This window comes from Chryseobacterium flavum (genome assembly GCF_003385595.1).
GTDB classification, from domain to species: Bacteria; Bacteroidota; Bacteroidia; order Flavobacteriales; family Weeksellaceae; genus Chryseobacterium; species Chryseobacterium flavum.
Map to the genome: position 1 here is coordinate 173,015 of NZ_QNUE01000002.1, position 230,686 is coordinate 403,700.

The following is a 230,686-nucleotide window of genomic DNA, read 5'->3' on the forward strand; positions in this document are numbered from 1 at the left end:
ATACAAGTGCTTTCATGTACTGAGTTAAATATTATGCAAATATAATTATAATGTTAAGAATATTCTGTTAAAGAGATATAAATCATTTATGGAACTAACCTGATCACCCTATAACCGGTATTCACATAAGCTCCGTTAGCTTTTGATTTTACAAACTCAAATTTTGTTGCAAGCTGAGTCTGTACCTTGTTCATTTGTTTAAAGATCTCTCCTTTCTTATTTTCTCTGGTCAACATATCGTTCACTACATCAAAACCTATTATTGCATATTTTGGAGGTGTTTTACAGTATTTGGTTTTATAGGCTGCCAGAATTTCTTTTTCAAAACTTCCATCAGTATTGATCTTTCTATCCATCAGGTAAACTAAACTTGCCTGACTTAATTCATCAACTTTCTTTTCGAACACCGGAGAATAGAACATACTGAAAGCCTTTACCCCCTGTACTTCTTTAGAAAGCACAATCATCCTGTTTGCGAAGGATTCTCCCATGGAATTATCTTCATTGGCTAAAACAGCAATAACCGGAGCTGATTGCCCTGTCATCATATTTTGATCCAGCTGAATTTCGGCAGGAGAATTTACAATAACTATATTTGGATTTTTCACCGCTTTTTCAAGGCCGGCTTTAATATAATTGGCGTTTTCCTTTTTAGCATCAGCAACAATATAAATTTTCTGATCTGAATAAACCCCTTTTACTTCTTCTACAATCTTATCGGCATAAGTTTGATTATTGGTCTCAACAATAATCAGATTACTGTAGTTGTACAATTCCGGTGAATTGGCAAATGGAGCTACGATCGGGATTTTCTGATTTCTGGTAAAATCAAGTACATCTATGACATTGGACTTAAAGAATGGCCCAATAATAAGATCCGTATTATCCGGATTAATCTGGGTCAGGGAATTTTTAAATGAAGATTCATTTCCTGAATCCACCACTTTAATATCCAGTTTCTGACCTCCTCCCGCATTTCTTTCAATAGCCAGCTTAGCTCCTGTCAAGAAGTCCAAAGCCATTGTTCTGTATTGGGTTTCATTTGTACTATACCCAAATGGAAGCATCAATACTACACTTAACGCATCTCCGTTTTTCTTAACATATGCCGGATCCTGCTTTTTAATCTTTAGAACCATTCCGGTTTTCAATCCATGTGAAAGTTCCGGGTTAAGAGCGATTAAATCATCAATACTAACACCAAATCTGTTGACAATAGAGAAGACTGTATCTCCCTGTTGAACTGTATAGGTAACATAATCATCTGCAACAGCAACATTTGATGTGGAAGAAGATTTTTCATTTCCTGAATCCATTTTAGCTTTAGGATTTGCAGGCTCGGAAACCGTATCTGTATTTGATCTTTTTATTTTAATGGAATCTCCAGGTTTTAGTCCTTTTTCTTCCAATCCGGGATTTAAGGCGAAAAGGTCCTGCTGGCTAATTCCAAACTGTTTTGTAATTCTGTAATAATTATCTTTTGACTGGATTACATAGGTTTCACCTTCTGTTGCAGATAAGTCTGTGTTCCCTGTAGATTTTTCTGCAGGGATCCCGGTAACGGCTACTGTCTGCTGGTTTCCACCATACTTTTTAATACTTTCAAGAGGTAATGTGATCTCATCTCCGATTTTCATATGAGAATCCAGTTCGGGATTCAACTTTCTTAAATCAGTTTCAGAGATCCTGTATTGTTTTGTAATTCCATAAATTGTTTGTTTAGGCTGTAAAACAATTTTACCCAAAGAAACACCTGCACTGGTTTTCACTTTTTCAGCAGCTGTAGTTTTAGTAGCTACCGGAGTAGCTGCTTTATCTGATTTTATTGTTAAAACATCCCCAATAGCCAATTTACCGTCTTTATGCTTTGGGTTTAGCTTCAGCAATTCATCTACAGTTATTCCATACTTTTTTGCAATGTTGTAAGGGTTATCGCCTTGTACAACCGTATGTGATTTTTGAGCTGAAACTCCCAAAACCATACATAAACTGGATAGAATAAAAAACCTCTTTATCATGTTTGATAATTATAATTTACAAAAATACTTCTTTAAAATTAAATGGCAACAATTATTAATTTTGATTCTTGTACCACCATCTCTTCTAAACAATTTTCAAGCCACGAATATCCATAGTCTGAAAAGAATACACTAAAGTTATAAACTCTTTCCTGCCATGTTTTGGCCGGATGAACATCTAAAAATAGTTTTTCAAGTCTTTCCAGCAATTCATTTTGTTTTATTTTCTCGGCATGAAGCAAACGTTTTTTCATTCTTTTAAATGACTTCAGCTGTCGTACTTCTTCTGCCTTCACCATATTTCCGAAAGATTTCTCTGTAGTTTCTGCCGAAGCCTTCAATGCTGAAAAATTAGTAACCAGCAATTTTTCTTTTTCTTCCAGTAATTGCAGAAGGGAATTATCTTCTAAAATCTTTTGATTGGTTAATACAGTGAAGTTCTGGAAAAAATCTTCTACTTTAAGGTCCAGTTTATTAATTTTTCCTAATGTTTTTTCTTTGAGGAAAAGCATCGAGTTTCTTGGAATCAGGATAGGAAAAGGAATATTGATTCTGGAGAAGTAATCTTTCAGTTCAAGCCAATACATAATTTCGGCATTTCCTCCTATATAAGCCAGATTAGGCAGTACATTTTCCTGATATACCGGACGCATCAAGGCATTGGGACTGAATTTCTCAGGATAATTTTCCAATTCAGCCAGTATTTCTTCTTTTGTAAACTGAATTCCCTTGTCTACAATGATATACTTCTGTCCGTTAAATTCTATTCTGTCTCTGGTTTCAGAAAGGTAAAAAAGGTTAATTTCACGAGGATTTACCTGAACCTTTCCATATTTCTCCGTCAGAAAATCTACTTTGTTTTTGGAGGTTTTCTGTAAACTGAAGTGAAGAAGCTCATCTTTAAAGACCTCCTTTATCTGATTTTTAAGTTCCTTAGAGTCTCCATCCAGAATCAAAAGCCCAAATTCTGAAAAAAGACGATTAACAAGAATCTTAATCGCTTCTGTCAAAGTGTTTCCAGTTTTATAGGCTTCCTTCATCATTAAGATCAGTTCTGTCCCGAAAACAGAATCTTTAAATTCTTTTTCAAATTCAGAAATAAAATAGGTATCACTGATTTCAATTCTTCCTACCGGGCCACCGGATTTCTCATTGGTTTCGTAATAATTATTTTCAGTTTTAAAGTGATTAATCTCAGCAAAATCATGATCCTCCGAAGCCATCCAATACACCGGAACAAAGTTAAAATCCGGAAAATTTTCTTTCAGATAAGTACATGTCTTTATTGTCTGAAGAATTTTATATACAAAGAAAACAGGTCCTGAAAATAAGTTCAGCTGATGTCCGGTTGTAATGGTAAATGTATTGGGCAGTTTAAGATTCCCCAGGTTTTCCCTCTGCTTCGAAGAAAGAGAAAAGCCTGCAAGCTGGCCGTCCAGCACCTCAGATAAAATATTTCTCTGTTCTGATGTAAAAGAATCTTTTTTCAGATGAATCTGCTGTCTGAAATGATCCAAAGAAAAAGTATTATTTTCAAAACCCTCAATGTCCTGATTTAAAAAATCTTTTATCAGCTGAGGAATATTTTCTATATCGTTAAATGATATCTTATTAATTGTTTTCAACCTGCTTTATTTTTAGTTGAACAAATACCACACAATTCCAATATTCAATCTAAAATCATATACCGGATAATGTGAAAATGCATAGGCTTTATTGTTAGACAAAACATTCCCTATCTGCTGTCCTTCTATGAAAAAGAACATTTTTTTGACTTTCATATTGATATAAAGATCCGCAATAGGCTGTCCTCCTACAGAGAATGAATTTGTATCAGGAAGAATATATTCATTAAGAATAGGGAAATAATCTCTTGAAGCAAACTTAGAGAAATAATAAACCTTAATTCCCGCCTGAATTTCTGCTGCTTTTTTAAATGCCTGTGTCTGATAGAAGAAGTTAGCCCTTCCTATAAAACCTGGCAATGGAAGCAATTCTTTATTGGTCAGCACATTCTGAAAATGCAGCCTCGTATTCAGATGAAATTTACCATAACTAAAAGTTGCATCTCCTCCAATCTGGGAAATGTTTACTGAACTTTCACTTTGTTTTGGACGCGCACCGCTGTCAAAATAGGTATAATTTTCAATCCTGAAATAGTTGGCGAAGATTTCCGTTTTGAACCATTTAAGATTTACACTACCTCCGATCTCCATCACAGATTGATTTTTGGCATCTTCAAAATAGTAATTGTATTTGTTATAAACAGAAGTATTCAATAAGTAATTAAATGATGGATAAGCACTTTGAAAATTCAATTTTGCATTAACAAAATAATCTTTTATTGGTTCGAACTTTAAATTATTTGTCGTTTTAAGATAACTTTTAAACTGACTTCCATTTGAAAATTCTAAAAATGAATTCAACCGGACTTTATCCCAAAGCTTTACCTGCAAATTTCCTACTGCCCCAATTCTGTTTTCTTTAAGCTCAGCGGGAAACGGTACGCCATTTTCCGAAACTATATTATTGATACCGAATTTAAGGATCTGATAGCGGACTCCTGCATCCAGTTTAAATTTTTCATTATTAAAGACAAGACTTACCGTGTTGCTCAGATTCTCAGAATATTTTTTTGTCGCCAGAGGAAAACCGTTTACTAATTCCGCTACATCATTGTACCAATAAGATTCCAACGATCCCTGATTATAATAGTATTTATTTCCCTGGTGGAAAATGGTATGTCTGATACTGAAAGGAAACTTCTCAGCATTAAATGGTGTGAACTGATGGCTGAGATAGTATCGTCTGTATGAAAACTGAGAACTGCTGGAGGCTAAATTAACCTGCATATTCTGCCTGTTACTGGAATTACTGTCTCCATTCTGAAAAAGGTCATCTTCAGAAATACCTCCACTTTCCTGATTATTTACATTTTGATGCAGATAATGGGCGAAGAGTTCATATTTCCCGTTTTTTGAAGTATAATGTCCTGAAAATATAGTATTATTATTAGCCGCCAGTGAATTTCTGTAAAGTCCCTGTGAACGGAGCCCCATATATTCAATAGCAAAATTGAATCTTTTTCCTATATTCTGAGTATAGGTTGATTGTAATGCAGCACCGTTTTTCATTGCATTATGATAAATAAACGACGCTGTGGGAGTCTTTACATCATAATACTTCACATTATCTGCTCCCAAAATCATATACGATTTATTGGATGGCAGTAAAGCCAAATTCTGTTCAGCATTAACTTCAAATACCAAAGGATTGAACCCCGCACCTATATTAGCAGGCTGCACTCTTCCGAAATTATCTGTATTATTATATTGTGAAAAAATATGAGTTTTATCAAACGTCATTACAGTATCAAAAACTTTCTTTTCTGAAAACTGAGTCTGATACTGATAATCGTTAATGGTAGGTTTGAAAATCTTTAAAGAATCTTTTTTACCGGAATCTATAACCAGCGTATCTTCTTGTTTTTGAGCAGATCTGATCGTATCTTTTTTATCAACAACCTGAGCTCTGACCACAAAACTAAAGAAGATGAGTATGAAAAGGATGTACTTCATTATTCATTATTGTACAGCAAAAATAAGAAATAATAAGAAATAAAAACCTGCATCAGACAAGGCCTGTTGATATTGTTAGTTGGCTTTATTTTCCTCAACGGGTATAAGCGAGGTCTTTAATTGTTTTATCCTGTCTACAAAAGCTGAGTTTTAACAATTATTTAACTGATTTAAATCTTTTTCTTTAAAATTCTTTTCCCATTATAGATTTTCTAAAAATATTAAAGAAAAAGCCACTCCATAAAGAAGTGGCTTCAATTTTTATAATAATATACTAATTATTTAGAATTATCATATCCTGGATTAGGCTCTACTAATGATCCTGTCATATCAGTCTCCTGTCTTGGAATAGGAAATGCATTAAGATCCGGATCTGTACTTGCTCCTGCAGGTCTTGGAACATTAACACCCCATCTTCTTAAGTCCCATTGTCTAAGACCTTCTCCAAGAAGTTCTTTCATTCTTTCCAATTTAAGAGTTTCCATATCAACAGAAGCAACTTCAGACAGTCCTCTGTTTTTAATAATCTCATTATAATATGCAAGTGCTTTCGCCTGGCTACCTCCATTCAGTTCAGCTTCAACACCATTTAATAAAATTTCTTCGTAACGAAGCATTTTAATATTATCAGCTCCTACGCCCTGAGTATACTTTCCGATTCCACTGGAATTAGAACCAGCTGAAAGATACTTCTGACCATTCACTGTTGTGATGAAAGATTTCCTAACATCATTATCACTGTAAGCAGCTTCTGTACTGGCATTTACAACAATATTTCCATATCCGTTCGGATTAAGTCTTTGTCTGTAAGATGCTGTAGACAGAGATGAATTAATTCCTACTGCCAATTCAAAAATAGAATTTGGAGCAGCTCCATTCAGTGTATATCTGAACGACTCTTGTAATAAAGCAGCAGAAACAACACTGTATTTTCCAATTAAATCATTAGTAAGTGCTCTTACTTTTGCATAATCTCCTTTATAAAGATAGAATCTTGACATTAATCCTTTTACAGAATTAACCGTAAGTTCAGTTTTAACCACGCTACCTACAGATCCGTTAGCCGACATGATTTCAATTGCTTTTTCAAAGTCTGCCTCAATCTGAGCTTCGGTTTGTGCAATAGTAGCTCTTGGCATCATCGCCTTTGGATCATATTTTAACGGCAGTACTATTCCCAGGGATTTTCCATTGGCAACATATTTCTGTCCGTATAATCTCAAGGCATCAAAGAAACCTATCGCTCTTAAAGCATAAGCCTGCCCTTGAGCATAAGTTGCATTCTTTCTGTTCAGATCGGTACCTTGAATACTTTTCATATCCGTATTGATCACAATATTCGCCTTTCCGATCAATTCATAAATTTTACTATATGTATCTACAGCATAGGCATCATTAGATAACATTGTATAATTCATTACATTCTGATAGTATCCTCCTGCCAAGTTGCTGTACATTTCATCAGATCTTACCTCTCCATAAGCTAAGAAATCTGCCCCATAATATTCTTTGGAACGCATTACATCGTATCCTCCTCTAACAAAAGATACTACTTCGTTTTCGGTTTTAAGAGGCCCTTGCTCTACCTCCTGATAAAATTCTCTATCTACAAAATCATCAGAACAAGCTGTTGTAGTAGCTAAAACTCCAATTGATAATAGTCCTATTTTTATTATTTTATTCATTGTTTCTTTTTTAAAAACTAATATTAACACCAAATACAAATGATTTCAATACCGGTAAGCTCAAATCAGTATATCCTGAGATATTGGTTTCCGGATCAAACTTTAATCTCTTATCGAATCTGTATGTCCATGCATTGTTAGCCATTACATACACTTGTAAAGAGTTAAGTCCTGAACCTTGCAGGAAGTCTCCTGTAAATGTATATCCAAATTTTGCATTACTTAATCTGATGTAATCTGCATCATATAAGAATCTTGTAGAAGCTCTATTGGATAGTTTATTACCTCCGCTAATAGGTTTTGGGTTAGCAGCAGTTGTATTTTGAGGAGTCCAGTAATCTCCCATTACATCCCCATATCCAGGATAATTTAAAGAATACTGTCCGTCACTGTATGAATAACTAGCCCAGTTATCATAGATTTTACCTCCAAATCCGTAAGTAAACTGAAGGTCTAAAGCAAATCCTTTATAAGAAAGACTAGTATTGGCACCTCCAAATACTGTACTTAGGAATGATCCCTGAACAGCTTGCTTAGCTTTGTTATAATCATTTGTTGTTTCGCCATCAACACCGTTAATGTACCATAATGGATCTCCATTCGACGGATCTACTCCTGCCCATTTTCTCAGATAGAATGAACGAACACCTTCACCAACTCTAAGAGTAGTTGTTCCAGTATCTACTGCTCCTCCATATAATTCAGTAACTTCATTTTTAAGAGTCGATAAGTTAGCACCAATAGACCAGTTGAACTGATTTCTATCTCCTTTGAAAATATCTGCATTTACAGAAAATTCAAAACCTTTATTAACAAGTGTTCCAACGTTGTCAACCATTAACCCGTACTTTAAAGTACCATTGTCATTAAGAACTCCTCCTTGTGCTATAGATAATGGCACATTATAGATAAGGTTTTTAGTTTTCTTATTATAATATTCCGCACTAACAGTAATTCTGTTTCTTAAGAACCCTAAATCAATCCCTACGTTAAACGGATTAACAGTTTCCCAAGATAAGTTAGCATTATAAACATTAAAATACCTGCCTGCTGCGTAATCATTATAGTTGGTATCATAAGCATATAGTGCATATGGATTAGCACTTACCTGATTTCCTAACTTACCGTAAGAGGCTCTGAATTTAGCCATTGAAATAGCTTCCATCTCTCTCACAAAATTAAGTCTTGCCAAATCGAATCCTGCTCCGATAGACCAGAAGTTTCCGGCTTTATTACCTGGCATAAACTGAGAAAGAACGTCTCTACGATAAGAAGCATCTAATAGCAACATCTTATCATAATCATAGTGCCCTGTTACAGCATATCCATACCTTGAGTTGATACCTCGGGTTCCCTGATAACCGTAAGGTACAACAAAATTACTTAGGGTTTCCAACGTCGGAGTTCCTACTGTAATACCTGTTGCTCTTAAGAATTTCCTGTCACTTTTATATGCTTCCTGAATCAAAGAGGCACCAACATTATGCTTTCCGAACTTCTGTGAGTAATCCAAGATATTCTGAACGTTAAAGTTAAAATATCTGTTTACTGAAGTTCTTTGATAACCTCCATAAGTATATCCGTCCCCATGTAGTGGATTCCAATATGTATCTTCTTCCATACTTACATATTCTGGGGAGAAGACAAATCTATACGTTAAATTTTTAAGGATTTTGTACTCAACATTTAAGTTAGCAAAAGCTCTGAATGTTCCAGCCTGAATATAGTTATTGTCAAGTAAGAATCCTGGGTTAAACTGGTTATTACTTAATCTGCTGTTTGACGGATTCCCTAAATACCATGAACCATCCGGATTTCTTGCCGGATCTGTTGGTCTGTTGAAATATTGAGATAAGATAGGGTTTGAGAATGCTCCCGCGTCACTCAATGTTCTTGTTTTACTATGGGAAATTTGAAAATCCGTACTGATTTTTAACTTATCGGTTGCCTGGTAGCTCAATTTTGTAGTATAAGATAGTCTCTTAAAGAAAGAGTTCTTAATAATACTGTTTTGCTCAAACATATTTGCTGCAACATAATAAGTAAACTTGTCATTTCCACCGGACATACTAAAATCTGTATTTTGCTGATATCCATCTTTTCTGGCAACATCTAACCAGTTGGTATCATGTGGTGATGACATTATTGCCATGGCATTTGCATTTGCTGAATTGGAAAGTTTTGATTTTAGCGCTCCAGCTGCAATTTCATCAATACTATAATTAGTATTATAAGTATTATTAAACATATCTCTCAGGTAAGTTTTATACTCTCCTGCAGTATAACCTCTATGCATTTCAACCGCTTGTTTATTAAAACCACTGTTGAAAGACAAATTAAATCTCGGCTTTCCTTTTTTACCTGACTTTGTTGTAATTACAATTACACCAGCACCTGCATCAGCTCCATAAACAGCTGTAGAAACTGCATCTTTTAGAACTGTAATACTTTCTACATCATCCGGACTTAAGTTAGCAAGAATGTTCGTAAGGTTGGATGTTCCATTAGCTGTTCCTAAACTTCCATTTGCAACCCTAACTCCATCCACAATGTAAATTGGAGATGTTACACCATTAATAGAGGAGACACCTCTTACCCTTACATTCGCAAAACCTCCCGGCTGTCCTGAAGCACTCCCGGCCTGAACTCCGGTTACTCTTCCCTGTAACATTTTGTCTACTGAAGCTACAGGAACATCTTCAATCGACTTTGCAGTCATTTTACTTGTAGCTCCTGTGATTTCCTGTACGGTCTTTTTTTGACCGAACCCAACCATTACCACCTCTTCAATCTGTGTCGTAGCTGAATCTTTTTTTGTCTTTTGTGCAAAAGTTGCTTGCCCTAAAAAAAATAAAGCCCCAACACTTAACACGCTTAGTTTCACATTCATATTAACAAATTTTATTAATAAATTTTAAGGAGACAAATATGTTAATAAATATTAACATTCGCAAGCTTTCGCCTTCTGGAAGCCATTTCAAGCACATTAACTCCACATTTTTTATTGAAAAAAAATTTTAATTTTTAATAATTTATGTTAATTATTTTTTGAAAAACCATAATTATAAAAGAAAAAAATAAACCTAAAATATCGATTTTACTAATTAAATATTTTTCAAAATATTATTTATTAATTAATAAAATTTCAAGAGTTGATAAAAATGATAAAAGATTTACTTATCCGTATATAATGAATAAAACAAAATAAAAAAACCTGCTTGAAGCAGGTTTTTTATTATTATAACAATTCTGATTAATATTAATAACCAGGATACTGTTGAATATTTGGGTTAGCATTTTGTTCTTGCAATGGAACAGGGAAAGCCTGAAACTCTTTCATGCCTGGATTTAAAGTCACTGTAGTTTGTGGATTGGTAAATCCTCTTCCATTTCTTTTCAAATCAGTATATCTGAAGCCTTCCAGGAAGAATTCCATATTCTTTTGTTTTAAAATCTCATCTAAAAGAGCTGTTCCAGTACCTGCAAATACATAAGCAGGATCTCTGTAAGTCTTAACCCAAGCAACTAATTTAGTTAATGCAGAAGCAGGGTCAGTATAATAAAGAGCTTCTAACTGATTAAATACAGCTTCTGTTTTTCTAAATATAATGATATCCTGGTCAGGCGAAGTATATTTCTTTACATCTACAGGTTTAGGAACATCAGGGAAAGTTGTAATACTTGGAGATCCAACGCCAGTTAAACTATACCATGCAGCTTTTCTAACATCAGTTGCACTGTATTGATCATAAAATGCCCTTGTTGCAAAATTCTGTCTATATCTTCCTCCAGAATACCATGTAGCTGTAATTCCATCATTAGCACCTGGCTGATCATTGGAGGTATATTCTAGCTCGAAAATTGTCTCAGGCTGCTGCTCACTTGTAAAAAAGCCAGCTACTTGTCCTAGAGTTAAAAGGCTATATTTATTATTATCTAAAACTTTTTGGCTATAAACATTAGCATTAGCATAGTCTTTAATAGAAAGATAATATCTGGAATACATCATATCCAACGCCGCTTTTCCTAAAAGCTTAGTTTTAGTTGACGGATCTCCGGCATAAGCTTGATTAACTTCGTTAATAGCTTGAGCCGCATCTAAATCTTTTTTAATTTGATCATACACAGCCTGAACTGAAGATCTAGGCAACATTTGGGAAGGGTCATATTTTAACGCAATAGGAACTCCTAAATTCTGGTTAGCACCTCCTACTTTGTCTGAGAAGAAACTAACCAGTGTATGATAGCACATAGCTCTTACTAGGTGAGCCTGAGCGAATAAGTTTTGAGGAGTTTGTTCTTCAGTCGTTATATCATCACTTATAGTCCCTTCTTTACTGATAATATAATTAGCGTTTGCAATAATCTTATATAAAGAATTCCACAGCGTCTGGATATCACCACTTTGTCTGACAAAAAAAGTCAGTGTTGGCTGTCTGGTTGCAGAGAACCTATTCGAATTACGTAAACTCACAAAACCATTATCTCCTAACAATTCATTTAAGGTAGGAATCAATGCACCATAAGAATTTTGAGATCCATCACTATTGGTTTGCATCAAATTATACAACCCTTTAACTGCAATCTCCAAAGTTTTCTCATTAGTGATAGCTGTCTCTGTCGGAGGGTTTGTTGGCGACTCTTGTTTCAGGAAATTATCTTCAGAACAAGATGTTGCAAATAATCCTAAACTGACAACAGCTAATGTATTTATTTTTGTCTTTATATTTTTCATAATATTTTTAACTATTTAATAAAATTTAAAAATCAATTGAAATCCCCATGATATACTGTCTCATGTTAGGTTGCGTCTGATCATAAACCCCCATATTTTCTGAAGTATACGACCATGCATTTGAATTCGCCTCCGGATCAAAATATAATTTTTTATCGAATGCATATGTCCAAAGATTTACCCCTCTTGCATATACATAAATACCATTAATTCCGTCGATATTCAACACATTCTTAGTAAACTTATATCCAAGCTCAATCTGTCTTAATCTGATATGATCACCATCATACAAATATCTTGTTGAAGCAGCTGTAGAGTTTTTGTTACCTCCATAAACATATTTTGGTCTTGTAGCATTAGGATTCTCCGGCGTCCAGGAATTATATAATGCATCACTGAAGGAATTCAGGTTAGCATATTGCCCGTCACCGTCATAAATAAATGCCCAACGATCATATACAGAATACCCTCCTAAGAAATTAAACTGGAAGCTTAATTTAAAGTTTTTATATTCCATATCAGTCTGCCAGTTTAACATATGTTTAGGCAACGCGCTTTTACCTGTAAATACTTGCTTAGCTACAGAAGAGCTATTAGTTGTAGCTGTACGGGTTTCATCTGTATACCATAGCGGATCTCCATTGGATGGATCAACACCAGCCCATAAACGCAGATAATACTCCGTAGGATTGTGACCTACAGCCCATGCCTTACTACCATTTCTTACAATTGTTGTATTACCTCCTGGCCCTAAAGATTCAATTACGTTTTCATTATACGTATAAAGGAATCTTGTATCAAAATTAAAATTCTCTGTATTTCTTCTAAATCCTAAAGTAGTTTCAATTCCTTTAGACACTGTACTACCAAGATTTCTTGTAATACCTGTAAACCCAGATCCTGAAACAGGGATTGGGAAACTTAACAACTGATCATCGTTACTGTTCTTAAAAAAGTCAACAGTACCATATAGATTATTATTCCCTTTAGTACTGAAGTCTATCCCAAGGTTAATTTTCTCAGAAACCTCCCACTTCAATCTTTCACCAGGGAATGCTCCGGTTTGAGATATCTGCCCCGCATTTGATGCAAGGTAGTCGCCAGCATAACTATATAATGCAGCTTTCTGATATGCGGTCAAAGATGGGTTACCATTCTGTCCAAATGAACCTCTCACTACCAAATTCTTAAATACATTATTTAAGATATTTAAATTAGTCAAGTTAACACTTGCTCCTGCTCCATAAAAGTTCCCCCAATAATCACTAAAGATTGAGTTTCCTTCTCTTCTAAAAGATCCGGATAGTGTTACAAACTTATTATACGTATAGGCAAATCTTCCCATATAACCAACATCTGAAATTCTTGTAAAATTCGAAGAAGGCGTAGATGCCGGATTAGCAGCAACAGCAGCATAAGGAATTCTGGTTCCCGCAGGAAAACCTTGTGCATCCCAGTTACTGTTATTATTATCTGTCACATAACTTTCTATACCAATAGAAGCTGAAAGGTCATGTTTTTCACCAAATTTTTTATTGAAATGTAAGAATGAATACCAATCCCAGGTAAATAAGTTTTTGTTATATCCATATAAATAACCATTTCCTTTTACATCTCCATCAAAATTACCATCCCCAAAATCAGGATTCCAATATATAGTTTCTCTTGATTGAGTATTATCAATGGCAAAGTTTGTAGAGAAAGTTAAGTATGGTAGGATTTTATAGTCTGCACCAACACTTGAAATAACTTTATCAAAAGTTCCCTTTTCAATGTTCTCGTTTTCAATTCCTATTGGATTGAATTCAGGATTCAAGAAATATAGACTGGTATTATATGAACCATCCGCATTGTACGGTCTTTGTGTAGGAGACAATAATCTTGCAGAGAAAATCGGATTGGAAAAAGAAGATCCGTCTGTAGCTCCAGATTGAATAGACCTGGATAAATTGATATTAAAATGCATTTTCAATTTATCTGACGCATTCCAATCACCTTTTAAAGATCCTGAATATCTCTGGAACTCAGCATTTCTCGCTAGACCTTCCTGTTTTAAATACCCTAATGAAGAGAATATTTTAAAGCTTTCAGTACCTCCGGTATAACTTAAGTTATATCGATTATATGCCGGCGTATTTCTTCTTGCCAATTTATTCCAATCAGTATCCGTAGACCCATCCCAATCAAATTCTGACTTAGCAATATCATAACCTTCCTGCATTGAGCCTGCAATTCCTGCATTGTATAATGACAACCCGAACAGTTTAGTATTTTCAGCTGCGTTTGTCATTTTAAATTTTTCAAAAGCAACATCACTTCCTCCTATTTCACTAATGAAATTAAGTTGTGATCTTCCTCTTTTTCCGGATTTCGTTTTAATAAGAACAACCCCAGCAGCACCTCTTGAACCATATAATGCTGTAGAAACACCATCTTTTAACACCTGGATATCTTCAATATCTGAAGGGTTTATCAAAGAAAGTGCATTTTGAGAAGTTAGTGCTCCTGCAATATCTCCCGATTGTACAGCTACTCCGTCAATTACATATAATGGTTCATTATTTCCTGTTAAAGAAGTAAGACCTCTGATTAATGTAATAGTACTTGCTCCCGGTTGTCCTGAACTGGCAGACGAATACAAACCTGCCACCTTACCTTGCAAAACATTATCAATAGAAATAGCTGCAGGCTTTTCCAACTCAGCAGCTTTTACTGTTGAAGTAGATCCAATAGATTGCTCCGGAGTAAGTTTTGTACCAAAAGCTCCAGTCAGAACAACTTCTTCAATTTTTGTTTCTTGCCTAGCAGTATCCTTCTTAGTTGATTGCGCAAAAGCCGCTTGTCCTATGAAAAACAAAGCTCCCGCACTTAATACACGTAGTTTAACATTCATATTAACAAATTTTAATATATTTTAGCAACAAATATGTTAATAAATATTAACACTAGCAAATTTTTCACTTCATTAAATTAAATAATTTTTAACGACTTACACACATTTAAGTATATTATATGAATATTTGACAATTTTTGGAGAAAAAATAAATATTAAATAGCATAAAATATAAAAAATAACACACTACGCATAATTATTTTATTATGTATTATTTTTTATTTATAATCATTCTAAATTAAAATGTAATTAAAAATTACTTTTTCACATTATTTTATTGTTTAAAAAACGATCAAATAACATTTTAATACCACATTTCCAAGATCTTACTTATATAATAAATGATATCCCATTCAGGAAATATCATACCGAAACATAAAACAGCTAAAAAAATATGGAAAGAAAAAGCTCACTAATGCCTCTCCAGCTCTCTATACACGTTCATTCACGCTCATATTAGATATAGAATAAAATAAACCAAAATAAAAAATAGACTGAATAAAATTCATATAAAACAACAGCATTTTCAAATTAGCAATAAAAAAAAAGCCACCTCTTTGAGGTGGCTTTTAAGTATTATTAACAGAATATTATTTCAATTTCTTTTTAACAGCTACTTCTTCATAAACTTCAAGAATATCTCCGATTTCAATATCATTATAGCCTTTCAGGTTCAGACCACATTCATAACCTTTGGTTACTTCCTTCACATCATCTTTGAAACGTTTCAAACTTTCAAGTTCTCCATCAAACTTAACAATACCATCTCTCAATACTCTCACTTTAGAGTTTCTTGTTACTTTTCCTGAAAGAACCATACATCCGGCAATTGTACCCACTTTAGAGATTTTAAATACTTCTCTGATTTCAACATTACCAATTACCTGTTCTTTAATTTCAGGAGAAAGCATTCCCTCCATTGCTTCTTTTACTTCTTCAATAGCCGCATAGATTACAGAATATGTTCTGATCTCAATTTCTTCTCTATCTGCAAGATCTTTGGCATTAGCACCAGCTCTTACATTAAATCCAATAATGATCGCATCGGAGGCAGCTGCTAAATTAACATCAGATTCCGTAATCTGTCCTACTCCTTTATGAAGAATATTCACATTAATCTCAGCAGTTGAAAGTCTTTGTAACTGATCAGATAAAGCCTCAACTGAACCATCCACATCTCCTTTAAGAATAATATTCAATTCCTTAAAGTCACCTAAGGCAATTCTTCTTCCCAATTCCTCCAGTGTAGTATGTTTTTTAGTTCTGATGGAAAGCTCTCTCTGAAGCTGCTCTCTTTTGTTAGCAATAGACTTCGCTTCGCTTTCATCTGCGTACACTTTAAATTTATCACCAGCTGTAGGTGCTCCATCTAATCCTAAAATAGTAACCGGAATTGAAGGGCCTGCTTCTTTAAGATTTCGTCCTCTTTCATCAAGCATTGCTTTTACCTTACCATGGTTTTTACCTGCTAGCACATAATCTCCAACTCTTAAAGTTCCACTTTGCACCAGCATCGTAGAAACATATCCCCGGCCTTTATCCAAAGATGCTTCAATGACAACCCCTTGTGCATTTCTGTTAGGATTAGCTTTTAATTCCAATAATTCTGCCTGAAGTAACACTTTCTCCAATAACAGATCAACATTATTACCAAATTTAGCAGAAATTTCCTGAGACTGAACATTACCTCCCCATTCCTCTACTAAGATATTCATCCCTGAAAGCTGCTGACGGATATTATCCGGGTTAGCATTCGGTTTATCAACTTTGTTTAATGCAATGATCATCGGTACGCCAGCTGCCTGAGCATGGGAAATAGCTTCTTTTGTTTGAGGCATTACATCATCATCAGCAGCAATTACAATAATTGCTATATCTGTAATCTGGGCCCCTCTCGCTCTCATTGCTGTAAACGCTTCGTGTCCCGGTGTATCTAAGAACGTAATTCTCTGTCCGTTTTCAAGCTTCACATTGTATGCACCGATGTGCTGTGTGATACCTCCGGATTCACCTGCAATAACATTCGTTTTCCTAACGTAATCAAGTAATGAGGTCTTACCGTGGTCAACGTGTCCCATTACGGTAACAATCGGAGCTCTTGATACAAGATCTTCTTCATTGTCAATTTCATCTTCACTGTCATTCTCTTCAAGATCAGCATCTGAGAATTCAATTTTATAACCAAATTCATCCGCTACTAATAACAAAGTATCTGCTTCAAGCCTTTGGTTCATAGTAACCATTACTCCTAATGAGAAACATGCAGAAATTACTTCAGTTGGTGAAACATTCATCAAACTTGCCAATTCACCTACTGTGATGAATTCGGTAACTTTAAGAGTTCTATCTTGCGCTTCAAGTTCTTGCTGACGCTCATCCTGCTCTCTTCGGAAAGTTCTTTTATCTTTTCTATGTTTTGCAGATTTAGATTTACCTCCTTTATTGGTAAGTTTTTCTAAGGTCTCCTTGATCTGGTTTTTAACCTGTTCGTCAGTTAATTCAACCGGCATAACCCTTTGTCCAGGCCTGTTGTTCTGACCTCCTTTCTTGAAGCCTCCTCCTTGCCCCTGACGGTTTCCACCACCTTGATTGTTACCAAAACGATTGCCTCCCTGGCCACCTTGACCTTGAGGACGGTTTCCTTGGCCACCTTGTCCCTGGCGGTTTCCACCTTGTCCACCATTATTCTGAGAACGGTTTCCCTGACCTCCCTGGTTATTTCCTGAATTTTGATTATTCCCTTGGCCTTGTTGATTATTCTGACCTCCGGGTTTTTCAATTCTTTTTCTTTTCTTTTTTGCTCCGGCACCTGGTTTTGGTGCAAATTGAGTTAAATCAATCTTTTCTCCGACAATTTTAGGACCATCAAGCTTCTGATAAACAGTCTCAATTTTTTGCGGTTCCTGAGATTCCTGCTCAGCCTCAACTTTGGGAGTTTCTACCTGCTTTTCATCTGACACAGGCTTCGGAGTTTCTTTTATAGGCTCCACTGTTTTTTCTTCTTCTTTTTTCTCTTCCACTTTTGGTTTGTCTTTTTTAACCGGTCTATTTCTAGATTCGATCTGAGACAAATCAATTTTATCCAAAACTTTAAACTCCTGTTTTTCTGGCATTGCTTTAACTTCCGGTTCTTCTTTCACGATTTCTTCTTTCTTTTCTTCAACCGGTGTTACTACAGGAGCAGCAGGGGTCTCTTCAACTTCAATATGCTTAGGTTCTAAATCTATCTTACCTAAAATCTTAGTTTCTGGTTTATTAGCTTTAGCTCTTATCACTTCGGGGGTTTTCTTCTCTTCAATTTCCAGTTTCTCCTCCGGAACTTTAGTAATTACCACCTCATGGGAAGCCTTTCTCTGTTCACCATCCTTGGCAAACTCAGCTTCCAATGCAGAATATGCCGCTTCTTCTAATTGAGCGTTAGGATTGCTTTCAACCTCAAATCCCCTTGACTGTAAAAACTCTACTAATCTGGACATCGAAATGTTGAATTCCTTAACCGCTTTATTTAATCTTATTTTTGGCATCTATATTATTTACTGTTTTTTTAATTTTTAAAATTAAAGTATTTCTTTTTTACTGTTTATTAAAATTTATTTACAAATCTTAATCTTCAAATTCTTCTCTCAGGATACGCTTCACCTCTTCAATTGTCTCTTCTTCAAGGTCAACCATATTTAAAAGGCTTTCGGTTTCTTTATCCAAGACTGATTTTGCAGTCGTAAGTCCTACTTTCTTAAATTCATCCAAAATCCATTGTTCGATATCGTCATTGAATTCTTTCAATTCAACGTCGTCGTCCTCACTGGATTCTCTGTATACATCAATCTCATATCCTGTCAACCAAGAAGCCAGTCTGATATTTTGACCTTGTTTTCCGATTACTTTAGAAATTTCTTCAACAGGAGTATACACCAGTGCATAGTTGGTTTCCTCATTGATTTCAATTTTGTTAATAATAACATTTCCCAAAGCTCTCTTCACCAAAATTTCAGGGTTTTTAGACCACTGAATAACATCGATGTTTTCATTTCTCAACTCTCTTACTACCCCATGAATTCTGGATCCTTTAACACCCACACAAGCCCCAACAGGGTCAATTCTGTCATCATAAGCGTCTACGGCGATCTTCGCCTTCTCCCCAGGAATCCTCACCACCTTTTTAAGGATAATTGTTCCATCCTGAATTTCAGGAATTTCCAGCTCTAATAATTTTTCAAGGAATTTTGGTGCAGTTCTGGAAATAATGATCTGCGGCTTAGATCCTTTAAAATCTACTGTTTCAACAATAGCTCTGATATTCTCACCCTTTTTAAAGAAATCGGATGGGATCTGATTTTCTTTCGGTAAAATAAACTCATTTCCTTCATCATCCAATAAGATAACATGTTTATGACGGATATGGTGGATTTCTCCCACTACAATTTCACCTATTTTATCTCTAAACTGTTCATAAAGCATAGCATTATTGTGCTCCTGAAGTTTTGTAGCTAAAATTTGTTTTAAGGTAAGAATATTTCTTCTTCCCAATTGTGCAACAGGAATTTCCATGGTAAAGTCCTCTCCCACTTCAAAAGTAGGATCTATCTTTTTAGCCTCAGAAATTTCAATTTCCAGGTCATCATCCTCAGACATTTCATCTTCTACAATTGTTTTATTCAAAAATATCTGAAAATCTCCTTTATCCGGGTTTACAATCACATCAAAATGATCATCTGAATCAAATCTTTTTCTTAAGAGTGTTTTCAGTGAGTCTTCAATAATTGCCATAAGATCAATTTTACTGATCCCTTTTTCGTCTTTAAAATCACCAAAGGATTCAATCAACGCTATATTATCCATCTATTCTTTTTTCTTTTTAAAATTTAATTATTACTAATGCTTTTTTGATCTCTGAGTAAGGAATTTCTTTTTCCTCCTCCACATCTACCTTCCCTTTTCCGATATCTTTCGGTTTGCGATAGCGCAAAATAAGAGTGATTTTATCTTCATCTGCTTTTGACAATTCCCCTTCAATTTTAGAAGAATCCTCCAGCATTACTTCAATCTCTCTTCCTAAATTTTTCCTGAACTGCCTGGGTATAGACAATGGTTCACTCAATCCCGCAGACATTACCTGAAGGCTGAAATCATGTTCTTCACGGTCCATATTGAACTCTATTGCCCGGCTTGCATCGAGGCAATCCTGCAAGGAGACTCCATTATCACCATCTAAAATCACTGTAATATCATCCCCTGCAGAAATTTTCAGATCAATGAGAAAAAGATCTTTTCTGGTCTCAAGGAATTCATTTAATAATTCTTCAATTCTTTTTCTAAACTCCATACATTGTTTTATCTTGATTTACAGTACGAAAAAAGGCTTTCTTGCGAAGCCTTCCCATTTTTTCCGTAAATCCATTGCAAATATACGCTTTTTTTCTAAAAAAGCAAAATTATCTTATTATCAAGCAAATAGATGAAATTTCATTTACAGTAAATTAAAGGAGCATATGAAAGTATTTTTATTATTTTTGTCTTGAATTTTAAAAACAAACATTTTGAATATAACGATTGTAGGAACAGGCTATGTAGGGTTGGTTACAGGAACTACCCTGGCAGAACTTGGCAATTCAGTATACTGTGTTGATATTGATGAAAAAAAAGTGGAAGGCATGAAAAATGGCGTTGTTCCCATTTATGAGCCGAACCTTGAAGAGATGTTTCACAGAAACATTCAATCGGAAAGGTTATTTTTCACAACAAATCTTAAAGAAGCCCTGGACAAAAGTGAGGTAGTTTACCTGGCATTACCTACTCCGCCTGGCGAGGATGGGTCAGCAGATCTTTCTTACGTACTTAAAGTAGCCAATGATATTGGTGAGATGATGACTGATTATAAAGTTGTTGTCAATAAAAGTACAGTTCCTGTAGGAACAGCTGACAAAGTAAGAGAAGTCATATCGTCCAAAACAGATATCCCGTTTGATGTAGTATCAAATCCAGAGTTTTTAAGAGAAGGCTTTGCTGTTGAAGACTCCATGAATCCTTCAAGAGTTGTTGTAGGAGCCAGCTCCGATAAGGCAAAAGAGATCATGTCCAAAATTTATCAGCCGTTTACCAATACCGGTATTCCCATTATTTTTATGGATGAAAAGTCATCGGAACTCACCAAATATGCTTCCAACTCGTTCTTAGCCGTAAAAATCACGTTTATGAATGAAATTGCAAATTACTGTGAAAAAGTAGGTGCAGATGTAGACAAGGTGAGACTGGGAATGGGAAGTGATGACCGGATAGGACATCGGTTTTTATTTCCGGGCATAGGATACGGAGGGAGCTGTTTCCCCAAAGATGTGAAAGCACTTATAAAATCCGGAAAACAGGAAAATTTCAACTTCCAGCTCCTGGAGGCTACAGAAAATGTAAATACCGCGCAAAAAACTATTCTGGTCGCCGAAATTGAAAAATATTTCGGAGGGAACCTTCAAGGAAAAAAAATCGCTATGTGGGGGCTTGCTTTTAAAGCCAATACAGATGACATCCGGGAAGCATCGTCTTTAGATAATATTGCTCTTTTATTAGAAAAGGGCGCAGAAATTGTGGCATACGATACCGTTGCAGAAAATAATGTACAAAAACTTATTGGTAATAAAATACAATATGCAAAAGGAATGTACGATGCCCTGGAAGATGCTGATGCCTTATTCATTTGTACAGAGTGGCCCGAATTTAAAAATCCTAACTTTGAGCTCATGGCACAAAAAATGAAAGGCAAAGTTATTTTTGACGGCAGGAATATGTATCCTCTGGAAATTCCGGCTCAAAACGGGTTTTATTATAAAAGTATAGGAAGACAGACAATCTCAAAATAATTAAATGAAGAATATAATCATTACAGGAGGAGCCGGATTTATCGGATCACATGTTGTAAGAGAATTTGTAAAGAATAATCCGGATACTACAATAATCAATCTGGATGCACTTACTTATGCAGGAAATTTAGAAAATTTAAAAGATATTGAAAACGAATCCAACTACGTTTTTGAAAAAGCTGATATTACAAAACCTGAAGAATTAAGAAAGGTTTTTGAAAAATATAAACCTGATGCTGTCATACATTTAGCCGCAGAAAGCCATGTTGACAGAAGTATTACAGACCCAATGGCATTCATTAATACCAATGTAAATGGTACTGCAAACCTTCTTAATCTTTGTAAAGAATTCTGGGATTTAAATCCGGATCACACTCACGGAAGATTCCCTGATGAGGAAAGAACAAACTTATTCTATCATGTTTCTACAGATGAAGTATATGGAAGCTTAGGAGAAACAGGATTTTTCCTGGAGACCACACCATATGACCCACAATCTCCGTATTCAGCATCAAAAGCAGCATCTGATCATCTGGTAAGAGCGTATGGTAATACTTATGGAATGCCGTTTATCATATCAAACTGTTCCAATAATTACGGCCCTAACCACTTTCCTGAAAAACTAATCCCTTTATGTATTTCAAACATTATCAATGAAAGACCCTTACCTATATATGGTGATGGGAAATATACCAGGGACTGGCTATTTGTAATTGACCACGCCAAAGCAATTCACCAGATCTTCAATGAAGCCAGAACGGGAGAAACATACAATATCGGAGGTTTCAATGAATGGCAAAATATCGATTTGGTAAAAGAACTGATCAGACAAATGGATGCCAAGCTTGGAAGACAGGAAGGCTATTCTGAAAAACTTATCACTTTTGTAAAAGACCGCCCGGGACATGACAAACGTTATGCTATTGATGCTACGAAACTCAACAAAGATCTGAACTGGAAACCATCGGTAACTTTTCAGGAAGGCCTGAGTAAAACCATTGACTGGTATCTTGAAAATAAAGAATGGCTTGAAAATGTAACAAGCGGAGATTATCAGAAATACTACGAAAAGCAGTATAATTAAAAAGCATGAAATCAATTTTTCTATTGCTCTTTGTCGTATTTTCTTCTTTGGCTAATGCCCAGACACTCCCTCCACCTCCGGCAATGGCCAACTTATCTCAACAAAAACTGATCGATGAGTTTATAGAAGTCTCCCATTACAAAGAAGCACTGATTAATTATGCCACAGATTATCTTGAGCTGAAAAGATTTGACTATAGTGCAGATCCTCCAAAGGAACTGCTTACCAAAGAACAGATTCAATCAATTATTAACAATTTTAATTTTGATAATTTTAAAATTTCAATACACAGCTCATTTTCTTTTATTTCGGAAAAGAATTTAAAAGAACTGATTCAATTTCACAAAAGCATAGGAGGAGTACTATCAAAAAGGAACACCACTTTTCTGATAACTCCGGACATTGACTTAAATATTAAAAATCAAATGGATTATGCTATAGAGAATATTCAAAAATAAAAAGATGAAAGGAATAATATTAGCCGGAGGTTCCGGAACAAGACTTTACCCTCTAACTATTGCTGTCAGCAAGCAGTTAATGCCTGTTTACGACAAACCTATGATTTATTACCCTCTTTCCACACTCCTTTTAGCCGGAATCAGGGATATACTGATCATCACCACTCCCCATGATCAGCCAGGATTTATTAAACTTTTAGGTGATGGCTCTCAATTGGGCTGTAATATAGAATATGTAGTACAACCTAGCCCTGACGGATTAGCGCAGGCATTTATTTTAGGGGAACAATTTATCGGAAATGATCCTGCAGCTCTAGTGTTGGGCGACAATATTTTCTACGGATCTGAAATGGGTACTTTACTGAAAAATAAAACCAATCCCGACGGAGGAGTTGTATTTGCTTATCACGTAGCTGACCCCGAAAGATATGGAGTAGTAGAATTTGACCATAATTTTAAAGCTGTTTCTATTGAGGAAAAGCCTTTACAACCTAAATCAAATTATGCAGTTCCAGGACTCTACTTTTATGATAATAATGTGGTTGAAATTGCCAAGAACATTAAGCCCTCTGCCAGAGGGGAACTTGAGATTACAGATGTTAACAATGTATACTTAAGCAAAGGCAAACTTGAAGTAGGAGTTTTGGACAGAGGTACTGCATGGCTGGATACAGGAACTTTTGATTCTCTTCATGATGCCTCGGAATTTGTAAGTGTAATTGAAAAAAGACAAGGCTTTAAGATTGGCTGCATTGAGGAGATTGCCTTCAGGAATAAATTTATCTCGGAAGAAAAATTACTGGAAACTGCTACTAAATATGGTAAAAGCGGTTATGGTGAGTACCTGAAACGACTTATAAATAAATAAGAAAATAGTTTATAATTTTCACATACTATTGGCCATAAAGCCAATAGTTTTTGCTTATAACAACAAATATCAATATATTAGTTGTTACTTTTAGTTTTTAAGTGAATAATAATTCACAATTTAAAATATGGTAAGAATTAATTATTATAAATTTGCAAAAACTTACACAGATGAATGAACCACAACAAAAGTGGACAGAAACGATTGAATCCCATCACTCTTTATTTGATTTAAAACTCAAAGAAGTCTGGAGGTATAAAGATCTTATTTACATGTTCGTAAAAAGAGACTTTATATCAAGTTTCAAGCAAACTATTTTAGGGCCTATCTGGTTCTTTATCAATCCAATCTTTACTACAATTACGTATCTGATTATATTTGGCAGATTCGCAAAACTTCCTACTGACGGAGCTCCAGGTGTATTATTTTATCTCGCAGGAGTTACTCTGTGGAATTATTTTTCCGGAGCTTTGCTCGGTACATCAGCAACATTCACCGGAAATGCCAATATTTTTGGTAAGGTATATTTTCCAAGGTTGGTAACCCCTATTTCAATTGTCATTTCCAATCTGATGCGATTAAGCGTTCAGTTTGTGTTATTTCTTATTGTCTGGGCATATTATCTGATCAACAAGGAGATTTCTCCTAATTTGTGGATTTTAGCCACTCCATTTCTTTTGGTTCTTATGGCTTTGTTTGCATTGGGTGTAGGAATGATTTTTTCGGCACTTACTACAAAATATAAGGACCTGAGTATGCTATTGGTTTTTGGGATAACGTTATATATGTATGCTACACCAGTAATTTATCCAGTATCCATGTTACCAGGGTATTTTAAAAAACTGGCTAGTTTTAACCCATTAACAGGTATTTTTGAATGTTTTAAATATGGTTGGCTGGGTGTAGGTGATTTTTCTCCGACAATGTTAATAGCCAGCTCCATTATTATTTTAATTCTTCTAGTTGTAGGAGTAGTTACTTTCAATAAAGTTGAAAAAACGTTTATGGATACGGTATAACCATATTTTAGATTAAAAACACCTGAATAAAAAAATTTAAAACATTTAAACATGCTAGCTTTAAAAGCAGAAAACATATCAAAACAATATCGTCTGGGAGAAGTAGGAACAGGTACTTTATCTCACGACCTCAACAGATTCTGGCATAAAGTAAGAGGAAAAGAAGATCCCTATTTAAAAGTAGGAGAAGCCAATGACAGAACCTCTAAAGGTAATTCAGATTATGTATGGTCTCTCCGTGATATAAATTTTGAAATAGAACAAGGAGATGCAGTTGGTATTATTGGAAGAAATGGCGCCGGAAAATCCACTCTTCTAAAACTATTAAGTAAAGTAACCAAGCCTACAACAGGAAAGATATACACTAACGGAAGGATCGCTTCCCTCCTGGAAGTAGGTACAGGCTTTCACCCTGAAATGACAGGAAGGGAAAATGTATTTCTGAATGGCGCTATTTTAGGAATGACCAGAAAGGAAATTAAGCGTAAATTTGATGAAATTGTAGATTTTTCCGGAGTTGAAAGATATATTGATACTCCCGTAAAAAGATATTCTTCGGGGATGTATGTACGTCTGGCTTTTGCTGTAGCTGCTCACCTGGAATCTGAAATTTTAATTGTAGATGAAGTTTTAGCAGTAGGTGATGCTGATTTTCAGAAGAAATGCCTTGGAAAGATGGGTGATGTTACAAAAGGAGAAGGAAGGACAATCCTTTTTGTAAGTCATAATATGACCGCCATAAAGGAATTGTGTCAAAGTGGTATATTGCTTAATCAGGGACAACTAATTTATTCAGGTGATATTACCAATACTATCATTGAATACCAGAAAAATTCTGAAAGACAAAATAGCTATATCCATCAAGGCCCTCTGGAGACAGCTATCGGGAATGAAAATATTAAAATCCTGGAATTCTCCGCTACTCCGGCGAAAGGAGAATTTTTAGATATTAATTCAGGGATAAAAATTAGGTTAAGATTCTATAATTTCAAAGAATATATCAATCTGGATGCTACTTTTGAGCTTAGAACTTATGAAGAGGCAATTGTCTTCCATACAGGAGCATTGATTTCAAGGAATAATGACTCCCAAAAGAGAGAATACGAATTAGAATTTGAAATTCCACCCAATCTTTTAAATACTGGCAACTATTATTTTAAGCTCATTTTTGGACAGGACCAGAAGACACCACTGTTTATAGCTAATGAAATTATAGGGTTTGAAGTAGAAAATGTGAAATTAGGAACAAACATCAGTATCCTACCCGGTATTATCAGACCCGAATTCAATTATAAAATAAAATAGATCTATACAGACTTAAAAATTTAATCAGTACCATTAATGATTTAAAAATAAAAGCTACTTTCAAATATAATTCTATTCAGAACGATTTAATATATCAATGGAAAAAAACAATCCACATATCATTACTTTTGATAAAATAGGCTCTTCAGAGTTAGGCTATATCACTATTGCTGAAGCAAGGAAAAATATACCCTTTGATATCCAAAGGGTTTACTGGACATACTATACGCCACAAGATGTAACCCGTGGGGGACATGCTCATAAAAAACTCCAACAGGTAATATTTGCTGTTTCGGGAATAATAACTTTTAATACAGAAGATAAAGAAGGAAACAAAGAAACCTTTATTTTAGACCATCCAACAAAAGGTTTATTTATTCCAGAACTAATCTGGAGAGATATACAGTTTTCCCATAATGCAGTGCTCTTATGTCTGGCCTCTGAGTTATATGATGAAAATGATTATTTCAGAGATTTCGAAGAATTTAAAAATTACTAACATGATCCACCCTTTAGCTGACGTACATTCAAAAAGTATTGGTGAAGGAACCTTTGTATGGCAATTCTGTGTTATCTTAAAAGATGCAAAAATTGGTAATAACTGTAATATCAATTGCCACGTTCTAGTAGAAAATGATGTAAAAATCGGTGATAATGTTACCATTAAACCAGGAGTGCAGATCTGGGATGGTATTACGCTTGAAGATGATGTTTTCGTTGGCCCCAATGTAACTTTTACCAATGATCTTTTTCCTAAATCAAAAAACAAGGATTTTACATTAGTAAAGACATTAGTAAAAAAGGGAGCTTCAATAGGCGCTAACTCAACTATACTTGCAGGTATTACTATAGGGGAAAATGCCTTAATAGGTGCAGGAAGTGTTGTAACAAAAGATATTCCTGAAAATGAAATATGGGTAGGAAATCCAGCTAAATTTTTTAAAAAAATCAATAATGATAAAGTTTCTCGATTTACAAAAAATAAACCTTAAATATCAGGAAGAGATAGAAAATGTTCTCATACAGACATTCAGATCGGGGTGGTATCTTTTAGGCGAAAAGACTAAAAGTTTTGAAAACAATTTAGCTAATTATATCGGTTCAAAATATGCCATTGGAGTAGCTAATGGCCTAGATGCCCTACGTCTTATATTCCGCGCCTATATTGAACTTGGAATAATGAAACCTGGTGATGAAGTCATTGTTCCTGCTAATACTTATATAGCCTCTATATTAGCATTATCTGATAATGGATTGGTTCCTATACTTGTAGAACCTGACATTAACACCTATAATATTGATATCAGCAAAATTGAAGAAAAAATAACCGTAAAAACAAGAGCTGTTCTTATTGTTCATCTTCAGGGGAAAATTGTTTTTTCTGAAGAACTTAAAAATATAGCTCAAAAATACAATTTAAAAATTATAGAAGATAATGCACAAGCCATAGGAGCTCAATGGAATGATATCAAATCAGGAAATCTTGGTGATGCTTCCGGGTTCAGCTTTTATCCTGGAAAAAACCTCGGTGCATTAGGTGATGCAGGGGCAATTACAACTAATGATAAGGAACTGGAAAAAACAATAAGAGCATTGGCTAATTATGGCTCCGATAAAAAGTATGTCAATATTTATAAGGGCTTAAATTCCAGATTAGATGAAATTCAGGCCGCGGTTCTGGATGTTAAATTAAAGTATATTGATCATGAAAATGAGATGAGACAACAGATTGCCAAGCAATTTATTAATGGAATAACAAATCCTAAAATAATACTTCCAAGGTATCCTGACAATAAAAAGGAACATGTATGGCACTTGTTTGTAATCCGTTCAGAAGAAAGAAATAGACTTCAAAATTATCTTGCAGAAAACAATATTCAGACTTTAATTCATTATCCGATTCCGCCACACAAACAAGAGGCATATAAAGAATGGAATACTCTTTCATATCCTATTAGTGAAAAAATTCATGAACAAGTATTAAGCTTACCTATTTCTTCTGTAATGAGCGAAGACGAAATAGAAAATATTATCAATCGTTTAAACCTGTATCAATAACATTTTAATCAAAATTCTATCGTTCCCAAAACCACTATTAAGATCAAAAACACTTAATTTTATCTGAAAACGCAAAAATTGACAAAAAAAGAGCTACATATTGACAAAGAACAATTATTGAACTCAAATCGCAAGTATTTTGATTCATGTATTCTGATTGCTCAAAGGCTGTTTAAAGAAGAGCTTTATGAAGATTGCATAAATTATATTGAAAAGACAGCTTCTTTTGGATGGTTCAATTTTTCTGGTTATTATAAAAGTGAACATTTAGAAACGTTATTGACCAAAATTCAAAAAAAAATATTCCCCCTATCTTCACAGCCTAAAAAGAAAGAAAAAACCAATAAAATACTGCATATCTGTTCCGAAATCTATACTTCGGGGGGGCATTCTAAATTAATTTATAGCTGGATTACCAATGATAAGTTAAAAAAACATACTATTCTTAGTACTCGTCTTTCAGTTGATGAAATAGCAGCTATCAGCAAATTCCATCTTCCAGATTTTAATGATCTAGAACACTTAAGTGTAAAATCTCCATCTAAGATAGAATCGATCAAGCTTTTAAATCAATTACCATTAAATGAATATGACGTTATACTACTCCACATTCATCCAAATGAAACAATTACCAGTATTGTTCTATCACAGGAAGCCATTACAACCCCTGTTTGTTTTATAAATCATGCAGATCATGTTTTTTGGCTTGGCACCTCTATCTCTGATGTTGTACTTCAAATTAGAGAATCCAATATATCAATTGATGCAGAAAGAAGAGGCATTCCAAAAGAAAGACAGCTTTTCCTTCCAATTCCAGTGATGAGCTCCATCAATATTAATGAAAAACCAACGATAGATCATAATAATACTATAAATATTTTAAGCACAGGGACTGCTTACAAGTACAAACCTAATGAGCAATACAATTTCCTTAGAGAGGCTTATAAAACAATAGAAGAAAATCCGGAAGTCATTTTCAATATTGTTGGAATTAATCCTGATTCATCATATGCCCAGGAGTATCAACATAAAAGAATAATCTATCACGGAATAGTTTCCTCTAGCGACCTTGCTGAACTCGAAAAAAAAACGGATATCTATGTTGAAGGATTTCCTATGGCTTCATTCACAGCTCTTCTACAGACTGCACTGCGCAAAATACCTTTTATTTTGCATTATAAACCTTTACCATTATTTAAGCTTTTTAGTGAGAACAAGGAATATTGCATCAGATATCCTGAAGATTTACAGGAATGGCGTCAAACCCTTAATAAGTTGATCCGTGAAAAAAAATACAGAGAGGAAATAGCCCAAAAACAATACAATTATATTTTAAATAATTTCAGTATTGAGGTCTGGAAATCACGTAAGACAGAATTATATCATAGCCTGGCTAAAAAATCTCATAGAATTTGGCAATCAACTTCAGACAAATATTATAATGGCGATAATGAAAAGCTACTTGTGACAATTGATAAACGACAATTTCAACACTATAGTTTTACAGAAAGAATGTCATTAATAGGGAAATTTTTAGTCTATAAAATTTCACGACATAAAAATATAAATATAAATTATTTTAGTAAAAAACAATTATTAAAATATTTTTTTAATAAATAATGGGCACAGCTACAAATATTAACCGGAGTAATAATTTTGATTTCCTTCGTCTGCTTTTTGCCAGCCTGGTAATCGTATCGCATTCTTATCCTCTTACAGGTAAGCCTGAAATAATCGGAGTGTTGACAAATGAGCAGTTAAGTTTGGGATCATTGTCTGTAGATTGCTTTTTTATTATGAGCGGCTACCTCATCATGATGAGTCTGCAGCGTAGTAAAAGCCCACAGGAGTATATATGGAAACGTCTGTTACGCCTATATCCTGCCTATATTGTACTTTTATTGCTTACAATGCTCTTCTTACCTGTATTATATCAGGGAAACAATATTTTTCACGAAAAATCTTACTGGAGCTATTTTCCTAATTCTTTCACTTTATATAAAATTCAGTATGAAGTAAAGGGTATTTTTGAAAATAACCCCTATCCCAAAGCAATTAACGGAAGCTTATGGTCTTTATCATATGAGTTTACAATGTATATTGCGTTATTATTTTTATATCCACTCCGCAAATCTAAATATATAATTTATATAGTCATTGGTATATTTTTGATATCCTTTTACTTTACTGTAAACAAAATCCCTTTTTTAGGAAATACTATGAAAAAGGTATTTTTACATCCTGATCAGTTTTATCGACTTTGCACATACTTTATGGCAGGAAGCTCATTCGTATTTATTAATTTTAAAAAAATGAATTTTTTATGGGTAAAATGGCTGTTATTTTTTATACTACTTGCATCTCTGTACTTGGAAATCTTTAAATATGTAAGTCCGGTTATTTTACCCTTATTAATTTTATTAGTCGGAACAAGCAGTACACAATATATAAATAACATAGGAAAAAAAATAGGAGATATTTCTTACGGTGTTTATATCTATGCATTTATTGTTCAGCAAACCCTGATGTATTATTGGGGACTGGGAACTTTAGTATTAATGGTAGTAAGCATAATGATAACTTACCTGCTGGCTTATGGCTCATGGCATCTTATCGAAAAGAAAATGCTTACCTATAAAAACATGATAAAATAATGTTACAGGACACTCAAAACAAACTTGCCATCATCATTCCTTATTATAAAATAGATTTTTTTGAAAAAGCTATACAGTCTCTTATTGCACAAACGAATAAGAACTTTGTTTTATATATAGGCAATGATGCAAGTCCTGATGATCCTGCCTACATTATTGACACATATTTAGATCCAGGAAAATACCATTACTTTAATTATTCTGCTAATCTGGGTGGTAAAAATCTGGCTTTGCAATGGGAAAGAATATTAGAAAATGTAAAGGAAGACTGGTTTCTTATTCTGGGGGATGACGACATGATCTCGGAAAATTTTGTTGACGAATTCTATCATCATCTTAGCACAATAGAAGAAAATAATATAAATGTTATTAAATATTCTCAGGCACTCATTGATGAAAAGGATAATATCCTTACCTCTTTTACAAAATATAACACGATAGAATCTGCAGTAAACTTGTGGCTTCAAAAGATTTATGAAGGTCATCGTTCGAGTTTGTCTGAGCATATTTTCAGGAAACGTGCATACCAGAAATATAAATTTAAGGAATTTCCTTTAGCCTGGCATTCAGATGATTTAGCAGTTTTGGAATTTTCTGATTTCGGATCAGTGTATTGTATTGATAGAGCTAAAACATTTGTAAGAATCTCATCTTCCAGTATCTCAGGAGATATAGAAAACAAGGCATTTCAGGAACAGAAAACAGAAGCAAAATATCAATTTTTCGGCTATCTGATTAATACGTATTTCAATAAATTCAATTCAGAGACCTTACAAAAGCTCATTAATGTTCATTTACATTTTTGCTGGCAGAATAAGAAAAGATTAAATATAGATCTGTACAGACTTTATTATCACCTGAAAAGTTACAGGCAATTGCTAGGTGTACCAAGAAAAAAGTATCTGTTATTGAAGAATAACAACCCTGTTTGGGATATAAAATACTATACCGGAAAAGCTCATAGATTTAAGGATAATCTTTTATATCAATACCTTATCCGATATGATAAGCACATAAAAGCCCAGAGAAATAACCCGCTGAGTATCCCGGTTATTATCATTAATTTTAATCAGCTTTATTACCTAAAGCAGTTAATTGCATTTCTACAGGAAAGGAGATTTGAAAATATTATTATCATAGATAATAAATCTGATTATCCCCCGCTTCTTGAATATTATAAATCGATAGATAAAAATATAACCATAGAGCATATGTCTGATAATTTTGGACATAAGGTTTTTTTTGATCATACACATCTGCAACAGAAATATGGTAAAGGCTACTTTGTATTAACTGACCCGGATATTGTTCCCAATGGGAAGCTTCCTTCCGATTTTATGTCTGAAATGATTGCTTATATGGATAAATACTATAATACAATAACCAAAGTTGGATTTGCCCTGGATATAGAGACAATTCCCGATTATTTTCCGTTAAAAGCAAAAGTGGTTAAATGGGAAAAACAATTTTGGGAAAAGAAGTTAGAAGAAAATGTTTATTCTGCATATGTGGATACAACCTTTGCCTTATACAAACCTTATTATCCAATGCAATTCAATAATCTGCCATTTCTTGAAGGGATAAGAATAGGAGGAAACTATACGGCCTTACATGGCGGATGGTATATGGATCCTCAAAATTATACAGAGGAATATCTTCATTATATTAAGTCTGTAGACAAGTCAAGTTCCTGGAAATTAAATACAAAAGGAGAACATGACAACAAAGGAATTGCAAAATATGAACAATAAATAATATCAAATTCCCTTTAAGTATATTAAAAACACATCGATAATGATTATAGGAAACGGACTTATCGCTAATTCATTAAAAAGGATAGATTCAGAAGATTATGTATTCTTTGCTTCCGGTGTTTCAAATTCCCTTGAGACCAGAAGTTCTGAATTCGAACGAGAATTTTCTCTTTTGAAAAATACCTTGGAAAATAACAGCGGTAAATTTATATACTTTTCTACGTTAAGTGTAAAAGATCAGTCCAAACAAAACAGCCCCTATGTTTTACATAAACTGGCAATGGAAAAATTTATTAAGATCAATTCAAACAATTATCTCATTTTAAGAATAGGTAATATTGTAGGAAATGGAGGAAATCCTAATACCCTTTTTAATTATCTGAAAACTCAGATCAGTCAGAATAATCAGTTTGTAATTCACAACAAAGCCAGAAGGTTGCTGATTGATATGGATGATATCACTAAATTTCTGGAAACCCACTGCCTTCTTCTTAAGAATGATATAGTGAATTGTGCCTTCCCTTATTATTATGATTTGAGAGAGATTATTGGAGCCATTGAAAAAAAAACCAACCGGAAAGGCAACTATTCAGAAACCAATGAAGGGGATTTTTATAAAGTGGATTTTGATGACAAAATAATGGCATTTTTCTCAGGAATACATCCTGAAGAATATTTAGAAATTTTAACCAAAAAGTACATCTAAAATGGCAAATATTCATGTAATCATTGTTACGTATAATGCCATGCAATGGGCAGAAAGATGCTTTACCAGCCTAAGAACCTCATCAGTACCGATAAAATGTATTGTAATAGATAATGGTTCAACAGACGGAACGCAGGGCTATATAAAAAATAATTTTCCGGAAGTAGACTTTATACAGTCAGCCGAAAATTCAGGCTTTGGAAAAGCCAATAATCAGGGAATAGAAAAAGCTTACCTGAAAGGTGCTGATTTTTTTTATCTGATGAATCAGGATGCATGGATCTATCCTGACAGCATTCAGCAGCTGCTTGATGTATACAATTCTTATCCGGATAACAATCAGATCGGAATTCTAAGTCCGATGCACCTTGATGGAAGCGAAAAGAGATTTGATCTCCATTTTGAAGATTATCTGTCGAAAGACCTTAGACATAACCGAATGCTTTCCGATATTTATTTCGGAGAAGCCAAACCATTCTATGAAATAGGATTTGTGAACGCTGCCCATTGGTTTATTCCCAGAAAGGTCATTGAAAAAGTAGGTGGTTTTAATCCATATTTTTTCCACGGAGCCGAAGATTATGAGTATGTAAACCGTATTACTTATTTCGGGCTTAAAACATTGGTTTGTACTCAAAGTAAAGTTGTGCATGACACTGTACAGTCTTTTTACAAAAAAGAGCCGGCCAATAAGGAAGAACTCTTAAAAAACAAAAGGCTTTCCATGATCATGCAGCGGGAAACAAAATACCTTAACCCCAATTATCCATTTGATACTAAAAAAGAAAAAAACGCACTACTCACCTTTGCCCTGAAAATGGGAGCTAAAGGAAATATCAGTGAATACAAATTCTATAAAGAGCAGTATCGTTATTTTTCTAAAAAATTCAAAGAGATAGAGGCAGCAAGAAAAACTTCTATGACAGCACAACATCCATTCCTCAATCTTTAAGACACCATAATATGGAGAAATTACCTGTAAGCATTTGTATTCTTTCCTGGAAAACCGGAAAAACTCTGAAAAACACATTAAAATCCTATAAAAAATTCGGTCTTCTGGATATCGTTGACGATATTATTATTCTTTTTCAGGAAGTTACTGAAGAAGATAAAAAGCTGGCAGATCAGTATAAGATCAGGTATATTGGATTAAATGAGAACATCGGGATTGGAAAAGGGATGAAAATGCTGGCAGAAAATGCTACCCGTGAAAATATTCTTTTCCTGGAACACGACTGGGAGCTTCTTGAAAATCAAAACACCACGTTTTCCCGTCTTAAAAGCGGGCTTGAAATGCTTAACAGCGGCTTTGACGTAATTCGTTTCCGAAGCAGAAAGAATCCGGGCAATCCCCTTATTTCGATAAGACATAAAGGAAACGAACTGAATTATTATGATGACTGGCATGAGTGTACTTCCCCTCACCTTCTGGAATCCTTGCACTGGCTGGATCCTGCTACTGAATTTCCCGATAAAATACAAAAACAGGGCGAATACTTTATCACTACTTCACGCTGGGCAAACTGGACCAATAATCCTTATCTTGTCCGAAAAAAATTTTTACTGAACACCATTATTCCTTTTTCAGGAGAAACAGCGTCTTTAGAACGGAATATCGCTGCATGGTGGGTAAAACAAAACTTTAAAATAGCACAGGGAGAAGGGCTTTTCAAACATAATGATCTTACCAAGTATCCAAAGAAAACCCTTATTCAGAAAATAATCGGAAGATTGAAAAATAAATTTAAATAACACGATCAAGATGAAAATTCTTTTCCATGAAGATGAACTCAATTACAGAGGAACTTCCATCGCAGTTTACGATTATGCAGATTTCAATGAAAGATATCTGGGAAATGAATCTATAATTGTATACAATAAAAATTCAAAAACCAATCACCCGCTCGGGATCGAAAAATTTGAAAAGCGTTTCCGTGTACATGGTTATTCAGACTTTAAGGAAGTAGATCAACTGATTCGTGAAAATAATGTAGATCTGTTTTACGCTATCAAAAACGGAAATATTGACGGCATAGATACCAAAGAATGTAAAACCGCAATACATAGTGTTTTCACCCACTTTGAACCTCATGGAGACATCTATGCATATGTTTCTGAATGGCTAAGTAAAGAAATGACGGGCTCCAAATACCCTTATGTTCCCCATATGGTTAATTTCGAAACCCATACAGAACAGGATTTGAGAGCTGACCTTAATATCCCTTCCAAAGCAAAAGTATTCGGCTATTATGGTGGACATGCCAGCTTTAATATTCTTTTTGCCCAGCAAACTATAGAAAAAATAGCCACTAAGTACAAAGACATCTATTTTATTTTCATGGGGGTAAATTCTTTTATCAAAAAAAAATGGTGGAAGTCTCTTCCTTCCAATATCATATTTCTTCCTCCAAGTTCGGATATTATAATGAAACAAAAATTCATCAATACCTGCAATGCATTACTGCATGCCCGTGAAAGAGGAGAAACCTTTGGAATTACCGTTGCTGAATTTGCTATAAAAGGGAAGCCGGTAATTGCATTTGCGAATCCACCGGAAAAAGCCCATATAAGTCATTTACAGAATCAGGCGTATTATTACAATGACGCCAAAGAGCTTCGGGATATAATTTTAGACGCAGATCTTACTTTATCTGCTAAAGGATTATATGAAAAATTCCTTCCACATCCTGTAATGGATACTTTTAAAAAGGTTTTCATCGATTAACAATTGATATCAACATTAAATATATTTCGAAATGTCTAAGATTCATATCATTATTGTCACTTACAACGCTATGAAATGGGCTGAAAGATGCTTCACCAGCCTAAGAAAATCTTCTGTTCCGGTAAAATGTTATGTAATAGACAATGGCTCTACAGATGGCTCTCAGGAATATATAAAAAAACATTTCCCTGAAGTAGATTTCACACAGTCGGAAATTAATCTGGGATTTGGAAAAGCCAACAATATCGGAATTGAAAAAGCATATAAAGACGGAGCAGACTTTTTTTACCTGATGAATCAGGATGCATGGCTATATCCGGACAGTATGGAAAAAATGCTGGAAATATATGATAATCATCCCAATCCGTCAGAAATAGGGATTATAAGTCCTATTCATGTGGATGGCACGGAAAAACATATGGATATTTTCCTGGATCAGTATATTGCTAAAAATTATGAAAAAACGAGAATGATCTCTGATCTGTATTTTCAGACTCTGAAACCTTATTATGAAATCAGTTTTGTAAATGCTGCCCATTGGCTATTGCCTAAAAAGACCATTGAAACAATAGGAGGTTTTAATCCTTATTTTTTCCATTATGGTGAAGATGATGAATATGTAAACCGTATACATTTCCATCAAAAAAAAGTTTTGCTTGTCCCGGGCAGCAGAGCTGTACATGATGGAATACAATTAATCCATAAAATAGATTTAAAAAAATATCCGGACCTTCGTGTTGAAACCAATATTATGAATCCTGGTATAGTAAATGGGTTTGAGCTGGAAAAGAAAGCGCTAAAACAAAGCATGTTCAAAAACCTTATAACCGGGAAAATCAGCAATTATAAAAAGCATTCTAAAAAACTCAGACAAATCTCTGCAGAACAAAAAAAATTATCAGATCTGAGAAACAGAGTGAGCCAGAAAGGCAGTACTTTTCTTAATCTGTTGTAAATTAGCATATCCAAAAACTGGAAATTAAAATGATGAAAATAAGATATTATGTGTGGAATAGCTGGAATTATTAGTAAGAATGGCAGGAATTATCAGGAAGAAATCAAAAAAATGACAGACTCTATGATACATCGTGGTCCTGATTCTTCCCATTATGAGATCTATGAAAATGCTACCTTAGGTCACCGCAGACTTTCCATTATAGATTTGTCTGATAATGGTAAACAGCCTATGTTCTCAAATACAAAGAATGAATGCATTGTTTTGAACGGGGAAATATACGGGTACCAGGATATAAAGAAACAATATCCGGAATATCCTTATCATGGGAGCTCTGACACTGAAGTCATTCTTGCCATGTACCAGAAAAAACAGGAAAATTTAATTCATGATCTTCCCGGAATGTTTGCTTTTGCCATCTGGGATAATCAGAAACAGCAATTGTATTGTGCAAGAGACCGCTTTGGAGAAAAACCATTCTACTATGCAATAGGCCAAAACGATGAATTTATTTTTGCTTCTGAGATCAAAGCTATTCTGGCTTCCGGTCTCATCTTACCTAAGGTAAATCCAGAAGCTGTTTCCAATTATTTGCAATATGGATATGTAAGCTCCTATCAGAGCATTTACAGCAATATTTTCACCCTGCCTCCAGCACATCAGCTTACGTGGAAAGACGGAAAGATAATGGTATCGCGCTACTACAGTCTCCCGGCAAAAGATGCGGTGATCAGCTTATCTGAGGCTAAAGAACAATTCATATACCTGTTGAAAAACGCAGTAAAGAAACAACTAATCGCCGATGTTGAAGTAGGAAGCTTTCTAAGCGGAGGATTAGATTCTTCATCGGTAGTAGCTCTTGTAGATGAATTTTTACCTCATCAGACCACCATTAGCTTCGGATACGACCATAAGGACAGTGAGCTCAAGTATGCGAAAGAAATTGCTGATAAATACAAGACCAATCACATTGAAGTACATGAGCAAAAAAAAGATCTGGCACAATCGTTACTGAACATCTCTCCTTTCTTTGATGAGCCTTTTGCCGATATATCGTACATTCCACATTATGAGATCTGTAAAAATGCGAGGGAGAATCTTACCGTAGTACTTTCCGGAGATGTGGGAGATGAATTATTCGGAGGATATCATTTTTATACCATAGAAAACAAGCTTAAAAATCATTTTAGCTATAAGAGTATCATTGCTCAGTTTGGTCTCAATCTTTATAAAAAATTAAAACCAATTTCTTTTTTAACCCAACAAAACCTAAAATACTCCTCTATCCTGGACTTCCACCTGAATTCTGTCAGAAATGATTTCAGCAGAGAAGAACGCAGTATATTAGGAATTTCAGCCGACTATCAGCAGGGCTATAGCTTTACACCAGACCCCGACTCATTGAATGACATCATGAGAGTAGACCTGGAAAACTATGTTCCGGGGAATATGATGGTAAAATCTGACAGAATGGCAATGGCAAATTCCCTGGAGGTAAGAACGCCCTTCCTTGATATTGATTTTGCAGAATTCTGTATTCAGTTACCTGATCAGCTGAAACTGAACAATGAAAATGATAAGATTATCCTTCGTGAAACAATGGCAGCATATTGGACAGAAACTATAAGGAAACGTCATAAACAAGGTTTTGGGCTAAGTGTTAAAAGTTGGTTTGAAGAAGATAACCTTATGAAACTATCAGATGATCTGCTCAAAGATCGAAATCAGAAAGTTTTCAATTACATTGATTTTAATGCGACTCAGAAATTTCTGACAAAAGATCATAAACACTGGAACTTATTGCAGCTTGCCCTTTGGGCCCATAATAACCAATCTGTACTATAATGCTTGATATTTCTGTTATCATCCCCGTATATAATGCTGCTGAATTTTTAGAAAAATCAGTAACCTCTGCATTGCCTTTTGAAGAAGTTAAAGAAATTATCCTGATAGAGGATAAGTCATCTGACAGCTCTCTGGAAATCTGCAAAAAACTGGAAGAGAAATATCCTAAAGTGAAACTGTTTCAGCATCCTGACAAAGAAAACCATGGTGCAGCAGCATCAAGAAATCTGGGAATTGAGAAATCATGCGGAAGTCTTATCACCTTTCTGGATGCAGATGATTATTACCTCCCTAATAGATTTGATGCTGAGAGAAAGTTATTTAATGATCCCGGAATTGATGGAGTTTTTGGCGCAATTGGTATTGAATATCTCACAGAAAAAGGGAAAAGGGAATTTCAGTCTAAATTCAATGACAGTTCTCTTACAACAGTCAATTATCCGGCAGCGGGAAAAGATGTTTTCAAAGGATTGCTGGGGCTCACCCCAAAAACATTCGGCACATTTTTTCATTTGAATGCATTAACCATACGAAAAACTGTACTTGACCAGTATCGCTTGCGGTTTAACGAATTTCTTCGGGTACATCAGGATTCTGATTTTATTATTAAACTGTCTTATCACTGCTATTTAAAATCCGGAATTATAGATAAGGCCGTAGCCGTAAGAGGTATTCATGATAACAACAGGATTACCAAAATCGTAAAATATTCACCACAGTATAATCAACGTCAACAGCTCTTCTGGAACTCTTTATATGAGTGGTCAAAAAAAACAAAATTGCCTCCTGATGCATCCCGGCATATTTATTTACAGAAAAAATCATTTGATCTTTCCTTAAAAAAAGGCTTTTTAAAAAACATAAGCCTGTTAATAGCTATTCTCAAAAACCCTTATATATTAAAAACCAGATACAGGTTTACTTATATGCATTCATAAAACCTAACTTTAGAAAGGAAATATGAAATTATTACTGCTCCCGGTAAGCCATATCCCATATTATACATCATTGTTTTTATATCTTTTTTAACAAGGTATAGACTAAATATTATGCCCTGACCTTTTCACTTTACAGCTCTTAATATTAAAACAGCTCATTATCAAAAATATATTTTTCAGCACTCCCGCCCGTTTCATATAATATTCATAACATAAAAACAGGTTTTATATTTAATAATTTAAATAAAAAGAATATCTTACAAGATAAAGGAATCCAAAGATTGTCAACTGAAATTAAAAGCTTAAATTTAGTCTCTGAAATAATACTTAAAAGCACATAATCTATTATTAGGTAAATGAAAATCTCAGTAATTATTCCCGTATATAATGCCGAAAAATATGTCCTGCAAGCAGTGGAATCTGTACTGCAGTTTGATGAAGTTCACGAAATTATTCTTGTTGAAGATAAATCTCCTGATGATGCGCTAAGAGTATGTCAGCAAATAGCAGAAAAATATGGTAGAGTAAAACTTTATCAACACCCGGACAAAGAAAATCACGGAGCAGGGGCAAGCAGAAATCTGGGAATTGAGAAATCAACCGGAGATTTTATCGCTTTTTTGGATGCTGATGATTATTTCCTGCCTAACAGATTTGATGCAGAAAGAGAGCTTTTCAAAGATCCCGGCGTAGAAGGAGTATATGGAGCCCTTGGAGTTCATTATTACTCGGAGAGGGCAAAAGAGCAATATTATCAGTTATTTGGAGACAGGCTTACTACAGTTTATAAAGAACACCAGCCAAAAGACGTCTTCCGGGGACAAATCCATATGCTGGGAAGTTTTGGATTATTCAGTATAGACACATTGACCATTCGTCGGGACTCTTTAATCAAAAAGATGGATTGCTTATTTAAAACTCATTTAAGACTTCATGAAGACACAGAATTTCTGTTCCGTTTGTCCTATTATCTTGACCTGTACCCAGGTACAATTGATAAAGCCATAGCCATGAGAGGCGTACATGAAAATAACAGGATAACAAAAGTTGCCGTTAAAACAGTAGACCCATCTATATCACGTACCCTATTATGGAAAGAAGTAAAATCCTGGTCACAAAAGGAAGAGGGCATCTCTGAAGATGTAAAGCTCCATATCAAAAGAATGCACAGAAGCTTTGAGATTGCCAGGGCTCCCGCTATAAAAAAGTGGGGAATGATATTCAGGTATCTCCTTACAGACTATACAAGTATAAGATCCGGCTTATACAATATTAATTTCAGACATTCATTAATATGATGTTCTTAGATAAAAAATTTAGTAGGAAGGTTTTTTGGCAATAACTTATAAAGCCACATTCCCAATTTTAATCATTTTTTAAGTTCTAAGTTTTTATATTTGACTATCTTGCAGTAATTTTCCCGTACAAATGATGCAAAAAATGAAAATCTCAGTAATCATACCAGTATATAATGCCGAAAAATTTGTTACCCAGGCTGTGGAATCCGCTCTTCAGTTTGATGAAGTATATGAAGTAATTCTGGTGGAAGACAAATCTCCGGATAATGCGCTCTATGTTTGTCAGCAGCTTACTGAAATGTATGATAAAGTAAAGCTTTATCAGCATCCGGACAAAGGAAACCACGGAGCTGGCCCTACAAGAAACCTGGGAATTGAAAAATCAACAGGTGATTTCATTGCTTTTCTTGATGCAGATGATTATTTCCTGCCTAACAGATTTGATGCCGAAAAAGAACTTTTTAAGGATAATAATGTTGAAGGAGTATATGGTGCCATTGGTGTTCATTATTACTCCGAGAAAGCAAAAGAACAATACTATCCTATATTTGGGGATAAACTTACAACCGTTTATAAAAGACATCATCCCAAAGACGTATTTCCGGGACAAATTTATATGCTTGGAAGTTTTGGACTGTTCAGTATTGATGCCCTGACAATCCGAAGGGATTCTCTGATCAGAAAAATGAGTACATTGTTTAAATCTTCTTTACGCCTTCATCAGGATACTGAATTCTTATATCGTCTCTCTTATTATCTGGATCTTTATCCCGGTATCCTTGACCGGGCAGTTGCGGTGAGAGGAGTCCATGAAAACAACCGGATTACCATGGTGGATTCTAAAAAGATCAATCCTGCCTCTACAAGAGTCCTTTTATGGAAAGAAGTAAATAACTGGGCAGAAAATGAACCTACTATTCCTGACCATATAAAGCTGCATATTAAAAGAATGTACAGAAGTTTTGATATTGCCAACTCCCCTTTGTCAAAAAAATGGGGAATGATTCTAAAATATATGGTATCAGATTACCATAGTATTCGTTCAGGAATCTACAATATCAATTTCAGGAAAAATTTATTTTAAATTCTTGTTTACTGCTTTGATAGAATCTGCAATTCTGGAGGTCAGAAACTTGCTGGATTCCTTATACATATGATTCCCGTCAGTATAGACAAAATCTGCGGGGTTTTCTGAAAAATCAAAAAACCTGACATTTTGTTTATGGGAAATATCTTTCAGTAATGTGCTAAAACCGGAATATTTGCTATTTTCCAGAGTCATAAGACCTTCCGAAGCAGGAATACGTACCACATAAACAGTTCCTCTGTTTCTCAGATAACTGATGATCTCATCAAACGCTCTCAATCGCTCCTGTGATAATTCAACCTGCTGTGCCAACCCTTTATAAAACTTTATTTTATTGTCTGTTCTTATTTTTACAGAATCTGTATGCATATTGACACTCACTTCCATCCACCCATCCTCATGCAAAAATGTGTTGGATCTTCCTACAGCTTCCCTTTCTGTATATATTTTAAACCAGCTCCTTCTATAGTGCTTTAACAGGTATTCATAATTTGGAGCGCTATCGTAAGAATACATATCATTAAGAGGAGATTTTTCTTCCGGTAAGTCTCTGACACTTTTAATATTTTTTCCTGCCGATAAACTCCACGGATTAACAGTTAAAATAAAAATTCCGTTTTGAGTTTCAGGATCTAGCTTTCTCTTTAAAGCTTTCAGATAGACCGGTCCATAAGGAGACTCCATAATATTTAATGAAAAATTATCAAAGTCCCTCGAAAGCTTCGTTTTCAAAATAGCTGGCACAATCCCTTGTGACCCGCGGGAATCTCCCAGAATAATATTCTGTGGCTTTTTGACTGCGAAATGCATATAGTTATCATCTGTATTCCCATCAGCATAACTTCCCAGTACAGCAAGCAGAATAAAGACTACAATAACATAAGGTACTATTTTTATGATAAACTTCTTCATGGCTAAAACTGAAAATAGATGAATTCATTATTCCCGAAATTTGCATAACGAAGAATAATGTAAATGATTGTTATATAGAACACACGCCTGATCCATGGGTTGAATCTTTTAATTTCCAGTCCGTGAAACCTTTCCCTGTTGATCCATTCGATAACCAGCATAAAACCTATCAACCCTAAAACTTTAACAGGTAAAGGATTGGGAACAGAAAAAATTCCGTTAGTACAGATCCTTTTTATATATTCATACGCTTGCGTAACTGATTCTGCCCTGAAAAAAATCCAGGCAATACAGGTAACAAAAAAGGTAATTAAGATCTGAAAAAATTCTTTAAAAGTCGGGAATAGTTTTCCTTGTCCTGCTACTTCAATATTCTGCCGGTTTTTGTTCATGATTAACAAAGGCATAAAATACAACGCATTAAGACCTCCCCATACTATAAATGTCCAATTGGCTCCATGCCAAAAACCCGAAACCAGAAAGATAATAAAAGTATTCCGGATCTTCATAGGAAGACCACCTTTACTTCCACCCAAAGGAATATAAAGATAATCCCGGAACCATGAAGACAGTGAAATGTGCCATCTCCTCCAGAATTCAGCAATATCCCTTGAGAAATAAGGAAATGCAAAATTTTTCAGAAGTTCTATTCCAAATAACCGGGAAACACCCAATGCGATATCTGAATATCCGGAAAAATCTCCATAGATTTGAAAAGCAAATAATATTGATCCTATAGCAAGATTGCCCGGACTCTCAGTCTGATAATTATCAAAAATCTGATTGACCAATGGCGCACAATTATCCGCAATTACCATTTTCTTGAAAAATCCCCAAAGGATCTGACGCATCCCGTCCGCAGCCTGTTCGTAGTTGAATACTCTTTTTCTCTGAATCTGTGGCAACAGATGGGTAGCCCGCTCTATCGGACCAGCAACAAGAAGAGGAAAATAGCTTACAAATACTGCATAATCCGTAAAGTTCCGTTCAGCCCTGATTCTTTTTTTATAAACATCAATCACATAGGAAAGGCCATGGAAGGTATAAAAAGAAATTCCTACCGGAAGAATAATATTGAGCAGCCAGATGTTGGCTTTGAACCCAAAACCACCCATTAATTCCGCAAAACTTTCAACAAAGAAATTATAATATTTAAAAAAACCCAGGAAGCCAAGATTAATGACAATACTTAATGTAAGCCAGAATCTTGCTTCACGGTTATTTCTACTATTCTCAATTTTAATACCGGAAAGATAATCCAGTCCAATAGAAAATATAAGTAAAAATAAAAACCTCCAGTCCCAACAGGCATAGAAATAAAAGCTGGCCAATAGCAACAACCTGTTTTGATGCTGAAATTTTTTATTGAAAATAAACCAATAGAGGCAAAATACTATGGGTAAGAAAATAAGAAAACCTATCGAATTAAATAACATACTGCTGTTTTAGGAGTTACAATTATATTTTCCTTCAGCAATAAGACTTCTTCTTTTAATGTTATTTTTTAAGGGAACATGTATTATCTCAATCATTGTGAATGTTTTATATTATACAAAAATAAATATTCTCATCCGATTTTTATTTGTTTTAGATATTCTCTCAATGGCTTTTCAATAAATTGGTAGAATAAAACTGAGGTGGCAATCAGAACAATTAAATAAATCCAGAACACACTATCAATATCTAAATAATATTTTTTTACAACCTCTCTCAATATATATAAAACAGGAATGTGTGTAATATACACTGCATAACTCGCTTCACCCAGATACTCCAGAGGTTTTAATGAAAATATTTTAGTCAGCATTCCATTATTCCGTGAAATTAAAATAATAAGCGGAACAAATAATATTGCCATCAAACCATTGTGATAAAAAAGAGGAATAAATATTAATGCCAATAACACCAACATAAAAATTGCCATTACAGGAACATCATAATTTTTCGGCTGATGATGTTTTACAAAAAACAATCCTGCAAGATTTCCTACCAAAAACTCATTAATATGCATTAAAGGATAATAATACAAAAATTCATGACTTTCTGTATGTGGCCCTTTATAATATACAGATCCCTCATAAATACTGCAAAATATCTGTGTAGTGATCCAGATAACTATCGAAATGATCCATATACTTTTGCTTTCTTTAGAGTAAAAATAATTATAAAGCAAAGGAAAAAGCAGATAAAATAAAAACTCTACAGAAATTGACCAACCGGGAAAATTCAGGATCATAGCTTCTCCAGGAATCCAGCTTTGGAGTCCAAACAGATATAAAAAACCTTTATAAAAGCTAAAGTTTGTATATCGTGTTATCAGATAAAGTAACAGCCCCAGTACATATAAAGGATAAATCCTTGCGAATCTGTTCCTGTAATAACCCCGGTAATCAATCCTGCTTTTTTTATGATAAGCTATGATCATAATAAAACCCGACAGAATAAAGAAATAACTGACTCCTACATTTGCTTTCAGAAAAATATTTGAAATGTAATCTATCTTATATAGAAATAAATCTTTATTAAAATGGGAAATGACAATAGCCATGGCCGCAAGAAACCGGGTAAATGTAATCTGGGGTATCTTCATAAAAATGGTCTGAACAGCGATACCGAAGCCTTAATTAAACTATTCCCTATCCGAAAAACTCCCATAATTTTCAGCTAACCCCTATTTGTTTCAAAGAACCTATTTGATAAATACACCAATATATTTCCCTTCGTATTCTACAACTGTGGTCTCTAAATTATTTTTTTCACAAAAATCCTGATAGGCAGAGTTATCTCCAATATCATCACTAATGAACACTCCTCCTTTTCTCAGATGCCTGTACAACTCATCATATGCCCATATTCTTCCGTTATAGCTTTTATCGGAATCATAATGGATCACATCAAAAAACTGGTTTTCAGCAAAGATCTTTGGCAGAGATTCCTTATCGGCAAAGCGGAATAATTTCCAATTCGGTTTAAGCGGCTCAGGAACTACATAACCTACATATTGATCACTATCCTGCGCCAGATAAGGCATATCTGAACTGTATAGTGTTCCATCTCTTTTACTTATTGATAAAAGTGACGCTAAAGAAGACCAGCCATAGGCAACTCCGGTTTCTACCACCTGTTTGGCACCGGTAAATTCGCAGGCATAGTAAATCAGCTCTAAAGCTCCTGCACCTCCCATTTTCACGGGGCATGCATTTTCTCTCCTTATCGCTTCCTGCAAAACGTCCTGGTAATCCACACGAAAACTATCGATTTCTGATCCGAAGAGTTTTAAAACAGCTTCTTTTTGGGTAATTGCTCTTTCTGCTGCCCAGGAACCGGTTTTTTCTTTTCCTTTAAAGGCATTCCCTCTGTTAACCGTATTTTTAATAATTTTCCGGCCCAACTCCGGATAAAGATCGGGTCTTTTCAAATACCCTATAAATGTCTTGAGAACTCTAGTTATTTCACTCACTGTGTTGTCATTAATAAAAACAAAAATAAAGATTTTTTTTCATTTATCTAAAACAGATTATATTTGTGCAGTTCAAATGAAAAAGGAAATTCGCAATAAATTCCTGATTTTTTAACGGTACGTATACTGGAATAAATATTGTATTGATGCCTAAACGTTAGAGGAGTATTCTTAAAATATAAACGGAAAAATTCCCGGAACAGTCCGGCTATCAGAAACTTTTGTCCTTCTGGCATATAGAACGGAGTTTTATAGGATAAAGAAAAAATCTCCGTTACTTTACAAAAACTTTTCAGATAATGAAGAAAAATAATAAAATAAAAGTTCTCTTCAGACACCGGTCCATGGAGATGGGCGGAGTAGAGAAAGTTATACTCAGCATGCTTAATAATCTCAATCCTGATAAATTCGATATCACTGTATGTCTGAACTTTAATCAGGGTGAGCTTAGGAATGAATTCCCCAAACATGTAAAAAAAGTATACCTTACTGATGGCAAAGAGGATTTTTCTCAGAACCCTTTTATTCATAAGCTTCAGCTTATTCGCAGAAGATTAAAGCTTTCCCGGGCTATAAAAAACCATACAATATCCGACCGTATTTTAGGAAATCAGAAATTTGATATTGAAATTGCACCTACATATGCAGCCTTCTCAGCTGTTACGAATTCCAGCAACAGAACTTCAAAAAAAATAGGATGGTTTCATTCAGAAATCAATCTGCCTGCCTTACAGCCTTTGGTCCCTGATATTCTTGAAAATTTCCCAAAGTTTGATCATATGATATATTGCTCACAAAAGATCAAGGAAATGATGCACCGTTATTATCCGGACCTTAAGTACCCGGAAGAAAGTGTTGTGATCAACGCTATTCCGATTGAGGAGATCAAAAAGAAAGCCCGGGAAAAGATAGAAGACCTGCCACAGGGTCCGGTCTTTGTATCAGTAGGCAGGCTTCATCACAGAAAAGGGTATCACAAACTTATTGATGCTCATAAAAAGCTTATTGACGAAGGCTTTAATCATAGCATTATAGTACTCGGGAACGGTGAGGAAATGAAAAATCTGAGAGAGCAGATCCAGGCTAATCATGTTCAGGACACTTTCATACTGGCAGGCAATAAAATGAATCCTTACCCTTACGTTAAAAATAGTGATTATTTTATTCTGCCTTCAGAGTCCGAAGCCTGGCCTCTCGTTATTGCCGAAGCATTGATTCTTCAGAAACCTATAATCGCAACTGACACCGGAGATGTGGGACTTATGATAAAGGACAGAGAAACAGGATATCTTATCAGCTATGACACTGAAGAAATGTATAAAGCCATGAAGACATTCCTGACTGATCCGGAACTGATCGCAAAAATTAATAAAAACCTTGAAACGATTGAAGATCAATTTGACAATCAGAAAATTTTCAATGATGTAGAAAAAATCATTGAAACCCTTTACCAAAAAATGTAATCAGCAGTATCATCTGAATAAATAAATGGTGACCTTTTCAGGTCACCATTTTATAAATCTTCAAAATTCTCTTTCCCGATAATATCAACGATATCTGAAACAGTTTGTATATCCTTAAATTGATTACTGTCAAATTTTTGATCAAAATTTTCATCTACAAAAGCAATGACAGAAAGCAGACTGATGGAATCATAATTTTCCAGATCCTTTAATTTTGTCTCTAAAGTAAGAATTTGCTTCTCATCCAATTCCTCTTGTAGTCTTTCTAAAAAAACGGAAATTTTCATATCTCTTTTATTTTTGATTTAAATAATTACATTTCAATTACTGTTCCTCCCCAGGAATATCCCACTCCAAAACCAGCCATCAAAACCTTATCCCCATCCTGAATCAGCCCTTTATCCATCATATTTTTTAAAGCAATTGGGATGGTCGCTGAAACCGTATTTCCTGTTTTTTCCATATCAATATAAAACTTTTCTACCGGAATTTTAATTTTCTTCCTAAGGTAATTCAGCATAAATGAATTTGCCTGATGAAAAACAAAATAATCTATATCTTCCATTTTCAGATCATTGATATCAAGGGTTTCATGAATCAATCCGGGAATATTCTCTATCGTAAAATTAAAAATTTCCGGTCCGTTCATATAAAGATATTCTGGATTAAACTCATGTTCCGGATTTAATTCAAAATCAGTTCTGAACGCCCCCTTTTTAACAATCAGATTTTCTGCTCCGCTCCCATCAGTACCCAGGCAGAACTTATAGTCTCCCGCACTTTCAGCAGCCTCAACAATAGTAGAGGCAGAAGCATCACCAAATATACACCGGTTCCCTTTATCTTTTGGATGGATATGCTTAGTATATGTTTCTGAAGTGACCAGCAAAACAGACCTTGCCATTCCTGCTGCAATTAATCCTTTCGCAAAACCCAGTCCATATACATATCCGGAGCATCCTAAATTAAAATCCATAGCCCCGATATTCTTTCTTAAGCCTAGCCTGTCCTGTAAAATACATGCCGTGGTAGGCAGAAAATAATCAGGACTTTGGGTACAGAAAAGAATAAAGTCTATTTTATTTTTATCGTATCCTTTAAAAAGTTTTTCAGATGATTTTACGGCAAGATCCAGAACAGTCTCATTATCTGCGGAAATGTGACGCTGTACAATCCCTACTTTTTCCCGGATTCTCTCCGAGCTCCATTCAGGAAACGCCTTTTCCAAATCCTCATTGGTAAGGATTTTATCCGGTAAATAATACTCTATTTTAGAAATTTTTATCATATAAATTCTTTTCTTTGCATTAGAAACAAATTTAGAATGATGATATTTATTTATCGTGTTATATTAAAAATTCATACCACTTATCAATATCTAATCAAACAAATTTATCTGAAAATTTGTATTGCCAAAGGATTAAAGGTAGGAAAAAATGTTCGTTTCGTAGAAGTTCCCGAACTCGGAACAGAACCTTTTTTAATTGAAATAGGTGATGAAACCACACTTTCCAATAATGTAAGATTCATCAACCATGACGGAGGATATAATGCACTACATTTTTTTGAAAAGTTCAGGGATGTCAGAGCTTTTGGCCGGATAAAAATAGGAAAGCAATGTTTCATTGGTGCGGATACCATTATCATGTTAGGAGTTGAAATGGGAGACAACTGTGTTTTAGGAGCAGGTTCCATTCTCACTTCTTCAATGCCTGATGGAACGGTTTATGCAGGAGTTCCTGCAAAATTTATTTGTACAATCGAAGAATATGGTAATAAGGCTTTAAAAAACAATGTAATGTATCCGCGTGAGCTTGAACCGGACAGAGCAAAGCTGGAAAATTATATTAAACAGAACCTTCCTCATACCTATAAACCAATAAAAAAAATAAATGGCTGAAAAAAAGAAAATCCTTATCAGAATTGGTTCTCTAAGACACGGAGGCGCAGAAAAAGTGTTGATCAATTTTCTTAAAAACCTTCCTGAAGATAAATATGATGTAGACCTGCTGATCAACCTTTATACCGGAATGTATATTCAGGAAGTTCCGTCATGGGTAAAATTACATTATCTGCTGAAAGGAGAAATGATTACCACGAACAGGCCCCATGAAATACCTGTGAAAGCCTTCAGGGTATTATACCAGAAAATGTTTTTATTGTTTCCTTCCCTTCTTTACAGATTTATTTTAAAAAATAAAAAATATGATGTAGAAATTGCAGCCATTCATGGCATGTACAGGGAACTCCTTTCCAGTCCCCAAAAGGATTCAAAAAAGATTATCTGGATACAGAATGATATTTTTAATCTGAAAGAATATACTCCGGAAATCATAAAGCAATTTTTCAGGTTTGATAAGATATTGGTCATTTCCAATAAACTGAAAGAGGAAATGCAGAAACTTGCCAAAACTGATAAAGAAAAACAGTCTGTTATAAAGATTTTCAACCCGATTGACAAAGAAGATACCATCAGGAAAGCAGATATACCTATTAACGATTATCCATTTTCAAAAAATCTTCCCACTTTTATTACAATTGGTACAGTATATCCGCAAAAAGGATATGACAGGCTTCTTGATGTTCACAAAAAATTATTAAAAGAGGGGCTTCAGCACCAGATTATCATTATTGGTGACGGCTTTGATTTTGAAAATATTCAAACGAAACTGAACCAGCTTGAGCTTCAGGAAACAGTAAAAATGCTAGGGTTCAGAAGTAATCCTTATCCATACCTTAAAGAATCTGATTTTTATGTAATGTCATCAAGACATGAAGGTTTTCCAACCATTATTGCAGAAGCTCTTATTCTGAATAAACCTGTAGTATCCACTGATGTATCAGGAATTAAAGATCTTCTCCAGAATGGAAAATTAGGGATCATTACTTCAAATTCAGAAGACGGCATTTATGAAGGTATGAAAAAATTCCTAACAGATAAAGAGCTAGCCAAAAAGTATGAAATGGAAATAACAGCTACTGACCTTCCTTTTGTACTTCAAAAATCAGTTTCACACCTCCAGGAAATCATTGACACTGTATAAATACTTGCGATGCCAGATTACACAATTATACAAAAAGACTTTTACAGAGAAAGTGGAAAGTGGCTTTCACCCTTAAAAATTTGGGCAAAATGTATCAATCCAAATCTTCATTATGTTTATATCCTCAGAAAAGCTCAGAGATATAAACATAATCCTGTTCCCGCCCTCTTCTGGAAGATCATTTTAAGACATTACCAAATAAAATACGGATTTCAGATCTATCCTGAAACTGAAATCGGAGAGGGGTTATATTTAGGACATTGGGGTGCTTTGGTAATTAATCCTAAAGCAAAAATCGGAAGAAACTGCAATATTGCCCAGGGGGTTACTATAGGACAGCAAAACCGTGGAAAAAATGAAGGATATCCGGTTATTGGAGATGAAGTCTGGATCGGGCCAAATGCTGTTATTGTAGGAAGCATCAGCATCGGAAACAATGTACTGATTGCGCCGAATGCATATGTTAACTTTGATGTTCCCTCTGATTCAATGGTCATGGGCAATCCTGGGAAAATATATCCTAATACCGAGGCTACAGCGGGCTATATCAACAACAAAGTCTGACTAATAAGCTCTGGTTTCTGCACATTTTTCATCCAATCAGTTTTTATTTGGAAAAATTAAGAATATTTTAATTTTCTAATCCTGAATTATAATTTATACTTCGTAATTTTATCCTGGAATTTTGATGTTTGAATTATCAAACTTAATATAAGGCGGGCAGCGTTTTTACAAGACATGATTTTAAGCATATTTTAATATTAAACTTTGTTAAAACTAGCCATTTATTCATCAAAAAGTATATTTTTGCATAGTTATTGATTTAGTCTATTGAATTTGAAAATAATTTAAACGAAATAAATAATTATAAACTTTTAAAAATTTAAATTATGTCACAATCGTACGAGGTTATTTTCGAAAACAACAGAAAATGGGTAGAATCAAAAGTCTCGGAAGACCCGAATTTCTTCCAGGAATTAGCAAAAACTCAAACTCCTGACTACCTGTATATCGGATGTTCAGACAGTAGAGCAACAGCGGAAGAACTGATGGGTGCAAAGCCGGGTGAAGTTTTTGTTCACCGAAACATTGCCAATGTTGTCAATACTTTAGATATGAGTTCTACGGCGGTTATCCAATATGCTGTAGAGCATCTGAAAGTAAAACACATTATTGTATGCGGACATTACAACTGTGGTGGTGTAAAAGCAGCAATGACTCCTCAGGATTTAGGTTTATTAAATCCTTGGCTGAGAAACATCCGCGATGTTTACAGATTACATCAGGCTGAGCTTGATTCTATTGAAGACGAAGACAAACGTTACGACAGGCTTGTTGAACTTAATGTTCAGGAGCAGTGTATTAATGTTGTTAAAATGGCCTGTGTACAGGAAAGATACATTTTAGAAGAGTATCCTATTGTACATGGCTGGGTATTTGACCTGAGAACAGGTAAGATTATTGATTTGGAGATTGATTTTGAGAAAACCTTAAAAGATATCCAAAAAATCTACAACCTTACTGGTTCTGACTGGGTGATGAGCAGAAAAACAAAATAGTTTTTCTAAATGAATGTAAGATGAAATTCTGGAGTATTATTGTATTAACGTTTTTTCTAAATTTCACGGCGCTGCCAGGCATAGCTGCAGTAGCCGGATGGGATATTGCGAGAACGAATGTGATAATCAACGAAGAAGAACCACATTCAAACCCATCTTCTTTTATTGTTTACGAAAAGGCTATTCCAAAAACTTTGGACGTTTTTGATTACCTTAAGTTTTCTGAACCTGATTTTCAGGGAATGTCCTTTGTTCTGATCGATGATTCCTTTCATCTTTCGCCTCTGCTTACTATATTTTCTCCCCCTCCGGAAGCTTAGTTTTTAACAGTAGATTTTTTTGACACTTATTCTGTATCAGTTTTTTGATATAGGATACACATGTACTTTAAAAATTAAAAATTTAAAAACTTTCATAACTGACTTATAAAATAAGCCAGGTTATATTTCACAGCTTTACATCATGAAAAAGACATCATTAATAGGAGGAATAAAGGAGAACTTTCCTTCAGGACTCGTGGTATTTTTAGTAGCACTCCCATTATGTCTGGGAATTGCTTTAGCCTCAGGTGCTCCGCCATTATCAGGTATTATTGCAGGAATTGTAGGAGGCCTTGTCGTAGGATTAATCAGTAATTCAAATATTTCAGTATCCGGACCTGCTGCCGGTTTAACGGCAATAGTTTTAACAGCTATAACAGATCTTGGTGCATTTGAACTTTTCCTTTGTGCAGGTATTATTGCAGGACTTATACAATTGATCTTAGGTTTCGTAAGAGCAGGAAGTATTTCAAACTACTTTCCGAACAATGTTATTGAAGGAATGCTTGCCGCCATCGGTATCATTATTATTTTAAAGCAGATTCCACATGCTTTAGGTTTTGATAAAGATTATGAAGGACATGAGTCTATCTTTGACAATGGATTAAATTTCGGATACTTTACAGAATTATTCGGAGCGATTCATCCCGGGGCTGTTATTGTTACCATTGTTTCTGTAGCAATACTTATTGCATGGGACAAAGTGCACGCTCTGAAAAGAATGAAGATGCTTCCGGGAGCACTGGCAGCAGTAGTAATCGGGATTCTTCTGAATGAACTTTTCAAATTATCAGGAAGCTCCCTCGCAATCAGCAATGAGCATTTGGTATCATTACCTGTTCCACAATCCCTGGATGATTTTAAAAATCTGATTACAATGCCTGATTTTAACGGATTTACCAATCCAAAAGTTTGGATTGTAGGAGCAACGATTGCTATTGTAGCTTCTATTGAAACATTACTGTGTATTGAGGCATCTGATCGTCTGGACACCCAAAGAAGGATTACCGATACCAATCTTGAACTGAAAGCCCAGGGAATCGGAAACCTGATAAGTTCATTCATCGGCGGGCTTCCAATGACTTCCGTTGTGGTAAGAAGTTCAGCCAATGCCAATGCAGGAGCCACATCTAAACTATCAGCAATGATTCATGGCGTATTGTTATTGGTATGTGTACTTACAATTCCTGTCATTCTGAACATGATACCACTTGCCACATTAGCTGCTGTATTGATATTGGTGGGGTATAAATTAGCAAAACCCGCAACATTCAAACATTTCTGGCATTTGGGAAAATTCCAGTTTATTCCATTTGTGGCCACTGTTATAGCTGTTGTAGCAACTGACCTGTTAAAAGGAGTAGGAATAGGTCTTACCATTTCTATCTTCTATATTCTGCAGGGAAATATGAAAAGAGCTTATTATCTGAGCAGAGAAACACTGGATGATGCAGATGGAATTAAAATCAAATTAGCAGAGGAAGTTTCATTTTTAAATAAAGCAGCTATTAAAAAAACGCTTAAAAATATCAAGCCAAATTCTAACATAATAATAGATGCAAGAAACACCTCGTATATTGCTACTGATGTTCTGGAAATGATTCAGGATTTTGCCAATATCCGTGCCAAGGAGCAGGATATTACGGTAGAGCTTTTAGGCTTCAAAACTTCGTACAGAGATTATGAAAGAAGTGAAGACTCACATATCCTGGTAACCCATAAAAGAGCCATGTAATCTCTACGGCCAATTATTTTTTAACTTTAAAAATTCAAAACAATAAAATTATATGAAAGCACATACATACGAAACCCAATCAACAATCACTCCTGAAAAAGCATTAGAATTCTTACAGGAAGGAAACCAGAGATTTGTAAATAATCTTAAGGCAAACAGGGATCTTCTGGAACAGGTTAACGCCACACGCGAAGGACAATGGCCGTTTGCCGTAGTTTTAAGCTGTATAGACAGCCGTACATCTGCAGAACTTATTTTTGACCAGGGGCTAGGGGATATTTTCAGCATCAGAATTGCCGGAAATTTCGTAAACCAGGATATTCTGGGCTCAATGGAGTTCGGATGCAATGTTGCCGGTTCCAAACTTATCGTTGTATTAGGTCATACGAAATGCGGAGCCTTAAAAGGGAGTCTTGATGCTGCACAGATTGAAGGGCTGGGAATGGATAACCTTAATCATCTTATCAATCATTTCACACCTATTATTAATGAAGTGATTGAGGAAAATGAAGAGCGTTCATCAAAAAACAGCTCGCTTTTAGAAAGACTCAACCAGCAGAATGTAAAAAATGCAATTGAAGATATACGCAAACAGAGCTCAACACTCAGAAACCTTGAAAATGAGGGGAAAATTAAAATTGTTGGGGCTAATTATGATGTTGAAACAGGGGCAGTAAGCTGGTTGCTCTAAGGTTGATTAAACAATTATAAGAATACAGTAAGGCCATCGGATTCGATGGCCTTTTCTATTACCTATTCCTGAGTAGGATACTTATTTCCCATTAAATGCAGACATTGTATTGTTCAAACCCGCAAATACAAAAGAAAGACCTGCCTTAGAAAAGGTTTCAATTCTTTCTTCAAGCTTCTCAGATTCTTCTTCATTCCAGGTTCCAAGGACATAATCGACCTGTCTTCCGGCAGCAAAATCTGCTGAAATTCCAAACCGGAGCCGGGTATAGTTTTGGGTCTGCAGCACTTCATTAATATTTTTAAGTCCGTTATGCCCAGCATCCGATCCTTTACCCTTCATTCGCAATGTTCCAAAAGGAAGAGCCAGATCATCCGTAATGATTAAAATATTTTCCAGAGGAATATTTTCTTTCTGCATCCAATACCTTACGGCATTTCCTGAAAGGTTCATATAGGTGTCAGGCTTAAGAACAAAAACTTTTCGTCCTTTGTATTTTCCTTCCGCAAGCCATCCGAAATTTGCTGTATTAAATGAGACTTCTAACTTTTCAGCAATTTTTTCAGCTACTTTAAAGCCTATATTATGTCGTGTATTTTCATATTCTGAGCCTTTGTTCCCCAGACCAACTATTAAATATTTCATCAGAAATTTTTTGCAAAATTAAGGGATAAAAATAAAAAACTCAACCTTAAAGATTGAGTTTAAATATTTTCAGAAGTTTATTACTGAGGTTTATAGATATAATTTATTCCAAATCCTTTTGTCATGTAAGTCTGAGGATCATACACATAGTTTGTACTCTTTACAATCGGATTAGGAATTGGCGGTGTCAAATCTGTAAATGACCACCTTTTAGGGTTATTCGGAGACAAAATAAGACTTTCTTTATCATTAAAATCAGTATTTAGAAGCCTCGAAATCTTATAAGCCCAAGGTAATAATGTAAAAGGGCTGATTTCATTGTCATATGCATAATATTCATAGCTGTACTTTCTGTCAACAGGGCCAGGTGTTCCCCCGGCTATAGGCCCATAATGTTTTACAACCTTAGAGATATTGTCTCCTACATACGTATAGGTGGTTTCTGTAAAAGAATTAAATGATGCTCCAGCCGGACCTTTTTCCATACGAATGGATTCCAGTTTTCCTGTAGTTGCAGTGTACTTGATTTGATACATAGATGTTGTCTCTTCCAAAAGTGTTTGAGGACCTGGTGTTGTAGCAGGTGGAACCGGCGGAGGCCTTCTGAAAACAGAACGTTTTTCAGTAATTTTTTCTAACCGTCCGGTATTGTTATAAGTCAGCAACCTTTCAAAAGAGATACTATCTTTGTCCAGTTTGCTATTTCCGTCAAGGTCTAAAAATCCGTTAAAATTAATCTGACTTATTTTATCTCCACTGTACATCACATTCGTAATAGAAGCACTATCTGTGATCACTGTATTCAGAAGAAGCCCGCTATAACGATATTCTGCTATAGTATCTTTGTCTGTAATTTCTCTATATAATGCCCGGGGACCGGTTAATCCTCCCGTATTGTTAAGATCCAGCAGAGGATTCCCTTCTTCATCTACTAGATCCTTGCAGGAATGTATTGAGGAGAAGCCTGCGATTAATAAAATAAAATAGAAAAGTTGTTTCATTTCCTGATAAATTGATTATTTTTTGACAAATATAATTTTTTTTTGCATAAAAATTATATGATTATATTATATTCCAATAAGATTAATAATGAAATCTTTTTACAGATTCTTATAACTATAAGCTATTTTCTGATTTTTTTCAGTCAGCGGATACCCCTGATTGTCGTACGTATAACTTTGTGAGATATTGACTCCTGGTGCCGGAGCAGGCATCTGAACATATATGGATGTAGGATTATTTGGAGACATTCTGTAGAAATTAACAGGATCAACAAGGCCTCTTACTAAAAAAAACACCTTTGGAAGTGTTGCGAAAGGACTTTTCTGAGAGTCATAGTTCTGGAAGCTATAAATCGTTTTGGTGGCAGTCGTCATATCCGGATCTCCATCACTATCTAAAATACCATTAGAGCAGGTTACTTTAAAGATATTGTTCCCATTATATGTAAAAACGTTCTCTATAAATTTATTGTAGGCTGATATTCCCCCAACTTTTCTCTTTTCCAGAATTTTAGTCAGCTTTCCATCAACATTATAACTGAAAATAAAATCACTTACATAAGAATTTCCACTGGTTGAAGCTGTTGCAGTACAAGATGCATTGTAAACCATACCGTTAGCATCAGGAGTAATATTAAATTCATATGCTGTACTTCCTGAAGTCTGGCTTACAAAATTAACTTTAGTAATTTTCTTATTGGTATTATAGGTGAGAGTACCGGTATAATATGCATTGGAATTCCCGGCTTTAAAGATTGCCTGTTCCAATATCCCACCTGAAGTAATATATTCCTCCTGGGATATACTGTTCATACTTACCTTTTCCAATATCTTTTTGGGCGGAGCTCCCTCGTCAGGATTTGGAATGGATTCTGTAGGATCAGAGGTTGTATTACATGCAGCCAATATCCCCATAAGAGCAACACCGGTAAACATTGTAAGAAAATAGTTTTTTACCATAGAAAATTAGTTTTTAGTACGTCCAAATATAATTTAATTTTCGATAAAATCATGTAATTTATAGAAACAAATTCACAACAAACAGTCATTAAAAACAAAGAAAATCTAAAAACATAACGTTTTTAGATTCTCTATTATTATATTTATTATGAAATTAATAAGGTTGTAGTACAGATGTAGTCAAAACAGATTGTGACATATCATTACTTAAATACACAGGATCAACCGCTCTTCCTATTCCCAGAGTTGTACTGCTTAATGCTCTCTTTATACAGGCAACTTTGACAATGTATTTATTTTTAGGAGTAAGATCGGAAAGTGTAGCATTAAGATTAAATATCTTATAAGCTCCGCTCTCACCCAATAATACGTCTGTTCTAACAGCTTTTAGCTTATCATCAACGAATACTCCACATGCGAAACTCGCAGATCCTGCGCCAATTTTCTGAACGGTTGTCTGGAACGAGAAGGTCACCTTATTGGTCATATTGGTTACAGAAAATGTGTCAGCTGTTCCCGGAAGTACGGTCCAGTTACCAGCCAGAGCATCACCATCATAATAAGGAGTAGTGGCTCCGTTAGGGGATGTAAATGTTAACCCGGTCTGATCTGCAACAGTATTGATAGAAAACAAAGACATACTACCCTGCCCGTCAGCTATTTTAATTGATTTCCAATCATTGGCTGTCATTTCAGAATTATTGTGGAAAATATCCCCGGGCCTGCCGGCAGACCCTTTTAGTAAATCTGTCCCCCCTGTTCTTAACTCTTTTCTGACATTTAAATCCCCATTAACATCCAGCATATTGGTGGGGGTTTGCGTATTTATACCTACTTGTGCATTCATAAAAACAGCCAGCAAGAAAGACTTTAAAAATAATATCTTTTTCATATCTCATTTAGTTTATTATGGGGTTAAATACCTCCGGAACCTCATAGACATCTACTTTCAGAGAAGATTGAGCAATAAAGTCATTGATATTGCTATATACATTTTTTCCTATTGTCAATGTCCTGCCCGTTGCCCCGTAAGAAGCAAGTCTTGAACATGCTACACTTACAGTATGATCTCCTTTAGAAAGATTTTCCACAACTCCAATCTGAGTATGGGTAAGAAAAGGATGTGAGGAATTGATGGCTTTTAGATTTCTCTGTCTTAAATTGATCAGTTTATCATCTACAAAAATTCCACATGCATAATCTATCGATGTATCTGTAGACCCATTGGTACTAAAATCAGCCTGTACTACTGTTTCGAATTGAAAGTAGGCCTTACTTTGAGTACTGAAAACACTGATTGTCTTAGATAGCCCATCGATTTTTTTAAATCCGTTCAAATTTCCTATACTGGTTCCTTTCACAAAAGTTACTTCTCTGGAAGTTGCTATATTCGCCTGCTCATAAGAAGCGAACGTAATTCCCTGCTTATCCGAAAAGGAATTGTTGAAAATAAGGTAAAATTTATTGGGCTCATATTCCGGAATACGTAGTGTTTTCCAGATAGGCGGATAGCCTTCCCCCTGTGACACTAGAAGCTGGTCATTATTTCCCTGTGACACGGTATTATCCGTAGCATCAAAGACTGCAATTTTACTCCTTAAATTCATATCACCGTTAACATCCAGTATTGCTTTTGGAGATTCTGTCTTAATTCCTACCTGGGCGTATATTAATAATCCTGCACTAAGAAATAGAGTCAATAATAATTTTTTCATCACTTAGTTGTTTTTATAACTTACATATTCGATAACATCTATTTTCATGTTGGATTCTAACGTAAATGCATTAGAAGCACCATTGGAACTCTGAACATTATGCCCAATAGTGAACTGGGAATTTTGATTAGATGTTGTAATCTTTCTGCATGCAATTTCAATTTTATGGTCCCCAACCGGAACATTTAGTTCTGTATAATTAAGGGTAAAAATATAATCCTGGATTCCGTTTTTTCCAGAGTTATTATTAGAAGCTATCCTATCAGGACGTACAGCAACCAGTTTACCATTTCTGAATACTCCACAGGCAAATCTAACATTATCCGAAATGGTAGAAACAGGAGCTTTCATTTCAACTCCTGACTGGAACTGGTACGTTAGCCTGTTCCTTCCATTTTTAATAGCAAAGTTATTTTCCAGGCCGGTAATTTTAGTCCATTTACCTTTTGTAAGATCTGTGATGTCATCTCCTACATTATTCCTATAGATATTATCTCCGGCAACGCCATTTGAAAGCGTTGAAATACCTACCTGATCTGACGACAAATACGAATTGATCAATTTGTATTGCCCCTCTTCCATAAAGGAAACATTCAATGATTTCCAAACCGGAGGATTACCCTCTCCCTGAGAAACCAAAACCTGGCCGTTTAACCCGGCATCACCAGCCTGAGTTGAACTTCCTCCTACCCTAAGCTCTTTTCTTAAAGTGGTTTTTCCATTGACATCGAGAGCAGATTTTGGCTTAGGAGTCCCGATTCCCACCTGTGCGTTAATATGGAGTGAAACTAACCCAACCACGCAGCAACAAATAATTTTTTTCATAATAAGGACTGCAAATGTACAAATAAGAACCCTAAAAATTCCAGTTATACATTTGTAAGCCTATAGAAATAAACACATTACAACATAGAAATTTTCCCACATAAAAGTAGAATTATTTCTACATAACTCTACTTTTTGCTCTTCCTTACTGCTGCCATGATCCCTTAAACGCCGTATGCAAAAGAGTTCACAGATTTTTTTTAATCAATAAAAGGTGATTTCAAAGAGACTTAAATAATCTTAATTCTCAAACAAATGAATATTCAGAAACAAAAAGCTGACAATAATCACAAAAAAACATATAAAAACTTAAGTTTTTATATGTTTTTTCTTTCCTAAAAAATTGTTCCCGTGGAATTTTTAATTGTGTTCAATAATAGCTTTCAGTAAAACATTAACCTCATCCACATTCTTTATTTTTTCTTTTCTCATCATAAGCTGATTTCCTTCTTTACCTGCCTTTTCTTTAAGCTGGGCTTCGGCAGGATTCCTTGTTAAATAGTTAATGATGTGCCTGAATCGGTCGGTCTGGTAAAATTTATCCTGCGGGTTGCCTGGAAAATAACCTAAAAACACACCATTTTTCATAACAATTTTTTCAAATCCAATATCAGCAGCCAGCCACTTCAGGGAAACACTTTTCAACAGGTTAACAGCTTCTTTGGGAAGCGGGCCAAAACGGTCTGTCAGTTCAAGTTCAAACTGATGAAGATCCTGTTCATTATTGATTTCTGCAATTTTCTGATAAAGCAGTAATCGCTCTTCCGTATTGGAAATATAGAAGTCAGGCAGCATCAGTTCCAGATCGGTATCAATATTTACTTCTTTTACAGATTTGAAAAGTTTTTGCCGGTCCTCTTCATTCTCAAACAGATTCTCAAAGTCTGCATCATCTTTTAGTTCTTCCAGAGCTTCCTGCATGAGTTTCTGGTAGGTTTCAAATCCCATTTCATTAATAAATCCGCTCTGCTCTGCTCCTAATAAATCCCCGGCTCCCCGGATCTCGAGATCTTTCATAGCAATCTGGAATCCGCTTCCCAGATCTGAAAATTGTTCAATAGCTTCCAGCCGCTTCCGGGCATCAGAAGTCATCATATCATAAGGAGGAGTAATCAGATAACAGAATGCCTTTCTATTACTACGTCCTACCCTTCCTCTCATCTGATGTAAATCAGCCATTCCAAATCTGTGGGCATCATTAATGAAAATGGTATTGGCATTCGGTACATCTACCCCGCTTTCTACAATGGTAGTAGAAACCAGTACATCATATTTCCCTTCCATGAAATCCAAAACATTTTTTTCTAACTGTTTTCCTTCCATCTGACCATGCCCGGTAATAACTCTGGCATCAGGAACCAGACGCTGAATAAGCCCCGCAATATCTTTAAGATTTTCAATCCTGTTATTGATAAAATAAACCTGGCCGTCTCTCTGCAGCTCATAAGAAACAGCATCACGTATTGTTTCCTCATTAAACCCTATAAGCTGTGTATCCACAGGCTGCCTGTTAGGAGGCGGGGTTTTAATCACTGACAGGTCCCTTGCCGCCATTAAAGAAAATTGTAATGTTCGTGGAATAGGAGTAGCGGTTAATGTAAGAGTATCTACATTATTTTTAAGGGTTTTCAATTTATCTTTTACTGAAACACCAAACTTATGTTCTTCATCAATGATCAATAATCCCAGATCCTTGAACTTAACAGAACTGCTTACCAACTGATGGGTTCCAATAATAATATCTACTTTTCCATTTTTAAGATCTTCCAGGGTTTCGGACTTTTGCTTAGCTGTTCTGAAACGGTTAACATATGAAACATTTACAGGAAAATCTTTCAACCTTTCTTTAAAGCTCCGGTAATGCTGGAATGCCAAAATAGTAGTCGGAACCAGTACAGCCACCTGCTTCCCATCTGTTGCTGCTTTAAACGCAGCACGGATCGCGACCTCTGTTTTTCCAAAACCAACGTCTCCACAAACCAGTCTGTCCATGACTGTATCTGCCTCCATATCTTTTTTTACATCAATTGTTGCTTTTTCCTGATCCGGAGTATCTTCATAAATAAAGCTTGCTTCCAGCTCATTCTGTAAATAAGAATCCGGCGTATAGGCAAATCCTTTTGCTGTTTTCCTTTGAGCATATAATTTTATAAGGTCAAAAGCAATCTGTTTTACTTTTGCTTTAGTTTTCTGCTTTAAAGTTTTCCAGGCAGGAGATCCTAATTTGCTCAGTACAACTTCTTTTCCTTCCGGTCCGTTATATTTTGAAATTTTATGTAGAGAATGAATACTTACATACAATAAATCTCCATTTTTATAAGTCAGTTTAAAGCATTCCTGAATTTTCCCGTCATTATTCACTTTAACCAGACCCATGAATTTTCCTATCCCATGATCAATATGTGCAATATAATCTCCGATTTTCAAGGACATCAGATCTTTCAGGGTAAGCTGTTCTGATTTAGCAAATGTATTTTTAGATTTATATCGCTGATAACGGTCAAAAATCTGATGGTCTGTATATACTAACAATTGATGATTGTTATCTACAAAACCTTCATGAAGTTCCGATTTAAAACTTTTGAATGGCAGCTCATGCTCTAATTCTTCAAAAATGGATTCCAGCCTTTCCTTTTGTTTTTCAGTTGAAAAAGAAATCCAGGTATCAAAACCCTGATTCTGTTTTTCTTCAAGATCTTCGATCAGCAGTTCAAAGTTTTTATGAAAAGAAGGTTGTGGAAGCTGATCAATTTTAATTTCGGTCACCTCTTTCAGACCTTCAATAGTTATCCCTCCAAAATCAACCGTTGCAAATTTTTTATAATCAAATAAAAACTCCTGGTCAGATATAAACAGCTCCTCAGGTCTCCGATGGGCGATGTCTTTACTTAAGGCATCATACTTTTCCAGAGCCTTTTCATAAAATGCTTTAATTTTCTGCATTCCCACCATTCCGTTTCTGGAGATAACAAAGCTCTCCTTTGGCAATAACTGCAACAATGAAACCCTGCTTCCTGTTACTGAAAAATTCATGTTGGAAACCAGCTGAAATTCTTTTACTTTATCTACTGAAAGCTGAGTTTCTATATCAAATGTTTTAATGCTTTCTACCTCATTTCCAAAAAAAGTTATTCTATATGGTTTTTCATGGGAATAAGAGAAGACATCCACAATTCCACCTCTTACAGAAAACTCTCCGGGCTCAGAAACAAAATCAGCCTGTTGAAAATGATAATGATTTAGCAGTTCATCTACAAAATCAAAATCCAGCTGATCACCCACTTTAATATGATGAGAGATTGCTTTGAAATCTTCTTTCTTTAATACTTTTTCGGACAAAGCTCCGGCATAAGCGACAATTACCTTTGGAGACCTGCCAGAATTTATTTTATTTAAAACCTCAGTTCTAAGGACCAGATTAGCATTTTGAGTTTTTTCTACCTGATAGGGTTCGAGATGTGTGGCAGGAAAATACAATACTTTTTCTTTTCCCAGTAAGTCTTCCATTTCTGTATTGGCATACAAAGCATCCTCTTTATCATCTACTAAGTAAAGGATACTTTTCTTCTGAACTAAAAAAAGTTCTGCTACAAAAACGGAAACAGAAGAACCGGCATGCCCTTTTACAGAGATATGCTGGTCGCTTTCCAGCCGGGTAAAAATTTCTTTTCCGAATTCCTTTTGAAGAAGGTCCGGAAGAAATTTTTCGTTAATAGGTTTTAACTGCATAAGTAATAGTATAAAACGACGAAAGCGATTTCGGGAGCTTCCCGAAACCGTAAGTAAAGAACAAAGGTACGGATATTTTTTCTTGGGCTGTTTTTCAAACGCATTTGGATTTCTAACTGAGCTTTTCAAAAAATCTTAATTTTTACTAATTTATTTAACCGGTTGTTAAAATAGTTGTAAAAAATTTCCAATGGCATAATGTTTGGGATTTTAACCTTATTAAACACTAAAAGAATAGTATTATGAAAAAAGCAATTAAAATTTTAGGAGTTATGATGCTGTTGGTTTTTACAGCATTATCTTTTTCATCCTGCAGCAGTGATGATGATCCAACTAACAATGACTTCTTTGCCGGAACCTATAAAGGAAGTATTTCATACAAAGACGGGCAGGGCACCAACATCAGTACTGACAACGGGAGTGTATTTGTAACAAAGATTGCCAGCGGGACCAAATACAATTTTGCTTTCTCAAACAGCATCCCCGATCTTAACGGGATAGAATTTGAACAAAAAGGGGATCATACGCTGGTAATGGTGGGTTCCACAACAACTTCTTACATCAGAATTGACAATAATGAATTAAAAATCCTGTATCTTAAAGATGGTAAAACATGGACAGCCAACTGTACACGTTAATACATTATATAATAAGAAGCCTGTTTAAAAGCAGGCTTTTTTTATACTCAAAACTTATTTAATTTTTTTTTAAGCTGTAATAAACTTTAGTTAAGTTTAAAAACACAAAAACTTTCAGCCTGCTTTTTGCATACCTTTACTCAACCAAAAACAAACAGTAATCCTTATGAAAAAATTATTATCAGCAATGTCACTGGTTTTAGGACTCGGACTTGCAACTGCACAACAGACTGTTCCTGCTACAAGCACTGCACATCAGACTGTAAAAACAGTAAAAGCAACAACACCTGCAGAAGTTAAACCTTCTCAACCCGTAGCTAAAATGAAAAAGGACGGAACTCCGGACAAGAGGTATAAAGCAAATAAACATCTGAAAAAAGACGGAACTCCAGACAAAAGATATAAAACAAGCAAATAAGCACAACCTAAACATATATAGTTGTTATTTTCATAATCAAATTTCGAATGCCGGTAAACAAAGTTTTATCGGTTTTTTTATGGTACAGCATATAAAAAAATAGCTACAGATTCTGTACTTATTTATAAATTTGAAGCATGTTAAACTTCTTCAAGAAAAATACAGCACTTATCTGGGCAAAAAAGCATGTTCAAAAAGCAAAGGCATTTAAAAAAGATGCGGAAAAGAATCAGGAAGAGCTATTACTTTCTTTAGTACATACTGCAGAAAAAACTCTTTTTGGAAGAGAACATGACTTTGAGAACATTCATTCCTTAAAAGATTTTCAGGATAGAGTTCCTGTGTCGGACTATGAAGATCTGAAACCTTATATTGAAAGAGTAAAAAAAGGCCAGGCAAATATTCTCTGGACGGATACCCCTGAATATTTTGCAAAAACTTCAGGAACAACTTCCGGCTCCAAATACATTCCTATTTCAAAAGAAGGAATGCCTTTTCAGATTGCAGGGGCTCAAAGTGCCCTTTTCCATTATATTGCAAAAAAAAACAATGCTGATTTTGTTAACGGAAAAATGATTTTTCTGCAGGGAAGCCCTGAACTGGAAGAAGTTTTTGGGATAAAAACAGGAAGATTATCCGGAATTGTAGCTCATCATATTCCTTCCTATCTCCAAAAAAACCGGCTTCCTAGCTGGGAAACCAATATTATGGAAGATTGGGAAGCTAAGGTTGAAAAAATTATTGAGGAAACAGAACATGAAAACATGACCCTGATTTCCGGAATACCTCCGTGGCTGATCATGTATTTTGAAAAGCTTACGGAAAAGCATGGAAAAAAAATCAAACAGTTATTCCCGAACCTGCAGCTTATAGTTACAGGAGGCGTTAACTATGAACCATATAAAGATAAAATGGAAGATCTTCTGGGAGATAAAGTAGATATTATACAGACTTTCCCTGCCTCTGAAGGTTTTTTTGCTTTTCAGGACGATTATACAAGTGAAGGCCTTTTGCTCCTGACCAATCATGGTATTTTTTATGAGTTCATACCTTTAGAAGAATATGGAAAACCAGGGGCAAGGCGATTAAGTTTAAAAGAGACGGAACTCTATAAAGATTACGCCCTTGTCATTACAACCAATTCCGGGCTATGGGCTTACTCCATAGGTGATGTTGTCCGGTTTATTGATAAAAACCCTTACAGGATTTTAGTCAGTGGAAGAACCAAACATTTCACCTCTGCGTTTGGAGAACATGTTATTGCTTTTGAAGTTGAGGAAGCAATAAAAAGTACATTGGAAAAATTTCCTGCCCGGATTACAGAGTTCCATCTGGCTCCTCAGGTAAATCCCGGAAAAGGTCTGCCATATCATGAATGGTTTATTGAATTTGAAAAAGATCCGGAAGATCTGGAATCCTTCAGAAATGAGCTCGATGAACAGCTAAGAGCCCGGAATACATATTATAATGATTTGATTTCAGGGAATATTTTACAAAAACTACAGATTACAAAACTTAGAAAAAATGCTTTTCATGAGTATGCAAAATCTCAGGGCAAATTAGGTGGGCAAAATAAGACTCCAAGATTAGCCAATGACAGAAATATTGCAGATCTATTAGAAATTTACAAACTTTAAGCACATTTTTTCAATTCCAAAAACGTATATTCGAAAAAAATTATAAATTTGAAAAACTAAAAGAAAATAATGAAAGCATCTGTACTGTTAAAATCATCTTTATTAACATCTTTATTTGTCATTTCATCTTGTGCTACCACAAAATACAGCGAAGACATTTCTAAAAATAATTACTCCAATCTGGAGGCTGGAAAAATGTATGTTGTACAAATGAGAGACGGATCTCCAAAACAAAAAATATTATTCAGAAATGTTGTAGGAGAAAATCTGGTGGGAACTGCCGGCAAGAAAGATAGTACAGAAGTCGTAATTCCTAAATCAAATGTAGCTGCTGTGAAAGACCGGTCCAGAGCAAGAATAGCAGCAGGGGCTACGATCATTGGAGCTGCAGGTGTTGCTGCATTGGTAATCAGCGCTTCAAGAGCAGACTAAAATAGATTTTATCTTTCGGGATATATTTAATTTATCTTTTAAAATTCAGTATATGAGTAGTCCTAAATAAATATTTAGGACTATTTTTGTTCATGATTTCCTTTACCCCGTTAAAAACATTACAAAATGTTGAGTTCAGAAATCTTCTAACCGGAAGATTTTTTATTGTTTTAGCTTTCAGGATGCTTGCCACTTTATTGGGATGGTGGGTATATCAATTAACAAAAGACCCGTTTTCAATTGGCCTTATAGGACTTTCGGAAGTTATTCCTGCTGTTAGTTGCGCTTTGTATGCGGGCCATGTCATTGATATGAATGAAAAAAAACGATTATTACTCATTTGTAACTATGCCTATATTTTCCTGATAGGATTATTGCTGATTCCTGCATTTCTTAATGTACAAATGCATTTTACAGGACACCAGATCACCTATTTCATTTATGGAGTCATTTTTTTTACCGGAATAGCCAGAGCATTTATTGGCCCTATTGTTCCCTCGATGATTCCAAGAATTGTAAAAAAAGAAAACCTTCCTAATGCAGTAACTTTAAATCAGGCAACATTCCTGATCTCTTCAGTCTGCGGCCATGCAACCGGAGGAATTCTTATAGGCTATTTCGGAGTAAAATGGACATTAGTGGTCATCTTGTCTCTTATATTTATAGCCTCATTATTTTTCTGGCAGCTTAACAAACAATTTTCAGAAAATAAAAAAGATTCTGTACATGTAGTTGAAAGCATGCGTGAAGGAATATCTTATATATTTAAGACCAAAGAGATATTGGGAGCATTATGTCTTGATATGTTTGCTGTACTTTTCGGAGGGGCGGTTGCCATGATCCCCGTATTTGCCACAGATATTTTAGACTCCGGAGCAGAAGGCTTTGGATTGCTTAATGCTGCTTCCGACATCGGCTCTATGTGCATCATCACAATTTTATCTATTGTTCCTCTGCGTAAAAATCAGGGAAAAATATTGCTGGCAGTTGTTACAGGGTTCGGGCTTTGTATTATCGGATTTGGCTTATCCAAACTTTACTGGTTGTCATTTATATTCCTTGTGATGAGCGGAATGCTGGACGGAATTTCAGTAGTAATCAGAGGAACTATTGTCCAGTTAAAAACCCCTGATCACATCAGAGGTAGAGTCCTGAGTGTTAACTCAATATTTATTATGTCCAGTAATGAAATGGGGCAGTTTGAAAGCGGATTGATGGCCAAAGTTTTGGGCGTAGTACGTTCTGTTGTATTTGGCGGGACAATGACTGTTTTAATTGCATTGCTTGTAGGAAGTACCAATCCTAAACTAAGAAAAATGCAGTATTAGCATTTGCCTCAAATCTTACAGATTATCAATATCATACAATAATAAATAAGCTCAGAGCAGACATGGTATCTGCTCTGAGCTTATTTATTATTGGTTTCCTCTTATTCCGCAAGGCTTCAGTTTGTTAAACCAAATACAACATTAGTATACAAAACTCCATTTTCTTTAAATATATCTCAAAATCTTTAATTTAACGTTAATAATTTTTTATATTTGCTAGATAAAACAACCCTTATGAATAAACCTTTACTAATTTTATCCATTTTTGAAGCCCAGGCCATGCCATTACAGAAAAGCAGCATATCTAATTGACTTACAACTAGTATAAAAGCAGCCAATTAATAACTGTATATAAGCATATAAAGAAGGTCTGCTTCAGGACTCCCTCAAAACACTCAGATGAACAAGCTTCACCACTACCAGTAATCTGGCAGAGGAAAAAATCAATTAACCAAACAAACAATAGATAAGGATTGAAAATTTTAAACTGATTAAACATGAAAAAATATCTACTGATTTTAATATTATTCATCACTCAGGTTCTTTCAGCACAACAGGATTGTATTACAGCTCTTTCTGTTTGCGGAAATTCCAATATATCCTATATTCCTGACGGACCCGGAGTTCAGGAACTTCCGGAATCAAACTGCGGAAGTTACCAGGAAAGATACTCAGTGTGGTATAAATTTACTATTGCTACTGCAGGAACCCTCACCTTCGCTATCACTCCAAATACCGGCTCCGACTATGACTGGTATGTATGGGGACCTAATATTACATGTGCCAATAAAGGGAATACCATCAGATGTTCTACTCCAGGCGGACAGGGAGCTACTGGTCTTAATATGACCTCAACAGATCCTTATGATTATTTTGGACAGCCAGGTTCAAACGCTGACGGATGGGCAAAATATATGGACGTTTTACCCGGCGAAACATATTATCTTTTAATCAACAATTATAGTATAAACATTACAGGTTTCTCCCTGACCTGGGGCGGTACAGCAACCTTAGCCTCTCCATTCAATGATCCGGTACTTACCCCAAATCCATTTATTACCCCGGGAGCTCCTAATGCGAATCCGGCTGATCCTAATGAAGTTGTTATCTGTACCGATCCGGCTGTTTTTGATTTCAACACGTTAACTGATGGAATTGTTAATGGTAATGCTAATTTCTTCGTTAGTTATCATACAAGTCAAAATGATGCTCTTTCTGGAAACAACCCGATTTTAACTCCTCAGACAGTTAATACGACAGATGTCTACTATTACAGTATTCATTATGAGGATCCTACTGATCCGAATAACCCGATAAATTCATGCAGGCAAATCGGTAAGTTTAAATTTAAACAGGGGAATATTACTGCCACTGATGCTACATTAACCATGTGTAATAACAATAATGCAGGCACAGCAATTTTTGACCTTACTACTGCCAATGTATTTGATGATCCTGCAGGAACGGCAATAAAAAAATATTATCCGACAATGAGTGACCTTAATGCCGGAACTAATGAAATAACAAACCCATATGCATACTTATCTTCAACAAATGTAGTATATGTATTGGTAACAACACCTCAGGGATGTTCAGATGTGGCGCAGATCAAACTGAATCTTTATGCGGTTGTTGCAGTACAGGATGCTGAATTAAGAACCTGTTTTATTGAAACCAACCCGGCTACAGGCTCATTCAATCTTACCAACGCTCTGGTAACTACAGTTGCAGGTGCTACAAAAAGATATTTCCCTTCATTAACAGATGCGATAGATCTTACGAATGAAATAGTAAATGCAACGGATTATATTGCTCCTAATGGTATTGTATATGTAAGAGTAACAGATACCCGGGGATGCTACTCTATCGCTAAAGTTACCTTAACTGTACTTCCTCCTGTAAAATCTGATGTTCTGGTTGACAAAATTATCTGTATGGAAGATAAAACAACTTTAGATGCAGGACCCGGATTTAAAAGCTATGAATGGAGCACAGGAGCAACCACACAGGTAATCAGTAATGTAGGCGTAGGAACGTATTGGGTAAAGTTAAAAACAGGAGATTGTATTACAACACAAACTGTAAAAGTGTATGCTTCAGAACAACCCGTAGTATCAAATATTGAAATTTCCAATAATACTATAACAATAAATGTAATAGGAGGAACACCGGATTATAAATATTCCATGGATGACATCAACTGGCAGGACTCCAATACATTTACCAATATAGCAAGAGGTAATCATAAAGTCTATGTAAAAGATGCTTATGACTGTGACCCTATTGAAATTCCGGTAGTTGTCCCTAATCTGATCAATGTAATTACACCAAACGGAGATGGTATAAATGATGTGGTTGATTACTCCGCTATGGCTGACAAGCAGAATCTTATCTTAAGTATTTTTGACAGGTATGGCACAAAAATCCATCAGGCAGATAAATCCAATGGATACAAATGGGACGGAACTATTTCCGGCAAAAGAATTCCGACAGGAACATACTGGTATTCTGTAACATGGAATGAAAACGACAAAAAGAATACACCATTTAAATTCTCTGGATGGATTATGGTAAAAAACAGAGAATAACCTTAAATAATTTGAAAACATACATTAACCCGGAGTAGAAATTCTATTCCGGGTTACTTTTTATTTATTATACTTTTTACTAAACATTTATATCAAAGTATAATAAACATTACAAATACTGTTTAGAAATACAAAGAAAAACAAAAGATACCACATCGGTAATCCATATATCATTTTCTTTAAATATATCTCAAAATCTTTAATTTAACGTTAATAATTTTTTATATTTGCTACATAAAACCCTTGCTTATGACCAAACTTCTACTATTCTGATCTTTTTTCCGTATACAACAAGGGCGCCCATCAGTAGAGTTGCTCATTTTCTTTTTTTAACCACTTCACTACAATTTTGTTTTATAAAATCATTTTAACAATGAAAAAAATACTACTTCTTTTAATTTTATTTATATCTCAGGCATTTTATTCGCAATCGGATTGTATCACAGCAATTCCAATTTGTGGAAACTCTGACATCTCCTATACTCCTTCCGGTGTTGGAAATATTGTCGAAGTCCTCAATCAAAACGGAGGATGCTTAAGTGTAAATGAGACTTATTCTGTATGGTATACTTTCACGGTGTCAACATCAGGTACACTGGCGTTTAAAATTAAATCCAATGTTTTAAGGGATGATTACGACTTTGCAGTCTATGGCCCTACTAACGGAGGATGTGCCTCTTTGCAGAATAGTTCTCACGTTTTTATAAAACCTTTACGATGTAACTATTGGGGTTCCGTAGCTTCCGGTGAAACAGGATTAGATTTAAATCTGGCTCCTCCTGCAGTACTCCCTCCAAACAGTTCTACGATGAACAATCAGGAATGGAGCCCATACATTAATGCAACTGCTGGCGAAACCTATTATCTTGTTATAAACAATCATACAAGATCTGCAAACGGCTTTTCAATGGAATGGAGTGGCACTGCAAGTTTAAGTTCTGCTTTCAATGATCCTACTTTAGCTCCTTTTCCGTTCGTTACTCCGGGAATTCCTGCTGCAGACCCTACACAACCGAGCAATGTTATGGTATGTGGACTACCTACCCAATTTGACTTCTCTACACTTACCGCAGGAATCATAAATGGCAATAACGCTAATTTCCAGGTTACCTATCATGATAATATCAATGACGTTCTGACAGGCTCGTCTCCGCTTACAATTGAAACAGTAGACGCAACCACAACATATTATTACCGGGTAGCTTACCATGACCCGTCTAACCCCGACAATCCTATGAACGGATGTTTTATCAACGGTAAATTTAAATTTGTAGACGCCAGCATTAGCGCTAATAATGTCACTCTGCTTTCCTGTAATAATAACGGAGCAGGTACTGCAAAATATGACCTGACAACAGCAAATGTATTTGGTGGTCCAGGAGCAACAATTAAATATTATCCGACTCTGGCTGATCTGACTGCAGAAACCAACGAAATTACAACGCCTACCAATTATGTTTCTCCGGAAACAACAATCTATGCAAAAGTGATTTCTTCATTCGGCTGTACTGCAACAGCTGCTATCAGTCTGCAGTTTCATCCTACAGTGGTGCTGCAGGATGCTGAATTGGAAGAATGTTATATTCCTGGAAATAATACTTTTTCAACATTTGATCTTACAAAAGCCGGCATTGGACTCCCTTCCCCTATTCCTACGGGAACCGTTATAAAGTACTACAAGACAATGAATGATGCACTAAGTCAGTCTAACCCAATCGCAACGCCTGATACCTATCTTTCATCCAGCACTATTGTCTATGTAAGGGTTAATAATGAAAAACAATGCTTTGCAATTGCTAAAATCACATTAAAAGTACTGCCTCCGGTAGAATCTGCCGTATTAAAAGACAAGGTAATCTGTGCCGAAGGTAAAACAACATTGGATGCCGGACCTGGGTTTGACGGATATGAATGGAGCACTGGTGAAACCACACAGTCAATCAGCAATATAGGAATTGGCACTTATTGGGTAAAACTACAAACCGGAAAATGTTTCACGCTTCAGGAAGTACATGTTCGCCCAAGCTTACAACCAGTGATCTCAAATATCGAAATCACAAACAATTCAATCAAGATAACTGCTACAGGCGGAGTTCCTCCTTATAAATATTCCATAGACGGGATTAACTGGCAGGAGTCAAACACTTTCAGTGGTCTTCCCAGAGGAGAAAACACAGCATATGTAAAAGATTCATTTGAGTGTACCCCGGTTCAGGTGACGGTTACTGTTCCTAACCTTATCAACGCAATTACTCCAAACGGAGATAATGTAAACGATGTTATCGATTATTCAGCACTGGCTTATAAGAAAAACTTAGTATTTGTAGTATATGACAGATATGGAAACAAGCTTCATGAAGCCAATCATATGAGAAACTTTACATGGGATGGAACTGCCTTTGGTAAAAAGATATCAACAGGGACATACTGGTACACAATCTCATGGAATGAAAATGACAAAAATAATACGGAAACAAAATACTCAGGATGGGTATTGGTAAAAAATAAAGAATAAATTTCATTTACATCCATATTGAAAATCACCCCGGGCGGGGTGATTTTTTTATCAACATAACCAACCTCCTGTTTGCAGTATTTACATAACAACTGCTTATAATTTGTTGAATACTATTTTTAAATTATTTTTTAAATAAACTATCTTTGCACCATGGCGCAGAAAGAAACATTATCATCCCTAACACACGGAAACTTTGCAAAAGAGCTGTCTATTGCGGATGGGAAAATGCCACCCAATGCAGTGGATTTTGAAAGACTTGTTATCGGAACTTTTTTGATCGACAAAAAAGGATTGGATCATTCAATTGACCTCCTTACCCCTGAAGTTTTTTATGATCCGAGACATCAGGTAATCTTTTCTACTATATTAAAACTTTATGAAGGGAACCACCCTGTAGACTTAATGACAATTATTCAGGATCTTAAGAAAGAGGATAAATTAAGCCAGGCCGGAGGTGACCATTATATTATTGACCTTACTATGGGTGTAAGTTCATCCGCCCATATTGAATATCACGTACGCGTAATACTTGAAAAGTATATCTTAAGAAGTCTTATTAATGTCTCAGCAAATGTAATTGATTCGTCCTATAAAGAATCTACTGATGTTTTTGAGCTTCTTGACAAAGCAGAACAGTCTTTTTTTGAAATCACGAACGGGACCATCAAAAAAGGATTCGATACCGCCAACTCATTGGTAAAGCAAGCTATTGATACCATTAAATCATTAAAAGATAAACAAGGGCTATCCGGAGTACCTTCAGGTTTCCGGGATGTTGATAAAGAAACCGGAGGCTGGCAGAATTCTGACCTTATCATTATTGCTGCACGTCCTGCAATGGGTAAAACAGCATTTCTTCTTTCTATGGCGAGAAATATCGCGGTTGGCCACAAGATACCTATGGCTCTGTTCTCTCTCGAGATGGCATCAGTACAGCTTATCACCAGAATGATTGCTTCTGAAACAAGAATTTCTTCTGAAAAACTGAGAAAAGGAACTTTGGATGATGAAGAATGGCAGAGACTATTCTCCAATGTATCTGAACTGGAAAATGCTCCTTTATATATTGACGAAACTCCTTCTTTATCAATTTTTGATTTCCGTGCAAAATGCCGAAGACTTGTAATGCAGCACGGAGTAAGACTTATTATGGTCGATTACCTTCAGCTGATGACCGCAGGTGGTGGTGGAAAAGGAGTAGGAAACCGTGAACAGGAAATCTCCATGATCTCCCGCTCATTAAAAGCGATTGCTAAAGAATTGAATGTTCCTGTTATTGCATTATCCCAGCTTTCAAGGAGCGTGGAAGCCCGCCCGGGAAAAAGACCCCAGCTTTCTGACCTGAGGGAATCCGGAGCGATTGAGCAGGATGCGGATATTGTATCATTTATCTTCAGACCGGAATATTATAAGATTAGTGTTTGGGATAATGATGAGGAAGGACAGGAAACCTCAACTGAAAATCAGGCAGAGCTGATCATTGCAAAGCACAGAAATGGTGCTACTGCCGATGTAAGACTATCCTTCTTAAAACATTTTGCTAAATTCGGAGATATTGAAGCTGCTTTTGACGGAAATACAGGAGGAGGATATCCTTCTAACTTCGGATCAAATGAGCCAAGCGGATTTGACAGAATAAAAACAACGATCCAACCCGGGGCTGCCTTTGACCTGCCGGACAGTTCACAACTCTCAGGGTCATCAATGAATGATTTTGATGATGATGATGATTTTCCGTTTTAATGGTTAATCTAAATTAGATCATATGACTATAGTAATAAATATCAGGGAATAGTTTTGTTTTATTATTGTAGATTTAAAAAGTAATTTTTACAGAAACAGATTTGAAAATCGAAATATTTACCGATGGTGCCTGTAGCGGAAATCCCGGAAAAGGAGGATATGGCATACTCATGCGCGTTCCCGAAAAAAATTATCAGAAAACATTTTCTAAAGGGTTCCGGAAAACAACCAACAACAGGATGGAGCTTCTGGCAGTTATTACAGCTCTCGAAAAATTAAAATCCGCAGAGAATGAAATCCATGTTTATACAGATAGCAAGTATGTAGCAGACGCTGTTAACCAGAACTGGATTACAGGGTGGATCAAACGAGGCTGGAAAAATGTTAAAAACCCTGATCTCTGGAAAAGATTTATTGAGCTTTACAATAAATACCAGCCTGAAATGCATTGGGTAAAAGGACATGCAGGACATTTTGAAAACGAGCTGTGCGACAAATTAGCCGTTGCTGCCGCGGGTTCTCAGAATCTGGAAATAGATGTTTATTTTGAAAATCAGGAAAACAACTCTCTCTTTTAACCTGATTAACACAAATGCATAATTATATTTACAAATTTCACTATTAATCCAAAATTAACCTTATTTTTTGAAATATAATTAAAAATTTTAACAAAATTAACATTAAATACACATTTATTGATTGGGATTTAATATCTTTACTTATTAAAATACAAACTCCCAATTAAATGAATAAAATTCTACTTTCTTATCTTTCTTTTCTTCTTCTCTTCATATCAGGCATAGTATTCAGCCAGACTTATCAACTTATTGGAAATCCGGTCAATACAACAGGATGGACAATGGTCTCGCCAACACAAATAAATGGTGATTTTGTTCAGCTGACTCCGGATACAAATAACCAATCCGGCTCAATCCGGCTCAATGACCCTATTAATCTGAAATACTGTGATAAATGGAGAGTAGAATTTGATTTCAGAATGGATTCTAACCAAACCTCCAACGGGGACGGAATTGCTTTCTGGTATCTGGCAAATCCACCTGTTGCCAGTGTATTAGGCTCCGGCCTTGGAGTTTCTCAGAATGCAGTAGGACTCATCGTAGGATTTGATACCTACAACAATACAACTACAGCCACCATGAGTAAGGTTCATGTTGCTTATGGGCAAGTTACCAATACTACAGACACCAACAATGTGGAATTTTTTAATATCCCGGGAAGTTCTTTCCATTCACCGGACATGAATACAACAATTCCTTTTCAAGGCACTACTTTTAAACATGTTGAAGTAACTGCAGAAGTAGATCCCGCCGCACCCACCAACTGGATCATAAAGATAACTATTGATGGTAATTTAATTTGTAATCAGTCTTTCGCCCCCTCAGGTACTGCTGCTGCAATGACAGTTGGCTATTTTGGATTTTCAGCCTCCACAGGAGGTGCAAGGTCAAGACACTCTATCAAGAACGTTAAAATTTATACCGATAAGGTTCCAATTCTGCAAAACACAGCCACCCAGTCCTATTGCCCCAATCCTGCCACAGGATACGGAAGTGCTAATTTAACCACTTTTAACTCCCAATTTGTCAGCAATCCTGCAAACTACACTTTCACTTATTATCCTTTAGGCAGCTCCACTCCTATTGCTAACCCTGCCAACTACGAGTTTAACACTAATACAACAGTTACTGTGGTTATTAAAGATAATGCAGGAATATTATGTGACAACCCGGATGCAAGAATCCAGCTGACACTTGCTCCGTTTACAGCTGATGACAAAACGATCCTGGCCTGTAACAATAATAAAGCCGGTACTGCCGTCTTCAATCTGACCACCGCCGCCGTAACCAATGTTCCCGGGGTTGTAAAAAAATATTACAAAACATTAAACGATCTTAATGCTGGTATTAACGAAATTGCCTATCCTGATAATTATTTGTCTGCACCTGGCACAGTGTATGTAAAAGTGACAACACCTCAGGGATGTACCGGCAATGCAAAAATTACACTGGCGTTCTTCCCCGAAACACAAGTTCAGGAGGCATCATTAAGATCTTGCTTTATTGAAAATAACACTTCCAGTGCTGTATTTGATCTGACCTCAGCAGACGTAACTCCGTTAACAACTGCCAGCAAAAAGTATTACACTACTGCGAACAATGCACTGAATGGAACCAATGAGATTATAAACCCATCACAGTATATATCCACAAGCACAGCAGTGTATGTAAAGGTTACAGATGAAAACGGATGTTTTAACATTGCAAAGATCAATCTTATCGTTCTGCCCCCTGTACCCTCAGCTATTCTCAAAGATAAAATTATCTGTATTGACAGCAAAACTGATTTGGATGCCGGTCCGGGCTTTGATGGTTACGAATGGAGTACAGGCGAAACCACATCGTCCATTAAAGATGTTACCCCTGGTCTTTACTGGGTATTTCTTAAAACAGGAACCTGTATTACCAAACAGATTGTAAAAGTAATCCCTTCTCCAAATCCTGTCATTTCAAGCATTGACATTAACAATAATACAATAACCGTAAATGTATCAGGCGGAACACCTCCTTATCAGTACTCTCTGGATGGAGCAACCTGGCAGGAATCAAATACATTTACCGGTCTTCAAAGAGGAGAAGTTAGAGTTTTTGTAAAAGATTTTTATAATTGCACCCCTGTTGAAGTACAGATCACCGTACCTAATCTTATTAATGCCATCACTCCTAATGGCGATAATATAAACGACGTTATTGATTACTCTGCCCTTTCTTATAAGAAAAATCTGGTCTTTATTGTGTATGACAGATATGGAAATAAACTTTATGAAGCAAACAAAACCAGAAACTTCAAATGGGACGGAACAGCTTCCGGCAAAAAAGTACTTACCGGAACTTACTGGTACACCATTTCCTGGAATGAGAACGACAAGAATAATACTGAAACAAAGTACTCAGGATGGGTATTGGTGAAAAACAGAGAATAAATACAAGTAAAAAGCTATCCTTTTTTAAAGGATAGTTTTTTGTTTCACTACAAAATCACATCATGCTTCCTGACTTAAATTAAATCATTAAAAACATCATAACCAAAGACTATGAAAAAAGATATACTTATTTTCTTATGGGTTATTTTACTCTGTATACCCGGTAAAATATACTCTCAGACTTATCAGCTTTCCGGAAACCCCGTAAACACAACAGGCTGGGACCTCGTATCAGATGCAACCATCAGCGGAGACTTTATACGCCTGACCGCAGATCAGACAGGCAGATATGGAGCGATAAAGCTAGCCACCCCTATTACATTGAGCTACTGTGATAAGTGGAAAGTAGAGTTCGATTTCAGGATTGACGGAAATGGAACCACACAATTTGGCAGAGGTGACGGTTTTACATTCTGGTACCTTGCTAACCCACCAACAGGATTTGTGTCGGGAGGAGGGTTGGGTATCCCCGCTAACGCCTCAGGCTTAATGGTTGGTTTTGACATTTTCAATAATACAACCGAAGGCCAAATGAGTAAGGTGCATCTTTTATATGGCACCAATAATACAGCAGGGAATAATATAGAATATAATACTACTCCGGGAAGCACATTCCACTCCCCTGACCTTAACCCTACACAACCATTTGTAGGTGATACTTATAAACACGTAGAAGTAAACGGTGAAACAGATCTCACCAACCCCTCCAACTGGATTATAAAAATACGAATAGATGGTGTACTGATCGTTGACCAGTCTTTTGCCCCGTCCGGCGGAGCCACAGGAATGGCACAGGGATATTTTGGATTTTCGGCAGCAACAGGAGGTGCGAGCGCCAGACATTCCATTAAAAATGCAAAAGTTTTTGTGGACAAAGTTCCCATATTAAGCAATACGATTACCCCGTTTGTATGTACCAATCCCGCAACAGGAAATGGCGTTGTGGATCTTACTTCTTACAATTCCCAATTTGTAAATAATCCCGGAAATTATATTTTTACTTATTACATCCTGGGAAGCTCCACACCAATTTCCAATCCAACAAGCTTCCAATATTCAGGTAACACCACCATCAAGGTAGTTATTAAAGATCCTACATCCACTTTATGCGATAATGGGGACGGAATAATTCAATTAGACCCAACTCCGTTTGCTGCTGACGACGCCTCTCTTACCGGCTGCAACAACAATAATGCGGGAACAGCAACATTTGACCTTACCTCAGCTGCAGTAACCACAGTTCCTGGGGTTACTAAAGAATTCTATCCTACCTTATATGATTTAAATGCAGGCACTAACCTGATCACAAATCCCACCGCGTATGCTTCAGGAGCAGCTACAATCTATGTAAAAGTAACCACTCCACAAGGATGTGTAAGCACTTCCAAAATCACATTAAATATTCATCCGGTAGTAGTTGTTAATGATGCAGAAATAAGATCCTGTTTTATAGAAGGTAACTCCTCCAACGCATCTTTTAATCTCACTACAGCAATTGTAACCACACAAAACGGAACTACAAAAAAATACTACCCTTCATTAGCTGATTCTCTTAACGAAACGAATGAGATCACTAATCCAAACCCATATATCGCTCCTAATGGTGTAGTATATGTAAGGGTTTCCAATTCAAACGACTGTTATTCAATAGCCAAAGTTACACTGACGGTAATTCCTCCTACCTTTTCTGATATCCTGAAAGATAAAATCATATGCATGGAGGACAAAACAACATTAGATGCAGGTCCCGGCTTCAAAAGCTATGAATGGAGTACCGGTGCCACTACCCAGTCCATCAAGAATGCAGGGGTAGGAACCTATTGGGTAAAGCTTAAAACCGGAGATTGTATTGCCACCCAAACAGTAACCATATACGCTTCGGAGAATCCTGTGGTAAGCAGCATTGACATTTCAGGAAGCACCGTAACAATCTATGCTAACGGAGGAACTCCTCCATATAAGTATTCTATGGATAATATTTTATGGCAGGATTCTAATATATTCTCCAATGTCCCCCGTGGAGAAGCCAAGGTGTATGTTAAGGATGATTACAACTGCGCACCTGTTGAAATTAATATTACCGTACCCAACCTTATTAATGTTATCACACCAAACAACGACGGCATTAATGACGTTGTAGATTATTCAGCATTAGCCGGCAAACGAAATCTTGAGATAAGCATATTTGACCGTTATGGTTATAAAATATTCCAGGCCGATCAGTCTAACGGTTACAAATGGGACGGAACAGTACACGGCAGTAAAAGGGTCCCTACCGGAAATTACTGGTATTCCGTAATATGGAATGAAAATAACAGAACCGGAACGCCAGTCAAATTTTCAGGTTGGATTATGGTAAAAAACAGAGACTAAAAAGAATCACTCGCCCATACTAAAAATCACTCCATTGACCGGAGTGATTTTTTATATCATAAGAGGATATATTTTATTTTAAATCCATTTTATTCATATTCAATTCTTAAATTTGTCCTATGAATTATTTGGAAGCTTTAAGCAGAAGATATTCTGTAAAAAAATTCAATCATCAGATCATTCCTCAGGAAACCCTTTACAACATTCTTGAGTCGGGAAAGCTATCTGCAAGCTCCCTGGGACTTCAGCCCTATAAGATCATAGTGGTTGAAAGTGAAGAAATGAAACAGAAATTGATTCCGGCTTTCTACAATCCATCACAAATCTCCACCTGTTCTCATCTTATTGCCATAATTTCCAAAAAAACAATCGAAGAGAACTATATCCGGGGTTATTTTAATCATATTTCTGAAGTCAGAGAAACTCCTGTTGAAAAACTGGAACCTTTCAGAAATAGTATTAATCAGCATATTACACAAAAAACACAGGATGAAATTTTCAATTGGGCAGAAAAACAGTCTTATATCGTATTAGCTAACTTAATGTATGCTGCTGCTATAGAAAACATTGACACTTGTCCCATGGAAGGCTTCCGACAGGATATGATTGAAGACATCCTGAATATTAATACCGAAACAGAAAAAGTAACCGTAACCCTCGCTTTAGGCTACCGCTCTGAAGAAGACTACTTCCAACACATGAAAAAAGTAAGAAAACCAAATGAAAAATTATTTAAATTTATGTAATATTTAAATGATTGTACCTAAAGCAAGCATATGATAAAAGCGGATGTATTAGTAATCGGTTCCGGCATTTCCGGACTTTCCTATGCCATTAAAGTTTCTGAACAGCTCCCTGATGCCAAAATCATTATCGTAACAAAATCTGACGAAGATGAAAGCAATACCAAATATGCACAAGGTGGACTTGCGGTAGTCACAGATTTTCAGAAAGACAATTTTGAAAAACACATCGAGGATACCATGAGAGCCGGAGATGGTGAGAACAAACATGATGTGGTGGAAATGGTTGTAAAGGAAGCTCCTGCCAGGTTTAACGAAATTGTAGAATGGGGAGCCCAGTTTGACATGAAGAACGGCAAATTCGCTTTGGGAAGAGAAGGAGGCCATACTGAAAACAGAATCGTTCACCATAAAGACATCACCGGTTTTGAAATTGAGCGGGCATTACTGCAAACAGCTAATAACAGTCCGAACATAGAAATTCTGGATCATCATTATGTAATTGATATCATTACCCAGCACCATGTTCCGGGAAAAGAACTTAATGAAGGTGACATCCACTGTTATGGAGCTTATATTCTGGATGAAAAGTCCAAAACAATCAAGAAAATTACCTCTAAAATAACTCTGGTAGCGACTGGCGGTGCAGGGCATGTTTATAAAAACACCACCAATCCAACCATCGCAACCGGGGATGGAATTGCTTTTGTGGCGCGTGCCAAAGGAAAAGTCTCCAATATGCAATATTATCAGTTCCATCCAACCGCCCTTTATAATAAAATTGATGGAATGTTATTTCTGATTTCCGAAGCAGTAAGAGGAGACGGTGCAAAATTAAGGACAAAGAGGGGAGAAAAATTCATGCAAAAATATGATGAGCGTGAAGAATTAGCTTCAAGAGATATCGTTGCAAGAGCAATTGACAACGAAATGAAAATTTCAGGAGATGAATATGTAGGGCTGGACTGCCGTGAGATGAATCAGGAAAAATTCCTTGAGCATTTCCCCAATATCTACAAGAAATGCAAGGATGAAGGAATAGATCCATTTACACAGCTGATCCCCGTTGTTCCGGCTTGTCATTACCTGATGGGAGGCATTGAAGTAGACAGGGACGGGCAATCTTCCATTAAAAATCTTTTCGCTGTTGGAGAATGTACCAATTCAGGGTTACATGGCGCAAACAGACTGGCCTCAAACTCTTTACTTGAAGGCTTAGTTTTTGGTCATAATGCAGCAATGAAAACAGTAAACCTGTTACTAGAAAACCATTTTAATTTTGATGACCTTAAAGCAGTTCCGGAATGGGATGAAGAAGGAATGAAAATCATGGATGAAATGGTTATTATCAGCTATTTAAGAAAGCAGCTTCAGGAAATGATGAGTGACCTTGTAGGTATTGTAAGAAGTAACAGACGTCTGAATATGGCGCTGCAAAAGCATCAGGAAATTGCAGCTGCAGTAGATGAAATATACCACTACTCTATTCTTTCTCCTCAACTCTCAGAATTAAGGAACCTAACTACCGTTGCCCATCTTATCATTACCCAGTCTATGGAAATGAAAGAGAATAAAGGTGCATTTTATAATAAAGATTTAGCTTAACAAAAAGCATACAGCAATGAAAAGACCCAGCTACGTAACAGATAAAGCATTAAAAACATTCATAAAGAATGCATTGGAAGAAGATATTCAGGATGGTGATCATTCTACTCTTTCCACCATTCCACAAGATCTGAATCAAAGTGCCAGACTCCTTGTCAAGCAAGATTGTATTTTAGCGGGGGTTGAACTGGCTGAATTTATTTTCAAAACTTTTGATAAAAACTTAAAAGTAGAAACGTTCCTGAAGGATGGCGACACTGCAAAAGTTGGTGATGTTGCTCTTATTGTAACCGGTAGCGCAAGATCTATTCTTTCTACAGAAAGGCTGATCCTGAATTGTATGCAGAGAATGAGTGGGATTGCCACCCTTACCCATGATTGGGATTCAAGGTTAGTAGGAACAAAAACCAAACTTTTAGATACAAGAAAAACAACGCCCAATTTCAGGATATGTGAAAAATGGGCCGTAGCAATCGGTGGTGGAACCAACCACAGATATGGCCTTTATGATATGATTATGCTGAAAGACAATCACATTGATTACAATGGCAGTATTACCAATGCTGTAAAAATGGCAAAAGATTATATCAAAAAGAACAAGAAAAAATTAAAAATTGAGGTGGAAACAAGGAATCTTGAGGAAGTTCGGGAAGCCATCAATGCAAAAGTAGACCGGATCATGCTTGATAATATGGATGTTCCAACAATGAAACAGGCCGTTGAAATGATCAATGGCTCATGCGAATCAGAAGCATCAGGAGGAATTACCCGTGACATGCTAAAAGAAATTGCTTCTACAGGAGTAACTTTTATCTCTGCCGGTGCTCTTACACACTCTGCAGAAAATATAGATCTGAGTCTCAAAGCCGTGAAATAGCGTTGTATTTTTAACAAAAACACCCTCAATTTGTTAAATATTCACTAACATGACTTTTTTCATACAAAAATTCGTTTTTTGCTTACAAAACTGAATTTCAGAGCACTAACATTATTAAGACTGATTAAAAATTAACATTGAGTTAATAATAGTTAAATTAAATTTTGCGAATTTTGCAGAAAAATTAAATCTAATTATTACTAACGATTATGAAATTAATCAACAAATCGATACTAACTGCGGTTATTACATTATCTACAGCTAGTGTTTATTACGCCCAACAAGTTCAAGACACAGTGAACACGAAGTCAAAGGACATTGATGAGGTAATCCTAAGAGGTGTTACGGATATCGCTAAAGATAGAAAGACACCTGTTGCTGCATCTACTATTAAAGCAGCACAACTTGTAGAAAGATTAGGAAATCAGGAATTACCTGAGATTTTGAACACTACTCCGTCTGTTTATGCTACAAAATCCGGAGGTGGTTTCGGTGACGGGGGACTTACCATCAGAGGTTTCGAATCAAGAAACATTGCCATAATGGTAAATGGTATGCCGGTTAACGATATGGAAGGTGGAACTGTTTACTTTTCAAACTGGACAGGCTTATCTGATGTTACCAGTACATTACAGGTACAAAGAGGTTTAGGTTCTTCTAAACTAGCAATTGCTTCTGTAGGGGGTACAGTTAACTTCCTTACCCGTTCCGCAGACATGAAAAAAGGTGGAACTATAAGATTAGGAGTTGGTAACAATGATTATTTAAAAACATCTTTTGCATATAATACAGGAAAATCTGAAGGAGGATGGTCTTCATCATTCTTAATGAGCAGACAATCAGGAGGAACATACATCCAAAACACTGATTATGAAGCCTATGCATACTTTTTCGCTTTAGGTTTTGAGCCTAACAAAAAGCATAACTTCCAGTTTACTTTAACATCTGCTCCTCAATGGCATGACCAGAGAACTTTTGCTCCAACAATCCAGAATTATATTAACTATAATCCTGAATATGATGGAAAAAGTCCTTACAGAAAATATAATTCTGATTTCGGATATTATACTGATGCTTCAGGAAACAGAGTTGCTTTAGCAAACAGATCCAACTATTACTCTAAACCAGTAATGATGTTGAACTGGGACTGGACAATGGATGAAAAGTCTAAATTAAGTACCGTTCTATATATGTCTAATGGTAGAGGTGGTGGAACAGGTGATTTAGGTAAAGTAGGAGGAAAGGGAATGACTGATTTCTATGATACAGCTGGTCACTTTAACTATGATGCTATTTTTGCAGCTAATGCAGCTGTTAACTTAAATACTGCTGGTGCAGGAAGTACTCTTATTCGTAGATCAAGTATCAATTCTCACAACTGGTATGGTATCTTGGCTAACTTCCAACATAAAATCAATGACAACTGGAATTTCTCAGTAGGAACTGATGACAGATACTACTATGGCTACCATTATCAGGTTATCAGTGACCTTTATGGAGCAGCAGGATATAAAGACAATGCAAACAAAAATTTACCTCCAAGAATCGTAAGCAAGACTTATGATTATAAAAAACTTAGCTGGAATCCTTTCGGAGGCAAATTAGCTCCATCTGAAGACCAGATCGGATATAGCAATGATGGAGAAGTACTTTGGTATAGTGGATTTGCACAGGTGGAATATAGTAAAAATAACCTGTCTGCTTTCTTACAAGGTTCAGTTTCTAATCAGGCTTACCAGAGAATTGATAATTTCGTGGTAGATGGAAGCACATTAAAAGGTCAGACCGTCAACACTAAGACCGGGTTCAAAAACCTTTTCGGATATAACATAAAAGGGGGAGCTAACTATAACATCAATGAGCACCATAACGTTTTTGCTAACTTAGGTTATTATAGCAAGCAGCCGTTCCTTAACACTGTTTATCCAAGTAATCAGCAGCTTATTAATCCTTACCTGACTAATGAGAAGATTTCTTCTGCTGAAGTTGGATATGGATTCAGATCTGCAAAATTCACTGCAAATGTTAACGTATACAGAACACAGTGGAAAGACAGATGGCTAAGAAAATCAGGACAGACTTTCACTTTAGCAGACGGTTCTACTACAACAGGTTATTCTGAAATCAATGGTATTACTGAAATTCACCAGGGAGTAGAATTTGATGGAGTATACAAACCAACAAATTTCCTTGAAATTCAGGGTATGTTCTCTTGGGGAGATTACTATTACAAAGGAAATGCTAATGTAGCTTCTTTCGATGATAACAACAATCCTGTTACTTTAGCTGGGTCAGGAGGAAACGAATTATACTTGGATAAAGTAAAAGTAGGAGGTTCAAGTAATAACAGTATTCCTCAGATGACTGCTTCATTAGGACTTACTGTAAAGCCGGTAAAAGATCTTAATATCTTCGGAACCTGGAGATATGTAGGTAAACTTTATTCAACTATTGATGCCGGAACATTTACTAATGTTTCTGCACAGGAAAGAGGAGTATTGAAATTACCTGATTTCAACCTATTCGATGTAGGTTTCTCTTATAAAATCAGATTGAGAGATCAGGCTCAATATTTTACTATCGGAGCTAACGTTTATAACCTATTTGATACTGTATATATTTCTGACTCTGCAACAAGTGTATTTGCTGATGACAAACCAAAATTTTTGGCTGATGGAAAAACACCTAATACAAATAACCAGACTTACGAACAACTTGGTATGATGTACAAAGGTCTTGCAACAGGTAACCGTGCTTACTTTGGTTTCGGAACTACTTGGGCTGCAACATTATCCTTCAACTTCTAATAATATCACAATATTAGATTTTATAAATATCAATCCCGGCTTTGAGCCGGGATTTTTGCTATCTTTGTCTACAAAAAAATAGGATTATGGATTTTTACAACATTTTACTTAATGCCCACAAAGGATTCGGGTATCTGGAACTTCTTTTAGTTGCTTTATTTATCGTTGCACTTTTAGCTACCATGTTCGGGTTCAGTGGAAAAGTGAATAATTTTTTAAAGAAAACAACTCTGTTTACCATGATCTTCTTCCACATTCAGTTTTTATTAGGGATCATTATGCTGATTACTACTTTTAGCGGAGGGTTAAATATGGGAGAAGTAATGAAAAATTCGGCATTAAGGTTCCAATATGTTGAACACCCATTTTCTATGCTTATAGCGGCTGTATTGATGACTATTGTCAACAAAAAAGTTAAATCCAATGACACCATTTCTTTAGGGGTTGTTATTATGGGGTTAATCGCAGTAGGGCTGTTTGCATTTGCATTTCCATGGACCAGGGTCTTTGGAGCATAAAAAGAATTATGAAATTATACATGATGCGTTATAATTTATAAATATTTTAACTTTAAATTTTTAATTAAAATCAATGAAAGTAGCTGTAGTAGGTTCAACAGGAATGGTTGGACAAGTTATGCTTAAAGTTTTGGAGGAGAGAAACTTCCCTGTAACAGAATTAATTCCGGTAGCTTCCGAAAAATCTGTAGGCAAGAAGGTGAAGTATAAACAGAAGGAATTTACGATTGTAAGCATGAAGGACGCTATAGCTGCCAAACCGGATATTGCGATATTCTCTGCCGGAGGTTCTACTTCGCTGGAATTTGCTCCTTTATTTGCAGAAGCAGGGACAACAGTAATCGATAACTCCTCAGCATGGAGAATGGACCCTGATAAAAAATTAGTTGTTCCGGAAATCAATGCAGATGTATTGACTAAAACAGACAAGATCATTGCAAATCCGAACTGTTCTACCATACAACTGGTAATGGTTTTAGGACCTTTGAACAAAAAATATGACTTAAAAAGAGTTATTGTTTCTACCTATCAATCTGTAACCGGGACAGGAAAAGCTGCTGTTGACCAGTTAAATGGTGAAATCAGCGGAAATGATTCTATTGCTAAAGTATATCCTTATCAGATTTTCAAAAACGCACTTCCTCACTGTGATGTTTTTGCAGATGATGATTATACTAAAGAAGAGATCAAGCTTATGAAGGAACCTAAGAAGATTTTAGGTGATGATACGTTCAACCTGACTGCTACTGCAGTAAGGGTTCCGGTGCAAGGCGGGCATTCCGAAAGTGTAAATATTGAATTTGAAAATGAATTTGATCTGGATGAAGTAAGAAAAATTTTATCGGAGACTCCCGGGGTAATCGTAATGGATGACGTAAAAAACAATCAATATCCGATGCCACTTTATTCGGAAGGCAAAGATGAAGTTTTTGTCGGAAGGATAAGACGGGACCTGTCACAACCGAAGACCCTTAACCTCTGGATTGTAGCAGATAATCTAAGGAAGGGAGCCGCAACCAATGCAGTACAAATCGCAGAATACCTTGTAGCAAACAACTTAGTATAAACTAACAAATAAAAAAGAGTCTCAGAATTGAGATTCTTTTTTTTATCAAACACAATATGAATACCCAAAAGAATACACATAAAGAGAAAATAGGATTTCAAAAGATCATAGCCACGTTTGGGATTATCCTTTTCGTTGGAAAGATCATAGCCTGGAAACTGACTAATTCTGATGCTGTATTTTCTGATGCTATGGAAAGCATTGTTAATGTTATCAGTGCATTCATGGGACTTTATTCACTTCACCTTGCCGCTAAACCCAAAGATGAAGACCATCCCTACGGACACGGAAAAGTAGAATTTGTTACCGCCGGAATTGAAGGAGCTCTTATTGCAATTGCCGGTATTATGATCATTTATGAAGGAATTCATAGCTTAATTATAGGTAAAACACTGAGCAAAATTGATCTGGGTATCTGGATCATTGCAGCTACCGCCATTATAAATTACCTTTTGGGGTATATTTCTATTAAAAAAGGCAAAAAAGAAAATTCCCTGGTCCTGATTTCATCCGGAAAACATCTCCAATCGGATACCATTACAACATTAGGGGTTGTTATCAGCCTTATTATTGTTTATTTTACAAAAATTTACTGGCTGGATTCCGCTGTAGCATTAGCATTCGGACTTTACATTATAGTGGTAGGGTATAAAATTGTCCGCAAATCTTTAAGTGGTATTATGGACGAGCAGGACCCTGAAATATTAAATCAGATCATTAAAATTCTTGAAGAAAACAGGAGGACAGAATGGATTGATGTACACAATATGAAAATCCAGCAATTTGGTTCATCCCTTCATATTGATGCTCACATTACACTTCCCTGGTATTACAGTCTCCGTGATGCCCATGACGAAATGGAAAAAGTAATCCTGCTTCTGGCCGGAAACATAAAAAGGAGTATTGAATTTAATTTCCATATGGATGATTGTAAGCCAATTTCCTGCCCTGTTTGCCAGATCAAAAATTGTCCCGTCCGCGAAAAAGACTTCATCAAACGCGTAGTATGGACCCCGGAAAATATTACCAGTATGGATAAACATACCGTGGAATAAAACAGGAATTACTTTAATTTTTCTTTTCCAATTGCTTCCTGTAATAAAACATTGGAACCACCAATAATATAATTAAAGGCTGGATTACAAACCGTCTCATATAAAAAGAAAAAAGATAACCGATATCAAAATGGTCATTAATACAATATGCATACACCGGAAAAGTAATAATGAACACGATGATAATTAAAACAGCTCCCTGAACAGTCCATTCCTTATTTTTAAATAGTCCCTGAATAATCAGGCAGGAAAATAAAAGGTTTAAAATAAACCGGAATACATGGCCGGTTACCAGCTTTCTCCATTCAAATTCCGGGAATGCGATATTTTTATTTGCTTCATGAAAGTAATTAAGAAAAGGGTCATAAAAAATCCTGTCCTCAAAAACCCTTACACTGATCAGACCGCAAATACCTGCTATGACCAAAAACCAATTAAGAATTTTCATTTTTTAAGGCAAAGAATTTAATCCAGACAAGCCAGAGCAGAACAACACTTCCGTAAATAACAGCAGGAAAAACAAAGTCATGAAACATTTTACCATATTCCTGATGTTCTGACATAACAATATTGAGCCCAACAATTCTCAAAAGATTCATGAGATATAGCAAAATAAGTCCTATCAGGACAAAGATAACAGTCTTTATTCCTTTATAAAAAGCAAAAACAAAAGATACAAATAAGATCATTACAGAAATGGCATTACACCCTTCCACCATTCGTGTTACATATTGATTTTTCACATAAAACCATACCTGTTCGTTTTTTACATCGTCGTACAACGCTGTTTTATAGCCTATTTTGTTTTGTAAGAAACTTACCTGATCTGCAATTATTCTTGAAAAAGGGTCCAGCCCTGTATCTTTGCTGCCCGTCAGGTAAAACTGATAAGCAAAAAGCAACACCAGATATATGATGATGAATCGCAGCAAAATACCTAAAACCGGCTTGAAATCTTTTAACATGATACTACAAAGATAAAAATTAGCCTGTAATAACCTGAATTCTAATCTAAAAACTTCGGTTTAAGATCATTCTTTATGTTTCATCGCTAAGATTTCCGGAATATATTTGTCCTGACAAATAAATATCTCTTTAAAAACCATTAATTCCGTCAGTAATCCTTGTAAATTTAAGATGATTTCCAACTCATGTTAAATTAGTATATTTGTTTTCGTATTATGACTTCTGAAAACGCAAAACGATTTTTCGAAATTCAATGTGGCAAAAAATCTTCCGAATTTGTCACTCTTGCCCAAAGCGGCTCTGCAAGGGTTAATTTTCTGGCCACATCCGGTAATGAAAAATTTATCATCACGTATAATGAAAACGTCCCGGAAAATGAAAGTTTTCTATACTACTCCAATATTTTCTCTCAGCTCCATCTCAATACACCCCACATATTAGCTGTTTCGACTGACAGAAAAATGTATGTACAGGAATTTTTGGGAGAACATACGCTTTCAGAGATCATTGCAAAAGAACAGCTTTCAACAGATGTTAAACTCCTTATAAAACAAACCCTGGAGAAACTGTTCAGCCTTCAGATTCTGACACAGGGAAAAATTGATTTCACAAAAACCTTTGAATATGAAAATTATGATGAACTTCCCGTTACTCATGATTTATACTATTTTAAAAATTTTGTGGCAGATGTATTAGAACTTGAATATAACAAGTCTGTACTTCTGAGAGAATTCAAGTTGATTGTAAAACTAATTGAAGGCTTAGAACCAAAAGGAATTATGATCCGTGACTTTCAGGCAAGAAACATTATGGTAAATACCAATAATGAAGTATCCTTCATTGACTATCAATCTGCAATGAAAGGGCCATTGATGTACGATGTTATCTCTTTTCTTTTCCAGGCTAAGGCTAACTTCCCTGAAGAATTCAAAAATGAAATGCTGGCGTATTATATTCAGCAATTTGAGGATCCAATGGTAAGGGCCCAACTTCAAGGCTCGGTGAAGCCAATACAGTTGATGAGATTTTTACAGGTTTTAGGGGCTTATGGCTTCAGGGGGCTTATCCAGAGAAAATCACATTTTCTTGCAAGCCTGGAACAGGGAATACTAAATATAACACAGCTTTCCAATTCCTGGAAATACATGGAAAATTATCCTGAACTGAAAAAAGTTATTCATCAGCTAACTTCCGAAAAGACAAAATCGAAAATTGATGAAATATTAAATTTGAACCATTAGGGATGAATAAATATTGAAAATTAATCATAACAAAAGAGATTTCATATTATCTTAAAGCTATATAGCTTTAATCGGTATATAAAAAATAATAAAATGCTACACATAGACATACACAGCTTTTCATATAAGAAAGGAGGAATCCCCAAAGACAACTCAGGAAACGGAGGCGGTTTTACCTTCGATTGCAGGGGAATCTTAAACCCCGGAAGAATCGAAGAATATAAAAGTCAGACAGGAAATGATACAGGAGTTCAGGAGTACCTTGAAACCAAGACAGAAATGCCTAAATTTCTGGAACTGGTAAAATCCATTGTTGCCATTAATATTGAAAACTATCTGGAGAGAGGGTTTGAGAATCTTCAGATTAATTTCGGATGTACGGGAGGACAACACAGATCTGTATATTCTGCAATTAAAATTGCAGAATATATCAAAGAGAAATATCCTGAAGGGACAGAAATAAGTCTCCATCATGACGAACAACCTCAACTAAATCAGGGATAGGCTGGAATGGAATCAGATTACCCGTTATTTATCATTTATTATCCATACTATTTATGAAAGCTCTAATTTTTGCAGCAGGAAAAGGAACAAGGCTTAAACCATTTACTGACCATCATCCGAAAGCTCTGGCAAAGGTAAACGGAATTCCACTTTTGGAAAGAAATATTAATTACCTGAAAAGCTTTGGAATAAAAGACTTTGTTATTAACATCCATCATTTTGGAGATCAGATAGTTGATTTTTTAAATAAAAATGATAACTTCGGCTGTAAGATTGAAATTTCTGATGAGACGAATGAATTATTGGAAACAGGAGGCGGCTTAATTTTCGCCAGAAACTTTCTTGATCATGGAGAAGATTTCTTAATCATGAATGCTGATATTCTCACCAACATCAACATTAACGAATTGGTAAAATATCATAAAAAAATAAAAGATTTTGCTACTTTAGCAGTTTCGGACCGGGAAAGTTCGAGAAAACTTCTTTTCAATGATGAGATGGTTTTAAGGGGCTGGCTTAATGTACAAACAGGAGAACAGCGACTTGCCGAATTCAATAAAGGATTTAAAGCTTTAGCTTTCAGTGGCGTTCACTGTATCAATCCGGTCATCTTTGAAAAAATAAAAAGAACAGGCAAATTTTCTGTAATGGAAGAATATCTTGATCTAATGCAGACCGAACATATACACGGATTTGTACATGACAGTATTCTCATTGATGTCGGAAGACCAGAATCTGTAACAGAAGCCGAAAAATATTTTAAATAATTTTTGCAAATGGAAATTGAGGGAACCAGAGATGAAAGTTTAGTGAATCCGGAGCTTGACATTAACGAAACAAAACTACATAACAGTTTCAGACAAAAAACCTGGGACGAAACCATTACTAAAGACAGCTGGATGGTTTTTAAAGTAATGGCTGAATTTGTTGATGGCTATGAAAAATTAGCTAAAATAGGTCCATGTGTATCTATATTTGGCTCTGCAAGACTTAAACCGGAAAGCCAATACTACAAAATGGCTGTGGAAATTGCAGAAAAGATCACTAAATTAGGCTTTGGAATTATTACAGGAGGAGGCCCGGGCATTATGGAAGCCGGGAATAAAGGAGCTTTCAATGCTAAAGGAAAATCTATTGGTCTTAATATTGATCTTCCTTTTGAACAGCATTTTAATCCCTATATCAACAAATCCTATTCAATGAATTTCGACTACTTTTTTGTAAGAAAAGTAATGTTTGTAAAATATTCACAAGGATTCGTAGTAATGCCTGGGGGATTTGGAACGTTAGATGAACTTACTGAAGCAATGACCCTGATCCAGACCAATAAAATAGGAAAGTTTCCGATTGTCCTGGTAGGAAGTGAATTTTGGGGAGGGCTACTTGAATGGTTTAAGGCAACCTTACTTAAAGAAGGGATGATTGCAGAAGATGACTTGGATCTTTACAGAGTGGTAGACACTGCAGACGAGGCGGTAGCACATATTAAAGCATTTTATGACAAATATTCTGTAAACGTTAATTTTTAATTGGCATATTATTTGTGACTTATAACTAGCAAGTATGATTGTAAATCTATTAATTAAGATGAAAAAACTTTTATATATATCAGGAATTTTAACATTTTTTGTGTTAATGAGTTTTATGTATGTAGACTTTTTCTCTTCAATGACCAAAGTGGATTATATTGATGGAAGCAAGACATTGAAGTTTACCACAAAAATGAATACAAGCCATATCTCTGATGCTATTAAAATAAATCCAAATACAGCCGGATTTGAAGCTGAAGTGAAAAAATATGTGAATAATAATTTTGATGTATTTGTCAATGGTGCTCCTAAAACAATAACCTTCACCGGAAGTCAGGTAAGCGGAGAAACAGTATGGGTATATTTTGAAGCAGGAGGTGTTTCAGATATCAATACCTTAAAAATTAGAAATACGATCCTTTTAAGTGCTTTTCCTAAGCAAATTAATCTGGTCAACATTGCGTACAAAGGAAACCAGAAAACGATGAACTTTCAAAGAGGAAAAGAAGTTAATGAGGTCTCTTTTTAAAAAATAATTTGTAATATAAAAACCACTGCCAAAACAGTGGTTTTTTGTTTTAATAATCCCCAATCCTGTTCCCACATCATTTCTTTAAGACGTACGCTGCCGATATATCAATATGCCTGAAGACATAAACAAAATATTCATAATTAAATTTATTCCTTAGGAATGGGAAACGTCTGTCCCATTTTTTTATTTGATTATACTCAGAATCTGTTCCGGCTAATTTCATGCCCATATAAAAAAGCCGGCTCTTAAAGGCCGGCTTTACATTATAATATCAATGGATTATTGTCCTTTGATCTTAAAGTCATCTACTTCCCACGTTGCAGCGGCAGAAGAAGTAGAGGTATATTTAAATGCAATTCTCACATTTTTTCCTAAGAATGCACTTAAATCAACATTACCTGAACTTACCCAGTCTCCAAATCCTCCTGTATTGGTATCCAACGTTGCCGGAAGCTGGGTCCAGTTAGTGGTAGTTACATCTCCTGTATAATTATCTGTAGCATATACCTGTAAAGCATTACCATTATATCTCACATCCGTTGTGAAACTTACTGCAGCTTTGGTCTTTCCAACTAAACTTACTGCTTTGGAAATCAACCAGTCTTCATTCACATTATTTCCTGACGCATAGCCATTCATCATTGCATAGTAATTTGAGCCATTCCCCTGATTAGAAGTCACCCAGAACTGTGAGGGTCCTTCTTTATTTACAAGTGTCCAGTCTGTACTAAAGCCACCGGCAGCAAAGTCATCGCTGTACAGGACTGGAATGGGAGTATAAATACTTCCGTCACATCTTGGATTCGTCATTTTAACATCCGTCAGTTGTGTGATCCATAATTGATAAGTATCATTGTATACACTTAAAACGGCATAAATATCTCCTTTTCCACCTGCCACTTCAATTGAACTGGCTGTTTTTAATCCAAATACAGCACGTCCGCTGGTTCTTAATGTGATTTTATTCCCTGAACAATCTTCTAAAGTTCTGTTAGAAGTTGAAGTACCGTCTGCATATGTTTTCCCTAAATCGCCATTTATAAACTGAAGATCCTTAATTTTAATCCATCTTCCCACATCAGCAGCTGTCAATTGAGAAATTGTTTTTTCAGTAGCAACAACAGGTCTCGCCGGAGCATTGGAATCGAATAGATATTGATATATATCTTCTTCCTTGATTCTATATCCAACTGCTGAGCTGGAATCGTTAGAGCCCAGCTGAAGCTCCCCGTTTACATTTCTGATGTATAATCCTTTCAGTTTTATATTAAGGTCTTTTCCCAGTTTAAATCTGTTATCCAGGAACAGGTCCGCTTTATTAATATTTACTTTGATTCCTCCTGTTGCATCTTCCACATAAACATATTTAAATAAGTTTCCTGTTTCATCATTAGCAACAACCTGAGCTTTTAAATAATAGTCCCCGGTAATTTGAACAAGACTTCCCGGAGCCAGGGATCCTGCCAGCTGCTCTACATCCGCTACTGTTTTTGCAGTTAGATTTGCTGAGCTGAATTTACAAGGATTTTCCTCTATTCCATCCAGACGCGGAAAGTGCTCCTCATCTTTACCATTTCCATTTTTATCTCCTTCCAAATCTACATCACTTACCTTATTGATATACATCTGATAAGTAGAATTAAATTTGCTGAAGATTCCTTTAAGGGTTCCTTTTCCTGCAGGAAGTGTTTGATTAGCAAATGAAGCATAACCACTGTTTCTTACAACAGCTGTAGCCAGATATTTTTTGGTTTGCGCATTCCATCCTTGCCCAATTCCCCGGTCAACGGTTTGTCCGTTAGGAGCATAATTAGAACATAAAGTTCTGCTGTCAAACTCCACATTGTCCAATTGAACCAAACATCCGATCAGGTCTTCATTATTCTTCATCTCAGCCAGAGTAATCAGCTTGGGTTTGATCTCTCCTCTTGTTGTACAAGATCTGAAGATTACCTGAGGTACTTTTTTCTCAGGAATTCTGGAAACTGCATTTGCAAATGACTCTGCTCCTGTTTTTACACCCAGCTGAACTACATTTCCGTAAGTTCCTACAGCAAGGCCATTAAGCTTTACATAAATTTTAGTCCCCTGAGGAAATTTGGTATAAGAACTTACCATATCCACACTGATCGTAAAACCATGAGTAGGGTTCTCCAATGCATCCTGAATATAAATTGTTTTATAAATATTCCCTGTTTCATCGGTAGATGAAACATATCCCTGAATATATAAATCATCACTGGAATCATTAGGCGTCTTATCTTCAGGAAAAACATATGCTTCCCCTGCAGGATTATTCTCAGTAAACTTCTTTTTTAACTGACTTAGGGTCGTATTTGCCTGAAAATCTGCGACACATTGATAGCCATCAAGATTAGGTTCTTCATATTTATCATCATGCACACAGCCTGTTGTTACAAACAGAGCTGCTGCTGTGATAAAAATATATTTTAAAATTGAATTATATTTTTTCATAATAGTCATCATTATTAGAATCTTAAATAAACATTAGTAAAAAACGTTCTACCTCTGTCATACCAAAGTTTTGGACCAAAGTAAGGAATGGCTCTCTGATATTCTTCAAGAGCATCAGGGAAGTTAGCATATCTGCCCTGTTCAAATCCACCCGTTACGTAATTTCTGTTATTTAAAATATTATTTACTGAAACACTAACTCCTATTCTGTATTTACCAAACTGGAACGATTTACCTGCATTAGCATTCAGCATAAACTGATTATCAAATTTCTTCTGTGCAGTAAGAGCCTGTATAAGTTCAGGAGTAACACCATCATAATTCATATCAGTACCCGGAATCGTATACATTGCCGAAGTCTTATTAATTGCTGAAAAATCCAGATATTGATCCATCAGATAATTCGCAGAAGCTCCAACCCACCAATATTTGGGAGAATTATATTTTAGCCCTAGGGAAAAAGCTTTCTGTGGAGTTCCTGCTACTTTATAATCTTTTATATTAGCAGCACCAAAACTTCTGAAACCGTTAAGGTCATCAAAAGTATATACCTGAGGCGTGTTTGTAAATTTATATTCACCAACGCTGGCTACCCCTACTGCATTGATTGTAGGAGTAATCTTTACATCAAAACCTAACTCAGCCCCGATGTATCTTTTATCTGCTCCACTCATTGCTTCATTAACCAGGGTATTATATGACCCTGAATTAAGACTTGAAACGGCTGCATAATATCTTGAGATTTCCGTAGAATTGCTAATGGTCGTATAGTACCCTGATAATCTTAACTTTAAGATCTGACCTCGCATGATATAGCTAATATCATTCGAGTTAATCACTTGGTTTTTAACACCGGGAGTTACAAAGTCTACGACTCTCGGATTGATAAATATTTCATTAAAGGTAGGGGCTAAACTAAATAGTGCGCCATTGTAAACGATAAAGTTCTTCCCGTTGATTTTGTAGGTAATTTTACCTTTAACTCCTGCATCGAGTGCGTCGTAAATAGCACTTTTACCTTTTGAATTATTTGTATAGATGGAGTTTCTGTATTTTCCATCCCGATAGGATTCAGAATATGAAGAGAAGATGGAAGCTACTATATTCCATTTATTAAAATCAACTTCAGTTGAAATATTCAATGAATAATGATTTTTTGTTAATTCATATGAATATTGAGTTCTGTCCCCTACTCTTACCTGCGTATTCGGATCATCAATATTATATGGGGAATCATTGGTGAACGGATTTAAATTATTAGCATAATTGGCTCCTAAAAGATCTTTAACCCTTCTAAAATTATCCGATTTCAGGTTCTGATAATTAAAGTTGATATTCAGCTTCCAGTTATCCTTTAATCTTGTATCAAAATGTGATGCGAAGTTAAACGTTTTATCCTTATTAACATCCTCAATTACAGTATACGATGCTCCTCTCTGAGTACCATCCATATTGGTAAGGTTAAGACGGTTTGTATTATAAAGTTCCTCCCAGTTAATTTGTGATCTGTCTCTGAATTCATCAGCTGTTAAGAGCCCATAACTCGGAAGATTCCTGTAATAGGTAGGATTCGGATCAGAGGCATGGAACCAATCTAACCGGCTTCTCGCATCACTACCGAACTGGTAAGAAACCGTATTATTCCAATTTGAATTTTTACCAATCTTCAAATAATCAGTCAATATAAACATAGGTTCAAATACCTTCCTGATTCTGGAGTTTCTCTTTTCTCCGTCCTGCCAGCCCCAGTATGAATTATAGTCTTTTCCCATAATATCATAAACCTCCTGGGTATTGGGTGAATTTGAGGCCCTGTAGGTAGGAGAACCAAAGGCAGTTAAATTAATAGAGTGTCTATCACTGAATTTCTTTTCAATAGAAGCAAAATAAGCATAGGCATCCTGGTATACACCATCGATAATTGCTTTGTCTCCCCATCTTCTGCTTGCTGAAAAAGTGAATGCCCATCCATTCTTGCTAAGTCCCGAAGAATAAGTTGCCATTGCCCTGTGCAGATAGCTCCTGTTTGTAAATGAATATGCCAGTGAAGTTTGTTTTCTGTAGCTGGAAGCTCTGGTATTATAATAAACAACACCTCCTAAGTTTCCAAAAGTATATTCAGAAGGAGTAATATTATCTACATTCTCAAAAGGATATCTTGTCACATCATTCAGACCTCCCCAGTTGTTAAAATCAATTCTTCCGTCATCATTTTTAGACATCGGTATCCCATTAAAAAGCACATCCTCAAATCTGTTATCTACTCCTCTGGGTCTGAACCAATAAGCTCCTAATTCAAAGGCAGAAACATTCTGAAAAGCATCCCTTCCTGAACTTAAAAGGCCCACAGTTGGCTGCATTGATGATCCTCCATCTTCAGCGTCACTTGCCGAGTCATCAATAACGATAACTCCTGCATCAGATCCCAGGGAATAATTAAGTGTAATAACACCTAAATCTTTTCTCTTCTCATCCTCAGTTACATCAAACTCTAAGGTTTTAGACTCAAAATTTGGCTTCGTCACTGTAATAAGATAGTGTCCAGGCTTTAAATCCACAAACTGGAAGTATCCAATTTTATCCGCGGTCACATCATCTGCGGATTGTGCCAGATCTACTTCTGCTCTCTCTAAAGGCTTACCATCCTGATCTTTAACATAGGCATACACAGTAGTCTGTGCAAAGTAAAAAGATGCAGGCATTAATGTAAATAAAGAGATTAGGGATAGTTTTTTAATCATAATAAACTTATTTTTAAATCCTTCTTTATTTTAAGGGGCAACAAATTTAGGACTATTTTCATTAACTAAAACATTTTTAGACCTTTATTCTATTAATTTTTCTTAACTCTCCATTATTTTTTTAAAAGTACAGAAGAATTTTCATTAATATGAGAAATAACAGAAATAATTATGATTCAATGCATTATAAAAAAGGATGCTCATCAAATAAACAAAAGAATTTTCACTACCTGGAGATCACCCGAACAGAAGATCTGTTATCATTACCTCTGTATTCTTATATAAAATTAGTAATTTTACCCTTCAATTTTTGACAATACTAAACATGAAAAAATATTTAATCCTTACCGCATTATTTTGCTTCGGTTTTACTTTTTCACAGCAAAAGCAGGTAAGAAGAGCCGCTGTTGCATTTTTGAATGTTGAAAACCTTTGGGACACCATTCCTTCTGCAGATTATATTGACGGAACTCTTCCGCGCTCCAATCCTAAATTCCACAGAAGTGTACCTGTAGATTCACTAAAGTACCTTGAAACCACTGAGGATTATAAAGGTGAATGGAGTGATGATCTGTTGATCGGGAAAAAAGTAATCAGAAAACAATTTTTGTCCGAAGACTTTACTGTGAACAGCCCTAAAAGATGGGGTACAAAATACTACAATCAGAAACTAGCCAATGAAGCTAAAGTTATTTCAGAGCTTGGAAGACAATACACCAATGACAATCCGGCAATATGTGGATTGATCGAAGTAGAAAACAGACAGGTTATTGAGGACCTGATCAAACAACCCGTCCTTGCTAAAAGCAACTACGGAATCGTACATTTCAATTCATACGACGCAAGAGGAATTGATGTAGCGATTATTTATCAAAAAGGAAGATTCTCTGTTTTAGATTCTTATAAAAAAGAGATCAAAATTTATGATGAAAATGGAAAAAGAGAATATACCCGGGATATTGTAGTGGCAATCGGGCTTCTGGATGGGGAGAAAGTAGGAATATTCATGAATCACTGGCCTTCCAGAAGAGGAGGAGAAGCAATTTCCCTTGCAAAAAGAAATACAGCCGCTACCATATTAAAAAATGAAATGGACAAAGTAACTGCAGAAAATCCGGGAATTAAGTTATTCGCAATGGGTGACTATAATGACGATCCTGTAAGCCCAAGTTTAAAAAAGCACCTGGCTGCAGTAGGAGATCCGGGTGAATTATCTGACAAAACACCATATTATAACCTGATGTATAAATTATATAAAGCAGGAGTTGCTTCTTTAGCCTACAGGGATGCACCTAACCTGTTTGATCAGATTATTGTTTCAAAAAATCTTTATTCACCTGAGAAACTTACGCCCACCTATACTATTTATAAAGCAGAAATCTATGCTCCGGCTTACCTGGTTAATAAGGAAGGCCAATGGAAAGGATATCCGCTGCGTTCATGGGATGGAGACCGTTTTACAGGAGGATACAGTGATCACTTTCCTGCAGTCTCTGTTGTTCAGAAAGAATATGTAAAAAAATAAACAGAAAGGCACTCTTATTGGAGTGCTTTTTTAATTAAATATTGAATCATGAAAAATTTTGTTTTAATACTTCTTATAGCTTTGATTCCCTTTAGCTGCCATGCCCAGGACACCCATAAGGATAAAAAAGAAAAAGAGACCGAAATGAAGCCGTCTAAAAATGAGGACGGAGAATGGGACATCACTGTAATTGATACCCAATTCGATTATTTCCTGAATGCAATTGCCAAACCTATGAGCCAATATTCAGAATCTTACCTGAAAACAAAGAATACATTTCTGGTAAACGAATGGAACAGTTACTACAATACCGGAAAATACAGGAATATTATTGAGTCCGGAATAGAGTATGATCCAAAAGAGAACTATGGAATCAAGTTCGAGTATAAGCTTTATCAGGTCTTCGCTTACGTCAACTGGAAATATGGATTGAAAATGAGCGGGTTATCCGGAAGTGATGCCATCCGGTAACGATTGTATATATTAAATATAAAAAAGGTTCAGAAAGCTTCTGAACCTTTTACTTTTATAATAGCTGAAAATTATTTGTTAAATAACTCCTCCACTTTATCCCAGTTTACCACATCAAAAAATGCAGAAACATAATCAGGTCTTCTGTTTTGATAGTTTAAATAGTAAGCATGTTCCCAAACGTCCAATCCTAAAACAGGTGTTCCTTTAACATCTGCGACAGGCATTAACGGGTTATCCTGATTTGGAGTAGATGATACAGATACAGTACCGTCAGCATTTTTAACCAACCACGCCCATCCTGAACCGAATCTTGTTTTTGCGGCTTCAGAAAAATCAGTTTTAAACTTTTCTAATCCTCCGTAATTTTCTATTGCTGCTTTTACATTTCCTACCGGCTCTTTGCTTCCTCCGGGAGTTAAAATTTCCCAGAACAAAGTGTGGTTGAAATGTCCTCCTCCGTTATTTCTTACAGCAGGTTTATCAGTTCCTGTCTGACAGATTTCCTCAATAGTTTTTCCTGCTAGGTCAGTTCCTTCAATTGCTTTATTTAAATTGTCAATATATGCCTGGTGGTGTTTTGTATGGTGGATTTCCATAGTTCTTGCATCTATAGTAGGCTCCAATGCATCGTATGCATATCCTAATTTTGGTAATTCAAATGACATAATCTTTATTTTTAATGTTATAACCCAAAATTAGCCAATATTTAAGCTATTATCAAAGATTGGGGATTACTTTAATAAATCTTTAACATTGATATATTGATTTAGAATGAATTAAATTTTAAAAAATTCTGTTTATACGTTCAGAGCATTTATATTTACGCTAAAATTAAATGGTCCTATTCTATTTTATAAGCCTGGATTACAGCACTCAAAGCTATTCAAAGCATACTTTATTTTCAAATTCGTAACTTACACAAAATGAATGTTTTTTTATAAAATATTCTTCACTGAAGTTTAACATAACACGATTATTATGAAAATTGGACTTTTTGGATTTGGAAAAGCAGGTAAGGCTGTAGCATCAGTCATTCTTCAAAACAAGGAACACTCCTTGCAATGGATTTACAGAAAAACAAACAGATTGAACAGCAGGGATGCGGCTGAATTCTTCGGTATAGAAAGCAATGATCCCGGACATTTTTATTCTGAAAAAAAACAGGATATTGAAGAGTTGCTAGAAGAACACCCTGTTGATGCCATTATTGACTTTTCTTCCCAGGAAGGTATATACGCATATGGGGAGTCAGCCGCCAAAAAGAATATTAAGATTATTTCAGCAATTTCCCATTATTCCGATAAAGAAATCAAATTTCTCCATAAGCTGGCGCAGAAAGCAATTGTATTTTGGTCTCCCAATATTACCCTTGGAATCAATTATCTTTTGTATGCTTCTACATTTTTAAAAAAGATTGCTCCTTCAGTAGATATTGAAATTGTTGAAGAACATTTCAAAGATAAGAAAGGGGTATCAGGAACTGCCATCCGTATTGCAGATGTCCTGGATGTAAAAGATGAAAAAATCAATACGATCCGGGCTGGTGGGATTGTCGGAAAACATGAAGTTATTTTCGGATTTCCTTTTCAGACGGTAAGACTTATTCATGAATCCATCTCAAGGGATGCTTTTGGTAATGGTGCTTTATTTGCAGCAGAACACCTTATCAACAAAAAACCGGGCTTCTATAAATTTGAAGATCTGTTACAACCTTATTTCAAAGTATAGAAGCCCGGAATCAATTAAATTAATTTATTTATTCATAGACATCAGGAACTCTTCGTTATTTAGGGTTCCTTTGATATTTTTATCCACAAATTCCATGGCTTCTACAGGATTCATCTCAGAAAGATACTTTCTAAGAATCCACATTCTCTGGGAAGTTACTTCGTCAAGAAGAAGATCATCTCTACGGGTACTTGACGCTACAAGGTCAATAGCAGGATAAATTCTTCTGTTAGCAATTTTTCTGTCTAACTGAAGCTCCATATTACCCGTACCTTTGAATTCTTCAAAGATTACTTCATCCATTTTAGATCCTGTATCGATAAGTGCAGTAGCAATAATGGTCAGGGATCCACCTCCTTCAATTTTTCTTGCCGCTCCGAAGAATCTTTTAGGTTTATGAAGAGCATTGGCATCTACCCCACCGGAAAGAACTTTACCTGATGCAGGAGTTACTGTATTGTATGCTCTTGCCAATCTTGTAATAGAATCCAGCAGAATGACTACATCATGGCCGCATTCTACCATTCTCTGGGCTTTTGCAAGAACAAGATTCGCTACTTTCACATGTTTTTCAGCAGCTTCATCAAACGTAGAAGCAATTACCTCTGCATTGACACTTCTTTCCATATCAGTAACCTCTTCCGGGCGTTCATCAATCAGAAGAACCATCATATATACTTCCGGGTGGTTTGCTGCAATGGAATTAGCAATATCTTTAAGCAGCATCGTTTTACCGGTCTTGGGCTGGGCGACAATCATGGCTCTCTGTCCTTTTCCAATCGGAGCAAATAAATCTACAATTCTTGTAGAAACGGTTGATCCGCTTCCTGCAAGATTGAATTTCTCTTCAGGGAAAAGTGGTGTAAGATATTCAAAAGCAACACGATCTTTAATAAAAGCCAGATCTCTTCCGTTAACTTCTGTAGGTCTTAGTAAAGAAAAATATTTTTCACCTTCTTTTGGAAGCCTTACAATTCCTTTAACTGTATCACCTGTTTTTAAACCAAAATTTCTGATTTGTGCCGTAGAAACATATACATCATCAGGAGAAGATATATAGCTGAAGTCTGACGAGCGTAAAAAACCATAATTATCAGGTAAAATTTCCAACACCCCTTCAATGCTTACCATTCCATCAAAGTTAAACTCTTTCTTATGGTCCGGCTGCTCTTCTCCCTTTTCAGAATGTCTGTTCTGATTTTGGTTTTGGTTTTGGTGCTGATGTTGGTTTTTATGTTGATGTCCGCCGTTTTGCGGGTGATTGTGTCCTTTGGTAGACTTATTAGCCTGTGACGGTTGAGGATTGTTAGGCTTTTCTTCTGCCTGAGCAGGCTCTTGAGATACTGTGTTTTTTGGAGTTTCTGTCTTTTCCTGGGTTACTTCTGTATTAGCAGTATTCGTGGAAACTCTTTTTCTTTTCTTTTTAGCAGGTGCTGCAGCTGGGTTTTCTTCAGTTACTGCCACCGTTTCAGCTATTGGTTCTTCTGATTTTATTTCTTCAGAAGCCGGGGCCTTTTCTTCTACTTCTTCCTCTGCTTTAGGCTCTGCTGGTTTTGGGGTATTCACTTTTGGCTTAGCTGCGGTTTTCTTGGGAGCAGCTTTTTTTGCCGGGGCTTTCACAGGTTTCTCTGCTGTGGCCTCTTCAGTATTTGTACTGGTTTCTGTGGCGTTGAAATAATCTTTTGCAACTTTAGGATTGGAAGCCTGAAAGTCAAGAATTGCAAAGATCTTGTCATTTTCATTGCTGTTTCTTGCAACTTTAACGCCTAAATCTTTTAAGATTTTAGTCAGTTCCGTTACGGATTTTGACCTTAACGTTTCTATGTTAAACATATTTAATGTAAAAATGTAATTAATTGTGAGTAAGAAAAGTAAGTCCGGTGACTTTGGTTTTCAAGTACATTGTATAATGCAAATCTACACTTATTTTTGAATTGTGCAAAATTTATATTATTTTTGCCAGGAATTTAATATTCAATGCTACAGAGAATACAGACTATATGGACTTTATTGGCAGTTTTATCTGCTGTTTTTCTTTTCATCACAGGACAAGATGTTGCTGTTTTCGGCAGTATTCCCGTACTTAATATTGCCTGTATTGTACTCGTTTTAGCTGGAGCATTAAGTATTTTTAGTTTTAAAAACCGAAAAAGACAAATTTTGCTGAATACCATCAGCATCATTATAAACGCTTTGTTGATTGGTGTATTGGCGTACTGGCTGCTAAACTTATCCGGAGGAATTCAGTTTCCTGAGAAGGGTATTGAGCCGATTTTCCCATTAATTGCGGTGATTTGTCTGCTTATCGCAAACATTTACATCCGTAAAGATGAGAGGCTCGTAAAATCTGTAGACAGACTTCGATAGCCTTACAACGATTTTTTGAGTGAGAACAGTTCCCCAGGGAACTGTTTTTTATTTTTGCCACTTATTATATTCATCCTTACAGGTTCTGAATATTAATTCATTTTATTTATGTATTTTCATGCAGCTTTTCTGTTGAACATTCGACTGATCACAAATTATATAAAATTCAACTTAAAATAATGAAAAAATTAACTTATCTGACCCTATCGCTGTTTTCCATACTAACCTTCGCCCAGGAAGTCTCAAAAGAAAGAGTAAAAACAATTCTTTCCACACTTGCTTCCGATGAAATGAAAGGACGGGAAATCTGGACTCCTGAGAATGAAAACGCAGCAAATTATATTTCCACACTTTTTAAGGAAAACAAACTTGAGTACTGTACTGGCAGCTCATATCTTATTCCTTTTGAATATAAAGGTAAGAAGGCTTATAATGTATGCGGCATTAAAAAAGGAAAATCAGATCGGTATCTGGGATTTTCAGGACATTTTGATCACATAGGTACCAGTGATAAGGACGGTGACAATATTTACAATGGAGCAGATGATGATGCAAGCGGGATCACTACATTGGTTGGAATTGCCGATTATTTTAAGAACAGGAAACCTGAATTTTCAATGGTTTTCATGGCCTTTAACGGAGAAGAAAAAGGAATGCTGGGGTCACGGGCTATTTCTGAAGATCAGAATCTTGATAAAATCTATAACAATATGGCGGCTCTTTTCAACTTTGAGATGGTAGCCACAGAATCCCAGTGGGGGAAAAATGCATTATATATGACTGGAGACGGATTTTCAGATCTTGATGAACTTTTTAATAAAAATGCAGTGAACGGACTAACCCTACATCCTGATCCCTATGCAGAACAACAACTGTTCTATCGTTCAGACAATGTAAGTTTTGTAAAAAAGAAAATCATTGCACATTCATTTTCAACTGTTGATATGACTAAAGCCTCACATTACCATCATGAAAATGATGACATTCATATTGTTGATTTTGATAACATGACCCAGATCATCAATAACTTTAGCAAAACACTCGAAAAATTAAGCACAAAGAACTTTGCTCCCAAATATAATGAGCAGGTAAAATTTAATTAGATATAGGCCGCCGGAATGGCGGTTTATTTTTTTTATTACACCTGATTTTATTCAATTCCGGACTCTGGTGTCCACTCATTTTATGTGAAAAAGAGTACAGAATAGTTTTGTATTGTAACAAAAAGAGGTTTTCTGGAACAAATCAATTAAAGTAAAACAGGATTAAGAACGTCTTATCTTTTATTTTACGTAATTTTGCTATCCAATTTTTTCATTGAATGAACGAATATAAAAAAATCTTAAAATTCGCAAGACCGCATCAAAAATATATCTACGGAAGTTTATTTTTCAATATTCTGTATTCCGTATTTCAGATTGCCTCATTAGGAACGATTTTACCGGTTTTAGGAATGCTTTTCGGTACAATTAAGCCTGAAAAATATGACTCCGCACCTGTTTATTCCGGTGAAATTATTGACTTCCTCTCTTATTTAAAAGAATATTCCAATTACTATGTCCAGGCTTTAGTAAGTGAATACGGATCTCTTACCGTCCTTGCGTGGCTGTGTATTGTGACTGCTTTTATGTTCCTTCTGAGAAATGCGTTCAGATATTTTGGCGCTTTTTTACTGATTAACTATCGTGTGGGAGTAACCAAAGATCTGCGTGGGGCCATGTACCGAAAAATACTTTCACTACCTGTTTCTTTTTTTACAGAGAGCCGGAAAGGAGATCTGATGTCCCGTATGTCCAATGACGTAGGAGAAGTAGAAGGCAATATACTGGGAAGTTTAATTGAATTGATTAACGCTCCTTTTATGTTGATCAGTACCTTGGTGACCCTGTTCTTCCTAAGCCCTGAAATGACTCTTTTCTCTTTATTGGTACTGCCTGTTATGGGAACAATGATCGCTTTGGTAGGAAAAAGCCTGAAAAAAGATTCTCATGAAGCCCAGCATGAAATGGGCACCATTTTTTCCATTGTTGATGAAACATTAAAATCTTCAAAAGTAATTAAGATCTTCAATGCCGAAAAAATCATGGATAATCGCTTTATGAAGTCTATGAACAGATGGATCTCAAGTTCGATCAGTCTGGGGAGAAAGAAAGAGCTTGCCTCTCCTATGAGCGAATTCTTAGGTTCTATTACTTTTCTGATCATTGCATGGTACGGAGGAAAACAAATCATTGTTGAACAAAGCATATCACCGGCAGACTTTTTGGTATTCCTGGGAATGTTCTTCCAGATATTACCTCCGGCGAAAAGCTTATCTACAGCAATCTCTAATGTACAGAAAGGAGAAGCCTCCCTGAAAAGAGTATTGGAAATTCTGGATGCAGATGTAAAAATCGAAGAAGCAGCAGAGCCTGTTTCAATTTCTACTCTTCAAAATAGTATTGAATTTAAAGATATTGGCTTTTACTATGATAAAGCAAACCTGATCTTAAAGAATTTCAATTTAACAATACCAAAAGGAAAGACTGTTGCTTTGGTTGGGCAGAGTGGAAGTGGAAAAACAACTATTGCTAATCTTCTGGCCAGGTTTTATGATGTTTCTGAAGGTGAAATTCTGATTGATGGTACAGATATTAAACATTTAAAATTAAAAGAATATCGTCAGCTTTTAGGAATGGTGACTCAGGAATCTGTGCTGTTTAATGATTCGGTTTACAATAATATATTGATGGGCAAACCTGATGCTACCAGAGAAGAAGTCATTGCAGCCGCTAAAATTGCCAATGCAGACTCATTCATCTCCAACCTTGCTGAAGGATATGATACCAATATCGGAGATGATGGAAATAAACTTTCCGGAGGGCAGAAACAGAGGGTTTCCATTGCAAGAGCAGTGCTGAAGAATCCTCCTATCATGATTCTTGATGAAGCAACATCGGCACTGGATACTGAATCCGAAAGATTTGTGCAGGATGCCCTGGAAAAAATGATGGAAAACAGAACTTCACTGGTAATTGCCCACCGGCTTTCAACCATTCAGAAAGCAGACTGGATTGTTGTGATGGAAAAAGGTGATATTGTAGAACAGGGAACCCACCATGATCTGATTGCAAAAAGAGGAATGTATCACAAGCTTGTTGAGTTACAAAACTTTGATTAATATATTTTAATCGAATTAAAATGAACCCTATACAAGAGTATTTCTACAGAATCGAAGAGCCTGAAAGAAGTACTCTTTTGTTTTTGCGTGATAAAATACTGGCTTCGGATCAGGAAAATATTACAGAAACATTCAGTTTTGGGCTTCCGTTTATCAAGTATAAAAAGAAAATGCTGTGTTATTTTTATTACAGCAAGAAATACGGAAGACACTATATCAGTTTTTACCATGGGGATAAACTGGATTATCCTGAACTTATTCAGGATGGCAGAAAGAAATTTAAGATCCTTCTTATTGATCCGGAGAAAGATCTGCCTGTGGAATTCATATTAAATCTGATAGAAGAAATTAAAAGATATATAAAATAAAAACCCCGGCACGAATAATCGTACCGGAGCCATCTTTAAAAACTTTATCATTTTGTGTTTATTCCGTTAAATTCTGCCTGTTTAATTGCCCAGGCAATCATATTGGCAAACAGTATAGAGTTCTGTACCTGCATTCCTCCCGCAGCATATCCGTTACCTGCGTATCCGTAAGCGGATTTCTGAACAGGAAAATATCCACCTGTACTTGGTGCCACAAACGGCTCAATGGTATTACTTGTGTATTGATTTCCATTGGCATTCTCATTACTTAAAAAACCACCGTCACCAAACCATATGAAGTTTAGGCTGGTATTTCTTAATCCTGAAATTCCTGTTCTGGCAGTTGTGCTGTTGACAGGCTGTGCATAGCTATATGGAACAAAACCGCTTGTCAATCCCGAAATATTTACTGTGGTAGAAGCATCTTCACCCCAGTTTTTACCTCTTACATCTCCAAAAGGTCCGTTAAGGATGGGATCATCAGAATTGGTAAGAGCATACACGGAGCCTGCACCACTTCCATAAGATGCTGAAATGGTAGGATCAGAGAATATTCCTCTGAATAAGTTCTGTGCAGTACCCGTATCATCTGTCATCGCAATGACAACTCCTTTTTTATTAAGGTAGGAAGCAATATAACCTGCATCTGTAACATTAGGTGTATAGTTGTACCCAATGACAACAATATCCGGCTTATTATTAAGAGCCGTCTGAAGAGCAGCCGAAGAAGGTGAGCTTCCTAAAGAGATATGCGTAAAGCCTTCATATTTAACAATACTGGAAGCAGCCGTACCAAAATTTGTTGGAGAATCCATCAGACTTCTTGACGGACCGGTATATGCACTATAACCGTAAGCTGTTTCTAATCCGATATGGAGAACCGTTTTTTTAGGAATGACGACGACTACATTTACAGAACATGTTGTAGATACACCACCCTGGCTGTCAGAAGTAATTGTAATTGTTTTCACCGATGTAGAAGTTGGAGTTCCTATTCCGCTTAATGTAATATTCTGATTTCCAGTAGAACTAAATGTGCCTGATCCGCTGAAAGAAATTCCGTCAACAGTATTAGTGGTAACAGTATAGCTTCCCAGTACTGTTACATTAACAGGAAGAGTAATTGTATTGGAAGCTGTTAGGGCTGTCCCAACCTTGTATACTCCGTTTACCGTTGCAGTTCCACAGCTCATGGTATAGGTTCCTGCAGGACTCAGAACAGTAATCGAAATAGCAGGGGTACAAGTCACTTCCGTCCCGTTTGCTTCGAGCGACACATTATCTGTCTGGATATTCTGAGGAATTCCCTGCCCCGGAATCTGTATTGTTTGCGTTCCGGTGTTTAGAAATACTCCGGTTCCATAGAAATTGTATCCGTTGGCTGTCGTTCCGGAAATGGTATAATTACCGGGTTTAGTCACATTCACAGTAATCTTCAGGTAATTGGAATTGGTAAGTTCTTTCCCTTTTATATAGCTTCCCATTGCTTTGGAAGATGAGCAGTCTATCGTAAAAACGGCCTTACCCATCTGTCCGCAGACGCTTTTCCATTCGTTATCCGCAAAGCTCCAGTAATTGAAGCAGTCTTCTGTGGTGTTGTAAATAGTCAAGCCATCATCACTGGATTGATTGATTACAATTGCGTTGCGCTGCGCTTCTGTTAACCTTGGAATAAGTACTCCTTTGTTGTTATTTCCTGAAATAACATCCAAAACGGAATTAGAGTTCGGCGTTGTCGTATTGATTCCTACTGCACCATTATAGGTTTGAGAAAAAAATTTTCCAAAAACAAAGAGCATTGCTATGAGCAGGACTTTGATTGGAGGCATTGTAAATTTTGTTTCCATCATTGTATGAGTTAATTGTTTAATAATTGTTTTTTAGTTAAGTAACTGTCAGCAAAATTATCATCCACAAGCAATTACAAACCAAATCTACACTACGCAATACTACTCATGCGTAGTAAAACTCACAAAACACCAGCAACTTACAGTATACAAAGCTCAAATAAAAGCCGGATTATTTAATTCAATTCAAACATACTTTACAAGCACAACCAGATTTATAATTTATTGCTTTTATGTACTATAAAAGAAAATTGCACCAATAAAATGCACGACTCATTCATAATTAAAAATTATTTTCCATTTGGCAATTGTATTTCTGCTTATTTTAAAATGGTTGCTGAGCTGAAGGTTTGTCAGTTTATTTTTCTTCTGATAGTTGAGAATTTTTAAAATAGATTTCTTATCATAAGAACGGAGCCTTTGATTATTAAATCCAATTGTAAATTCAGGCTCACCAAAAACCAGCTGATTAAATCTCAGAACATCGATGGCAGAATGTAATCTTTCCAGTCTGGATTTAATCTTATGATCTATTATTTTTTCGGGAAATTTTTCTTTAAGAATATCTGTATAGATTTGCTTATAGTCAGGCATCATTTTTATTTTATACTTTTTTTATCCACTTATATAAGGTTGTTTTGGGGATCTTATATCTTTCAACAACTTCATTAGCCGTCATGGCTCCGCTCTCGATCTTTTCCAGTATAAAATCTTTTACTTCCTGTGTGTAAATATTCTTTCTGAAAATCATTGTATTTCCCTTCCCGCCTGCGATGTTATCAATTTTTGCCTGTGGGGCATACAGGATCAAATGACCAGTATAAAACCTAAAGAAATCAAATTTCAAAAGCTTGCACCATTTTAACAGAACATCAGTATCAATACTTTTTGAATGATACATCATTTCTGTTTCATATTCTGTTCTGTCCAAAAATCTGGAGATTCTTTCTATGGGAATCTGATGTTCTTCAACCTTAGCTCTGATCAGATTACCAATATGAATGTTCTTAATATTCATCACAATATTTTTGGTAAAAATATTGACAAGAAAAACAAATCATACCATCAAACAATACTCATCACTACGTATAAGTAATAAAAATCGGAATTGTATTAAATTTTAATAAGAAAGCTGTTGATGTTAATTTCAGAAGAAATATTCAGCTTTTTCCGGATCCTGTATTTTTTGCTTTCAACGGCACGAATACTATTGTTCGTACATCTTGCTATTTTCTTTGTATCAAAATCAAGCTTCATCAAAGCACAGAAATACAGTTCGGAGTGAATAAGGTTAGCATTTATTTTCAGAATATCAGGGATAAAATGAGGGAAAAATTCCTGAAACCGTTCAAAAAATACAGGAGAATTATTTTCAGCTAAACTTAAAAGCTCTTCTATATTTTCTTCAGAAAGATGATTAATTAACATCTGATGCTTCATCAGCTCAGTATTTGTTTTTACAAGATCCTTGATAGTAGAATCCTGCTCTTTTTTATCCGTAATCAAACCATGAATAAGCCCATCTTTCTGTGTAATAAAAACAATATCCATCAGAAAGGAAGCAATAGAAAATAAGATATTCAGCAGCCTTATTGTTTTGAGATCTTTATTATCTATAAATCTGCTTTTAGGCAGAAAATCAAAATCAAAATACAGGCATACAATGAAGTTAATACTAATCATGAATACAATAAAAAAGATAGAAAAAGCATCTTTTTTGTAATTCATAAAAAACGGAACAGCAAACAGAAGACAAAAGTAAAAGTATTCTACTCCAGCATTTTTATAAGTATAAATATTAAAAAAATTTACTATAAATGTAAGTAAAACGAATACGCCCATAATAGAGGGCTTTAAAACTTTTTTAAACCGTTTTGTCTTGCCTTTTACTCCTATTAGAAATAACCAGAAAAAGGTAATCACTGTTAGAAATGTTGAAATCAGCATATCTCCGAAAAAAGTGATTATAAAAATAGAATAGAACAAAAAAATAGAGAACAATAAAAGCAGATACCGGTTAATAAGGCGTAAATAACTGCTATCAAAATCATCGTTTATTTTCTCTGCCTCTTCATTCATCATTTTAAAGAAAAACTTATAAATCATCATGTTGTTTTTTATGTTTTCACAAAGATCAAATTGGTATTTGTACCACTGAAAATATAAATTTTTCAATATTAGCAGCTTTTAAACTAAAAAAACTTACAACCAATATTTGCCTGTAACTTTGACCGATAAAAGAATATGATTTGTGTTTTCAGAGCCAATTTATAAAATTCATATTAAATTATAAAGGAAAATATAATCAGTCATAAATCTTATAAAGGCCTGAACAACCTGTGTTCTTGTAACCGCAAAATTATTGATCCGGAAAAAAAAGCTTTAATCCTTGAGTACGCAATATTACGCATGCGTAGTCAAACTCAAAATAATCATTTACAGGTATAATAAAAGAGAGGGTCAATATGACCCTCTCTTTTATTATATACGATAAATAATATTTAATTTTCTTTCAATTTAGCAATCACATCCAAACCACCTTTTGTAATATCGCCGATCTTGCAGATGATCTCGGTATCCAAAGGCAGGAATACATCCATTCTGGAGCCGAATTTAATAAACCCGAATTCATGTCCGGCTTTTGCCTGATCTCCTTCATTACAATAGAAAACGATTCTTCTTGCCACATATCCGGCAATCTGCCTGAAAACTACTTTATGATTGGTCAAAGTCTGTACTGCTACTGTAGTTCTTTCATTTTCTGTAGAAGACTTCTCATGCCATGCTACCAGATATTTTCCCGGGTGATATTTTTTATAAACAACTTCTCCGGAAACCGGATATCTGCAGATATGAACGTTCAATGGAGACATAAAGATCGAAACCTGGATCGCTTTTCCCTGCAGAAACTCACTTTCTTCCACTTCTTTGATCATTACTACTTTCCCGTCCACAGGAGCTATTACATTTTCCTTATGGTCAAGAATATTTCTGTCCGGAACCCGGAAAAACCAGAATATAAGACTATAAATAACCAATAATGGCATGATGATCAACAGCGACCATATTTTAAGGAAATAGATCGCTAAAGCTCCCAGTATAATGAAAATTATGGTTGCTACGGTGATTGTTCCTTTTGATTCTCTATGCAATTTCATGAGACTAAATAAATTTTTCTAAAATAAAGTACAAATATACGACAGGAACGCAGATTATGAAACTATCCAGTCGATCTAAAACACCTCCGTGCCCCGGAATGATGTTTCCACTATCCTTAACTCCGAAGTTTCTTTTCAGTTGGCTCTCCACCAGATCCCCCAGTGGAGCAAAAGCAGCCACTAAAAATCCTACCATCATCCAGTTCCCTCTGAGTTCGGGTTGGTAATGCTCTACAAAATATGACAAAATAAGGGTAAGAATAACACCTCCTGCATATCCTTCCCAGGTTTTTTTAGGAGATATCTTAGGTGCCATTTTATGTTTTCCAAAAAATTTTCCTACCAGATAGGCAAATGTATCACTGCTCCAGATCAGGATAAACAAAAACAGCACTTCTAAAGAGAATGTGTCATTGTATGCCGAAAACTTAGGTAGCCCCAAAGCAAAACTGAACGGTAAAGCCACATAAATAACAGTAAAAATCAGTTTCCCGCTATCGTAATATAACTCGTTCGGATATTTAAATAGAGTAACTACAGCAATTCCTATCAAAGAGAGGGCTAATATCTCACTGAGCCTGAAATCAAAGAAAAAGTCATGATGGAAATACCTTTTTGAAAAAATATAAAATATGAAGATAACCAATGGAAAAACGACCCATTTCTCGTATCCCTTACCAAATTTCATAATTTTAATGCATTCCCAGGAACCCACAATCAATAATAAACAGATCAGTCCATGATACAGATATTGTTGCTGGATAAGACCGGGAGAAATACTGTTGATCAGCTGTGCTCCCAGCGGAGTGGTACAAAGAATGATAATAGCTACATAAGCAATACCTGAGATCGTTCTTTGAATAAGATTTTTGTCCAAAATTTAAAATTTAGAATTGCGTGCTTAATCTTCAAGCAGTAATAAAAAGAGTTTCGGGTTAGAGCCGGAAGATCCGTCTAATTTTGACTGTCCTCCACTGATAGAGGTAAGATTTTTTATATTCCCATTTCTTTTAATTTTTCCCATGGCATCATTAAGGTTATTCACAATCTGTGAAACGTTGGCAATGATGATAATCTTATCCGGAAGCCTTGAAGAATGATAATGAAGAATATTATTGTGCGAAAGCATGATTCTTCCGTCATAGGCAATCAAATATTCACATGTAATAAATGCAGCATCGTTTGATGACTGCAGTTCTGAGGTATAAGGAGACTTCACAACGTTCAAAAAGTTCTGAAGTTCTTTATCCCAGCAGAAAAGGTTGCCAATACCTTCTATCTTGATAATCTGATTTAAAGTCTGTAGAGCTTCCGCTTCATCTGCACAATAATTAAAAAATCCTCCTGAATGCGTAAATAATTGCGCAAACTTATAGTCGAGATCCGCATTTTTCAGCGAGTCCCCAAGCTTCTCCAGGCTCTGTTTTTCCTCTTCTTCAGGCTGGTTGGTAAGTTTGCTTACAATCCTCTTGAATAAATTCAACTTAATCTATTTTTAGTCAACTTTATACAAAAATAGAAAATAAATTACAATAGATTCCAAAATATCTCTTTAAATATGAAAAAACCTGACAATTTTAGATTTTGTCAGGTTTAAATTTTATTCTGTTTTTGAAGATTAAAGCTGTGTCGGGCTTTCCGGAGCCTGTATTTCACTTTCTTCTTCTTTCTCTTTTATCTGAGGCATTTCCGGTTCTGATTGATCTTTTTCAGGAATTGTATTGGTAACCGGTTTCTCTGTCAACTCAGGATCCCAGGCTCTTTTCCCAAATATTTCTTCCAGATCTTCCCGGAAAATCACTTCTTTCTCTAAAAGTTTATTGGCTAAAGCATCAAGTTTATCCTTGTTTTCTGCAAGGATTCTTACAGCTCTCTCATACTGGTTTTCGATGATGGATTTGATCTCTGCATCAATTTTAGTCGCTGTTTCTTCAGAATAAGGCTTTCCAAAAGAGTATTCAGACTGGCCTGAACTGTCGTAATAAGAAATATTACCGATATTCGGACTTAATCCATAGATGGTTACCATCGCCTGAGCTCTTTTCGTAACTGTTTCCAGATCAGAAAGTGCCCCTGTAGAAATATTGTTGAAGATGACCTGCTCTGCAGCTCTGCCTCCCAACGTAGCACACATTTCATCCAGCATCTGCTCAGTAGTGGTAAGTTGTCTTTCTTCAGGAAGATACCATGCTGCCCCTAACGATCGTCCTCTCGGAACTATAGTTACTTTTAAAAGTGGAGACGCGTGTTCTACCAGCCATGAAATTGTAGCATGTCCTGCTTCATGATAGGCAACTCTTCTTTTTTCGGAAGGTTTGATTGCTTTATTTTTCTTTTCAAGACCTCCGATAATTCGGTCTACGGCATCAAGGAAATCCTGCTTAGTAACAGAAGTGTGATTGTTTCTCGCAGCAATAAGTGCTGCTTCATTACACACATTAGCAATATCAGCTCCGCTGAATCCAGGTGTTTGCTTAGCAAGGAATTCACGGTCTACAGTATCATCAAGTTTGATTTTCTTTAAATGAACATCAAAAATCTGTCTTCTTTCATGAAGCTCCGGAAGGTCTACATAGATAGAACGGTCAAAACGTCCGGCTCTCATTAAGGCTTTATCCAGAATGTCAGCTCTGTTGGTTGCTGCCATTACAATAACATTGGTGTCTGTTCCGAAACCATCCATTTCAGTAAGAAGCTGGTTCAGTGTGTTCTCCCTCTCATCATTCCCGCCGGAAAAATTATTTTTCCCTCTTGCACGTCCGATTGCATCAATCTCATCGATAAAGATAATCGCAGGAGATTTGGCTTTTGCCTGAGCAAAAAGGTCTCTTACCCTTGAAGCTCCCACACCCACAAACATCTCTACAAAGTCAGAACCTGAAAGTGAGAAGAATGGAACTTTGGCTTCACCGGCAACAGCTTTTGCCAATAATGTTTTACCTGTTCCCGGAGGCCCTACCAAAAGTACACCTTTAGGAATTTTCCCTCCTAACTTGGTATATTTTTCAGAATTCTTTAAGAAATCCACTACTTCCTGAACTTCTTCCTTTGCGCCTTCCAGTCCGGCCACATCTTTGAATGTAACCTGAATTCTTTCTTTTTCATCAAAAAGCTTAGCTTTAGATTTTCCGATTGAGAAGATTTGACCGCCAGGGCCTCCTCCACCTCCCATCTTTCTGAAAAGAAGGAAATAGAACAATCCTAAGATAGCAATCCAGATCAGTGCAGACACCAGAATATCAGTGAACGGGCTTTTACCTGTTCCGTAATCTTTAGCTGTTTTAATTGCTGGATTTGCAGCTCTAATCTGATCAAATTTCTGAAGGAAGAGCTGAAGGTCTCCATATTTTACAGAATAATCTGCTTTAGGAGCCATTTCGAATGCAGAAAGAGGATTATTTTCTTTAGCTGTTTTATTAACCATTGCTGATTTTGCTTCCTTGGTAAGAAAAACATCAGCCTTCTCTATATCTTTATATATAATTATATTTTGGACTTTCCCCGCCTGCATTTCTCTAAAGAAACCATCTTCATCAATAGATTTTGCAGCATCACCTCCAAGGAAATTGGAGCCGAAGAATAGCAAAAGAGCTATGATTGCAATAGGAAAGAACCAGTTGAATCCCTTATTATTCATTTATACTTTTTAAAATTTATAATTCATTTTCAATTCTGGTAATGACTGCATCACCCCAAAGTTCTTCTATATCGTAGTACTCACGTACATCTTTCTGGAATATATGAACCACCACTGAAACATAATCTACCAATACCCACATGGCATTCTCCGCTCCTTCTACATGCCACGGCCTGTCTTTAAGGTCGTTTCTTACTTTTTTCTCTACACTCCCTGCTAATGCAGCTACTTGTGTATTTGAGTTTCCGCTGCATATCACGAAAGTTTCGGCCACTGAGTTCTCGATATTTGAAAGATCGAAGATCATAATATCTTCCCCTTTTACATCCTGAAGTGCTTCAACGATTTTATCTATTAGTGCTTGTTTTTCTGCTGTTTTATTCATTAAAAAAATACTATAATCTGCAAATTTATTGTTTTTTCTTTACTTTAACCTTACTTTTACCCCCTTAATGTCTTAAAGTTTTCTTAAATGAGCCAACTATTCTACCTGAAGGAATGTTCTTCTACTAATGACGAAATATCAAAGTTTTTACTTTACGAAAATTCAGATTTTATAGGATTACATACTTTTAACCAGACTAAAGGCCGTGGTCAGTATGGAAATATATGGACTCAGACTGCCGGAAAAAACCTGGCTTATACGCTGGCAGTAAATACCCAAAACATCCTGTGTTCCGACTTTATATTCAATTATTATACCGCAATTATTGTCAGGGATTTCCTGGCCAAATTGGCTGATCATGATGTAAAAATAAAATGGCCAAATGATATTATCCTTAAAGGTAAAAAAATCGTTGGAATTTTAATTGAAAAGAGGAAAATTAATCAAAATAATTATTTCATCATCGGAGCCGGAATCAATGTCCTTCAGGAGAATTTTAATGAAATATCCAATGCCGGCTCACTCTTAACCCAGACAGGGCAAAAATTTGCCCTTGAAGAACTCTCTTTAAGCTTCCATGAATACCTGTCCGAAAAACTGAAAAACGTGCCTTCTGATCAGACAGTCTTAAATAATTTTAATGACCATCTTTTCCGTAAAGATGAGATATCAGTCTTTGAAATTGAAAAAGAGAGACAAAATGGCATCATCAGAAATGCTGACATACGGGGTGAACTCTGGATCGAACTGGAAGAAGGAATGCGTTCTTTCTACCATAAGGAAGTAAAGCTTCTTTACTGATTTGCTCTTTTGATATACAGGTACAAAGTAAGCGGAAGAAACACCAGGTTAGGCAGCCACATCGCTAATGCCGGCTGCATACTTTTATTTTCTGAAACTACTTTTAAGGCTTCAAATGAAAATACGAAAAGGAAAGCCAGGGAAATCCCTATAGCCAGATTAATTCCAAGTCCTCCTCTTTTCTTCTGTGATGACAGGGATAAGGCCAGAAAGGTAAGAATAATAATAGATACAGGCATTGAGGTCCTTTGATAAAGCTCATTCAGATAAGAATTGAGGTTACTGTTTCCTCTTTCCTTTTCCCGGGCAATGAATTTCAAAAGCTCAGGCGTGGTCTTATTCTGTCCCAAAAGTTCATTGGGAAAAAGCTCTTCGGGGGAATGGCTGTAATTTTTCCTTAGTTCCACTCCGTTTCCCAGCTTCTCTGTATTATCTTTATGGATTGTTTTTTCAAGATAATTATTCAGGACAAACTGCTTTTTCTCCTGGTCCCAATATACATCACTGGCTTTCAGCTCGTATACCATACGCCTGTCCTTATCAAACTTCTGGTAAACAAAACCAGACCCTCTTTTTTCCCTTTTATTCCAGGAAGACACAAAAATATATTCTGTTTTGCTCAGCTGCGATGAAGCCGGTGCTGTTCCTAATATTTTTTCCTTATTAGCTGCATTATAGGTATATGCCTCCAGTTCATTTTTCTTAATATTTGCCCACGGCAGAACGAAATGGTTTACCATAAGGGAAATAAGCGCAATCAGAACAGAGGTATACAGATAGGGTTTCGCAAATCTGTGAAAGCTTGCCCCACTACTGATAATTGCCACAATTTCTGTATTATTGGCCATTCTCGATGTGAAATAAATCACAGTAATAAACACCAGAATAGAAAGGAATGTCACCACAAGGTTGATGATCCAGAAAGGATAAAAATGAATCAGGAAATAAACCAGGTCCAGCTTGGCATCAATTGCCTTTGCATTTTCTATCCTTGGAATCTTTTGCTGGACATCAATCACAAGTACTACTATAGACAGCAGTATCAACATGAAACTGAAAGTCCCAAGATATTTTTTGATAATATATCTGTCTATTATTTTTAGCATAATCTTACAGTCTTTGTCTGAGAGCCGGGACTACAGAATTTTTCCACTCATAGAAATCACCGGCAATAATGTGTTCTCTTGCTACCTTAACTAAATCCAGATAGAATGCAAGATTATGAATCGATGCAATTTGTTTTGCCAAATATTCCTTGGATACGAATAAATGACGAAGATATGCTTTGGAATATTCCTTATCTACAAAACTGGTTCCAAACTCATCCAAAGGAGAGAAATCACGTTTCCATTTTTCATTTTTAAGGTTCATTACGCCCTGCCATGTAAAAAGCATTGCATTTCTTGCATTTCTTGTAGGCATTACACAATCCATCATATCAATTCCTAATCCTATGGACTCCAGGATATTCCACGGAGTTCCCACTCCCATCAGGTATCTGGGTTTTTCCTTTGGAAGAATATCTGTCACTTCATCAGTAATTCTATACATTTCTTCTTCAGGCTCTCCCACAGAAAGTCCTCCTATGGCATTCCCCTCCGCTCCGGCTTCAGAAATTACCTCAGCTGAAATCTTTCTTAAGTCAGAATAGGTTGATCCCTGTACAATAGGAAAAAGTCTTTGCTTATGACCATATAATTCCGGATTGTTCTCAGTCCACTCTATACATCTTTTTAACCAGCGGTGAGTCAGTTCCATAGATGATTTAGCCTGGTTATAATCGCATGGGTAAGGAGTACATTCGTCAAAGGCCATAAAGATATCAGCCCCAATCTGCCTTTGTATTTCCATTGATCTTTCCGGAGAAAACATATGATAGCTTCCATCAATGTGCGATTTGAACCGCGCTCCTTCTTCAGTCATTTTCCTGTTGCTGGCCAGCGAAAATACCTGAAAACCTCCTGAATCCGTTAAAATAGGAAGATCCCAGTTCATGAATTTATGCAGCCCTCCTGCATCCTGCATTGTTTTCATTCCGGGACGCAGATACAGATGATAGGTGTTCCCTAAAATAATCTGGGCTTTAATGTCTTCTTTTAATTCTCTCTGATGAACCGTTTTTACGCTCGCTACTGTTCCTACAGGCATAAAAATAGGAGTTTGTATTTTCCCGTGATCTGTAGTAATTTCTCCTGCTCTTGCTTTACCTTCAGAGGTTTTCTCTATATTAAAAAATTTCATTAGTATGCTTTTAACCGACCGCTATCTGCAATTATTTTTGAATGATATATTCTGTATAACATTATCTTATAACAGGCGGAATTCCGTTATTCTTTTGTTTTTCTTTTATATATTTATCCGCTTTCGGATCTTTTTTAAGCAAAATTTCCTGGGCACTATTGGCAATATCCTGCATTTCATTTTTAATTACATAGTACTTAAAACTTTCAACAAAATCATCAGGTTTTACATGATGAGATTTAAGGATAAACCTTGTACCTGCTTCTAAATTTCTGTCCTGAAACATAAAAGTAGCCTGATCATTAATCGTTAAATCAGCTAAAATTTCAGACATCAGATCTTTATCAACAAGATTTGCAGGCTTATCGATGTAATCTTTGCATGAAAACAAACTTAACAAAACGAAAATAAAAATCAGTTTTTTCATCAATTTATTTTTATGTTCTTAATGGCCTTCATAGTCTGTTAATCAATGATTTCCATTTCAGGTTTAAAACACCAAAAACCGCTTCATGAATAATTCCTCCGTTCATTTTGCTTTCTCCCAAAATTCTGTTTGTAAATATAATAGGAACTTCTACAATTTTGAAGCCTTTCTTATAAGCTCTGAATTTCATTTCTATCTGAAACCCGTATCCTTTCAGTTTCACATTATCCAAACCAATTTCCTCCAGCACTTTTCTTGAGAAGCAAACAAAACCTGCTGTAGTATCATGGATCGGAAGTCCCAGAATAAACCTTACATATTTTGAGGCAAAATAAGAAAGCAACACCCTTCCCATAGGCCAGTTAACCACATTTACCCCTTTTGAATAACGGGACCCTATGGCCATATCTGCATACAGACAGGCTTCATACAGCTTAGGCAGATCATTGGGATTATGTGAAAAGTCAGCATCCATCTCAAAAATATAATCATATTTATTTTCGATTGCCCATTTGAAACCATGGATATAAGCCTTTCCCAAACCATCTTTAATATGCCTTACAGACAAGTGCAGATAATGTGGAAATCTTTTCTGCAGTTCTTTTACCACTTCAGCAGTACCGTCCGGAGAAGAATCGTCTACCACCAAAATATGAAACTCATCTTCCAATGCAAAAACTGCGGAAATTATATTTTCAATATTTTCCTTTTCGTTATAAGTTGGAATAATGACTAGTTTTTTCATTTCAGTTTGCAAAGATAGTTTATTTAACCTTTTTATTTTATACAAAATAATCTATAATTTTGCAAAAAAATATATCTCACAGATTGAACAGTTTAGCTTGAGTTTAATTCCGGATATTCTGATCATTTCATTGCAACTGGGGAAAATATTTTTAGCCACAGATGATGCAATAAAATAAAATCTGTGCCAGGATGTGTTATTGTGGTTAAATAAAAATTAAAATATTAAAATTTTGCTATCGTCACAAAACTTTATAAATCATGTAAGAATACCTGAAAATAATGATTGGGTAATTTTTATTCTCTTAGGATGCATTTTTTTATATGTTTTTATGATGAATATCGTAGAAAGGGATGCCAGTTTAAAAGATTTTCTGCTTCAGAAATATTTTGATGCGAGCAACAACCTCCCGAGCTGGATCATTACCTCATGTGTAACAACGCTAACATTGTCAGTTCTGATCTCTCAATATATTCCGGTTGTCCCCAAATATATAGCAGACCTGCAACTTTTAGGTTACCAGCTTAATAAATTCGGTTATACTTTATTGGCTGTTCTCTGTTTTTATCTGATAAGATCCTCATTAGGATTTTTGTTTTATCAAAGCATAGGTGACGGAAAAAAATGGCCGGTCTTTTATTTTACCTCTACCAAGTTTTATTTTATTTTGTCATTTTTGTTAATAATCTTATGTGTAGCCCATTATTACTTCCCTGTTGACAGAAATAAAATATTCCTCTACTATTTCATCTTCTTTTCTTTTGTGTTCATTTTCAAAGTTTTTTTCTATTTATTTCACAAGAACAAGATTCTTCCTGAGAAATGGTATTATAAATTTTTGTATATTTGCACCCTCCAAATCGCACCATTATTATTGCTTTGGAAGTTGTTATTTTTTTAATAAGTGTCAATGATGAGAATAAAGTCTATATTGGTTTCTCAACCAGCGCCTAGTGAGTCTTCTCCATACCTGGATATAGCGAAGAAGGAAAAAATAAAGATTGATTTCCGTCCTTTTATCCATGTCGAAGGGGTTGACAATAAAGAACTCAGAACTCAGAAGATAGATCTGACGCAATATACTGGGATTATTTTTACCAGTAAAAATGCAATTGATCATTATTTCAGACTAGCAGAAGAACTGCGCTTTGCAGTTCCGGATACCATGAGATACATCTGTCAGTCTGAAGCCATTGCCAACTATCTACAAAAGCATATCGTGTACAGAAAGAGAAAAATCAGTTTCGGAGAAAAGAACTTCTCAGACCTGCTTCCTCTTTTCAAAAAATTTCCTACCGAAAAATATCTGCTGCCCTCTTCAGATGTTTTAAGTCCGGATATTGTAAAAACCTTAGACTCTGCTAATGTAGATTGGACAAGAGCGATTATGTACCGTACCGTATGCAGTGATCTTACAGATATCAGCATTAAAGATTATGATATGTTAATTTTCTTCAGTCCGCAGGGAATTAAATCTTTACAGCAGAATTTCCCTGATTTCAAACAGGAAGAAACAAAAATCGGGGTCTTTGGAAACACCACCCTGGCTGCTGCTGAAGAAGCAGGGTTAAAAGTAGATTTAATGGCTCCTACAAAAGAAACACCATCCATGACAATGGCTCTGGAAAAATATATTAAAGCACTTCATAAATAGTCTTTATTATAAAATACAACCAACCATCTTTTCAATAAAGGAGAGATGGTTTTTTTTTACCTAAATTTGAACAAAAATTAATATTGTATCAAACATCCATGAAAAACAGTGTTAAAACAGTACATTTAGGGATGTAATAAGAAAATTAAATATTCTGATGAAAGCTCCACAGGCAAAAAAAATAGAAAAAATATTAGAAACCCACGGCGATAAAAGGATTGATAATTACTTCTGGCTTAACGAAAGAGAAAATCCTGAAGTCATCAAATATCTTGAGGAAGAAAATGCCTACGAAGAATTCATCATGAAGGATACTGAAGAACTTCAGGAAGAACTTTTTGAAGAAATGAAGGCGCGCTATAAAAAAGATGACGAATCTCTTCCCTACTTCTTTAATGGATATTGGTATATTGTACGCTACGAAGAAGGCAAAGAATATCCTATTTTCTGCAGAAAACATAAAAGCCTGGACAATCAGGAAGAAATTGTACTTGATGTCAATTTACTGGCAGAAGGAGAAGACTTCTTTGAAGTAGGCAGTGTTGCCGTAAGCCCTGATAATCAGCTCGCTTCTTTCTCAACAGACAATGTAGGAAGAAGAATTTATACCTTAAACTTCAAAAACCTGGAAACAGGGGAAATACTCGAGGATAAAATTCTGAACACAACAGGAAAGACGGTCTGGGCAAATGATAATAAACATGTCTTCTATATCAGGAAAGACAAAAATCTCAGAGCATTCCAAGTCTACAGGCATGAATTGGGAACTGATTCTTCCGAAGATATTCTCATTTTCCATGAAGAGGATGATACTTTTGATGTTAACGTCTTTAAAACAAAATCGTTACAGTATATATTCATCGCAAGTTCAAGCACAATTTCTGATGAGCACCGCTTTATTCCTTCTGATAATGTCTTTGCTGAATGGACTGTGATTCAACCGCGAATTGATGATCTTGAATATTCTGTAGAACATTATGAAGATGAATTTTATATCATCACAAATGCTGATGATGCCACCAACTTCAAAATTGTAAAAACAAAGATCAATAACTGCAGCATGGAAAACTGGGTAGACGTTATACCTCATCGTGCTGAAGTTTTGCTGGAAGGGTTTGAAATTTTTAAAGATTATCTTGTTCTTGAAGAAAGAGAAAGAGGCCTGCTTCAGATCAGGATTATTGATGAAAAAACACAGGAATCCTATTATCTGCCTTTTTCAGACCCAACGTATACAACGTACATTGGGATCAACCTCGAATTTGATACAGAAATCCTGCGTTATGGCTATACATCATTAACACAGCCAAGCTCAACTTATGAATACAATATGAAGGAAAAAACCACCCGGCTTCTTAAACAGCAGGAAGTTTTAGGTGGTAATTTTATCCCTGAAAATTATATTTCGGAAAGAATATGGGCTGATTCACGTGACGGAAAAACAAAAATCCCTATCTCATTGGTCTACCACAAAAATACCAGAAAATCACCTGAAACACCTCTTCTTTTATATGGTTACGGAAGTTACGGACATACAGTTGATGCCAGCTTCTCCAATGTCAGATTATCCATCCTGGACAGAGGGTTTATTTACGCCATTGCCCATATCCGCGGCGGGGAATACCTGGGAAGAGAATGGTATGAGGATGGAAAAATGCTGTTTAAGAAAAATACATTCTTTGACTTTATTGATGCAGGAAAATATTTAATCAGAGAAAATTATACTTCATCCAGACATCTTTATGCGATGGGAGGAAGTGCCGGGGGACTTTTAGTAGGTGCAGTTGTTAATTATGAGCCACAGTTGTTCAACGGAATTGTAGCACAGGTCCCTTTTGTAGATGTGGTAACAACCATGCTGGATGACAGCATTCCTTTAACTACTGGGGAATATGATGAATGGGGCAATCCAAACGATGAAGAATATTATCAGTATATGAAGGATTATTCTCCATATGATAATGTAGAAGCTAAAGATTATCCCCACATGCTGATCACAACAGGATTTCATGACTCACAGGTACAGTACTGGGAACCTGCAAAATGGACTGCAAAGCTCAGAGAATTAAAAACAGACCAAAATATCCTTATTTTTAAAACAGATATGAGTTCCGGACATGGTGGTGCCAGCGGAAGGTTCGAATCTTTGAAGGAAGATGCACTGGAATATGCTTTTTTATTAAAAATTGATCGTATTTCATAGTTATAAAGGCAAATAAATGGTAAAGTTTATATCTTTCCTTTTAACGCCGTAATTAATTATTAACCATCATTAGCAACTATATGAATGAATCCGAATATTGGAAAAAAATAGAACAGTTTTTCGAGGAAAATTTCGAAACTGAAAAAAATCCGCCTATTGAAACCCTGCTATTCTTAATCGGACTGCAGGAACTGGGGAGCGGCCAGCAAAAATATACAAAAGACGATAAGGTAAATCTGATCCATATTGCTGTATGCAGATTACTTGAACCGTTTGGCTATTATAAATTCACCCATTATGAGGACGGATGGCCACATTTTGAAAAGCTGGAAGACCTTCCTGAATTAAAACCAAATGAGCAAAGCATACTCATGAAAAAGGCAATTATTCATTATTTTCAGGAGGAAGAACTTATTTAAACTGAATAAAAAAATGAATTTTTATCAGGCTGAACAATAGTTTTGGGGACAGCAAATAAACTAAATACTTCCCAAACATACCTAAAAACGGGCTTTTTTGCCCGTTTTTTTTATGAATAAGAAAAAAAAACAAACCATAAAGAATGGATGGAATACAGCCTTACCTATTTTAAAAACATTCATTTCCAAACCATTATCCCGGCCTCAGACCAGATTTCTAAAAGCAGGTCTTCCTCTTGTTTATAAAAAAACACAATTTATCCCATAACAGGGGGATAATACCACTTTTGTTTTGTACTTTAGAGGCTCCTGGCCACGTTCTTTTAGCCTTTTATTACAGCTAATTTCCCTCAGAATATTATGGCCAAATCTTTCGGAGCTTATACTATAAATATAAGTTTTCAAAAAAGATAAAGCGAATACACGGTAAAAAATTACCGGTCTATACATGGGACCGGAAGGAAAAACTTTTGGTAAAAGTTAAGCAAAAACCTATGTATTAAAATCATCTGAAAAGAACAGATAAAATTTAAATAGAAATCAAACCATGAGAAAAATTAACACATCTTTGATGTTGCTTATTGTTAATTTAGCTTTTTCACAAGTTGGAATTTCAAAAAACCAGACCGTTGAAATTCATAACAGAGCTATTTTACAGGCGGATGGTAAATTTGAAGGGAAAAGTATGGGGATGCTGCTTCCCGAAGTATCCTCTGCAGATCATCTTCCTCTTTATAATCCTCCTGCTGCCGACGCAAATATGACGGGAATGCTGATGTTCGAAAAAACACATTCTACCTTTTACTCTTATGACGGAACAAAGTGGAATCATCAACCCGAAGCTTCAGATTTTAAGCTTAATCAATCAAGATTTCTCTCGACTTCAAACGAAGAAACAAGTGTAGTATGTGTACTGCTGGGATGCGGACGCCATGTAGGACTTGGCTTCAGCGCTCCTGTAGATGGTATTCTGTCTTATAATAATCTTAATATTACAAGAGAGGCAGCCATAGTTCCCGGAGGTGGTCTGTATGGAAATAAAAGCTTTGATAACGCAAAATTTATCATCAATGAACCGGGCGTTTATGACATTTACTTAAATGTACCTTCTAAAACAGGAGGTGCTGTTTCTTTAACAAGCGGACCTCAATACCAGCTAAGAGCATATCTGAAACAAAGTGACGGAAGTTACAGCGAAGCCAAACTCACTACTTTTTTTCCTGATTATTATGGGATTCTGGGAATCGGGGGAGATACTAACACCGCAGCATTTACTACAACCAGAATACGCTTAAACCCAGGGGACTATATTGTTTCCAGAATACATTCTCCCCTTGCCACGGTTTCTGTAGTAGTTACACTCACCGCAGCAACAGGAACCAATATCGCCAAATACTATCCAAGAGAAATAATTTTTACCAAAGTAAGTGATTAAAATGATAAAAAAATACATTACCCTATCCATCTTTATTTTAACAGCTCTATCAGGTCGGGGTTACACCCAGGTAAAAATCGGAAACAGGCCTGACATTATCCATCCGCGAGCTATCTTACAGGTAGAACATCATACAAAAGGGATCATGCTTCCTGTTGTGGAAAATCACACAGAACTTCCCAATTATAATGCCTCAGAATCTGATTTGTATGAAAACAGGAATGAAGACAACGGCCTGGTATTTTACAACAAGGAAATAAAAGATGTGGTAAAATATGACGGGTACCGATGGATGCCTGCAACAGAAAAAAGCCTTAAGAATTATACCAATGTGAGTATTCTGGGATCCAATGCTTCTGATCAGGTAGTTGCCAATGTATTAGGCATTACAGGCCGCCCTACCCTACAGTTTAATATATTGAATGATATGGACAGGAATAATATAAATAACCTGGGCTTAATCATCAATCCAAGCGGAGAAATTACAATTCCTTCAGACGGCTTTTACCGGATAAACCCTTCTGTCAAAACAAGCAGCGCCGGAGGTCTGTCTGTAGGAAATGCTGCTACCATTATATCATTACAGGCTCTTTATACCAATGCTTCCGGAGATGGATGGCAAAAGATCCATGAAAATAGCTTCCTGTTATACGGATTGGTCGTAACGGCGGGAAGTTCCAATTCCATTAACAGCTTTTCGATTACAAAATATTTTCACGCTGGTGACCAAATCCGCTTAAGGGCTGGTATACAGGCCGACACCGGATTAAATCTCGGAACAGGGGTAACTTTTAAAATGAGTGATAAAGACACTTTTTTATATATAGAAAAATTAAAATAACATGAAACAGAAAATATATACCATCCTCCTCTTATTAACTGTAAAGCTGTTTTTTTCCCAGGTTATAGTAGGAAGTTCTCTAAATCCAAGTTCACGTTCAATATTCAGTGTTGTCAATCAGGAAGACAATTCTGAACGGTCAAAAGGAATGATGATTCCGACTGTTGATAATGAAGCATTATTACCTTTATACAATATCAGCCAGGCTGACCATTTCGATGATGATTCAACAATGCAGGGAATGATCATGTATCAAAAAGATATACGAAGAGTGGTAGTGTATGATGGTGAAAAATGGAAACCAACCTTTTATGAAAGCGGAGGAAGAACTACCCGGGCAAGCATGAATCCTGCAACAGCAGAAGGTGATTATCCAACTGTAGGATGTGTTCTCATAGGATGTGGAGAAAAAGATGTTCCTTTTGGTTTTTTCAACAGCAATCTGGATAGCGACAAATTGGGTATTATCAATCCTCAGGGAACTGTCAACAGCAATTTCAATAATTTTACTTTTAAAGAATCAGGTTTTTATAAAATTCTGATCAGCTTAAAAGTAAAAACCTCCGGTTTACATGTAAGTCCGCCCGTCATTTCTTTCAGAGCTTTAAAAAATGGAAATATACTGGCCCGAAACGATGTATCCCTGAATGAAGCAATATTAATTACAGCCGGTGCAAACAGAGTGGGAACAATGGAATTTTTAGCTATGTTCGACAAAGGGGATCAACTAAAAGTACAGGTTTCCGGAGGAGTTTCTATCCTCACTGTAGCTGACGTTTACAAAATTGTCCCTACAGACGGAACTTTTATAAGTATTGAAAAGTTATAATTATATAAAAACAGGATGTTTCGGGTGAAGCATCCTGTTTTTATATACATTAATTCAGTTTACAATTAGGCTTGAATTATCTTATGATTTCTTCAAGTTGATTCAATCCCATTTTAAGCCCCTCTTCAAATCCCATTTCCAGCATCTTTTTCATTACTTCCTGAGACTGGTAATGTATGTTAACCGTTATTTTTGTTCCGTCTTCTACTCCGGTAAAACCAATCAGCCATTTTGAGCCTGGCAATTCTATGTCGACGTTTCCTCTTTCATCGCAGAATGCACTAGTCCAATCAATACTTCTATGCTGCATGATTTCACCATATTTAGATTGGGAGTATATCTTTTCTCCTTCAGGTCCTACCATTGCATATAACCAGACTCCTCCTTCTCTGAACTCCTGCTTGATCGTTTTACAGTTCCAAGGTTTTGGCCCCCACCATTGATCCAGCAATTCATACCGGGTAAAATAATCCCATATTTTTGAAACATCAGCATCATAAATTTTCATAACATAAGCACTATTTGAATCAAAATCCTTGTTGAAAATAATATCAGATTCCATAACTTCTTATTTTAAATAAAGTTAAATATTTATTTTATTAATCACAGTTTTCATATAACAAGTAACCTTCAATTCATAAATAATTGTTAAAAAACACTCTTTTAAGAAAAAAAACACATTTTTTTGGCTCGTTTTTTGTTTAGCTTGTCTTAAAACAATTAATTTTAACATTCATTTTTTTAAAATATATACAATATAATAATGAATAATAAGTTCATCCCAATAATTTCGGTGTTTATGACAGTTTCGCTGATTGTCTTTGTTACACTCCAATTTTATTGGTTGAAAGGCTATTACGGTGCTTTAGAGCAGGACTTTTCGAATAAGGTGTACTCAGCGCTGGAAAATACTTCAAAGAGTATTGAGGAAATTGAAGCCGACAAATATCTGAATAAAGATAACAGAAATACGATTCTTGCCAACAACAGCCAGCCCTCTTTAACAACCATCCAGCAGGTAGAAGATTCAGGTACTCAAAGGCAAATCATTTACTCTAAAAATATTATATCCAATACACAGTTACCTATTTCTCAAAAAGGGGATTCCGTAAAGCTAACGACTCTCTATACTGATGAAGCGGCCTATAAAATCAAAAAAGACACAACCAACCGCGAGCTGCTTACCGCAGACCTTAATACAGATATTGAAAACGGAGACTATGCCATTAAGGAATTTGTAAAAGTTTACGGAAACAATCTGCCGATTGCTAAAAGAGTGGATCCGGCTGTACTTGATTCAGTGATCGCTAAAGAATTGAAAATAAGAGGTATTACTGCTAAATTCGGATACGGAATAACAGATAAAGATAATAAACTTACCAGTGTAGCCAATAAAGTATATAAAGAAAAAAAAGACAGCAACACCTACAGCTTTCCTCTTTTTACTGATAAAAAAGACCGGGTCTTATATAATCTTGCCCTGGTTTTTCCTAAAAAAGAATATTCGCTGGCGATGAACAACTGGCCTATGTTATTGGGAACTTTTCTTTCTTTGCTTACTATTCTGGGAATTTATATTATTTCTATCAATTATATGATGAGACAGAAAAAACTGGCTGAAGTAAAAACGGACTTTATCAATAATATGTCTCATGAATTTAAAACGCCGCTGGCTACAATTTCTGTAGCCACAGATTCTTTGGCTAATGATAAGATTGCAACAAATCCTGATAAAGTAAAATATTATTCAGAACTGATCAAACAGGAGAACCTCAGAATGAAAAAACAGGTGGAGAATGTACTTAATATGTCGAAACTTGAAAGAAATGAAGTTAATTTGTTCCTGAAAGAAACCAATGTAAGAGAACTGATTAAGAAGACTACAGAATCTTTCAATCTGATCGTAGAACAGAGAAACGGGTCACTTACCCAGAAGTTCAATGCTACTCAATATACTTTTAAAATAGATGAATTCCACATTTCCAATATGCTGGTTAACTTGTTGGATAATGCTAATAAATATTCTCCGGAAGCACCGGAAATCCATGTGGAAACTAGAAACGAAGGGCATTGGTATGTTATTGAAGTTTCAGATAAAGGAATGGGAATGGAAACCCAGAACAAAACAAAAATTTTCGAGAAATTCTTCAGAGAAGAAACCGGAAATATTCACAACGTGAAAGGACAGGGTTTAGGGCTTTCTTATGTTAAAAAAATTGTAGAACTGCATAAAGGACAGATTTTGGTAGACTCCCATAAAGGCAAAGGAAGTACGTTTACAATAAAACTTCCGATGGGATAAAAAATAACGTAACAAATCAAATACAAAATATAGAAGAAAAGAGTGAGAACGTTCATTCTTAATTGTTAATTATTAATTAGTAAAATTATGAGCAACAGAATATTATTAGTAGAGGACGATCAGAGTTTCGGAGCGGTGCTTAAAGATTATTTAACAATCAATAATTTTGAAGTTACCCTTGCAACAGACGGCGAGCAGGGACTTAAAGAATTTACAGAAAATGAATTCGACATCTGTATATTTGATGTCATGATGCCTAAAAAGGATGGGTTTTCATTAGCAGAAGATGTAAAAAAGATAGATAAAAATACGCCAATTATTTTCCTTACGGCAAGAAATATGAGAGAAGATATCCTGAAAGGATATCAACTGGGAGCTGATGACTATATCACAAAACCTTTTGATACTGAACTTCTTTTATACAAGATTAAAGCAATTCTTCAGCGGAGTTCTACTCTTGAAAACGAAGAGCAGGAACAGTTTAAGATCAGCAATATTTTCTTTGACTCCATGCTAAGACAACTAAAAGTAGGGGATAAAGAATATAAACTTTCCCCGAAAGAAAATGAATTGCTGAAACTTCTTTGTATCCACAGGAATGATTTTATGCCAAGAGATCTTGCTTTAAGAAAGATCTGGAAAAAGGAAAACTACTTTACAGCCAGAAGTATGGATGTTTATATAGCCAAACTTCGTAAATTATTAAAAGACGATGAAGGATTGGAAATTATCAATGTCCACGGAGAAGGATTCAGACTATTAGTGAAAAATTAATCCTAAAAATACAATATCCATATAAAATTAGCAAAACAATTCAAAATGTTTTGTTAATTTTGTTTTATACCAGAGGATATGAAGAATACATTTTTAGGTTTAATAACCGTATCAGTACTTATTGTTTCCTGTAAAAAGGATGAAAGGGCAACGTATATAAAAGAAGCGGGCACCCAGCCTGAAATTGCATTGAATACTCCAAAGGTATCATTAATGGATCAGGCAGGAATACAATCTAATCCTTCGCCTGCCCCTATCGCTGCTGCACCGGGAACGAATCCTCCTCATGGACAACCCGGGCACCGCTGTGATATTCCTGTAGGACAACCTCTAAACAGCAGCCCGGCACCGGTAACACAAAATATAACAACAGGAGGAAAAAGTACTGTCAATATTGATCCCAATGCTGTTTCTCCCGGAAAGATTGCAATTGATAATAATGGAAAGCAAGTAAAGACAGCTCCCGGAATGAACCCTCCACACGGCCAGCCTGGCCATCGGTGTGATATTCCCGTGGGGCAACCATTAAACAGTAAGCCTGCTCCGGCACCTCAGCCTCAAAATACGGCACAGACTATTCCGGCTCCGGCGTCTCAGAATCTCGCAATGGGAGAAAAACCAAATGTAAACCCTGCGCATGGTGAACCCTGGCATAACTGTGCTATAAAAGTTGGTGATCCTTTGCCATAAATTTTGTATTTTTGCAGATATGAAGCTGTTTCACCTATTTGCAATAGTTTTTTGTTTAGGAATTTTTTTAGTTCCTAAGGATAGCTTCTATGCCCAGACCATGCAGGAAACCTGCTGCAAGGCAGAATCTAAAAGTAGTAGTTGTTGTAATCACCGCTCCACTGAGAAGAACAGCAAAGATCATAAAAATAAATCGTGTAATGATGATTGTTGTTCATCATGTATTGCATGCTATACTTTTATAGAAACTCCGTTTTCAAAAAATTTACGATTGGAACTATCTTACTATAAAGCGAACAAGAATTCCCAGTTTCAATATTCAGCCCCATATCTGTCTGACCGTTTAAAAGAAATCTGGCAGCCGCCTAAAATAGGTTAATTAAGCCTCTCTTGTTCATTAGCAATTTAATGAACCGTTTTTTAATTAATCTAAACTTTTAAACAAAATGAAATTATATATTTCCAGGTTAATACTTGGTACATTATTCTTATTTACCCAATTTATATTTGCTCAAAATATTTCTGAAAATCAGTTCAAAGTAAAAGGGAACTGTGAAATGTGTAAAACCCGGATTGAAGATGCAGCAAAAAAAGCAGGTGCAAAAACAGCTGTATATTCTATTGATCTTCAAACGTTAACATTAGACACCAGCAATGTTTCATCTGATGACATCCTGAAAAAAGTTGCTGAAGCAGGTCACGATAATGAAAAATACAAAGCTTCTGATGATATTTATGAAAAGCTGCCGGGGTGTTGTCATTACGAAAGAGATCTTGTTCCTTCTTCTGCTGAACCTCATGGTCACCACACTGCATACATTAAAAAAGAGAATGAATTTTATGTAAGAGGAAACTGTGCCTCCTGTAAAGCGAGAATAGAAAAAGCAGCACAAGCGGCAGGTGCTGAATCAGCAGAATGGAGTGCAGAACATCAGACTGTTACGCTAAATTTTAACCCTTTGCATACTTCAGCAGATAAGATTCTGAAAAGTATTGCAGATGCAGGTCACGATAATGAAAAATATAAAGCTTCGGATGCTGTTTATAAAAACCTTCCGGGATGTTGTTTATATGACAGGAATTTTACATTTGGAGAGCCCAATCCTACAGTTCATTATGAAGAGGAGACAAAACATGATGGTCATAATGCCTCACAGGAACAGACTATTGAGTCCCACGGCCAGCATGAAAAGAAAATTGAGGGTGTAGTAGTGACCGGTTCTAAAGCGGCAACTTCTTTAAGTAAAAAAGAGGCAGGACTTGTTTTTAATATTGATAAAAAAGAATTGTTAAAAGCTGCCTGCTGTAATTTATCAGAAAGCTTTGAAACCAATGCTACAGTAGACGTTTCGTTCAGCAATGCTGTTACAGGAACTAAACAGCTGAAAATGTTGGGGCTGGACCAGAAGTATACAAGTTTAACCAAAGAACAGCTCCCGGAAATCAGGGGACTGGCATCGGCATACGGACTGAATTTTATTCCCGGAAGATGGATTGAAAGCATTCAGCTGACAAAAGGAGGAAGTACAGTAACCAATGGATATGAAAGTATTACAGGACAGATCAATACTGAACTTCTGAAAAATGCAAAAACTCCCGAAACATCGCTGAATCTTTTTTCTGATTTCAATGGAAGGGCTGAAGCTAATATCACAAGTGTTTCTCCCATTAATGATCAATGGACACAAACATTTTTACTTCATGGAAACGGCACTTTCGGGAATACTGATATGAATCATGACAGCTTCCTTGACAGGCCAAAAGGAACTCAAATCAATGCTGCCTACCTTCTTAACTATAACGATCTTGAAAAATCCGGCTTCGGATCTCACTTTGGAATTAATTTTATTCGTGATGAAAGAACTGCCGGACAAATCGGTTTCGATAAAAGACTGACTCAGAAAGAACAGTATCCTTATGGAGTTGGCATTGATATTTCAAGATTTCAGGTCTGGAATAAAACAGGTTATGTTTTTAAAGGAAAACCATACCAGAGCATAGGCTGGATGAATCAATATGTATATCATCAGCAGGATAGTTTTTTCGGACTTAGAAATTATAACGGGAAACAGCATACTTATTATTCCAATCTGATATTTGAAAGCATTCTGGGAAACACCAATCATAAGTATAAGGCAGGAGCAAGCTTTTTATATGATGGTTACGAAGAAACATATCTGACAAACAATTTTAAAAGAAACGAAGTTGTTCCCGGGATTTTTGCTGAATACACCTTAACAGGTGTAAAATATACTTTAGTAGCCGGAGCAAGAGCTGATTTTCATAATCTGGCAGGAACACAGTTTACCCCTAGAATCAACTTCAAATATGATTTCACCCCTCAAACCATCTTACGACTGTCTGCAGGAAGAGGCTTCAGAACAGCAAATGTTTTTGCAGAAAATCAACAATATTTTGCCTCTAACAGGGTCATTAATATTATGCCAAATGGCGGGAATATTTATGGATTAAAACCTGAAATCGCATGGAACTATGGGGCAAGTTTACAGCAGGAGTTTAAGCTTTTCGGAAGAAAATCAACCATTATTGCTGATTTTTTCAGGACAGATTTCCAGGATCAGGTTTTGGTAGACCTTGACAAATCACCTCAGCAGCTTACATTTTATAATCTTGAAGGAAAATCTTTTGCCAATTCCTTCCAGACACAGTGGGACTTTACTCCTTTCAAAAATTTTGACGTCAGGCTGGCTTATAAATACTATGATGTACAGGCAGATTATATCGGAGGAAGAAGGGAAATCCCTTTTATGGCAAAACACAGAGGATTTGTAAATCTAGCATACTCAACTGATAAAAATGATAAAGGTGGATTCTGGAGTTTTGATACCACATTAAACTGGGTAGGAAAGCAAAGGCTGCCGGATACGACAACTAATCCCGCAGAGTTCCAGCTTCCGGCCTATTCTGATTCTTATGCCGTTCTGAATGCACAGATTTCAAGAAATTTCAATAAAAAAATCAGAGCTTATCTAGGTGGTGAAAACCTTACCTCTTATTACCAGAAAAATGCAATTGTTGATTTTAGAAATCCATTTGGAAATTATTTTGATGGCGGAATGGTATATGCTCCCATAATGAAAGCTAATTTCTATGTGGGACTGGATGTTACATTTTAATAAAAAAATCAGCTTCAATATTGAAGCTGATTTTTTTTATCTTCCAAAATCATCCTGTACCCTTACAATATCATCTTCATCTGAGGGATTGTCTGTATCGGTGTGCTGCCAGATTTCTGCGACAACTCCCCAACCTTCTAAACCAATCAGCCTGTGTCTTTCTCCCTGCTGAAGCTTGACCTGGTCTTTCGGATGATATTCTTTCAGCTCTCCTTCTTCATCTGTATTACTTCTTTTAATACCCACTGTTCCTTCCACTACCTGCCAGATCTCGGCTCTTCTGTGATGGTATTGCCAGCTCAGTCTGGCTTCGGGAGCAACAATAAGAATCTTTGGACTCAGCTTTCCCCCTATTCTTAAACCATCCACATCAATCCCGTCAAAATACTGGTTGGCAAAATCCTGTGCCTGATTTTCATCAATCACGAAAAAACCACCCCATGGTCTTGTATCATCTTTTGCTGCAAGATTAAAACCCTGCGCCTCCAGCATTTTCTCTACTCTATCGAATATTTCTTTTTTTTCTGTATCCATACGGTTGTATTTGTAAATTAAATTATTATCTGATTATTCTTTTGACATTGAATATGGAAAGTCTTTTTCCTGTGATCCCCGTTCTGTATTGGGCTTACTATCCATTTTAAAATCTAAAACAGATCCCTTTATCAGTTCTTTGTGACTTACCCAGTTTTTGGAATATGGCTGATGATTCACATTCAATGATTTCACATACAGGTTATCTGCACTGTTTTCAGGAGCTTTTATTTCTATTTTCTTTCCGTTTTCCAGGTGAATTGTAGCTTCCTTAAATAATGGAGCTCCCAGAACATACTGATCAGTTGCCGGAGTTACCGGATAAAACCCTAATGCTGAAAAAATATACCATGCAGAAGTCTGCCCGTTATCTTCATCCCCGCAATATCCGTCCGGTGTTGGCTGATATAATTTATTCATTACCTGTCTCACCCAATACTGTGTTTTATAGGGTGTACCAGCATAATTGTACAGATAGATCATATGCTGAATAGGCTGATTCCCATGGGCATATTGTCCCATATTCATGATCTGCATTTCTCTGATTTCATGGATTACTCCTCCGTAATAACTGTCATCAAAAACCGGAGGCAATGAGAAAACCTCATCAAGTTTGGCTTCAAACTTTTTTCTTCCCCCCATTAATTCTGAAAGCCCGTTGATATCCTGGAAAACAGACCATGTATAATGCCAGCTGTTCCCTTCTGTAAAAGCATCCCCCCATTTAAACGGATTAAAAGGTTTCTGAAAATTACCATCTTTATTTTTACCACGCATCAGGCCTGTTTCCTTATCGAAGAGATTTTTATAATTATAAGCTCTTTTTTTATAGATATCAATCTCTGAAGCAGGTTTTCCCAATGCCTTTCCAAGCTGGTAAATAGAAAAATCATCATAAGCATACTCCAGGGTTCTGGCAGCATTCTCGTTTATTTTAACGTCATAAGGAACATAACCCAATGTATTGTAATATTGTACTCCTGCACGGCCTACAGCTTCAATCGGTCCTTCATGATTGGCTCCATGCTTTACTGCTTGCCAAAGGGTCTCCACATCATATCCCCTAAGTCCTTTGATATAAGCATCTGCCACAACGGAAGCGGAGTTATTTCCGATCATAATATCAGAATATCCGGGACTGCTCCACTCCGGCAGGAAACCACCTTCTTTATAGGCATTAGCCAGCCCTTCCTGCATTTCAACATTTATGCTTGGATATACCAGATTCAGGAAAGGATATAAGGCACGGAATGTATCCCAAAAACCTGTTCCCGCAAACATTCTTCCATCCAGGATCTTCCCATTGTAGGGGCTCCAGTGCCGGATTTTATTCTGAGCATCAATTTCATATAATTTTTGAGGAAAAAACAGTGTCCTGTACAGAGAGGAATAAAATGTCCTTATCTGCTGATCTGTTCCTCCTTTTACCTCAATTTTACCCAATGTTTTGTTCCAGATACTTTTAGCATCAGCTTTTACCTGTTCAAAATTACGGTTCCCAATCTCTCGTTTAAGATTCAGTTCAGCCTGTTCGAAACTTATAAATGAGGAAGCTACCTTAGCATACACCGTTTCTTTATTTTTAAGCTTAAAACCTACTACCGCACCTGTATGTTCACTGGTTATTTCCAGCTGTCCATCAACCAGTTGATTATCTTTCCATGTTCTTGCCAGTTCAAAATCTTTATCAAATTGAACAACAAAATAGTTTTTAAAGTTTTCATACTTCCCGGTTGAATATCTTGTCGTGTAACCAAGAATTTTTCTTTCTTTGGGCAGAATCCTGATATAAGAACCTTTATTCAAAGCATCTATGACGATATAAGCACTATCTGTCTTAGGAAAATCAAACTTGAAAAAAGAAGCTCTTTCCGTAGGAGTAAACTCTGTAGTAACATTAATATCAGCAAGATAAACACTATAAAAATAAGGTGTTGAAATTTCTGCTTTATGACTGAACCAGCTGCTCCTCTCCTCTTCTTTAAACTTTAGTTTCCCGACACCCGGCATGATTGCAAAAGCTCCATAATCATTCATCCAGGGAGACGGCTGATGGGTTTGTTTAAACCCTTTAATCTTGTCTGCATCATACGTATAAGCCCATCCATCACCCATTTTACCTGTTTGTGGAGTCCATAGATTCATCCCCCATGGCAACCCTACAGCCGGATAAGTATTTCCGTTTGATAAGGATGGCTTGGATTGTGTGCCCATAAGCGGATTTACATAATCCACCGGAGATGGGTTTTGGCTAAAAAGTAAAGCACTCAGCAAGAGAAAGTACGTAGAAAGTATAGACTTCATTATCATTTTATTAGTGTATTCAGGATTTTTTTAAAGCATAACTGGCAGCTCCTAAAATGGCTGCATCTTCAAAAATAGCAGAAATTCTGATGGGTAGGTTAATATTGTTCTTTATTAAATTGTGAATAAATCTTTTTTCAAAATATGGATAAGCTTTTGCGATATTCCCTCCTATAACTAAAACTTCCGGTTCATAACCCTTAACATATTGTACAACAAACTCTGCAAAAGAATCAGCATATTCATCAAATATTTGGGTTTGTATTTCCTGTTCCTTTTCCAGCAGGTCTTTAGTTCCTGAAATCTTTTCACCTGTTAATTCAGCATAGCGGTTCACAAACCATCTTGTTGCCAAATAATCTTCACAAATTGATTCCTTAAATGGTGAATCCCAAAGGTCTTCATCTGTCGCAATTTCCCCATTATAAAAAGTAGTCCCGAGCCCTGTTCCGAGAGTCACTCCAAAAATCTTTTTAAAGTTCTGTACACAGCCGCCAAAAACTTCCCCTTCCATAAAGGCGGCTGCATCATTTACAAAATGTATCTGTCCCGTGGAAATTGATAATCTTTCTGCCAGCTCCTTTTTAACATTAACCTGATAAATATCGATAAACTTTCCCTGCTGCATCAGAGAAATTCCGCTATCATAATCAAAAGGCCCGGGCATTGCAACTCCTATTAAGAGGTCTTTTCTGCTCAGATCATAAGCTGCTTTCTCAACAGCTGAAATCCATGAAGAAAATATTGTTTCACGCCCCCCAAAGGAGTCAACATGTTCTCTGACATATGTAGAGGATAATATTTCTCTTTTCTCAGGATTAACCTGAGCCAATGTTATATGCGATCCTCCAATATCTATTCCAAGTATATTCTGCATTTTATAGTTTTATTTTACTGATAATTAAAAACGGACAAACAAAAAGCAAAAATAAATAACTCAGCATGATCATCATACTTTTTTTATATTCATTTCCGTTTCTGCCTGCCCTTATTAATCCACATTTAATTTTTTATCTTTCAGCTGGTCTATTTCACAATTAATTTACCAGATGAGATCATCTGATTATTTTTTGATGTTACTTTATAAAGGTAAGTACCTGCAGTCAGCTCCTGTGTACTGATTGTTATATATTCTGTGTCAACATTCTGTTTTTTAGCTATTTTCCCGGATACATCATATAATGTTATTTCAAAAGCAGAACTATCGTTGATTCTGAAGTGAGCAAGATCTCCTCTTTTAACAGGATTCGGATAAATACCGTTTTCTTTTTCAACTGCAGCCCCAAGCTTCCATGTTGCTTCTCTGGCTGTTAAAGAAGAGGAACATGAAGGAACATCCGTTTTCCAGTTGGTATCAGTCATCCCGATCAAAGTCGCGGAATGCCCATTTAAACCGGCATCTACAGCTCCATTTCCACTACCATCATTCATTTTCCAGTTTGCTTCCAGACCTGTCGAACCAGCTGTAACATTACATTTATTATTCAGAATTTCCTGAGCTGTCAATGCTCTTTTCCAAACCCTGAATTCATCCAGTAGTCCGTTAAGGGTTCGGGAGTTATCATAATTTCTGGCCATGTAAAGAATACCATTGGCAGTAAAATTTCCTGTGGCCGTTGTACTTGCATCAAGATTTCCATTAATATACAGTTTCATTGCTGCTCCATCATAAGTAGCGGCTACATGGTACCATGTATTGGCACTTAAACCTGTATTCCCATTCAGCTTTATCTGACTGGAACCAAAGCTTAATATAAACTGCAGTTTATTATTGGCAAGGTTTGCATCTCCCAGTCTTAATATGGCAGAATTATTGTCTCCTACCTCAATTCCTATTACTGATGAAATATATGGAAAGGCTGTTTTGAATGAATTTACTTTTATCCAGCCTTCAAAAGTTACCGCGTTTCCATTAAGATTAAACTGTCCTGCATTAAGATATTGAGTACTTCCGTTAAAAGACAACGATCTTGGGCCAGGGCTGGTCACAGGGGCAAAACCGCTATTGAACGGAGTTTCTGCTGAGTAAGCGCTTGAAGTGGTTCCCCCGCATACAGACTGTACTTTCCATACATAGTTTGTATTGGCTGTCAGATTCTGCAGTGTATAGGTATTACCGGAAATATTGGAAACAGTAGTCCAGGTTGAAGCTGAAGAGGTTTTATATTGTAGTGTATAGGAAGAAGCACTTCCTACAGCACCCCAGGTTAGTGTAGTGGTAGTTCCCAGATTTGATGCGCTAAGCCCTGATGGAGTAGCACATCCATTTCCTGAATTAAATCTGGGAGCAAAAAGATAGGTACTTTTTAATGTTGAGGAACAGTTGCTCTGTATTCTCCAGTCATATTCCGTATTAAGGGTTAAATTATTGATCACAATATTATTTCCTGAATAATTGGCTGCTGCGCTGGTCCACGTTGCTGAGCCGGCTGGTTTATAATCAATATTATACGTTTGTGATCCATTGGAGACCCAGTTTAACCTGGCAGTTGTTCCGGTGATATTGTTGGCTTCAAGACCCAGTGGCGGATCACATGTTTGTCCCTGCGTCCATGAATAAAGCTGACCGGTAAGTGCAGTATTCTCATTATACAGAATGCTTGATCCGGTACTCAGATAACTTGCATTGTTGGCTCCATTCAGGTCGTACCACATAAATACTCCATATCCGTCATTCTTTGTTTTGGTAGCCAGATTGGCAAGGGTAGAAGCAGATGTAGAACCTGAGTTCGAATTTTGTATCCAGGTAGCAGCCGCAGAAAGCTTAGCTTTGGTAAGAGGCGGTACATTAGGTGCACTGTACGTTCCGTAATAAGCATTCCAGCTATAATCTATATAATTTCCGGCCTGGTCTCCATTGTAACTTTGCCTTGAAGTTGCAGGGCCAAGGTAATAGAATGTGATGAGCTTGTCCGGCATTGCTGCTTTAAGCTCCTGTAACAGCATAACAAAAGAACTGCTGTTGGGCTGCCCGGTACCGTTATTTCCATAATCAGAATATTCATCATCCAGATCTACCCCATCCAGCCCGTAGGTGTAAACAGTATTGGCTATCTGTAATGCAAAGTCTTTCGCAGCTTCACGGTTAGGAAAGTTGGAGATTCCCGCTCCCTGATGATTTCCCAGAATATCCAGCAATACTTTGATTCCCTTTTGCTGCAGAGGTTTTACATAAGTATTTACATCATTCAGGACTTTGGTAACGTTATTATTGCTGGAAATATATGCCCTGCTTTTTGAAACATCATAATTAATGTTTGCCGCAAAGATAATAGCGACATCAAAAAGCTGTTTTCCACTGTTTTGCAAAGTATACGACCCTGCATTCAGCATATTGTTGTTGTTCACTTCCACATAACAGATTCCTACAGGATTAAGCTGTTGTGCGTTGAGCAGAGAACCTGATTGGAGCATCATTGCAATCAGTGTAATAAAGAAGGATTTTTTTTTCATTGTATAAATTATTTTGATGTTTTTGATGTTGAAATTTTATACAGCATCCCCCCGGGCATCTTTCTTTTTTAAAGAAAAATACCTGAAAATGAGAGCAATATAAAACGATGATTATGTCAGCAGCTCCGGATTTTCATTAAAGGTTTTCCACAATAATTCTCCAAATAAAGTATTGGCCCATGCAAACCATTCTCTGGTGAATTTTTTGTCATTGTCTTTATGGAAGGATTCATGCATAAAGCCTGTTCCTCCATGCGTTTTCTGAAGAGTATCTATACACCATTTAATCTCACTTTTATCCTTTGAAGTAAGCGCTTTCATAATAATACTCATCGGCCAGATCATATCTAGCCCAATGTGTGGTCCTCCTATCCCTTCTGCAAGTTTTCCTTTAAAGAAAAATGGATTATCTTTTGACCATACATATTTTCTTGTATTTAAATAAACCGGATCATCTGATTTTACTGCATCCAGATAAGGCAATCCTAACAGACTCGGACAATTGGCATCATCCATCAGGTTATAGCTTCCAAAACCGTTGGTTTCAAAAACATATATTTTTCCATATTGGGGATGATCATAGATTCCGTATTTTTTGATCGCTGCATCTACCTCATCAGCAAGGCTTGTTAATTGCTGGGCCAAAGATTTATCATTCTTGATCTCAGCTACCATTTCTGACGCCTGCCGGAGACTTACAACTGCAAATAAATTGGAAGGGATTAAAAATCCATAAATAGTAGCATCATCACTTGGACGGAACATGGAGCTGATCAATCCGACCGGATTTGTTGGGTAACCATATCCTCCCATAGGAACCCCATCAGTTGCCCATGATGTAGTCCGTTCAAATTTATAAGGTCCAAGATCATTTTTCCTTTGCTGCTCTTTAAAAGTCTGTAAAGTGAGCTTAATTCCCTGGAGCCAGTTATTATCAAAAGGTTTGGTATCTCCCGTCGTTTTCCAGAAATGATAGGCAAGCCGGATAGGATAACATAACGAATCTATCTCCCATTTTCTTTCATGGGTACCCGGCTTCATATCTGTATGATCATATTCTTTCCACTTACTTATCTTTTTATCATCATTATAAAATGCATTGGCATAAGGGTCTTTAAGGATAAATGCTGTCTGTTTATGGATAACTCCTGAGATCAGTTTATGAAGTTTTTCATCCTTTCCGGAGAACTGCAGGTAAGGAAAAACCTGTGCAGAACTGTCGCGAAGCCACATCGCATCAATATCTCCAGTGATCACATAGGTATCAGGCTGTCCGTTTGTTTCACTATAAAAAACGGTAGTATCCAATGTATTAGGAAAGCAATTTTCAAAGAGCCAGCCCAATTCTTTATTTTTAACTTTCTTCTTAAAAGCTGCGATAGCATTTTCCACAGATTCACTTGTAAAGTGTCTCTTATCTTTCGGAACCCTAACAACAGGGAAATTGTCTGTAATCAGGTTTTTTGCAAAAACATTCTGAGTAAACAGCAATCCTGCCCCTGCGAGTGCACTTTTTTTAATAAAATTCCTCCTTTCCATTGATACTTTATTTCGTTAGTTTTATTTGTTTTTATTTTACAGGTTTATTTCCCATTACAAACCTTAATTCTCCTCCATTCATAATATCACTGTGGTTAAGTTCCCAGCTTTTATACTCTTTTCCATTCAGAAATATTTTCTGTACATAGATGTTTTTATCAGATATCTTGTCTGCAATAACTGTAAATACTTTTCCGTTTTCCAACTGCAGAGATGCCTTAGGAAACTGAGGAGCTCCGATTGCATATACAGGTTTACCCGGAGTCACAGGATAGAAACCTAATGATGAGAAAATATACCAGGCTGACATCTGTCCGCAATCTTCATTATTGACTATTCCGTCAGGTTTCGCAGCATACATGTTATCACGGATATATTTTACCATTTTCTGTGTTTTGTAAGGGCTGCCAGCATAATTATACAGATATGGAACATGATGTCCCGGCTCATCTCCGAATCCTAAAGAGCCGATGAATCCTGAAATATCAACATGCTGCTCTCCCTGCATATTCAAAGCCTCTGAGAAGGTTTTATCCAGTTTATCTTCAAATCCTTTCTTACCTCCGTACAGATTCATCATCTCATCAATCTGGTGAGGAACAAAAAGGTCATATGCCCAGATATTTCCTGAAACCCAGTGTGGCTGTAATTTTTTCCAGTCGTTTAATGCGAAATCCGGTAAGAACTTTCCATTTTTCTGCCTTGGCCAGAAATGATTATTTTCTTTATTGAAGGTATTAAGGAAATTCATTGAACGTTTTTTATACACTTCAGCATCTTCCTTCTTTCCCAACTTTTCAGCAAGCTGCTGGATACACCAGTCATCATATGCATATTCCAGGGTTGCAGAAACAGAAGCTCCGTTCTCAGAGGGTGTATATCCTAACCTGATATAATCATTAAGACCTCCACCACCGTCACTGCTGCTCATTTTATCCGTAAGCGAGGCATCTTTCATCGCAGCAAAAGCTTTCTCAGCATCAATGCCCGGAACTCCTTTTGAAATGGCATCCCAGATTACTGATACGCTGTGATAACCAAGCATGCAGAAATTATCATATCCGCACAGCTCCCAGATAGGCATATGATCTTTGCGGTCTGTATATCGGCTGATCAGGGAATTTGCAAATTCTCTGGTATGCTTCTGATCCATTATCGTAAGCAGCGGGTGAGTAGCCCTGAATCCATCCCAGTAAGAATAGGTACTGTAGTTTGTGAACCAGTTGGTATTCATATTTTCTTCTGCTGCAACATAATCTCCATTGGTGTCCATATAAAGATTAGGGGCAATGAAAGTATGATATACTCCTGTATAGAAAATTTTTCGCTGGCTATCTGTTCCTCCTTTTACCTGAAATCTGCCAATAAGATCTCTCCATGTTTTTTGTGCTGTTTCTTTTGCTTTCGCAAAATCTATATTTTTCGCTTCTGTATCAAAATTCAATTGTGCATTTTCAGTACTCACTGGTGACAAAGAAACTTTCACCTCAATGCTTTCCTGATCTTCTGTTGAAAATCTCACAAAGGCCTTGGCATCTTTAGCAAGTGCAATCTTTTCATTATTTTTTATTTTTCCTTCAGCATATACACCATAAGATGCAAAGGGCTTGGAAAACTCCATTACGAAATAGGCAAATCTTTTTCCTCCCCAACCATTGCTATAGCAGTATCCTTTGATTTTGTTATTGCCTTCTATACTGACCAATGTATGATAAATATTTCCGAATATTTTATTGGTAGGATCTATAATGATGTTGGATTCATCACTTTTTGGAAAAGTATATTTGTGGAATCCAACCCTTGGGGAGGCTGTAAGCTCAGCTTTAATTCCATAGCTGTCAAGCAGTACTGAATAATATCCCGGTGAAGCGGTTTCTCTGTCATGACTGAATTTTGAACGATACCCTGTCTCAGGATTTTCCTCTGATCCCGGGGTCATTTTTACCTGTCCTATAGTTGGCATCACAAGGATATCTCCCAGGTCTGCCCATCCGGTTCCACTAAGATGATTATGACTGAAGCCCATAATGGTTTTACTGCTGTAATGGTATCCGGAACACCAGTCCCAGTCACCACTTTTAGTATTCTGATCCGGGCTTAACTGAATCATTCCAAATGGTGTTGTAGCACCCGGAAACGTATGTCCGTGTCCTCCGGTTCCGATGAAAGGGTCCACCCATGACAAAACATCATCTTTATGTTGTTGTGCATTAGCAGTGGAAAGCAGAGCTGTAAAAAAACAGATAAGTAATTCTTTTTTCATGATAAGAGAGATATCGAACTTTTTTAATTTAAAAGTTGGTTTAAAAATATGAAAACCTGAACAAAGATCCCAAAAAGCAGAGAAATTAAGCGGGTTTACATATTTTCTTAAAACCTTATATTACTCAGATTGAATTCTTTTTCATAAAATCAATAATTTCTGAAATGTATCCAAAGGCAATTGCCACTACAGTGTCAGCTGCACCGTAATATACCGTAACCTTATCCCCTTCTGTCAGTGCTGCACAAGGAAACACTACATTGGGAACATCTCCCGTAAGCTCATACAATTCTGCGGGAGCCAGTAAATAAGGCTTTGTTCTGTACAATACTTTCGCAGGATTTTCAAGATCAAGAAGGGCTGCCCCCATTGAGTATCTGAACCCTCTGCATGTATTGATAACACCATGGTAAAAAAGAAGCCAGCCTTCTTCTGTTTTTATGGGAACAGGTCCCCCTCCTATTTTTGTACACTGCCAGGCACTATCCTCAAAAGGTGTTACTTTCATCACACAACGATGCTCTCCCCAATATTTCATATCAGGACTATAGCTGATATAAATATCTCCAAAAGGAGTATGTCCGTTGTCACTGGGACGGCTCAGCATGGCATATTTTCCATTAATTTTTTCAGGGAATAAAACTCCGTTTCTGTTGAATGGAAGAAAAGCATTTTCACACTGAAAAAATTCTTTAAAGTTAAAAGTATATCCGATTCCGATGGTAGGTCCATTATATCCGTTACACCAGGTAATCCAGTAACGATCTTCTATGAAAGTAACACGGGGATCATATTTGTAATCGGACTCGATCATATCTGTATTTCCTGCCTGCATTTCAATAGGATCATGATTAATCTCCCAATTGATTCCATCTTTACTGAAGCCAGCAAAAATATTCATCTGCACGGCTTTGTTATCACAACGGAAAACACCGGCAAATCCATCTTCAAAAGGAATTACCGCACTGTTAAATATACTGTTGGATGTTGGTATTGCATATCTGTTAATGATCGGGTTTTCGGAAAACCTCCACATAATATCACTACAACCTTCCGGGCGATCCTGCCAAGGGATCATTACTGATTGAGCTGTCATAAAGTATTTTTTACTTTTTATTTAAAATTGTTTTATAAATTGATTTCTTGTTCTTTTTGATTTTCTGGATAGGGGAACGGAACAAATAAGGTCACCAAAAATGCAGGAATGGTTGCAACCAGCACCCAGATAAAGAACATTTTATATCCGATCCAGTCACTGATCATCCCACTGAACATTCCGGGAATCATTACCCCAAGATTCATAATCCCTGTTGCAAATGCGTAATGGGCTGTTTTATGTTTTCCCGGCGCAATCTGCTGCATCATGTACAGCATAAGCCCTACAAAGCCAAATCCGTAACCAAAATATTCCACTACAACTGCAATTCCTACCGGTAACAGATCATCCGGCTGATAATAAGCCAGTAATGCATACACCACAAATGGAATATTAAATGCACAACACAGCCATATTAAAGAACGCTTAAGTCCGCGGGCCGATATAAAATAACCCGCAAGTACAGATCCCAGAATAAAAGCTGCAGAACCATATGTACCATAAATAAGCCCAATATCTGATGTAGACAGCCCCAGTCCTCCTGAAGTTCTGGGAGCCTTAAAAAACAACGGTGCAATTTTTATAGCAAATCCTTCAGCAAAACGGTATAGAATGATGAATAATACAGACCATACAATATTACGCTTGGTAAAAAATGAGGTTATTACTTCCAATAATTCCTTTCGGACATTTCCGGCAGTTTTCAGTTCTTTCTGATGTTCCTCTTTGCTTTCTTTGGGAAGGATAACATAATGATAAATGGCTAATGCAAAGAATAATAAGGTATAAATTGCCATAATGATCATCCACGCATGGGTCACTCCTTTCGTCTTTTCCAGGACTCCTGCAAAATAAACCAATGCTCCGCTACTGATAATTTTCGCCAGGTTATAAAAAGCGCCCTGCCATCCGATATACCGGGCCTGTTCTTTATTGGTCAGAAAACTGATATAGGTTCCATCTGCTACCACATCATGAGTTGCGCCACAAAAAGCGACCACTGCAAAAAGGGCAATACTGTACTTAAAGAAATCATGCAAAGGCAGGCTTAATGCTATCAGGGCAAACAGAACTCCTATAGCAAACTGGGTAAAAACCACAAAGAACTTCTTTGTTTTATAGATCTCCAGAAAAGGACTCCAAAGAGGCTTCAATGTCCAGGAGAACATAATCAGGGCAGTCCAGAATGTGATCTGTGAATCCGAAACACCCATATCCTTGTACATAAGCCCGGACACTGCATTAATGGTTACAAAGGGTACTCCCATTGCAAAATATAATGTTGATATCCAGAAGATCGGTTGGATCCGGCGGGTTTCGGAGTTATTTTTTCCCATGTTTATAAAATTCTAAAGAAAAGAGGACACCTCAAAGTTCATTCCGACTAAAACGAAACTATTGAAGAATTAATTGAGGAGATTCTCCTCTCCTTACGAAATGAATACTCAAATAAAATCTGAATTCTGAGATGCCTCTGTATTTTGGATGTCTTATTATAATTTTTTATCCCACCAAAGCTTTGTTCCTCCTGTATCCGGACCATTAAGCATTTGTGAAGCCTGCTGATAATTATAAAGTGATGTTTTGGTATCTGTGGTGAAAGGAATTCTTCTGATCATTCCATCAGTACTGATTAATCCGCCGCTATCATTTTGTCTTATCTTGAACAGAATAGGATATCCTGTTCTTCTCTGCTCAGCCCATGCTTCAGGGCCGTTCGGATAAAGTGACAACCACTTTTGAGTAATAATCCTTTCCAGTTTTCTTTCCATAGAGTCTGCATTATTCCAAGCAATAGTAATCGTACTCAACTGAGCATCTCCTGCATTTATATTGTTGGCTGCATTTTTAGGATCAATATAAGGAGCTTCGGTAGAAGTTGTATCGGCAAGATAAGTATCGACATTTGCGCTTTTCCCCCACTCTCCAAAAGATTGTTTTATTCCATTTTCATAATTTGTGCGGATATCTCCGGCACCAGCGTATCCTCTTAATGCTGCTTCAGCTTTAAGAAACCAGCTCTCTGCAGCAGTAAATAATTTAAGTTTACCATTTGTTCCGGAGAAATAATCACCATTTGCAGATTTTGCCTGCGGTTGGGAAAACCCTCCATAAGTTGTTTTCCCGTTAAGCAGATTAATCCCCTGGCGAACTCCAATATATTTCCCCTGAACCTGACTGTCTGTTGCAGGAATTGCATATGCAGGAAGCCTTGGATCATTATATCCATTCATATAAGCCATTAAAGGCGCTCCTATTAAACAATCCCCCCATGAGTATATGATAAAGCTTAATTCAGACTGCCCCACACTGATCAACGCATTATCTGCATTATCAGTAATTAATCCAGCAGATGATGCCAGAGCTTCTTCAGCATATTGTTTTGATTTTCCAGGATCGGCATAGCTCATTCTCATCGCCAATCTCAACTTAAGGGAATTTGCAAATTTTGCCCATTGTCCAATATTTCCGCCAAATACCAAATCTGCTTTTTTCAATGCTGCTTTATCTCCTTCATTTTCTGTAGCAGGCATATTCTGCACCTTCTGTAAATCAGTAATAGCAGCACTAAGATCATTAATAAAATATTGATACGCATTTTGCTGGGAATCAAAATCAGTTACACCGTTTGCGTTAGGAATTTCGTATTTACTGTATACTACAGGACCGTGATTATCTGATACTCTTGCTGCAGTAATTACTTTTAATATTTTTTTAACCGCAAACGTAGCCGTAAAGTCTATATCGGGATAGATATTTTTAGCGGCATCATCAATGATGATAGAATAATTGAAAATATCCTGCTGCCTTGCAATGATCCTGTTATTCCAACCGTCCATCATGAAATACGTCATATTATTTTTTCCCCCATTAAAAGGAGTTGCCGTACTGAACATACCGCTGAACATATCTGCACTCAGATTTGGGTATAACTGATAGTCTGCCTGCAGTCCTCTTTGCATAGATTTCATTGGGTTTACTACTGCATTATAATCTGCATAAAAATTCTCAGGACCTCCTAGTTTCTCCTGGTTAATTTCATCAAGATCGCTGCATCCCGAAGCAGAAAATAAGATTACTGCCCCCAATACCAATGTTTTAATATTTTTGATTTTCATTTTCGTTGAATTAAAAATTAGCCTTTAATGATAGTCCGATAGATCTGGTAACCGGAAGTCCGAATGAATCCACTCCTACTCCTCCGGGAGTATTTCCAGATACTTGTTCAGGGTCAAACGGTGCTTTTTTATAGAAGAAAAACAGATTAGTTCCCACCAGACTTAAAGTCGCATTTCTCATATATTTTGCATTGATATCAAAAGTATATGAAACAGATGCCTGGCGCAGACGAACTGTTGTTGCACTGTACATATATGCTTCATCAATTCCTGTTCCGATACCTCCTGCACCTCCTGTTCTTTTATAATATGCTTTTGCATCTGTCACTCCATTATACGCCTGTCCTGCCAGAGGTGTTCCCGGAGCGTATACCGCATTTGGAATAGATACCCCGCCAGCATCTCTTGCATCAGCAGTAGCCTGGCTTACCCCATACAAATCATTTGCCTTCTCAGTAAGAGACAGTACCTGACCACCAAATTTACCATCAATAAGGAAAGAGAATCCCAGTTTTCCGATATTAAAAGAGTTGCTAAAGCCCAATATAAATTTAGGATTTGGATTTCCCAGATATCCGGGAGTCCCCGTTGTTGCCAATGGAACCCCATTTTCATCAACTAATATTCTTCCCTGATCATCTCTTTGGAATTTAATTCCGTAAAGATCTCCAAAAGACCCTCCCAGTCTTAACTTTGTGAATTCACCACCTCCGGTTAGAGAAAACAGCTGATCCTGAGGAATACTTAAACTTGATGGGAATAATTCAACAATCTTGTTTTTGTTCGCAGAAGCATTCAAGGTAGCCGTCCATCCGAATTTTTCACCATCAAAAATTTTGTAGGACAAAGAAGATTCAAACCCTGTATTCTGTATTTTCCCTGCATTGATATAATATGATCCTGAAGGAAGTCCCCCTAAGTTTGAAGAGATTGTTGTTTCCAGCAATTGGTTAGTCGCATTGGAATTATAATATGTAATATCAAAATTCAGCCTGTTACCCAGCATCCTTAACTCGGTTCCTGCTTCAAATGTTTTATTAAGTTCAGGTTTTGGAAATAACTCTTTATAGCGGGGGTCGGTAACAAATGAACTCTTAGGATACACGATAGTTCCGGCATCTACTCCATATGAATATGCTTTATAATATTCATTCATTGCATTGGATAAGTTTGCCGGCAAGCCAAGTCCGACAGTAGCATAAGAAGCTCTTACTTTCCAGAAATTAAAGACTTCCGGAAGCTTAAAGACTGAAGTCAATATAGCGTTTGCTCCTATAGACTCATAATCAAAACCACTTCTTCCTGTTAAAGATAAAGTAGAATCCCAATCGTTTCTAAAAGTCATATCTATATAGAACATATTCTTATACCCAACAGAAGCACTTGCAAAGACTGATCGCACTTGTTTCTTTAAATTCCAATAGATATTGTGATATCCGTCTCCCGGACTTCTTTCAACATTCCATTGAAGGTTGTTCAGTGTAAATAAATTCGGATTTGCCAGATATGCATTATCCACCTGTGCTACTTTATTGTTCGTGGAGTTTACACTTCCCCCTACTGTAAAGTCCAAAGAAATTGACTCGCTTAACTTAGGACTCCCAATAAGTAGAACATCACCATAAGTAGAAGAATTTTCATATACGTTCTTAAGAATTCTTCCATTTTCACCTCCTGCTAATAAGCTTGGTGCTGAAAACGCAGAAATATCACGCTGACTATCTGAACTGTTCCAGCTGTAGTTTCCCCTTACCCTGGCCGTTAACCATGGATTAATTTCATAAGATAATGTAACTGCACTATATGCATTTTTATTTTTGACAGTAACCACATTCCTGTTTAAAATCCAATATGGATTCTGAGTTTCCGGATTTCCTTTGAAGGTACCGTCCGGTTTTATTTCCCACCAATTCTGGGCTGGTAATAATCTGCTTTTATTTAGGTATGAATAATTATCCGGTCCATATTGATCAAAATCCACACCTCTCGGTAACCAGTACAAACTTGTTAATGGAGAGAAAGAAGCTCCCGGAGTTTGTCTGTTTTTACTATCCTGTAAAGAACCGATAAAGTTTGCATCAAGAGTTAGTTTATCATCCAGAAACTTACTTGAGTTCCTGAAAGAAATATTGTACTGATCAAAATAAGACATTGGAATAACTCCTTTGTTGGTTGTATTTCCAATAGAAAAATAGTTTGTTGACTTTTCATTTCCAGACTGGAAAGAAAGGCTGTTTACCCAGGTTGTACCTGTTTGCAGAAAATCTTTAAGGTAATCCCTGGACGCACCTTTTGCTCCCCAGCTCTCAATATTATCACCAGGAGCCTGCTTAGGTACGGACGGGTCATACGATAAATAGCTGTGCTGTAACTTAGGCAAACTGTATGCACGCTCAACTGTTAAGCTTGTGCTATAAGTGATAGAACTTTTACCTAATTTCCCTTTCCTTGTCGTGATCAATATAGCTCCGTTACCTCCTGCAGAACCATACAGAGCTGATGCAGACGCACCTTTTAAAAAGTTAATGCTTTCAATGTCATCCGGATTGATTGAGCTCAGTACATCGCCGGGATCAGGCATATTGGCATATTGACTGATATCCGTAGATTTACCTGTTCCATTAATAATGGGTATACCATCTATTACATATAGTGGCTGGCTATTGGATACAGATTTATTCCCCCTCATAATTACCCTTACGGAACTTCCTACACCATTCGTTCTATTAATTTGTACGTTGGAAACCTTCCCGTTAATAGAATTTAAAAGATTGGGAGTTTTAACCTCAGTAAGTTCGTCTCCTCCGATCTGCTGGCTGGAATACGTCAGGGAACGGGCTTGTCTTTTTATCCCCAAAGAAGTGACAACAACCTCCTGAATATCGGTTGTCTTAGTGGTGTCGGCCGCTTTTCTCTCCTGAGCATTGGAATAGAAGGAAAGAACTAATAGAACCGGTATAACTGCTTTTCTCATAAGGCTTAGATTAGTTAGATTTATTTGAAAATCAATCACATCACTTTAAATAATCCCTTAGTGTTTAATACAAATTTTCTTTCTTTTAAAGCAATAATAAGTTCTTTATGTATTAAATGATTTAAAGTTTTGTTAAGATTTAATTCATATTGACAAATCTAAATTTTGTTGACAGTCCGATATAATACTATTTTATCATAAAACGATATTATTTTTTCAGCATTTTTATTTAAAAACAAATAAAATGCTGATTTACAATGTAATATATAACGTTATTTTCAAATATTAAAAAGAGGATTTATTTTACAGTTATCTCTTAAAAAAATCCGGACAAATCCGGATTCTTATTTTTAAATCATTCAATTTTCTTAATACCTTTAAACTGTTCTTTAAACTCAGTGGGCGTTGACTTTTTAATTGACTTAAATACTTTATTAAAGTTGGCAATATTATTAAAGCCCGCTTCAAAAGCAATTTCAAAAACACTAAGATTTTTTTCCATCAGCCAACGGGTAGCATAACTTATTCTTATTTCGTTGAGATAATTGATAAAGGTTTTACCTGTTCTTTTTTTAATAAACCGGTTAAAGGTAACATTGCTCATATTAACCAGTGAGGCAACATCATCCAATGTTATTTTATTTTCGAAATTTTTATGAACAAAATCATGGATGATCTTCATTTTATCATTGTCATCAAAAGATTCAAGCTCTATACTATAGGAGGATAAAAAGGTCTTATCTTCTGCGATGGCCAGCTCATTAAGGATCTTCATCATTTCTATAAAGGATTCAAAGCTGTTCATTTTTGAAAGATTTAAAAACGAATCTTTTAGTTTTTCAGCCGTTTCGGTAGAAAATAAAATTCCCCGTATGGAATCTTTCATCAGATTATTGATAGGTTTCAGAATATTTTTCTGCATTAATGACTGATTAAAGAAATCCTGATTAAACTGTATGGTGATTTCATGGGTCTTTTTGTTGTTACATTTATGATTAGCCCAGCAATGTGGCAGATTGGGGCCAATAAGAACCAGTTCTATGTTACCGATTTCTCCTGTATGATCACCAATCATTCTACGATATCCCTTTCCTTTATAAATAAAATTAATTTCAATTTCAGGATGATAATGGTAAGGAAAATCAAAGGATGCTTTAATCCTGTCAAACACAAGAAAACTGTCTTCCGGAGATAGCGGGGTTATTTCTCTCAAGATATTTTCTAATTCACTCATGCAGCAGTTTTGAAAATAATTAAACAATATGGATAACAGTACAAATTCTTGTAAAATTGATAAAATAAAATTAATGTAAAGTCATATTTTCTATTTTTTTATTTATAAATCAATTCCTAAAAAAGAATAAAGTTGTGATTTACAAATTTAATCACTTTAAATCGTGCTTTTTTGTATCTTTAAACTAAAGTTTAGATATGCGGCAACAGCTTGTTTTTGAAGATCATTACAAAAGACTGGGTCTGGAAGTATTTTCAGAAGAAAATCTGAAGAGTTTAAACGAAAATAAGTTCAAAACAGATATCAAAATTTTCTTTATCCCTTCCGGATATGATTTAACTATAGATTTCAAACGCTACAAAACCAAAAGGCCATCTCTCTTTTTTCTCACCAATCAGCATTTAACCATGGAAAAAGGAAAAGAAGAATCTTTATTACTTTATTATAACCGTGATTTCTACTGTATTCAGATTCATGATAAAGAAGTTGCCTGTGATGGCCTTTTATTTCACAATATTTTTGAAATCCCATATGTTGAACTTGACTCTAATGAGGCTTTACTTATTAAAGGGCTGTATCAGAGTATCAGCGATGAGCTTGAATGGAAAGATTCCTCTGCCGAAGAAATGATCAGAACATACGTTAAACAAATCATAATCAGAGCAACAAGAAAATGGAAAAAACAGAATTTAAATAATGATCATATCAAGATTCCTGGTAATGAACTTGATATTTTCAGGGATTTCAGCAGATACCTGGAAATTCATTTCAGAGAAAAACATCATGTAGCAGATTATGCTGCATTGTTGCATATAGCTCCAAAAACCCTAACACACAAATTTAAAAGCTTAAATCTTGATTCTCCTAATCAGTTTATTATTAACAGGATTTTACTGGAAGCAAAAAGGCTCCTGTTTTATACTGATAAACCGGTTAAGGAAATAGCATATGATCTGGGCTATGAAGATCCCGCCTATTTCAATCGTCTTTTCACCAATAAAACGGGAAGCACACCGGCTAATTTTAAAAAAAATTACACTTCGGGAAAAAAGTACAATATTTAAATCTTTTTATCTATTGAACTTATCTTCTCTCTACCATACCTTTGTAACACAAAATCAAATTAATATTAAAATAACGAAAAAACAAACATTATGAGACGTAACGCAACAGCCGTTTGGAACGGTACCATTAAAGAAGGCAAAGGACATTTAACCACTCAAAGCACAACTTTGAACCAGACCCAATATTCTTTTAACAGCCGTTTTGCGGATGGAGTTGGAACAAACCCTGAAGAATTGCTGGCGGCTGCGCATGCCGGATGTTTTACCATGAAACTGGATGCAGAACTTTCCCAGGCAGGTTATAATCCTGAGGAACTAAAAACAACCTCGGTTATCACTCTTGATCCCAATGCAGGGAAAATCACCAAGTCTGAACTTACCCTGACAGCAAGAGTTCCTGGTATTACAGAAGAAGAGTTTCAGAAATTTGCTAAAATCGCTGAAGAAGGATGTCCGGTAAGTGCAGCATTTAACTTTGAGATTACCTTAAATGCTACCTTGGAACAGTAATATGTAAAATTCAAAAGAAATTAAATCTGAGCATAATCCGGACTCAGATTTAATTTTCAAACAAAATATACCATTTGGTATATTTTTATATATTTGCATATCTTTTAAATATAAAAATGTCAAAGGCAGAAAAAACAAAACAGCTGATCATAGAAAAAACAGCAACTCTTTTTAATACGAAGGGCTATATTTCTACGTCCCTGTCTGATATTACCCAGATTACCGGCCTTACAAAAGGCAGCATTTATGGAAATTTTGAAAACAAAGATGAAGTTGCCATTGAAGTTTATAAATACAATGCAGGATTATTAAGTAAAACCCTCAGCGGATCTTTTGGTGATAAGTACCCCACTTCTTTGGACAAACTTTATGCTTTTGTAGATTTTTACCGGAAAAACTGGGAGGTTGTGTTCTCTAACGGAGGATGTCCCCTGATGAATGCAGCAACAGAAGCTGATGACTCATTCCCGGCTTTGAAGATTCAGGTAAAAAGGTCTTTTGAACAATGGATGAAAAAAATATCAGATGTTATTGCTGAAGGGCAAAATAAAGGCGAAATTGAAAAAAAAATCAATGCAGTACATTATGCATCTCTATTCATCATGCTTATTGAAGGCGGAATCCTTCTTTCGAAAACCATGGGAAATCAAAGTTATCTGAACCAAGCTTTGGACAGAGTTACCGCCATAATTGATCATGAACTCAATATTCTTCCATCATAAATTATACAATATGGAAACAAAAAAGGTGGCTATTATAGGATACAACAGAATTCCTTTTGCCAGAATGAATACAGCCTATACAGAACAGACCAATCAGGATCTTCTGCTTATTGCCCTCAACGGATTAATAGACCGTTATAAACTGAAGGGCAAACTTTTAGGAGAAGTAGCCGGTGGCGCCGTGATTAAACACATTTCAGAAAGTAACCTCATCAGGGAAACTGTGATGAATACAGCCCTTGATCCAGCTACTCCTGCCTGTGATCTCCAGCAGGCCTGTGATACCGGTATTGAAGCAGCTGTATATATTGCTAATAAAATTGCTTTGGGGCAAATAGAAAGTGGGATTGCCTGCGGAGTGGAGGCCATGAGCAATCTTCCATTTGAATCTTCGCAAAGATTAAGAAAAGCATTACTAAAAGCCAATAAAGAAAAGTCTGCATTTGGGAAGCTAAAACAATTGTTAAGTCCCGGATTAAAAGACTGGATGCCTGTTCCCTATAAAGGACAGGAACCTAAAACCGGACTCGTTATGGGAGAACATACTGAGATTACTGCAAAATACTATAACATTTCCCGCAAAGAACAGGATGAGCTTGCCTTAAGGAGCCACCAAAATATGGCAAAAGCTTATGATGAAGGTTTTTTTGATGATATGATCACACCCGCTTACGGCCTGGACAAAGACAATAATCTTCGCCGCGATACCAGCCTTGAAAAACTGTCACAACTCAAACCATCATTTGATAAAAAAAACGGAACACTAACAGCAGGAAACTCCACGCCATTTACGGATGGCGCTTCAGCGGTCTTATTAGCCAGTGAAGAATGGGCAAGTATTAATAACCTTCCGGTTTTGGTCTATATTACTTTTTCAGAAGTAGCAGGAATAGAATATGTTGAAAACAAACAGAATTTACTTCTCGCTCCTGTTTTTGCTGCTGAAAGAATGCTAAAAAAAGCAGGATTAACATTTGATGATTTCGACTACTTTGAAATCCACGAAGCATTTGCAGCTCAGGTACTGGCTTCGATAAAAATCTGGGAGAATGATGAGCTGGCCAAAAAATTCGGATTGGAGAAAGCACTTGGTAAAATTGACAGAGATAAACTGAATGTAAAAGGAGGAAGTCTTGCAGCAGCACACCCGTTTGCAGCTACAGGCGGAAGAATTGTTGCAACACTTGCAAAACTTCTCCATGAAAAAGGACATGGAAAAGGATTTATTTCTATTTGTGCTGCCCGTGGTCAGGGTGTAACGATGATCCTTGAAAAAGGGTAGCACAAAGTTGCATGATTCAAGCATTATTTTTATTATGCTTTAAATAATATCTCTAAATATTTGTCTGTAGCGAAAGAAAAATGATAATATTGCAGGCGTAAAAAACAGTCTCAAAACTAAGCATGGATAAATTGTCTTATCACATGAGAAATCTAATCTTTAAAATTAGTAACTAAAAATATGAAAAGAGTTGTCATAACAGGATTGGGCGCAGTTACGCCTTTGGGAAATAATGTCGAAGATTTTTGGCAAAACAGTATTAAGGGGATCAGCGGAGCAGGTCTGATCACTCATTTTGATACCGAAAAGTTTAAGGTACATTTCGGGTGCGAAGTAAAGAACTTTGATCCTAAAGTACACCTCTCCCATAATGAAATAAAAAGAAGTGATCTTTTCACACAATATGCAATGTACGCCTCCTCTGAAGCTATTCAGGATTCCGGTCTGGAACTGGAAAAAATGGATCCGTTTGATACAGGAGTTATCTGGGGAACAGGACAGGGAGGAATGTGGACATTTGAAAAAGAGGTTATGGACTTCGCTCAGGGTGACGGCACTCCACGTTTTAACCCCTTCTTTGTACCAAAGTTCATTGCTAATATGGCATCGGGAATGATCTCTATGAAATATGGGCTCCAGGGGATTAATTATACTACTGTTTCTGCGTGTGCAACAGGAAATACTGCCTTAATGGATGCCTTTAATTATATACGGCTCGGAAAAGCTAAAGTAATTATCAGTGGAGGCTCTGAAGCTGCCATTACCCCTGCTTCCATCGGAGGATTCTCCATTATGAAGGCAATGTCTACCAGAAATGAAGATTTTACTACGGCCAGCCGTCCTTATGATGCGGAAAGAGATGGCTTTGTCATGGGCGAAGGTGCAGGTGCTCTAGTTCTTGAAGAATATGAGCATGCAAAAGCCAGGGGAGCAAAAATCTACGCTGAACTTGCCGGAGCTGCCATGACAGCTGATGCCTATCACATGACCGCCCCTCATCCCGAAGGAGCAGGAGCAATTAAGGCTATGCAGCTTGCAGTAAAAGAAGCAGGAGCCAATATGGAAGATATTGACTATATTAACCCGCATGCTACCTCTACTCCATTAGGAGATCTGATAGAGCTGAAAGCAATCAACACTGCATTCAAAGGAAGTAAAAATTTAGATATCAGTGCAACGAAATCTATGACCGGACATTTATTGGGAGCAGCAGGAGCCGTTGAAGCCATACTTTCAATTAAAGCGATCCAGCATAATATTATTCCTCCGACAATTAATCTTCACCGCATTGATGAAAATATCCCACAGGATATCAATATTGTCTTTGGAGAAGCTAAAGAAAAGGAGGTCAATTTAGCATTAAGCAATGCTTTCGGCTTTGGAGGGCATAATGCCACTGTAGTTTTTAAAAAATTCAGCTAACTTTAATATGTATGAGATCCCTGGATTTTGTAATAAAAAAAGGCAATCAAATGATTGCCTTTTTTTATTATGCGTTTAGCCATTCCGAAGAGGAAAGATAATTCTGATCAGGATAATAAATAAAGAGAAGATTCCTTCCTTTTATTGTATTAATAATAGGCTGTGTAAGTTCTTTAGGCACTGCCGGGCATCCCCAGCTTCTTCCGATCCTTTTGTGCATGGCAGCAAATTCATCACTTACATAATTTGCTCCGTGCATTACAATGGCTCTTCTGTAAGCCGCATCATTAAATCCTTTATCCATTCCAAGCAATCTGAGAGAATAGCCGTTGTCTCCCTGATAAGTTGCATCGGTAATATAAAATCCCAGGCTGCTCTGTAACGAACTTTCCCTGTTAGAAAAATTCGTTGCAAATTCTTCACCTGTATTTTTTCCGTGCGCAACCAATGAGTTGAACAAAACTTTCTTTTCATTAAGATCAATTACCCAAAGTCTTTTCGTATTGGAAGACATAGAAAAATCGCAGATAGTCAATAAATGCGAGTCTTCGGTAAGCAATCCTGCCTTTCTTAAATTTTCAAACCCAGTCAGTGCTTTTGAGAACACTTCATAATTTAATTCATGTTCCGGATCAAAAGCTATTGATTTGTATAATACTTCTGACGAAGATGCAGTCTCTGCATTATTCCCAGATTTCGTTTCAATTACTCTTTCAACTTTTGTTGTTTTGATTTTCTCATTCTTTACCACCGCTCCCGGAGAAAGATAGAATGAAGTCGTGACCACGTATATAAGGCCAATTATGCTATAAAATCCTTTCATTCAATAATATATTAATTCCAAATTAGTGGGGCAAAATTATAAAAACATCATTACCAGACGGTTATAACTCTAAAAAGTTTAACTGAATTTAAGAAACTTTAACGTCCTGATTTTGTGAATTAAAAGTAGTTATTTTTGAGAAACCGCAACAAATTCCAGGCTGATTGAGTTCATACAATATCTTAATCCGGTAGGTTTGGGGCCATCATCAAAAACATGTCCTAAATGCGAATCACATCGCTTACAAAGCACTTCCACCCTATCCATCCCATAAGACTGATCTCTCTTATAATAAACGCCATTTTTATCTGCCTCAAAGAAACTGGGCCAGCCGCAGCTGCTTGCAAACTTCGAAGTGGAACGAAATAAGTGATTCCCACATACAGCACAATAATAATCCCCTACCTCATCAAATTCATTATATTTTCCCGTAAAAGCTCTTTCTGTTGCTGACTCTCTGGCGACCGCATAAAGATCCGGAATCAGGACTTTTTTCCACTCATTATTGGAAATATTAAGTTTGGTAGTATCAGTCCTTGAGTAGTATGGATTATTTTTTGCTTCTTTATTTTCCATAGAAGTAATTTTAATAGGTTGATGCTTCTGCGTACATGCCTGCAGAAAGATTAATATGGTAATTGAAATTAAAAATTTCATTGCGGGTTTTAATTATTGTATCTTAACCACAAAGTGATAGTGGGTGAAAGCCTCTGAATTCCAAATAAAATCTTTGTGTCTTTATGATTTAATATTAAAACAGTTTGATAACCAAATTTAGTAAATTTGAGAATATGAATGACGAAGCAAAAAGAAAACAACTCAGGAAATATAAGTTATTTGCTACCGGGTTATTTATCCTGATGGCAGCAATTTTTATTACTACCACTATTTTACAGAAATCTTACTCTTCCCATTGGATCGGATATGTACGGGCTTTTTCTGAAGCAGCCATGGTTGGAGCTCTGGCAGATTGGTTTGCTGTAACTGCTTTATTTCGTCACCCTCTTGGCCTTCCTATTCCTCATACGAACCTGATTGAAAACAGCAAGCAAAAGCTGGGTGATAATCTGGGTAGTTTTGTGGTCAGTAATTTTCTTTCTCCACAAAATATACGGCCCTACATCCAAAAGCTTAAAATATCAAATTTTGTCGGAGAATGGCTTGGTAAACAAAAAAACCAGGAAATTCTTCTCAAAAACCTTTCTGATATTGTACTGGATATCCTCAATAAGCTTGACAACTCTACAGTAAGCCGGTTCATTAGTAAAAAGGTTTCGGATATGACTGATGATATCAAACTTAACAAAATAGTTGGAAACGGAATCAGCTATATCCTGGAAAAGAATGATCATCAGAGAATTATTACCAATCTCTCAAAACAAATCAAGGAATATATTATTGAAAATGATGAAATAATCAAAGAACGGGTAAGGAAAGGAAGCTATTCTTTTATCCCTTCTTTCGTGGATAATAAAATTGCAGACAAGATTGCAGACGGACTCTCAGATTTCTTCAAAGAAATTGAAGAAAATCCGGAACATGAGGTCAGGCAGCTGATCACTCAAAAAATTCATGATTTTTCAGTGGACCTTAAAGAAGACTCTAAATGGGAAAATGAGTTTAAAACTATTAAGAACGGACTTCTGAAAAACGACAAACTGGAAGAGTATTCCAATGACATCTGGATATCAATCAAAGAGACGCTGATTAAAGAGCTGCAGGAAAGTGATTCCACATTAAAAAAGTATCTTTACAGAAATCTTGATGAGTTTTCACAAAATCTGAAAACGGACGAGAACCTTCAAAACAAAATAGATCATTGGGTAAGGGTAACCGCCTATAAATATATTCTTAAAAATACACATCAGTTCGGAAACCTCATCAGTACAACTGTAGGAAACTGGCAGGGAAAAGAGCTGAGTGAAAAGCTGGAATTGGAAGTAGGAAAAGATTTACAGTTCATCAGAGTAAACGGGACACTGGTCGGCGGGCTTGTAGGATTGATCATCTATACTATAGCTCATTTTTTCCTGTGAATATAAACCAAACGAACCCATGAAAAAAATCTTTATTGTATTATTATTTCCTGTATACATCTTCTGTATCGGCCAAAGTGTGGAGCTAAAGTCCGTAACTGACTCCTCACAAACCTTTAAAGGAGAAATTGCAGGAGTTCCTTTTACAATGCAGCTGAATTTTACAGGAATTGCGGATTGTAGTTTATATCAGTATTTTGTAGATGGATGGTATTACTACGATAAATATCAGAAGAAAATTCCGCTCACCGGAATGTATAACTATGGAAAATTATCACTTTACAATTTCGGGAATAGACAACAACAAAATGCCGAAGTGTTAAAAAAACAGATCACTTCACCCCAAAAGGTAGAAAAGGTCAATGAGATTGCGCAGACACTTAGTCCGAAAGAATATATCATATTTGATAAGATCACCGAAAAAGAAAATAGTATTGCGGGAACTTTTAATCTGGATAATAAGAAAACTCATCCGGCGAGACTCTTTACATCCAACAGTATGATCTATCGTTATAACAATTACCTGATCTTGCCCAACAATAAAAAAATTAACACTTTCGATTTTATTAACAGACATGGTGGAAATCAACTGGTTTCCTATGCCTCCGGAGCGAATGGAAACAGGATTTTGCTGTATTTTGAGCACTCTTCTAATTTTAATGCCTGCGGAAGATGTGGAGCAAGCGAAGGAGAAAAAGGATATCGGCTTCTTTATTTCACAAAAGACTGGAACTATAAAAATTATGAAGAATTTCTGACAGAAAGTTGTTTGGAAAATATTTATGAAACAACAGAAACAGAGTCAAAAGACAAAAAGACCATACAGTTTAAAGTAGGAAAGGCAACATCATCACCCGCCTATATATTTACCGTTAATATTAAAAATGCTACAATAGTAAAATCAAAATAAAAGAGAGCCCTATGACTCTCTTTTTTTATCTCGGTAAGCTGCCTGCTCTTTTTAATAATTCCTGATTGATCTCATTGATCAGTTCCGGCCCTTCATAGATAAATCCTGTATACAGCTGAACAAGGCTTGCTCCTGCATCCAGTTTTTCCATGGCATCTTTGGCAGAGTGAATCCCTCCCACTCCAATAATCGGGAATGCCCTGTTGCTTTTATCGGAAAGATATCTGATCATTTTTGTACTCCTTTCACGAATAGGCTTTCCGCTTAATCCCCCGTTTCCTATTTGTCCTAAAACATCCGGAGAAGTTTTCAGCCCTTCTCTGTTTACCGAAGTATTGGAAACAATCAGTCCGTCAATTTTTGTCTCTGCAATCAGTTCGACAATTTCATCTAACTGATTATTATTGAGATCCGGAGCAATTTTCAGTAATACAGGTTTTTGTACAGCTTTTGACTGGTTTATTTTCTTAACTTCTGTAATCAACTCTCTCAAATATTCTACATCTTCAAGCTTAGCATGACTTCCAACATTCGGACAACTTACATTCAGCACAAAATAATCTACATAAGGATGAAGACCTTCAAAGCAGTCCAGATAATCCTGAGTATAGTTTTCCGGGCTTGTATCTGTATTTTTTCCGATGTTTCCACCGATGATTATCTTTCCTTTATTGGATTTCAGTTTTTCAATAGCAGCCTGCAGACCATCATTATTGAAACCCATTCTGTTAATAATCCCTCCATCTTCAATGAGACGAAACAATCTTTTTCTGGGATTACCAGCCTGTGCTCTTGGGGTTACAGTTCCAATTTCTACAAATCCAAAGCCTAAGTCTGCCAATTCATTGAACAAAACTGCATTTTTATCAAAACCGGCAGCCAGTCCTACAGGATTTTTAAATTTTAATCCGAAAACTTCTCTTTCCAGACGTTTATCTTCAATAGGTTTTGGGAAAAATAATTTAGTAAGGAATCCAAAATTTTTAAGTACCGAAAAGGTAAAATGATGAACATCTTCGGGATCAAATTTAAAAAGAATCGGACGGATGAGCGATTTGTACATTGAAAAAAAGTTTTACAAAAATACTCAAATTAAAATTAATCTTCCATTATCCTGTGATATTTTATCAAAATGTCTTTTATCTACATCATCTATAAGACATAACCTGTGTAAACTGTACAATACTCAGGATTTATTTTTCCGGCTCATTTAAGAATACGCACTCAGATCAAAACTCAGGATATCTCCTATCTTTTTGAACTCCTCATCTATACCGGCATTTACTGTAATTCTTTCGTTAGAAACAGGATGATTAAAAATCAATTGATGAGCGTGAAGCGTCATTTTATTGATACCAAATGTTGTAAGCCACAATTTATTTTGTTTGTTGCAGCCATGCTTACGACACCCTAAAATCGGATGTAGAATATGCTTAAAATGTTTTCTCAGCTGGTGCATCCTTCCCGTTTCAGGAATTGCTTCTACTAAACAATATCTCGAAGTCTGATGTTTTAAAAAAGGTAAATCTATTTCTGAAGTCTGCAACCGATGATAATAAGTAACAGCATTTTGCCTGACTTCATTTTCATTAATCAGGTCATAATCAATGGTTTCTTCTTCTTTTGCCCAGCCCCGAAGAATTGCTAAATATTTCTTTTCAACCTGTCGCGCTGCAAACTGATCACTCATTATTCTAAGTGTATCTTTATCTAAAGTAAACAGCAGAACACCAGAAGTTTTCCGGTCTAAACGATGCACAGGAAAAACATATTGCCCGATCTGATTTCTTAATTCCTGAATAGCAAAGGTATCTGCATCTCCTGTATAAAAAGATTTATGAACCAATAACCCACTTGGTTTATTGATGGCAATTAAATGCTCGTCGCGATAAAGAATTTCTAACATAAGGCAAAAGTAAAAATTTCCGTTCGATCTGATCGTGACGGAAACAACATCCTTTTTAAATAAAGATAGAGTGGACAACAGGTTCATACTCCAGAAAAATTAAATAATATTTTTACATCTATTGTACCTATTGTTAGATATTTGACATTCAATTTCCTATTTTTGCACATCAGACGTAAAAAAATTATGGCAAAGCAAGAAGATGTTTTCAAGAAAGTGATTTCTCACGCTAAAGAATATGGTTTTATTTTCCCATCCAGTGAGATCTATGATGGTTTATCCGCTGTGTATGACTATGGACAGAACGGAGCCGAACTTAAAAATAATATCAAACAGTATTGGTGGAAAGCTATGGTACAGCTTAATGAAAATATTGTGGGTATTGATTCGGCAATCCTTATGCATCCTACTACATGGAAGGCATCTGGCCACGTAGACGCTTTCAATGATCCATTGATTGATAATAAAGATTCCAAGAAACGTTTCAGAGCAGATGTTCTGGTAGAAGACTACTGTGCTAAAATTGAAGAGAAAGAAAAGAAGGAAATTGAAAAGGCGGCAAAAAGATTTGGTGACGCTTTTGATAAAGATCAGTTTATAGCAACCAATCCAAAGGTTCTGGAATACAAAGCTAAAAGAGAGGCTATCCTTTCCAGACTGGCAAGATCTTTAGAAAATGAAGATCTGGCTGACGTAAAAGCACTGATCGAAGAACTGGAGATTGCTGATCCTGATACAGGTTCTAAGAACTGGACGGAAGTAAGACAGTTCAACCTGATGTTCGGAACTAAATTAGGAGCTTCCGCAGACAATGCAATGGATCTTTATTTAAGACCGGAAACAGCTCAGGGTATTTTTGTTAACTTTCTGAATGTACAGAAAACTTCGCGTCATAAACTCCCTTTTGGTATTGCTCAGATTGGAAAGGCATTCAGAAATGAGATTGTTGCAAGACAGTTTATCTTCAGAATGCGTGAGTTTGAACAAATGGAAATGCAGTTCTTTGTAGCTCCGGGAACAGAACTTGAATTCTATGAACAATGGAAGCAAAAACGTCTGAACTGGCACCTTGCTTTAGGATTAGGTAATGAAAATTACAGATTCCATGACCATGAGAAGCTGGCACACTATGCCAATGCTGCTGCTGATATTGAATTTAATTTCCCTTTCGGATTTAAAGAATTAGAGGGAATCCACTCGAGAACGGATTTTGACTTAAAGGCACATGAAGAATATTCGGGAAGAAAGCTCCAGTTCTTTGATCCTGAAAGAAATGAAAACTACGTTCCTTATGTAGTAGAAACTTCAGTAGGTCTGGACAGGCTGTTCCTTTCAATATTTGCACATTGCCTGAGAGATGAAGTTCTTGAAGACGGTTCAGAAAGAACAGTTTTATCATTACCTCCGGCTTTAGCTCCAATTAAAGCTGCAATTCTTCCGTTAATGAAAAAAGACGGATTGGCTGAATACGCAGAAAAAATATTCAATGACCTGAAATATGATTTCAACTTATTCTATGAAGAAAAGGATGCAATCGGGAAACGTTACAGAAGACAGGATGCAATTGGTACTCCTTACTGTATTACCGTAGACCATGATTCACTTGTTGATCATACAGTAACCATAAGAGACAGAGATACGATGCAGCAGGAAAGAGTGCCTGTTTCTGAATTGAGAAGGATCATTGATGAAAAAACCAATTTCAGAAATTTACTTTCTAAAATATAAAATAAGAGCCCTGACAAATCGGGGCTCTTTATTTTTTCAATACTATATAAAAAATATCGTAAAAATTATTAATTTTGACGGATTTTAAAAAACTAATAATCATTATGAAGAAATTAATTATTTCGTCACTGGCTTTAGCAGTGATCACCAGCTGTAGCTCATCCAATGATTCTGTTGCGGATGATAACAACAACAGCAATGATAATTCCCCTTTATTATTAAAAAAATTTACCGAGATTACCCAGGATAATCAAACGTATGTAATAGAGTTTAAATACGACGGCGACAAGATCACTGAAGCTATTGATACGGGTGAAAATGCAAAAACCGTTTATACATATAGCGGGGATAATATAGTAAAAACTGAAGACTATGAAGACGGGGTATTAAGAGAGATCAGAGAATTCACCTATTCCAATGGAAGGATTATGGCTGAAAAAGTAACCGAGAAATATCAGGGAACGCTGGTTTACACTAAAAAATACCAGTATATAACGGATAATCATATAAAGTTTACTAACTATGGGGGCGCCACCTATAATCCGTCAACAGGAACTTATTCAAATATTCAGTATATTGAGGAAGACATTTATCTATCAAGCAATGGTAATGTAGCTTCCAGAAGCTATACCCATAATGGAGTAACCTATAATACCACCAATACTTATGATAATGCCAATCATCCTATGAAAAACGTAAAGGGTTTTATCAAAATAAATCTGTTTATGGGTGATGGAGAAACAGGATACAATAATCTGCTAAGCAGCAGCAGTAATTATTCCGGACTTATAAGCGGAACTAACAAATCTAAAGCTGATCACACATTTAACAGTGAAAGTTATCCGACTAAAACAGTTATGACTTACACCAGTTCAGTTTTAGGAACAAATTCCCATACTTATCTGTACGAATACAATAAATAAGTTAACGATTACAATACTTGAGCCTTGAATAAAAATTTCAAGGCTTTTTTATTTCCCCCAAGGATGTTTTTTAATTTATTATTTTTAAATTTAAATCATTAATGGGTAACCGGCAAAAATGGAAATACTAAAATATATGATTGGCGGAGCTGCAGCAGGCGCAGCAGCAGCTTATTTTCTGGGATACGACTATCTGTTCAGCGGTATTTCCAAAACTTATCTTAAAGGAAAATCAGGTGCCTACATAGATGACGGCGACCTTTTCCCAGGCAATCCTGTTATAACAGTAACTCCAAAACTTTGGGAAAAAGCCCCTGAGTATAATAAAACAGATTTACCGGACCATCTGGCTGATAACTTAAAAAAGTCTAAAACGGCTGCTTTTATAGTGGTTCGGAATGGAAAGATCCTGCATGAACAATATTGGGCAGGCTATAATCAGCTTTCACAGACCAATTCATTCTCTATGGCTAAGGCGGTTACGGTCATGCTTCTGGGTAAAGCTTTGGAAGAAGGCCTCATCAGGAGTATCGATGAGAAGGTTTCTGAATTTTATCCTGCGCTTAATGAAAAAAAATACGGAAACGAAATCACACTCAGGAACCTTGCCCAGATGGAAGCCGGTCTTGACTGGGATGAAGATTACAACAATCCATTTCTCCCCAATGCAAAAGCTTATTATGGAAAAAGTCTTGTAAAAGCTGTTTTTTCCAGAAGGTTCAAAGAAAAACCGGGAACCAGATTTGAATACCAGAGCGGATCTACACAGCTGCTGGGCTTTGCTGTAAGAAAAGCCCTTGGAAAGCCTCTTGCAAGTTATTTATCAGAAAAATTCTGGATTTCCCTGGGAATGGAACAAAATGCAAAGTGGAGTACAGATGATTCCGGAATGGAAAAAGCCTATTGTTGTATTCATTCGAATGCCAGAGACTTTGCCAAACTGGGGCAGTTATTCCTCGACAATGGCAAAGTTGGAAATGATCAGATTCTAAATTCTGCTTTCATTGAGCAAATGAGAACTCCTACAGAAAAATCAGAAGGTATTTATGGGCTGGGGCTCTGGATCAATTATGATAATCCCGTTAAACATTATTACTTTCTGGGGTTACAAGGACAATATATCATTATAGTTCCTGAATACGATATGGTTATCGTAAGAACCGGGAGCTACTTAAACAATCCTAAAAATGATAAAGGCAGACCGGATCAGGTGAAATTCCTGGTCAATGAAACCGTACAATTCTTTCAGTAAACACATGGAAAAGCACAGTATAAAAGTTGAGGAATACATTGAAAAATCTCCGGATTTTGCAAAGCCAATCTTAAATTATCTTCGTGAAACAATTCATGAAGTCTGTCCCGATGCAGAAGAAGCAATCAAATGGCAGTTTCCTACTTTCATGTATAAAGGAAAGATTCTTTGTTCAATTACCTCGTTCAAACAATATTGCAGCCTTGGATTCTGGCTTCATCAGGAAATGTCTACTTTAAAAGAACTGGAAACAACAGCTGAAAAGAGTTCTATGTTCAGTTTAGGTAAAATCACCAAAATGGAAGATTTACCCTCCAGACCTCAGCTGAAAAAAGCAATCAGGGAAGCCATGGAACTTACAGATATGGGAGTTACCATGAAACGAGCGGCTCCTTCAAAAACAGAAACTGTAGTTCCTGATTATTTTAAAGAAATTTTGACCCAGAATAAAAAAGCTTTGGAGATTTTTGAAAAAAGTTCGCCATCTTTCAGAAAGGAGTATGTAAACTGGATTACTGAAGCCAAAACAGAAGCCACCCGGAATAAAAGAATAGAACAGGCTTTGGAATGGATTGCAGAAGGAAAAGGAAGAAACTGGAAGTATGAAAGAAAGTAACTGTAAGTCCTCTAATGAAATCTGAAATTTGCTTCAGGCAATGTATTCTTTTTTAAGAAGGCTTCATATTCCGGAGAAAGTTTGGCTCGGCCGAAAGTATTTTCTCCACTCATACTGCCAAGGCGTACTTTATCCTTCCCGAATTTTTTATTCATGGCATCCATTGCTTTCATCACAGGAAGATGATGGTTTTGCACATCTTCTTCAAAAAGCCCGATCTGTCTTTGGTCTTCAGGAACAAAATCATTCACAATAACGCCTGCCCTTTTATAATGAAATCCTTCTTTATAAATAGCCTCGAACAGCTCATTTACCACCCTTCCTATCAATATAGAAGAATTGGTGGGATTGGAGAGTATTCTGGTCATTGCATTTCTGTATTCAGGAAGGTCTTTTCTGAAACGGTTCGTCTGTACAAACACCGTAATTATTTTACAGCAGGTATTCTGTCTCCGCAATCTTTCTGAGCAATACATACCAAACGTTTCTACCCGTTCCCGGACATCTTCTTTTCTCGTCAGCATTTCCATAAAACTCCGGGTTACAGCAATTGACTTTTTAGGAGAAGGAGTGTCTAGTTCCAGCTGACGAATCCCTTTAAGTTCATTAATCATTCTTACCCCGTGAATTCCCATTATCTTACGAACCCACATTTCGGGTTTCTGAAGAAGATCCCAGGCTTTGTACACCCCGCTGTCATTCATTTTTGCCGCCAGCTTTCTTCCTATTCCCCAGACATCGCCTATAGCAAGCCACTTCAAAGCCTTCTCAATTTTTTCGGGAGTATCCAGCATATACACTCCATCAAACTTATCAGGAAACTCTTTAACGATCCTGTTGGCAACTTTACATAAGGTTTTGGTAGGAGCAATTCCTATACTTACAGGAATATTTTCTTTCTCTTTAATCTCTTCTCTGATTCCCAGGCAATAGTTATGAATATCAATATATTTGAAACCTGTAAGATCAAGAAAAAGCTCATCAATACTATAAACCTCATGATCAACAACATAGGATTTAGCAATATTGATCACCTGCTGGCTTTTATAATTATATAATTCAAATTTTGCGGAAAAGCTTTTCACATCATACTTCTGAAAAAGCTCTTTATACTTAAAGGCTGGTGCTGCCATAGGAATACCCAGATCTTTTGCCTCTTTACTTCTGGATACAACACACCCGTCATTGTTGGATAACACCACAACAGGTTTATTTTCCAGTTCAGGATCTAAAGTCCTCTCACAGGAAACAAAAAAGTTATTGCAGTCTACGAGGGCATACATACGGATTGTGAATATTTAATGCAAAATTATAGTTTTTAAAGAATAAAATAAGGCTTCATTTAAAAATTAACATCATATTTAACACTCTGTATTTTAACCTATTAAATTATTTTAATACGACATGTTTTGTCGTTTGTGACTGCTAATTTTGTTTTCAAAAAACATTTTCCATCGTTTATACTTTTTCAATTAAAATACGTCAAGTTTCGTCGTACCCGCCTGATATCTTTGTCAGACAATAGTAAATATCATGGACAAAGTAACATCAGAAAGAATCAAATTTCTTCATCCTGTAGTCAGGGACGAAATGAGAAATATCATTCAGGAGTGTAATCTCGCACTTACAGGAAAGGCTAAAGTAAGGATTACCCAGGGATTGAGATCTTTTGAAGAACAGGAAAGACTTTATGCGATCGGGAGACTTACTTCCGGAAAAAAGCTGACCAATGCCAGAGCAGGACAGAGTCTACACAATTATGGTCTTGCAGTAGATATCTGTCTGATTATTGACGGAAAAACAGCCAGCTGGGATACTGCAAAAGATTGGGATAATGATAAAGTGGCAGACTGGTATGAATGTGTACAGATTTTTGCCAGAAATGGCTGGAATTGGGGAGGAAACTGGAAAACATATAAAGATCTTCCTCACTTCGAAAAGAAAACGGTATACAAAGGAAAAAATCTTATTAAAACCAATTGGAGAATATTTTCAAAGATGCCAAGAGATCAACATAATTATATCATACTTTAACTCTTTTTTATTTAAAATCATTTATAATACGACAAGTTCTGTCGCTACTCCCTCCTACCTTTGCTTTACAAAAAACAACTAAAAAAGCAATGAAATCTGAATACAGAAACACAACTTTATTCTACTAAAAATGTGTTTTCTATAGATTTAAGATTGTACATGTCCTTTTTTAAAAACAACTAAAACATCACATGAAAAAGACAACCATTCTTTCTTTGGACGGGGGTGGAATAAGGGGGATTGTAACCTGCATTATTCTACGCTACATAGAAGAACAGCTCCAGTACTATGATAAACCGAGTGCCAAGCTCGGGGATTATTTTGATCTGGTTGCAGGCAGCAGTACAGGAGGTCTGATTGCGTCTATTATCTTATGCCCCGATGAAACCCGGAAAGCAAAGTATTCTATTCAGAAAGGATTAGAACTTTATGCTGAAAAGGGTGGTGACATCTTCCAGGTATCCTTTTGGGAAAAACTGGTTAATCCATTCGGATTGCTGAACGAAAAAATTTCCCAGGAAGCACTTGAAAAAAATCTGAATGATTTTTTTGGAAATTTAGAACTAAAAGAATTAATAAAACCATGTTTAATAACAAGTTATGATATAGAAAACAGAAGAGCTAAACTTTTCAATTCATGGGAAGCGAATCTTAGTACGGATAATTTTTATGTAAAAGATATCTGCCGGGCAACAGCAGCAGCTCCCACTTATTTCAGTCCTATACAGATCAAGTCCATGTACGGACAGATTTTTAGTCTGATTGATGGAGGAATGTTTGCGAATAATCCAGCCCTCTGTGCCTATGCGGAAGCCCGGAAAATTCCTTTTGCTGAAGTATTGAAAAACCATCAGAAAGCCAACCATCCCGGAGTTAACGATATGATCATTATCTCTATAGGAACAGGTGTTGAAGCCAGGCCTTATTCTTTTAAGAGACTGGAAAAAGCAGGAAAAATAGGCTGGGTAAATCCCATCATTGATATTCTGATGTCTGCCAATGCAGAAACAGTGGATTATCAGCTATGCCAAATGTTCCAGACTTTAGGTTTAAGAAACCAGAAAAATTATTACCGGCTGAACCCTTCACTAAAAAATGCTTCTCCTGCAATGGATAATGTAAGGCGCTCTAATATTGAGAACCTGATACAGGCAGGTCTGAGCTATATTGATGACCATAGAGACACTTTAAATCAAATTGTACAAAAGCTCATCAAAAACAAAATATAAGCTTTTAAGCTTATACTGCTTTATTATAAGCTTTTAAGCTTATATATCTTTACTGATTTCTAAAGAAGTAACATTTCTCAAATAAATCAGCATATAATACTCTCAACAGGAAACATCAGCCTGCCAGAACTACTATATCAACTATTCAGTAACCTTAACCATGAATTATATTACAGATTTTTCTTAGAATTAAAAATAGCTCAAATTTTTTGAGCTATTTTTTTATACGTCGAGTTTTGTCGCCACTGCCTGTTACTTTTGAAATATAAAAACAATCGCAAAAAAAAAGTCAGTAAAAAATTAAAAAAGGCCTTTGAATTCAAGATGCATCAACACTGACCCCCTCAGTATGTTCAATTTTATCAAACCTTAAAGCACAAAAACATGGAGACAACCAATCACAACCCAGATATAATTTTTGATGAAGACCTCTACACAATAGAATGGAGCGACATTGAAAATGCAGAGATGGATTATGAAAACTATCTCAACGATATTGAAAATTTCTTCAGGCATGATTTCGAAAATGATATCTTCGAAGAAGACACACTTTAAACAAATCAACTGATAACAAGCCCGAGCTGCTCACTATTTTTATGCATCCATAATGCATTCACTGCAATCTCGTCAAATTTATGTATCACCTTTGAACTCACCATTCACAAAAGAGGGCAGCCGGAGCTTAGTATCAGACAAATCCACGAGCATGTTATAAGTGCTCTAATTATAACCTGACATCTCATGAAACCAACGAACTTTTCTGCAACAACAGGGAATAGTTGGTTTCATTTTTTTTAAACAGAAATTAAAATAATTAGTACTTTAAAATGGGTTCTTATTAAAACCCATTTTCGAAATAAAATGAAATACTAAATTTTATGGTAAATAAATCTGAATATTTCATTCACCAAAACTTTAAACGTAAAAATTTTACAAAAAAGATTTTTTAGGTTAATTCATAAAAATTAAAATACGACATATTTTGTCGTATTAACCTCTTATATTTGTCTTTCAAAATTTTACCATGAAGAAAGATTTTTACCTGACACGATATGCTTTGATTATAAAAAGACTGGAAAATTCTCCGGCGACCTATTCACAGCTGGAAGAATACCTTTTAAACTCTTTTGAATTTCAGGATGCCGGAATCAAGAGTTATTCGATCCGTACCCTGCAAAGGGATATCCGTGAGATTTCTGATCTCTTTAATCTTTCCATTCATAATAAAAAAAAGGGTGATAACCGGTATTATATTGAAAGCCGTCCTATTATGGAAGTGGATGAATACAATCAAAAGCTGCTGGAATCATTTCAGGTGAGCAATGCGCTTAATCTTCATCCTGATTTTTCAAATTTAATCTTCTTTGAAACCCGTAAACCTACAGGTGTGGAACATTTCTATGACCTATTCTTTGCCATCCGCAATAAAAGGGTAATTACTTTTGAGCATTATAACTTTAAAAACAAACTCATGACTTCCCGTAAAGTCCATCCCCTGGCTTTAAAGGAATCCAAAGACCGGTGGTATCTTATTGCAATAGATACCAAAGACAAAATTCTGAAGTCATTCGGACTGGACCGGATTAATTATCTGGATGTGGGAAAAAATAAATTCCGTGAAAAATATAATTTTAATTTCAGGGAGCATTTTAAGAATGCTTTCGGAGTAATGAATCTGGCAGAACAGAAGCCCCAGAATATTGTGCTGAAATGCAGCCGTCATCAGGGAGAATATATCAGAAGTTTCCCACTCCATCAATCGCAGAAAGAAACCAAAGAGACCCCGGAAGAAATCTACTTTGAGTTCTTCCTTCATCCTACGTATGATTTTATGCAGGAAATACTTTCATATGGAAAAGAAGTAACCGTCTTAGAACCGAAAGGTTTAGTTGATGAGATCCGTAATCATCTTCAGGAGTCACTGAACCGCTATCTTGAAAGCTGAAAACAAATCATTTCATCTCATATTTTTTAAGTATATTTACATAAATATACCTGGTTTGAGAGCTTTATTTATTTGCACCTGCTTCTTTATTTCTTCATTTTGCCTGTCACAGCAAAAGGAGGAGTTCAGGCTTGTAAAAAGCTATTATAATCAACACCGGAGTATGCTGAATCAGGAATTCAGAAAAAAATTTGATGCCGAACCCAATACCTTTAAAAAACAGGCCATAAAGGGAGATTTTCTTTACTTCATGAAAAAAATGGACAGTATTGAAAATACAGCATTGATAGGTGCTCTGCTGAAAGTAAGGAATCTTGAAGATCTTGAGTCTATAAAAATGTCAAAAGGAGCATTCAGAGAAAGGCCCGGAAATACTGCAGAAACAGCCCCCGATTATCCCGGAGGAATCAATACACTGAGACAGGAGGTTGCAGATCTTATTTATGTAGATGCCGTTTACTCGGAAGCCAAAACAGTAAAAACAAGTGTTGCTTTTATTGTAGAAAAAGACGGAAGCATCAGTAATGTTCATGCACAGGGCGATAATTTCACTTTTAACCGTCAGGCTGAAATTGCCTTATACTCTATTTCTGAAAAATTCCTTCCGGCTTTAACCAAAGGAGATCCGGCAAGATTTCAATTCAGGCTTCCTTTAACTTTAACTATGGCAGAATAATGTTTACTGATGAATATTATATGAAAATGGCTCTGCAGGAAGCAGAAGCTGCCCTGGGAAAAGATGAAGTCCCTATTGGATGTATAGTAGTTTCTAATAACCGGATCATTGCAAGAGCCCATAATCTTACAGAAACCTTGAATGATGTTACTGCCCATGCAGAAATGCAGGCCATTACTTCCGCAGCTAATTTCCTGGGAGGAAAATATCTTAAAAACTGTACACTGTATGTAACGTTAGAACCTTGTGTAATGTGCTCGGGAGCCCTTTCGTGGTCTCAGATCTCAAAAGTTGTCATCGGGGCAAGAGACGAACAGAGAGGATTTATCAACAAAAATTTGTCCCTTCATCCCAAAACAGAAATTATAACAGGGGTTATGGAACATGAATGCTCCACCATTGTTAAGGAATTTTTTAAAAGTAAAAGATAGCAGCATACTAGCTTATTCCTGATTATTTTGAAGGATTAAAAATAGAGTACATTATCAGATCAAAATAGTCACCATCTTTTTTGACATGTTGTTTTAAAACAGCCTCTTTCTCCATTCCTATCTTTTCCATAATTTTTCCTGAGGCAGGATTGTGAATAAAATGAGTCGCGAAAATTTTATTGAGATTAAGTTGGCTGAAACCAAAATTCACAATTGCTTTGGCAGCTTCAGTTACATATCCTTTATTCCAGTAAGGCATTCCTATCCAATATCCAAGCTCTGCTTTGTCATCATCACGGTCATGAAGACCTATAGCACCTATAATGTGCCATTCTTTATTCCGTATACCAAAAGTATAACCAGTATTGTTTTTAAAAGATTCCTCGGACATTTTGATCCAGAGCCTGGCATCATTATCAGTATATGGATGTGGAATATTAGACGTCAGATCAGAATAAATCCGATGCTGAAGATAGTTAGTAATCAACGGAATATCTTTTTCTTCCAGCTTAGAAAGGACAAGCCTCTCCGTTTCCAGCACAGGAAATTCTTTTATCATATGTGATTGGTTTTTATTAATAACAATTTGGACATGGCTTTCCCAACTTACCTTTGAAGTTACAGGTCTTTACCCAGGAAGTAAAGCCCTTTCAGGGTATGAAGCCTGTCCATGACATGAATTTTATCCGTCAGGGGCTTGTATACATGAGAAACACCACCGGTTGCGACTACAAAACAATCGTCATTAACCTCATCATTGATTCGGTTAATAAAGCCTTCAACCATTCCCAGGAAACCATATACCATCCCGCTCTGCATACAGGTTACCGTATCCAGCCCCAGAACTGATTTAGGTTTTTTCAGCTCGATGTCAGGGAGCTGTGCTGTCTGGCTGATCAGTGAATTTAACGAAGTAACTATTCCCGGTGCAATAATAACGCCTAATGTCTCCCCGTTTTCGGCTACACAGCTGGCAGTAAGAGCGGTTCCGAAATCGATAATAATCTTTTTCCTGTCCGGATACAGATTATGAGCAGCTACAAGATTTGCATAAATATCTGTTCCCATCTGTTTTGATTTTGCCTGAACGCCTGAGGGTGTTGTTCTGTCAACAATAACAGGAAGAATCCCATGTATTTTTTTAATTCCGGAGCTCATTACTTTAGTAAGCTGCGGAACCACAGATCCTATAATCACTTTGTCAATTTCTTTAGGCTCAATTTTATAGGTCTGATACAGCATCAGCATCTGCACATAAAGTTCGTCTGCGGTCCGGTAAGGTTTTGTATTGATTACCCAAGAAATATCACAGTTATCTCCATTGAAAAGACCAAATCGGATGTTACTGTTCCCTACATTTATTACAATTGAATTCATTTATATTTTAACAGGCTATGATTTGAAAAAATTTTCCTCCCAAATTTATAAAAAAATAAAAGGAGTACTTTCAAATACTCCTTTTATCTATATGTTTATCGTTTTATTTTATTTCTATAAAGTTATCCGCCATATTCACATCTGCAATTCTCTGGCTGAAATCAATTCCCAATACAGACAATTGAGATTTTGAATAAGGAATCGTTACAGTATATTCCTTCTGGGTCCAAGGCCAGTACGGCATGGTCTTAAAATCACCATACACATCTTTTTCTTTCCATGTATGCGTCATATTCAATGGAATCTGATACGTAACTATTTTCTTATCTTTAGTCATTACACTGAAATCTACAGGCATAGGAACCTGTCCATTGTTTACCAGAGTAATTGTAGTGGATTGGGCATCATATTTCACATCTTTGATTCCGTAATCAATTGTTTTGGTTGTATTGATCCAGTAATTATGGAACCATTTCAGATCCATTCCTGAAACTTTTTGAGCAATATGAAGAAAATCCCTGTCTGAAGGATGTTTCATACTCCACTGATCATAATATTGCTTTAAGGTTTCTGCAAGATTTTGTTCCCCCATAATATATCCCAGCTGAACCAGGTATAATTCACCTTTTACATAAGATGCATACGTATAAGAAGTCCCGTTATCATGATGGTCTCCTAACCATACAGCAGGTTCTTCGATTCCTTTTTTAACAAAGTTCCGGTAAGCATCCAGTGTTTTTGCAAAAGGATTTGGAAGCTCTTCGGGAAAAAGCTGGTACATGGTATAGCCTTCGGCATAGCTTGTAAACCCTTCATCCATCCATGGACGTACGGATTCATTTGTTGCAAGCATTTGCTGGTACCATGAATGAGATCCTTCATGAGCCATAAGCCCCATCAGATCCTTTATGCTTTTGGCTTCACCTAAAATCATGGTACACATTCCGTATTCCATTCCACCGTCTCCACCCTGAATAAATGCGTAAGTCGGATATACATATTTACCAAAATGAGAATTCATAATCTGGAAATATTTGGTAATATAAGGCTGAGCCTCCCCCCAGACCTTAGTTTTATCATTTTTCTGATATACCAGATATACTTTCGGACCATCAGGAACATTGAAACTCTCCACAGAATAATCCCTGTCTGCACTCCATGCAAAATCAAGAATATTTTTCGCAGTCCACTTCCAGGTTGCCTTTTTATCTTTTTCTGTTTTGATTTTCGCATTGGAATCATATCCTTTCACTTCTGCCGGATTTTCAAGAATTCCGCCCGCACCTACAACATAATCCTTATTGATTTTAATGGTCACGTCAAAATCAGAGAATGGGGCATGGAATTCCCTGCCCATATAATCAAATGTTGCCCAGCCGTCATAATCGTATTCAGCAATTTTGGGGTACCACTGTGTCATTGTCATATCAACACCTTCCCTGTTGTTTCTTCCGCTTCTTCTGATCTGCTGAGGTATTACAGCATCCCAGTCCATCGTAAACGTTGTTGTGGAATTTGGTTTGATAGGCTCTGACAGATACACCTTCATAATAGTTTCCTGAACTTCAAATTTCAAATCTTTTCCATTCTGCCTGATCCAATGGATATTCTGAACTCCCTCCTGATCTTTCGGAATAGAAGCCAATCGTGAAATTCCATCTTTCTGCAACCTTCCGTCACCATTTTTTCCCTGGGAAGCGACTCTTTGATCCATCATAGAATTAGGTTTAAAAGCATTCCAGTATAAGTGGAAATAAACCACATTCAGTTCATCCGGTGAATTGTTGGTGTATTCTATAGTTTGTTTTCCCTGATAGGTAAATTTTTCAGCATTGACATCAATATCCATCTTGTACTTTGCAGCCTGCTGATAATAAGCTCCTTGCTGAGCCTGAAATTGTGAAATGATAAACGCAAAAATGATTGCAGCCGATTTTCTCATTTAAAATTTTATTTTTTTCTAAAGGTAGGTAATTTAAATAACACCCTCAAATAGGAGTTATTTTGAAATTTTAGATGGTTTTGGGTATTAATTGTTAAATTGTTTATCAAACTTTAAGATCTTTTTGATCAGGGTAATCTGCCCCAGATGGTAATAGCCATGTTCAATCATGCCATCAATATTTCTTCGGTAAGTACCATATTTTTCATCTACAAAGACTTCGTCAAGTTTGGACTCCGGCATCTGTTCCAATAATCCTGCAAATTTTTCAGCATCTACCCAGAGTTTATTCAGCAGGTCTTCCCATTGTTCCCGGGATTCTATGGGCGGAAGATCAAAACTGAATTGATCTTTGATCTCAAGGCCTCCTCCTTCAAAAACATTAACAATTCCTGCTATATAATAATCAATATGAAAAGTAAGCATTGCAATAGTATTTAAAGAACCTATCTTCGTGACGGCTTGTTGCCAATCTACATCTGAAAGCTGATCTTTAAAATTAGTATTGGCAATCCAGAGACCATCCAGCATAACTTCTCTGAATCTTTTTGATAATTGTAATACTGAACTCATAGTTACTATTTTATTTATCGTTTTTAAAGATAAGCAATTGGAAAATAACATTTTAAATTTCAACGATTTACTGATTACGTAGATATTTATAAGCACAAAAAACCTCAGATACAAAAGTATCTGAGGCCTGTGTTATAATTTTTAAATTACAATTATTTTTTGTCAGAAGTTTCCTTCTTTCCGCTGTTTAAAATCTTTTCAAGGATTCTTAGCGTAATCAGGTAAGTGGGTTTTACTCCCGTAAGTCCCAGTCCTCCTGAAGACAATGTACTTCCTGTTTCCAATGGATTATCAGATGCATAATAAGCATAGCATACAAACAGCTCAGGCGAAATATGATGCCTGATTTTGGAAGCTACCTGGATAGCCTTCTGATAATGTGCCCCTTCCATTTCAAGCCCGATTGCTTTCCATGAAGTATTCATAAAATACGAAAGAATATCTCTGTTTTGAAGAGAAGTTCCCAAAACCGTAATCATTGGTCCTTCGAATGCTTTTAGTTCATCATCCTTAAAATCTTCAAGTTTCAATGCATTTTCAAAAGGATAATTGTCTGCAGTACCTTCAAAGATATGGGAGGTTGGAATCATAATATCTCCTTTTTCTCCGGTAAGAATACCTGCTTTTCCCATAATGGAAACAGATTTTACATGCATCATATATACCTCTCCTTTATGTTCAAAAGGCCTCAGCAACTCATCCATTACTTCAAATGCCTGCTCTCCGAAGGCATAGTCAAACACCATCACTACATCATCTCCTCCAAACTTAAGATGGCTGAAAGGTGTATTTTTCAGATTAGTCTTACCCAGATCAATGATCTGAACATCTATATTACTTCCGCTTTTATCTGCAATATGAATCATTCCTTCTTCCAAAGCATACTTTAATACTTTATCACGAAGGTCTTTTTTGTTTGAAATATCTTCATACAGCTTATAGTCTACCTCATGATGATGTTTTTTCTTAAGTGCATCATTAGCATACAGCATATTTTTTACCGAATGCATATTGGCTGAAATAATATGTAACGGACGCATATGAAGATCATTTTCAAATAAAACTTCCTTCACTTTATTGGCCCATTTCTCTCCAAAATAATGATGTCCTACCCTTTCCTTTAATATGGCACTGAAATGAATTTCCCTCTCTCTTGATTCTTTTGCATCTTCAAGACTTACTTTTCCTAAGTTATAAATGATTTTAAATAAGCGGTCAGGATTATTATCATCACCAAAAGTATTATAAGCCCTTAAAGTTTCATCAAAAGTTCTTCCTATTAAAGATGAAAGGTGTATAAGTGCAACTTCTTTTTCCTTTCTGCTGAATTTTTTTTCTCCTTTCACTACTTCTTCAATAATTTTGAAGGCGCGTGTCGGTTTCCAGTTTTCGTCCTGGATGAAAGCGAGGTTACGGATTTTATCAGCTTCTATAAATAGGAAGGTAAGATGGGTAAGAATGTCATAAATTTCAGAACGCCCTAACAGAACTTCGATATTCATCTGGTGTTCGTCTATTCTATAACAGTTCCTTCTTCTTTTCTTGGGAACTATCGGTTCGAAACTTCCTTTATCAAACCCTTCATCAGATGTAAGATGAATAAAAGCACATTCTTCAATTCCTTCAGGAAGTCTGTCTAAAACATACATCAATCCATCAAGCTCCAGTTTATTAGGGATATTCATAGTCCCGTAAATCTCCGGATTGATTGTTTTCAACAAACTCCTAAGGCTCTCTCCTGAAACACCACCCGGCTTGAAAAATCCTCTATAAAATAAATGTCTCATAGAGATATATAACCTTTCAATAGCCTCTGTTGTTTCTCTTGCTCTAGAATTTGTCATAAAATAAATTTCACACAAATATACAAAATCTTTGTCCATTTTATTTTAACTATCTTTTAATAAGTAGCTTAATACTGTACATGTTGTATTTTGTATAAATGAGGCACCCATCCCGTTAAAACAGGCCTTTATTGTTAATCAGTAATACAATCCACAGCTCATACCCCCGGCAAAAAACATTAAACCAATGTTTAATTTATGTTAATTTTTAAAACAACCCCTATTTTTTTAGGGTCAAAATGATTTCGATTCATTTTTTTTGTAAATTTGCCCTGTAAAAAATCACCCAATATGTCAACCTTAAGATTCAAAGCGTTAGAAACCCTACCATTTAAGGACTTCAGAAGAGACAACTCAGTTGAGGTTCCTGCAAAACTTTCAGAATTATTCTGCAAAAATGTTTTCTCAGAAGAAACCATGAGAGAATATTTAACGAAAGAAGCATTCAGCTCTATCATGGATGCCATTAAAAAAGGAACCAAAATACAGAGACATATAGCAGACCAGGTAGCTGTAGCTATGAAAGACTGGGCAATGAGCAAAGGAGTTACCCACTACACTCACTGGTTTCAGCCTTTAACAGGAACTACAGCAGAAAAGCATGATTCTTTCTTTACTCCGATAGAAGGAGGAAGAGCCATCGAAAGATTCAGCGGAAACATGCTGATCCAACAGGAGCCTGACGCATCTTCTTTCCCGAACGGAGGTATCAGAAATACGTTTGAAGCAAGAGGATATACTGCCTGGGATCCTACTTCTCCGGCTTTCATCATGGGAACCACCTTATGCATTCCGTCAATCTTCATTTCCTATACAGGAGAAACATTAGATTACAAAGCTCCTCTTTTAAGAGCCCTGAATGCTGTGGATGAAGCTGCCACCAGTGTAATGCAGTATTTTGACAAAAACGTTACAAAAGTAACTCCTACTTTAGGATGGGAACAGGAATATTTCCTTGTGGATTCAGCATTATACCAGTCACGTCCTGACCTTGTATTAACAGGAAAGACTTTATTAGGGCATTCACCTGCCAAAGGACAACAGCTTGATGACCATTACTTTGGTTCTATTCCGACAAGAGTTATGAATTTCATGAAAGAGCTGGAAATTGAATGCATGAAATTGGGGATTCCTGCAACTACAAGACACAATGAGGTTGCACCCAATCAGTTTGAATTAGCTCCTATGTTTGAGGAAGTAAACGTTGCTGTAGATCACAATTCATTATTAATGGATATTATGGCAAGGGTTGCCCACAAACACCATTTCCACATTCTTTTCCACGAAAAACCATTTGCAGGAGTAAACGGAAGCGGTAAGCACAATAACTGGTCTTTAGCAACAGATACAGGTGAAAACCTATTGAGCCCGGGAAAAAACCCAAAGAAAAACTTACAGTTCCTGACATTCTTTGTGAACACAATTAAAGCGGTTCATGAATATGCTGATTTATTAAGAGCAAGTATTGCTTCTGCAAGCAATGATCACAGACTTGGTGCCAATGAGGCCCCTCCGGCAATTATCTCTGTATTCATCGGAAGTCAGCTGTTCAGCGTTCTGGAAGAGCTTGAAAAAGTAACCAACGGAAAATTATCACCGGAAGAAAAAACAGAATTAAAGTTAAATGTAGTAGGAAAAATTCCTGAAATCCTGTTAGACAATACTGACAGAAACAGAACTTCTCCTTTTGCATTTACAGGAAATAAATTCGAAATCAGAGCAGTAGGCTCGTCAGCAAACTGTGCAGAGTCTATGACTGTAATGAACACTATTGCAGCAAAACAATTAAATGATTTCAAGAAAGAAGTTGATGCTTTAATTGAATCTGGTCTTAAGAAAGATGAAGCTATTTTTAATATATTGAGAGAATACATCAAACAGTGTAAAAACATCATGTTTGAAGGAGATGGATATTCTGATGACTGGGCAAAAGAAGCTAAGAAAAGAGGATTAAATAACCTTAAAACAACTCCTGAAGCCTTAAAACAGGAAATGGATAAGAAATTCCTGGACCTTTATGAAGAGATGGGAATTTTCACCCACAGAGAAGTTGAGGCAAGAAACGAGATCAAATTAGAAAAGTATTCTACTGTTATTGATATTGAAGCAAGAGTATTAAGTGATATCGCAAGAAACCACATCATTCCTTCTGCATTAAATTACCAGAACAGATTAATTGAAAACGTAAAAGGTCTTAAAGAAATCTTTGGTGATAAAGAATTCAAATCTCTGGCAAAGGAACAGATGAGTTTAATTACAAGCATTTCCGAAAATGTTTCTAAAATCAAGCTTGGTGTTGAAGATTTAATCCAAGCCAGAGAAGCAGCAAAAAGCATATCAGACAGCCAAAAACAGGCAGAAAGCTATTGTAACAAAGTAAAACCATTATTTGATCCGATCAGAGAAGCTTCTGATGCATTGGAAATGATGGTTGACGATGAGCTTTGGCCTATGACAAAATACAGAGAAATGTTGTTTACAAAATAACATCTGTAAAGTTCCATATTAGTTTAAATTCCCCGGTTTCCCGGGGAATTTTTTGTATTTCTTAACAATTTGGTAAAGTCATCCCTTACATCAGAAAACCTGATCTATAGAAGAAATTCGATATCGTTTGTTAAAGAATCTTAATAAAAAAAACCGCACACTCACCAAAAAATGGCGGTTGCGGTTTATTTTTCTTTAACATATGTAAATTATATGTTAAAATGTGTTAAAATAAGATCCTGACAATTATCATATCAGGGGTCTTTTATTCGGAATCTCTACTTTTGTAATGCTTTTGAAAATAAATATTCCTTTTTAACACGGATAATCAAATATATATGAAGAAAAGAGTTTTGTTTTATTTAGTTGCTTTAGTTACTACAGTTTCAATGCAATCGTGTGCTACAAATTATGTAGTTTCAAAACCAGCAACTTACGCTAAAGAATACAAAACAGATGCCAAACTAGCTTCTATAGACAGCAAAAAAATTGAGCAGGATAAGCAGAGACTTATTGATTCCTTTCTTGCTGAAAAGACAGCCGCTCTAGCTAATGCAAAGAAAGCTATCAAGAATTCTGAGATTGCCAAGGCAGTAAAATACAACAAAACCATTGATGGTATCCTTGAAGAGGCAGAAACCTATCTTGGAACTCCATACAGATACGGAGGTACAACAAGAAGAGGTATAGATTGTTCAGCTTTTGTTCTTTCAGTATTTGGAGCAGCTGCAGGTCTTACTTTACCCAGAGTAGCTGCATCACAGGCACAGGAAGGTGAAAGAATTGAAAAAGGAGACCTGCAAAAAGGAGATCTGATTTTCTTTTCTCACGGAAGGAGAATTTCTCATGTAGGCATTGTAGAAAGTGTTTCTGAAGATGGTGAAGTAAAATTCATCCACGCAGCAACATCAAAAGGAGTAATGATTTCTTCACTTAATGATTCATATTGGGGTCCTAAGTACAGATTTGCAAAAAGAGTCATTAATGAAAACGGAGAAGCGTACAATAATTTAGCAGCTGTTACTCCTGCTACACCAGCAAATTTTTAATTTTATAAATAATTGATTTAAATAATGAAGCCATCAGATTTGATGGCTTTTTTATTTTAAGCTGTTTCATATCAATGTATCCTTAATACAATATAGTATTAATATCAGCTGTTCTTATCAATTTCGATATCCAGTTTATACAAGAGTCCATAAACTTCAGAAAGAGAAAACCTGGCCTTTTTAAGCCTGTTTGAAGCAGGGTCTATAGTATAATTGAATGAAGTTACAAAATTTGATTTTTCAAGGTTTGTATTATCAAAAACAGCACCGGATAAATCACAATGGCTGAAGACAGCCCCTGACAGATCACATTCCGCAAAATCAACTTCGATAAGCCTGGAATCTCTAAAAACAGTTTTTTTAACAGAGGTCTGATAGAATACAGAATTGTTTAAGGAGCAACTGTCAAATGTAAAAGACAGTCCAAATTCATTACAATCATTAAACTGGAGACCAAACATTTTACACTCTTTGAAAAGAGTATCATGAAATGCAGTTTTAATTAATTTTGCCATACTCATATTACAGCCTATAAACTCGCAATCCGTAAAGCTGAAACCAGACAATTCCGCATATTCAAAATTACAGTTTCTGAATGTACAGCTTTCATACTCCCCTTTTTCTAAGGGAAGCCGGATAAAGTTCATGCTTTCAAAATATTGATCTGAAATATAAGGGTCTTTCATCAGGTAAGATTTATTAAATGACAGCTCAATCAATCTTTTGCAAAGGAGGACGGTCTGACGGAAAACAGTTATACCAAACTGTTCTTATCAGAATAATTAAGTTTAAAGAAGATAAAAGTCATCATAGAAAAGGCCAGCAATGAACTTCCTCCATAGCTAAAATAAGGCAGAGGGATACCTACTGTCGGGAACAGCCCCATAACCATCCCTAAATTGATCGAAAAGTGCATAAGCAATATAGAGGCAAAACAATAACCAAATACACGGTTAAAGGTGGATTTCTGTTGTTCTGCAAGATAATAGATCCGGCCTATATATACCATATAGCACAGAATAAGAACAGCACTTCCTACAAACCCCCATTCTTCTCCTACTGTACAGAAGATATAATCCGTTTCCTGTTCCGGTACAAATTTACCCTGGGTAACAGATCCTTCGCGGTATCCTTTACCCAGAAGGCCTCCTGATCCAATAGCTGTTTTTGAATATAATAAATTATATCCTGAAGTATCTCTGAAAGCCTTTTCTCCTTTATAAAGAACTTCGATTCTTTCCCGCTGGTGTTTTGGAAGCTTCTCTAAAAGATAAGGAGATCCAAAAGCCAATCCACACAGCAAAAGGATAGATCCCGCAATTCCGGAAATAGAAATTATATCCCAGGACATTCTATGATAATTCATAGCAATCAGTACTGCGGCAATCACAACAACAACAGCTGCAACATATACAGGAGGAATAGCCAGTGAAACTAAAAACACTCCCGCAAAAATAAATCCAATTCCAAAGAGAAGACCACTAAGTCCTTCTCTATATAATGCAATGAAAAATGCAATGAATACAAGCATGGACCCAACATCAGGAATAGCCAGCACAACAGCAGCAGGAATTCCAATGATAGCAAGGGCTGTCCATAAAGATTTTTTATTTTTAAGATTAAAATCAGGACCGGAAACATAATTGGCAAGCATTAAAGCTGTTCCTATTTTGGCAAACTCAACAGGCTGCATTGTAAAGCTCCCGAACTTATACCAGTTCTTTTGCCCCAGAATTTCCTTCCCAAAAGGGAAAAGCCCTATCAGCAACAGTACACCACCTATATAGATGATCCCCGCCATATTTTCAAAAAACTTACTTCTTCCTACAAATATGACTAACCCTACAAAAAGAGAAATACAGAAAAAAAGCAGCTGTTTTTCTCCTAGCTTCTGATCTACACTGTAAATATTTGCAATCGCGAAAATGCAAAGCAGGAAATACAGCCCAAGACCAAGTTTATCTATTCCTTCCGTCCATTTCATCGCTTTGCAGGTTTAGTATTTTTAGTTTCCTCTTCTATCTTCTTCTTAAGCTTAGCTTTTTGCTGTTTTACAAATTCAAGGCTGTCCTGTATTCTTTTACGTTTAACGGAATCTGCCTTGGGGTCCACATATAATCCTTTGCGTTTCAGATCTGCAACCCATTGTCTTTTATATTCAGGCATAAAGCTTGCGCTGGTCATTTTTTTATAAAGATGTTCTCTCTTAAGATCCCCTGTAATATACTTTTCTGCAATTACTGTACACGCAGGACCAGCCCATGTTGCACCAAACCCCGCGTGCTCCATTACCGCCGCAACTACAATTTTAGGTTTGTCTGCCGGAGCAATCAGCACAAAGATCGAGTTATCTTTTCCTTGAGGTACCTGTGCAGTACCTGTTTTAGCCAACTGGGTAAAATCATTGGATTTTAAACTCCTTGCAGTACCTCTGAGAACCACCGCCTCCATACCTTTCAGAACCGGATCAAAGTGCTTAGGATCTACAAGTGTCTTATGTTTTACTTTAAATCTGGGGTCCGGATTAGGCTTCCCATCAATGGATTTCACAATATGCGGAGTATAATACCATCCTCTGTTTGCAATAGCAGCAACATAGTTGGCAATTTGTAAAGGAGTAATCATGATATCTCCTTGTCCCATTCCATTGAAAACCGCTCCGGTAGCTAAAGGATCCCAGTTTTTGAAATCTTTTTTACCACTGTATTTATTTAAAGCTTTCTGTCTTTTTTCATAAAATTCACCACTTGGAATTCTTCCTTTTGCCCCTGAAGCAAGGTCATTATTTAAAAATTCGCCTACTCCAAAGCTGTTCATTATCTTTTTCCATTCATCCACTCCTCTGGAAGGATCCCCCGGATATTTATTCATGATAGCCAGATAAGCGTGTGAAAAATAACAGTTACTTGATACCTGAATAGACGGAATCAGAGGATCTGCTCCTCCATGTCCTTTAATCCTTAGCCCTTTATAGTAAAAACCTCCTCCACAAGGAAAGATTGTATTCTCATCCATTACTCCCATCTGCATTCCGGCAAGGGCAGTCAGCAATTTGAAAGTAGACCCCGGAGGGTAAGCAGCCTGAACAGACCGGTCAAAAGTAGGTTTGTTCTCATACAGCGTATCTTTTGAGAGCGCATACAGATTTTTGGACTTATTGGGACCGGTAAATAAATTAGGATCAATATCAGGACCTGAAGCCAATGTTAAAATCTCCCCGTTATTCGGATCAATGGCAACGATTGCTCCATGCTTATTAACAAGCATTTCTTCAGCCATTCGCTGGAGATCATAATCAATGGTTAATGTAATATCCTTCCCGGTAACAACATCTTTATCCAGTGCACCGTTTTTATATGAACCTATATTCCGGAGCCTGATATCTTTCTGGATATATTTCATCCCTTTTATTCCCCGTAGTTCTTTCTCATAGGATTTCTCAACACCTTTCTTTCCGATAAAGTCTCCCGGTAAATAATAGGTTGAATCTTTTTTGATCTCTGCATCGTTTACTTCATTGGTATATCCAAGAAGGTTTCCGGAAGTTGATACTTCATATTGACGCTGAGGTCTTTGCACAATATTAAATGCAGGATATTTAAAAATAATCTCCTGAACTCTTGCAATATCTTCCCTGCTGAGATCCTTCAGGAAAGTCATCGGGGTAAGCTTGGAATAATATTTTTCCTTTTTAATGGTATTGATTCTGTTAATAAAATCTCTTTTACTAATCTTCATCAGACTGCAAAAACCCAATGTGTCAAAATCCGGCTTCATGAGAGCCTGAGTAAATGAGATTTCATAAGCAGGCTGGTTTCCCACCATAATTTTTCCATTCCGGTCAAAAATGACTCCCCGCTGAGGAATTACATATTCTATTTTAATTGAAGTATTAGCGGCATTTAACGCATAACGATCCGTAAACAATTGTAAATAAGCCAGCCTCGCCACAAAAATAAGGGCGATCACGACAAGAATTGAAAAAATTTTTAAATAACGTGTGTTCAAACTTTCTGTTTGATTTTAAATATTAATGCGTAAACAACTATAAAGATAAACGAAATTACACTCGTCACCAACACATTAAATAATATTTCAAAAAATCTGCTAAATTTAAAGAATTCAATATACTGAACCAAAAGCTGGTGCAGAAAAATACTTGAAAATAAAAATAGCAAAAACTGCGCCCATTGAAGGGACTGAAAAGAGAAAAAATCAGTAGACGTATCGGTAGACGTCCTGAATATAAGAGTCCTGAAGTAAGCAATCAATGTAGTAGCAAATGCATTGATCCCCCATGAATAATGGAACCCATCAATAGCCAGACCTATTAAAAAGCTTAATGCAAGAAATTGAAATTTATTTCTGAAAAAAGGATAAAACATAACAAAAACGGGATAAAGTACCGGAGTATATTTCCCGAAAAGTGTAATTCTGTTCAATACAAATATCTGTAAAGCAACAAGAAAGATCATAATCAATATGTCTGTAAATAAAGTTCTGCTAATCATTTTCCTTTTTTATTACAGCCTGCATAGTATCCTGAATCTTCTGCACTTCTGCTTTTTTAAGATTCTTTACTACGTACACTTTATTTAACGCACCCATTTTTTCACTCAGTTCTACTGATATATCCCAAAAGCCGGTTTTATTGTCTACGGAATATCCTGCGATAGTTCCGATCATTACCCCTTTGGGAAAAATTGCAGATTTTCCGTCAGTTACAACGCTATCTCCTATTTTTAAAGCCACATATTTTGGAATATCGGCAAGATGCATTACCCGGGAATTATCTCCATTCCAAGTCAAGGTTCCAAAATATCCTGAATTTTTAAGTGCTGCATTAATTCTGATCTTGTTTACGCTCAGGACAGACTGTACCAATGCATAACTGTCGGTAGAATTAATAACAATACCCGCAATACCTCTAGGTGCCATCACCCCCATTTGCGGGAACACACCATCTCTCCGGCCACGGTTGATAGTAAAATAATTATTTCTTCTATTGATACTGTTAAAGACTATTTCTCCATCTACAAAAGTATAGATCTGCCCTCCTCCTATGGTATCGTGAACTTTTCTGAAAACAGGATTCTTAGCTCCTTCTTTCCCATAAAGCTCAGTCATAAGGGCCTTATTCTGAGCAACAAGGTCTTCATTAATCTGTTTAAGCTTAAGATAGGAAACCCCCTCATCAATATAGCCCGACACCCATGAATTCAAAGCAGCCGTCTGGCCAGCGATCCAGGATCTCTGCATGGCATTTCTGGAAAATATCAGAACCAAAGCAATAATTTGCAGGAATATAAAGAAGACAAAAAGAGTGTTCTTCGAAAATAGTCTCAGCAAAAATCCCATTCAGATATATAGTCGTAAAAGTTAAAATTATTTAATTAAGAAATTGAATTTATCCATATTCTTAAGAGCAATCCCTGTTCCGCGAACAACAGCTCTCAACGGATCTTCAGCTACAAATACAGGTAATCCTGTTTTTTTATGAATTCTATCCGCCAGGCCTCTCAATAGCGCTCCTCCACCTGCTAAGTAAATACCTGTTTTATAGATATCTGCTGCCAGTTCGGGAGGAGTAAGAGAAAGAGTTTCCATAACTGCATCCTCAATTCTGATGATAGATTTGTCTAATGCACGGGCAATCTCTTTATATCCAACCATAATTTCTTTAGGTTTACCTGTAATCAGGTCTCTACCCTGTACCGGAATATCTTCAATATCAACATCCAGATCTTCTACTGCAGAACCTACTTCAATTTTAATTCTTTCAGCAGTTCTTTCTCCGATGTACAGGTTATGGTGCGTTCTTAAGTAATATGCGATATCATTGGTGAATACATCTCCTGCAATTTTCACAGACTTATCGCAAACAATACCACCGAGAGCTACAACAGCAATCTCAGTTGTTCCCCCGCCTATATCGATAATCATATTTCCTTCGGGCTTCTGCACATCAATACCTACCCCTATTGCCGCAGCCATTGGCTCATAAATCAAACGTACTTCTTTTGCATTTACTTTCTGGGCAGAATCTCTTACAGCTCTTTTCTCAACTTCAGTAATGCCAGAAGGAATACAGATAACAATCCTTAGTGCAGGTTGAATAAATTTACCCTTGATCCCAGGAATTTTTTTGATAAATTCCTTAATCATATGTTCAGAAGCATGAAAGTCAGCAATAACCCCATCCTTCAGCGGACGGATTGTTTTGATATCCTCATGAGTCTTACCTTGCATATGCTTGGCCTGCTCTCCTACAGCAATCGGCTTACCCGATGAACGTTCAATTGCAACAATTGAAGGCTGATCTATAACAATTTTATTATTATGGATGATAAGGGTATTAGCAGTTCCAAGGTCTATCGCAATTTCTTGCGTAAACATATCAAATAAACTCATATTTTTCTTCTGATTTTAAGTTTACAAAGATATAAATTTAACAATACTAAAGAAATTTCATAACAATATAATTTGGTTAAAATTTTATTAAAATTTATAATTCTTTATTAACTTTTACTTTAGACATTTACAGACTTCCAATTAAACTAAAATTAACAGAATAAAGACAGGGATAAAAGACAGAATTCGTTTGATAAACAATATGCCGGAATTTCAACAACAAAGCTATCCTTAATACGAAGTCAGGCCCGCACTGAATTTTTGAAGACTCATTATTCTGAAACGCTCAGACCAAGCCAAAATTCCTATAGTTTTTTACGATAATTATCATATATACTATCAGAGGATGATTAATTAAAAAAAACGTAAATTTGCGACTGCTTATGTTACAGTATTCCAACATCCATCAAACATCAAATTTTGCCGTGCTTTCGATAAGCTACGAAAAGGCTGATGTAGAAACGAGAGGAAAATTTGCATTCTTTGATGAAAACATCAAAAATTTTGTTGCCAGGGTCCATCAGGAAGATCTGGGTGATGCCTTCGTTGTGTCTACCTGTAACAGAACTGAAATCTATACAACTTCTCCAAATTATCTTTTGGTAGCTGAAGAATATTGCAAAACAATCGGAGTTCAGCTTACTGACTTCCTTCAGTTTGCCAATATCCTTACTAAGGAAGAAGCACTCATTCATCTTTTCAGAGTAGCCGCAGGACTTGAGAGCCAGATTATCGGTGATTTTGAAATTATAGGCCAGATCAAAAAAGCATATAACCGCTTTAAAAAAGAAAGACAGAATTCCAATCCTTATCTGGAAAGAGCGATCAATGCAGCCATTCAGATTTCGAAAAGAATAAAGAATGAAACCGGTATATCAAATGGTGCCGCCTCTGTTTCCTATGCTGCTGTTCATTATATTTTAAACAGTCAGAAAAGAATTAATGAAAAAAACATTCTTCTTTTAGGTGTGGGTGAAATAGGACAGAATACTGTTGAAAACCTGGTCAAACACGTCTACCAGCCGAAAATCAAAATTGCTAACAGAACGCAGGAAAAAGCTGAAAAAATTTCTCAGAAATACAATATTCCTCATGTTGATTATTCTGATTTTGACAAGGAATTAAAAAATACGGATATTCTTATTGTGGCAACCGGTGCAAAGCACCCTATTGTCAATCAGTCTCATTTTCCTAACGGAAAGGAAACACTGGTAATAGACCTTTCTATTCCTCATAATGTTGAAAAAAATGTTACTGAAAATGAAAATGTCACCTTAATTGATGTGGATGAACTTTCAAAACAAATTCAGGAAACCATTCAACAGAGAGAAAGAGAGATTCCAAAAGCTGAAAAGATCATCAAAGAATTGATGAAAGACTTCATCGAATGGGAGAAAAAGAGAAAGCTTGCTCCTAATATTCATCATTTCAAAGCCGTTTTAAAGAATATGGAGCGCAATGAAATGCATAATTTCTATAAAAAGAATAAATACATAAACATCACGGACATGGAACTTTCTGATAAAATGATCCAGAAAATCACCAACCGTTTTGCAAAATATATCATCGATAATCCCTTAAAAGCCGAAGAAATTAGTAAATTAATGCACGAAATATTAGTTGAACAACCAAACAACGAATTCAATGAAAAGCATTAGAATTGGAACCAGAAATTCCGCACTTGCACTTTGGCAAGCTAGAGAGGTTGCGAGGCACCTTCAGAACAACAATTATTTAACGGAGATTATCCCGATTGTTTCTTCCGGTGATAAAAATCTTAATCAGCCATTATATTCTTTAGGCATTACGGGTGTTTTTACAAGAGACCTTGATGTCGCATTATTAAATGATGAAATTGATATTGCCGTACATTCCTTAAAAGATGTACCTACTCAGTTACCTCAGAATATTGAAATGGTTGCATACCTTGAAAGAGATTATCCTCAGGATATTCTGATCAGAAAAGAATCTGCAAGGAACAAAGAGTTTCATGAGCTTAAACTTGCCACAAGCAGTTTGAGAAGAAGAGCTTTTTGGTTAAGGCATTATCCAACCGCTGCATTTTCAGATATTCGCGGAAACATCCAGACCCGCCTCCAAAAACTTGAGGAAGGAGACTTTGATGCTACGATTCTTTCACTTGCTGGTATAAAAAGAATGAAAATGGAAATCGATTACGAAATGCTTCCATTAATGATTTCTGCCCCATCCCAGGGTGTTATTGCCGTTGCAGGACATTCTTCCAAATCTGAAATCAACGAGATACTATCTAAGATTAATCACAAGCCTACACAAATCTGTGTAGAGATAGAAAGAAACTTCTTAAGCACTTTAGAAGGAGGCTGTACTGCTCCCATCGGAGCATTTGCTGAAATTATTGAAGACCAGATCCGCTTTAAAGCTGCGCTTTGTTCCCTGGATGGAAAGAACTGTATCGCTGTAGATGAAAATTTTGTGTATAACTCAACAGAAAATTTCGGTGAAAAATACGCAAAGGTAGTTCTTGAAAACGGTGGAAAAGAATTAATGTCTGAAATCAAAAGTCAGATCTGATTCTGACAGATTTACATCCATTCCCAGTTTTTCTTTTTCAGTTTTAAATCTAAAGACATGAAAATCTTATTTACCAAAAATATAGACCAAGCGATTATATCCAAAGAATTAGGAGAGCATATTTCGGCTGATTGTGTTGAGGTAATTAAGACCCAGCCTATCATGATCAATCCATTTGACCTGAAAAACTTTTCACTGATTTTTACCAGTGTAAACGGAGTGATTGCATTTTTTAAAAACCGCTTTAAACCTAATGAGGATTTTACGGCAAAAAATTACAATAAGATCTATTGTGTAGGTGAAAAAACAAAAAAAGAACTTAGAAAACATGGTTTTGGAACTTTTAAAGTATTGAAAAATGCAGAAACATTATCCAGATTTATCATCAGCAAATGCCAGCATGAACAATTCCTTCATTTCTGTGGTAATCTTGCATTGAATGTTCTGGATAAAGATCTTCCGCTGCAAAATATCAAATACAAAAAGATCACAATATATAATACAGAGGAAACCAATCCTTTAATAACTGAAAAATATCATGCTGCGGTATTTTTTAGTCCAAGTGGAGTTCGTAGTTTTGCAAAGCAAAATTCACTGGAGGACATGATGCTTTTTTCGATTGGAGAAACCACTTCCGGTGAACTGAGAAATTATACCAAAGAAAAGATTTTTACTTCCGAAGACAATAATCTGACCTCAGTTTTCGAACTGATAAAGAGAGAGATAGGCAGTAAATTCTGAATAATATGCTAAATTTTAGCAGTGTTACCTTAATAGATTATGATTAAAAACGACCTATATTTAAAAGCACTTCGCGGCGAGACCGTTGAAAGACCTCCTGTCTGGATGATGAGGCAGGCTGGAAGATATCTGCCGGAATTCATTGCCCTTCGAGACCAATATGATTTCTTTACCAGATGCCAGACCCCTGAGCTTGCGGCTGAGATCACTCTGCAGCCTATCCGAAGATTTCCTTTGGATGCAGCGATTCTGTTTTCTGATATCCTGGTAGTTCCTCAGGCAATGGGAATTGATTTTAAAATGAAGGAATCCGTCGGGCCATGGTTAGATACTCCAATCAGAACAATGGAACAGGTTCAGAATATTGAAACTCCGGATGTGAATGACACTTTAGGTTATGTTTTTGATGCAATTGAACTGACTCTTCAGAAACTGGACAATGATATTCCATTGATCGGTTTTGCCGGTTCCCCGTGGACAATTCTTTGTTACTGTGTGGAAGGAAAGGGAAGTAAAGCTTTTGATATTGCCAAATCATTTTGTTTTCAACAACCTGAAGCCGCTCATTTATTACTTCAGAAAATTACAGATACCACTATTGCCTACTTAAAGAGAAAAGTGGAAAAAGGAGTATCTGCTGTACAAATATTTGATTCATGGGGAGGAATGCTTTCTCCTGCTGATTATCAGGAATTCTCATGGCAGTATATCAATCAGATTGTTGAAGCCTTAAGCCCTCTTACTCATGTTGTTGTATTTGGTAAAGGATGCTGGTTTGCTCTGGAAGACATGGCAATGTCCAAGGTTTCTGCCCTTGGTGTTGACTGGACCATTAAGCCGGAATTCGCCAGAACATTAACCAATCATACGATGACATTACAAGGGAACTTTGATCCGGCAAGACTTCATTCAACCCCTGAAACCATAAAAAAAATGGTAACAGAGATGATCAATCGTTTCGGTAAGGACAGATATATTGCCAATTTAGGCCACGGAATTTTACCTAACATACCTGTGGAAAATGCGGAAGCATTCATCCGGGCTGTTGTTGACTGGAAACCGGGTCTGTAGTAATTCAAATCTTATTTTATACATAAAAAGCCCTGACACTAAACGTCAGGGCTTTTAAATTAAATATGCTAAGTAATTTCCGATATGATACTGTATCAACGGTCACTAACACTTTAAATCCTATCATCAGGTTACTATCAACGGACTATATATCATGTAAACCCCAATAAAAAAGCAGCCGATGGCTGCTTTTTTATTGATATATTAAAGAATAATTTATTCTAGTTTAGCATTCGCTGTGCTTTTTTAACTCCTTCTACCAAAGCATCAATTTCAGCAAAAGTATTATAAACGGCAAAACTTGCCCTTACGGTACCCGCAATATTGAAAAAGTTCATGATAGGCTGCGTACAGTGATGCCCTGTCCTAACTGCAATTCCCAATTTATCAAGTATCATTCCTACATCAGATGCTATTCCGACCCCCTCAAGATTGAAAGAAACAACGCCTGTTCTTTTCGCCTTCTCACCATAGATTTTAATACCCTCTATTTCCAGAAGCTGTCTCTGGGCATACTCCAGCAAAGAATTCTCATGATTACGAATATTCTCCCTTCCTATCTTATTCATAAAATCAACGGCTGCTCCCAAAGCAATATTCCCCCCAACGTTTGGTGTTCCTGCTTCATATTTAAATGGAAGACCAGCATAGGTTGTTCCTTCAAAAGAGCAGGTTGCAATCATTTCTCCTCCCCCATGAAATGGTGGTAAATCCTCTAATACTTCTTGTTTTCCATATAAAATCCCTGTCCCCATTGGTGCATACATTTTATGGCCGGAAAACACAAAGAAATCACAATCCATCTTTTGAACATCAATAGTGAAGTGAGGAGCAGACTGAGCTCCGTCAATTACTATGTATGCATTTGTATTTTTCCTCGTTTTTGATATGATTTCTTCAACGGGATTCACAATTCCTAATGCATTAGAAACCTGATTTAATGAGACAACTTTTGTTCTTTCATTTAAAAGTCCATCAAAATGATCCATCTGAAGAACACCATTATCATCAATAGGGATCACACGAAGCTTTGCCCCTGTTCTTTCACATAGTAGTTGCCATGGAACAATATTGGAGTGGTGTTCAAGATAGGAGATAATGATCTCATCATCCTTTTTTAATTTCTGTGTTAAAATATAAGCGATGAGGTTTAATCCCTCTGTGGTACCCTTTGTAAAGATTACTTCAAAATCATGTTTGGCGTTGATAAACTTCTGAATCTTTCTTCTGGAAAGTTCCATCTCTTCTGTTGCCAGCTGGCTTAAAGTATGAATTCCTCTGTGAACGTTGGCATTAAGCTCTGTATAATATGCGTGACAGACTTCCAAAACCGAATTTGGCTTTTGAGATGTAGCTGCATTATCCAAATAAACCAGTGGCTTACCGTTTACTTCCCTTTCCAATATAGAAAACTGGCTTCTTATTTCCTGAATGTCAAACATTTATTTATTTTTTAAATTTAAGTGTCCTTATTTAGAACACTTCAAATTTACGTCTTTTTTTCCGAAAGGAAGAATGAGAATAAGAGGTGATACTTATCAGCCTATAGAAATATTCAATAGCAGATTGAGGAAAAACCGATAAGCGAATCTTAAGAAATTCTTTAGCTCATAAAATTTCAGCTCTTAATATTATAGCTTTAACTCATAAAAAAACCCGTCATTTTGACGGGTTTATATTGTTTAAATAAGCAATTCTTATTCTGCTGCAGCTTCTTCTGCTGCCGGAGCTGCTCCTTCTTCAGTTGCAACTTCATCCTCATCTTCATCATCCATTGCAGCTGCTCCACCTTTCATTGCATTTCTAGACATCTTCACTGCAACTACTACTGCATTGTCCGGGTGCATGAAAGAATATCCTTCTGTTTTGATACCTCCGATGTAAAGTTTGTTTCCAATTCTTAATGGAGTAACATCTACAACGATTTCGTCAGGTAGGTTAGCAGGGATAGCTTTTACTTTTAACTTTCTGAAAGACTGACGTAAAACACCACCAGCAACAACCCCTTTAGCACGACCTGTAATTCTTACAGGAACTTCCATAATAACAGGCTTGTCATCAGATAACTGATAGAAGTCTGCATGAAGAATTTTGTCAGTGATTGGGTGGAACTGAATGTCCTGAAGAACAGCTGGAATTGTTTTCCCGTCAACTTCAATAGATACCGTGTGTGCTTCAGGAGTGTATACTAATCCTTTGAAAGCTTTCTCTTCAGCAGAGAAGTTTAAAGGTGCCTCACCTCCATAAACAACACAAGGAACTAATTCAGCATCACGTAAAGCTTTTGTAGACTTTTTGCCCACGCTTTCTCTTTTTGTACCTTGAATTGTAATAGATTTCATTTATAAAAAATTTAAAAAATTATTTTTCTTTTTAATTGCAAATTGCTAAAAATCAATTAAATAACAAACTTACTGCTAATTGATTTATGCTCATGAACCATTGTCATCACATCTGCAAATAATGGGGCGCAAGATAGCACTTTTATTTTAGATGACAAATTATTTTTAACAGGAATTGAGTCAGTTACAATAACTTCCAGGATTTTTGAATTTTCAATATTCTCATAAGCCTTTCCTGAAAGCACTCCATGAGTTGCCATTGCCCTTACAGTCTTTGCTCCTTTTTCTATCAGGATATCAGCTGCTTTACAAAGTGTACCTGCAGTATCAATCATATCATCAATAAGGATTACGTTCTTACCTGTAACATCTCCAATAAGGAACATTTCTTCCACAACGTTTGCCTTTTTTCTTTCTTTATAAGCAATTACCACTTCAGCACCTAAGTGACCTGCGTAGTTCTTAGCTCTTTTTGCACCTCCCATGTCCGGAGAAGCAATAGTAAGATTATCAAGGTTCAGAGATCTGATATAATCTACGAAAATAGTGGAAGCGTACAAATGATCTACCGGAATTTCAAAGAATCCCTGAATCTGATCCGCGTGAAGATCCATTGTCATGATTCTTGTTGCTCCTGCCGCAGTAAGAAGGTTAGCAACTAATTTTGCACCGATCGGCGCTCTTGGTTTGTCTTTTCTGTCCTGTCTGGCAAGTCCGAAGTAAGGAATTACTACGGTAATGCTTTTTGCAGAAGCTCTTTTTGCTGCATCAATCATTAGAAGAAGTTCCAAAAGATTGTCTGCAGGAGGGAATGTAGATCCAATCAGGAAAACTCTTCCTCCTCTTACAGATTCGTCCAAAACAGGCTCAAATTCCCCGTCGCTGAACTCCTGAAAGTTGATTTTTCCTAATTCTTTCCCATAATTCTGGGCAATTTTCTCTGCCAAGTCCCTGCTGGTTCTTGTACAAAATAGATAACTTAACTGATCGGCCATTTTTACTTTTTAAAAGATTTTGCAAATTTAAAAAAAAACCACAAGAATTACTCCTGTGGTTTCTAAGTTTTTATTTTATCAATTATTAAGGGAATTTAACTCCTGAATATTTGTTAGGATCTACCTGTGGTAAAGTTGAATTATACTTAGCGTTGATAGATTTAATAAATTCGTTTGCTACTACTGCATATCCTCTTCCTGTAAGATGTACCCCATCAAGCGAGAATGTTCCTCCGGTGACAAATTTAGCCGTATATCTCACACCATCCCAGGAAATCCCTGAAACCCCATTAAGTTCAACCATTTTCTTATTAGCATCTACAAATGCTAATCCATAATTATCTGCGAGTGTTTTAATGGAAGCATTATAGGCATCCACCGCAGTTTTTACTGCTGCAGCTTCTGTCTTTGTTAATATATGCTGATTTTGTAAAGGATAAGATATCCCGTAAACATTTAATCCTGCAGGTACTCCGGCTGCAGTAGTCCCGATTACAGATTTTGTGGTAAGCAATACATAGTCATCTGCATTTGCCTGTCTTGCCTGTCCGTAAAGCTGCCCATAAATAGTCGCAATAACAGGTCCCATTGCAGGAGTAAGTCCCGCAGTAATCCCTGCTGACAAATCAGGAAGTGTAGTATCTTTGATCAAAACAGGATTCGTCTCTGTAGAAGAAAGTACATTGAGTCTGCTTCCTGCCCCCAAAGCTGTAAGCACCTGCTTAAGAGGACCATAAATCTTAGCATTGAGCTCTGTAATATTTGCACCCAGCAAAGATGGTGTCAGCGGGTTGTAAGGCACTGTTGTGAAATAAGGAATAGATGTCACATAAGGAATATTTGCGATAACTCCCTTGGTTGCTCCTCCTGCTTTCATTTTATCAAGGATTCCTTTGATAGCACCGGCAACAACATTTGGATCAGAAATATCATTTGGCCCGTAATTGATAAGATTTGTATTCCCTGTCTGATTAACTCCTGCTCCTCCACTGGTTGCATAGCTCAGAACATCATTATTCCCGATCCATAAAGAAAAGAATGTTGGGTGCTTAGCTACTGCATCATCTACTACTGTAGAGGTGGGACTTGATGAAAATCTTACATAATAAGGATTTGCAGTCCCAAGAGGAACTCCGGCAATATTTCCATATCCAGGGGCTAGTAAATGAAATGACTTCGCACCCGGAACTCCAAAGTTATTCAGATTTCCTGTTACTTTATTGGCAATATTAGTTGTTGGTGTACCACTTACATTTGTAATATCAGGAGCTCCGTTAGTGAATGATTTTATATACAGTTTTGTTCCCTGGATCGGCGTATTTCCAAACAACAATCCTCCGTTATTATCTGCCATTAAAGGCTGTACAAAATTTCCCCCTCCGGCAAGTTTCATTTGCCCTGCAATAATATTAGGGTATGATTCATTCTGTCCGTCAATATATAATGCATTATCTCTAAATCCTGATGTCAAAGAATTTCCAAGCGAAACATAATTAGAAAAATCTGCATCACCTTTCGTTACCGGAATATCTTTTACATCAGTATCAAAATCGTTTTCACAGCTTGTTGCCGTAAAAAGAAGTGCAGAAACAGCAATTGTCGATATTATAATTTTTTTCATAGTCTTCAATTAAAAAGGATTATAAGATAAACCTAGACCAAAGTAAAATGCTTTTGCTTTTGCCTGTCCGTAAAGTCCGATATTGGCATTATTTACATCTCTGTATTGAGGCATTGCATATCCTCCTGCAAGGTCAATTCCAAATTGTTTTAACTTGAACCCTACCCCACCCGTAATTACATAGGTGTTAAACGATGGTGTTTCAGGAATAAAGTTTTCATCACTATATGGCGATTCATCATAATAAGCACCCAAACGTCCGTAAATCATATTACTGAACGCATACTGGGTTCCTAATCTGAAAGTTTTTGAATTTCTGAAGTTCTTAGGATTTACAAGAACTGTAGGATCTGCCTGGTTTCCAACCGGAGCGTTTTCAAAATCCAATACCAGCTTACTATATCTTTCCCATCCATGATAGTTAAAGTCTGCGGAAATCTGCCATTTCGGAGTTACCTTATAAGTTAAACCGACAGTATATTCTTCAACCAAAGGAAGTGTCGCCGAGAATTTATCCTGTCCTGTTGCCGGATTTAACCCCAGTAAAGGATAGATTGACTGAGATGGGAATCTAAATGTTGCTGTCCCGTTTTTCGCTTTCATATCTATTGGTGAACGGTAAGCAATACTCACATCCAACTTCGGATCCGGTCTGAAATAAAAACCAAATCCATACCCGTGTCCGCTTGCTTTTTCATCATTAATATTAAGCTCTCCTCCGAATTGTGTTACCGCTTTATCCCAGTCTACTTTTCCTTTTGCATAAATATAACTTGCACCAAAAGCTACCCAAGGCGCCAGTTTAACTGAAACCATTGGCTGGAAATAGAAACTTTTCAGCTCCATTTTCTGAACAAGCTCCCGTCCCTCCCAGTCTTCAGGCCATTGAATTGTACTTCCAAATGGCGTTGAAAAACTGAATCCTACGGATAGATTTTCAATAGGTTTATAAGTAACCGCTGCATAGATAGGAGTTCCCAGAGGGTTATCTGTTTCTGTACTTTGTAAAGTATTTAAGTTTTGAAAAGTAACCTTATTACTTGCACCGAACCCTCCTGCCACTATACTCAGCTTGGAAGGGATAAATGACATACCCGCCGGGTTAAAGAATGCCACACTTGCATCTTCGGCATGAGCACTAGTATGTGCCATTGCCAATTGTTTTACCCCCTGCAGAGAAACCCTGAAGCCTCCTGCATAAGCTAAAACCCCCGCCAATAAAGCAGTTGATACTAATATTTTTTTCATAGACTATTATTATATAACCCAAATATAAAATTATTTTGGATACGCCTGTTAATATTTCCCAATATTTTAAACAATATCTTAAAAGAAAATTATGTTTAAAATAACAATTCAAGGAAAAACCGTTTCAAGTGCATTAATTATAAACACTTAAGGATATGAAGAAACACACTTATACAATTTGTTTAACATTAAACAATAACCTTATTGAATATTTAAATATTTTAGAATTGCATAAAGATAAAAATACATAAATTTGCAGGATTATAAATAATAGTAATATGAGTTGTGGATGTAAAACATCCGGCGATTCTGCACATTCTTGTGGTCCTAAGAAGACCGCAAATGGCTGTGAAAATGTAAATACCTGCGGGAATAGTTATAAATTAAGTGTTTTTGACTGGCTTTCTAACATTAACAATCCGGCACCTAACAGGTGTGATTTTGTTGAAGTTAGATTTAAAAATGACAGAAAATCGTTTTATAAGAATGTAAATAATATTCCTTTACATATAGGTAGTGTAGTTACAGTAGAATCTAGTCCGGGACACGATGTAGGCGTAGTAAGCCTCACTGGAGAATTAGTAAAGATTCAGATGAAGAAGAAAAAAGCTTCTGAAGAATCTGCACTGAAAATATACAGACAGGCCAACCAAAAGGATCTTGAGGTATGGCAGGAAGCAAGAAAGAAAGAAGATGCCGTAAAGCTTGAAGCCAGGAAAATAGCCCAGAGACTGGGCCTTGAAATGAAAGTTACCGATGTAGAATATCAGGGAGATGCCTCAAAAATCACCTTTTATTATACTGCTGATAACCGGGTGGATTTCAGACAGCTGATTAAAGATTATGCGGGTGCGTTCAGAACAAAGATCGATATGAAACAGATCGGCTTCAGACAGGAAGCTGCAAAAGTTGGCGGTATCGGTTCTTGTGGACGTGAGCTCTGCTGTTCAACATGGCTTACGGATTTCAGGTCTGTTAATACAAATGTCGCCAGATATCAGCAATTGAGCATCAACCCTCAAAAGCTGGCAGGCCAGTGTGGCAAGCTTAAGTGCTGTCTTAATTATGAGCTGGACAGCTACCTGGATGCATTAAGTAACTTCCCATCCTCTTCTACCACTTTAGAGACTGAAAAAGGGAAGGCATTCTGTATCAAAATTGATGTTTTCAAAAAGAAAATGTGGTTTGCATATGTAGAAAACTCCATTGCATGGTATGATTTTGACATCGACCTTGTTAAAAAGTTAATCTCAAAAAATAAGCGTGGTGAAAAGACCCTTCCACTGGAAGAATTGAAACAACCTGAATCATCACTTCAAAGCATTGACCTCATTCAGGAAAACAATGTAGACCGCTTTGAAAAGAAAAACAGAGGAAATAAGAACAGAAATAACCAGAATAAGCAAAATAATCATCAGCAGGGACAAAAAAGAAACAGACCGGAAAGATCTGACAAATCTGAAAAAGCTGACAACATAAATGCTAATTCAGGGAATGCCCCTAAACAACAACAGAAGCCGCAACAAAAAACACCGGCAGAAAAAACAGTAGCCACTTCAGACACGGATAAAAAACCACAAAACAATCCGAATAAGAAGAAATTTAAAAAGAAATATCCTCCAAAAAAAGATAAAAATGCGTAGAATTTCAGGATTATTTTCCCTTATCCTTTTCTTTAGCTGCTCCTCTTCTTCGGGAGAGAATGTTATTATGAATTCCGTTAACAACAAATGGAATAAGAAAAGTGAGCAAAAATTTAATCTTGAAGTTTCAGATCCGCAAAATCCTAAAAATATTATATTTGTTGTAAGAAACAATAACAATTATCCTTATAGCAATATAAGGTTTATTGTGAATTTCACCGATCTGCAGAGTAAAAAAAAGGAAACTGACACTCTGAATTATGTTTTGGCGAAACCTAATGGAGAATGGCTTGGTACAGGCTTTGGAGATACGAAGGAAACATTGTTTCAGTATAAATTGAATTACAAATTTCCGGGAAAAGGTAAATATGAGATTGGCCTGGTTCAGGCAATGAGAAACGACGACCTTCCCGGAATTGAAGATATTGGGATAAAAATAGAAACGGCTAAACCGTAACCATAAATGGAAGAAAACAAAAAAAATACAGGAAATAAAGGGAAAACATTCCCTCTGCCTCCCAAAAAAAAGAAAGATACCTCTTGGAGAAAATGGGTTTCGTTCATCTGGATTGGGCTCATTGCGGTAGTTTTAGGGATTTCGGGACTTTTCTTTGCAGTTTCTCAAGGGTTTCTTGGGGAAATGCCCGATGTGAAAGAACTCGAAAATCCTGACATCTTCGTCGCTTCTGAAATCATCTCTTCTGATGGTGTTATTTTGGGTAAATTTGAAAAAGAAAAAACACAACCTATTGTGTACAAAGATCTGCCTCCCTACCTTATCTATGCTTTACAGGCTAAAGAAGATGAGCGTTTCAAGGAACATTCCGGGATTGATCTTTACTCTGTAGCCAGGGCAGTAGCATATGGTGGTGGACGTGGAGGAGGTTCTACGATTACCCAACAGCTGGCTAAACTCCTTTTTACCGGAAACGCTTCTCAGAATAAAATTGAAAGAGCCTTTCAGAAGCTTAAAGAATGGGTAGTAGCAGTAAGCCTTGAAAAAAGATACACTAAAGAGGAAATCATTACCCTATATTTTAACAAATTTGATTTTCTCTTTAATGCCAATGGTATTGAAATGGCATCCAGAGTTTATTTCAATAAAAAAACTTCGGAACTTACCTTACCGGAAGCAGCCACTTTTGTAGCAATGCTTGAAAACCCAAGAAAGAATAATCCATACAGATATCCGGAAAAAGCTAAAGAAAGAAGAAATGTTGTCTTGGATCAGATGCAGAAAACAGGATATATTGATGCAGCTACATACGAAAAAGCCATCAATACACCAGTTGAAGTAGACTTTCACCCTATCAAAAGTATTACTGATGGTTATTCTGCTTATTATAAATTTTATCTGAGAAAAGAAATTGACAAGTATCTTGAATCCTATGAAAAGGAAACCGGTAAAAAACTAAACCTTTATAAAGATGGTTTAAAAATATATGTAACCCTTGATTCCAAGATGCAGAAATATGCAGAAGAGTCGATTAAGGAACACTTAACAGATCTGCAAAAAAGATTTGATGCTGAGCAAAGAGGCAGAAAGAACAGACCATTCTACTACCTTACCGATAAGCAGATCAAAGATGTAATGGTTCAGGCCATGAAAAGAACCGGACGATATAAATTACTAAAAGCGGACGGTATGCCTGAAGATTCCATCATGATGGAGTTTAAAAAACCGATCAAAACTTCACGATTTACATGGAACGGAGAAGAAGAGGTTGAAATGTCACCTTGGGACTCTATCAGATATCACAAGCAGATTGCACAAGCCGGGCTGATGTCTATGGTTCCGGGGACCGGAGAGATCAAAGCATGGGTAGGTGGTATTGACTGGCAACACTTCCAATATGACCACATTAAACAAGGAAAAAGACAGGTAGGATCTACATTCAAACCTTTTGTATATGCGACAGCTATTATGAAATTGGGAATGACCCCTTGTTCAACCGTTTCCAACGGAACTTATGACCATAATGGATGGCATGTACCGGGAAGAGGAGGAATGCTTACTCTTAAAGATGGACTGGCACACTCTCAAAACCCGATTGCAGCCAGACTTATTGAAATGACAGGAGTAGATGCTGTAATCCAGACCGCAAGAGACTTGGGAGTAACGGAAGATATTCCAAGAAACAATACAATTGCCCTTGGTTCATCAGATATCACCATCTATGAAATGCTTGGTGCCTACAGTACATTCGCCAACTACGGAAACTACAACAAACCGGAAATGATCTGGAGAATTGAAGATGCCAACGGAAGAGTGATCAAAGAGGTAAATGTAGAGCCTAAAGAGGTCATGAACCCACTATACGCCTATACCATGATTGAATTAATGAAAGGGGTGGCACAATATGGTACTGCTTCCGGAGAACTGGGAAGAAGAGGAATTTCAAAAGCTGTTGAGATTGCTGCCAAAACAGGTACAACACAGAACAACTCCGATGGTTGGTTTATGGGAATTACACCAAAGTTGGCAACCGGAGCATGGGTTGGCTGGGAAGACAGGGCAACTCACTTCTTTGGAACAGGTGAAGGACAAGGAGCAAAAATGGCACTTCCGATATGGGCTATTTTTATGAAAAAAGTCTGGGCAGATAAGAGTCTGGGTATTACGCCAGATGATAAATTCACCAAACCTTCGGATTGGAAAGATGGCTGTTCGAACCTTAAAGGATTAGGAGGCGGATATGGAGATGATGGCAGTCTCCAGACCATTGACGAGATCAAAAATCCAAGACCTGTAGACCCTACACCTAAAAAACCTGCAGAAAAGAAAGAGGATAATATTAATGAAAACCTGCATTCCAATGATGAGGTAGATTTCAATAAATAAATTCTCTTTTAAAAATATACAAGACCTTTCAATAATCTGAAAGGTCTTTTCTTTTATAATTTATACCTTTGATCTATGAATATTGAACAGATCACCCAGCCTTTTATCAGGAAATTTCCGGGAGACTTTTCCGGCAACCCGATGCAGAGAAACACCCCTAAAGTATTATTTGCCACAATTTCTCCTGCAGGTTTTGAGCATCCTAAACTGATTGCATTTAACCAACACCTGTCTGAAGAAATAGGGCTTGGTAAATTTGAAGAAAAAGACCTGGATTTTCTGGTTGGCAATAATCTTCCTGAAAACATTCAGCCTTATGCAACAGCTTATGCAGGGCATCAGTTTGGGAACTGGGCAGGACAACTTGGTGACGGCAGAGCTATACTTGCAGGCCAGATTGAAAACAAAGGAAAAAAGACAGAAATACAATGGAAGGGAGCCGGAGCAACTCCTTATTCACGACATGCAGATGGAAGGGCTGTACTTCGGTCTTCTGTACGGGAATATCTGATGAGTGAGGCTATGCACCACCTTGGCATCCCCACTACCAGGGCCCTGAGCCTTGCTCTTACAGGAGAAGAAGTGATCAGAGATATCATGTATAATGGAAACCCACAATTGGAAAAGGGAGCAGTTGTTATAAGGACAGCTGAAAGTTTCCTTCGTTTCGGGCATTTTGAATTACTCTCCTCACAAAAGGAATATAAAACATTGCAGGAACTGGTAGATTTTACCATTGAAAATTACTTTCCTGAGATCATATCAACCGGCATTCAGCGTTATAAGGATTTTTTCCAAAGCGTCTGCACCCGGACAGCAGATTTAGCCGTTGAATGGTTCAGGGTAGGTTTTGTGCATGGAGTCATGAACACAGATAACATGTCTATTCTGGGCTTAACTATCGATTATGGCCCTTATTCGATGATGGATGAGTATGACCTTAACTTTACTCCAAACACAACCGATCTTCCCGGAAGAAGATATGCCTTTGGAAAGCAGGGCCAGATCTCACAGTGGAATCTGTGGCAGCTGGCCAATGCATTGTATCCATTAATTAAAGATGAAAAATTTTTAGAAGACACATTGAATAATTTTGGCACTTATTTCTGGAATACACATGACAAAATGCTTTGTAAAAAATTTGGTTTTGATACACTGAATAAGGATGATGAGGATTTCTTCACCAACTGGCAGGCTTTAATGCAGGAGCTTCAGCTGGACTATACTTTATTCTTCAGCCGCCTGGAAAATTTAACTGAAGATACTGATCTAAAAGAATATTTCCAGGATATTTCCTACACTGTTCTTGGTGAAGAGTATATAAAAAAACTGAATGATTTCATTCGAAGATACCATTTACGATTAAGCCTGAATACTATATCAAGGGAAGAATCTTTGGAAATCATGAAAAAAACAAATCCAAAATTCGTTCTGAGAAACTATCTTCTTTATGAATGCATTGAAGAAATCAGTAATGGGAACAATAGCATGTTAAAAAAGCTGACCACAGCTCTCGAGAATCCGTATAAAGAAATATATCCTGAATTCTCAGTCAAAAGACCTGACAGGTATAATGATATTGCCGGATGTTCTATGCTTTCATGCAGCTCTTGATAAAATATTAAAAATTTTAATTATTTAATAAGAAATAAATATCATATTAGAAAATTTTGCTAATTTTAGAAAAAAATATTTAACATGAAAAGAACTCTACTATCTTTAGCATTATTATCAGGTTTTTGCAGCAATGCACAAACAATACTATCTGAAACTTTTGATGTAGTTCCACCAACCGGATGGACAAAGTCGGCAACCCTTGCTTCAAGACAATGGGGACCATCCAATGTAGCATCCACTTTCCCATCAAGCGGCGCTGATGCCATTGTTACTTATTCTATAAACGGAACATCCGCAGCAATAGACTATATAGCGCAAAATAATACAGCTAATCTTGTAAGCCCTGCATTTAGCTTAGCAGGAACAACTAACCCAGTTCTCAAATTCAAGGTTGTAGTTGGCTGGTCATATATGATTGATCAGGATTTGGGTAACCTTCTTGCACAAATATCCACAAACGGAGGAACAACCTGGACGACCCTTTGGGATGAAGATACTGAAACAGGATTTACCGATGATGGTGACTTTGATCCGGATACAGATTTCTATAATACAGTATCTGTCCAAAAGGATCTATCTGCATACGCAGGGCAAGCGAACGTTCAGATAAGATTCAGATATGTAGCAAATGACGCTGATGCGGTTTCCATTGATGACGTTCAAGTTCTGGGAAGCGGCACCCTGGCAACACATGAAGCTGCTTCTAAAAGAGCATCTTTGGAAATTTACCCGAATCCGACAAAAGGCGAAATAAACATCAGAACAGATAAGAATATCAAATCATCAACACTCTTTGATATAACAGGGAAAGCATTACAACAGGAAAGCACTGAAAAGTTAAACATTTCCGCACTTCCAAAAGGAAATTACGTGTTAAAGGTTATCTTTACTGATGGCAGCAGCTCTACCCGAAAAATTGTTAAAGAATAATACTTTTATTTTAATTATCATTGCAGAATATTCAAGCTCACTCTATACGGTGAGCTTTTTATTTTTACTTTTGCAAAAAAATTGACACGTGTCTTTTATCAAAATAAAAATCATTAATTTTTTAAAGCTTGTATTTCCATCCACTTACGCTGAATTGGCTGTCTTCCTGTTTTTTATTACTTGTTATGGAGCTTTAGGGTCTTATATCGCACTGAATTACAGAATCATATTTGATAACAGAATTCCGTGGGATGCCTATTTCAGTTTTGACAACAAATCTATTCTCATGACAGGGGGCAGCTTTGAAAGACACCCTTTATCATATTATTTTTTCAATTGGATCAGAGAATTCTGTCTCTTTATTTCTAATGGCAAGATGGATACCACGTTCAGACTTACACTTGCCTGGCTCAGCAATATCATCATTACCCTGAATATTGTTCAGATTTTTAAATATCTAAAATATATCATTAAACTCCCCCTGTGGCTAAATATTCTGATTATTTTGTTTTTCGGAGTATTCTCTACCAATATTATTCTTTCCTTTACTCCTGAAAACTTTACGTATACTCTTTTTTTACTTAGCTTATACAATTATTATGCAGCCATAAAGCTAAAAAAAGAACAGAAAACACCAGCTGCAGCCTTGACACTTGCCACAATTACCATTGGCGGGCTCACCATAACCAATCTGATAAAAGTTTTTATTCCACTGGCTTTTGAAAAAGGTATTTTCAGAGATTGGAAAAAATTTGGAAATGCAGCGATAAGGGTAGCAATTGCAATAATCTGTTATACACTCCTTTACCTAAACAGAATTGACTTCAAATATCAGAATATCTTTTCAAAAACCAATCAGCAATATGAAAAATTCTCCAATGTAGAATCCATGGCTGGCTGGGATATGATCCTTTCTTTCTTTTTTGGGGGAAATATTTTATTTCCCGGGTTCATCATCTCTGACAAACATAATATGAAAGGCTTTTCCTTTAAAGCCCTTTATATGGACCTGTATTCATCTTTATTTTCCTACATTTTCATTGCAATATTAGTTGTACTGATCAGCTGGAGTTATCTAAAAAATTTTAACAACAAATGGGTTCAGACCATAGCCTTATCATTCTTTGTTGATTTACTGATACATTGCTTCATGAGATTCGGGTTACATACTTCATATATTTACGGAGGCCACTTCATTTTTATTTATCCCCTGCTGATAGGATGGCTTTTTTACGCATACAGGACATCTCCAAAAACAATAATATTCCTGACTTCAGTTGTTTGCATATTGTTCGTTTACCTGCTGGCCAACAACTGGTATAGAATGTCAGAATTCTTCTGGTTCCTGGAAACCTATTATCAATAAAAAAGCCGGGAAAAGCATATCATCCCGACTATATATTATTCAGATCAAACCTGCTTTATTATTTTGCCTCGGCACAGAAAATTCTGTATTGAACTGCAACTGCAGATTTGAAATATTCTCTGATTCTTGAAAGATCACCGGCTGCACTTTGTTTTGTGAAATAACTTCCTGCCAAAATTTTATAGTTGGGTCTTAAAGAAGCATCTGTTTCTACTTTCAGATTTGGAAATCTTTTTCTGAAATAAGATTTTACTTCATTTGCTTCTTCATTACTTTTCACCGTTGTGATCTGAATTTTAAACCCTAAGATCCTAGGGTTCTTTTTACAAATTTCAGCGTTGGTAAGCTCTCTGTTCGGCACATAGATTTTAGGAGGTCTTGCAATACTTCCGGTAGAGATACCACTGTCAATATTACTATTGTCTCTGGACGAATTATTTGCCACACTCCTTGAACATTTACCTTCAATTCCTTCCAGAGCAGCACTTATTTTAGAATCCATTGTCATGACAAGTTCTGTTCCTGAAAGGGTATCTTTCTTAACAACCTGCTGGGCTTCAATACTATAAAAACCAAATAATGATAATATCGAAAATATTTTAATCAAATTTCTCATTTAAACTTGTTTCCGCAAATTTATACAAATTAAAAAACTATACCAAACAGGTTATTTAGAATCAATACAAATTAACCTTAAATGACATTTTCCCCTTTTTATATGCCGTTAAATTACTGTTAAAAATATTATTTTTGCGGAATTGATTGAATGTTCAATATTTTACTAACATAAGATAATTTAAATGATTAGTTGGAGAAAGCATTATAAAAAAACGTTGATCGCGATAGGCTTATTGCTATCAACCAGTGCTTCATTTTACGGGCAAGACGGCGATCCTAAAAACGGAGAGAAACTTTTCAAAGCGAATTGTACTGCATGTCACGCGCTGGACAAACAGGTTATTGGGCCACCATTAAAAGGGGTCGTAGAACGTGTAAAGACAGAAGGTGGTGTAGACAAAGATTGGCTTCACAAGTGGATCAAAGACAACAAAGCTTTAAGAGCTTCCGGGGATAAATACGCCAATGAGATTTTTGAAAAGTATAACAAGACTGAAATGCAGGTCTTTCCAAATCTTTCTGACAAGGATATAGACGACATTTTAGCTTTTACAACTAATCCTCCGGCTCCTGAACCGGAAAAAACAGCAGAAACAACTCCAGCCGGAGATACTGCAGCTGCTGCACCAGCAGACAAAACTACTACAAACATTGTTATCATTTCTCTTTTAGCGATCGCAGGTTTATTGGTTTGGATCTTGGTTAAACTAAGACAATTGGTTAAACTAGGGCAATCTGAAGATCTTGCAGGACTTAACGAAAGCAGAGTTCGTTCGTTTAAAGAAATGTATGAAAAGTTCCATTATATTGGTAAAGCAGCATTAGCTATTCTGGCTATCCTGGCCGCTTACGGAGTATGGAACTGGCTAATGTGGATTGGTGTATACAAAGGGTACAAACCTGAACAACCTATCTACTTCTCTCACAAAATCCACGCTGGAGAAAACAAAATTGACTGTCAGTTATGTCACTCTAGTGCTAAATACGGAAAAGTATCTGAAATTCCTTCTATGAATGTTTGTATGAACTGTCACAGAACAATTTCCGAGTACAATGGCAAATATCTTGAGCCAGGTAAAGATAAAGCGTTCTATGACGGAGAAATCCAGAAAATTTACGCTGCAACAGGTTGGGATCCTGCAAAACAACAATACACAGGAAAAACACAACCGGTTGAATGGACAAGAATCCACAACATGCCAGACTTCGTGTATTTCAACCACTCTCAGCACGTTGTTGCAGGTGAACAGGCGATCATTAATTCTTTCAATAAGAAAAACCCTAACAACAAAATTGATGTTGTTTGTAAAGCTTGTCACGGAAAAATTGATACAATGAATGTTGTTCAAATGGCTAACGACTTCACTATGGGATGGTGTATCGAGTGCCACAGAACTACTGAGGTTGATATGAACAACGGTTATAATAAAGAGTACTTCAAAAATCTACATGACAAGTTGAAAAAACAATACCCTCAGGATGGAGGTAAGATCACAGTAGATGCAATTGGAGGTCTTGAGTGTGGTAAATGTCATTATTAATAACTAAAAAATTAGAAGTATAAATGGCTTCAAACAAAATACAATTCAGAAGTATTCATGAACTTAAAGATCCGGCTTTAAATAATAAGCTGGCTCAAAAAGAGTTTCAGGAAGAAATTCCGGTAGAAGATTTCCTTGGAGATGCTGAGAAAAACGGATCAAGTACTTCAAGAAGGGACTTCTTAAAACTATTAGGATTCTCTACAGCAGCTGTAACATTAGCTGCCTGTGAAGCTCCGGTAATCAAAACGATTCCTTATGTGGTAAAACCACACGATATTATTCCGGGAATCCCTAATTATTACGCTTCAACATATTTTGACGGTTTCGATTTTGCTAGTGTTTTAGTAAAAACCCGTGAAGGGAGACCTATCAAAATAGAACCCAACCCAGCAGCTGGTGATTTAGGTAAAACTAATGCAAGAGCTCAGGCAAGTGTACTTTCTCTTTATGATAATGATAAAGTAAAACAGCCTAAACTAGACGGCAAAGACGAAACCTTCGATAAAGTAGACAGTTTTGTTCTTAAAGGGTTAGACGAGGCTAAAGCATCAGGTAAAAAGATTGTGTTATTATCACATTCTTTCGCTTCACCTACATTCAAAAAATTATTCGCTGAATTTAAAGCAAAATATCCTACTGCAGAATTAGTAACGTATGATGCTTTCCCATATTCAGCAGCATTAGATGCTGCTCAGGAAGTATTCGGACAAAGAGCCTTGCCGGTTTATGACCTTAAAGGTTCTGAATTGGTAGTTTCTTTCCAGGCTGACTTCTTAGGAGACTATAATGCTTCAAGCTTAGAAACATCTTACGCAGCAGCAAGAAAACCGGGTCCAAACATGTTAAGACACATTCAGGTGGAGTCTAATATGTCATTAACTGGTGCAAACGCTGACTCAAGATACAGATTAAAACCAAGTGCTGTAAACAAAACGTTAGTTGAGGTTTACAATGCAATCGTAGGAGGTGGTACTTCTGATAAGACCGCAACTGAAATTGCTAATGAACTTAAGGCAAAAGGAAGCAAAGCTGTTGTTTTTGCTGATGGTTCAAAAGGAGCACAGGTTTTAGCACACTTAATCAACCAGAAATTAGGTTCAGTAGCTTTCACTGGGAAAGCCAACTTCCTGAAAGAATTTGATAAAGCAAGATATCAGGAATTCCTGGGATGGGTTAACGCAGGTCAGGTAGGTGTATTGATCGCCAACAATGTAGACCCGATTTACTCTCATCCAAAAGGTGAAGATTTCAAAAAATCTTTATCAAAGGTTCCTTATGTAATCGCAGTAGCTGATAAGAAAAATGAAATGTACAAAGCAGCGAAAGCTGTAATTCCGGTAGCAAACTGGTTAGAATCCTGGGGAGATATTGAACCTCAGACAGGAGTATATTCATTAATGCAGCCTACTATTCAGAAAATCTACAAATCAAGACAGATTGAAGAGTCTTTATTGGTTTGGAAGAATGGAAAAAACAATGCAGCCAATAATTACTACGATTATTTAAAAGCTAATGCAGCTACTATATTAGGTGGTACTTCATTCAACAAAGCATTGTACAACGGTATCAATACCTCTTCCAACGCAGCAACATTATCTTACGCAGGAGGAAATGCAGCACAGGCCGTTGCTGAATTAGGGAACTTTAAGGCTTCTGAATTAGAATTAGTACTATATACTAAGACTTCAATGGGAGACGGAACTCAGGCAAACAACCCTTGGTTACAAGAACTACCTGATCCAATCACAAGAATGTCTTGGGATAACTATCTGACAATTTCTCCGAAAGATGCAGAAAAGTTCGGAATCGATAATGACCTTAACGCAAGAATGCAGTTAGATGGTTCTATCGTAAACCTTACTGTAAACGGAGTGACAATAAAAGATGTTCCGGTATTCGTACAACCAGGACAGGCAGAAGGATCAGTAGGTCTTGCGCTTGGTTATGGTAAGAAAAATTCTGGAGCAACTGCAGATACAGGGGTAAATGCTTATCCTTTATTTGATGGTTCAAACCTTGTTCTTTCAGGTGTTAAAATTGAAAAAACGGGAGAAGATCACGAATTCGCAGGTATCCAGCTTCAAAATACATTGATGGGCCGTTATGAGATCGCAAAAGAAGTTCCTTTAGCTGAATTCATCAATGTTCCTTTCGATGATGAGCATAAAGGATGGAATAAGCCTTTGGAGTATCATACGATCAGCGGAGCTCTTCCTGCAAGAAAAATTGACCTTTGGGATGCGTTCGATGACACAGACGGTCCTCACTTTAACTTATCTATTGACCTGAACTCTTGTACGGGTTGTGGAGCTTGTATCATCGCTTGTCAGGCAGAAAATAACGTTCCTGTTGTAGGTAAAGAAGAAGTAAGAATGTCAAGAGATATGTATTGGTTAAGAATTGACCGTTACTATTCTTCAAGACAGACGGTAGAAGTATATGAAGGATTAAAAGAAGGAATGGCTGTACCAGAACTATACGGTACTGCATTCAACAAAGAAGGAGGTGCATTGAACCACCCTGCTGATAATCCGGATGTAATCTTCCAGCCGGTAATGTGTCAGCACTGTAACCACGCTCCATGTGAAACGGTATGTCCGGTAGCGGCTACTTCACACGGTAAGCAAGGTCAAAACCATATGGCTTACAACAGATGTATCGGGACAAGATATTGTGCAAACAACTGCCCGTACAAAGTAAGACGTTTCAACTGGTTTACTTATAACCTAAATGATAAGTTCGATTTCAACATGAACAATGATTTAGGAAGAATGGTACTTAACCCGGACGTAGTTGTAAGAACTAGAGGGGTAATGGAGAAATGTTCAATGTGTATCCAAATGACTCAGAATACAATTCTTGAGGCGAAGAAAGAGGGAAGAAAAGTGAAGGATGGAGAATTCCAGACTGCTTGTTCTAAAGCTTGTTCTACAGGAGCAATGACATTTGGAGATATGAATGATAAAGAGTCTGAAGTGAGAAAGCTATATGCTTCAAACAGAAGATATTATTTACTGGAGGAGATCGGAACAAAACCAAACGTGTTCTATCATACTAAAGTAAGAAACAGAGTAGAAAAATAAAGTTTAAATAATAAATAGGTAAAAAATGTCAGGACATTACGAAGCTCCGATAAGGGAACCTCTAATTATTGGTCACAAAACTTATCACGATATCACAGAAGATATTGCACGACCTATCGAAGAAAGAGCAGGTAAATTATGGTGGATCTCATTATATGCTGCCTTAGTTCTATTCATCTATGGATTCGGATGTATCGCTTATACTATCGGAACAGGTATTGGAGCATGGGGGCTTAACAGAACTATTAACTGGGGTTGGGATATTACCAACTTCGTATGGTGGGTAGGTATTGGTCACGCCGGAACCCTAATCTCAGCGGTATTATTATTATTTAGACAGAGATGGAGAATGTCTGTAAACAGATCTGCAGAGGCAATGACGATCTTTGCGGTTGTACAGGCGGCAATCTTCCCGGTAATTCACATGGGTAGAGTTTGGGTTGGTTACTGGGTATTCCCATTACCAAACCAGTTCGGTTCTCTTTGGGGGAACTTCAACTCTCCTCTACTTTGGGACGTATTTGCAATCTCTACGTATTTCTCAGTATCAACTGTATTCTGGTTCATGGGACTAATCCCTGACTTTGCAATGATCAGAGACAGAGCAAAGACGCCTTGGACTAAGAAAATTTATACATTCCTTGCATTCGGTTGGGGTGGTAAAGCAAAACACTGGCAAAGATTTGAAGAACTTTCTTTGGTTCTTGCAGGTTTGGCAACTCCACTTGTATTCTCAGTACACACAACCGTATCCTTCGACTTCGCAACTTCAGTAATTAAAGGATGGCACTCAACAATCTATCCTCCTTACTTCGTTGCCGGGGCGATCTTCTCAGGATTTGCAATGGTACAGACCCTATTATTGGTTGCCAGAAAAGTTTGTCACCTGGAAGAATATATTACAATGTATCATATCGAAATCATGAACATCGTAATCATCTTAACGGGTGGTATGGTAACGGTAGCTTATGCTACTGAATATTTCATCGGATGGTATTCAGGATCAAGATTTGAAGATTTCACATACCTGTCTCCAGGTGCTGCTGTAGGACCTTACTGGTGGGCATTCTGGTCACTGATCATCTGTAACCTTGTTGTACCAGCTTCATTCTGGTTCAAGAGATTAAGAACAAACATTATCTGGACATTTATCGTTGCATTGATCATCAACATCGGTATGTGGTTCGAGCGTTTTGATATCATTGTTATTAACCTTTCAAGAGACTACTTACCAGGATCATGGACAATGTTTAAACCAACGATCATTGATGTGGGTGTATACTTAGGAACTATCGGATTCTTCTCTGTATTATTCTTATTATACGCAAGAACATTCCCTGTAATTGCACAGGCTGAATTAAAATCGATTTTGAAAATCTCAGGTGAAACTTATAAAGCAAAAGAAGGAGATGAGCACCACTAAAATTGTATACGGACTTTATGCTGACGACGACGATTTGATGAACGGCGTTAAAGCATTCAACGATAAAGGAATCAAAATAAACGAGGTTTATACTCCGTTTCCGGTTCACGGGCTAGATAAAGCTTTAGGTTTAAAGAAAACCAGGATTTCTGATGCAGCTTTCATCTATGCTTGTTATGGAGTTACTATCGGTGCTACTTTAACCTGGTATGTAATGAATCATGACTGGCCTCAGAATATCGGTGGTAAACCAGCATTTGACTGGGGACACAATATGCCGGCATTCGTAGTTCCAATGTTTGAATTAATGGTATTCTGTGCAGCTCACATGATGTCTTTAACTTTCCTGGTTAGAAATAAAATGTACCCGGGTGCTCCGGCTCAGAATCCAGATCCGAGAACTACTGATGATAAATTCATGATGGAATTTGTAACTGATGATGTAGAATCTGTAAAGCAGTTACTCATTGAAACTGGAGTTGAAGAAATAACTGTTAAAGATGCTTAAAATGAAAAAGAATGTATTAAAAATTACAGCAGTTTTAGGTTTAACAACAGTTTTACTTAACTCTTGCGGGCCAAAAGAAAATGTACCATTGGTATATTTCCCGGACATGTATTTTCCGGTAGCTTATGATCCATTGATGAAAGCTCAGGATGCATATTCAGATCATGAAAATGAAATTCCTGCTTTCGTTAAAAATAATGGAGCTACAGGTCTTTCTCCAGTAGAAGGGAGTGTTGCTCAGAACAAAGATGGAGTTTTCGAAGAAAGCTTATTGCCAAAGAATGTTGATGAGTATAATGCAGGTTATGATGCTTCCAAAAAGATTACTGCCTCTCCTTTAAATCCGGCGAATGCCGCAAAGGATATTGAAAGAGGAAAGTTCTTATTTGAGCGTACTTGTGCTGCTTGTCACGGTGTAGGTGGAGATGGGCAGGGACCAATAGTACAAAGCGGAGCATATTCTGGAGTACCAAATTATGCTGACAGAGAAGTAACTGTAGGATCTGTTCATTATGTATTAACTAACGGTAGAAATGCGATGGGATCTTATGCGGGACAACTAAACCCGGGAGACAGATGGAGAGTGGCTATGTATGTAATGAGTGCTTTCAAAAAAGGAGCAGCACCGGCAGCCGCTACAGAAGCAGCACCAGCAACAACTGAAACGACTACCGAAACTAAAAAATAAGAAAAGAAATGTATAGTTTTTCACCAAAATTAAAATCAACTTCTATAATACTTCTTGTTGTAGGTTTAGTTCTGTTCGGTATTGGTTTCTTTATGAATAAAGGAATTTCTACTGAAAAAATAGAACAAATGATGGAAGCTGTTCATGCTTCAGGTCACACAGCTCCTACACATTCAAGTGAAATGGTTGGACCTCAGGATCATGCTGCTCACTTAGAGCATGCTACGATGCAGGTTCATAACCAGCCTTTAGCAGCAATACATTTTGTAGCTGTATTTTTCTTTGGAGTAAGCTGCTGCGTATTATTCTTCTATTCTATTCAGCACGCTGCACATGCAGGATGGCCAATCATTATTACAAGGGTAATGGAAGCAATTGCTTCTTATATCCCTTATGGTGGTGCAATCTTAGTAATCCTGATGATTTTAAATATCACTCATAACGGGCACTTATTCCATTGGATGGACCCTGAATTGACAAATCCGGATTCTCCTCATTTTGATGTGATCTTATTCGAAAAGAAAAAATTCTTAAATATCCCTTTCTATGCAGTAAGAACTTTAATCTATGTATTAGGAGCTTCTTTCTTTGCCTGGAAATTAAAGGCACAGTCTAAAAAAGTAGACGAAACCAAATCTAAGGTAGAGTACCAAATGCTTTACAGATGGTCAGTAGGATATATTGCGTTCTTCGGTTTCGCATCTGCTGCTTGGGCTTGGGATTGGTTGATGTCTATTGACCCACACTGGTATTCTACAATGTATATCTGGTATTCAATGGTTAGCTGCCTTTCAAGTGGTATTGCCGTAATCATCCTATTAAGTGTTTATCTTAAGAAAAACGGTTTCTTACCACAGTTCAATGACAACCACTTACACGATTTAGGAGTATTCCTTTTCGCTACAAGTATGCTTTGGACATATACATGGTTTGCTCAGTTCATGCTTTACTGGTATGCAAACGTTCCGGAAGAGGTGAACTACTTCTTCGGCAGATTCCAGCACTACTCTCCTACTTTCTTACCAATGCTGATTATCAACTTCTTATTACCATTATTGGTTTTAGTAAGCAGCAGCATCAAGAGAAACTATAAAGTAGTTACAACAATGGCAGTAGTTGTTCTTTTAGGACATATATTAGACTACTTCAACATGGTAATGCCGGGAACCGTAGGACCATACTGGAAAACTCCCGAAGTATTCCTTTTAATTGTAGGAGCTATCCTATTTGTAGCAGGGTTATTTATGTTTACTGTACTTACAGCTTTATCTAAACTTAAGCTGATTCCTACAGGAAACCCATTCTTACACGAATCTGAAATTTATGAGTATCCTTTCTAAGGACTTGTAACAAAATAAAACTATAAAAGACTGATTGTTTTAGCAATCAGTCTTTTTTTATGGACAAAAGTGGCAGTCTATTCTTCTGTTATCATTAAAGCTGATTTCACATCTGTCAAAATATACAGCTATGAAAAAAACTCATCCTATCTGCATTTTATTACTCTTTTTTTTCATCTTTATCAATTCACAAACCATCACCTTTATATCTGAAAAAAGTAATACTCCATTACCTAAAGTCTCAGTATTTGGAAAAGACGGTAACATTCTCGCATATTCTGATATTGACGGAAAAATTGAAAAGCAGTCCATACTTCCATCTCAGGAAAAATATCAGCTCGTTTACAATAATTTACCTGTAGGAATACTATCTTATTCGGATTTCGACCAGCCTGTCATTAAGATCAATGATCAGGTAAAAGAAATAGAAGCCGTCATCATTAAAAACAATAAACCATCAAAATATATTTACCTGAAAGGAAATTTTAATGCTTATGTTACGGTAAACAGTAAATTGAATGGGTATGCAGATGGAATTGTAACCTACATATTTGACAATAAAAGCAAGAAACTCAAAAGCGCTAATGTTGAGCAATATAGAATCTATAGGCTATCAGATCCCAAACAGGAAAAAAAGCAGACTTCCAGTTGGGATTATGGGAGTTCCTTAGATGTTCCAAAAATGAAAAAAGCAGGAACACTGAACGAATACAAAAAGAAAAACATACGGATTAAGGAGCTTAAGAGTAACGCAAAAGATGAAATAGAAATAACAGGGGAATATCTTCAGCAAAAAGAATTTGCTTTATTTGGCTTCCGTTTTTTTGATATAAGGGGAATCCAGAATATTGCTTTTGAACCAGGATCAAAAAAAACACTCAAGGACCTGCTTGAATTCAATGAAATCCTCTTCATAAAACTAAAACATAAAAGTGAAGAAAACTATAATCAGATTATATCCTACGCAAACTTTTATACGACGGAGATCAGCTTTAGTAATGAAAATAATATTGAAAATGTAAAGTTCAGTCCGGAATACAGCCACTACAAAACTCCGTACTGGCAGGATCCTTCTTTCCCCAATATGCAAACCATATTCAGTTCTTTCTTTAAAGAAAATCTGAAAGAAAAACAAAACAAAAAATAAAATCCTCTATTAATAAAGGTTTTATTAAATTTGCAACAAACCAAATAAAAATGAAAAAGTTTTCTTTTCTACTTGTTTTCAGTCTATTGCTTTTTACAGCATGTAAGAAAGATCATGTAGATGCTACGAATACTAAAACGCTGCAGACCAGTATCAATGATATGACCTCCAGCCTGCCAACCATTAAACAGATTAAGTTTAATGAAGCTCTTTATATCCTGAAAACATTTGGTGTGGAAGCTGACGGCGATATAAATGAACTAAAAGCCCTTGGAAAACTAATTGATGGAAAGAAAGTTCCTGAGATCATGTCGCTCGCTGATGAGGTTGCTCAAAAAAATGGAATAGAATGGGCTAGTACAGCTCCACCATCACTTGGAGAAATGAATATCTTCGGAGATGACAAAGCAAAAGAAAGTGATCCTAATGATGTAAAAGCAGGAGCTTTAAGTCTTGTTACAAGACCAACCGGAGATGATGGAAACGGAGCTCCAACCGCCATTCAGATTATTCCCCGGCTTGTGGATGCTGCCGGAAACCCGGTATCTTTCACTGGTGCAGGTCTGGAAACTACATTAGAAGTTTTCAGTAACGGAGTAAGGCTGTCAACGGCTAAAAACCTGATGCAGGATAATAATTTTAAAGGTTTTAATCTTAAATTTTCTTCTATTCCTGCTGCAAAAGTGGTAGATAATAAAATAGATATTACGGTTTCAGTAAAAACAACGGCAAAGACTTTCAAAATGTCCAAGATCGGACTTGATGTTAATGCAGCAGCTCTTAAAGTACCTGTAGTGCCTAAAACAGATACCACAGATATATCCCAGCAACCTGGCGCTGTTATAGATCCAAACAATCCTGCAGCCACGGTACCTTCTGTTACAGAACCTGGTGCAGCTACGCCTGCAGCCCCAGCCACTCCTAAACAGCCAACAACTGACCCTAAAAATACGGTAAGTAAATTTTTAAACAGTGTAAGCTCTCAAAACCTTAAGGCAGCTTATGACGTTTCCAATAATCCAAGCTGGGGAAGCTATGAATCTTTTTCAAACCCTACTTCAGGATTCGGATCTGTAAAAAACGTAAGTGTGAAAAACATTACAACAAATGCTGCAAATCCTAATGGAGCCAGTGTAAATGCTACTTACGATGTCACAGATAAAAATGGCAAAACGACTTCTTTGAAGGTAACATTCGGACTTAAAAATGTAAATGGAGACTGGAAAATTTCCAGCTATAAAATAAATCAATAAATGGCTTCAGCAGATCTGATAAAAAAATTAGAAAATACCATTGAAAATATCCCTGATTTTCCAATTCCCGGTATTCAGTTTAAAGATATTTCGCCTATTTTTTTAGACCCTAAACTTTATGAAGAAGTAATTGCTGATCTGGCTGCAGCCAGTAAAGGGAAAGTAGATGCTGTATGCGGAATAGAAAGCCGGGGTTATTTATTTGGAATTGCTATTGCAGTGGCGCTGGAAGTACCATTCATTCTGATCCGGAAAAAGGGTAAGCTGCCTCCTCCTATTATTTCTGAAAAATATGACCTGGAATATGGAAGTGCTGAAATAGAGACCCGCGAAGGACAAATCAAAAAAGGTCAGAGAATATTAATTCATGATGACCTTCTTGCAACCGGAGGAACTACAGAAGCAGCAGCAAAACTGATAGAAAAACAAGGGGCTACAGTAGCTCAGTTTAGTTTCCTTATTGGACTCAAAAGCTTAAATGGTGATGAAAAACTAAAAAAATTCGGTGCTGAGGTTTACCATATATTGGAATACTGATTTTTGATAAAAAATTAATGCTTCGTAAATGACGTTTACGAAGTATTTTTATAATTAAATAGTAATAATTCAGGATATTTAAGGAATAATGCACCTAAAGTATTTTGTAAATCATTAAGAAACAATTAAATTTGCAATTCAATTTTTAAGAATTTATGGCAAAATTGGGAAAGAATGCTCAACATGAGCAAGAAGGTAAAGAAACAGTTGAGTTCTTTAAAGACCTTGACAGAGAGGCTTTAAATGCTGAAAGGCTTCTTGAGAGATATTCAAAACCTTTAGGTATTGTATTGGGAGCTTTAGTTTTAGGAGTTCTTGGCTTCTTTGCATACAAGCAATTTGTAGTTGCTCCTAAGAACGCTGAAGCTGTAAAAAGTTTCCTTGCTGCTCAAAAGAATCTTACAGAAGGTAAAGATAAAGAGGCATTAGGAGGAAAGTCTGCTGCAAATCCTGGTTTCGTGGGTACTTATAATGATTATTCAGGAACAAGTGTAGGTCAGCTTTCAGCTTACAATGCTGGTTTACTTAAGTTCAAAGAAGGAAAATTCCAGGAAGCATATGATCTTCTGGATAAATTTTCTTCGGATAACAAAACATTAATGGCCCTGAAATATGGAGCTATGGCAGATGCTAAATCAGGTCTTAACAAAAATGATGAAGCTCTGGCTTTATTAGATAAAGCAGCAACAGCATCTGATGACCCATACACCACTTATTTCTTTACAAGAAAGGCAGGTATTGTAGCATTAGGACTAAAAAAGAATCCTGAAGCTAAAAAGTACTTCACTACAATTGATGAAAAATATCAGGATTATGACAATGGAATGTCTGATTCTTATATTGAAATGACTAAATATTATTAAAAAATGGCAACAGTTAATCTTTCCGATTACAAGCCACTTCATATAACCAATGCCGAAGATTTTTCTATCGGCATTGTTTTTTCTGAGTGGAATGATTTTGTAACGTACAATCTTCGTGATGCAGCTTTAGAAATTCTTGAAAAAGAAGGCGTAAAACCTGAAAATATCAAACTTTTTTCCGTACCCGGAGCTTTTGAATTAAGTTATGCCAGTATGCAGCTTTGTAAAGAAAGAAAATACGATGCTGTAATTTCGATAGGATGTGTTATCCGTGGCGAAACTCCTCATTTTGATTATGTATGCTCTGCTGTAGCACAGGGAATAAAGGATTGCAACATCATGACTGACACACCTACAATCTTCTGTGTACTGACGGATGATACCAAAGAACAATCTATTGCAAGAAGCGGTGGTAACCTGGGGAACAAAGGCGTTGAAGCCGCTGTAACAGCTTTACAGATGATTGACTTCAAAAGGAAGCTTTCAGATAAAAAAGGGAATATCGGTTTCGGAAACTCATAATTGAGTAAAACTTAACAGCATACAGGACTATTTTAATAGTCCTTTTTTATTGAATTGTAAAACCTTTCTGACAAACAATAGAATGACAACCTCTGCAAAGCTTCACCTCTTTAAATTCATAAATCTTACTAATAAGAGCGATATTTTATTTTTTTTATGTTAAAACTTGCGTACAAAAACTATCTTTGCAAAAATTATAAAAACAGCCCGACATGTTTTTAAAAAAAATAAAACCCTTCCTATATTTAGGCGTTTTTTATCTTGCTATTTCTCTTATAATAAGGATTATATTCTTTTTTCATCCTATTACCACTGCCAGTTTTGGCTTTTTCGAAGTTCTAAAAGTTCTCTTTATCGGGCTTCTGAATGACATCTTTGTATTCATACTGGCCAGTTCATTATTAGCACTTTATTTTTTATTTCTTTCCAACTCAAAATATAAAAAGCCATATGGCTATATCATTTTGAGTGTACTTATCCTGTTCTTCCTTTACGTATGGCTTATTCCAAACAACATATTCAAACAGTACGGGGGATCAATAATGGAAATAACTATGGCATTTGTAGGAATGAAAATAGTTTTCTTTGGATTGATGCTTTTTCTTCCCGCTCAAAGGATAAAGATCCGTAATGCGCTATATTTTATTACACTCCTCCTGTATGTCCTTCTCATTATTTTCAATGGAGTAAGCGAATACTTTTTTTACAATGAGTTTGGTGTACGTTATAATTTCATTGCAGTTGATTATCTGATCTATACCAACGAAGTGATCGGAAATATCATGGAAAGCTATCCGGTTATTCCACTTTTTTCTGCGATACTGATTGTTACCATATCCATTACTTTATTAATTTATAAAAAGACAAAAGAAGAACTGCTGGAGTTACCTGACTTTAAACAAAAAATGGTCTTATTGGGGACTTTTATGGTACTCTGTGCAATGAGTTTGCTGGCCATACCATCACTCATGCAGATCAAATCCGGTAATGTATTTGCAGATGAGATCGAAGCCAATGGAATTCCTAAATTTTACTGGGCTTTTACCCATAATGAGCTTGACTATTTCCAGTTCTACCCACAAATCAGCCAGAAACAGGCAGAAAAGAATTTTTTAAGCCAATACTCACAACAGGTCTTGTTAAGAAATATTACAGCAGATCAGCCTGAAACCAAAAAAAATGTAGTCCTTATTTCTATCGAAAGCCTTTCTGCTGATTTTATGGAACATTATGGAAATACTGAAAAGATAACACCGTTTCTGGATAGCCTGGCAGAAAAATCACTGATGTTTACCAATCTGTACGCTACAGGTAACCGTACGGTTCGCGGCCTGGAAGCTTTAACGCTTTGTATTCCTCCTACTGCAGGAGAGAGTGTCATCAAAAGGAATGACAATAAAAATAAATTTACAACCGGAAATGTTTTCAAATCCAAAGGATATGATGTCAGGTTTTTATATGGAGGATACAGTTATTTTGATAATATGCAGGATTTCTTTGAAGGAAATGGCTATGGTATTGTAGACCGGAATAATTTTAAGCCTGAAGAAATTACTTTCGCCAATGTATGGGGTGTTTCGGATGAAGATATGGCCAGGAAAGCAATACAGGTTATGAATGCAGAAGCAAAATCCGGAAAACCATTCTTTAACCACTGGATGACTGTTTCCAATCACAGACCATTCACCTACCCGGATGGAAGAATAGACATTCCCGGAACATCAAAATCCCGTGAAGGAGGGGTAAAATATACGGATTACTCCCTTAGGCTGTTCTTTAATATGGCTAAAAAACAAAACTGGTATAAAAATACAGTCTTTGTAATTATTGCAGATCACTGTGCATCAAGTGCCGGAAATACAGAACTGCCGATGGACAAATACCGAATCCCTGCTCTGGTTTTTTCAGAAGGTTTTATCCAACCTCAAAAATTTGACAAACTGATGTCTCAGATTGATGTGATGCCAACGGTTTTCGGTCTTTTAAACTTTAGCTACCAATCCAGGTTTTTAGGCCAGGACGTTCTTAAACAGGAATTTCAGCCTAAAGCTTATATTGCTACCTATCAGGACCTGGGCTTTGTAAAAGACGGGCATTTAACGATTATCTCTCCGATAAAAAAGATAAAACAATACTCTTTAGAGCTGGAAAAAAGTAACTTAGCTCCGGAATTTAAGCTTTACTATACAGAAAAACTATTGAAAAACATAGATCAAAAGCTGGTAAATGATGCCATATCTGCCTACCAGTCCACATCATACTGGTTACAGACCAAACAACTTAACAGATAAATATTTAAATATTTTATTCCCTTGATTTAACTTAAAATATTTAAATTAACCAATAAATTTATTACTATGAAATGGACAGACGACAGAGGCGGAAACGTTGATGACCGCCGTGGTTCCGGAGGCGGAGGAATGATCGTAGGCGGAGGCCTTGGAACATTAATTATAGCTGCTATTGTTTTCTTTTTAGGAGGTGATCCTTCAGGTATACTTAATTCCGGCAGTGTGCAATCCTCCGGAAATACCGGAGAGCAAAGAGAACTTACAGCCAGTGAAAAACAAATCGGTGAGATGGTCAAAATGATGGATGCCTGGAACAGCCAGACCTGGAGCCAGGTTTTTAAAGAAAACGGGATGACCTATACCGATCCGGGGATTGTGCTTTTTGAAAATACAACAAATACAGCATGTGGAACTGCCCAGTCTGCCATGGGTCCTTTCTACTGCCCTGCAGACCAGAAGGTATATATGGATATGAGCTTTTTTAACGAATTACAGCAAAGGTTTGGAGCACAGGTTACAGAATTTACGGTAGCTTATGTTCTTGCCCATGAAGTAGGCCACCATGTCCAGACTCTTTTAGGTACTACACAAAAAGTAGATGCCCTCAGAAGAAGCGGAAGATATTCTGAGGCAGAAATGAACAGGGTATCGGTTGCTACAGAACTACAGGCTGATTTTTATGCAGGGGTTTGGGCCAGACGAACAGATGACACCAAACATATTCTGGAACCCGGAGACATTCAGTCTGCCATTGACGCAGCACAGGCTGTTGGAGATGATAATATCCAAAAAAGATCCCAGGGATATGTAAATCAGGAAAGCTTTACCCACGGATCTTCAGCCCAGCGTAAAGAATGGTTCATGAAGGGTTACAATACCGGAGATATCAGACAAGGAGATACCTTCAACCAGCTCTTAAAATAAAAGAGAACTTATTATACAACATTTACCCCCTGAAATTATCAGGGGGTTATTTTTTTTCTTTATTAGAAATTCTAAAGTCTTCATATTGTATGCTCTTCGCCTTATTTGTATATGTGTACAATAGAAAATAAGTATGCACATTACAATTTTACCTTAATTATTCTCCAATAGAATAATTCTCCATATACTATTTTTTCGATTTATTTATAATTTAACAAATTATAACATTTCAAAATTAAGTTTATATGCATACAATATTGTATGTAAATCTGCAACATAATTACAAATAATATAAACAATTGGAATAAAATTTATATTTATTTTTGAAATCATTCAACGTTGAAATATTTACCATTGGTCTTAGGAGTGCACAGTAATAGGATCTAAAACAGGTAAACTATATCTGGATATCCAGACAAATGAACTATTTAATTAAAATTTAAAGAAAATGAAAAAACTAAATGTTTCGCAAATGGAAGATTTGCAAGGCGGAAGTATCCGCGACTGTAATATAACAGCAATTATTGCTGGAGGAGTAGGTGCTATTATCCCAGCCGTTGGCGTGGGAGCAGGGATCTGGGCCCTTGGTTGTTATCTTTATTCAATGTAAATATAAAATACACATTATGAAAAAGTTAGAAAATAAAAACATGGAAGCCATAAAAGGAGGAAGTCCTAAAGACTGCTGGAATGGAGCGGTTGTTGCAACATTGATTAATCCTGTTTTTGGCTATAACCTGGCATGGTCTTGCTGGGTTTCATCCTGGTAAATAATATTATGGCAGCGTCAACACAACTTAAAGAGAAAAGGAGTTTAATTATCTTATTTTATATTCCTGTTTTATATATGGCCTATCATATATCTGCATTATCCTTCGGGGCATATACATTCTTTTTTATTGTTGGTATGTCCTGTCTGTTTACATTAATAATAAGTAAAAATACCACTTTTAAAGATATTGTTTTCTCCATCATATGTGGCCTTTCAATATTTTTTACAGGTTTTTTACTTTATAATATGTAGAAGGAATATTAGTCTTATTTATAATAAGGATGATATATTATTTATTAACTATTGGTTTTATTTAGAGAGGGGGTAACTTCCCTCTCTTTTCTCAACTCCCAATCCGTATTTACCGGATAGCAGAATGTGTATACATCATAGGACATTTGTAATGGCGGCCTATCAGAATATCTATGTTCAGATTCAGCTGAACTATAAATATAAAACAGAACCTGTATTCCAGGTTATCTCCAATTTATAAAACACAAACTAAGAAATTCAATTTGTATAGATACAATATATTGACTGTACAATAATTACTTAATTAATGAAAAAACATGAGAAATTTAATTCTTTTCACAAGCATCGTCTCTTTCTATTTCCTGCTCACTTATCTGGATAAGCATTATATTACCACAAGCTCAAAAATCTTCGATTTCTTATCTAAAGATTATCCTGACGAAATAGTTCAAGGCTATATAGAAAGTCAAAAAAAATGGTGGTGGGTAAGCTATATAACAACGTTTATTTTAATTGGAATTAAGATAGCATTAGTTACCTTCTGTCTCAATTTTCTCAAATTACTGGACCTTCCGGGTTTAGAAAATATAAAATTTACAGACTTAATGACTCTTGTTTTAACAGCAGAATTTGTGTTTATTATTGCTGGTTTTTACAAGTTTGCCAACTTTTACGGGATTGATACAGACTATACACTGGAAAGCCTTCAGACTTATTATCCGATCTCACTGCTGAATTATAAGGAATATATTTCTTCCGAAAAATGGATTGCATATCCTCTACAATTGGTAAATTTTTTTGAACTATTCTATTGGGGAATTCTTGCCTGGGGAATTCAGGAACTTTCTGGAAAAAAAATCAGCTTTAAAAAATCTTTTGTCCTTACTGCCCTTACTTATGGCACTGGTTTGTTATTTTGGGCAGGGATAATCTCTTTCATGGTATTAAACATCCAGTCTTAATATGGAAAAGAGATTCGTTTTAAAAATAACAGCTATTATTATACCTGTTCTGCTAATTGGAATGATTCTTTACCTTTTATTCTGTTTTCAAAAAAAGAATGAGAGAATAAAAACATTAAAAAACATTCCTGTCTTCAGTCTTAAAACAATTGACAATACATTATTTGAGTCAAAAGGCTTAATAGGGCCTTATAGCAAAGTTATCATTTATTTTAACCCGGATTGTG

194 protein-coding genes (2 of these 194 cut by a window edge) are annotated in these 230,686 nt (G+C 36.3%); 117 read left to right on the plus strand and 77 right to left on the minus strand.

Going from position 1 to position 230,686, the window contains the following annotated elements:
- The 11 genes from fabD to rimP form a co-directional block, all read right to left on the minus strand.
- A protein-coding gene (gene fabD, locus DRF59_RS02920) for an ACP S-malonyltransferase (protein WP_115956788.1) crosses the window boundary here: on the minus strand, positions 1–16 show its beginning. 860 nt of this gene lie to the left of the window's left edge; only the first 16 of its 876 coding nucleotides appear in the window; its start codon is at positions 14–16; the stop codon falls past the left edge of the window.
- 70 nt (positions 17–86) lie between these two features.
- Complete coding sequence (locus DRF59_RS02925; RefSeq protein ID WP_241505466.1) at positions 87–2,018, minus strand: LysM peptidoglycan-binding domain-containing protein; 1,932 nt, start codon at positions 2,016–2,018, stop codon at positions 87–89.
- 38 nt (positions 2,019–2,056) lie between these two features.
- Positions 2,057–3,643 carry a bacillithiol biosynthesis cysteine-adding enzyme BshC gene (bshC, locus tag DRF59_RS02930; protein ID WP_115956790.1) on the minus strand — a complete coding sequence of 529 codons (1,587 nt, stop codon included), beginning with the start codon at positions 3,641–3,643 and terminating at the stop codon, positions 2,057–2,059.
- A gap of 12 nt (positions 3,644–3,655) precedes the next feature.
- On the minus strand, positions 3,656–5,596 hold the full coding sequence (locus DRF59_RS02935) for a putative porin (protein WP_115956791.1): 1,941 nt from the start codon (positions 5,594–5,596) through the stop codon (positions 3,656–3,658).
- Between the two features lie 278 nt (positions 5,597–5,874).
- Positions 5,875–7,281, minus strand: a complete 1,407-nt coding sequence (locus DRF59_RS02940) for a RagB/SusD family nutrient uptake outer membrane protein (protein ID WP_115957015.1) — start codon at positions 7,279–7,281, stop codon at positions 5,875–5,877.
- 10 nt (positions 7,282–7,291) lie between these two features.
- A complete protein-coding gene (locus DRF59_RS02945) occupies positions 7,292–10,171 on the minus strand; it encodes a SusC/RagA family TonB-linked outer membrane protein (RefSeq protein ID WP_115956792.1) in 2,880 nt (959 codons plus the stop codon).
- Between the two features lie 369 nt (positions 10,172–10,540).
- Entirely contained in the window at positions 10,541–12,016 is a 1,476-nt protein-coding gene (locus DRF59_RS02950) for a RagB/SusD family nutrient uptake outer membrane protein (RefSeq protein WP_115956793.1), read from the minus strand.
- Positions 12,017–12,041: 25 nt separating this feature from the next.
- Complete coding sequence (locus DRF59_RS02955) at positions 12,042–14,909, minus strand: SusC/RagA family TonB-linked outer membrane protein (RefSeq protein WP_115956794.1); 2,868 nt, start codon at positions 14,907–14,909, stop codon at positions 12,042–12,044.
- Positions 14,910–15,499: 590 nt separating this feature from the next.
- Entirely contained in the window at positions 15,500–18,433 is a 2,934-nt protein-coding gene (gene infB / locus DRF59_RS02960) for a translation initiation factor IF-2 (protein ID WP_115956795.1), read from the minus strand.
- Between the two features lie 79 nt (positions 18,434–18,512).
- Positions 18,513–19,748: a transcription termination factor NusA gene (gene nusA, locus DRF59_RS02965; RefSeq protein ID WP_115956796.1), complete on the minus strand. Its 1,236-nt coding sequence runs from the start codon at positions 19,746–19,748 to the stop codon at positions 18,513–18,515.
- Between the two features lie 16 nt (positions 19,749–19,764).
- The gene (rimP, locus tag DRF59_RS02970; RefSeq protein ID WP_115956797.1) at positions 19,765–20,232 is read right to left on the minus strand and encodes a ribosome assembly cofactor RimP; all 468 of its coding nucleotides are present in this window, start codon (positions 20,230–20,232) and stop codon (positions 19,765–19,767) included.
- Positions 20,233–20,446: 214 nt separating this feature from the next.
- On the opposite strand from rimP, the gene DRF59_RS02975 reads away from it, so the two are divergent.
- From DRF59_RS02975 to DRF59_RS03075, 21 genes are all read left to right on the plus strand, one after another.
- Complete coding sequence (locus DRF59_RS02975) at positions 20,447–21,760, plus strand: UDP-glucose dehydrogenase family protein (RefSeq protein ID WP_115956798.1); 1,314 nt, start codon at positions 20,447–20,449, stop codon at positions 21,758–21,760.
- 4 nt (positions 21,761–21,764) lie between these two features.
- On the plus strand, positions 21,765–22,844 hold the full coding sequence (rfbB, locus tag DRF59_RS02980; RefSeq protein WP_115956799.1) for a dTDP-glucose 4,6-dehydratase: 1,080 nt from the start codon (positions 21,765–21,767) through the stop codon (positions 22,842–22,844).
- 5 nt (positions 22,845–22,849) lie between these two features.
- Positions 22,850–23,302, plus strand: coding sequence for a hypothetical protein (locus tag DRF59_RS02985; protein WP_115956800.1), 453 nt, complete (start codon positions 22,850–22,852; stop codon positions 23,300–23,302).
- A gap of 4 nt (positions 23,303–23,306) precedes the next feature.
- Positions 23,307–24,170 carry a glucose-1-phosphate thymidylyltransferase RfbA gene (rfbA, locus tag DRF59_RS02990; RefSeq protein WP_115956801.1) on the plus strand — a complete coding sequence of 288 codons (864 nt, stop codon included), beginning with the start codon at positions 23,307–23,309 and terminating at the stop codon, positions 24,168–24,170.
- Positions 24,171–24,340: 170 nt separating this feature from the next.
- Positions 24,341–25,189 carry an ABC transporter permease gene (locus DRF59_RS02995; RefSeq protein WP_115956802.1) on the plus strand — a complete coding sequence of 283 codons (849 nt, stop codon included), beginning with the start codon at positions 24,341–24,343 and terminating at the stop codon, positions 25,187–25,189.
- A gap of 51 nt (positions 25,190–25,240) precedes the next feature.
- A complete protein-coding gene (locus DRF59_RS03000) occupies positions 25,241–26,494 on the plus strand; it encodes an ABC transporter ATP-binding protein (RefSeq protein ID WP_115956803.1) in 1,254 nt (417 codons plus the stop codon).
- A gap of 97 nt (positions 26,495–26,591) precedes the next feature.
- Positions 26,592–26,993 (plus strand): sugar 3,4-ketoisomerase, encoded by a 402-nt coding sequence (locus DRF59_RS03005; protein WP_115956804.1) that lies wholly within the window; start codon positions 26,592–26,594, stop codon positions 26,991–26,993.
- A gap of 1 nt (position 26,994) precedes the next feature.
- Positions 26,995–27,486 (plus strand): acyltransferase, encoded by a 492-nt coding sequence (locus tag DRF59_RS03010; RefSeq protein ID WP_115956805.1) that lies wholly within the window; start codon positions 26,995–26,997, stop codon positions 27,484–27,486.
- Positions 27,449–28,552, plus strand: coding sequence for a DegT/DnrJ/EryC1/StrS family aminotransferase (locus tag DRF59_RS03015; protein WP_115956806.1), 1,104 nt, complete (start codon positions 27,449–27,451; stop codon positions 28,550–28,552). The genes DRF59_RS03010 and DRF59_RS03015 overlap by 38 nt, the downstream gene beginning before the upstream one ends.
- A 78-nt stretch (positions 28,553–28,630) precedes the next feature.
- The gene (locus DRF59_RS03020; protein ID WP_115956807.1) at positions 28,631–30,172 is read left to right on the plus strand and encodes a glycosyltransferase family protein; all 1,542 of its coding nucleotides are present in this window, start codon (positions 28,631–28,633) and stop codon (positions 30,170–30,172) included.
- Positions 30,172–31,206, plus strand: a complete 1,035-nt coding sequence (locus DRF59_RS03025; protein ID WP_115956808.1) for an acyltransferase family protein — start codon at positions 30,172–30,174, stop codon at positions 31,204–31,206. Before DRF59_RS03020 ends, DRF59_RS03025 begins: the two co-directional genes overlap by 1 nt.
- A complete protein-coding gene (locus DRF59_RS03030; protein ID WP_115956809.1) occupies positions 31,206–32,957 on the plus strand; it encodes a glycosyltransferase family 2 protein in 1,752 nt (583 codons plus the stop codon). The genes DRF59_RS03025 and DRF59_RS03030 overlap by 1 nt, the downstream gene beginning before the upstream one ends.
- 43 nt (positions 32,958–33,000) lie before the next feature.
- Positions 33,001–33,666, plus strand: a complete 666-nt coding sequence (locus DRF59_RS03035; RefSeq protein ID WP_115956810.1) for an NAD-dependent epimerase/dehydratase family protein — start codon at positions 33,001–33,003, stop codon at positions 33,664–33,666.
- A 1-nt stretch (position 33,667) separates the two neighbouring features.
- On the plus strand, positions 33,668–34,618 hold the full coding sequence (locus DRF59_RS03040) for a glycosyltransferase family 2 protein (RefSeq protein ID WP_115956811.1): 951 nt from the start codon (positions 33,668–33,670) through the stop codon (positions 34,616–34,618).
- Between the two features lie 11 nt (positions 34,619–34,629).
- Positions 34,630–35,418 carry a glycosyltransferase family 2 protein gene (locus tag DRF59_RS03045; protein WP_115956812.1) on the plus strand — a complete coding sequence of 263 codons (789 nt, stop codon included), beginning with the start codon at positions 34,630–34,632 and terminating at the stop codon, positions 35,416–35,418.
- Positions 35,419–35,428: 10 nt separating this feature from the next.
- Positions 35,429–36,391 (plus strand): glycosyltransferase family protein, encoded by a 963-nt coding sequence (locus DRF59_RS03050; RefSeq protein WP_115956813.1) that lies wholly within the window; start codon positions 35,429–35,431, stop codon positions 36,389–36,391.
- Positions 36,392–36,422: 31 nt separating this feature from the next.
- The gene (locus DRF59_RS03055) at positions 36,423–37,346 is read left to right on the plus strand and encodes a glycosyltransferase family 2 protein (protein WP_115956814.1); all 924 of its coding nucleotides are present in this window, start codon (positions 36,423–36,425) and stop codon (positions 37,344–37,346) included.
- A gap of 48 nt (positions 37,347–37,394) precedes the next feature.
- Positions 37,395–39,191 carry an asparagine synthase (glutamine-hydrolyzing) gene (gene asnB, locus DRF59_RS03060; RefSeq protein ID WP_115956815.1) on the plus strand — a complete coding sequence of 599 codons (1,797 nt, stop codon included), beginning with the start codon at positions 37,395–37,397 and terminating at the stop codon, positions 39,189–39,191.
- Positions 39,191–40,129 carry a glycosyltransferase family 2 protein gene (locus tag DRF59_RS03065; protein WP_115956816.1) on the plus strand — a complete coding sequence of 313 codons (939 nt, stop codon included), beginning with the start codon at positions 39,191–39,193 and terminating at the stop codon, positions 40,127–40,129. Before asnB ends, DRF59_RS03065 begins: the two co-directional genes overlap by 1 nt.
- 356 nt (positions 40,130–40,485) lie before the next feature.
- Positions 40,486–41,427 (plus strand): glycosyltransferase family 2 protein, encoded by a 942-nt coding sequence (locus DRF59_RS03070; protein WP_115956817.1) that lies wholly within the window; start codon positions 40,486–40,488, stop codon positions 41,425–41,427.
- Positions 41,428–41,569: 142 nt separating this feature from the next.
- On the plus strand, positions 41,570–42,511 hold the full coding sequence (locus DRF59_RS03075; protein ID WP_115957017.1) for a glycosyltransferase family 2 protein: 942 nt from the start codon (positions 41,570–41,572) through the stop codon (positions 42,509–42,511).
- Here the strand turns inward: DRF59_RS03075 and DRF59_RS03080 are convergent.
- From DRF59_RS03080 to DRF59_RS03095, 4 genes are all read right to left on the minus strand, one after another.
- Positions 42,503–43,426, minus strand: coding sequence for a hypothetical protein (locus tag DRF59_RS03080; protein ID WP_115956818.1), 924 nt, complete (start codon positions 43,424–43,426; stop codon positions 42,503–42,505). The genes DRF59_RS03075 and DRF59_RS03080 overlap by 9 nt on opposite strands.
- 2 nt (positions 43,427–43,428) lie before the next feature.
- On the minus strand, positions 43,429–44,862 hold the full coding sequence (locus DRF59_RS03085; protein ID WP_115956819.1) for an MBOAT family O-acyltransferase: 1,434 nt from the start codon (positions 44,860–44,862) through the stop codon (positions 43,429–43,431).
- Positions 44,863–44,993: 131 nt separating this feature from the next.
- Entirely contained in the window at positions 44,994–46,016 is a 1,023-nt protein-coding gene (locus tag DRF59_RS03090; RefSeq protein WP_115956820.1) for an acyltransferase family protein, read from the minus strand.
- A 99-nt stretch (positions 46,017–46,115) separates the two neighbouring features.
- Positions 46,116–46,886, minus strand: a complete 771-nt coding sequence (locus DRF59_RS03095; protein ID WP_115956821.1) for a class I SAM-dependent methyltransferase — start codon at positions 46,884–46,886, stop codon at positions 46,116–46,118.
- Positions 46,887–47,185: 299 nt separating this feature from the next.
- Here DRF59_RS03095 and DRF59_RS03105 point away from each other — a divergent pair, with 299 nt between their 5' ends.
- Positions 47,186–48,349, plus strand: coding sequence for a glycosyltransferase (locus tag DRF59_RS03105; RefSeq protein WP_115956823.1), 1,164 nt, complete (start codon positions 47,186–47,188; stop codon positions 48,347–48,349).
- Positions 48,350–48,399: 50 nt separating this feature from the next.
- Here DRF59_RS03105 and DRF59_RS03110 read toward each other — a convergent pair whose 3' ends face one another.
- Together DRF59_RS03110 and DRF59_RS03115 are read right to left on the minus strand one after the other, a co-directional pair.
- Positions 48,400–48,636 carry a phosphopantetheine-binding protein gene (locus DRF59_RS03110; protein WP_115956824.1) on the minus strand — a complete coding sequence of 79 codons (237 nt, stop codon included), beginning with the start codon at positions 48,634–48,636 and terminating at the stop codon, positions 48,400–48,402.
- A gap of 26 nt (positions 48,637–48,662) precedes the next feature.
- Entirely contained in the window at positions 48,663–49,637 is a 975-nt protein-coding gene (locus tag DRF59_RS03115; RefSeq protein ID WP_115956825.1) for a ketoacyl-ACP synthase III, read from the minus strand.
- A gap of 36 nt (positions 49,638–49,673) precedes the next feature.
- On the opposite strand from DRF59_RS03115, the gene DRF59_RS03120 reads away from it, so the two are divergent.
- The 7 genes from DRF59_RS03120 (at position 49,674) to DRF59_RS03150 (ending at position 55,698) form a co-directional block, all read left to right on the plus strand.
- Positions 49,674–50,249 carry an acyltransferase gene (locus DRF59_RS03120; protein ID WP_241505467.1) on the plus strand — a complete coding sequence of 192 codons (576 nt, stop codon included), beginning with the start codon at positions 49,674–49,676 and terminating at the stop codon, positions 50,247–50,249.
- A complete protein-coding gene (locus tag DRF59_RS03125) occupies positions 50,242–51,393 on the plus strand; it encodes a glycosyltransferase (RefSeq protein WP_115956826.1) in 1,152 nt (383 codons plus the stop codon). The genes DRF59_RS03120 and DRF59_RS03125 overlap by 8 nt, the downstream gene beginning before the upstream one ends.
- Before the next feature lie 9 nt (positions 51,394–51,402).
- Positions 51,403–51,957 (plus strand): serine acetyltransferase, encoded by a 555-nt coding sequence (locus DRF59_RS03130; protein WP_115956827.1) that lies wholly within the window; start codon positions 51,403–51,405, stop codon positions 51,955–51,957.
- A gap of 326 nt (positions 51,958–52,283) precedes the next feature.
- Positions 52,284–52,952, plus strand: coding sequence for a carbonic anhydrase (locus DRF59_RS03135; protein ID WP_115956828.1), 669 nt, complete (start codon positions 52,284–52,286; stop codon positions 52,950–52,952).
- A 20-nt stretch (positions 52,953–52,972) separates the two neighbouring features.
- Positions 52,973–53,272: a hypothetical protein gene (locus tag DRF59_RS03140; protein ID WP_115956829.1), complete on the plus strand. Its 300-nt coding sequence runs from the start codon at positions 52,973–52,975 to the stop codon at positions 53,270–53,272.
- Positions 53,273–53,414: 142 nt separating this feature from the next.
- Positions 53,415–55,007, plus strand: coding sequence for a SulP family inorganic anion transporter (locus tag DRF59_RS03145; RefSeq protein ID WP_115956830.1), 1,593 nt, complete (start codon positions 53,415–53,417; stop codon positions 55,005–55,007).
- A 52-nt stretch (positions 55,008–55,059) separates the two neighbouring features.
- A complete protein-coding gene (locus DRF59_RS03150) occupies positions 55,060–55,698 on the plus strand; it encodes a carbonic anhydrase (protein ID WP_115956831.1) in 639 nt (212 codons plus the stop codon).
- 81 nt (positions 55,699–55,779) lie between these two features.
- On the opposite strand, the gene pth is transcribed toward DRF59_RS03150, so the two are convergent.
- The 7 genes from pth to mfd form a co-directional block, all read right to left on the minus strand.
- Positions 55,780–56,343, minus strand: coding sequence for an aminoacyl-tRNA hydrolase (pth, locus tag DRF59_RS03155; protein ID WP_115956832.1), 564 nt, complete (start codon positions 56,341–56,343; stop codon positions 55,780–55,782).
- A gap of 80 nt (positions 56,344–56,423) precedes the next feature.
- Entirely contained in the window at positions 56,424–57,344 is a 921-nt protein-coding gene (locus DRF59_RS03160) for a hypothetical protein (RefSeq protein ID WP_115956833.1), read from the minus strand.
- Between the two features lie 99 nt (positions 57,345–57,443).
- The gene (locus tag DRF59_RS03165) at positions 57,444–58,304 is read right to left on the minus strand and encodes a hypothetical protein (protein ID WP_115956834.1); all 861 of its coding nucleotides are present in this window, start codon (positions 58,302–58,304) and stop codon (positions 57,444–57,446) included.
- Between the two features lie 154 nt (positions 58,305–58,458).
- Complete coding sequence (locus DRF59_RS03170) at positions 58,459–59,196, minus strand: hypothetical protein (RefSeq protein ID WP_115956835.1); 738 nt, start codon at positions 59,194–59,196, stop codon at positions 58,459–58,461.
- A gap of 7 nt (positions 59,197–59,203) precedes the next feature.
- Entirely contained in the window at positions 59,204–60,019 is an 816-nt protein-coding gene (locus tag DRF59_RS03175; protein ID WP_167456639.1) for a hypothetical protein, read from the minus strand.
- Between the two features lie 3 nt (positions 60,020–60,022).
- Positions 60,023–60,844 (minus strand): hypothetical protein, encoded by an 822-nt coding sequence (locus DRF59_RS03180; protein WP_115956837.1) that lies wholly within the window; start codon positions 60,842–60,844, stop codon positions 60,023–60,025.
- 360 nt (positions 60,845–61,204) lie between these two features.
- Complete coding sequence (gene mfd, locus DRF59_RS03185; RefSeq protein ID WP_115956838.1) at positions 61,205–64,573, minus strand: transcription-repair coupling factor; 3,369 nt, start codon at positions 64,571–64,573, stop codon at positions 61,205–61,207.
- Between the two features lie 242 nt (positions 64,574–64,815).
- On the opposite strand from mfd, the gene DRF59_RS03190 reads away from it, so the two are divergent.
- The 18 genes from DRF59_RS03190 to DRF59_RS03275 all read left to right on the plus strand — a co-directional run bounded on the left by DRF59_RS03190 (position 64,816) and on the right by DRF59_RS03275 (position 89,920).
- The gene (locus DRF59_RS03190; protein ID WP_115956839.1) at positions 64,816–65,211 is read left to right on the plus strand and encodes a hypothetical protein; all 396 of its coding nucleotides are present in this window, start codon (positions 64,816–64,818) and stop codon (positions 65,209–65,211) included.
- A 166-nt stretch (positions 65,212–65,377) separates the two neighbouring features.
- A complete protein-coding gene (locus DRF59_RS03195; protein ID WP_115956840.1) occupies positions 65,378–65,629 on the plus strand; it encodes a hypothetical protein in 252 nt (83 codons plus the stop codon).
- A 137-nt stretch (positions 65,630–65,766) separates the two neighbouring features.
- Positions 65,767–67,266 (plus strand): GH3 auxin-responsive promoter family protein, encoded by a 1,500-nt coding sequence (locus tag DRF59_RS03200; RefSeq protein WP_115956841.1) that lies wholly within the window; start codon positions 65,767–65,769, stop codon positions 67,264–67,266.
- A gap of 69 nt (positions 67,267–67,335) precedes the next feature.
- The gene (locus DRF59_RS03205) at positions 67,336–67,698 is read left to right on the plus strand and encodes a hypothetical protein (protein WP_115956842.1); all 363 of its coding nucleotides are present in this window, start codon (positions 67,336–67,338) and stop codon (positions 67,696–67,698) included.
- Between the two features lie 92 nt (positions 67,699–67,790).
- Positions 67,791–69,026, plus strand: coding sequence for an MFS transporter (locus DRF59_RS03210; protein ID WP_115956843.1), 1,236 nt, complete (start codon positions 67,791–67,793; stop codon positions 69,024–69,026).
- Between the two features lie 497 nt (positions 69,027–69,523).
- Positions 69,524–71,614, plus strand: a complete 2,091-nt coding sequence (locus DRF59_RS03215) for a T9SS type B sorting domain-containing protein (RefSeq protein ID WP_115956844.1) — start codon at positions 69,524–69,526, stop codon at positions 71,612–71,614.
- A 373-nt stretch (positions 71,615–71,987) separates the two neighbouring features.
- The gene (locus DRF59_RS03220; RefSeq protein WP_115956845.1) at positions 71,988–74,129 is read left to right on the plus strand and encodes a T9SS type B sorting domain-containing protein; all 2,142 of its coding nucleotides are present in this window, start codon (positions 71,988–71,990) and stop codon (positions 74,127–74,129) included.
- A 153-nt stretch (positions 74,130–74,282) separates the two neighbouring features.
- Positions 74,283–75,875, plus strand: coding sequence for a replicative DNA helicase (gene dnaB, locus DRF59_RS03225; protein WP_115956846.1), 1,593 nt, complete (start codon positions 74,283–74,285; stop codon positions 75,873–75,875).
- A 101-nt stretch (positions 75,876–75,976) separates the two neighbouring features.
- Positions 75,977–76,453, plus strand: coding sequence for a ribonuclease HI (gene rnhA, locus DRF59_RS03230; protein ID WP_115956847.1), 477 nt, complete (start codon positions 75,977–75,979; stop codon positions 76,451–76,453).
- A gap of 167 nt (positions 76,454–76,620) precedes the next feature.
- A complete protein-coding gene (locus DRF59_RS03235; RefSeq protein ID WP_115956848.1) occupies positions 76,621–78,876 on the plus strand; it encodes a T9SS type B sorting domain-containing protein in 2,256 nt (751 codons plus the stop codon).
- Between the two features lie 111 nt (positions 78,877–78,987).
- A complete protein-coding gene (locus DRF59_RS03240) occupies positions 78,988–81,249 on the plus strand; it encodes a T9SS type B sorting domain-containing protein (protein ID WP_115956849.1) in 2,262 nt (753 codons plus the stop codon).
- A 119-nt stretch (positions 81,250–81,368) separates the two neighbouring features.
- Positions 81,369–81,995 (plus strand): NAD(P)H-dependent oxidoreductase, encoded by a 627-nt coding sequence (locus DRF59_RS03245; RefSeq protein ID WP_115956850.1) that lies wholly within the window; start codon positions 81,369–81,371, stop codon positions 81,993–81,995.
- A 30-nt stretch (positions 81,996–82,025) separates the two neighbouring features.
- Positions 82,026–83,597 carry an L-aspartate oxidase gene (nadB, locus tag DRF59_RS03250; protein WP_115956851.1) on the plus strand — a complete coding sequence of 524 codons (1,572 nt, stop codon included), beginning with the start codon at positions 82,026–82,028 and terminating at the stop codon, positions 83,595–83,597.
- A 16-nt stretch (positions 83,598–83,613) separates the two neighbouring features.
- Positions 83,614–84,474: a carboxylating nicotinate-nucleotide diphosphorylase gene (nadC, locus tag DRF59_RS03255; RefSeq protein ID WP_115956852.1), complete on the plus strand. Its 861-nt coding sequence runs from the start codon at positions 83,614–83,616 to the stop codon at positions 84,472–84,474.
- Positions 84,475–84,683: 209 nt separating this feature from the next.
- Complete coding sequence (locus DRF59_RS03260; RefSeq protein WP_115956853.1) at positions 84,684–87,281, plus strand: TonB-dependent receptor; 2,598 nt, start codon at positions 84,684–84,686, stop codon at positions 87,279–87,281.
- Positions 87,282–87,367: 86 nt separating this feature from the next.
- The gene (locus tag DRF59_RS03265; protein ID WP_115956854.1) at positions 87,368–87,799 is read left to right on the plus strand and encodes a hypothetical protein; all 432 of its coding nucleotides are present in this window, start codon (positions 87,368–87,370) and stop codon (positions 87,797–87,799) included.
- 73 nt (positions 87,800–87,872) lie between these two features.
- On the plus strand, positions 87,873–88,865 hold the full coding sequence (locus tag DRF59_RS03270) for an aspartate-semialdehyde dehydrogenase (protein ID WP_115956855.1): 993 nt from the start codon (positions 87,873–87,875) through the stop codon (positions 88,863–88,865).
- 56 nt (positions 88,866–88,921) lie between these two features.
- Positions 88,922–89,920: a cation diffusion facilitator family transporter gene (locus DRF59_RS03275; RefSeq protein WP_115956856.1), complete on the plus strand. Its 999-nt coding sequence runs from the start codon at positions 88,922–88,924 to the stop codon at positions 89,918–89,920.
- Between the two features lie 13 nt (positions 89,921–89,933).
- Here DRF59_RS03275 and DRF59_RS03280 read toward each other — a convergent pair whose 3' ends face one another.
- Positions 89,934–90,368 carry an exosortase F system-associated membrane protein gene (locus tag DRF59_RS03280; protein WP_115956857.1) on the minus strand — a complete coding sequence of 145 codons (435 nt, stop codon included), beginning with the start codon at positions 90,366–90,368 and terminating at the stop codon, positions 89,934–89,936.
- Positions 90,355–90,885, minus strand: a complete 531-nt coding sequence (gene xrtF, locus DRF59_RS03285; protein ID WP_115956858.1) for an exosortase family protein XrtF — start codon at positions 90,883–90,885, stop codon at positions 90,355–90,357. The genes DRF59_RS03280 and xrtF overlap by 14 nt, the downstream gene beginning before the upstream one ends.
- A gap of 216 nt (positions 90,886–91,101) precedes the next feature.
- Here xrtF and DRF59_RS03290 point away from each other — a divergent pair, with 216 nt between their 5' ends.
- The 5 genes from DRF59_RS03290 to DRF59_RS03310 all read left to right on the plus strand — a co-directional run bounded on the left by DRF59_RS03290 (position 91,102) and on the right by DRF59_RS03310 (position 94,689).
- Positions 91,102–92,127 carry an aminoglycoside phosphotransferase family protein gene (locus DRF59_RS03290; protein WP_115956859.1) on the plus strand — a complete coding sequence of 342 codons (1,026 nt, stop codon included), beginning with the start codon at positions 91,102–91,104 and terminating at the stop codon, positions 92,125–92,127.
- A 93-nt stretch (positions 92,128–92,220) separates the two neighbouring features.
- Complete coding sequence (locus DRF59_RS03295) at positions 92,221–92,631, plus strand: RapZ C-terminal domain-containing protein (RefSeq protein ID WP_115956860.1); 411 nt, start codon at positions 92,221–92,223, stop codon at positions 92,629–92,631.
- Between the two features lie 53 nt (positions 92,632–92,684).
- Positions 92,685–93,398 carry a nucleotidyltransferase family protein gene (locus DRF59_RS03300; protein ID WP_115956861.1) on the plus strand — a complete coding sequence of 238 codons (714 nt, stop codon included), beginning with the start codon at positions 92,685–92,687 and terminating at the stop codon, positions 93,396–93,398.
- 9 nt (positions 93,399–93,407) lie between these two features.
- Positions 93,408–94,160, plus strand: a complete 753-nt coding sequence (locus DRF59_RS03305; protein ID WP_115956862.1) for an LOG family protein — start codon at positions 93,408–93,410, stop codon at positions 94,158–94,160.
- Positions 94,161–94,218: 58 nt separating this feature from the next.
- On the plus strand, positions 94,219–94,689 hold the full coding sequence (locus DRF59_RS03310; RefSeq protein ID WP_241505468.1) for a DUF6702 family protein: 471 nt from the start codon (positions 94,219–94,221) through the stop codon (positions 94,687–94,689).
- 282 nt (positions 94,690–94,971) lie between these two features.
- Here the strand turns inward: DRF59_RS03310 and DRF59_RS03315 are convergent, their stop codons facing one another.
- Together DRF59_RS03315 and DRF59_RS03320 are read right to left on the minus strand one after the other, a co-directional pair.
- Positions 94,972–97,167 carry a DUF5689 domain-containing protein gene (locus DRF59_RS03315; RefSeq protein ID WP_115957021.1) on the minus strand — a complete coding sequence of 732 codons (2,196 nt, stop codon included), beginning with the start codon at positions 97,165–97,167 and terminating at the stop codon, positions 94,972–94,974.
- A gap of 14 nt (positions 97,168–97,181) precedes the next feature.
- On the minus strand, positions 97,182–99,908 hold the full coding sequence (locus DRF59_RS03320) for a TonB-dependent receptor (RefSeq protein ID WP_115956864.1): 2,727 nt from the start codon (positions 99,906–99,908) through the stop codon (positions 97,182–97,184).
- Positions 99,909–100,233: 325 nt separating this feature from the next.
- Between DRF59_RS03320 and DRF59_RS03325 the strand changes: the two genes are divergently transcribed.
- Positions 100,234–101,433: an endonuclease/exonuclease/phosphatase family protein gene (locus tag DRF59_RS03325; RefSeq protein ID WP_115956865.1), complete on the plus strand. Its 1,200-nt coding sequence runs from the start codon at positions 100,234–100,236 to the stop codon at positions 101,431–101,433.
- Positions 101,434–101,481: 48 nt separating this feature from the next.
- Positions 101,482–101,904, plus strand: coding sequence for a DUF6146 family protein (locus DRF59_RS03330; RefSeq protein ID WP_115956866.1), 423 nt, complete (start codon positions 101,482–101,484; stop codon positions 101,902–101,904).
- 71 nt (positions 101,905–101,975) lie between these two features.
- Here the strand turns inward: DRF59_RS03330 and DRF59_RS03335 are convergent, their stop codons facing one another.
- Positions 101,976–102,572 (minus strand): superoxide dismutase, encoded by a 597-nt coding sequence (locus tag DRF59_RS03335; protein WP_115956867.1) that lies wholly within the window; start codon positions 102,570–102,572, stop codon positions 101,976–101,978.
- Positions 102,573–102,885: 313 nt separating this feature from the next.
- On the opposite strand from DRF59_RS03335, the gene DRF59_RS03340 reads away from it, so the two are divergent.
- Complete coding sequence (locus tag DRF59_RS03340; RefSeq protein ID WP_115956868.1) at positions 102,886–103,635, plus strand: 4-hydroxy-tetrahydrodipicolinate reductase; 750 nt, start codon at positions 102,886–102,888, stop codon at positions 103,633–103,635.
- Between the two features lie 24 nt (positions 103,636–103,659).
- Here DRF59_RS03340 and rho read toward each other — a convergent pair whose 3' ends face one another.
- Positions 103,660–105,468, minus strand: a complete 1,809-nt coding sequence (gene rho / locus DRF59_RS03345) for a transcription termination factor Rho (protein ID WP_115956869.1) — start codon at positions 105,466–105,468, stop codon at positions 103,660–103,662.
- Between the two features lie 144 nt (positions 105,469–105,612).
- Between rho and DRF59_RS03350 the strand changes: the two genes are divergently transcribed.
- The 4 genes from DRF59_RS03350 to DRF59_RS03365 all read left to right on the plus strand — a co-directional run bounded on the left by DRF59_RS03350 (position 105,613) and on the right by DRF59_RS03365 (position 109,530).
- Positions 105,613–106,002 carry a DUF4293 family protein gene (locus tag DRF59_RS03350; protein WP_115956870.1) on the plus strand — a complete coding sequence of 130 codons (390 nt, stop codon included), beginning with the start codon at positions 105,613–105,615 and terminating at the stop codon, positions 106,000–106,002.
- A 179-nt stretch (positions 106,003–106,181) separates the two neighbouring features.
- Positions 106,182–107,105: a M28 family peptidase gene (locus DRF59_RS03355; RefSeq protein ID WP_115956871.1), complete on the plus strand. Its 924-nt coding sequence runs from the start codon at positions 106,182–106,184 to the stop codon at positions 107,103–107,105.
- Between the two features lie 218 nt (positions 107,106–107,323).
- A complete protein-coding gene (locus DRF59_RS03360; protein ID WP_115956872.1) occupies positions 107,324–109,162 on the plus strand; it encodes an ABC transporter ATP-binding protein in 1,839 nt (612 codons plus the stop codon).
- Between the two features lie 20 nt (positions 109,163–109,182).
- Positions 109,183–109,530, plus strand: a complete 348-nt coding sequence (locus DRF59_RS03365) for a DUF1801 domain-containing protein (RefSeq protein WP_115956873.1) — start codon at positions 109,183–109,185, stop codon at positions 109,528–109,530.
- Positions 109,531–109,577: 47 nt separating this feature from the next.
- Here the strand turns inward: DRF59_RS03365 and DRF59_RS03370 are convergent, their stop codons facing one another.
- The 9 genes from DRF59_RS03370 to rsfS form a co-directional block, all read right to left on the minus strand.
- On the minus strand, positions 109,578–111,380 hold the full coding sequence (locus DRF59_RS03370) for a hypothetical protein (protein ID WP_123873648.1): 1,803 nt from the start codon (positions 111,378–111,380) through the stop codon (positions 109,578–109,580).
- A gap of 270 nt (positions 111,381–111,650) precedes the next feature.
- Positions 111,651–111,974: a helix-turn-helix domain-containing protein gene (locus DRF59_RS03375; RefSeq protein WP_115956875.1), complete on the minus strand. Its 324-nt coding sequence runs from the start codon at positions 111,972–111,974 to the stop codon at positions 111,651–111,653.
- Between the two features lie 7 nt (positions 111,975–111,981).
- Positions 111,982–112,395 carry a transposase gene (locus tag DRF59_RS03380; RefSeq protein WP_115956876.1) on the minus strand — a complete coding sequence of 138 codons (414 nt, stop codon included), beginning with the start codon at positions 112,393–112,395 and terminating at the stop codon, positions 111,982–111,984.
- Positions 112,396–112,490: 95 nt separating this feature from the next.
- A complete protein-coding gene (locus tag DRF59_RS21070) occupies positions 112,491–113,060 on the minus strand; it encodes a helix-turn-helix transcriptional regulator (protein ID WP_241505469.1) in 570 nt (189 codons plus the stop codon).
- An 818-nt stretch (positions 113,061–113,878) separates the two neighbouring features.
- Positions 113,879–114,535, minus strand: a complete 657-nt coding sequence (locus tag DRF59_RS03390; protein ID WP_115956877.1) for a phosphatidylserine decarboxylase family protein — start codon at positions 114,533–114,535, stop codon at positions 113,879–113,881.
- A gap of 4 nt (positions 114,536–114,539) precedes the next feature.
- On the minus strand, positions 114,540–115,412 hold the full coding sequence (locus DRF59_RS03395) for a phosphatidate cytidylyltransferase (RefSeq protein ID WP_115956878.1): 873 nt from the start codon (positions 115,410–115,412) through the stop codon (positions 114,540–114,542).
- Positions 115,413–115,436: 24 nt separating this feature from the next.
- Positions 115,437–116,018: an LUD domain-containing protein gene (locus DRF59_RS03400; protein ID WP_185144897.1), complete on the minus strand. Its 582-nt coding sequence runs from the start codon at positions 116,016–116,018 to the stop codon at positions 115,437–115,439.
- Between the two features lie 135 nt (positions 116,019–116,153).
- Positions 116,154–118,172: an ATP-dependent zinc metalloprotease FtsH gene (gene ftsH / locus DRF59_RS03405; protein ID WP_115956880.1), complete on the minus strand. Its 2,019-nt coding sequence runs from the start codon at positions 118,170–118,172 to the stop codon at positions 116,154–116,156.
- A 16-nt stretch (positions 118,173–118,188) separates the two neighbouring features.
- Positions 118,189–118,557: a ribosome silencing factor gene (rsfS, locus tag DRF59_RS03410; protein WP_115956881.1), complete on the minus strand. Its 369-nt coding sequence runs from the start codon at positions 118,555–118,557 to the stop codon at positions 118,189–118,191.
- 87 nt (positions 118,558–118,644) lie between these two features.
- On the opposite strand from rsfS, the gene DRF59_RS03415 reads away from it, so the two are divergent.
- The gene (locus DRF59_RS03415; RefSeq protein ID WP_115956882.1) at positions 118,645–119,358 is read left to right on the plus strand and encodes a biotin--[acetyl-CoA-carboxylase] ligase; all 714 of its coding nucleotides are present in this window, start codon (positions 118,645–118,647) and stop codon (positions 119,356–119,358) included.
- Here the strand turns inward: DRF59_RS03415 and DRF59_RS03420 are convergent.
- The 4 genes from DRF59_RS03420 to DRF59_RS03435 form a co-directional block, all read right to left on the minus strand.
- Entirely contained in the window at positions 119,352–120,464 is a 1,113-nt protein-coding gene (locus tag DRF59_RS03420) for an LptF/LptG family permease (RefSeq protein ID WP_115956883.1), read from the minus strand. The two genes, DRF59_RS03415 and DRF59_RS03420, sit on opposite strands and share 7 nt — an antisense overlap.
- A gap of 4 nt (positions 120,465–120,468) precedes the next feature.
- A complete protein-coding gene (tgt, locus tag DRF59_RS03425; protein ID WP_115956884.1) occupies positions 120,469–121,599 on the minus strand; it encodes a tRNA guanosine(34) transglycosylase Tgt in 1,131 nt (376 codons plus the stop codon).
- 61 nt (positions 121,600–121,660) lie between these two features.
- Positions 121,661–122,026: a DUF4296 domain-containing protein gene (locus tag DRF59_RS03430; RefSeq protein ID WP_115956885.1), complete on the minus strand. Its 366-nt coding sequence runs from the start codon at positions 122,024–122,026 to the stop codon at positions 121,661–121,663.
- A 28-nt stretch (positions 122,027–122,054) separates the two neighbouring features.
- Positions 122,055–122,771, minus strand: coding sequence for a polyprenol monophosphomannose synthase (locus DRF59_RS03435; protein ID WP_115956886.1), 717 nt, complete (start codon positions 122,769–122,771; stop codon positions 122,055–122,057).
- A 232-nt stretch (positions 122,772–123,003) separates the two neighbouring features.
- Here DRF59_RS03435 and DRF59_RS03440 point away from each other — a divergent pair, with 232 nt between their 5' ends.
- The 7 genes from DRF59_RS03440 to DRF59_RS03470 all read left to right on the plus strand — a co-directional run bounded on the left by DRF59_RS03440 (position 123,004) and on the right by DRF59_RS03470 (position 130,152).
- Positions 123,004–123,672, plus strand: coding sequence for a DUF4271 domain-containing protein (locus DRF59_RS03440; protein ID WP_115956887.1), 669 nt, complete (start codon positions 123,004–123,006; stop codon positions 123,670–123,672).
- 12 nt (positions 123,673–123,684) lie between these two features.
- Positions 123,685–124,425, plus strand: a complete 741-nt coding sequence (locus DRF59_RS03445; RefSeq protein ID WP_115957025.1) for a uroporphyrinogen-III synthase — start codon at positions 123,685–123,687, stop codon at positions 124,423–124,425.
- A 157-nt stretch (positions 124,426–124,582) separates the two neighbouring features.
- Positions 124,583–126,628, plus strand: coding sequence for a S9 family peptidase (locus DRF59_RS03450; RefSeq protein ID WP_115956888.1), 2,046 nt, complete (start codon positions 124,583–124,585; stop codon positions 126,626–126,628).
- 80 nt (positions 126,629–126,708) lie between these two features.
- Positions 126,709–127,047, plus strand: coding sequence for a hypothetical protein (locus DRF59_RS03455; RefSeq protein ID WP_115956889.1), 339 nt, complete (start codon positions 126,709–126,711; stop codon positions 127,045–127,047).
- Positions 127,048–127,594: 547 nt separating this feature from the next.
- Positions 127,595–128,482, plus strand: coding sequence for a hypothetical protein (locus DRF59_RS03460; protein ID WP_115956890.1), 888 nt, complete (start codon positions 127,595–127,597; stop codon positions 128,480–128,482).
- A 1-nt stretch (position 128,483) separates the two neighbouring features.
- Positions 128,484–129,323, plus strand: coding sequence for a hypothetical protein (locus DRF59_RS03465; protein ID WP_115956891.1), 840 nt, complete (start codon positions 128,484–128,486; stop codon positions 129,321–129,323).
- 1 nt (position 129,324) lies between these two features.
- Positions 129,325–130,152 (plus strand): hypothetical protein, encoded by an 828-nt coding sequence (locus DRF59_RS03470; RefSeq protein WP_115956892.1) that lies wholly within the window; start codon positions 129,325–129,327, stop codon positions 130,150–130,152.
- Positions 130,153–130,228: 76 nt separating this feature from the next.
- On the opposite strand, the gene DRF59_RS03475 is transcribed toward DRF59_RS03470, so the two are convergent.
- Positions 130,229–130,714, minus strand: a complete 486-nt coding sequence (locus DRF59_RS03475) for an SRPBCC family protein (RefSeq protein ID WP_115956893.1) — start codon at positions 130,712–130,714, stop codon at positions 130,229–130,231.
- A 201-nt stretch (positions 130,715–130,915) separates the two neighbouring features.
- Here DRF59_RS03475 and DRF59_RS03480 point away from each other — a divergent pair, with 201 nt between their 5' ends.
- From DRF59_RS03480 to DRF59_RS03500, 4 genes are all read left to right on the plus strand, one after another.
- Positions 130,916–132,454 (plus strand): sensor histidine kinase, encoded by a 1,539-nt coding sequence (locus DRF59_RS03480; protein ID WP_115956894.1) that lies wholly within the window; start codon positions 130,916–130,918, stop codon positions 132,452–132,454.
- Positions 132,455–132,541: 87 nt separating this feature from the next.
- Complete coding sequence (locus tag DRF59_RS03485) at positions 132,542–133,228, plus strand: response regulator transcription factor (protein ID WP_002982671.1); 687 nt, start codon at positions 132,542–132,544, stop codon at positions 133,226–133,228.
- A 78-nt stretch (positions 133,229–133,306) separates the two neighbouring features.
- A complete protein-coding gene (locus DRF59_RS03490; RefSeq protein ID WP_115956895.1) occupies positions 133,307–133,918 on the plus strand; it encodes a hypothetical protein in 612 nt (203 codons plus the stop codon).
- A gap of 446 nt (positions 133,919–134,364) precedes the next feature.
- Entirely contained in the window at positions 134,365–137,055 is a 2,691-nt protein-coding gene (locus tag DRF59_RS03500) for a TonB-dependent receptor domain-containing protein (protein WP_185144898.1), read from the plus strand.
- 36 nt (positions 137,056–137,091) lie between these two features.
- Here DRF59_RS03500 and DRF59_RS03505 read toward each other — a convergent pair whose 3' ends face one another.
- The 11 genes from DRF59_RS03505 to DRF59_RS03555 form a co-directional block, all read right to left on the minus strand.
- A complete protein-coding gene (locus DRF59_RS03505; RefSeq protein ID WP_115956897.1) occupies positions 137,092–137,589 on the minus strand; it encodes a cupin domain-containing protein in 498 nt (165 codons plus the stop codon).
- A 33-nt stretch (positions 137,590–137,622) separates the two neighbouring features.
- Positions 137,623–139,893, minus strand: coding sequence for a GH92 family glycosyl hydrolase (locus DRF59_RS03510; protein ID WP_115956898.1), 2,271 nt, complete (start codon positions 139,891–139,893; stop codon positions 137,623–137,625).
- Between the two features lie 19 nt (positions 139,894–139,912).
- Positions 139,913–140,770, minus strand: coding sequence for an ROK family protein (locus DRF59_RS03515; protein WP_115956899.1), 858 nt, complete (start codon positions 140,768–140,770; stop codon positions 139,913–139,915).
- Positions 140,771–140,919: 149 nt separating this feature from the next.
- A complete protein-coding gene (locus DRF59_RS03520; RefSeq protein WP_115956900.1) occupies positions 140,920–143,346 on the minus strand; it encodes an endo-beta-N-acetylglucosaminidase H in 2,427 nt (808 codons plus the stop codon).
- 111 nt (positions 143,347–143,457) lie between these two features.
- Complete coding sequence (locus DRF59_RS03525) at positions 143,458–144,885, minus strand: glycoside hydrolase family 125 protein (protein WP_115956901.1); 1,428 nt, start codon at positions 144,883–144,885, stop codon at positions 143,458–143,460.
- A gap of 31 nt (positions 144,886–144,916) precedes the next feature.
- Positions 144,917–147,148 carry a GH92 family glycosyl hydrolase gene (locus tag DRF59_RS03530; RefSeq protein ID WP_241505470.1) on the minus strand — a complete coding sequence of 744 codons (2,232 nt, stop codon included), beginning with the start codon at positions 147,146–147,148 and terminating at the stop codon, positions 144,917–144,919.
- A gap of 124 nt (positions 147,149–147,272) precedes the next feature.
- Complete coding sequence (locus DRF59_RS03535) at positions 147,273–148,244, minus strand: glycoside hydrolase family 130 protein (protein ID WP_115956903.1); 972 nt, start codon at positions 148,242–148,244, stop codon at positions 147,273–147,275.
- 32 nt (positions 148,245–148,276) lie between these two features.
- Positions 148,277–149,581: an MFS transporter gene (locus DRF59_RS03540; protein ID WP_115956904.1), complete on the minus strand. Its 1,305-nt coding sequence runs from the start codon at positions 149,579–149,581 to the stop codon at positions 148,277–148,279.
- Positions 149,582–149,737: 156 nt separating this feature from the next.
- Positions 149,738–151,363 (minus strand): SusD/RagB family nutrient-binding outer membrane lipoprotein, encoded by a 1,626-nt coding sequence (locus DRF59_RS03545; RefSeq protein WP_115956905.1) that lies wholly within the window; start codon positions 151,361–151,363, stop codon positions 149,738–149,740.
- A gap of 10 nt (positions 151,364–151,373) precedes the next feature.
- Positions 151,374–154,337 (minus strand): SusC/RagA family TonB-linked outer membrane protein, encoded by a 2,964-nt coding sequence (locus DRF59_RS03550; protein WP_115956906.1) that lies wholly within the window; start codon positions 154,335–154,337, stop codon positions 151,374–151,376.
- Between the two features lie 355 nt (positions 154,338–154,692).
- Positions 154,693–155,571: an AraC family transcriptional regulator gene (locus DRF59_RS03555; protein WP_115956907.1), complete on the minus strand. Its 879-nt coding sequence runs from the start codon at positions 155,569–155,571 to the stop codon at positions 154,693–154,695.
- 197 nt (positions 155,572–155,768) lie between these two features.
- On the opposite strand from DRF59_RS03555, the gene DRF59_RS03560 reads away from it, so the two are divergent.
- The 5 genes from DRF59_RS03560 to fabF all read left to right on the plus strand — a co-directional run bounded on the left by DRF59_RS03560 (position 155,769) and on the right by fabF (position 160,571).
- The gene (locus DRF59_RS03560) at positions 155,769–156,635 is read left to right on the plus strand and encodes a helix-turn-helix domain-containing protein (protein ID WP_115956908.1); all 867 of its coding nucleotides are present in this window, start codon (positions 155,769–155,771) and stop codon (positions 156,633–156,635) included.
- A 90-nt stretch (positions 156,636–156,725) separates the two neighbouring features.
- On the plus strand, positions 156,726–157,145 hold the full coding sequence (locus DRF59_RS03565; protein WP_115956909.1) for an OsmC family protein: 420 nt from the start codon (positions 156,726–156,728) through the stop codon (positions 157,143–157,145).
- Between the two features lie 116 nt (positions 157,146–157,261).
- On the plus strand, positions 157,262–157,867 hold the full coding sequence (locus tag DRF59_RS03570) for a TetR/AcrR family transcriptional regulator (protein WP_115956910.1): 606 nt from the start codon (positions 157,262–157,264) through the stop codon (positions 157,865–157,867).
- Between the two features lie 10 nt (positions 157,868–157,877).
- Positions 157,878–159,149 carry an acetyl-CoA C-acetyltransferase gene (locus DRF59_RS03575; protein ID WP_115957029.1) on the plus strand — a complete coding sequence of 424 codons (1,272 nt, stop codon included), beginning with the start codon at positions 157,878–157,880 and terminating at the stop codon, positions 159,147–159,149.
- Between the two features lie 180 nt (positions 159,150–159,329).
- Entirely contained in the window at positions 159,330–160,571 is a 1,242-nt protein-coding gene (fabF, locus tag DRF59_RS03580; RefSeq protein ID WP_115956911.1) for a beta-ketoacyl-ACP synthase II, read from the plus strand.
- 67 nt (positions 160,572–160,638) lie between these two features.
- On the opposite strand, the gene DRF59_RS03585 is transcribed toward fabF, so the two are convergent.
- Positions 160,639–161,394, minus strand: coding sequence for a murein L,D-transpeptidase catalytic domain family protein (locus DRF59_RS03585; RefSeq protein ID WP_115956912.1), 756 nt, complete (start codon positions 161,392–161,394; stop codon positions 160,639–160,641).
- 129 nt (positions 161,395–161,523) lie between these two features.
- Positions 161,524–161,970: a peptide-methionine (R)-S-oxide reductase MsrB gene (gene msrB, locus DRF59_RS03590; protein WP_407643380.1), complete on the minus strand. Its 447-nt coding sequence runs from the start codon at positions 161,968–161,970 to the stop codon at positions 161,524–161,526.
- A 215-nt stretch (positions 161,971–162,185) separates the two neighbouring features.
- Here msrB and DRF59_RS03595 point away from each other — a divergent pair, with 215 nt between their 5' ends.
- Together DRF59_RS03595 and DRF59_RS03600 are read left to right on the plus strand one after the other, a co-directional pair.
- Positions 162,186–163,430, plus strand: coding sequence for a DUF445 domain-containing protein (locus DRF59_RS03595; RefSeq protein WP_115956914.1), 1,245 nt, complete (start codon positions 162,186–162,188; stop codon positions 163,428–163,430).
- A 19-nt stretch (positions 163,431–163,449) separates the two neighbouring features.
- Entirely contained in the window at positions 163,450–164,340 is an 891-nt protein-coding gene (locus DRF59_RS03600) for a hypothetical protein (RefSeq protein ID WP_115956915.1), read from the plus strand.
- 25 nt (positions 164,341–164,365) lie between these two features.
- Here the strand turns inward: DRF59_RS03600 and DRF59_RS03605 are convergent, their stop codons facing one another.
- Both DRF59_RS03605 and DRF59_RS03610 read right to left on the minus strand, forming a co-directional pair.
- Positions 164,366–165,403 carry a quinone-dependent dihydroorotate dehydrogenase gene (locus DRF59_RS03605; RefSeq protein WP_115956916.1) on the minus strand — a complete coding sequence of 346 codons (1,038 nt, stop codon included), beginning with the start codon at positions 165,401–165,403 and terminating at the stop codon, positions 164,366–164,368.
- A 147-nt stretch (positions 165,404–165,550) separates the two neighbouring features.
- Positions 165,551–166,246, minus strand: a complete 696-nt coding sequence (locus tag DRF59_RS03610; RefSeq protein ID WP_115956917.1) for a pseudouridine synthase — start codon at positions 166,244–166,246, stop codon at positions 165,551–165,553.
- A gap of 186 nt (positions 166,247–166,432) precedes the next feature.
- Here DRF59_RS03610 and DRF59_RS03615 point away from each other — a divergent pair, with 186 nt between their 5' ends.
- The 4 genes from DRF59_RS03615 to DRF59_RS03630 all read left to right on the plus strand — a co-directional run bounded on the left by DRF59_RS03615 (position 166,433) and on the right by DRF59_RS03630 (position 170,765).
- Positions 166,433–167,974, plus strand: a complete 1,542-nt coding sequence (locus DRF59_RS03615; protein WP_115956918.1) for a glycine--tRNA ligase — start codon at positions 166,433–166,435, stop codon at positions 167,972–167,974.
- Positions 167,975–168,078: 104 nt separating this feature from the next.
- Positions 168,079–168,897: a hypothetical protein gene (locus tag DRF59_RS03620; protein WP_115956919.1), complete on the plus strand. Its 819-nt coding sequence runs from the start codon at positions 168,079–168,081 to the stop codon at positions 168,895–168,897.
- Between the two features lie 118 nt (positions 168,898–169,015).
- Positions 169,016–170,149, plus strand: coding sequence for a serine hydrolase domain-containing protein (locus DRF59_RS03625; protein WP_115956920.1), 1,134 nt, complete (start codon positions 169,016–169,018; stop codon positions 170,147–170,149).
- A gap of 4 nt (positions 170,150–170,153) precedes the next feature.
- Complete coding sequence (locus DRF59_RS03630; protein WP_115956921.1) at positions 170,154–170,765, plus strand: YdeI/OmpD-associated family protein; 612 nt, start codon at positions 170,154–170,156, stop codon at positions 170,763–170,765.
- A gap of 11 nt (positions 170,766–170,776) precedes the next feature.
- On the opposite strand, the gene DRF59_RS03635 is transcribed toward DRF59_RS03630, so the two are convergent.
- Positions 170,777–172,048, minus strand: coding sequence for a Y-family DNA polymerase (locus DRF59_RS03635; RefSeq protein WP_115956922.1), 1,272 nt, complete (start codon positions 172,046–172,048; stop codon positions 170,777–170,779).
- A 250-nt stretch (positions 172,049–172,298) separates the two neighbouring features.
- On the opposite strand from DRF59_RS03635, the gene DRF59_RS03640 reads away from it, so the two are divergent.
- From DRF59_RS03640 to DRF59_RS03660, 6 genes are all read left to right on the plus strand, one after another.
- Positions 172,299–172,799, plus strand: a complete 501-nt coding sequence (locus DRF59_RS03640) for a M15 family metallopeptidase (RefSeq protein ID WP_115956923.1) — start codon at positions 172,299–172,301, stop codon at positions 172,797–172,799.
- A gap of 191 nt (positions 172,800–172,990) precedes the next feature.
- On the plus strand, positions 172,991–174,028 hold the full coding sequence (locus tag DRF59_RS03645) for a patatin-like phospholipase family protein (protein WP_115956924.1): 1,038 nt from the start codon (positions 172,991–172,993) through the stop codon (positions 174,026–174,028).
- Positions 174,029–174,412: 384 nt separating this feature from the next.
- Positions 174,413–174,583 carry a hypothetical protein gene (locus DRF59_RS20690; protein WP_157967429.1) on the plus strand — a complete coding sequence of 57 codons (171 nt, stop codon included), beginning with the start codon at positions 174,413–174,415 and terminating at the stop codon, positions 174,581–174,583.
- 469 nt (positions 174,584–175,052) lie between these two features.
- Positions 175,053–175,973: a helix-turn-helix transcriptional regulator gene (locus DRF59_RS03650; protein WP_115956925.1), complete on the plus strand. Its 921-nt coding sequence runs from the start codon at positions 175,053–175,055 to the stop codon at positions 175,971–175,973.
- Positions 175,974–176,136: 163 nt separating this feature from the next.
- Complete coding sequence (locus DRF59_RS03655) at positions 176,137–176,649, plus strand: hypothetical protein (RefSeq protein WP_115956926.1); 513 nt, start codon at positions 176,137–176,139, stop codon at positions 176,647–176,649.
- Positions 176,649–177,080, plus strand: a complete 432-nt coding sequence (locus DRF59_RS03660) for a nucleoside deaminase (protein WP_115956927.1) — start codon at positions 176,649–176,651, stop codon at positions 177,078–177,080. The genes DRF59_RS03655 and DRF59_RS03660 overlap by 1 nt, the downstream gene beginning before the upstream one ends.
- Before the next feature lie 22 nt (positions 177,081–177,102).
- Here DRF59_RS03660 and DRF59_RS03665 read toward each other — a convergent pair whose 3' ends face one another.
- From DRF59_RS03665 to DRF59_RS03685, 5 genes are all read right to left on the minus strand, one after another.
- Entirely contained in the window at positions 177,103–177,639 is a 537-nt protein-coding gene (locus tag DRF59_RS03665; RefSeq protein ID WP_115956928.1) for a GNAT family N-acetyltransferase, read from the minus strand.
- A 59-nt stretch (positions 177,640–177,698) separates the two neighbouring features.
- Positions 177,699–178,457: a type III pantothenate kinase gene (locus tag DRF59_RS03670; RefSeq protein ID WP_115956929.1), complete on the minus strand. Its 759-nt coding sequence runs from the start codon at positions 178,455–178,457 to the stop codon at positions 177,699–177,701.
- Positions 178,458–178,560: 103 nt separating this feature from the next.
- The gene (locus DRF59_RS03675) at positions 178,561–180,399 is read right to left on the minus strand and encodes a M1 family metallopeptidase (protein WP_115956930.1); all 1,839 of its coding nucleotides are present in this window, start codon (positions 180,397–180,399) and stop codon (positions 178,561–178,563) included.
- 87 nt (positions 180,400–180,486) lie between these two features.
- On the minus strand, positions 180,487–180,972 hold the full coding sequence (locus DRF59_RS03680; protein WP_115956931.1) for a DinB family protein: 486 nt from the start codon (positions 180,970–180,972) through the stop codon (positions 180,487–180,489).
- A gap of 152 nt (positions 180,973–181,124) precedes the next feature.
- Entirely contained in the window at positions 181,125–182,816 is a 1,692-nt protein-coding gene (locus tag DRF59_RS03685) for a DUF6909 family protein (RefSeq protein ID WP_115956932.1), read from the minus strand.
- A 291-nt stretch (positions 182,817–183,107) separates the two neighbouring features.
- Here DRF59_RS03685 and DRF59_RS03690 point away from each other — a divergent pair, with 291 nt between their 5' ends.
- Together DRF59_RS03690 and DRF59_RS03695 are read left to right on the plus strand one after the other, a co-directional pair.
- Positions 183,108–185,303 (plus strand): glutamine synthetase III family protein, encoded by a 2,196-nt coding sequence (locus DRF59_RS03690; protein WP_115956933.1) that lies wholly within the window; start codon positions 183,108–183,110, stop codon positions 185,301–185,303.
- 338 nt (positions 185,304–185,641) lie between these two features.
- On the plus strand, positions 185,642–186,352 hold the full coding sequence (locus DRF59_RS03695) for a C40 family peptidase (protein WP_115956934.1): 711 nt from the start codon (positions 185,642–185,644) through the stop codon (positions 186,350–186,352).
- Between the two features lie 104 nt (positions 186,353–186,456).
- Here DRF59_RS03695 and DRF59_RS03700 read toward each other — a convergent pair whose 3' ends face one another.
- From DRF59_RS03700 to DRF59_RS03725, 6 genes are all read right to left on the minus strand, one after another.
- The gene (locus DRF59_RS03700) at positions 186,457–187,038 is read right to left on the minus strand and encodes a pentapeptide repeat-containing protein (RefSeq protein WP_115957031.1); all 582 of its coding nucleotides are present in this window, start codon (positions 187,036–187,038) and stop codon (positions 186,457–186,459) included.
- Positions 187,039–187,106: 68 nt separating this feature from the next.
- Positions 187,107–188,336 (minus strand): rod shape-determining protein RodA, encoded by a 1,230-nt coding sequence (rodA, locus tag DRF59_RS03705; RefSeq protein WP_115956935.1) that lies wholly within the window; start codon positions 188,334–188,336, stop codon positions 187,107–187,109.
- Positions 188,333–190,360: a peptidoglycan D,D-transpeptidase FtsI family protein gene (locus DRF59_RS03710; RefSeq protein WP_115956936.1), complete on the minus strand. Its 2,028-nt coding sequence runs from the start codon at positions 190,358–190,360 to the stop codon at positions 188,333–188,335. The genes rodA and DRF59_RS03710 overlap by 4 nt, the downstream gene beginning before the upstream one ends.
- Positions 190,357–190,863 (minus strand): rod shape-determining protein MreD, encoded by a 507-nt coding sequence (locus DRF59_RS03715; protein WP_115956937.1) that lies wholly within the window; start codon positions 190,861–190,863, stop codon positions 190,357–190,359. Before DRF59_RS03715 ends, DRF59_RS03710 begins: the two co-directional genes overlap by 4 nt.
- Positions 190,856–191,710, minus strand: coding sequence for a rod shape-determining protein MreC (gene mreC / locus DRF59_RS03720; protein ID WP_115956938.1), 855 nt, complete (start codon positions 191,708–191,710; stop codon positions 190,856–190,858). Before mreC ends, DRF59_RS03715 begins: the two co-directional genes overlap by 8 nt.
- A 27-nt stretch (positions 191,711–191,737) precedes the next feature.
- Entirely contained in the window at positions 191,738–192,763 is a 1,026-nt protein-coding gene (locus DRF59_RS03725; RefSeq protein ID WP_002982450.1) for a rod shape-determining protein, read from the minus strand.
- 383 nt (positions 192,764–193,146) lie between these two features.
- On the opposite strand from DRF59_RS03725, the gene hemA reads away from it, so the two are divergent.
- Genes hemA through hemE form a run of 4 tightly spaced genes read left to right on the plus strand, consistent with a single transcriptional unit; the run spans position 193,147 to position 197,128 of the window.
- Complete coding sequence (gene hemA, locus DRF59_RS03730) at positions 193,147–194,421, plus strand: glutamyl-tRNA reductase (RefSeq protein ID WP_115956939.1); 1,275 nt, start codon at positions 193,147–193,149, stop codon at positions 194,419–194,421.
- Positions 194,408–195,316: a hydroxymethylbilane synthase gene (gene hemC / locus DRF59_RS03735; protein ID WP_115956940.1), complete on the plus strand. Its 909-nt coding sequence runs from the start codon at positions 194,408–194,410 to the stop codon at positions 195,314–195,316. The genes hemA and hemC overlap by 14 nt, the downstream gene beginning before the upstream one ends.
- A gap of 57 nt (positions 195,317–195,373) precedes the next feature.
- Positions 195,374–196,057, plus strand: a complete 684-nt coding sequence (locus DRF59_RS03740) for a uroporphyrinogen-III synthase (RefSeq protein ID WP_115956941.1) — start codon at positions 195,374–195,376, stop codon at positions 196,055–196,057.
- A 39-nt stretch (positions 196,058–196,096) separates the two neighbouring features.
- Complete coding sequence (gene hemE / locus DRF59_RS03745) at positions 196,097–197,128, plus strand: uroporphyrinogen decarboxylase (protein ID WP_115956942.1); 1,032 nt, start codon at positions 196,097–196,099, stop codon at positions 197,126–197,128.
- Positions 197,129–197,349: 221 nt separating this feature from the next.
- On the opposite strand, the gene DRF59_RS03750 is transcribed toward hemE, so the two are convergent.
- The 5 genes from DRF59_RS03750 to DRF59_RS03770 form a co-directional block, all read right to left on the minus strand.
- A complete protein-coding gene (locus DRF59_RS03750) occupies positions 197,350–198,570 on the minus strand; it encodes an aminotransferase class V-fold PLP-dependent enzyme (protein WP_115956943.1) in 1,221 nt (406 codons plus the stop codon).
- Positions 198,571–198,825: 255 nt separating this feature from the next.
- Positions 198,826–199,470 carry a 50S ribosomal protein L25/general stress protein Ctc gene (locus DRF59_RS03755; protein WP_115956944.1) on the minus strand — a complete coding sequence of 215 codons (645 nt, stop codon included), beginning with the start codon at positions 199,468–199,470 and terminating at the stop codon, positions 198,826–198,828.
- Between the two features lie 56 nt (positions 199,471–199,526).
- Positions 199,527–200,465, minus strand: a complete 939-nt coding sequence (locus tag DRF59_RS03760; protein ID WP_002982430.1) for a ribose-phosphate pyrophosphokinase — start codon at positions 200,463–200,465, stop codon at positions 199,527–199,529.
- A gap of 85 nt (positions 200,466–200,550) precedes the next feature.
- Positions 200,551–202,086 (minus strand): SGNH/GDSL hydrolase family protein, encoded by a 1,536-nt coding sequence (locus tag DRF59_RS03765; protein WP_115956945.1) that lies wholly within the window; start codon positions 202,084–202,086, stop codon positions 200,551–200,553.
- Between the two features lie 9 nt (positions 202,087–202,095).
- Complete coding sequence (locus tag DRF59_RS03770) at positions 202,096–203,334, minus strand: OmpP1/FadL family transporter (protein ID WP_115956946.1); 1,239 nt, start codon at positions 203,332–203,334, stop codon at positions 202,096–202,098.
- A gap of 278 nt (positions 203,335–203,612) precedes the next feature.
- Here DRF59_RS03770 and DRF59_RS03775 point away from each other — a divergent pair, with 278 nt between their 5' ends.
- The 6 genes from DRF59_RS03775 to DRF59_RS03800 all read left to right on the plus strand — a co-directional run bounded on the left by DRF59_RS03775 (position 203,613) and on the right by DRF59_RS03800 (position 211,732).
- The gene (locus tag DRF59_RS03775) at positions 203,613–204,977 is read left to right on the plus strand and encodes a PSP1 domain-containing protein (protein ID WP_115956947.1); all 1,365 of its coding nucleotides are present in this window, start codon (positions 203,613–203,615) and stop codon (positions 204,975–204,977) included.
- On the plus strand, positions 204,970–205,434 hold the full coding sequence (locus DRF59_RS03780; RefSeq protein WP_115956948.1) for a gliding motility lipoprotein GldH: 465 nt from the start codon (positions 204,970–204,972) through the stop codon (positions 205,432–205,434). The genes DRF59_RS03775 and DRF59_RS03780 overlap by 8 nt, the downstream gene beginning before the upstream one ends.
- A gap of 6 nt (positions 205,435–205,440) precedes the next feature.
- On the plus strand, positions 205,441–207,819 hold the full coding sequence (locus DRF59_RS03785; RefSeq protein WP_115956949.1) for a transglycosylase domain-containing protein: 2,379 nt from the start codon (positions 205,441–205,443) through the stop codon (positions 207,817–207,819).
- A 75-nt stretch (positions 207,820–207,894) separates the two neighbouring features.
- Entirely contained in the window at positions 207,895–209,433 is a 1,539-nt protein-coding gene (locus DRF59_RS03790; RefSeq protein ID WP_115956950.1) for a protein adenylyltransferase SelO, read from the plus strand.
- 84 nt (positions 209,434–209,517) lie between these two features.
- The gene (locus DRF59_RS03795) at positions 209,518–210,366 is read left to right on the plus strand and encodes a T9SS type A sorting domain-containing protein (protein WP_115956952.1); all 849 of its coding nucleotides are present in this window, start codon (positions 209,518–209,520) and stop codon (positions 210,364–210,366) included.
- Positions 210,367–210,454: 88 nt separating this feature from the next.
- Positions 210,455–211,732, plus strand: coding sequence for a DUF6080 domain-containing protein (locus DRF59_RS03800; protein WP_115956954.1), 1,278 nt, complete (start codon positions 210,455–210,457; stop codon positions 211,730–211,732).
- Positions 211,733–211,790: 58 nt separating this feature from the next.
- Here DRF59_RS03800 and DRF59_RS03805 read toward each other — a convergent pair whose 3' ends face one another.
- Complete coding sequence (locus DRF59_RS03805; protein WP_115956956.1) at positions 211,791–212,348, minus strand: SPOR domain-containing protein; 558 nt, start codon at positions 212,346–212,348, stop codon at positions 211,791–211,793.
- 184 nt (positions 212,349–212,532) lie between these two features.
- Between DRF59_RS03805 and DRF59_RS03810 the strand changes: the two genes are divergently transcribed.
- From DRF59_RS03810 to DRF59_RS03885, 17 genes are all read left to right on the plus strand, one after another.
- Complete coding sequence (locus tag DRF59_RS03810) at positions 212,533–213,891, plus strand: c-type cytochrome (RefSeq protein WP_115956957.1); 1,359 nt, start codon at positions 212,533–212,535, stop codon at positions 213,889–213,891.
- Positions 213,892–213,914: 23 nt separating this feature from the next.
- On the plus strand, positions 213,915–216,977 hold the full coding sequence (locus DRF59_RS03815; RefSeq protein ID WP_115956959.1) for a TAT-variant-translocated molybdopterin oxidoreductase: 3,063 nt from the start codon (positions 213,915–213,917) through the stop codon (positions 216,975–216,977).
- A gap of 25 nt (positions 216,978–217,002) precedes the next feature.
- Positions 217,003–218,400 (plus strand): NrfD/PsrC family molybdoenzyme membrane anchor subunit, encoded by a 1,398-nt coding sequence (gene nrfD, locus DRF59_RS03820; protein ID WP_050021927.1) that lies wholly within the window; start codon positions 217,003–217,005, stop codon positions 218,398–218,400.
- A complete protein-coding gene (locus DRF59_RS03825) occupies positions 218,387–218,908 on the plus strand; it encodes a DUF3341 domain-containing protein (RefSeq protein ID WP_050021928.1) in 522 nt (173 codons plus the stop codon). The genes nrfD and DRF59_RS03825 overlap by 14 nt, the downstream gene beginning before the upstream one ends.
- Positions 218,901–219,596 (plus strand): c-type cytochrome, encoded by a 696-nt coding sequence (locus DRF59_RS03830; protein ID WP_115956961.1) that lies wholly within the window; start codon positions 218,901–218,903, stop codon positions 219,594–219,596. Before DRF59_RS03825 ends, DRF59_RS03830 begins: the two co-directional genes overlap by 8 nt.
- 8 nt (positions 219,597–219,604) lie before the next feature.
- Complete coding sequence (locus tag DRF59_RS03835) at positions 219,605–220,936, plus strand: quinol:cytochrome C oxidoreductase (protein ID WP_115956963.1); 1,332 nt, start codon at positions 219,605–219,607, stop codon at positions 220,934–220,936.
- 130 nt (positions 220,937–221,066) lie between these two features.
- A complete protein-coding gene (locus tag DRF59_RS03840; protein ID WP_115956965.1) occupies positions 221,067–222,083 on the plus strand; it encodes a hypothetical protein in 1,017 nt (338 codons plus the stop codon).
- Positions 222,084–222,133: 50 nt separating this feature from the next.
- A complete protein-coding gene (locus DRF59_RS03845) occupies positions 222,134–223,336 on the plus strand; it encodes a hypothetical protein (RefSeq protein WP_115956967.1) in 1,203 nt (400 codons plus the stop codon).
- Positions 223,337–223,873, plus strand: a complete 537-nt coding sequence (locus DRF59_RS03850; protein WP_115956969.1) for an adenine phosphoribosyltransferase — start codon at positions 223,337–223,339, stop codon at positions 223,871–223,873.
- A 155-nt stretch (positions 223,874–224,028) separates the two neighbouring features.
- A complete protein-coding gene (locus DRF59_RS03855; RefSeq protein ID WP_115956970.1) occupies positions 224,029–224,736 on the plus strand; it encodes a YfgM family protein in 708 nt (235 codons plus the stop codon).
- 3 nt (positions 224,737–224,739) lie between these two features.
- The gene (gene ribH, locus DRF59_RS03860; RefSeq protein ID WP_115956972.1) at positions 224,740–225,258 is read left to right on the plus strand and encodes a 6,7-dimethyl-8-ribityllumazine synthase; all 519 of its coding nucleotides are present in this window, start codon (positions 224,740–224,742) and stop codon (positions 225,256–225,258) included.
- Between the two features lie 212 nt (positions 225,259–225,470).
- Complete coding sequence (locus DRF59_RS03865) at positions 225,471–227,549, plus strand: LTA synthase family protein (RefSeq protein WP_115956974.1); 2,079 nt, start codon at positions 225,471–225,473, stop codon at positions 227,547–227,549.
- Positions 227,550–227,615: 66 nt separating this feature from the next.
- Complete coding sequence (ypfJ, locus tag DRF59_RS03870; RefSeq protein ID WP_115956976.1) at positions 227,616–228,473, plus strand: KPN_02809 family neutral zinc metallopeptidase; 858 nt, start codon at positions 227,616–227,618, stop codon at positions 228,471–228,473.
- A gap of 472 nt (positions 228,474–228,945) precedes the next feature.
- Positions 228,946–229,083, plus strand: coding sequence for a hypothetical protein (locus tag DRF59_RS20695; protein ID WP_157967430.1), 138 nt, complete (start codon positions 228,946–228,948; stop codon positions 229,081–229,083).
- A gap of 16 nt (positions 229,084–229,099) precedes the next feature.
- A complete protein-coding gene (locus DRF59_RS20700) occupies positions 229,100–229,243 on the plus strand; it encodes a hypothetical protein (RefSeq protein WP_157967431.1) in 144 nt (47 codons plus the stop codon).
- A gap of 571 nt (positions 229,244–229,814) precedes the next feature.
- Positions 229,815–230,459, plus strand: a complete 645-nt coding sequence (locus DRF59_RS03880) for a hypothetical protein (RefSeq protein WP_115956980.1) — start codon at positions 229,815–229,817, stop codon at positions 230,457–230,459.
- Position 230,460: 1 nt separating this feature from the next.
- Positions 230,461–230,686: the 5' portion of a peroxiredoxin family protein gene (locus tag DRF59_RS03885; protein ID WP_115956982.1), read on the plus strand. It continues 305 nt past the right edge of the window; only the first 226 of its 531 coding nucleotides appear in the window; the start codon lies at positions 230,461–230,463; its stop codon lies off the right edge, out of view.

Bases quoted from the DNA above. Each gene is read 5' to 3' on its own strand.
- DRF59_RS03575 (WP_115957029.1), top strand. From the start codon at position 157,878: ATGGAAACAAAAAAGGTGGCTATTATAGGATACAACAGAATTCCTTTT.
- DRF59_RS03300 (WP_115956861.1), top strand. From the start codon at position 92,685: ATGAAAGCTCTAATTTTTGCAGCAGGAAAAGGAACAAGGCTTAAACCA.
- DRF59_RS03585 (WP_115956912.1), bottom strand. From the start codon at position 161,394: ATGAAAGGATTTTATAGCATAATTGGCCTTATATACGTGGTCACGACT.
- DRF59_RS03430 (WP_115956885.1), bottom strand. From the start codon at position 122,026: ATGAAAAAACTGATTTTTATTTTCGTTTTGTTAAGTTTGTTTTCATGC.
- DRF59_RS03030 (WP_115956809.1), top strand. From the start codon at position 31,206: ATGTTACAGGACACTCAAAACAAACTTGCCATCATCATTCCTTATTAT.
- DRF59_RS02945 (WP_115956792.1), bottom strand. From the start codon at position 10,171: ATGAATGTGAAACTAAGCGTGTTAAGTGTTGGGGCTTTATTTTTTTTA.
- DRF59_RS03825 (WP_050021928.1), top strand. From the start codon at position 218,387: ATGAGCACCACTAAAATTGTATACGGACTTTATGCTGACGACGACGAT.
- DRF59_RS03475 (WP_115956893.1), bottom strand. From the start codon at position 130,714: ATGGAATCTGATATTATTTTCAACAAGGATTTTGATTCAAATAGTGCT.
- fabF (WP_115956911.1), top strand. From the start codon at position 159,330: ATGAAAAGAGTTGTCATAACAGGATTGGGCGCAGTTACGCCTTTGGGA.
- hemC (WP_115956940.1), top strand. From the start codon at position 194,408: ATGAAAAGCATTAGAATTGGAACCAGAAATTCCGCACTTGCACTTTGG.
- DRF59_RS03775 (WP_115956947.1), top strand. From the start codon at position 203,613: ATGAGTTGTGGATGTAAAACATCCGGCGATTCTGCACATTCTTGTGGT.
- DRF59_RS03835 (WP_115956963.1), top strand. From the start codon at position 219,605: ATGTATAGTTTTTCACCAAAATTAAAATCAACTTCTATAATACTTCTT.
- DRF59_RS03065 (WP_115956816.1), top strand. From the start codon at position 39,191: ATGCTTGATATTTCTGTTATCATCCCCGTATATAATGCTGCTGAATTT.
- DRF59_RS03880 (WP_115956980.1), top strand. From the start codon at position 229,815: ATGAGAAATTTAATTCTTTTCACAAGCATCGTCTCTTTCTATTTCCTG.
- DRF59_RS03540 (WP_115956904.1), bottom strand. From the start codon at position 149,581: ATGGGAAAAAATAACTCCGAAACCCGCCGGATCCAACCGATCTTCTGG.
- DRF59_RS03550 (WP_115956906.1), bottom strand. From the start codon at position 154,337: ATGAGAAAAGCAGTTATACCGGTTCTATTAGTTCTTTCCTTCTATTCC.
- DRF59_RS03075 (WP_115957017.1), top strand. From the start codon at position 41,570: ATGAAAATCTCAGTAATCATACCAGTATATAATGCCGAAAAATTTGTT.
- DRF59_RS03390 (WP_115956877.1), bottom strand. From the start codon at position 114,535: ATGAAATTGCATAGAGAATCAAAAGGAACAATCACCGTAGCAACCATA.
- DRF59_RS03210 (WP_115956843.1), top strand. From the start codon at position 67,791: ATGATTTCCTTTACCCCGTTAAAAACATTACAAAATGTTGAGTTCAGA.
- DRF59_RS03865 (WP_115956974.1), top strand. From the start codon at position 225,471: ATGTTTTTAAAAAAAATAAAACCCTTCCTATATTTAGGCGTTTTTTAT.
- DRF59_RS03635 (WP_115956922.1), bottom strand. From the start codon at position 172,048: ATGTATGCCCTCGTAGACTGCAATAACTTTTTTGTTTCCTGTGAGAGG.
- DRF59_RS03805 (WP_115956956.1), bottom strand. From the start codon at position 212,348: ATGAGAAATTTGATTAAAATATTTTCGATATTATCATTATTTGGTTTT.
- dnaB (WP_115956846.1), top strand. From the start codon at position 74,283: ATGGCGCAGAAAGAAACATTATCATCCCTAACACACGGAAACTTTGCA.
- DRF59_RS03855 (WP_115956970.1), top strand. From the start codon at position 224,029: ATGGCAAAATTGGGAAAGAATGCTCAACATGAGCAAGAAGGTAAAGAA.
- DRF59_RS03170 (WP_115956835.1), bottom strand. From the start codon at position 59,196: ATGAAAAAGATATTATTTTTAAAGTCTTTCTTGCTGGCTGTTTTTATG.
- DRF59_RS03560 (WP_115956908.1), top strand. From the start codon at position 155,769: ATGCGGCAACAGCTTGTTTTTGAAGATCATTACAAAAGACTGGGTCTG.
- DRF59_RS03845 (WP_115956967.1), top strand. From the start codon at position 222,134: ATGAAAAAGTTTTCTTTTCTACTTGTTTTCAGTCTATTGCTTTTTACA.
- DRF59_RS03655 (WP_115956926.1), top strand. From the start codon at position 176,137: ATGCTGAATCAGGAATTCAGAAAAAAATTTGATGCCGAACCCAATACC.
- DRF59_RS03245 (WP_115956850.1), top strand. From the start codon at position 81,369: ATGAATTATTTGGAAGCTTTAAGCAGAAGATATTCTGTAAAAAAATTC.
- DRF59_RS02935 (WP_115956791.1), bottom strand. From the start codon at position 5,596: ATGAAGTACATCCTTTTCATACTCATCTTCTTTAGTTTTGTGGTCAGA.
- DRF59_RS03500 (WP_185144898.1), top strand. From the start codon at position 134,365: ATGAAATTATATATTTCCAGGTTAATACTTGGTACATTATTCTTATTT.
- rfbA (WP_115956801.1), top strand. From the start codon at position 23,307: ATGAAAGGAATAATATTAGCCGGAGGTTCCGGAACAAGACTTTACCCT.
- rsfS (WP_115956881.1), bottom strand. From the start codon at position 118,557: ATGAATAAAACAGCAGAAAAACAAGCACTAATAGATAAAATCGTTGAA.
- DRF59_RS02995 (WP_115956802.1), top strand. From the start codon at position 24,341: ATGAATGAACCACAACAAAAGTGGACAGAAACGATTGAATCCCATCAC.
- DRF59_RS03515 (WP_115956899.1), bottom strand. From the start codon at position 140,770: ATGCAGAATATACTTGGAATAGATATTGGAGGATCGCATATAACATTG.
- DRF59_RS03470 (WP_115956892.1), top strand. From the start codon at position 129,325: ATGAAACAGAAAATATATACCATCCTCCTCTTATTAACTGTAAAGCTG.
- DRF59_RS02940 (WP_115957015.1), bottom strand. From the start codon at position 7,281: ATGAATAAAATAATAAAAATAGGACTATTATCAATTGGAGTTTTAGCT.
- DRF59_RS03660 (WP_115956927.1), top strand. From the start codon at position 176,649: ATGTTTACTGATGAATATTATATGAAAATGGCTCTGCAGGAAGCAGAA.
- DRF59_RS03330 (WP_115956866.1), top strand. From the start codon at position 101,482: ATGAAAAATTTTGTTTTAATACTTCTTATAGCTTTGATTCCCTTTAGC.
- DRF59_RS03700 (WP_115957031.1), bottom strand. From the start codon at position 187,038: ATGAAAGACCCTTATATTTCAGATCAATATTTTGAAAGCATGAACTTT.
- DRF59_RS03645 (WP_115956924.1), top strand. From the start codon at position 172,991: ATGAAAAAGACAACCATTCTTTCTTTGGACGGGGGTGGAATAAGGGGG.
- DRF59_RS03350 (WP_115956870.1), top strand. From the start codon at position 105,613: ATGCTACAGAGAATACAGACTATATGGACTTTATTGGCAGTTTTATCT.
- DRF59_RS03725 (WP_002982450.1), bottom strand. From the start codon at position 192,763: ATGAGTTTATTTGATATGTTTACGCAAGAAATTGCGATAGACCTTGGA.
- DRF59_RS03105 (WP_115956823.1), top strand. From the start codon at position 47,186: ATGAAGAAAAATAATAAAATAAAAGTTCTCTTCAGACACCGGTCCATG.
- DRF59_RS03815 (WP_115956959.1), top strand. From the start codon at position 213,915: ATGGCTTCAAACAAAATACAATTCAGAAGTATTCATGAACTTAAAGAT.
- DRF59_RS03150 (WP_115956831.1), top strand. From the start codon at position 55,060: ATGAAAGCACATACATACGAAACCCAATCAACAATCACTCCTGAAAAA.
- DRF59_RS03310 (WP_241505468.1), top strand. From the start codon at position 94,219: ATGAAAAAACTTTTATATATATCAGGAATTTTAACATTTTTTGTGTTA.
- DRF59_RS03750 (WP_115956943.1), bottom strand. From the start codon at position 198,570: ATGTTTGACATTCAGGAAATAAGAAGCCAGTTTTCTATATTGGAAAGG.
- DRF59_RS03435 (WP_115956886.1), bottom strand. From the start codon at position 122,771: ATGAAAAAACTAGTCATTATTCCAACTTATAACGAAAAGGAAAATATT.
- DRF59_RS03650 (WP_115956925.1), top strand. From the start codon at position 175,053: ATGAAGAAAGATTTTTACCTGACACGATATGCTTTGATTATAAAAAGA.
- DRF59_RS03830 (WP_115956961.1), top strand. From the start codon at position 218,901: ATGCTTAAAATGAAAAAGAATGTATTAAAAATTACAGCAGTTTTAGGT.
- DRF59_RS03680 (WP_115956931.1), bottom strand. From the start codon at position 180,972: ATGAGTTCAGTATTACAATTATCAAAAAGATTCAGAGAAGTTATGCTG.
- DRF59_RS03025 (WP_115956808.1), top strand. From the start codon at position 30,172: ATGGGCACAGCTACAAATATTAACCGGAGTAATAATTTTGATTTCCTT.
- DRF59_RS03505 (WP_115956897.1), bottom strand. From the start codon at position 137,589: ATGGATACAGAAAAAAAAGAAATATTCGATAGAGTAGAGAAAATGCTG.
- DRF59_RS03325 (WP_115956865.1), top strand. From the start codon at position 100,234: ATGAAAAAATATTTAATCCTTACCGCATTATTTTGCTTCGGTTTTACT.
- DRF59_RS03520 (WP_115956900.1), bottom strand. From the start codon at position 143,346: ATGAAAAAAAAATCCTTCTTTATTACACTGATTGCAATGATGCTCCAA.
- DRF59_RS03755 (WP_115956944.1), bottom strand. From the start codon at position 199,470: ATGAAATCTATTACAATTCAAGGTACAAAAAGAGAAAGCGTGGGCAAA.
- hemA (WP_115956939.1), top strand. From the start codon at position 193,147: ATGTTACAGTATTCCAACATCCATCAAACATCAAATTTTGCCGTGCTT.
- DRF59_RS03260 (WP_115956853.1), top strand. From the start codon at position 84,684: ATGAAATTAATCAACAAATCGATACTAACTGCGGTTATTACATTATCT.
- DRF59_RS03040 (WP_115956811.1), top strand. From the start codon at position 33,668: ATGGCAAATATTCATGTAATCATTGTTACGTATAATGCCATGCAATGG.
- DRF59_RS03085 (WP_115956819.1), bottom strand. From the start codon at position 44,862: ATGTTATTTAATTCGATAGGTTTTCTTATTTTCTTACCCATAGTATTT.
- DRF59_RS21070 (WP_241505469.1), bottom strand. From the start codon at position 113,060: ATGATTAGTATTAACTTCATTGTATGCCTGTATTTTGATTTTGATTTT.
- DRF59_RS03450 (WP_115956888.1), top strand. From the start codon at position 124,583: ATGAAAGCTCCACAGGCAAAAAAAATAGAAAAAATATTAGAAACCCAC.
- nadB (WP_115956851.1), top strand. From the start codon at position 82,026: ATGATAAAAGCGGATGTATTAGTAATCGGTTCCGGCATTTCCGGACTT.
- DRF59_RS03120 (WP_241505467.1), top strand. From the start codon at position 49,674: ATGATGATATTTATTTATCGTGTTATATTAAAAATTCATACCACTTAT.
- DRF59_RS03295 (WP_115956860.1), top strand. From the start codon at position 92,221: ATGCTACACATAGACATACACAGCTTTTCATATAAGAAAGGAGGAATC.
- DRF59_RS03305 (WP_115956862.1), top strand. From the start codon at position 93,408: ATGGAAATTGAGGGAACCAGAGATGAAAGTTTAGTGAATCCGGAGCTT.
- msrB (WP_407643380.1), bottom strand. From the start codon at position 161,970: ATGGAAAATAAAGAAGCAAAAAATAATCCATACTACTCAAGGACTGAT.
- DRF59_RS03280 (WP_115956857.1), bottom strand. From the start codon at position 90,368: ATGAAAATTCTTAATTGGTTTTTGGTCATAGCAGGTATTTGCGGTCTG.
- nadC (WP_115956852.1), top strand. From the start codon at position 83,614: ATGAAAAGACCCAGCTACGTAACAGATAAAGCATTAAAAACATTCATA.
- DRF59_RS03360 (WP_115956872.1), top strand. From the start codon at position 107,324: ATGAACGAATATAAAAAAATCTTAAAATTCGCAAGACCGCATCAAAAA.
- DRF59_RS03695 (WP_115956934.1), top strand. From the start codon at position 185,642: ATGAAGAAAAGAGTTTTGTTTTATTTAGTTGCTTTAGTTACTACAGTT.
- DRF59_RS03110 (WP_115956824.1), bottom strand. From the start codon at position 48,636: ATGAAAATTTCCGTTTTTTTAGAAAGACTACAAGAGGAATTGGATGAG.
- DRF59_RS03770 (WP_115956946.1), bottom strand. From the start codon at position 203,334: ATGAAAAAAATATTAGTATCAACTGCTTTATTGGCGGGGGTTTTAGCT.
- hemE (WP_115956942.1), top strand. From the start codon at position 196,097: ATGATTAAAAACGACCTATATTTAAAAGCACTTCGCGGCGAGACCGTT.
- DRF59_RS03010 (WP_115956805.1), top strand. From the start codon at position 26,995: ATGATCCACCCTTTAGCTGACGTACATTCAAAAAGTATTGGTGAAGGA.
- DRF59_RS03370 (WP_123873648.1), bottom strand. From the start codon at position 111,380: ATGATGGAAACAAAATTTACAATGCCTCCAATCAAAGTCCTGCTCATA.
- DRF59_RS03045 (WP_115956812.1), top strand. From the start codon at position 34,630: ATGGAGAAATTACCTGTAAGCATTTGTATTCTTTCCTGGAAAACCGGA.
- DRF59_RS03465 (WP_115956891.1), top strand. From the start codon at position 128,484: ATGATAAAAAAATACATTACCCTATCCATCTTTATTTTAACAGCTCTA.
- DRF59_RS03355 (WP_115956871.1), top strand. From the start codon at position 106,182: ATGAAAAAATTAACTTATCTGACCCTATCGCTGTTTTCCATACTAACC.
- DRF59_RS03530 (WP_241505470.1), bottom strand. From the start codon at position 147,148: ATGAAAAAAGAATTACTTATCTGTTTTTTTACAGCTCTGCTTTCCACT.
- rodA (WP_115956935.1), bottom strand. From the start codon at position 188,336: ATGAAATGGACGGAAGGAATAGATAAACTTGGTCTTGGGCTGTATTTC.
- DRF59_RS03035 (WP_115956810.1), top strand. From the start codon at position 33,001: ATGATTATAGGAAACGGACTTATCGCTAATTCATTAAAAAGGATAGAT.
- DRF59_RS03130 (WP_115956827.1), top strand. From the start codon at position 51,403: ATGCCAGATTACACAATTATACAAAAAGACTTTTACAGAGAAAGTGGA.
- DRF59_RS03340 (WP_115956868.1), top strand. From the start codon at position 102,886: ATGAAAATTGGACTTTTTGGATTTGGAAAAGCAGGTAAGGCTGTAGCA.
- DRF59_RS03510 (WP_115956898.1), bottom strand. From the start codon at position 139,893: ATGAAGTCTATACTTTCTACGTACTTTCTCTTGCTGAGTGCTTTACTT.
- DRF59_RS03055 (WP_115956814.1), top strand. From the start codon at position 36,423: ATGTCTAAGATTCATATCATTATTGTCACTTACAACGCTATGAAATGG.
- DRF59_RS02925 (WP_241505466.1), bottom strand. From the start codon at position 2,018: ATGATAAAGAGGTTTTTTATTCTATCCAGTTTATGTATGGTTTTGGGA.
- DRF59_RS03070 (WP_115956817.1), top strand. From the start codon at position 40,486: ATGAAAATCTCAGTAATTATTCCCGTATATAATGCCGAAAAATATGTC.
- DRF59_RS03165 (WP_115956834.1), bottom strand. From the start codon at position 58,304: ATGGTAAAAAACTATTTTCTTACAATGTTTACCGGTGTTGCTCTTATG.
- DRF59_RS03555 (WP_115956907.1), bottom strand. From the start codon at position 155,571: ATGAGTGAATTAGAAAATATCTTGAGAGAAATAACCCCGCTATCTCCG.
- DRF59_RS03790 (WP_115956950.1), top strand. From the start codon at position 207,895: ATGAATATTGAACAGATCACCCAGCCTTTTATCAGGAAATTTCCGGGA.
- DRF59_RS03740 (WP_115956941.1), top strand. From the start codon at position 195,374: ATGAAAATCTTATTTACCAAAAATATAGACCAAGCGATTATATCCAAA.
- DRF59_RS03525 (WP_115956901.1), bottom strand. From the start codon at position 144,885: ATGGAAAGGAGGAATTTTATTAAAAAAAGTGCACTCGCAGGGGCAGGA.
- DRF59_RS20700 (WP_157967431.1), top strand. From the start codon at position 229,100: ATGAAAAAGTTAGAAAATAAAAACATGGAAGCCATAAAAGGAGGAAGT.
- DRF59_RS03640 (WP_115956923.1), top strand. From the start codon at position 172,299: ATGGACAAAGTAACATCAGAAAGAATCAAATTTCTTCATCCTGTAGTC.
- DRF59_RS03265 (WP_115956854.1), top strand. From the start codon at position 87,368: ATGGATTTTTACAACATTTTACTTAATGCCCACAAAGGATTCGGGTAT.
- DRF59_RS03235 (WP_115956848.1), top strand. From the start codon at position 76,621: ATGAATAAAATTCTACTTTCTTATCTTTCTTTTCTTCTTCTCTTCATA.
- asnB (WP_115956815.1), top strand. From the start codon at position 37,395: ATGTGTGGAATAGCTGGAATTATTAGTAAGAATGGCAGGAATTATCAG.
- ribH (WP_115956972.1), top strand. From the start codon at position 224,740: ATGGCAACAGTTAATCTTTCCGATTACAAGCCACTTCATATAACCAAT.
- DRF59_RS03135 (WP_115956828.1), top strand. From the start codon at position 52,284: ATGTCACAATCGTACGAGGTTATTTTCGAAAACAACAGAAAATGGGTA.
- nusA (WP_115956796.1), bottom strand. From the start codon at position 19,748: ATGGATAATATAGCGTTGATTGAATCCTTTGGTGATTTTAAAGACGAA.
- DRF59_RS03675 (WP_115956930.1), bottom strand. From the start codon at position 180,399: ATGAGAAAATCGGCTGCAATCATTTTTGCGTTTATCATTTCACAATTT.
- DRF59_RS03545 (WP_115956905.1), bottom strand. From the start codon at position 151,363: ATGAAAATCAAAAATATTAAAACATTGGTATTGGGGGCAGTAATCTTA.
- DRF59_RS03320 (WP_115956864.1), bottom strand. From the start codon at position 99,908: ATGATTAAAAAACTATCCCTAATCTCTTTATTTACATTAATGCCTGCA.
- ypfJ (WP_115956976.1), top strand. From the start codon at position 227,616: ATGAAATGGACAGACGACAGAGGCGGAAACGTTGATGACCGCCGTGGT.
- infB (WP_115956795.1), bottom strand. From the start codon at position 18,433: ATGCCAAAAATAAGATTAAATAAAGCGGTTAAGGAATTCAACATTTCG.
- DRF59_RS03275 (WP_115956856.1), top strand. From the start codon at position 88,922: ATGAATACCCAAAAGAATACACATAAAGAGAAAATAGGATTTCAAAAG.
- DRF59_RS03270 (WP_115956855.1), top strand. From the start codon at position 87,873: ATGAAAGTAGCTGTAGTAGGTTCAACAGGAATGGTTGGACAAGTTATG.
- DRF59_RS03565 (WP_115956909.1), top strand. From the start codon at position 156,726: ATGAGACGTAACGCAACAGCCGTTTGGAACGGTACCATTAAAGAAGGC.
- DRF59_RS03415 (WP_115956882.1), top strand. From the start codon at position 118,645: ATGAGCCAACTATTCTACCTGAAGGAATGTTCTTCTACTAATGACGAA.
- DRF59_RS03200 (WP_115956841.1), top strand. From the start codon at position 65,767: ATGTTAAACTTCTTCAAGAAAAATACAGCACTTATCTGGGCAAAAAAG.
- DRF59_RS03175 (WP_167456639.1), bottom strand. From the start codon at position 60,019: ATGAAAAAATTATTATTGACTCTATTTCTTAGTGCAGGATTATTAATA.
- DRF59_RS03630 (WP_115956921.1), top strand. From the start codon at position 170,154: ATGGAAAAGCACAGTATAAAAGTTGAGGAATACATTGAAAAATCTCCG.
- DRF59_RS03535 (WP_115956903.1), bottom strand. From the start codon at position 148,244: ATGACAGCTCAATCAGTAATGATCCCTTGGCAGGATCGCCCGGAAGGT.
- DRF59_RS03005 (WP_115956804.1), top strand. From the start codon at position 26,592: ATGGAAAAAAACAATCCACATATCATTACTTTTGATAAAATAGGCTCT.
- DRF59_RS03315 (WP_115957021.1), bottom strand. From the start codon at position 97,167: ATGAAAAAATATAATTCAATTTTAAAATATATTTTTATCACAGCAGCA.
- DRF59_RS03050 (WP_115956813.1), top strand. From the start codon at position 35,429: ATGAAAATTCTTTTCCATGAAGATGAACTCAATTACAGAGGAACTTCC.
- DRF59_RS03125 (WP_115956826.1), top strand. From the start codon at position 50,242: ATGGCTGAAAAAAAGAAAATCCTTATCAGAATTGGTTCTCTAAGACAC.
- DRF59_RS03570 (WP_115956910.1), top strand. From the start codon at position 157,262: ATGTCAAAGGCAGAAAAAACAAAACAGCTGATCATAGAAAAAACAGCA.
- DRF59_RS02950 (WP_115956793.1), bottom strand. From the start codon at position 12,016: ATGAAAAATATAAAGACAAAAATAAATACATTAGCTGTTGTCAGTTTA.
- DRF59_RS03760 (WP_002982430.1), bottom strand. From the start codon at position 200,465: ATGGCCGATCAGTTAAGTTATCTATTTTGTACAAGAACCAGCAGGGAC.
- DRF59_RS03195 (WP_115956840.1), top strand. From the start codon at position 65,378: ATGAAAAAATTATTATCAGCAATGTCACTGGTTTTAGGACTCGGACTT.
- DRF59_RS03335 (WP_115956867.1), bottom strand. From the start codon at position 102,572: ATGTCATTTGAATTACCAAAATTAGGATATGCATACGATGCATTGGAG.
- DRF59_RS20695 (WP_157967430.1), top strand. From the start codon at position 228,946: ATGGAAGATTTGCAAGGCGGAAGTATCCGCGACTGTAATATAACAGCA.
- DRF59_RS03605 (WP_115956916.1), bottom strand. From the start codon at position 165,403: ATGTACAAATCGCTCATCCGTCCGATTCTTTTTAAATTTGATCCCGAA.
- DRF59_RS03765 (WP_115956945.1), bottom strand. From the start codon at position 202,086: ATGAAAAAAATTATAATATCGACAATTGCTGTTTCTGCACTTCTTTTT.
- DRF59_RS02955 (WP_115956794.1), bottom strand. From the start codon at position 14,909: ATGAATGTTAAACTACGTGTATTAAGTGCGGGAGCTTTGTTTTTCATA.
- DRF59_RS03380 (WP_115956876.1), bottom strand. From the start codon at position 112,395: ATGAATATTAAGAACATTCATATTGGTAATCTGATCAGAGCTAAGGTT.
- rho (WP_115956869.1), bottom strand. From the start codon at position 105,468: ATGTTTAACATAGAAACGTTAAGGTCAAAATCCGTAACGGAACTGACT.
- rfbB (WP_115956799.1), top strand. From the start codon at position 21,765: ATGAAGAATATAATCATTACAGGAGGAGCCGGATTTATCGGATCACAT.
- DRF59_RS03685 (WP_115956932.1), bottom strand. From the start codon at position 182,816: ATGACAAATTCTAGAGCAAGAGAAACAACAGAGGCTATTGAAAGGTTA.
- DRF59_RS03365 (WP_115956873.1), top strand. From the start codon at position 109,183: ATGAACCCTATACAAGAGTATTTCTACAGAATCGAAGAGCCTGAAAGA.
- DRF59_RS03665 (WP_115956928.1), bottom strand. From the start codon at position 177,639: ATGATAAAAGAATTTCCTGTGCTGGAAACGGAGAGGCTTGTCCTTTCT.
- DRF59_RS03615 (WP_115956918.1), top strand. From the start codon at position 166,433: ATGGCAAAGCAAGAAGATGTTTTCAAGAAAGTGATTTCTCACGCTAAA.
- DRF59_RS03080 (WP_115956818.1), bottom strand. From the start codon at position 43,426: ATGAAGAAGTTTATCATAAAAATAGTACCTTATGTTATTGTAGTCTTT.
- DRF59_RS03795 (WP_115956952.1), top strand. From the start codon at position 209,518: ATGAAAAGAACTCTACTATCTTTAGCATTATTATCAGGTTTTTGCAGC.
- DRF59_RS03240 (WP_115956849.1), top strand. From the start codon at position 78,988: ATGAAAAAAGATATACTTATTTTCTTATGGGTTATTTTACTCTGTATA.
- mreC (WP_115956938.1), bottom strand. From the start codon at position 191,710: ATGGGATTTTTGCTGAGACTATTTTCGAAGAACACTCTTTTTGTCTTC.
- tgt (WP_115956884.1), bottom strand. From the start codon at position 121,599: ATGAAATTTTTTAATATAGAGAAAACCTCTGAAGGTAAAGCAAGAGCA.
- DRF59_RS03670 (WP_115956929.1), bottom strand. From the start codon at position 178,457: ATGAATTCAATTGTAATAAATGTAGGGAACAGTAACATCCGATTTGGT.
- DRF59_RS03215 (WP_115956844.1), top strand. From the start codon at position 69,524: ATGAAAAAATATCTACTGATTTTAATATTATTCATCACTCAGGTTCTT.
- ftsH (WP_115956880.1), bottom strand. From the start codon at position 118,172: ATGAATAATAAGGGATTCAACTGGTTCTTTCCTATTGCAATCATAGCT.
- DRF59_RS03420 (WP_115956883.1), bottom strand. From the start codon at position 120,464: ATGCTAAAAATAATAGACAGATATATTATCAAAAAATATCTTGGGACT.
- DRF59_RS03160 (WP_115956833.1), bottom strand. From the start codon at position 57,344: ATGAAACAACTTTTCTATTTTATTTTATTAATCGCAGGCTTCTCCTCA.
- DRF59_RS03490 (WP_115956895.1), top strand. From the start codon at position 133,307: ATGAAGAATACATTTTTAGGTTTAATAACCGTATCAGTACTTATTGTT.
- DRF59_RS03810 (WP_115956957.1), top strand. From the start codon at position 212,533: ATGATTAGTTGGAGAAAGCATTATAAAAAAACGTTGATCGCGATAGGC.
- DRF59_RS03620 (WP_115956919.1), top strand. From the start codon at position 168,079: ATGAAGAAATTAATTATTTCGTCACTGGCTTTAGCAGTGATCACCAGC.
- DRF59_RS03375 (WP_115956875.1), bottom strand. From the start codon at position 111,974: ATGATGCCTGACTATAAGCAAATCTATACAGATATTCTTAAAGAAAAA.
- DRF59_RS03455 (WP_115956889.1), top strand. From the start codon at position 126,709: ATGAATGAATCCGAATATTGGAAAAAAATAGAACAGTTTTTCGAGGAA.
- rimP (WP_115956797.1), bottom strand. From the start codon at position 20,232: ATGGAGTTTAGAAAAAGAATTGAAGAATTATTAAATGAATTCCTTGAG.
- DRF59_RS03480 (WP_115956894.1), top strand. From the start codon at position 130,916: ATGAATAATAAGTTCATCCCAATAATTTCGGTGTTTATGACAGTTTCG.
- DRF59_RS03485 (WP_002982671.1), top strand. From the start codon at position 132,542: ATGAGCAACAGAATATTATTAGTAGAGGACGATCAGAGTTTCGGAGCG.
- nrfD (WP_050021927.1), top strand. From the start codon at position 217,003: ATGTCAGGACATTACGAAGCTCCGATAAGGGAACCTCTAATTATTGGT.
- xrtF (WP_115956858.1), bottom strand. From the start codon at position 90,885: ATGTTAAAAGATTTCAAGCCGGTTTTAGGTATTTTGCTGCGATTCATC.
- DRF59_RS03840 (WP_115956965.1), top strand. From the start codon at position 221,067: ATGAAAAAAACTCATCCTATCTGCATTTTATTACTCTTTTTTTTCATC.
- DRF59_RS03290 (WP_115956859.1), top strand. From the start codon at position 91,102: ATGACTTCTGAAAACGCAAAACGATTTTTCGAAATTCAATGTGGCAAA.
- DRF59_RS03785 (WP_115956949.1), top strand. From the start codon at position 205,441: ATGGAAGAAAACAAAAAAAATACAGGAAATAAAGGGAAAACATTCCCT.
- mfd (WP_115956838.1), bottom strand. From the start codon at position 64,573: ATGCAGTTAAAACCTATTAACGAAAAATTTCTTCCGGACCTTCTTCAA.
- DRF59_RS03115 (WP_115956825.1), bottom strand. From the start codon at position 49,637: ATGATAAAAATTTCTAAAATAGAGTATTATTTACCGGATAAAATCCTT.
- DRF59_RS20690 (WP_157967429.1), top strand. From the start codon at position 174,413: ATGGAGACAACCAATCACAACCCAGATATAATTTTTGATGAAGACCTC.
- DRF59_RS03090 (WP_115956820.1), bottom strand. From the start codon at position 46,016: ATGAAGATACCCCAGATTACATTTACCCGGTTTCTTGCGGCCATGGCT.
- DRF59_RS03625 (WP_115956920.1), top strand. From the start codon at position 169,016: ATGGAAATACTAAAATATATGATTGGCGGAGCTGCAGCAGGCGCAGCA.
- DRF59_RS03205 (WP_115956842.1), top strand. From the start codon at position 67,336: ATGAAAGCATCTGTACTGTTAAAATCATCTTTATTAACATCTTTATTT.
- DRF59_RS03595 (WP_115956914.1), top strand. From the start codon at position 162,186: ATGAATGACGAAGCAAAAAGAAAACAACTCAGGAAATATAAGTTATTT.
- DRF59_RS03600 (WP_115956915.1), top strand. From the start codon at position 163,450: ATGAAAAAAATCTTTATTGTATTATTATTTCCTGTATACATCTTCTGT.
- DRF59_RS03690 (WP_115956933.1), top strand. From the start codon at position 183,108: ATGTCAACCTTAAGATTCAAAGCGTTAGAAACCCTACCATTTAAGGAC.
- DRF59_RS03445 (WP_115957025.1), top strand. From the start codon at position 123,685: ATGAGAATAAAGTCTATATTGGTTTCTCAACCAGCGCCTAGTGAGTCT.
- DRF59_RS03145 (WP_115956830.1), top strand. From the start codon at position 53,415: ATGAAAAAGACATCATTAATAGGAGGAATAAAGGAGAACTTTCCTTCA.
- DRF59_RS03190 (WP_115956839.1), top strand. From the start codon at position 64,816: ATGAAAAAAGCAATTAAAATTTTAGGAGTTATGATGCTGTTGGTTTTT.
- DRF59_RS03000 (WP_115956803.1), top strand. From the start codon at position 25,241: ATGCTAGCTTTAAAAGCAGAAAACATATCAAAACAATATCGTCTGGGA.
- DRF59_RS03220 (WP_115956845.1), top strand. From the start codon at position 71,988: ATGAAAAAAATACTACTTCTTTTAATTTTATTTATATCTCAGGCATTT.
- DRF59_RS03610 (WP_115956917.1), bottom strand. From the start codon at position 166,246: ATGTTAGAAATTCTTTATCGCGACGAGCATTTAATTGCCATCAATAAA.
- pth (WP_115956832.1), bottom strand. From the start codon at position 56,343: ATGAAATATTTAATAGTTGGTCTGGGGAACAAAGGCTCAGAATATGAA.
- DRF59_RS03015 (WP_115956806.1), top strand. From the start codon at position 27,449: ATGATAAAGTTTCTCGATTTACAAAAAATAAACCTTAAATATCAGGAA.
- DRF59_RS03850 (WP_115956969.1), top strand. From the start codon at position 223,337: ATGGCTTCAGCAGATCTGATAAAAAAATTAGAAAATACCATTGAAAAT.
- DRF59_RS02985 (WP_115956800.1), top strand. From the start codon at position 22,850: ATGAAATCAATTTTTCTATTGCTCTTTGTCGTATTTTCTTCTTTGGCT.
- DRF59_RS03715 (WP_115956937.1), bottom strand. From the start codon at position 190,863: ATGATTAGCAGAACTTTATTTACAGACATATTGATTATGATCTTTCTT.
- DRF59_RS03780 (WP_115956948.1), top strand. From the start codon at position 204,970: ATGCGTAGAATTTCAGGATTATTTTCCCTTATCCTTTTCTTTAGCTGC.
- DRF59_RS03180 (WP_115956837.1), bottom strand. From the start codon at position 60,844: ATGAAAAAAATTATTTGTTGCTGCGTGGTTGGGTTAGTTTCACTCCAT.
- DRF59_RS03460 (WP_115956890.1), top strand. From the start codon at position 127,595: ATGAGAAAAATTAACACATCTTTGATGTTGCTTATTGTTAATTTAGCT.
- DRF59_RS03140 (WP_115956829.1), top strand. From the start codon at position 52,973: ATGAAATTCTGGAGTATTATTGTATTAACGTTTTTTCTAAATTTCACG.